Source organism: Micromonospora sp. NPDC049275 (assembly GCF_043197115.1).
Classification (GTDB): domain Bacteria; phylum Actinomycetota; class Actinomycetes; order Mycobacteriales; family Micromonosporaceae; genus Micromonospora.
Genome location: NZ_JBICSN010000006.1, coordinates 3,990 through 229,766, shown reverse-complemented (window position 1 = coordinate 229,766; position 225,777 = coordinate 3,990). Strand labels below are relative to the sequence as shown.

Here is a 225,777-nt window from a genome sequence, read left to right as displayed (position 1 = left end):
AGGTCGACGGCCGGGAGGTCAAGCGGGCGCCCGGCGGCAAGGGACACCAGGAGCAGCTGGCCCACGTGCGGGCGGTGATCGCCGGGAACGCGCCGCACCAGCGCGGGTTCGAGGCGTCGATCGGTACGACGGAGGCGGCGCTGTCCGCGATCGCCGCGCTGGCCGGCATCGTCCAGGAGCCCGAGGCGCGACTCCCCACGCAGCTCGACGCGGAGAGCGCCGGGATCACCTCGTGACGCGGCACGGCCGGCGCTGACCCGGGCGGGTCAGCGCGCCGCGTCGTCGTCGTGGACGAGCGTGGCGAGCAGGCGGCCGAGGGCGCCCGACATCGCCGTCCGCGACTGGTTGTCCCGTATCCAGCGCCGGCCCGCCGCGCCCATCTTCGCCAACTCGTCCGGGCTCGCCTGCACCATCTGGGCGAGGCCGTGGGCGAGGTGCCCCGGCGGGGTCACCGACCCGGCGTCCGCGCCCAGGACGAGGTCGCCGACGATTCCCGGACTGTTGGTGACGATCGGCAGGCCGGCGGCCATGTAGTCGAACACCTTGTTGGGGCTGACCCCGGCGCGGAACAGTTCGACGTCCGCGAGCACGTGCACGCCGACGTCGGCCGCGTGCAGGAGATCGGGGATCTCGGTCTTCGGCACCGGGTCGAGGAACCGCACGGTGGGGATGTCGCGCGCCGCCGCCCGCAGGCGTGCCTTCTCGACGCCCGATCCCACGAGCACGACGTCGATCTCGGGCACCGCCCGAGCGGCGCTCAGGAGCAGGTCCAGCCCGTTGGCCGGGCCGTGCGCTCCCGCGTAGACGGCCGTCCGGCGGGTGAACCCGTACCGTCGCCGCAGCTCGTCGCGGTCATCACTGGGGACGAAGTCGTCCGGGTCTGCCGCGTTGGGGATGAACACGATCCGCTCGGGCGGTACGCCCTTGCTCTCGATCGCCTGCCGCACGCCCGCCGCCAGGATCACCACCCGGTCGGCGCGTCGGTACAGGAGACGCTCCAGGCGTTCCAGCGCCCGGTACGCCGTCGACGTCTCCGACAGCGTCCCCATCTCGACGAGCACCCGGGGCCACAGGTCCCGGACCTCCAGGACGAACGGCGTACGCCGCAGGGCCGCCACGACGCAGCCCGACAGGCCGGCCAGCAGGTGTGGCGACGACGCGTACACCACGTCGGGTCGGGGCTGCCGCAGGCCGGCGAGAGTGGCCGTCACCCCGTAGCTGGCCCAGTTGAGCACCCGGCCCACGCCATTGCCCCGGTACGGCGTCACGGCGACCGGGTGGAATCCCGGCTCCGGGCGTTGCGGCCGACCGGTGATCATGTTGCGGCGGCTCGCGATGATCACGTGCGTCCAGCCGGGCAGGCGGCTGAACAGCTCGACGTGCCGGGTGCCGCCCGGGTGGCCCGGAGGCACGGCGAAGTGGTTGAGGACCAGGACCCTGCGTCGTGTCATAGCGGTGCTCCCACGTGCTGGACGTCCCCGGAGGCGAGGTGGGTGACGGTCAGGGTGGCGCCCCCGTCGGTCCAGGCCACCTCGTAGCGGAGACCGTCGAGGGTTGTCGCGTCGGGCCGTGGCCCGGGCACGGTGCCCAGCCCCCAGGCGACGGTGTCGGCAGGGGTCTCGGTCGTGAGCCAGGTCGCCGGCTCCCAGCGCCCGTACGTCCGGCTGTGCCAACCCGCGAACGGCGTCGACCGTCCGCGTACCGCCTCGTACCCGTCCAACCCGAACAGGTCGAGCTTGGTGTCGCCGGTGACGAGCGCGTCGTTCTCCACCGCGACGTCGGGGTGCAGGGGGATCGTGAGCGACCAGGTGCCGGCCGCCCCCGGCGGGTCGGCGAACTCGACGATGGCCACGTACGCGTCGGCCACCACCACGGCGCGGCCGACGCGTACCGGGTGCTCGCCGCGCGCGTACGCGTCGTGCCACCCGAACGCGATGGTGCGATCCGGCCGGACGAGTGGCTGTCCCAGGTGACCACGACCGGTGGCGAGCCAGCGGAACGCGCGGTGCGGAATCAGCTGGTCCTGCCCGTCCGGGCGGCGCACCGGGTGGGCGGCGGAGGTGCGCAGTCCGTTGCGGACCTCCAACGGACCGTTGTAGGTGCCCGTGCCCGGATCGGCGATCAGCCACCGGCCGTTGTGGGTTACCCAGACCGAGGTCAGGTCGGCGTGGCCGTGCGACGGGCCGCCGTCCACCTTGAACCACACCCGCCACGGCCCCCGCTCGATCAGCGCGGTGCCTCCCGAGGTCGTCGCGCCGCGCCCGGCCGGCCGGTACGCCGCCGCGGTGGCCTGATCCCGGGCGCTCGCGGGCGCGTACCAGGCGAGTTCGTCGAAGTCGGCGAACCACCGCGCCGGCAGCCGTTCCCCGCACAGCGCCAGCCCGAGCGCGGCCGAGCCGGCCACGTCGAGCGGGTCGCCGGAGGACGCGAGCACCCGCCCCTCGTCCCAGTCGCCGTACTGCGGGACCTCCCCGTCGAAGACACCGAGTCGGGCGAGGTGCAGGCTGGCCGCGCGCAGGTCCTGGCGCACGCCGGCCGGCGCGCCGCCGAGCAGCAGTCGTACGACGAGCATCTCCAGAACGAAGCGGTGGTACGACAGCGAGTCCTCGATCATGCGGCCGTCCGGCCCGAAGTGCCGGCGCTGCTGCGTGGCGAACATCCGCTCGCCGGTACGCGCCCACCAGCGGGCGCGCGCCGCGGTGGGGAACATGCGCGACAGCAGGATCAACCCGAGTGCGTCACCGAGCATGTGGTTGTTGCGCATGCTGCTCACCGTGTAGGGCAGCTCGACCAGCAGGTGTCGTGCGCTGGCCAGCAGGTGCCGTTCCATGGCGGCCACCACGTCGCGGGGCAGCCGGTCGCCGGCCAGCGCCAGGATCTGGTTCCAGGCGACCGCGCGCAGCGCCAGCTCGAGGCTGGAGTACCAGTTCACTCCCCGCTCGGGTGGCGACTGCTCGCACCAGGCCCGCAGCAGGCCGCCGAGGCCGTCGTGCCAGGGGCCGGCCGGGTCGAGGCGGGCCGCGCGGGCCAGGACGACCAGGTCGCGGTGGCGGCCCGCCTCCCAGGTGTGCTTCACGTCGGACAGGCGTGCCCCGGAACGGATGTCGACGCGCCACCACGGCACGTCCGCCGGCCACTGCCGCCCGCTCAGCGGGTCGGTGCTCCACGGCGCCGACACGCCTGTCGCCACCCGGGCGCCGAAGACCCGAAGCCCTTCGCGCAGGACGCGGCCGGCGTCATCCAGGCAGCGTTGCCCCGCCTCGTCACTGAGCGGCGTAGTGCTGCCCAGTGGCACCAGGGTGGCCGGACGGTGCCGGGGGGCCCGACCCTGGAACAGGACGGCGTGGAATCCGCCGCGCTTGGACGCCTCGTACGCCGCGCGCAGCGGCGCCGACAGGCCAAGGGCGCGCAGGTCCACGGCGACCGCACGGAGATCGGGTCTGGCCATCAGCTTCCCCTCGGGGCGGACGACGGAGGCGAGCACTGTCTGCGTGAGCGCGGACCCCTCGCGATGCTGAGCGTGGGCAGCTCGCAGCGGTGAGCGAGCGACGGTATCAGGACGTTGGTGGCAATTCGCGCATTTGCTCCCGATCGCGCTGGCGTGTCGGGGAAGCTGCAATTGCCGTACAAATCGGGCATTAAGCACAATATCGGGTCGCGCGAGGAGCCGTTGCGGCGTGGCGTGCCTGTCGTCTGTCCAACGTCGCCGGTGCCGTTTCAGTGACGAGAAGGAGTGGTCGTGACATCGCAAACCCGGACGGGGCTCGGATCCCCCTCGCCGGCGCCGCCCCGAGCCGGCGTCGGCAGCGTGCCCCGAGCCGGCGTCGGCAGCGTGCCCCGAGCCGGCGTCGGCAGCGTGCCCCGAGCCGGCGTCGGCAGCGTGCCCCGAGCCGACGTCGGCAGCGTGCCCCGAGGCGCGGCCGCGGTGACCGTGGCCGGAAGCGGACGGGCGGGCTGGCGGACACGGATGACGACCGTCGCCGTCGGGCTGCTGTGCGTCGCGGCCTTCCAGGCGTCGTCGGCGAACGCCTGGCTTGTCGTCCTGGAGGCCTCGGCCGCCGCGATCCTTCTCCGCTGCCGGGTTCCCCGCCCCCGGCTGCCCGATGTGCTGGCTGTCGCGGTGGCGTGCTGGGCGCAGCTGACGGTCGTCTGGTCCAGCGATGTCGCACAGACGCGGAGCGTGGCCCTCGCGTACACCTCGGCCTGTCTTCTCTTCGTCGCGGTCCGCCACGTCGTCACGACGCCGAGGCACCTGCTGGCGGTCGGGGGTTCGTACATCGTCGGATGCGTGATCGCCGCTTGGGGCCTGATCATCGAGGCGCGCGGAGCCGGCGGGCAGGCCAGCGCGTGGGACATGGCGGTGCGCTTCGGCATCGAGGGCACCAACATCAACTTCACGGCCTACTCCAGCGTCACCGCGTTCCTCCTGGCACTGGGCCTGCTGAAAATTCGCGGTCAACCTCGGCTCGTCACCATCGGGCTGATCGCCGCGTTGCCGGTGCTGGCGTCCGGTGTCTTTCTGAACCGGACCAAGGGAGCCCTGGTCGCCCTGCTGCTCATCGTGGTGTACGCGCTGCTCAGCGAGCTCAATCCACGCGCGATGTGGGTGGCCGCGGCGGCGGTGGTGCCCACGCTGCTGGTGACGGTGCCGCTCGGTCTGGGTCAGAGCGCCCTGAGCTGGGCGGACGGCGTCATCGGGTCGGCCGCGACAGGTGACGTGCTGAGTCGCATCGAGCTGTGGCGGTACGCGTCGTCCTACTGGTGGGACGCCCTCTGGTTCGGCGACGGCGCGGGAATCTTCGAGATCGGGAACACGCTGGGAATCCGGCCGCACAACGCCGTCCTCGCCGTCGCCGTTGACCTGGGCCTGGTGGGGTTGCTGGGCGTCGCCGCCCTGTTCGGCTCGGTGCTCGCCAGGCGGGCGGCGCAGTGTCCGGTCGGACTCCGTGTCGCCGGGCTGTTCCTGGTGGGCGGATTTCCGATCTGGCTGACCGGAGTGTGGGAGTTCGAGCGGGGGCCGTGGCTGGTACTCGCCCTGCTGTCGATGCTCCCGGTCCAGGTCACCGGCCGACGCGGGACGCGATCCGGGTCGACGGACGACCCCTCCGCCGGGCGGGACCGACGCCCGAGCATCCGTCCGATGGCCGAAGGCGCCACCTCCCACCGCGGCGGGCCATCACCCCGGTACGTGCACGGTCGTTTGCTCGTTCAGTGACTACTGACACCCGTACGAGTGGAGGGTCGGCGAGTGCAAACTCGGAATCCTGTCCGGGTCGACTCGCGACCACCCAGGGTCGGACGTTCGGCCGGGAGCGGGCCTCGGTGACAGCCCTCGACGGCATCAGTCGTGGCCGACACCGCCCGCCCGTCGGAAGCGTCGACGGTCGGCTGCTCTCGCCATCGCCGCCTGCCGACCGCCGTGGACACCGGCCCTCCCTGCCGGACCCCGCGACGCCGCGACCTCGCACGGTGACGTGGCTGCCGTTGGTGCTGGCCCTGACGTGGATGCTCGGCACGTTCGGCGCGTTCTGGTTGACGAGGCTGGCCCGTCAGGTCGAGAACCCCGACCGGCTCTGCGTCTTCGTGCTCGCCGCGACCGCGCTCTTCGCCTGTGGATACGTGGCGCAGATGGCGCGTCGCGTCCCGGTGGTGGCTGTCGTATCGCACTCCACCGACCGCATCCGGCAGGTACGTCGGCTGGTCCTGGCCAGCGCCGTCTACTACGTGATCGTCAGCCTGACGCGGTTGGTCCAGTTCGGCGCCACCGGCCCGCAGAGCGTGTGGGCGAGCATCGAGGCGCCCGCCACCGGCTACGTGAACAAGTTCGACGTCTACCAACAGGGCGTCGCGAGCACGGGCCCGTGGATGACAGTGCTGCTCCCGCTCGGCATTCTCAGCGTGGCCCTCGTACCGCTGCTGGTGGTGCACTGGTCGAGTCTGCCCGGCTGGTTGCGACTCGCCGGCATCGTCGGTACGACCATGCACCTGGCGTTCTACCTCTTCATCGGCACCATGAAGGGCCTCGGCGACGTCGTCATCATGCTGGCGGCGGGGATGCTGATCGCCCGTGCGTCGACCCGGCACCGGCGGCGGGCCCGCTCGCGGCGTCGCCGGGCGCTCATGCTGCTCGGCGGAGCGTTCGTGCTCCTGGCCACCTACATGGCTTTCAGCCACGCGACGCGGGCGACGGAGTTCGGCACCACAGGTGAGGTGGTGCGGGTGAATCCCGAGGTGGAGCGCGCCATGGGTGAGCCGGCGGCCGTGGGTCTCGCTGCCATGATCGGCTACCCGACGCACGGCTACCTCGGACTGTCCTACAACCTCCAGGTGCCCTTCGAGTGGTCGCACGGTCTCGGTAGCGCGCCGTCCGCCGCGCTCTTCGCCGAGCAGTCCTTCGGAGTGGACCTGACCGAACACCCGACGTACCCCGACCGCACCCAGCACGAGAAGGGGTGGCCCGCGCGCATGTACTGGGCCACCATCTATCCCTGGCTCGCCTCCGACCTCACCTTCCCGGGCGCGGCGTTGTTCATGGGACTGGTCGGATGGCTCTTCGCCGGCTCGTGGCGCGCGGCGGTGTCCACCCGACGGGTGGTCCCGACGCTGATCTTCGCGCAGCTCTGCATCCTCATCGTCTACGTGCCGGCGAACAACCAGCTCGGCATGGCGCCGGAGTCCATCGTCGGGATGGCCACGCTCCTCGTGCTCTCCGCGCTGCAGTCGCCCGCCGACGGGCGTCAGTCCCAGCGTCGGAAGAACCGGCCGAGAGACTCCGCGTACGCCCGGTAGTCGAACGATTCGAGCGCCTGGCTGCGTGCCGCCTGGCGCATCAGGCTCCGCTGCGCGTCGCTCAGCCGGGCGGCGGCGCGAAACGCCTCGGTGACCCCCGCCAGCGTGTGGTCCCGGCACACCAGGCCCTCCAGGTCGGGGCGTAGATACCTGCCCATGTCGCTGGTGAGGTTGGCGATCACCGGGGTGCCGCTGGCCAGACTCTCGCAGAACTTCGTCGAGAAGCCCGCGTTCGTGGCCCGGTCCGGGCGACGGACGAGGACTGTGAAGTCCGCCGCCTGCAGGGCGCCCGCCACCTCCGCCTGCGGCAGTCGACCCAGGCACCGTACGCCCTCGGGCAACGCTCGGCCCTCGACGAGACCGCGTACCTCGTCGACTGTCGGGCCGTAGATGCGCAGCTCGACGCGCGCGCCGTCGCGCTGGACACGACCCACCGCCTCGATGACGGTGCCCAGGAGATCCTTCTTGTTCCCGTGCGGATTGCCCGCGTACGCGAGCGTGAGGGGGGACGATCCGCCCGCCGCTGTCTGCCGGGCGTCAAGCGTCAGGCCCTTCACGTCCAGGGTGGGCGGCACCCGCAGCAGCGGGCGACCGGTACGGCGGTAGTGGTCCTCAAGGTAGGAGCTGATCACGATGACGCCGTCGCAGCGCGGGTAGTAGTGGTGCAGAGCCAGTTTCATGCTCACGTGCAGCGGGCCGAGGTAGCCGCCGCGTACGTGCCGGCCGTTGAACCAGTCCACGACGTCGACGATCAGCGGCACGCGGTGCCGTCGGCACCACCTCTGGAGGTGGAACATGTACTGGGCCTGACCGCCGTGCACCAACACGTGCGACGGTCTGGTCGGCTGGGCGTCGAGCCAGCGGACCGTCCGTTGACCCCAGCGCACAAGCGTCTGGATCGAGCTGCCCACCGGCCCGGCCGTCGGCGGTGGCCGCTCCGCCAGGCCGATGTGCGACACCGAACCCGGGCCGTCGACGCCGGGCAGCGGCGTGCGGACACGCGGCTCCGGCCCCCCGCCGGCCACCACCACGTCGTAGCCGGCGGCGGCCAACGACGCCACCAGGCCGTGCACCCGCCGCGATCCCGCCTCGCCCCACGGGAACAGGAACGGACCCACACAGGCGACCCATCGGGTACGTCTCATCGCCGCACCCCGCCGCGCCTCGTGGTCAGGTGGTCGCGGGCAGCGTCGGGGGTGCCGGAGGCGGCTCGCGCGGCCGCGCGCAACGTGGCGGCGAACCGTGCGGCCACGTTCTCCCGGGCATGTTCCTGCCGGGCGAACTCGACCCCGTTGCGGGCCAGCCGCTCCCGCAGCCCCGCGTCGCCGCAGAGGGTCGCGAGGTCGCGCACCAGGCTGGCTCTGTCGTTCGTCCCGACGATCACTCCGGCGCCTGCCTGCCGGATGTGGTCCATCGACGCCACCTCGGCGGGACCGTAGCCGAGGATGGGACGCCCCGAGGCGAGGTACTGGGGGATCTTCGTCGAGACCGAGTAACGGGTGTAGCGGCGGATCTCCTCGTCGAAGGACTCGATGTGCACGAGGACGTCCGCCGACCGCAGCGCCGCGGGCACCTCCTCGCTTGTCAGCGACGGCCCCAGCCGTACCCGCCGCAGGTCGGCGAAGTGCCGTCCGTACTGGGCGAGGTCCCTCTCCGGGGCGTGGATGGTCAGTCGGACGGACGGGCCGGCCTGCGCGACGTCGTCAAGCGCGGCGCCGATGTCGCGCAGCGACTCCCACCGGTTGAGGTGCAGGGCGCCGACGTAGACCAGCTCGACGCCGCGCTGCCCGTCGACGTCGGTGCGGGGCGCGGCGAAGAAGTTCTCGTCGACGCAGTTCACGAAGGGGCTGAACGGGATCCCGTACCGTCGGGCGTACTCGTCGGCCATCGGCTGGCTGATCACCATGCCGAGTGGCGCCAGGCGGATCAGCCGTGCCGTCGTCTCCTGGACGCTGCGGGTGGCCCGACCGAACAGCTCGCCGTTGGCGTGCAGCGTCGCCGGCCAGTCGTCGGTGAAGTGCGGCACCACCGGCACGTCGCAGGTGCGCGCCGCGAGGGCGGTGATCCTCGTGAGCCGGACGCTGCCGAGCATGGAGTAGACGACGTCGGGACGGAAGTCCCGCATCCACCGGATCAGCGCCGGGGGGACACGGATCGGGCTGAGGTCGGCGCTCGCGCGCAGTTGCGCGTAGACCCTGGCCACCGTGGGACGGTTCTCCGCCGCCGCGTGGACGGCGGCGATCGGCCTGCTCTGTTGCAGCGGGGTGTGGCCGTTCCACCCCAGCATCCGCATCGAGTAGTACTGGACGGGCAGGTAGTGGTCCCGTGGTGGGAAGTGGAAGTAGTTCTCGCACACCTCCGTCGACGGCGTGATGTTACCGGTGTACACCTGCCCGAGGCGGTCCCTGGGCCAGCCGGAGAAGAGATTCGACAGGGTCATGGCGGTACCGCTGACGCGGCTGAAGGGCGTGTGGCTCACCACCAGCACCCGGGGGAATTCATCGTCCACAAGCATCGGTACGTCCACCTCTCTCATGTGGTCCGCGGGGTCAGTGCGCGCCGGTAGCCGTAGATGGCGGCCGGGACGACGGTCAGGCTGTAGATGACGACGGCGATGTACGGCGCGGCCCAGACGCCCAGCCAGTGCAGGCCGAGCAGCTTCCCGAGCACGGAGAGCGGCAGGTACAGCAGGTAGCCCCACAGTTGGGGGCGTACGACCCCGGCCGCGTTCTGCACCATGAAGCGCGGGGAGATCGCGGCCAGCACGATCCACCAGCAGGCGAGGCCCAGCAGGAGGGTCCGGTTCCCGATCGGGATGGGTAGCCAGGCGGCGAAGAACGCCTCGCCGAACACCACCAGGAGGGTCGACGGCACCACCGCGACGAGCGTGGAAACGACTGTCATGCGCCGCACGGTCCGGCGGACCCAGTCGAGGTCGCCGCGCGCCAGGGCTTCGCCGTGCATCGGCCACAGCGGCTGGTTGACGAGCGTCACGAGCGCGCCGAGCTGGGTGAACAGCCGGGCCGGCACCGCGTACGCGGTGACGCTCGCCAGCCCCAGCACGTGCGCGATGAGCAGGGGGTCGGCGTTGTCCGCCAGGACCATCACCAGTGTCACCAGGAAGAACAGGCCGCCCAGGCCGAACAGGTCACGAATGCCCCGGCCGTCGACGAACCTCGGGCGCGGCGCCAGACGGGGCAGCCGCCAGCCGAACGTCCACACCGTGTTGGCGATGTTGACCAGCAACGGGGAGATGGCGATGCTGGCGATGACCGCGATGGGGGGCAGCTTCGCGAACACCGCGCCGAGCGCCAGCGGCAACGAGAGCGCGCTCGCGGCCGCCTGCCAGATGTTGCTGACGGCCACCTGCTGGTACGCGTACTGCACCCGGGCGACAAGCGACAGCGGGATGTTCAGCAGGAAGGCCGTCAGGCAGACCAGGGCGACGAGGTGCGCGTCGTCGGCCGCCGCCCCGGTGGCGTTGAACAGCGCCGGCCACGGCACGAACCCGCCGACCAGCCACAGCAGGCCACACGTCGGAAGCGCCACACCGCAGACCGCCGCGTAGGCGCTGGAGACGTAGCGCCGGGCCGTCGCCCAGTCACCGTCCACCCGGCAGGGCGCCAGCCTGGTCATGAGGCCGAGGCCGACACCCAGGTCGGCGAAGGCGACCATCCCGGTGACGGCCAGGACCGCCGCCCAGAGGCCGTACAGGTCGGTGCCGAGATACGACAGGGTGACGGGGAGGAGGAAGAGCGGCACGACGGCGCTCACCGCTCGACTGAGCGCCGCGGTGGCGATCCAGGACAGCAGCCGACGACCGCGACGCCGGCTCGGGGGAGCGGGGGCGGCCGGCGCGGGCGGCTCGACCGTCTGGACGGTCGGACCGGGCCCCGCTGCCACGGCGTCCGGCTGTCGCTCGAAGCTGCTGTCGGGGGCCGGCAATCCTTCGGTCCAATCGATCCGCGGCGGAGGGACGCGCCTGGCGATGCGGATGCCGCCGCGCGGCCTCACGCTGGGCTTCCTCACCGGCATAACTGCCGGCGAGGGCCTTTGGGTGCGGGGTGGATCACCGCGACTGCAGGGGTACGCCCACCGGGCCGTCCACCGTCGGGCCGACCGGCCGGGCGCAGAGCAGCGCGAGGTGCTCGATGAGCTTCGCCTCGTCGTCGTACGGATCGAGGCCGCTCACCTCGCTCGGGTCGAGCGCCGGCACCCCCACGTGGGACACCAGCGGGTGCAGCGGCCGGGTGTCGGCCTCACCGGCGCCGAACAGATCCTCGTGCAGCTTCTCTCCGGGGCGCAGGCCGGTGTAGACGATCGGCACCTGACTGGACGCCTGCTCGGCCATCTGCCGGGCCAGGTCGGCGATGCGGACGGGCGCGCCCATGTCCAGCACCAGCGCCTCCCCGTCCCGGCCGATCTCGGCGGCCTGCAGGACGAGGTGGACGGCCTCCTGGACGGTCATCAGGTAGCGGGTGACCTCGGGGTGGGTGACTGTCATCGGCAGGGAGTCCTCGATCTGCCGCTGGAACGCCGTCACCACCGAGCCGCGACTGCTCAACACGTTGCCGAACCGGACGCTGAGGAACGTGCCCGGGAACCGGGACGCCGCGTGCGCGGTCAGTTGCTCGGTGATCCGCTTCGAGTATCCGAGCACGCTTATCGGGTTGGCGGCCTTGTCGGTGGAGATGTTGACGAACTTGGCCACGTCCCGGCAGGCGTCCAGCACCGAGAGGGTGCCCCAGATGTTCGTCTTCACCGCCTCGCCGGGGTGCCGCTGCAACAGGGTCAGGTGCTTGAGCGCCGCCGCGTGCAGGATGATCTCCGGGCGACGCTCGCGGATGATCCGTCGGATCCCCTCGTCGTCACGCAGGTCGGCGAGGATCAGCTCGGGACCGTCCAGCAGCGCCCGTCCGGCGAGCGACATCTGCAGACCGTGCAGGGCCGACTCGTCCCGGTCCAGCATCATCAGCTCACCAGGGTCGGCCTTCAGCACCTGACGGCAGAGTTCCGAGCCGATCGACCCGCCGGCGCCGGTGACCAGGATCCGGCGTCCGGTCAGGCTGTTCGTGCGCAGCGGCAGGTCACCGACGACCTGGTGGCGGCCGAGCAGGTCGCCGATCTGTACGTCCCGCACGTCGGTGACGGTGATCCGGTGGTCGACCAGGTCCCGCACGGGGGGCAGCACCTTGAACACCGCGCCGGCGGCGAGGGCGGCCTCCCGGATCTCGCGGATCAGCGCGGCGTCGGCGTTGGCCACCGAGAAGATGACCGCACCCGCCCCGGTGCGCCGCAGCGCCGAGGGCACGTCGTGCCGCCCGCCGAGCACCCGGACCCCTCGGATGCGCAGGTCGCGCTTGTCGGGATCGTCGTCGAGGGCGCCCACCGGCAGGTAGCGCCCCCGTGGATCGCCGAGCATGGCTCGCAGCAGTTCCTGCCCGGCGTCGCCCATCCCGAACAACAGCACCGGCGTCGACGACCGGACGTCCGGTCGCATCGAGAGGTCCCGACGATGGCGGTACGCGAACCGGGCGCCGAGCATCAAGAGTAGGGCGAGTGCGCCGCCGACCAGTGGGGTGCTCGCCGGCACCGGTCGCTCGCCGGAGGGGAGCAGGCCGAGCAGCACGATGGCGGCCGCCAGGACGGCGCTACCTGCGACGCCCTGGGCTTCCTGCAGGCTGCCCAGTGGGTGCCGTCCGGAGTGGAGGCGTCGCACGGACGCGACTCCCAGGTGCACGACGGCCGCGAGCACGCCTATCGCCGCGGCCCGGGTCGGTTGACCGGGCGGGAAGTGGAACTCGAATCGGGTCCACACCGCCGCGACGAAACCGCAGACCCAGGCGGTGGTGTCGGTGGCGAGGAGGGCCGCGGTGGCGCGGCGTGCCCTGGCCCGTCGCGTCCGCCGGTCCACGCGTTCCGTGTGCTCTGTTTCCTGCGGCATGTGCTCGCTTCCTGTCCGTCCCCCGCCAGCTTCCGCCGCTCGGTCGGGGGCGATGTGCGGCCTATGTCCTCGTTACAGTCATTCTCTGGATTTCTGGTGCCTTTGCCGCTGGACGGCGGAATATCCGGCTACTGCCGACCTCCGCGAGCCGGTACGCCGGTCCTCCGTCACCTGATCGGCCACCCGTCGAGGGCCGACCCCCCGTGGTGGACCAGGTCAGGCCTGGTGTTTCACGACGGGGACGGGCCTCTCCGGGCGCTCAGGAACTCGTCGATCGCCGTGAACACCCGGGCGATCTGTGGTTCGGTGAGGGCGCTCCCGCTGGGCAGGGTGAGCCCGTCGGTGAAGAGGCGCTCGGCCGCGCCGGTGAGCAGGCTGTCCGCGCCCGCGTGCATCGGCTGCAGGTGCATCGGCTTCCACACCGGCCGGGTCTCGATGTTCCGTTCCGCCAGGTGGATCGCGAGGTCGTCGGCCCGCCAGCCGCACCGCTGGGGCTCGACGGCGATGACCGTCAGCCAGCAGTTGGACTCGACGTCCTCGGCTCCGACCAGCCGCACGCCGGGCACCGGGGCGAAGAGCTTGGCGTACCTGTCGCGCAGGTGACGGCGTCGGGCGATCATCTGGTCCAGCCGGCGGAGCTGGGCGCGTCCGAGTGCCGCGAGCAGGTTGCTGAGTCGGTAGTTGTAGCCGGTCTCGTGGTGCTCGTAGTGCCGCGCCGGCTCGCGGGCCTGGGTGGCGAGGTGCCGAGCGCGGGCCAGCAGCACGGCGTCGTCGGACACCAGCATTCCACCACCGGAGGTGGTCATGATCTTGTTGCCGTTGAACGACAGCACGCCGACGCGACCGAAGGAGCCGGCGGGCCGCCCGCCGTGGCTGGCGCCGAGGGCCTCGGCGGCATCCTCCACGAGGGGCACGCCGGTTTCCACGCACAAAGGGAGCAGGGCGCTGTAGTCGGCGCAGCTGCCGAACATGTCCACTCCGACCATCGCGCCGATCCGCTCACCGCGCGCCCGCAACCGTCGGATCAGGTCGGCGACGAGGTCGACGTCCACATTGCCGGTACGCGGATCGCAGTCGACGAAGACCGGACGCGCGCCGATGTACCGGGCCGCGTTCGCGGTGGCGACGAAGGTGAGGGTGGGCACGATGACCACGTCGGCGGGGCCGACTCCCACACCGAGCAGGGCCAGGTGCAGAGCCGCCGTTCCGGAGTTCACGGCGACGGCCCCGCCGGTGCCGACCCGGGTCGCGACGTCGTGTTCGAACGCCGCCAGGTCCGGGCCGACCGGTGCCACCCAGCCCGAGCGCAGTGCGGCGATCAGGTACGACTCCTCCAGCGGCCCGATGTCGGGCGGCGACAGGTACACGGTGTCGCCCGGGTGCGGGCGCGGCGGGGAATCGGCCACGTCCGCGAGACGACCAGGCACCGGCATGTTCCGACCTCCGCGACGGTGGGCAGTGCGTGTCGACGTCGGGCGGGACCCGGGGGCACAGAAACCGCAAATCTTCGCAGTCGGTCGACATCCGCCTGATAAACCCCCAAACCCTCGCGTTGGACACGGCCAGGGGGTTCGTGGTGTCGCACCGGCGAGACTGGCCTCTGGCGCCGTGGATGGCTGGGCGTCGTCGCGGCGTTACCGGCCGGACGCGCGCCGGGAGCGGGGTGTCACGGTGGCCGCCTCGTGTGGCAGCCGTGGTGGTGCCGGCACGACCTGCCGCAGATGCCCCACGATCGCCTCGCAGAACACCGCCTCGATGTCGCACTCCTCCTCGACGTGCTGCCAGGTGTCACCCACCCGGAGGTGGTAGCCGGTCGACTCCTCGGCAGTGACCGTCCCGAAGTGCAGGCACTGGAACTCGATCAGGTGGAAGCGCTCACCGTCGTGGCCGATGTCCAACGAGGCGAGTGGGGTGCCGAGAGTGTCGGAGACCCGCTCCGCGTAGTCGAGCAGCCCGTCGCGGTCGACACCCGCCAGGTCCTGGAAGTCGAAGTCGCCGCTGCCGCTGGCGCGGAAGTCGCCGGGTCGGTTGCGGCGGTACAGCGTGTAGTAGCGCGCGCCCATCCGGAGCACCTTGAAGTCTCCGGCCAGCCCCGGGATCAGCGCCTGCACCAGGAACTTCTGCCGGTGCAGGGAGCGAGGATGGTGGTCGCGACGCAGCAGTCGTCGGCCGTGTTCGCGAACGGCTTCGCCCCGGTCCGAGGTGTCGCTGAGGGTGCGGGCGGTGCGCAGCAGCTCGCGCCGGTCCGCGGCGCGGGCCACGAACTGCGAGCCGGCGCCGTACGCCGACTTGAGCACCTTGGGCCACGGACCGTCCAGCTCCGTCGCCGCGAGTTCCTCGTAGGTGCCGAAGGTGCGGGTGCCCAGGAGGCGGGCGTCCTCGGGGAAGAGCCGCCCGCGCAGAGCCTCCATCATCACCTTGTTGTGGTGGGCGCGCAGGTAGCGGTAGCCCGGGATGACCCGCGCTCCGGCGGTCTCCAGGGCCAGCACCAGATCCTCGATCCAGCTCTTGTAGTGCAGCCCGCGGTCCTCGGACGAGGTGTAGAGCACCGGCACCCCCCGCAGATCCTCGCTCAGGTCCAGGTCGGCGAATCGGATCACCTCGGGGTCGAGGCCGGCGCGGGTGAGGTACGCGGTGATCTTCGCGATGTCCATGGTGCACAGACCGTGCCGCGTGCGCGCCGTGGAGTAGAACGTGCCCCGGTAGTCGGTCAGGATCAGGATTCTGGTCATCTCGGGCTCTCTGCCTGCGGCGGTCCGGGCGCGGTGGTGTGTGGCCCGGCGTGGCGACAAATCGGACGCTGGTCATTGAAGATGTGTAATAAATTCAGATCGCATAGATAAATCGGCGGCTTTAAGGATATTTCCTGATCGGTCGTGTTGTCTGCTTTACCGTGGATGCGCAGTTGACCGGTGGAACCCAGGAATCGAGGTCCGAATGCTCGGTGTGCTGCGGGGCGTACGGGTGGCACTGCGCGACCGTCTGGCCGCCGCACGGGATCCGGAGGGCTTCGCCCGGTCCCTCGGCGTCGACCTGCGGGGGCGGGTCCGGTTCTACGGCATCGACCGGGCGATGTTCGGCTCCGAGCCGTGGCTCGTCTCGCTCGGCGACAACGTCTATGTCACGGCCGGCGTCCAGTTCATCACCCACGACGGCGGCACGCTGATCCTCCGCAAGGAGGTGCCCGACCTGGAGTGGACGGCGCCGATCCGCGTCGGTGACGACGTCTACCTCGGCGTACGCACGACCATCCTTGCCGGTGTGACGATCGGCAACCGGTGCGTCATCGGCGCCGGCTCGGTGGTGACCCGCGACATCCCGGACAACAGCGTCGCGGCCGGGGTGCCGGCCCGCGTCATCCGTACCGTGGACGACTATCTCGAGCGGTTGCGGGCCCGGTCGCTGGGCTGTGGTCACCTGCCGGCGGCCGAGAAGGCCGCCGTGATCCGCCGGATCTACGGGGTCCCGGAACAGGCTGGCGCCGGCCGGGCGGGCGTCTGATGCGGGTGGCGGCGGGGCGGCCGGGCGCCCTTCTCGGCCCGGTGATCGGGGCGTTGGACCGCCTCCTGCGCACGACCTCCCGGGCCCGCCGTGCCGTCCGAGGTCTCGCTCTGGCCCGGCGGTTCGCTGCTCGGGGCGACAACTTCACAGTCGACCCCGACGGGGTCTACACCTGCGAGACGATCGAGGTCGGGCACAACGTGGATCTCGGCTACCGGCCCATCCTGATGGCGGCCCGGTCCAGGATCCGGATCGGCGACAACGTCATGTTCGGTCCCGAGGTGACCATCCGGGGCGGCAACCACCGCATCGACCAGGTAGGCGTGCCGATGATCGCGGTCGACAAGGTACCCGGCGACGACACCCAGGACCGGGGTGTGTCAATCGGCGACGACGTCTGGGTGGGCACCCGGGCGGTGATCCTGCACGGCGTGACCATCGGCCGGGGCGCGGTCATCGGCGCAGGCGCGGTCGTCACGCGCTCGGTGCCGCCGTACGCGGTGGCCGCCGGCAACCCGGCCCGGGTGATCCGCCTGCGCTGGCCGGTGGCGACCATCCGGGCCCACGAGCGGCAGCTCTACCCGGTGGACCGCCGACTGTCCACCACCGAGCTGGCGGCTCTGGCCGACCTGCCGACGCCCGCCCCGAACCCGGCGCCGGTGACGAAGTCGCTGACCACGGGCGTCCAGGCCCGGTAGTCGAAACAGTGGGCCTGCTCGCGGGCCGCGCGGCTCATCGCCGCCCAGGCCATGTCGTCGAGCCGCAGCGCCCGCTCGATTCCGCGCCGGACGTCATCCGCCCCGCAGCCGGCCAGCACGATCCCCTCCCGGCCGTCCACGACGTAGCGCCGCAGGTCACTTGTGTGGTTGAGCAGCACCGGGCAGCCGGCGGCCAGACTCTCCGGCACCTTGGACGGGAAGCCCGCCTGCGCGTACCCGGCCGGGGGCCGGACCAGGACCGAGAAGTGCGCCCGGCGCAACTCGGCGAGGATCTCGTCACGAGGGACCCAGCCGAGGAAGCTCACCTGGTCGTCGAGGTCGCGGAGTCCGGCGTCGTCCAGGTCGGAGAGGCGGCCCGCCTGCTCCCGGCTAATTCCCGCGATCACCAGGCGCACCCGGCTCCGGTCGTCGGGCGCGAGGCGACGGAGGCCCTCCAGCACCACGGCCAACTGGTCCTTCGCGCCTGCCGATCCGGCGTAGAGGAGCCGCAGTCCACCGGCGAGCGGGGGCGGCGCGGGGTCGGTGTAGTCGGCGCAGTCCACCTGCGGCGGCACCACGAGTGTCGGGCGACCGCTGTCGACGAAGCGTCGCTCCAGCGTCTCCGAGATGGCGATGATCCGGTCCGCCAGTCGTCCGGCCAGAAAGGATGTCCACCGATGGCGGATGAAGTACGGCGTCAGCCACCCCCGGGGGAACTGTGCCCGGTCGTGTCGCTCCAGGACGTCGACGGTCACGGGGCAGCGCACCGCCGCACGGAGCACCACCCAGGTGGTCAGGGTGAACAGGCCGGCAGGGAGGTAGACGCCGGCCAGGTCGTTCGGGCGGATGCCCGCGCCACGCAGCGCGGCCAGCACCCGCAGGGGCCACAGGCGCCGGTGCAGCCAGCGGCCCGGCACCCCGCCGCCGACCACGCGACGGTGCAGCTCGATCAGCCGTACGCCGGGCGGCAGGTGGGGGGCGACCGGCGGGCGTGATCCGTCCTGTGGCCAGTCGTTGACCACCACTGTCACGCCGCCGACCGGGGTGGCGGACCGGGCGAGGTGCAGCAGACGGTTGGACAGGGCGTCACCGTGCGGAAACCGGTAGGCGGCAAGCGCCAGCACATGCGGCGTCGAGGCCGGCCGCGATGCGCGGACGGGTCCCGCGATGGTGGTGGGCTCGCCCACTGTCGTCCCCCTTGGGAGAGCTCAGGCCAATTGGTCGTTATAACCCTTTAGTCTAGGCAAAGCCCCGTGCTCCGCGTGCCGTCACCTCGCACGGCGCGTCGCAGTTGCCGTACATGTGCGGTGAGCGGGCCGATGAGGTCCGCTGCCGAGCCGCCGTCGGAATGAGAGGTCATGCAGCGTCGCACCGCGCCCGAGCACCGATGCCGTTCGTCGTCGCGCGGAGTCGAGCCGTGACGCGGCCGGTGGTCGTGCAGCACTCGGCCGGAACCCCGGGCGCCAACGGTCCGCTGACCGCCGTGCAGCGGGTGCTCTCCTCGCCCCTCGCCGAACGGTACGAGTTCGTCCGGATGCACCAGCACGCGGGCAACGGCGGCCTGAACGTGTCGCTGCTGCGGGAATGGGTGGGCCTGCTGCGCCGGGTGCGACCTGCAGTGGTGCACGTGCGAGGGCTGCAGAACGAGGGTTTCCACGGCGTCCTCGCCGCCCGGCTCGCCGGCTGTCCCCGTGTCCTGGTCACCGTGCACGGGACCGTACGCGACCTGCGTCAGCCCGGTCCCGCCTGGAAGCGCCGCGCGCTCGTGCACGGGGCCGAGCCCGCGACGCTGCGGCTGGCCAGCCACGTCGGCGTGGTCTGCGAGTACGCCGCCGGCCGCGACTTCCTACGCGGCCTGGGCCCGAAACTCGTCGGGGTGATCCCCAACGGGGTTCCGCTGCCGGCGCACCCGCGCGCCGCCCGCCAGCGCGTGCGCGCCGACCTGGGGCTGCGGCCCGACGACGTGGCAATGATCGCGGTGTCCCGGTTGACCTGGGAGAAGGGCTTCGGCGTCCTCGCCGACGCGCTGCGGCGCCTGCCACCGACCACCGCCGGCAGGCAGCCGTCGGCCGCGCGTCGGGTGCTGCTGGTCGCCGGCGACGGGCCCGACCGCGACGGGGTGTCCGCCGCGCTGGCCCACGCCGGCGAGGTCGAGGTACGCCTGCTCGGCAACCGGCTCGACGTGCCAGACCTGCTCGCCGCGGCGGACCTCTTCGTCTTCCCGACCCTGCACGAGAACCTCTCCAACGCGTTGTTGGAGGCGATGGCGCACGGGCTGCCGGTGGTCGCGTCGGCGGTGGGCGGCAACGTGGAGGTGCTGCGCTCCGGCGGTGGCCGGCTGGTGCCACCGGGCGACCCGGACGCGCTCGCCGCCGCGCTGGCCCCGCTGCTCGACGACCCCGGCGAGCGCGGGCACCTGGGGGAGTTGGGTCGCAAGGTGGTCGCCGAGGGCTACAGCCTCGACGTCATGCTTGGCGCTCTGGACCGCGTCTACCAGCGGGTGCTCGGGGAACGGGCGTGACGCCGCCGGGCGGCCCGCGCGTCACGTTCCTGGGCTTCACAGTGCCCGACGACGTGCTCGCCGAGATCATCGCCCGCGACACCATCATGCCCACGCAGACCCACACCTTCGCCTGGGGTCTGGTCCACGCCCTGCGGGCCGCCGACTGTCCGGTGCACCTGCTCTCGGCGGCGCCGGTGTCCGGCTGGCCCGGCAACCGGCAGGTCCGCTTCCGGGCCGGCCACTTCCGGCAGGACGACGTGGACGGTCACCTGCTGGCGTTCGTCAACCTGCTCGGTCTCAAACACCTGACCCGCTTCGTGGCCGCCTGGCGCACCGGGGGCCGGGCGCTGCGCGACCGGGACACCGAGGTGCTGCTGGTGCACGGGGTGCACTCGCCCTTCCTGTGGTTCGGCGTGCTGCGGGCGCGGCGGCGCGGCGTCCGGGTCGTGCCGGTGCTCACCGACCCGCCCGGGGTCGCGCTCCCCACCGACGGTCGCCTGGTCCGGCTGCTGCGCGGGCTCGACGTCGCGCTGGTCCGGGCCGCCCTCGCCCGCTGTTCCGGGGTGATCGCCCTGACCCCCGCGCTCGCCGACGACTTCGCCCCCGGCCGTCCACGCCTGGTGATGGAGGGCATCTGCGGGGTCGATCCGGCCGCCGACGACCGGCCCGCGAGCGCCGGGTCCACCCGGGACATCGTCTACGCCGGCGGGCTCAGCCGCGCCTACGGCGTCGATCGGCTCGTCGAGGCGTTCCGCGGCCTGCCCGGGGACGACCTGCGGCTGTGCCTGTACGGGCGGGGCGAGTTGGCCGGGTGGCTGCGCGAACAGGCGGCCGTGGACCGGCGCGTCGTGCCACCCGAGCTGCTGCCCCGGGCGGAGCTGCTGCCCCGGCTCGGCCGCGCCGCCGTGCTGGTGAATCCCCGCCCAGTGGACCAGGACTTCGTCCGCTGGTCGTTCCCGTCCAAGATCATCGAGTATCTCGCCGCGGGTGTGCCGGTGGTGAGCACCCGACTGCCCGGCATACCACCCGACTACGCGCCCTGGCTGTCGTATGCGGAGTCGGACACCGCCGACGGTCTGCGCGCGGCGATCGGCCGGGTGTTGGACCTGCCGGTGGCGCAGGCGCGGGCGCTGGGCGCGGGCGGGGCCCGTTTCGTGCGGGAGACCCGCGAACCGGCCGCCCAGGGTCGCCGGATGCGCGACTTCCTCGCCGGGTTGACCGGGCAGACCGGCCTGACCGAGCAGCGTGGCGCCCCGGCCGTCGTCGGTGCGACGCTCCCGCAGCGGCCGGACTGACTGCTCATCGGGCGTCGACGGGTGATCGGGTCGTCGCGGCGGACAGCCGCTCGCCGTGACGCTCGGGATGCGCTCGCCTCTCCGGCTGCACGGCCCCCGAGGTCCGACCGAACGGCTCGGACGTCAGCGGGGTCAGCCCCGCCCGCTGGCGGCGGCCTTGCCGAGCAGATCCTCGATCTGGTCCACGCCGACCCGCAACGACATCCGATCCAGGTAGAGCTGGCGACCCCGACGGCCCATCACCGCCCGCTGCTCGCGCGGCACCTCGGCCGCGGCGACGAACTGGTCGGCAAGCGCCCGCCAGTCGTCCGGCGGGCAGACCAGACCGGCCCCGCCGGCGCTGACCAGACTGGCGGCGTCGCCGTCGGCCGACATCAGCACCGGCGCACCGCAGGCCAGCGCGGCCTGCAACTTCGACGGAACCGTCCCGCGCAGCCACGGCAGATCACGCAGCATGACCAACTGGTAGTCGGCGGCGGCGTACAGCTCGGCCATCTCGGCGGCCGGACGGCGGCCGAGGAACCGGACGTTGTCCGCGCCCAGCTCGTCGGCGAGCTGCCGGGCCTGTTCCGCGCCCAGCCCGGTACCGACGAAGACCAGGTCCACCGCGTCCGGTACGGCCGCCGCCGCGCGGATCGCCACGTCGACGCCCTGCAACAGGCCCAGGTTGCCGGCGAACATCACGGTGGTCCTGCCGCGGTGGCCGATCGCTCGGCGGGCCGCGTCGGTGCCGGGCACCGGCCGGAACAGCGCCTCGTCGGTCCAGTTGAACACGGTACGCACCGCACCCGGGTCCACGCCCCGCTCGACCACCTGCTCCGCCATCGCTGGCGCGATCACCGCGATGCCCGCGCAGGAGTGGTAGATCCGGCGCATGCTGGCGGCGAGCAGGCGGTCCAGCGCCCGGCCGGCCATCCCGGCCGGCGCCATCCCGGACGTCGTCACCGACTCCGGCCACAGGTCCTGCACGTGCAGGACTGTCGGTACGCCCCGCAGCAGGCGCAGCAGGCCGGCGGCGGCGTACGAGGTGGGCGGCGGGTGGTAGACGTACAGCGCGTCGACGCCGCACAGGTGTCGCGGGGCGGCCACGGTGCTGGTGGCCGCGAACGAGAGATAGCTCGCCGCCCGGCGAAGCCCGGACCGGTCGTGACTCGGGTACGCCGGCACCCGGCGCACGGTCACCCCCCGGTCGGAGGCCCGATGGTTCCACCGCTGCCGCCAGCCGGGATAGGTACGCCCCAGCGGCAGGCTCGGAAAGGTGGTCAGCACCCGGACGTCGTGGCCGCGTCGGGCCAGCTCCGTGGCCAGTTGACCGGGCACGAACGTGCTCTCCGGCGGATACCACTGACTGATCAGTCCGATTCGCATGCCCCGGCTCTCCCGTCGACAAGGCCACCCGGGGCACACAACGGCCGGACGGCGACGAAGGACACGCGACACGAGGTCCGTTTTGCGTGACTTGCGGGAACAGGGCTCGTTGTCACACTGGTGGGCCGTCGCGGTCACCGCCACCGTGCCGCCGGGCGGGCATCGCGCCGCCGGGCGGCTCGCCAGCCGAGCCGAAACGGGGAGATCGTTGAGAGTAGTGGTGACCGGGGGCGCCGGCTTCATCGGCGCCAACCTGGTGCGGGCGCTCGCCGAGACCCCACAGGTGACCGAGATCGTGGTCGTGGACGACCTCTCCACCGGCCTGCTCGACAACCTGGACGATCAGCCGATCCGGCTGCACCGGGGCACCGTGCTCGACCCGGATCTGCTCGACGAGGCGTTCGCGGGCGCGTCCAGCGTCGTGCACCTGGCCGCCCTCGGGTCGGTGCCGCGCTCCATCGACCGGCCGCTGCCCAGCCACCACGCCAACGCCACCGGGACCCTGATGGTGCTGGAGGCGGCCCGTCGCCACGACGTGGGCCAGCTGATCCTCTCGTCGTCGTCGTCGGTCTACGGCACCAATCCGGTACTGCCCCGGCAGGAGGGGCTGCGGCCCATACCGGTCTCGCCGTACGCGGTGTCCAAGCTGGCCGCCGAGGCGTACGCGGTCGCCTACGCGGCCTGCTACGGCCTGCCGGTGCTGCCGTTCCGCTTCTTCAACGTCTTCGGCCCACGGCAGGCCGCCCACCACGCGTACGCCGCGGTGCTGCCGCGCTTCGTCACCGCCGCGCTCGCCGGTGAGCCGCTGCGGGTGCACGGCGACGGCCGGCAGACCCGCGACTTCACCTTCGTCGGCAGCGTCACCTCGGTGATCGTCGACGCCATCGTGCGCCGCGTGTCCACCACGGACGTGGTCAACCTGGCCTTCGGCGTGCGGGTGTCGCTGCTCGACCTCGTCGCCGAGCTGGAGGACATTGTGGGTCGGCCGTTGTCGGTGGTGCACGAGCCGCCACGAACGGGCGACGTGCGGGACTCCCAGGCCGACTGCGCCCGCCTGCGGACGCTGTTTCCCGCGGTGCGGCCGGTGCCGCTGCGCACCGGCCTCGAACGCACGGTGGCCTGGATGTCCGATCACGTCCTCGCGGATCAGTAGGGACGCCGATGTCGTCCGGGGTCGCCGAGCGGACCCGGCACACCCGTAAACCTGGCGCACACCGCCGCCGCCCCGACCGTGGTCGCCGGCTGCTCTCCGGCGTGGCCACCGCGCTGCTGAGCCGGTTGGCCGGGCTCGTCGTGCCGATCGTGCTGGTGCCGGTGACGCTGCCCTACTTCGGCAACGACCTGTACGGCCTGTGGATGGCTGTCGCCGCGCTGGCCGGCATGGCGGCCTTCGCCGATCTGGGGCTGGGCAGCGGGCTGATGACCAAGCTGGCCCCCTGCTACGCCCACGGCGACACCGTCCAGGCCCGCCGCTACATCTCCAGCGCGTACCTGACCCTGTCGGTGCTCGCGCTCGTCCTCACCGGTCTGCTCTGGACCTGCTCCGGCGCGGTGCCGTGGTCGGCGCTGTTCAACGTGACAGGTCAGGTCACCCCGGAGCAGACCCGGATGATCTCGCTGATCTGTCTCACCGCGTTCGCGCTGAACGTCCCGCTCAGCCTGATCGCCCGGGTCCAGTACGCCTACCAGCAGGTCGGCCGGAGCAACGTCTGGCAGACCACCGGCAGCCTGGCCGCGCTCGGCGCGGTGCTCGGCGTGGTCCGGGCCGGCTGGTCGCCGATCCTGGTGGTGGCCGTCTCGGTCGCCACGCCGCTGCTCGTCAATCTGCTCAACACGCTGTGGTTCTTCGGCCGGCAGGAGCCGCGGATCCGACCGGCGCCCCGCGCCGTGCGGCTCGACACCGCCGTGGAGCTGACCCGGCTCAGCGGGCTGTTCTTCGTGCTCACCGTGGTCATCTCGTTCGCCACCAACGCCGACACGCTGATCATCGCGCATGCGCTCGGCCTCTCCGCGGTGGCCGGCTACGTGGTGCCGGCCAAGTTGCTGTCCCAGCTCGGTCAGCTCGTCGTCCTGGTAAACGTGCCGCTCTGGCCGGCCAACGGCGAGGCCCTGGCCCAGGGGCAGGTGGACTGGGTGCGGCGTACCACCCGGCGGATGACGGTGCTGTCCGTGCTCGCCGCCGGCCTGCCCGCGGTGGCACTCGTGGCCGTCGGCGACCGGCTGTTCGCCGCCTGGCTGCCGGTGCCGATGGGCGGCGACCGGTGGCTGCTCGCCGGCCTGGGCGTCTGGTGGCTGTTGCAGTCGGCGCTCTCGCCCCGGTTCATGGTGCAGAACGCCGGAGGCGTCCTCGTCCCGCAGTTGTGCGGTTGGGGAGCGTTCCTGGTGCTGTCGGTGCTCGGCAAGTGGTTCGCCGCCGACCGGCTCGGCGTTGCGGCCGTGCCCTGGGTGGGCGCCGTCGGCTACGCGCTCACCGTCGCGCCGGCGGCGCTGTACGGATATCGCCGGACGCTGCGGCGCCACCGCGGCCCGGCCGTCGAGGAGGAACTGGTGGACAGTGCGCGCTGACGACTATCCCCGCGTGCTCGTGGTGAGCGCGGCCGTGTTCGACCGCTCCACCGGCACCGGCATCACCCTGTCGAACCTGTTCACCGGCTGGCCGGCGGACCGGCTCGCGCAGCTGTACGCCGAGGATCGCCCCCCGGGCCCGGAAATCGTCGGCACGTTCGCGCGGTTCGCGCCGCGCAACGCGCCGGTGGAGTATCACCTGTTCCGGCAGTGGGAACGCGTCCGCCGGCCGCTGCGGGCCGTCCTGAAGGGCCCGGTCGGCGTGGTGGGTGCGCCCAGCCCGGCAGGTGGATCGGTCGCCGTGGCCCGGAACCCGGCGCCGGGTGCGCTGCGCATCCACCTGCGTACCCAGCTGCGGGCCTTCGTCGACCTCAGCCCGGTCCGCGTACCCCCGGACGTCCGTCGCTGGCTTCGTGACCAACGGCCGGACGTGGTCTACACGACGCTGGGCAGCATCCGGATGATGCGCCTCGCGGTCGCCGCGGCGCAGGAGTGCCGGGTGCCGCTGGTTCCGCACTTCATGGACGACTGGCCCACGACGCTGTACACCGGTGGCCAGGTGCTGGGTCTGCCCCGGCTCGCCGTCCGCGCCGGGTTCCGCGACGTTCTGCGGCACTCCTCGTACGGGATGGGGATCAGCGAGGCGATGGCGCGGGAGTTCGCACGCCGCTACCGGCTGCCGTTCGCCGCCTTCGGCAACTGTGTCGACGCCGCCGACTTCGCCGATCCCCACCGGCCCGCGCCGGATCGGCCGGCGGGGACCCCTGTCGAGCTGGTCTACGTCGGTGGGCTGCACCTGGACCGGTGGCGGTCGCTGCGCCAGGTCGGTGCGGCCGTGGGCGAGCTGGCCGCCCGGGGCATACCGGCGCGGTTGACCGTGCACGCCCCGGCCGCCGACGTCGGCCGCTACGGTGGCGCGTTCGCCGGGATGCCAGCCGTCCACCTGGGCCGGTCGCTGGCCAGCGGGGAGGTCTCCGGGGTGCTGCGCCGGGCCGATGTGCTGGTGCACGTCGAGTCGTTCGCCGCCGAGCACCGCAGGTACACCCGCTACTCGCTCTCCACCAAGATCCCGCAGTACCTCGCGGCCGGCCGTCCCGTACTCGGGTTCGGCCCGGCCGAGGTGGCGTCGATGGCGCACCTGGCGACGGCCGACGCCGGTGCGGTGGTCGGCCACGACGACCCGGCTGCCCTCGCCGCCGCGCTCGGCCCGCTCTGCGCCGACGCGGAGTTGCGGGCTCGTCTGGGCCGGCGAGGGCTGGCGTACGCGGAGCGTCATCACCGCACCGACCGGGTGGCGGCCCGCTTCGCCCAGGTGCTGCGGGAGGCGGCGGGTCGACCGGCTGGCGCGGCGGTGGTGCCCCGACCCGGGCGGGCTGCCGCGTTGGAGGGGTCGGACGTCGGTTGAGGACCCGTCCCGCCGGCGGCGCTACCGGCTGGTCGTCACCGTCCGCCCGCGGACCGTGACGGTCGGCGCGACCGTGCTCGGGCGTCGGCGACGGCTGCGGGCGTGTCGCGCGGCGATGCCCGTGTGACGTCGCGGGCCCCAGATCCCCGGCAGGACTGTGACAAGCGCGAGCACCAGCCAGAAGGCGAGCGACGTCTCCCACTGGCCGGTCAGCCAGATCGGCAGCATGATCCCGACGCACGCGCAGGCGGTCAGGAGCCCGGCCCGGCCCGTGCGGGCGGTGCCGACGAGCGCCCCGGCCATCGTCGCGAAGTAGAGCGCGACGCCCACCAGACCCAGATCGTTGCCGACGGTGAGGAGCAGGTTGTGCGGTCCGATCTCGAACGGGTTGGTGCCGATGAACACGCCCGCCCCGGAGCCGGCCAGCGGCGACTCGGACCAGGTCGACAGCGCGTACGGCCAGATCGACAGGCGGCCGGAGATGTCGCCGGTGGGCCGTCCGTACAGGCCGTCGAGCCAGAGCAGCTCGGCCTTCGGCGCCAGCCCGAACGGCACCAGCGCGACAAGCGCGGCGGCGAGGCCGGCGACGGTGACCGCTGTCAGTCGGGGCGCGATCCGGGTGGCGAGCGCGACGACGAGACCGAGCAGGACGCCGATGGCGGCGCCCCGCGATCCGGTGAGCAGCACGGCGTACCCGAGTAGGACGATCAACGCCAGCGGGGCGAGGCGCAGCAGCGGCCGGTGCGCGCCGGCCGCGGCGAGCACCAGGGCCAGCACCACCCCGGCGGCCAGGGTGTACGCGGTGACGTTCACCTCCTTGCCGGCGATGCCGTACCGCTCGGCGAAGAGCAGCACCTGCCCCTGGGACCGGGCGCCGGTGGCCACCTCGACGGCGACCACCGCGCATCCGCCGAGGAACGTCCAGCCGACCAGCAGCAGGTCCCGCCGTCCCCGCACGACGTGCCGGCAGGCCACGAACAGCACGCCCACCGAGATGTAGCGGTAGGCGGCGGGGCCGGTGAGGTCGGTCCGGCTGCTCCAGAGCAGGCTGGCGGCGGCCCAGCAGCCGGTGAGCAGCGCGGCGACGTCGAGCGGGCGCAGCCTGGGCAGTCGGCCGGTCAGCACGATCGCGAGCACCGCGAGGATCGCGCCGTAGTTGAACGACCACCACGGCGGGCGGGCCGCCAGGAAGGCGACCACGCACAGGGTCAGGACGGCGGGCAGGCTGCCGGCAGGTGGGGCCGGTGGGGATGCGGGGCGGGCATCCGCCGCTCGGCGGCGTCGGCCGATGGCCGGCACCAGCGGTTCGGTGGCGGTGCGGTAGCGGGGGCCGGTGGCGGGCCCGGTCTCCGGCGGTGCCGCGGTCATCGGTCACGCTCCGGCTCGGGGTCCCGCATCGGGCCGGAGAGGTGACCGCGCGGCATGGGACTCCTTCTCTGGAACGACCGGGTGCGACCCCTCGTAGCGGCGGACCCGGGAACGGTCCGCGCCGGCCGGGGCCGGGGAGCGGCACGGGACCGTTTCTATCAGGTAACGGGCCGCGAAGAGGTCAATTCACCGCATAAGCGTATGGTCTTTAGGGCTCTGATGGGTAATTGAACCCCCTTTGCTACCGAACGCGTATCTGCTCCTCCGAGCATTCGTTGACCCGGATGCCGAATCCGTCGCGGAGTCGAACCTGGCCGCCGGAGGCCGGTGCCCCGGAACGTGGCGCGTCGTGCTCCGCCCGGGGGTGGCGGGTGGAAGCCGCCCGTCGGACGACGAACGGGAGAACCAATGAGCGTGACGACCGCGGGTCGCCGGGTGCTGATCACCGGTGGGACCGGATCCTTTGGACAGACCATGGCCCGGCGGCTGCTCGACCGTGACGTCGCCGAGGTGCGGATCCTCAGTCGGGACGAGGCCAAGCAGGACGCCATGCGCCGGTCGATAGGCGACGAGCGGGTGCGCTACCACATCGGCGACGTCCGCGACGTCGACACAGTGGTGCGCGCCACCCGGGGCGTCGACTTCGTCTTCCACGCGGCGGCGCTCAAGCAGGTGCCCTCCTGCGAGTTCTTCCCCCTCGAAGCGGTACGCACCAATATCCTCGGCAGTGGCAACGTGGTCGAGGCCGCCGCGTACAACGGGGTCAGCTCGGTGGTCGTCCTCAGCACCGACAAGGCCGTCTACCCGGTGAACGCCATGGGCATGAGCAAGGCGCTGATGGAGAAGGTCGCCCAGGCGTACGCCCGGAACAACCCGAACAGCGCCACCACCGTCTCCTGCGTCCGGTACGGCAACGTGATGTACTCCCGCGGCTCGGTGATCCCGCTGTTCATCGAGCAGATCAAGGCCGGCCGCGCGCCCACCGTCACCGAACCCGCCATGACCCGCTTCCTCATGTCGCTGGCCGACTCGGTCGACCTGGTCGAGCACGCGTTCCACCACGCCCGCCCCGGCGACGTGTTCATCCGCAAGGCCGCCGCCTGCACCATCAGCGACCTCGCCGAGGCGGTCTGTCAGCTCTTCGACGTGCCGTTCAAGCTGGACGTGATCGGCGTACGGCACAGCGAGAAGTGGCACGAGACCCTGGCGAGTCGCGAGGAGTTGGCCCAGGCCGAGGACTTCGGCGACTTCTTCCGGGTGCCGCTGGACGCCCGGGACCTCAACTACGCGCTCTACGTCTCCGAGGGCGACCTGGGCGACACCCCCCGCGAGGACTTCAACTCGGCCAACGCCACCCGGCTCGGCGTACCCGAGGTGGTGGAGTTGCTCCGGGCGCTGCCGGAGGTCCGGGCGGAGCTGGCGCTGCGTGACCCGGTGTTGGCGTGCTGAGGCTCGCCGTCACCGGCGGCGGCGGTTTTCTCGGCTGGCACGTGCGCGTCCTGTTGCACGCGCTCGGCTGGCCCGAGCCGACCGTGCTCACCCGCGCCGACCTGGCCGACCCGGCGACTGTCGCCCGCAGGATCGCCGGGGTGGACCGGGTGCTGCACCTGGCCGGAGTCAACCGCGGCGAGCCCGCCGACGTGGCGGCCGGCAACGTGCAGCTCGCCGCCCAACTCGCCGCCGGCCTGCGAGCCTGCCCGGAACCGCCGGCCGGAGTGGTCTTCGCCAACTCGGTCCAGGCCGGCAACGGCACCCCGTACGGCGACGCCAAGGCCACCGCCGCCGGCATCCTCGCCGAAACCGGCGTGGCCCTGGACGACGTGCTGCTGCCCAACCTGTACGGCGAACACGGCCGGCCCTGGTACAACTCGGCGGTCGCCACCTTCTGCCGGGTGCTCGCCGAGGGCGGACGGCCCGAGGTGCACGCCGACCGGGAGATGGACCTGGTGCACGTCACCGACGCGGCGGCCCGACTGGCCGGGGTGGCGGCGGGCGGCTCCTGGGACCCGGGAATGCCGGCGCTGCGCATCGGGGTCCGCGACCTCGCCGACCAGCTCACCTCGTACGCCGGCATCTACCGCACCGGCGAGATCCCGCCGCTGCGAGACAGGCACGACGTACGGCTGTTCAACACGTACCGGTCGCACTGCTTCCCGGCGCACTATCCGCTCGTCCTGCCCAGCCGGGCCGACGCCCGCGGCACGCTTGTCGAGACGGTGAAGACCCACGGGGGAGCGGGGCAGACGTTCTGCTCGACGACCCTCCCCGGTGTCACCCGCGGTGAGCACTTCCACCTGGCCAAGGTGGAGCGGTTCGTGGTGCTGCGTGGCAGCGCGGAGATCAGCCTGCGCCGCGTCGGCGACACCGACGTCCTCCGGTTCCCGGTCAGCGGCGACGAACCGGTCGTCATCGACATGCCGACCATGTGGGCGCACAACATCACCAACACCGGCCCGGACGAGTTGCTCACCCTCTTCTGGACCAACGAGCTGTTCGACCCGCAGCGACCGGACACCTGGCCGGAGCCGGTCGGCGGCGAGCACCGCGTGCCAGCCGGCGTCCGGTGAGCGACAGGCCAAGGGAGACCCCATGACCCGCGTGATGACAGTCGTCGGCACCCGCCCGGAGATCATCAGACTGTCCCGGGTGCTCGTCCGACTCGACGAGACAGTCGACCACGTGCTGGTGCACACCGGGCAGAACTGGGACAGCAGCCTCTCCGACGTGTTCTTCTCCGAGCTGCGCCTGCGCGAACCCGACCGGTTCCTGCGCGTCGACACGTCCTCGCTGGGCCGGGTGCTCGGCGGGGTGCTTGTCGGCATGGAGGCGGCGATCGCCGAGGTGCGGCCGGACGCCCTGCTCGTGCTCGGCGACACCAACAGCTGCATCGCCGCCCTGATGGCCCGTCGGATGCGGGTGCCGGTCTACCACATGGAGGCCGGCAACCGCTGCTTCGACCTCAACGTGCCGGAGGAGACCAACCGCCGGCTGGTCGACCACGTGGCCGACTTCAATCTCGTCTACACCGAACACGCCCGGCGCAATCTGCTCGCCGAGGGTCTGCACCCGCGCCGGATCCTGCACACCGGCTCGCCGATGCGGGAGGTCCTGGAGCACTACCGGGCGCCGATCGCCGGCTCGACGATCCTGCGTCAGCTGGAACTCGACAGTGGCCGGTACTTCCTGGTCAGCGCACACCGCGAGGAGAACGTGGACCGGCCCGACCGGCTCCAGCGGCTGCTCGACTGCCTCGTGGCCGTTCGTGACCGGTGGGGTTTCCCGGTGCTGGTCTCCACCCACCCCCGCACCCGCAAGCGCCTGGAGGCGCTCGCCCCGGACGCCACAGCCCTGGACGGCATCGCCTTCCACGACCCGTTCGGCCTGCTCGACTACGTACACCTGCAGACGAAGGCGTACTGCACGCTGTCGGACAGCGGGACGATCAGCGAGGAGGCGGCGATCCTCGGCTTCCCCGCGGTGACCCTGCGGGAGTCGATCGAACGCCCGGAAGCGCTCGACGCCGGCGGCATCATCATGACCGGCCTGGACCCGCAGGGAGTCGTCGAGGCGGTCGAGGTGACGGTGGCGCAGGTCGCCGCCCAGGGCGTGCCCTGCCCGGTCGACTACCAGGTGCCCGACACCTCCCGGCGGGTGGTCGACTTCATCCTCTCCACCGTGCGCCGCCACCACGACTGGGCCGGCATCCGGCACTGACACGCGGGGGCGGTCGGTGGTCCGGCGGGACCGGCCACCGGCCGCCCGCCGTCGTGGGTCAGCGCCGTCGTGGGTCAGCGCCGTCGTGCCGCCACGTCCTCCACGATGTCGGCCACCTCCGCCGCGGCCCGCAGGTCGTCGAAGGACGCCAGCACGTGCCGACGGGCCAACCGGCCGCGCAGCCGCAACGTGCCGCCGGCCCAGGCGCGGTACGCCGCGTCGAGCGCGTCCACCAGAGCCGCCGGGTCGGCTGGCGGAACGACCCATCCGGAGCGGTCGGTGACCGCCTCCGGCAGGCCGCCGGCCCCGCTGACGATGCTCGGTACGCCCATCGAGCCGGCCTCCACCGCGGCCCCCGGTCCGTCGCAGAGCGACGGGGAGACGCTGACGTCGGCCGCGGCGTAACAGGGTCGGACGTCCGGGACGGACTCCACCCAGGTCACCGCCGGATCGTCGGTGACACCGAAGCGATCGCCGAGCTGCCGCCGGTAGCTCTCCCCGGCCGCCGTCCAACCGCCCCCGACCAGCAGCAGATGCGCGTCCGGGTGTCGACGGCGAAACGTCCGCCAGGCCGTCAGGAGTACATCGTGCCCCTTCACCCCGCGACCGGAGTGGACCAGGCGCTTGGGCGGGTAGACGTAGCTGACCAGCACCGCCAGGAATGCGGACTGGTCGATGCCCAGCTCGGCGCGGAGCTTCGCCCGCTGGTCCGGGCCGGTGGCGTCTGGGCTGAACGCGTCGGTGTCCACCCCGTACACGGCGACAGGTCGCCGCTGCGGCGGGCAGCCCAGCTCCCCGTACCGGGTGGAGGCGTACCGGCAGCCGCACACCACCACGTCGTCGAGCCGCCACAGCATCCGCTCCACCGAACGAATCAGGCTCGACTCCAGGTATGCCGGGCCGGCCACCATGTGCACCCGGCGTACCGGGAGGCCCAGCGTGGCCAGCCGTACCGCGTACGCCGAGGCGATCAGGTGGTACTGCACCACGTCGGAGCGCAGCCGGCGCAGCAGCGACCGCAGCCGCAGCAGCCCGACCGGCGCGGACCATCCCAGTGTGAAGTCGTACGGCGACGGCAGCACCTCGACTCCGCGGCGCTCCAACTCGTCGGTCAGCCGGCCGGCGCCCGCGGGCAGCACGACAGTCACCTCGTGGCCGCGGTGGCGCAACTCGTCGACCTGGGGGAGCAGCCAGGTCCCGCCCGCGTTGGTCTTGACCAGCACCGCGATCCGTAGCCGGCGCGCACCGTGCGGGTGGCCCACGCGCGGGCCGCCGGAGGCGCCGTTCGCGCTCACCGGGCCGGGACTCCCTTGACGACGACGCCGGCCGGTACGTCCCGGACCACGCAGGCGCCCGCGCCGACTGTGGCGTCGGCGCCGACCCGCAACCCCTGCAACACCACAGCGCCCGCCCCGATCATCACGCCGTCGCCCAGCCGGCAGTCGCCGGAGACCGCGCCGAGCGGGTTTACCGACACGTGGTCGCCGACCTCGCAGTCGTGCGCCACGGCACTGTTCTGGTTGAGGTGCACGTGCCGCCCGAGCGTGACGTTCGTGGTGACCCGGGCGCCGGGAAACGCGATGAGGCCCTCGCCGTAGACGGCGTCCGGGCCGACCGTCGCGTCCGGGTGGATCAGCACCGCCGCGGGCAGCCCGTGGGCGGCCACCCGCAGGTCCACCGCCCGCCGGGAGGCCGGGTCCCCGATGCCCAACGCCAGGTACGTGCCGGCGGGCTGGTCGGCGAGACGAGCCGTACCGCCCAGGTAGGGCACCTCCAGCCGCTGCACCCGCTTCAGGTTGACCTCGCTGGGCCGGTCGTCGACGAAGCCACGGACCCGCCAGACCGGCTCCCCGCCGGCGGCCGCGTTGACGGCGCGGACGATGCCCAGCACCTCCCGGCCGTGGCCGCCGCAGCCGACGACGACGATGTCCAGGCTCACCGGTGACTCGTCGTCGGAGCGTGACCGGTGCCGGCGGTGGCGAGTCCGGACGGGCCGAGGTACTCGCGGGCGGTGGCCACGCCCGGCGCCGTGATGCCCTCGCGGAGCAGCACGATCCGTACCGTGCGGAGCAGGATGCGCAGGTCCAGCGCGAGCGAGCGGTGCCGCACGTAACGCACGTCGAGCGCGAACCGTTCCTCCCAGCTCAACGCGTTGCGCCCGTAGACCTGCTGGAGGCCTGTGATGCCGGGTCGGACGTCGTGGCGGCGAAGCTGTTCGGGCGTGTACCGGGTCAGGTACGCCGGCAGCAGCGGACGCGGCCCGACCAGGCTCATCTCGCCGCGCAGCACGTTCCACAGTTGGGGCAGCTCGTCCAGGCTCGTGGTCCGCAGCCACCTGCCGAACGGGGTGAGCCGCTCGCCGTCGTTGGCCGGCGCGCTGTCCTCGCCGCCGACGGTCATCGAGCGGAACTTGACCAGGTGGAACAATCGGCCGTGCCGACCCGGCCGGGCCTGCCGGAACAGCACCGGCCGGCCCATGGTGACAAGCACGGCCAGCGCCACGGCGGTGAGCACCGGGGCTGCCAGCAGCAGACCGGTGGCGGCCAGGAGGACGTCCAGCGCCCGCTTGAGGGCGTCGTAGGGGCGGGGTCCGCTCGTCATCGGCGCTCCTGGAGAAACTCGCTGATCGTCGCGAACACCCGGTCGACCTGGTCGTCGGTGAGCGCGGAGCCGCTGGGCAGGGAGAGGCTGGTGGCGAAGAGGCGGTCGGCTACCCCGGTCAGGGCGGCCGGTTGGTCGGCGTACACCGGTTGGCGGTGCATCGGTTTCCACATGGGGCGGCTCTCCACGCCGTGGGCGACCAGGTGCTCGGCCAGGTGGCCGGCCTGCCAGCCGGCACGTTCGGGCTCGACCACCACTGAGGTCAGCCAGCAGTTGGAGCCGGGGTCGTCGGCGCCGAGGATCCGGGTGCCCGGCACGGCGGCGAAGAGGTGGGCGTACCGGTCCCGCAGCGCCCGCCGTCGGGCGATCATCGCGTCCAGCCGGCTGAGCTGCGCCCGGCCGAGGGCGGCCAGCAGCGTGCTGAGCCGGTAGTTGTAGCCGACGTCGCGGTGTTCGTAGTGCGGCACCGGCTCGCGCGCCTGGGTGGCGAGGTGGCGGGCCCGGGCCACCAGGGCGGGGTCGTCGGAGACGAGCATCCCGCCGGCCGAGGTGGTCATCACCTTGTTGTGGCTGAACGAGTAGATCCCCACCCGGCCGAGGGTGCCGGCGTGGCGGCCCCGGTAGGTGGAGCCGAGGGCCTGCGCCGCGTCCTCGACGACGGGTACGCCTGTCGAGGCGCAGAGCGGCAGCAGCCTGTCGTAGTCGGCGCACCGACCGTTGATGTCCACGCTCAGCACGGCGGCGACCCGCCGGCCGGCCTCGGCGAGTCGTCCGAGCAGGTCGGAGAGCAGGTCGACGTCGAGGTTGCCGGTGGCCGCGTCACAGTCGACGAAGACCGGTTCGGCGCCCGTGTAGGTGACCGCGTTGGCGGTGGCGGCGAACGTCAGGGTGGGCACGACCACCACGGAACCGGGTCCGGCGCCGACAGTGAGCAGCGCCAGGTGCAGCGCGGCGGTGCCGGAGGAGAGCCCCAGCGCGTGCCCGACGCCGACCCGCCCGGCGACCTCCCGCTCGAACGCGCCCAACTCCGGGCCCTCGGGGTCGAAGCGGCCGGCGCGGAAGGCGCGCAGCAGGTAGGACTCCTCCAGTTCGCCGACGTCCGGCGGGGAGAGGAAGACCGGGTCGGTGACGGCCGGGCCGCCAACGCGCGCCTCGGGCGGACGGTGGTGGATGAGATCCACGGACGGCGCCTCCGATCAAAGGTGCTGATAGACCACAATGGTTGTAGCAGCCGCTATAGCGGTGGATGGGTGGTTTCGCCGATCCTGCGCCGTTTCCACCCGATCGGTCTTCGCGTTCCGACGGCCACGGCGCGGCCGGTAGAGTGCTGCCCGCCGCGGTACGTCCACACCAGGGAGAACGAGTGCTGCACCTGAGGGTGATCGTCCCGGCCGATCGGTCTGACGAGGTCGTCGACCTGCTGTCCGCGAACGCGGGGGTGACCCACCTGGCCGTGCTGCCCGGTGTGGCGCGGCAGCCGGAGGGCGACCTCGTCCTCTGCGACGTGGTACGGGAGAGCGCCGACGGGGTGCTGCACGGGCTCCAGCGCATCGGGGTGGACACCAGCGGCGGCATCGCCGCCGACGACGTCGAGCTGACCATCTCCGCGGCGGCCGACCGCGCGGCGGAGCGGGCGCCGGGCAGCGGCGCGGACGCGGTGGTCTGGGACGAGATCGCCGCGAAGACCGGTGAGCAGACCGAGCTGTCCGGCACCTACCTGGTGCTGATCGTGGTGGCCACCATGATCGCGGGCATCGGTGTGCTGCTGGACCAGCCGATCCTCATCGTCGGGGCGATGGTGGTCGGGCCGGAGTTCGGCCCCCTCGCCGCGCTCTGCGTGGCGCTGCTGCGCCGCCGACTGTCGGTGATCGGCCGATCGGTGCAGGCCCTGACTGTGGGGTTCCTGGCGGCCATGGTGGCGACCGTGCTGAGCACCTGGGCGCTTACCGCAGCCGGTCTGGTGAGCGAGGAGATGCTGCTCGCCAAGCGGCCCCTCACCGACTTCATCTGGCGACCGGACGCGCTGTCCTGGGTCGTCGGCCTGCTCGCCGGGGTCGCCGGCATGCTCTCGTTGACCTCGAAGAAGTCGGGCAGCCTGGTCGGGGTGCTGATCTCGGTGACCACCGTGCCCGCCGCGGCGAACGTGGCGGTCGCCGCCGCCTACGGCGTGTGGGGCGAGGCCGGCGGTTCGGCCCTCCAGTTGGTGATCAACCTGTGCGCGATCGTCGTGGCCGGGCTGCTCACGCTTCTGGTGCAGCAGCTCTGGTGGTGGAACCTGGCTCGTCGGTCCCGTCCAGCAACCGGGTGAGCAGCGTCCGCAGCGGGATCGACTCGCCGTCGCGTCCGCCGGCCCCGACGACAAGCGGCGCCGGGCTGGGCTGCGGGTCGACGCCGAACAACCGGGCCCGCAGACCGCCCGGCACGGTCAGCAGATGGAACCGACCGGCCGTGTCCACCGCTCGGGTCCCGGCCCGGTCGACGTACCAGCCGGTCAACCGGGTCCGGTAGCGACCGCGTCCGTCGTAGCCCCGGGCGACCAGCCGCGTGGTGGGCAGACCCCGCCGGGTCGCCTCGGCCACGAACCAGGCCACCAACTCCGCCGCCTGCGCCTGCTCGGCGGCCCGCCGCCGCGCCTCCGCGTCGGCGTGCGCCCGCACCGCCCGCTGCTGCCGCTCCCGCCACTCGCGGTCGTCGCCCTCACCCACGAGCCGACGGTACGCGACGCGACTCAGCCCAGGACGGCCCGCAGGGTGTGCCGGGCGATGCCCGCCATTCCCGGATTCGTCTCGACGTAGTAGTGCAGCGCGTTGATCGCCTGCACCAGGGCCCACCCGCGCCCCCGCTCCCAGGTGGCGTCGTCCACGCCCAACGCCCGCCGGTACGTCTCCCGCGACCCCGCGTCGAGCAGGTTCCACGCCGGCATCAGGTCCACCGCCGGATCGCCCACTCCGACCGTGCCGAGGTCGATGACCGCCACCAGTCGACCGTCGCGGACCAGCAGGTTGCCCGGCATCAGGTCGGCGTGGATCCACACGTCGGGGCCGTCGCGGCGGACGTCCCGGCACCGGTCCCACACCTCGGCCAGCGCGGCGGTGTCGGTCAGTTCGCCGCTGACGGCCAGGGCTGCCCGCACGTCCGCGTCCTGGTCGGCGAGCGGTCCGCCCCGGCCGGTTCCCGGCCAGGACCGCCCGCCGGTGTCGATGCCGCGCAGGGCGACCACGACGGCGGCCAGGTCACTGGCGAACTCGTCCGGATCGCCGACCCGGTCGAGCTGCGCCGTCGCACCGGGAATCCAGCGATACGCCGCCCACGGCCCGGGATACCCGTCGCCCGGCTCACCCAGGCCGAGCGGCTCGGGCACCGCGACCGGCAGGTGCGCGGCGAGCAGCACTGCGTACTCCTGCTCCCGCGCCAATTCCGCGCGCAGGTCGGGATCGGCCCCGGGGCGCAGCGGAAACCGCAGCACGACCTCCGCCCCGACCCGGAACAGGGCGTGCACCGTCCCGGCCGAGGAGACCGGGCGGACGGGCAGACCCCGCCAGCGGGGAAACTGCGCGGCCACCAGCGCGGCGACCACGTCCACGGGCACGTCCACCTGGTCGGCATGCATCCTCACCGCGAGATCATCACTCCGGCGCCCACCCCCGCGCGAGCCGATTCCCGGCCACCGCGCTTCCGCGCCGCGCTTCCGCGCCGCGCTTCCGCGCCGCGCTTCCGCGCCGCGCTTCCGCGCCGCGCTTCCGCGCCGCGCTTCCGCGCCGCGCCGCTCGGCGCCAGATCTTGGACAGTTTCCGTTCGTGCGGAACGGAAACTGTCCAAGATTTACACGACGCCGCGCGAGGTCGGCGGATCAGGCCAGTCCGGCGCGGCGCAGGGCCTCGGCCATCGCGTCGTTGGCCGGCGCCGATGCGCCCTGGCGCTGCTGCCCGCCTCGTCCACCCTGCCCGCCGCGTCCGCCGGACCCGCCCTTGCCACCCGAACCGCTCTGGCCGCCGCGTCCGCCGGACCCGCCTCGGCCGTCCTGGCCGCCGCGTCCGCCGGACCCGCCTCGGCCGTCCTGTGGTCCGCGCTGCGCCGGGCCGCCTCGACCCTCCTGGCTCGTCCGACCGCCACCGCCGGCGGCCGGCTCGTCCTCCAGGCGCAGGGTCAGGGAGATCCGCTTACGGGGTACGTCCACGTCGAGCACCCGGACCTTGACCACGTCGCCGGACTTGACCACCTCGCGGGGGTCCTTGACGAACGTCCGGGACATCGCCGACACGTGCACCAGACCGTCCTGGTGCACCCCGACGTCGACGAACGCGCCGAACGCGGCCACGTTGGTGACCACACCCTCCAGCACCATCCCGGGCGTCAGGTCACCGATCTTCTCCACCCCCTCGACGAAGGTGGCGGTGCGGAACTCCGGCCGAGGGTCGCGGCCCGGCTTCTCCAGTTCGGCGAGGATGTCGGTGACGGTGGGCAGGCCGAACCGGTCGTCGACGAAGTCGGTGGCCCGCAGTCCCCGCAGGATCGCGCTCTTACCGATCACCGCGCGCAGGTCCTGGCCGGTGCTGGCGAGGATGCGCCGCACCACCGGGTACGCCTCGGGGTGCACGCTGGAGGAGTCCAGCGGGTCGTCCCCGCCGGGGATGCGCAGGAAGCCGGCGCACTGCTCGAACGCCTTCGGCCCGAGCCGGGCCACCTTCTTCAGCTCGGTCCGGGAGCGGAACGGCCCGTTGGCGTCCCGGTGCAGCACGATGTTCTCGGCCAGTCCGGCGCCGATTCCGGAGACCCGGGTCAGCAGCGGCGCGGAGGCGGTGTTGACGTCCACCCCGACCGCGTTGACGCAGTCTTCGACTACCGCGTCCAGCGACCGGGAGAGCTTCACCTCGGACAGGTCGTGCTGGTACTGACCGACGCCGATCGAGCGTGGGTCGATCTTGACCAGCTCCGCGAGGGGGTCCTGGAGGCGGCGGGCGATGGAGACCGCGCCGCGCAGCGACACGTCCATCCCCGGCAGCTCCTGCGAGGCGTACGCGGACGCCGAGTAGACCGATGCGCCGGCCTCGGAGACCATCACCTTGGTCAGGTTGAGCTGCGGGTGCCGGGCGATCAGGTCACCGGCGAGCTTGTCGGTCTCGCGGGAGGCGGTGCCGTTGCCGATCGCGATCAGCTCCACGCCGTGCGCCCCGGCCAGTCGGGCGAGGGTCTCGACCGACGCGTCCCACTGCCGGCGGGGCTCGTGCGGGTAGATGGTGTCGGTGGCGAGCACCTTGCCGGTGGCGTCCACCACTGCCACCTTCACGCCGGTGCGCAGGCCCGGGTCCAGGCCCATGGTGGGCCGGGTGCCGGCCGGCGCGGCCAGCAGCAGGTCCCGCAGGTTGGTGGCGAAGACCCGGACGGCCTCCTCCTCCGCCGCCTGCCACAGCCGCATCCGCAGGTCCGCGCCGAGGTGGATGAGGATCCGGGTACGCCACGCCCAGCGGACCGTGTCGACCAGCCAGCGGTCGGCCGGACGGCCCGCGTCGGAGACCCCGAACCGGCCGGCGATGACCGCCTCGTACCGGCTCGGACCGGTCGGCACGGCATCCGCCTCGCCGGCCTCCTCCGACTCCATGGTCAGGTCGAGCACGCCCTCCTTCTCGCCCCGGAACATCGCCAGAATCCGGTGCGAGGGAAGCCTCGGGTACGGCTCGGAGAAGTCGAAGTAGTCGGAGAACTTGGCGCCGGCCGCCTCCTGACCCTCGCGTACCCGGGAAGCCAGCCGGCCCCGCGACCACATCTGCTCGCGCAGCGTGCCGATCAGGTCGGCGTCCTCGGCGAAGGTCTCGATGAGGATCGCCCGCGCGCCCTCCAGCGCGGCGGCGACGTCGGCGACGCCCTTCTCCGCGTCGACGAACTCGGCTGCCGTGACCTTCGGATCCCGGCTGGGGTCGGCCAGCAGCGTCTCGGCCAGCGGCGCCAGCCCGGCCTCTCGGGCGATCTGCGCTCGGGTCCGCCGCTTCGGCTTGTACGGCAGGTAGATGTCCTCCAGCCGCGACTTCGAGTCGGCGGCCATGATCTGCGCTTCCAGGGCCTCGTCCAGCTTGCCCTGGCCGCGGATCGACTCCAGTACGGCGGCCCGCCGCTCGTCCAGCTCCCGCAGGTAGCGCAGTCGCTCCTCCAGGGTGCGCAGCTGGGTGTCGTCGAGCAGGCCGGTGGCCTCCTTGCGGTAGCGGGCGATGAACGGCACGGTGGCGCCGCCGTCGAGCAGCTCCACGGCCGCCCGCACCTGACGCTCGGCCACGCCGAGCTCGTCGGCGATCCGCTGATGAACAGACTGGGTCACGATCTCGATCCGCCTTCGGGAGTGGGTACCGCCTGCATTCTGCCGGGCCACCCCGACGCTTGTCGCCGCGCCCGGCCGGGGTGACCGACCGCGGTCCCCGCGGGCCTGCGCTAGCGTGGCGATCATGGAATCACCTGCGGAGCCGCGCGCCCGGCGGCTCTTCGGCGGCAGCGCCCGCGCCCTCGGCGACCTGACGGCCAACCCGTTCCGCGCCGACCGGGACCGGATCGTCGGCTCGCCGTTCTTCGCCCGCCTCGGCGGGGTCACCCAGGTGATCAGCCCGGTCGGTTCCGGGCTGTTGGTGCACAACCGGCTCACCCACAGCCTGAAGGTCGCCCAGGTGGCCCGGGCCATCGCCGAGCGCCTGACTGCCGACGACCGGTGGCGCGGCCTGCTGGACAAGCTCGGCGGCTGCGACCCCGACGTGGTGGAGGCCGCGGCGCTCGCCCACGACCTCGGTCACCCGCCGTTCGGGCACCTGGGCGAGCGGGTGCTCGACCGGCTCGCCCGCCAACGCCTCGGCCTCGCCGACGGGTTCGAGGGCAACGCGCAGTCGTACCGGATCGTCACGAGCACCGAGATCCGGGGCGCGGCCACCACCGGGCTGGACCTGACCGCCGCGGTGCGCGCGGCGATGCTGAAGTACCCGTGGACGCGGCTGGACTACCCCGACCCGCACCCCCGCACCATGGATCCCCCGCCGCGCGGCGCCACCCCGCCGCCGGACGACCCGGAGAGCGGCTCGTTGAAGTTCGGGGCGTACCGGACCGAGCTCGACGACCTGCGGCAGGCCCGGGAGCCGTTCGCCGGCCGCATTCCGGACTGGCAGCAGACCGTGGAGGCGTCCGTGATGGACACCGCCGACGACATCGCGTACGCCATCCACGACGTGGAGGACTTCTACCGGGTCGGGGTGCTCCAACAGGGTGCGGTGTCGGCCGAGCTGATGGCCTGGCAGCGCGAGAGCGGGCACTTCCGGGCGATCACCGACGCGGCGCTGGCCACGGCGGCTCGGCGGCCCGGCGCGGCGATCGAGCGGCTGCGCCGCCAGCTGCACCGCAAGGACGCCTGGATCGCCGACGACGACGCGTTCGCCGCCGCCGTCGAGCACGTCCGCGAGGAGCTGGTGGACGGGCTGCTGGCGATGCCGTTCGACGGTTCGATCGAGGCGGAGCAGTACGTGTCGCGGTTCTCCGCCCGCTGGTCCACCCGCTTCGTGGAGGCGATAACGGTGACCGACCAGCCGTCGGTGCGCTCCGGGTACGTGCTGCTCGGCTGCGCCCAGTGGCACGAGGTGCAGGTGCTCAAGTTCGTCCACCACCGGTTCGTGCTGGCTCGCCCCGACCTGGCCCTGCACCAGCGTGGTCAGGCCCGGCTGCTGGGCACCCTGGTGGAGGCCCTGTGGGAGTGGCTGCTCGACCCGGAGGAGGAGTCCCGGCTGCCGCGCCGGCTGCACGACCTCGTCGAGCTGGCCGAGGCGGAGCTGCACCCGCGTACGCCGCACCGGATCGGCCGTGCCCGGGGCCGCGCCATCGTGGACTTCGTGGCGCAGCTCACCGACGGGCAGGCGGTGGCCATGCTGGATGCGCTGTCCGGGCGCTCCGGCGCCCTGTGGACCGACGCCTTCGTGCTCTGACCCGACTCGTGCTCTGACCCGACTCAGGCGACGGACTGCCACCAGCCGTCGACCGCGGGCGGCTCGTCGACAACCACCCGCTCGCCGGGGCGGGGCACGGCGAGCCGGACGTCGCGGGCCTTGGCCTCCGCCCAGAGCCGGTTCACCGGTTCGGACCAGTCGTGCAGCGCCAGGTTGAACGTCGCCCAGTGCACCGGGATGAACAGCCCGCCGCGCAGGTCGACGTGGGCGTCGACCGCCTCCTCCGGGAACATGTGGATGGTCGGCCACGCCCGGTCGTACGCGCCGATCTGCATCAGCGTCACGTCGAACGGCCCGTGTTCGGCGCCGATCGCCGCGTACCCGGGGAAGTAGCCGGAGTCGCCCGTGTAGAAGACCTTGCGTCGGGCCCCGGCGACCACCCAGGAACTCCAGAGCGTGCCGTCGCGGCGCAGCCCTCGGCCGGAGAAGTGCTGGGCGGCGGTCGCGGTGATCTCCAGCCCGCCGACCCGGTGGCACTCGGACCAGTCCAGTTCGATGATCCGGTCGGCGGGCACACCCCAGTGGTCCAGGTGCGCGCCCACGCCGAGCGGCACCAGGAACGGCGCCGACTGCCCGGCCACCAGCGCCCGCACGGTGGGCATGTCCAGGTGGTCGTAGTGGTCGTGCGAGATCAGGATGGCGTCCAACGGCGGAAGCTCGTCCAGGCGTACCGGAGGCTCGTGCAGTCGCCGCGGGCCCACCAGGCCGGAGGGGGAACAGCGGTCACTCCACACCGGGTCGAGCAGCACCCGCCGACCTTCGATCTCGATGAGCGCGGAGGCGTGGCCGTACCAGATGATGTTCAGCTCGTCGGCGCTGTCGGCGGCGGGCGGCGCGCTGGGGCGCAGCAGCGGCACGGGTGCGGTGGGACGCCGCTTCTGCTTGCCGAAGATCAGCTCGCGGACCAGGTTGCGACCCGGCTCGGCGGCCATCGTGCGGGTGTCGGCCTGGTTGTGGAAGGTGCCGTCGCGGAACTGCGGCGAGCGGGCAGCCCGCTCGGCGCGGGCGCCGGCGAGCCGGCCGCCGAGCGCCGCCGGCACGTCCCGGGCCACCCAGGCCAGGCCGGCCAGCGCTGCCAGCGCCGCCGTTCCCCGCATCCGTCGCCCGAGCGACCGTTGCCCTTCCGTGCGTTTCGCTGCCGCCATCGCCGTCCCTCCGCCGTGTCCCGCACTACACGGTAGTTCCCCGTGGCGGTTCCCGCCCCGGCGGTGGCCCGCACCGGGCCGGCCGTCACCCGACGACCGGCCCGTGAGCGGTGTCAGCCGCCGTTGCTGGGCCGCCGGGTGGGCGCCCGGAACGTCTTGCCCGCGCCCGCGATCCGGTCCACCGCCGCCAGGAACTTCGGACCCATGGCGGCTCGGGCCTGCACCGCCGGGTGGGTCGCGCCGAAGTTGTCCGGGTCGGCCTGCCCGTCGGCGAACAGCGCGTACGTCAGCACCGCAGCACCGGACCGGTCGAAGATCACCCCGGCCTCGTGCCGGGCGTCGGCGAACCAGCCGGCCTTGGTGGCGATGCGGGCCCGTTCGTCCGAGGACATGGTGCGCCGGATGCCGTCGGTGAAAGCCACCGGGGAGCGCAGCAGCCCGAGCAGGTGCGTCGTCGATGCCGGCGAGAGCAGCGTGCCGGCGACCAGGGCGCGCAGCAGGTCGTGCGTCTCCCGCGGGGTGCTGGTGCCGAGGAAGAACCGGTTCGGATTGGCCACCGGTTCGACCTGGGTGTTCGGGAAACCCTTCGCGACCAGGATCGAGTTGATCTCGGCGGCCGGTGCGACGAGCCCGCACAGCCGCACCGCCGTGTCGTCGGAGACGGTCAGCAGGTTGGCAAGCACGTGCCCGAGGGTCACGCTGCTCGGGTACGCGCCGTCCAGGCTGAAGATGCCGTCGCCGCCCGGCACGACGATCGCGGCGGTCACGTCGACCCGCTGGTCCAGCGTCAGCAGACCTCGGTCGACCTTGTCCAGCACCGCCGTGGCCACCGCGATCTTGTTGACGCTGTACGCCTCGATCCGTCGGTCCGCGTCGGCCGCGACCGCGACGACCGGCGGGCCCGCCGGGTCGGCCACGCTGACGTACACCTGCCAGTTGCCGCCGGCCTCGGTGCTGTACCTGTCGAAGACGTCGGCGACCCGCCGGGCGGCCCGGGCCGGGGTGGTCGGGATCGCCTCGATGTTCTCCGCGGCGCTGGCCGGGGTGGCCGCGCCGAGCACTGTGCCGGCGGTGGCCACTGTCCCCAGCCCGAGTGCCGTCCTGCGGTTCAGTCGGATGGTCAATCGTCTCTCCCGTCGTGGGGCGCCGGAGCGCTTGCCGGCCCACCACCCTAGGCGAGTTGATCGATCCACAGTGGCCTCCCGCTGTCCCGAACAGTCCCGAACGGGTTCAGCCGAGCCGTCGACGCAGCGCGGCGCCCACCGCCCCGACCGGTCCGGACACGAGCTGCCGCAGGTCGGGCAGGTGGCCGCCGCGGACCGCCTCACCGGCCGGATTCGGAGCGAACACCGTGCCGTCGTGCGCCGCGACCGACCGACCGCTCAGGCCGGCCAGCCGCATCAACGGCCCGACAAGCACGTCGTAGACGCCCGGCAGCACTGTGAAGCCGGCCCGCAGCACCACGTTCAGCCGGCCCACCGACACCTCCCGGCGGGGCCGGTCCACGCAGTCGACGATGGCCCGGGCCACCCGCTGCGAGCCGGCGACCGGAGGTGGGGGACGGCCGATCCGGCCGAGGTAGTTGGCCGCCTGCTGATACACCGGAGTGTCCACACTGCCCGGGTTGACCAGGCACAACCGGATGTCCGGGCTGTCGCGCAACTCCTGCTGCAGCGTGCGGGCCAACCCCTGCAACCCCCACTTGCTGGTCACGTAGGCGCTCATGTACGGGGCGGTGATGTGCCCGAGCACCGATCCGGTGAGGATCAGGGTGCCGGCGCCGGTGGCCCGGAAGTGCCGCAGCGCCACCCGGGCCGCGCCGGCCGCGGCCAGCAGATCGGTCCGTACCACCTGGTCGAACACCCGCTCCGGCAACTCGTCGAAGCGTCCGTAGGCCATCACCGCCGCCGTGTGCACCCAGACGTCGACGCGGCCGAACCGTTCGATCGCGGCCTCCGCCAGCGCCTCCAACGCGCCCGGTTCGGTGACGTCCGTCGGCACTGTCAACACCTCGACGCCCGCGCACTCCTCGCGTACCTCGGCGAGGGTCTGCGGCGCGCGGGCCGCGAGCACCAGGCGGTCGCCGCGCTCGGCGAACGCCCGGGCCGTCGCCCGGCCGATCCCGCTGGTCGCGCCGACGACCACCACCACCCTCGTCGCACTCAAGGTGCGAGCACGACCTTGATGCAGCCGTCCTCCTTCTTCTGGAACATGTCGTACGCCCGCGGCGCCTCGCTCAGCGGCAGGCGGTGGGTGCGCAGGTCCTCCACGCCCAGGGGGTCGTCGTCGCCGGAGAGCAGCGGCAGAATCTCGTCCGTCCACCGGCGCACGTGACACTGCCCCATGCGCAACTGGATGCCTCGGTCGAACATCTCCATCAGCGGCATCGGGTCCAACTCGCCGCCGTAGACGCCGGAGATCGACACGGTGCCGCCGCGCCGGACCGCCTTCACCGCGGCATGCAGGACCGAGAGTCGGTCCATGGCCGCCTTGTCGGTCATCGTCCGGGCCAGCTTGTCCGGCAGAAGCCCGACAGCCGCGTGTGCCAGTTTGCCGCCCGGCGAGCCGTGCGCCTCCATGCCCACCGCGTCGATGACGGCGTCCGGGCCACGCCCGTCGACCAGGTCGATGAGCGCGCCCGGCACGTCCGACAGCTCGCGGACGTCGAGCACCTCGATGCCGTGCCGCCGGGCCAACTCCAGCCGCTCGGGCACCAGGTCCAGCCCGATCACCCGCCCGGCGCCGAGGTGGCGGCCGATCCGGGCGCAGAACTGACCGACCGGGCCCAGCCCGAAGACGGCCAGGGTGCCACCGGGCGGCGTGTCCGCGTACTTCACGGCCTGCCAGGCGGTGGGCAGGATGTCGGAGAGGTAGAGGTACCGCTCGTCGGCGCCGGTCTCGGGAATCTTGATCGGTCCGAAGTGGGCCTGCGGCACGCGCAGGTACTCGGCCTGGCCGCCCGGCACTGAACCGTAGAGCGAGGTGTAGCCGAACAGCGACGCGCCCTTGCCCTCGCTTGTCACCTGGGTCGTCTCACACTGGGCGTAGAGCTGATGGCGGCACATCCAGCAACTGCCGCACGAGATGTTGAACGGCACCACCACCCGGTCGCCGGGCTTGAGCCCGGTAACCTCCGACCCGACCTCCTCGACGATGCCCATCGGCTCGTGGCCGAGGACGTCGCCGGGCTTCAGGTACGGCCCCAACACCTCGTACAGGTGCAGATCCGAGCCGCAGATCGCCGTCGACGTGATCTTGACGATCGCGTCGGTCGGCGCCTCGATCCGGGGATCCGGCACCTCCTCCACCCGTACGTCCCGCTTGCCCTGCCAGGTCAACGCCTTCATGTCTGGCTACCCTCCCTCGGTCCTGCCTGACTTGCTACCCGGGAAGGAGCAGTTGAACCGACTCCGCTCCGATGGCGTCCGGGCTTGGTGGTCTGGGCCTGGCGGGTCGGCCCGGTGGCCTCGGGATTGTCGCTTGCCCCGGTCCCGGGGTTGTCGCTTGCTCGGTCTTGTCGGTGGTTGCGGTGAGGGCTGGGGGCGACCGTCCCCGGCTCCGGGCGGTCAGGCTTGATCCCTCCGCCGGGCACGGTCGCCCCCAGCCCGTGGCTGGCCCTGTCCGTGGGCGCATTCGCTTTGATCGACTCGTCTTCCTTGAAGTCGCGGTATCCCAGCCGTGACGACAGGCCGATTTCCTGGAACCCGAGTGGATCAACCCGCCACGGCGGCCATTGATCAAGCCGCCACGGCGGCCGTGGATCAACGGCGGCCGAAGACCAGACCGCCGTGACCCGGGGCGCGGGTTACGGCGGTCTGGATGAAGCGGTGGTGTCAGGCGCCTGGGGTGTTGCCGGCGCCCTTCGTGGTGGCCGCGAGGTAGTCGCGGTTGAGGCGGCCGATGGTGTTCAGCGGGATGCCCTTCGGGCAGGCCACCGTGCACTCGCCGGCGTTCGTGCAGCCGCCGAAGCCGGCCTCGTCGTGCGCGTCGACCATGCCGATCACCCGGGTGTAGCGCTCCGGCTGGCCCTGCGGCAGCAGCGAGAGCTGGGTGAGCTTGGCGGCGGTGAAGAGCATGCCGGAGCCGTTCGGGCAGGCCGCCACGCAGGCGCCGCAGCCGATGCAGGCGGCCGACTCGAAGGCGGCGTCCGCGTTGGCCTTGGCGACCGGGGTGGAGTGCGCCTCGGGCGCGCTGCCGGTCGGCGCGGTGATGTAGCCACCGGCCGCGATGATCGTGTCGAAGGCGCCCCGGTTGACCACGAGGTCCTTGATGACCGGGAAGGCGCTGGCCCGCCACGGCTCGATGTCGATCGTCTCGCCGTCGGTGAACTGCCGCATGTGCAGCTGGCACGCGGTGGTGCCGCGCTGCGGGCCGTGCGCGTCCCCGTTGATCATCAGGCCGCACATGCCGCAGATGCCCTCACGGCAGTCGTGGTCGAACGCCACCGGGTCCTCGCCGGCGAGGATCAACCGCTCGTTGAGTACGTCGAGCATCTCCAGGAACGACATGTCCGGGGAGACGTCGTCGACCGGATAGGTCACCATCCGACCCTTGTCCTCGGGGCCCCTCTGGCGCCAGATGCGCAGGGTCAGGTTCACTTGTAGCTCCGCTGCGTGGGGTGGACGTATTCGAACTTCAGGTCTTCCTTGTGCAGCACCGAGGGCTCACCGGTCGCGGTGAACTCCCAGGCCGCCACGTACGCGAACCGGTCGTCGTCGCGCTGCGCCTCGCCGTCGGGGGTCTGGTGTTCGGCCCGGAAGTGGCCGCCGCAGGACTCCTCGCGGTGCAGGGCGTCGACGCACATCAGCTCGGCCAGCTCGAAGAAGTCGGCCACCCGGCCGGCCTTCTCCAGGGACTGGTTGAGCTCCTCGCCGGTGCCGGACACCTTGACCCGCTGCCAGAACTGCTCGCGCAGGGCACGGATCTCGTCGATGGCCTTGCGCAGCCCGGCCTCGCTGCGCTCCATGCCGCAGTGCTCCCACATGATCTGGCCCAGCTCGCGGTGGAACGAGTCCACGGTCCGGTCGCCGTTCACCGCCAGCAGCCGCTGGATGCGGTCCTCGACGTCGGTACGTGCCTCGACCGCCGCCGGGTGGCTGGCGTCGACCTTCTCCAGACCGCCCGCCGCCAGGTAGTTGGCGATCGTGGTGGGCAGCACGAAGTAGCCGTCGGCCAGGCCCTGCATCAGCGCCGAGGCGCCGAGCCGGTTCGCGCCGTGGTCGGAGAAGTTCGCCTCGCCGATCACGAACAGGCCGGGGATGCTGGACTGGAGGTCGTAGTCGACCCAGAGGCCGCCCATCGTGTAGTGCACGGCGGGGTAGATGCGCATCGGCACCTCGTACGGGTCCTCGCCGGTGATGCGCTCGTACATCTCGAAGAGGTTGCCGTACTTGGCTTCGATGGCCTTGCGGCCGAGCCGGTCGATCGCGTCGGCGAAGTCGAGGTAGACGCCGAGCTTGGTCGGCCCGACGCCCCGGCCCTCGTCGCAGACGTTCTTCGCGGCGCGGGAGGCGATGTCGCGGGGGACCAGGTTGCCGAAGGAGGGGTAGATCCGCTCCAGGTAGTAGTCCCGCTCGTCCTCCGGGATGTCGCGCGGGTTGCGGTCGTCGCCCTTGGTCTTCGGCACCCAGACCCGGCCGTCGTTGCGCAGCGACTCGCTCATCAGGGTCAGCTTGGACTGGTGGTCGCCGGAGACCGGGATGCAGGTGGGGTGGATCTGCGTGTAGCAGGGGTTGGCGAAGTACGCGCCCTTGCGGTGCGCCCGCCAGGTGGCGGTGACGTTGCAGCCCTTGGCGTTCGTGGAGAGGTAGAAGACGTTGCCGTAGCCGCCGGAGGCGAGCACGACCGCATCGGCCATCTCGGTGGTGATCTCGCCGGTGACCAGGTCCCGGACGACGATGCCGCGGGCCTTGCCGTCGACGATGACCAGTTCCAGCATCTCGTGCCGGGCGTTCATCTCCACGTTGCCCAGGCCGATCTGCCGCTCCAGGGCCTGGTACGCGCCGAGCAGCAGCTGCTGACCCGTCTGGCCCCGGGCGTAGAAGGTGCGCTGCACCTGGGCGCCACCGAAGGAGCGGGTGTCCAGCAGGCCGCCGTACTCGCGGGCGAACGGCACGCCCTGGGCGACACACTGGTCGATGATGTTCACCGACACCTCGGCGAGGCGGTGCACGTTCGACTCGCGGGAGCGGAAGTCGCCGCCCTTGACGGTGTCGTAGAACAGCCGGTGCACCGAGTCGCCGTCGTTGCGGTAGTTCTTCGCCGCGTTGATGCCGCCCTGTGCCGCGATGGAGTGCGCGCGGCGCGGGCTGTCCTGGTAGCAGTAGGACTTGACGTGGTAGCCCTGCTCGGCAAGCGTCGCCGCGGCCGAACCGCCGGCCAGGCCGGTGCCGACCACGATCACCGTCATCTTGCGGCGGTTGGCCGGGTTGACCAGCTTGGCCTCGAAGCGGCGGGTCTCCCAGCGCTTCTCGACCGGGCCGGCGGGAGCCTTCGTGTCGGCGATCGGGTCGCCCTCGGTGAAGAGTTCCATGTCAGGACACCAATCCGGTGAGAACGGCGAACGGGACCACCAGGTATCCGGCGCAGAGCCCCACGGCGAGGACGAGGGCGCCGGCGCGCGCCCGGCGCTCGCCCCGGGGTGTCTGCTGGCCGAGGCTGCGGAACGCGCTGAAGGCGCCGTGGCGCAGGTGGAAGCCCACCGTGACGATCGCCAGGGTGTAGAAGAGCGTGACGTACCAGCGCTCCGGCGCGAAGTCGGCGACGACGTTTCCGTACGGGTTGCTGGCGTCGCCCTGCGGGTTCAGGTGACCGGTGGTCAGGTCCAGGATGTGGTAGATCACGAAGAGCAGGATGATCACGCCACCCCAGCGCATGGTGCGGGCCGCGTAGCTGCCCCGGACCTTCTTGCGGTGGGCGTACTTGACCGGGCGGGCGGCGCGTGCGCGTCGGGCCAGCACGGTGGCGGCGACGATGTGGGCCACCACGGCGACGGTGAGCACGGTGCGCTGGATCCAGAGGTACCAGGTGTGGGGCAGCAGCGGCGTGCCGATGTCGCGCAGCCAGTGCGCGTAGTGGTCGAACGAGGTCTCCCCCGTGAAGATCTTCAGGTTCCCCAGCATGTGCACGATGAGGAACAGCACCAGCAGGATGCCCGTCACCGCCATGACGGCCTTGAGGCCGACGTTCGAGCGGATGGGCGACCGAGTTTTCGTGATTACCACGAGACCGACGCTAGGAGCACTTCGATCAGTCGTCCAATGCATCAAACTCGCAGTGTTGATAGCCGTAGGCTATGTAGATGCAGCTCCATCAGCTCCGGTACTTCGTTGCGGTGGCCGAAGTACGACATTTCACCCAAGCCGCCGACATCGTGGGCATCACGCAGCCGTCGCTGAGTAAGCAAATTCACGCGCTGGAGGCCGACCTCGGGGCCCCGCTGTTCGAGCGGGTAAGGGGCAACATCGCCCTCACGGCGGCCGGCGAGGTGCTGCTTCCGCTGGCGACCCGGATCCTCGCCGACGTCGAGACCGCGACGCGGGAGGTGCAGGAGCTGGTCGGGCTCCGGCGGGGGCGCGTCCGGCTCGGTGCGACCCCGAGCCTGGCCACCTCGCTCGCCCCGCCGGTGCTGCGCCGGTTCCGCGACGCGCACCCCACCGTCGACCTCCGCGTCGAGGAGGGCGGCTCCCAGGATCTCGTCCGGAACCTGCTCCGCGGAGATCTCGACCTGGCCCTGATCATCATGCCGGCCGGGGGCGCGGACCCCGGGCTGCGCGTCGATCCGATCCTGCGCGAGAGCCTGGTCGTCGCCTCGGTGGGGGAGGTGCCGACCGCCTCGGCCACCGGAGAGTTGCACATCACCGACCTGCGCGACCAGCCGATGGTGATGTTCCGGGAGGGCTACGACCTGCGTGACGCCACCATCCAGGCGTGCCGCGAGGCGGGCTTCGAACCCACCTTCGCGGTGGACGGCGGCGAGATGGACGCGGTGCTCAGCTTCGTCGAGGCGGGGCTCGGCGTCGCGCTGGTGCCCGGCATCGTGCTGGCCCGCAGGCCCGGGGTGCACATCACGCCGCTGGCGCCGCCCGGGGTGCGCCGGACCATCGCCGTGGCCCGTCGGCGGGACGTGGTGCCGACGCACGCCGGCCGCGAGCTGCGGCGGATCCTGCTCGACTACGTCCAGTCCGCGATCGACAACGACGACCTCCCGCCGGGGGTCGATCCCCGCTGATCGGGCCCGGTAATCGACCCGATGGGGCAAATTGCACTCAAGGTCGGAATATCACCGTCGGTGGTCAACGCGGTCACCTAAGGTGGGTTCTTGCGCGGGCAAAAGCCCCATTCAACGCAGCAGAGCTCGCCGGTGGGCGCTTGACGCCGGGCAGGAGGGCCACACATGAGGATCCTGGTCACCGGAGGCGCCGGCTTCATCGGTTCGCACTTCGCGCGCAGTCTGCTCGCTGGCGGTTACCCCGGGTTCGAGCACTGCGACGTCACGGTGCTCGACAAGCTGACGTACGCCAGTGATCGGGCCAACCTGCCGGCCGCGCATCCCCGCCTGACCTTCGTCCGCGGGGACATCTGCGACAGGCAGTTGCTCGCCGACGTGGTTCCCGGCCACGACGCGGTGGTGCACTTCGCCGCCGAGTCGCACGTCGACAGGTCCATCGACGACCCCGCGCCGTTCTTCGAGACCAACGTGATGGGCTCGCACCTGCTGCTCGCCGCCTGCGCGCGCAGTGGCGTCGGCCGGGTCGTGCACGTCTCCACCGACGAGGTGTACGGCTCGATCAGCGAGGGCTCCTGGAACGAGACCTGCGTGCTCGAGCCCAACTCCCCGTACGCGGCGTCCAAGGCGGCCAGTGACCACATCGTCCGCTCCTACTGGCGCACGTACGACGTGGACGTCTCCATCACGCGCTGCGCCAACAACTACGGGCCGTACCAGCACGTGGAGAAGGTGATTCCCCGCTTCGTCACCAGCCTCCTCACCGGCCAGGACATCACCCTGCACGGTGACGGCAGCGCGGTGCGCGAGTGGCTGCACGTCGACGACCACTGTCGGGCCATCGCGCTGGTCCTGGCGAAGGGCCGCGCCGGCGAGGTCTACAACATCGGCGGCGACGTCGAGCTGACCAACCGGGCGCTCACCGAGCGGATCCTGCGGCTGGCCGGCGCCGGCTGGGAACGGGTCCGGCACGTGCCCGACCGCAAGGTGCAGGACCAGCGGTACTCGCTGGACTACCGCAAGATCTCCGAGGAGCTGGGCTTCGAGCCGCAGATCCGGTTCGCGGAGGGACTGAGCGAGGTCTTCCACTGGTACCGGGAGAACCGAGCCTGGTGGACGCCCACCGCCGCGGAGTCCCGCGGCGGCCCGCTGACCAGCTCGGTGCGCGGCGTCCCGGCGAGCCGGGGGCTCTCCGTGCAGGCGCGCTGACGGCCGGCCCGGCCCCGGCCCGCCCGGCCCAGCTCAGCGGCCCTCCGCGTCGTCCATCGCCCGGTAGATCCGCTGTTCGGAGACGGGGTACGGGGTGCCCAGCGCCTGGGCGAAGACGTTCACCCGCAACTCCTCGATCATCCAGCGGATCTGCCGCACGGCGGTCGCCTGCCGGCGAGCCGGCGGCAGCGCGGCGAGCAGGTCGTCGTACTCCTTCTGCACCGCGGCGATCCGGTCCTGCTGCTGGCGGTCGCGCTGCGGGTTGCCGCCCAGCCGTTCCAGCCGGCGCTCGATGGCGCTCAGGTAGCGCAGCAGGTCGGGCAGGCGGGCGTACCCGGTCTCGGTGACGAAACCGGCGTGCACCAGCCCGGCGAGCTGCTTGCGGATGTCGGCCAGCGCGGCCACCACGGCGAGGTTGCGGGTCGCGCCGAGGCGCTGCTCCACGGCGTACGCGGCGGCGAGGACCCGGCGGACCCGGTCCATCACCTCGACCACCGTGTCGACCAGGTCGGCACGGACCTTCTCCCGCAGCGCCGCGAACCCGTCGGCGTCCCACGCCGGCCCACCGGCGTCGCCGATCAGCCGGTCGATGGCCGCGCCGGCCGCGTCCTCGATCAGCTCCTGCACACCGCCGTGCGGGTTGCGGCTCAGCGCCAGCTTCGCCTCGTTGCTGAGCCGGCCCTGCAGGAACCGCGCCGGGGACGGGACGGTGAGCCGTAGCAGCCGGCGAGTGCCGGCCCAGTGCGCCGCCTCCGCCTCGGCGGGGGAGTCGAACACCTTCACCCCGACCGTGGCGCCCTCGTCGACGAGCGCCGGGTACGCGGTCACCGCGTAGCCGGCGCGCACCTGCTCGATGGTCCGCGGCAGCGTGCCGACGCTCCACTCCCGCAGCCCGGTACGGGCGATCTCCGGCGCGGCGGCCGCCACCACCTGGCGTACCTCCTGGCGGAGTTGACGTTGCAGGGCCGGCAGGTCCTTGCCCTCGGCGACAGGCTTCTCGTCGTCGCCGAGCACCCGGAAGGTCACCCGCAGGTGGGTGGGCAGCTTGGCCGGCTCCCAGGCGTCGCGGGGCACGGTGACGCCTGTCATCCGCCGCAGTTGGCGGGTGAGCGCATCCAGCAGCGACTCCTCGCCCGGGGTGATCGCGGCGAGCGCGGCGCGGGCGTAGTCCGGTACGGGCACGAAGTTGCGGCGGATCGCCTTGGGCAGCGAGCGGATAAGCGCGATCACCGTCTCCTCGCGCAGCCCCGGGACCTGCCACTCGAAGCTCTCCGCCGGCACCTGGTTCAGCAGCGGCAGCGGGATGTCCACCGTGACGCCGTCGTCCGGTGTGCCCGGCTCGAAGCGGTAGGTCAGCGGCAGACTCACCCCGTCGGCCTGCCACTCGTCCGGGTAGTCGTCCTCGTCCACCCCGGGCCGACCGTCGTTGACAAGCACCTCGCGGGTGAAGGTGAGCAGGTCGGGCTGGTCCCGGCGGGTCTTCTTCCACCAGCTGTCGAAGTGCCGCCCGGACGAGACGTCGGCGGGGATCCGCTGGTCGTAGAAGCTGAAGATCGTCTCGTCGTCGACCAGGATGTCCCGGCGTCGAGCCCGGCTCTCCAGCTCCTCGATCTCGGCGAGCAGCCGCTTGTTGTCCGCCCAGAACTGGTGGTGGGTCTGCCAGTCACCCTCGACGAGGGCGTGCCTGATGAACAGCTCCCGGCTCAGCGCCGGGTCGATCCGCCCGAAGTTGACCTTGCGGGAGGTGACAAGCGGGATGCCGTACAGGGTGACCTTCTCGTAGGCCATGACCGCGGCCTGCTTCTTCTCCCAGTGCGGCTCGCTGTAGCTGCGCTTGACCAGGTGCTGCGCGAGGGGCTCGACCCACTCCGGTTCGACCCGGCCGGCGATGCGGCCCCACAGCCGGGAGGTCTCCACCAGCTCGGCGGCCATCACCCAGCGCGGTGGCTTCTTGAACAACGCCGACCCGGGGAAGACCGCGAACTTCGCGCCCCGCGCGCCCAGGTATTCGTGTTTCTGGGCGTCCTTCAGGCCGATGTGCGAGAGCAGGCCCGGCAGCAGCGACTGGTGCACCTTCGGGGTGTCGATCTCCTCCGGCAGGTCCGCGCCGCCGCGCCGGTTCGCACCCCGGCCGGCGTCCGCGTCGTCAGCGGTGTCGCGCGCCGGTCGCCCACCCCGCCGGTCGCCCTCCTGCTGCGGGGTACGCAGCACCTGGCGCAACTGGCTGACGATGTCCTGCCACTCGCGGATCCGCAGGTAGTTCAGGTACTCCGCCTTGCACATCCGGCGGAACGCGCCCGACGACAGCTCCCGCTGCTGTTCGCGCAGGTAGCGCCACAGGTTGAGGTACGCGACGAAGTCCGACTCCTTGTCGGCGAACCGGGCGTGCGCCTGGTCGGCCTGGGCCTGCTTCTCCGCCGGCCGCTCCCGCGGGTCCTGGATGGAGAGCGCGGCGGCGATCACCAGCACCTCGGTGGCGCAGCCGTTGCGTTCGCCCTCGACCACCATCCGGGCCAGGCGCGGGTCGACAGGCAGCTGGGCCAGCCGACGGCCCAGCGCGGTGAGCCGCTTGGCCGGATCGGCCTCGGTCGGGTCCAATGCGCCAAGCTCGTGCAGCAGGTTGACGCCATCGGTGATGTTGCGCTTGTCCGGCGGGTCGATGAACGGGAACGCGGCCAGGTCGCCGAGCCCGATCGCGGTCATCTGGAGGATGACCGACGCCAGGTTGGTGCGCAGGATCTCCGGGTCGGTGAACTCGGGCCGGGACAGGAAGTCCTGCTCGTCGTAGAGGCGGATGCAGATGCCGTCCGAGGTACGCCCACAGCGGCCCTTGCGCTGGTTGGCCGACGCCTGGGAGACCGGCTCGATCGGCAGCCGCTGCACCTTGAGCCGGCTGGAGTAGCGGGAGATCCGGGCGGTGCCCGGGTCCACCACGTACTTGATGCCGGGCACAGTCAGTGAGGTCTCCGCGACGTTGGTGGCGAGCACCACCCGACGCGAGGAGTGCGCGGCGAACACCCGGTGCTGCTCGGCGCTGGACAGCCGCGCGTACAGCGGCAGGATCTCGGTGCCGAGCAGCGAGCGCTTGGACTGCACCAGCTTTCCCAGCGCGTCGGCGGTGTCGCGGATCTCCCGTTCGCCGCTGAGGAAGACGAGGATGTCGCCGGGGCCCTCGGCGGCCAGCTCCTCGACGGCGTCGCCGATCGCCTGGACCTGGTCGCGGACGTTCTCCTCGTCGGCGTCGCCGTCCTCCTCGCCCTCGGCGAGCTCGACCAGCGGCCGGTAGCGCACCTCCACCGGATACGTACGCCCGGAGACCTCGACCACCGGCGCGGGCACGCCCTGCGGCTCGTCGGCCGTTGGTGGCCCGGCGAAGTGCCGGGCGAACCTGTCGGTCTCGATGGTCGCCGAGGTGATGATCACCTTGAGGTCGGGTCGGCGGGGCAGCAGCTCGCGCAGGTACCCGAGGATGAAGTCGATGTTGAGGCTGCGCTCGTGCGCCTCGTCGATGATCAACGTGTCGTACTGGCGCAGCATCCGATCCGTCTGCAACTCGGCCAGCAGGATGCCGTCGGTCATCAGCTTCACCAGGCTGCGCTCGCTGACCTGGTCGGTGAAGCGCACCTTGTAGCCGACCACGTCACCCAGCTCGCTGCCCAGCTCGTCGGCGATGCGGTCGGCCACCGTCCGGGCGGCCAACCGCCGGGGCTGGGTGTGCCCGATCAGACCGTGCACGCCGCGCCCCAGCTCAAGGCAGATCTTGGGGATCTGGGTGGTCTTGCCGGAGCCGGTCTCGCCGGCCACGATCACCACCTGGTGATCACGGATGGCGGCGGCGATGTCGTCCTTGCGGTCGCTGACCGGCAACCCGGCCGGATACGTGATCACCGGCACCGCCGCCCGCCGGGCGGCCAGCCGTTGCTCGGCCCGGGCCAGCTCGGTGCTGATCTCGGTCAGCGCCGCCTCCCGGCGCTGCGGGTCGCGCAGCTTGCGGGCACCGTCGAGGCGCCGCTGAAGCCGGCGTTGGTCGCGGAACATCAGGGGAGTGAGGCGGCGGTGCAACTCGCGGACGGGATCGGTCGCGGCGGAGGCGGCTGGATTCTGCATGTCGTGCCCAAGGATAGGCAGCGCGGCGGCGGACCGCCCCTGGGTTACCCGCGCGAGGGGTCCGTCGACGCTCGGACGGCGGTCTAGAGTTGCGGCCGACGTCGAGCGCTGGGGGGCCGGGATGGAGCTGCGGGACACCGACCGGGCGTTGGTGCAGGCCGCCACGGCGGTCGCCAAACTGCGGTGCCGCAGCCAGCGCCACACCGTCGCGTCGGCCGCCCGGACGGCCGACGGTCGGGTGTTCTCCGGTGTGAACGTCCGGCACGACAGCGGGGACACCTGCGCGGAACTGGTCGTGATCGGCGCCGCCGCCACGCAGGGCGTGACCGAGCTGGAGACGATCGTCACGGTCACCGACCGGGGCCGCGAGGTGGTCGCGCCGTGCGACAGCTGCGGCCAGGTGCTCGCTGCCTACTTCCCGTCGCTGCGGGTGATCGTCGGTGCGGCGGACGACCTGCGGGTGGTCGCGATCGAGGGCCGGCGCGGCTGACCGCCGAGGGCCGGCGCGGCTGACCGTCGAGGGCCTGCGCGGGCTGGCCTCAGTCGCCCGCGGCCGCCTCCAGCATCGACCGGGGCATCGGCACGCTCTCGAACCGCACGGTGCCCTCCGGCACCATCCAACTCGTCACTCGTGCGACGAGCAGGCCGGCGCGGACGGCCGGGTCGTCGGCGTAGAGCCCGCGTACCTCCTCGGGGGAGATGGAGAACACGACGAACCCCCGCAGCTGGTCGTCGTCGGCGTCCAGCAGCGGCCCGGCCGCCAGCACCAGCCCCTGCTCCACGAACCCCGCCTGATGGGCCAGGTGGGCGCTCTGCACCCGGTCGAACGCCTCCGGTGGCAGGTCCGGCGGATCCGACGGCCGGACCAGGAGGACGACCGTGTGCCTGTCGAATCGCATGCTTCCACCCTATGGCCGGAGTGAAGCGGAATGTTCCTCTTACGGGTGTCATCGGCGTTCTGTCGCACTTGCACCCGTCCGCGAAACTCATTCTCTTATCGAGGATCCAACGCGAAGGGGAGGTGTGGCATGGTCACCAGACGAGGGTTGCTCGCCGCAGGTGCCGCCGGCGGGGCCGCGGTGCTGGTCCCGGGGGGCTCCACGGCCACGGGCCACGCGCTCGCCGGGCCGGTGCCGCTGGATGCCGCCGACATCCCGAAGTACGTCGCGCCGTTGCACATCCCACCGGCCATGCCGGCGGTCTCGACCGGTCCGGAGCGGGACACGTACGTGATCGCGGTGCGCCAGTTCCGCCAGCAGATCCTGCCGCCGTCCTGGCCGCGTACGACGGTGTGGGGTTACGGCTCCACCACCCACCCCGGCAGCTTCGGCTACCCGGCGCCCACCATCGTGGCGCGGGTGGACCACCCGGTGCGCGTGACCTGGATCAACCAGCTCGTCGACCGCCGGGGTGACTTCCTGCCGCATCTGCTGCCGGTGGACCCCACCCTGCACTGGGCCAACCCGGGCGGTGGAAACGCGGGTCGAGACCAGCACGGCCACCGCGACCGGCTCGGATACCGCGGGCCGGTGCCCCAGGTGGTGCACCTGCACGGTGGGCACAGCACGCAGGAGAGCGACGGACATTCCGAGGCGTGGTACCTGCCGGTCGCCCGGGACCTGCCGTCCGACTTCGCCGTCTGCGGCAGCGCGTACGACGAGTTCCGGTCCCGCTTCGCCGAGCGTTGCAGCCTGCGCTGGGCGCCGGGCTCGGCCACCTTCGAGTACGCCAACGACCAGGCGCCCGCGACCCTCTGGTACCACGACCACACGTTGGGGGTCACCAGCCAGAACGTCTACGCCGGACCGGCCGGGTTCTACCTGCTCGGCGGTGCCGGCGACCTGCCGGACGGGGTGCTGCCCGGCCCCGGGCCGGCGCACGACGACGCGCCGGACGCCCGGTACCACGACATTCCGCTGATGATCCAGGACCGGAGCTTCACCGCCGACGGCGAGCTGCTCTACCCGAGCGGGCACTCGTCGCCCGGCGTCGGCTCGACAATCGTCGTCAACGGCCGCACCTGGCCCAGCCTTACCGTGCAGCGCCGCCGCTACCGGTTCCGCCTGCTCAACGCCTCCAACAACCGCTTTCTGCTGCTGAGCGTGGCCGCCCATGCCACGACGCGGCCGGCCCGCCCGGTGCTGCCGGTCTGGCAGATCGGCAGCGACGGCGGCTTCCTGCCCGAGCCGGTGGCACACGAACGCGTGGGCCTCGGCCCCGCCCAGCGGGTCGACGTCATCGTCGACTTCACCGACGTGCCCGCCGGCACCGAGCTGTACCTCGTCAACGAGGGGCCCGACTGGGCGTACCGCGGTGGCCGTCCCGGGGTGGACTTCCCGCCGGCCGACCCGCGGACCACCGGGCAGGTGCTGCGCTTCGTGGTCACCGAGGCGACCGGCCCGGACCCGAGCGTGCCGCCGGAGCAACTGCGGCTGCCGGCACGTCCTCGGCTGCCAGCCGCCGACCGGGTCCGGCGGTTGTCGCTCAACGAGCGGATGTCCGGTCCGTCGGGGTCGATGACGATGCTGCTCGGCACCCTCGACGAACGTGGCAGGGGTCGGCCGATGCGCTGGAGTGATCCGGCGACCGAGCAGCCCACCCTGGGGGCCACCGAGGTGTGGGAGATCCGCAACTTCACCCGACTCGTCCATCCGATCCACCTGCACCAGGCCCAGTTCGAGGTGCTCGGCCGCGGGCATTCGGGCCGGGCGCGGCCGGATCCGGGGGAGCGGGGGTGGCTGGACACGGTGCTCGCGTACCCCTGGGAGGTGACCCGGATCAAGGCACGCTTCGACCTGCCGGGCCGCTACGCCTGGCACTGCCACCTTCTGGAGCACGAGGACAACGAGATGATGCGGCCACTCATCGTGCTGCCGGGCGGCGGTGCGGCCGCCGGGGATGGCGCGACCAGCGGGGACGGTGGCGCGGCAGGCGTGCCGGAGGCGTCCGGGTCGGGATCGACAGACGCCGGTTAGGTCACTTTCCGCAGGTCGGCTAAGGTTAGGCGAACCTAAGCTCGAACGTGCAGGAGACTCGTGACCACCCTCGTCGCCCGGCCGACGTCGGCCCGCAAGCGGTCCGGTACCCGTACCGGCCGACGCGTGGCCGTCACCGTCGGGGCCGCGCTGGTGCTGCTGCTGGCCGTGCTGGCGAGCTTCGCGTTGGGCAGTCGGCAACTGGGCGTCGGCGCGGTCTGGCACGCCCTCGTCGCGCCGGACGGCAGCGACGCGAGCACGATCGTCCGGGAACTGCGCATGCCGCGTACCGCGCTCGGCCTCGCCGTCGGGCTCGCGCTCGCCGTGGCCGGAGTGCTGTTCCAGGCGCTCACCCGCAACCCCCTCGCCGAGCCCCGCATCCTCGGCATCAGCGCCGGCGCGTCGTTCGGCGTGGTGCTCGCCATCTCCGTCTTCGGCGTCGGCACGCTCGCCGGTTACGTCTGGTTCGGCATCGCCGGCGCGCTGATCGCCGGCCTGCTGGTCTTCGCCGTCGCCAGCCGCGCCCGCGAGGGCGCGAGCCCGGTCACCCTCGCGCTTGTCGGCGCGGCGCTCGACGCCAGCCTCGCCTCCGGGGTGTACGCGCTGCTCAGCATCGACGCCCGCACCTTCGAGGAGTACCGCTTCTGGGTGGTCGGCGGGTTGGCCGGCCGGGACCTCGGCGTCACCGCCCAGGTGCTGCCGTTCGTCCTCGTCGGGCTGCTCCTGGCGGCCATGGTGGCCCGGGGCCTGGACGCGCTGGCGCTCGGCGACGACGTGGCCCGCGGCCTGGGCCACCGCATCGGCCTGGTCCGCCTCGGCGGTGGCCTCGCCGCGGTGCTGCTGACCGGCGCCGCCGTGGCCGCCGCCGGGCCGGTCGCCTTCGTCGGGCTGGCCGTGCCGCACCTGGCCCGTGCCCTGGTCGGTGCGGACCACCGCTGGACCCTCGCCGTCTCCGCCCTGCTCGGGCCCGCGCTGCTGCTCGGCGCCGACGTCGTCGGCCGGCTCGTCGCCCCGCCCGGCGAGATACCGGCCGGGATCATCACCGCCCTGATCGGCGCGCCGCTGCTGGCCGTGCTGGTCCGCCGCGCCCGGGTGGTGACCGCGTGACGACAACCCAGCGCCCGGTCCCCGGTGTCGGCCGTGCCCGCCTGCCGGGGCGGTCGCTGCTGCGGGTCGGCCCGGTCAGCCTCCAGATCCGCCGCCGGGCGGTGCTGGTCGCCGCCGTGCTGACCGTGCTGCTCCTGCTCGCGATGCTGCTCAGCCTCTCCCTCGGCACCCCGTACGTCGCACCGGCCGACGTGCTGCGCGCGCTCTCCGGCGCCGGCACCCCGTACGACCTCGTGGTCTTTGATCTGCGGTTGCCCCGGATCGTGCTGGCCGCGGTGGCCGGGGCGGCCTTCGGCGTGGCCGGCACGCTGATCCAGAGCGTGGCGCGCAACCCCCTCGCCAGCCCGGACATCATCGGCGTCACCCAGGGCGCCGGCCTCGCCGCGACAGTGGCCCTGACCAGCGGTGCGGCGGCGGTGCTGGTGGCGCCCAGCGCGCTGGTCGGCGGTCTGCTGGCGGCGTTGCTGCTGTTCGCCGTCGGCGCCCGGCACGGCCTTGCCGCGCAGCGGTTCGTCCTCGCCGGCGTGGCTGTCGCGTTCGCCTTCCGGGCGCTCACCGAGGTGGTCATGCTCACCGCCGACCCGATCGACGGCCTGCGGGCGCAGATCTGGCTGATCGGCACCCTCGCGGGCAAGGGCTGGACCGAGGCCGCCTGGATCGCCGGCACCCTGCTCGTGCTGCTGCCGGTGCTGGCCTGGGCCGGCTGGGCCCTGAACAGCACCGCCCTGGACGACGACACCGCACGCGGCGTCGGGCTGCGCCCGGTGGCCCGCCGAATCGGGCTCGCCGGCACCGGCGTACTCGTCGCCGCGATGGTCACCGCCCAGGTCGGCGCCGTCGACTTCGTGGCGCTTGTCGCGCCGCAACTGGCCCGCCGGCTGGTCCGCGCCGAACGGCCCCCGCTGGTCTGCGCGGCGCTGCTCGGCGCGCTGCTGCTGGTGCTGGCCGACCTGGTCGGCAGGCGACTGTTCGCACCCATCCAACTGCCGGCCGGTGTGCTGACCGCCGCGATCGGCGGCCCGTACCTGATCTTCCTGTTGCTACGTGGACGGCGGCAGTCGTCGTGACGCCTGCAAGGAGTCGTGTGATGCTCTCCACCCGGGACCTGGTCGTCGGCTACGACGAGAGGACCGTGCTCGACGGGCTCACCCTGGACCTGCCGACCGACGCGTTCACAGTCATCGTCGGGCCCAACGCCTGCGGCAAGTCCACACTGCTGCGCACGATGGCCCGGCTGCTCACCCCGCGACGCGGCACGGTCCTGCTGGACGGCACCGCCATCCGCGACCTGCCCACCCGCGACGTGGCCCGCCGGCTCGGCGTCCTGCCGCAGAGCCCGCTGGTGCCCGAGGGCGTCACCGTGGCCGACCTGGTCGGGCGCGGCCGGCAGCCGTACCAGCGGTGGTGGCGGCAGTGGTCGTCCGACGACGGCGCGGCGGTGGACGAGGCGATGGCCCTGGCCGACGTGACCGACCTGGCCGACCGGCCGGTGGACAGCCTCTCCGGCGGCCAGCGGCAACGCGTGTGGATCGCCATGACCCTGGCCCAGGACACCGACGCCCTGCTGCTGGACGAGCCGACCACCTTCCTCGACCTGGCCCACCAGGTGGAGGTGCTGGACCTCCTGCACCGGCTGCGCGTCGAGCGCGGCCGCACAGTGGTCGCCGTGCTGCACGACCTCAACCAGGCCGCCCGCTACGCCGACCACCTGATCGCGATGCGCGCCGGCGCGGTGGTGGCCGCCGGGCCACCCCGGGAGATCCTCACCGCCGACCTGGTCCGGGACGTCTTCGGGCTGGCCTGCGTCGTCGTTCCCTGCCCGGTGACCGGAGCGCCGCTGGTGGTGCCCGCGCACACCGGTGGCACCTCCGTCCCACCCGCTGCCGCGTCGGGCGGCCCGGCCACCTCGCCGGGTGTTGCGGGCAGCGCCGCTGCCGCGTCCGCCGGCGCGAGCGACCCCGACTCGTCGACGGCGTCCGTGCCGGACGCCCGACCCGCCACCGGCGACGCGGCCAACCCGCTCGCCGGCACGCACCCCTCGAAAGGACTCTGATGCGTCGTCTCGTCGCCGCTCTCGCCGCGGCCGTCGCCCTCGGGGCCGGCCTCACCGCCTGCGGTGAGAGCGACCCGGTCGCCGGCTCCACCACCGGGGAAACCCGGGAGATCACCCACGCCATGGGCACCACAAAGGTCCCGGCCGAGCCCAAGCGCGTCGTCGTGCTCGACACCGACAAGATCGACACGGCGCTCTCGCTGGGCATCACACCGGTCGGCGCCGCCACCGCAGGCGAGGCGAAGAGCTGGCCGACGTACTTCGGTGCGGACAAGCTCGCCGGCATCAAGGAGGTCGGCGTGCTCGCCGAGCCCGACCTGGAGGCGATCAACGCCCTCAAGCCGGACCTCATCCTCGGCAGCAAGTTCCGCCAGGAGAAGTTCTACGACGAGCTGGCCGCCATCGCGCCCACCGTGTTCACCGACAAGGTGGGCATCACCTGGAAGGACAACTTCCTCCTCGACGGCAAGGCGCTCGGCCGGGAGCAGCAGGCCAAGGACCTCCTCGGCGCGTACGAGAAGCGGGCCAAGGACTTCGGCGCGACGCTCGGCGATCCCGCCGCCCGCAAGGTGTCGATCGTGCGGTTCCTGCCGGGCAACATCCGGGTGTACGGCCCGGACTCCTTCTCCGGCATCGTCATCGGCGACACCGGCCTCGGCCGCCCCGAGCGGCAGATGCTCGCCAACAAGGAGGACAAGCGCTTCGACCTGGTCAGCCCCGAGCGGATCAACGAGGTCGACGGCGACGTCATCTTCGTGACCGCGTACGGCGACAAGGCCGCCGCCGAGCAGGCCAAGGTGGCCGGCGGCACCCTCTGGAAGGGCTTGGGAGCGGTCAAGGCCGGCAAGGCGTACCCGGTCTCCGACGAGGTCTGGATGACAGGCATCGGCGTCGGCGCCGCCAACAAGATCCTCGACGACCTCGCGAAGTATCTCGCCGGCTGATCTCGGCGTACACCGCACAGGAGTGGCTGTCCGTGTCGGACAGCCACTCCTTCTCTTTGCGCTCCTGCGTCCGGGCTTGCTGATGGCGCATCATCGCGTGGGCTGTCGCCTACCGGACGTCCACGAACCGTGGATCGGCCTACGCTGCATCAATCGAACCTCATGGTTCTCACGGCGAGGAGCGGGACGTGAATCCTCCACGGCGCACGATTCGGACCCGCTTCTGGGTCGAGGTCGCATCAGCGGCGCTCTTCGCGGTGCTGTTCGTGTTGACCCTCCTCTGGAAGGACTGGCTCGAGGCGTTCGGGTTCGAGCCCGACAACCACGACGGCACGGTCGAGTGGCTGATGGTGGCGGGGCTGTTCGTCCTGTCCGCGGTGTTCGCCGTGTCCGCCCGCTTCGAGTGGCGGCGGACGGCACTCGCGCAGTAGGGACTCACCCGGGAGGGCCGTTGTGTCAACGATCAGCGATGTGAGCCCGACCCGGTCCAACACGCCGAACCGTAAGTCGGGCCAGTTCACGACGGGGCGGATGCTCTCCCTCGACAGCTCCGATGACGGTCAGTTGGTGTTCGCCGGCTCCTTCTCGAGCAACCTCTGGGTCTCCGAGGACGGCGGGGAGTCGTGGTCGCAGGTCGAGCGGCCGCAGCCAGGTGCGGGCCAGTTCGGCGTGCCGGGCGCGATGGGCGGCTACTGCGTGACGTCGGTCGCCGTCGCGCCGGACTCGGCGCGCTGGGCGGTCGAGCGCAATCCGCGCCTGCTGGGCGAGATCTCCGCGGACCCCGGCGCCGGCATCGTCGGGTTCGGGGACACCGGCGTGTGGACCGCGACGAGCAGATCAGACGGTACGTTCGCCGCGCCGCGCCTGTTGTCGGCGGACTTCGGGACGCAGGCCGGCGGTTGGCAGGTGGACAGGCACCCGCGCTTCGTGGCCGACCTGACAAATGACGGCTGCGCCGACATCGTCGGTTTCGGTGACGCGGGTGTCTGGGTCGCGCTCAACAACGGGGACGGCACGTTCGGTGCGGCGCAGTTCGTGTTGGCGGATCTGGGTTACGAGTCTGGTTGGCGGGTGGAGAAGCACGTTCGGGTGTTGGCGGATCTGACCGGTGATGGTTGTGCCGACATCGTGGCGTTCGGCGACGACGGCGTGTATGTGGCTCTGAACCGGGGCGATGGCACGTTCGCGTTCACTCCGGTGCCGGTCATTCCCGACTTTGGGTATGACGCCGGTGGTTGGCGGGTGGAGAAGCATGTTCGGGTGTTGGCGGATCTGACCGGTGATGGCTGCGCGGACATCGTGGCGTTCGGCGACGACGGTGTGTGGGTCGCGTTGAACAACGGTGATGGCACGTTCGCGGGGCCGCGGTTCGTGTTGGCGGATCTGGGTTACGACTCTGGGTGGCGGGTCGAGAAGCACGTACGGACCCTGGCGAACCTGACCGACGGCCGTGGCGCGGACATCGTCGCGTTCGGCAACGACGGGGTCTACGTCGCACTCGGCAACGGCGATGGCACGTTCACGTTCACGCCCACACCCGCCCTCGCCGAGTTCGGCCACAACGCGGGTGGCTGGCGCATCCCACGGCACCCGCGCCTCGTGGGCGACGTGACCACAGTCGGTCACGCGGACGTCGTCGGCTTCGGCAACGCGGGTGTCCACCTCGCCCGCAACAACGGGGACGGCACCTTCCAGCCGTCGCAGTTGGTGGTGCGCGACTTCGGCTACGACTCGGGCTGGCGGGTGGACAAGCATCCCCGGTTCCTCGTCGACGTGACAGGCGACGGCCACGCCGACATCGTCGGCTTCGGCGAGGCCGGCGTCTACGTCAGCCTCGCCAGCGGGACCTCCTTCGCGCCACCGCGGCTCGTGCTACCCAACTTCGGGGCCGGGGCGGTCGTGCTCGCCCTGGCGCAGTGCGACCGCGAGTCCCAGGATGCCGGCGTGTGGCGTTCGAGCGACCGGGGGGCGAACTGGACACTCGTACACGGGTTCCCCCGCTCCGCCGGCCAGGCGCGGCTGCCCGGCGCCGGTCAGCTCGTCTGGGCGCCGGGCACCGCGAATCTGGTCTACGCCGCGGGCGGCAGCTCCCTCGCGGTCAGCACCGACGGCGGCGCCACCTTCACCGACGTCATGCCCAGGCCAGGCGGCGGCTTCCAACAGGTCAACCACGTCGCGGTCGCCGCCACGCCTCCGGGCGCTCTCCAACCCCCGATCGTGTACGCGCTCGCCAACCGAAGGGTCTTCGTCTCCGCCGACGCCGGCCTGACCTGGGTCCCCGACGTCGGGCCGGTCCCGGCAACCATCGGCGGCGCGACGGGGATCGCGAACGCGCCGAACGAGCGGGTCATGGTGGTCTCACCCCGCTCGCCTCTGGAGGTCTTCGCGACTGCCGACGCCAACCTGGTCCCGCCCGAGCTGTGGCGTGGCGACTACACGCAGTTCAGCCAGACGAACGCGTCGCGGTGGACCCCGGTGCCGCTGCCCGACCTGGAAAAACAGAAACAGTTCAGCGGTAACGTCTTCGTCGCCGCCACCCAACCCGGCCACGGCGAGGTGCTGTTCTACGGCCCGCAACGCGCGAAGGTCTTCGCGGCCCCGCTCGATCCCGCGTCCGCGGCGGACTGGCACGAACTCGACGACGGTCAACACGCCCATGTCGACCTGCACGGGATCTTCCTGTCGCCCGACTTCGCGGCAACGTTTCAGGGCGGGTCGTACGTGTCGACCTCCGGCACCGTCTGGATGGCAAGCGACGGGGGCATCTTCCGCAGTACCGACGGCGGTCGGACCTTCCACGCCGCGGGCAGCATCAGCGCCCTCTCCGTCGTGAACATCGCCGGCGTGGCGATACCGGGTCGTGGCCCGGTCATCTCGCTCAACACCGGCGACAACGACGGCTTCGCCTCAGCCGACGGCGGACGGACGTGGCGGCCGCAGGACTACGGCGGCGGCGACAACGACTGCTCCTTCGCCGATCCGCTGCGGCCGTCCTCGATGCTGGTCTTCACGCCGCGCTGGGATACCGAGGGCCGGTTCGCCACCGGGGGAACGGGCCAGACCCTGGCCGTCTACGGCGCCGCACCGGGCGAGCTGCCGGACATCACCAGCAGGACGCGACGGCAGATGATTCCGGGGCCATCCCTGCGCCCCGGTTCGACGATCTGGAATGCGACGAGCGGGTTCGTCATCCGCGGCTACCGCCCCATCGTGCACGACCTGCCGGGTGACGCCCCGCAGCCCGACGACCAGGTCTTCATCCGCTTCTTCGGCAACTTCTCGTCCCGGGACCTGGGGACGCTCCCCAACAACCTGGCCGTGCTCCTGCGCGCCCGCAACCTCCGCGCCGTCACGAAGCGCACGGACTGGGACACCCCCGGCGGCTGGCGGGTGGACAGGCACCTCCGCCTACTCGCGGACGTCACGGGAGAAGGTCACGCGGACGTCGTCGGCTTCGGCGACGCGGGCGTGTGGACGGCGTTGAGCACGTCCCGCGGCTCGTTCGCCGACCCGCGGTTCGTCCTGGCGGACCTGGGTTACGACTCCGGCTGGCGGGTCGAGAAGCACCCACGGCTGCTCGCCGATCTGACCAACTCCGGTGGCGCCGATATTGTCGCCTTCGGCAACGCGGGCGTCTACGTGGCGCTGAGCAACTCCGACGGCACCTTCAGCTTCACGCCGGTGCCCGTGGTCACCGACTTCGGTCACGATGCGGGCAGTTGGCGGGTCGAGAAGCACCTCCGGTTCGCGGTGGACCTGACCGGTGACGGCTGTGCCGACATCGTCGGTTTCGGTGACGACGGCGTCTCCGTCGCGCTCAACCACGGGGACGGCACGTTCGGTGCGGCGCAGTTCGTGTTGGCGGATCTGGGTTACGAATCTGGTTGGCGGGTGGAGAAGCATGTTCGGGTGTTGGCGGATCTGACCGGTGATGGTTGTGCCGACATCGTGGCGTTCGGCGACGACGGCGTGTATGTGGCTCTGAACCGGGGCGACGGTACGTTCGCGTTCACTCCGGTGCCGGTCATTCCCGACTTTGGGTATGACGCCGGTGGTTGGCGGGTGGAGAAGCATGTTCGGGTGTTGGCGGATCTGACCGGTGATGGCTGCGCGGACATCGTGGCGTTCGGTGACGACGGTGTGTGGGTCGCGTTGAACAACGGTGATGGCACGTTCGCGGGGCCGCGGTTCGTGTTGGCGGATCTGGGTTATGACTCTGGGTGGCGGGTCGAGAAGCACGTACGGACCCTGGCGAACCTGACCGACGGCCGTGGCGCGGACATCGTCGCGTTCGGCAACGCCGGCGTCTACACCGCACTCGGCAACGGCGACGGCACGTTCGCCTTCACCCCCGTTCCCGCCGTCCCCGACTTCGGCTACGACTCCGACTGGCGAGTCGAGCAGCACCCGCGGTTCGTTGCCGACGTGACAAGCGCCGGTCACGCCGACATCGTCGGTTTCGGCGACGCGGGCGTCCTCATCGCTGTCAACAGGGGCGACGGCACCTTCCCGCCGCGCCCGCTGTTCGTCATTCCCAACTTCGGCGCTGGCGAGGGTGGGCCGTTCGAACAACAGGGGCCGTTCCTGCCCGACCCGAATGTCGGCATCGTCCAGGCGGCCGGGGGGCACAGCGGCACGGTGTTCGTCGTCGGCGGCGACGACGCGCGTCGGCTCTGGAAGTGGACCGACGGGATGCCCGCGTGGCAGCAGTTGGTGCCCGGTGGGGGCGCCGGGCAGGCTCGCCGGTTCTTCGTCGACCCGTACCGGCCCAACCTGCTGTACCTGTTGGACCGCGAGCACGTCATGCGCTCGGACGACGGCGGTGTCACCTGGCGTGTCGACGCCGGCCTGGAGCAGATGCTCACCTGCGGCGGCCGCATCGGCGCCGACCGTGACGAGGACGCGGACGGTCAGGGCGACCACTACGGCTCCATCCTCAGCGACATGCAGTTCGACCCCGTCAACCCGGGGCGTCGCTTCGCCGTCGGACTCGCCGGGGCGTTCATGACCACCGACGGCGTGGTGTGGACTCGCCTGCTCGACACGGGCGCAGTCCGTGGCCGGCCCGCCAACTGCTACTTCGACTGCGTCTCGAATCCCGCCGACCCGGCCCTGTACGTGTCGTTCGCTGGGCGGAGCATCATGCGGATCAGCGGCTTCGCGGCGACCGGCGCCGCGGCGGCGACAAGCGCCACTCCCGCGGTTTTCGAGGACCACCCGCCGGCTTCGTCGGAGCTGCGACGGTCTCTGGTCCGCACGAGCGACGGGCAGGTCGGCACGGCGCAGGCCATGCCGGACGACCGGGTGCTTGTCATCTTCGACGACGGCCGGTCGATCGTCGTCGACGCCGACGAGATCACGCCGCACGACGACCGGCGCTGACGCCAGGCTCTGACGACCGGCCCGGGGTCGACCGGCCCGGGGTCGACCGGCCCGGCGGGCCGCAGTGCTGTCGTGCTGTCGTGGATGGCCGAAGCGCCCGTCGCTGCCACCGCGGCGAACGCGGGGGCAGCGACGGCGACGGGCTGTGCCGAGACGCCCGTCCGGGTCGCTGGCTGGACCCGGACGGGCTGCGGCGGTCAGGCGGCGGTGGACCAGATGGCGCGGAAGGCGGCGGCCTCGCCGGCCAGCCAGCGTTCGATCTGCTCGGGCTTGGCGTCGGTGGGCATGCGATGGGCCTGGCCGCGACGGATGTCGACCAGCACGGGATCGGCGTGCGGGAGGACCGCGTCCATGTGTCGAGCCATCAGGTGCAGGGTGGCGAGCACCGACTCCTCGCTCGGTGGGGTCTCGTCGAAGTGCAGTCGGACCGCGTCGGCGTGGCCGTCGGCGTGACGTACGCCGAAATGGGGGTTGATCTTGACGGGTAGGTCACCCAGCATGGCCAGGGCGTCGCGGGTCTGGGCGAGGTCGACGGCGGCCGGATCGCCGAGGGAGTGCAGCCAGGCCGTGGCGCCGGGCACCAGTGCCTGGTAGAGCGGACGCCAGCGTGGCTTGACGATGTCGACCACCCCGGTCAGGTGGGTGCCGCCGGTGTGGAAGGCGATGTCTGCCTTGAGGGCCTTGACGAACTGGCCGTGTGGATTGAAGCCGGAGCGGCTGGCGCGCTGCTTGCGCAGACCACCCACGAATGTCGCCTTGGTGGGGCCGTTGCGGTCGACGTAGCGGGTGAAGCCGAGCAGCGTGGCGTACGGGGTGAGCGGCGTGGAGGCGGGAGCGGTCACGGGCGTCCTCCCTAGTCGTAATCCTGCAGGTCAGGAACTCGATTAGTACATACATTCTAATCGACACCTCTGACATCGCCCAGTGAAAACGACTGTGCGGAAGACGCGACAAAGGGGGCCTCCCGGCGTGCGGAAGGCCCCCTGTCGAGACGGCTGCTAGAGCTGGCCGACGTCGGTGATCCGGACGACCGCCGCACCGACCTCGTCGGAGGCCACCAGGTCGATCTCGGCGCTGATGCCCCAGTCGTGGTCGCCGTTGGGGTCGTCGAAGCTCTGCCGGACGGTCCACCGCTCCCGGCCCTGCTCGATCATGAGCAGTGCCGGCCCTCGGGCGTCCGGCCCGACGCCGATCGAGTCGTACTCCTCGAAGTACGGCGCCAGGGCGTCGGCCCACGCGTCGTAGTCCCAGCCGTCCTCGGCGTCCAACTCGGCGAGCAGGTCCCAGCGGCGCAGCGCGGCCAGCTCGACGCGGCGGAACAGCGCGTTGCGCACCAGCACCCGGAACGCCCGCGCGTTGCGGGTCACCGCCGGTGGCCGGTCGGTGAGGGAGGCGTGCGCCTGGGCCACCTCGGCCACGTCGGACGGGTTGCGCAGCCGCTCCCACTCGTCGATGAGGCTGGAGTCGACCTGGCGGACCAGCTCGCCGAGCCACTCGATGAGGTCGATCAGCTCCTCGGTCTTGGCGTCCTCGGGCACGGTCTGGCGCAGTGTCTTGTACGCGTCGGCCAGGTAGCGCAGGACCAGGCCCTCCGAGCGGGTCAGCCCGTAGAACTGCACGTACTCGGTGAAGGTCATGGCCCGCTCGTACATGTCGCGGACGACGGCCTTGGGGGAGAGCTGGTGGTCGGCGACCCACGGGTGGCCCTGCCGGTACATCTCGTACGCGGCCTCCAGCAGCTCCGCGAGGGGCTTCGGGTGGGTCACCTCGTCGAGCAGTTCGAGGCGGGCCTCGTACTCGATGCCCTCGGCCTTCATGGCGGCGACCGCCTCGCCGCGCGCCTTGAACTGCTGCGCGGACAGGATCTGCCGGGGGTCGTCGAGGATCGACTCGACCACGCTCAGCACGTCGAGCGCGTACGACGGGGACTCGGCGTCGAGCAGCTCGATGGTGGCCAGGGCCAGGGGGGAGAGCGGCTGGTTGAGCGCGAAGTCGAGCTGGAGGTCGACGGTGAGCCGGATCCGCCGACCGGTCTCGTCCGGCTCGGGCAGTTCCTCGACCACGCCGCCGGCCCGCAGCGCCCGGTAGATGGCGATGGCCCGGCGGATGTGCCGGCGCTGGGCGGCCGGCTCCTCGTGGTTGTCGGTGAGCAGGTGCCGCATGGCGGTGAACGCGTCCCCGGGCCGGCCGATGACGTTGAGCAGCATCGAGTGGCTGACCTGGAAGCTGGAGGTCAGCGGCTCGGGCTCGGCGTCGACGAGCCTGTCGAAGGTGGGTTGCCCCCAGCCGATCGAGCCCTCCGGCGGCTTCTTGCGGACCACCTTGCGCCGCTTCTTCGGGTCGTCGCCGGCCTTGGCGAGGGCCTTCTCGTTGTCGATGACGTGCTCGGGGGCCTGCACCACGACCCGACCGATGGTGTCGTACCCGGCTCGACCGGCCCGCCCGGCGATCTGGTGGAACTCCCGGTTCTTGAGCAGCCGGGTACGGACCCCGTCGTACTTGGACAGGCCGGTGAACAGCACGGTGCGGATCGGCACGTTGATGCCGACGCCGAGGGTGTCGGTGCCGCAGATGACCTTGAGCAGGCCGGCCTGGGCGAGGGTCTCCACGAGGCGGCGGTACTTGGGCAGCATGCCGGCGTGGTGCACGCCGATGCCGTGGCGGACCAGCCGGGACAGCGTCTTGCCGAAGCCCGAGGTGAACCGGAAGCCGCCGATCGCCTGGGCGATCATGTCCTTCTCGGCGCGGGTGCAGACGTTCACGCTCATCAGCGCCTGGGCGCGTTCGAGCGCGGCGGCCTGGGTGAAGTGCACGACGTACACCGGGGCCTGCTTGGTCTCCAGCAGCTCCTCGAGGGTCTCGTGCAGCGGCGTCATGGCGTACGAGAAGATGAGCGGGACCGGACGCTCCGCCGAGCGCACGACGGCGGTCGGCCGCCCGGTGCGTCGGGTCAGGTCGTCGACGAACCGGGTGGTGTCCCCCAGGGTGGCGGACATCAGGACGAACTGGGCCTGCGGCAGCTCGATGATCGGCACCTGCCACGCCCAGCCCCGGTCCGGCTCGGCGTAGAAGTGGAACTCGTCCATGATCACTTGGCCGACGTCGGCCTTGGCGCCCTCGCGCAGGGCGAGGTTGGCCAGGATCTCCGCGGTGCAGCAGATGATCGGGGCATCGGCGTTGACGCTGGCGTCGCCGGTGAGCATGCCGACGTTCTCGGCGCCGAAGACCTCGCAGAGCGCGAAGAACTTCTCCGACACCAGGGCCTTGATCGGCGCGGTGTAGAAGGTCGTCCGGCTGTCCGCGAGGGCGGCGAAGTGCGCGGCGATCGCCACCAGGCTCTTACCCGAGCCGGTGGGCGTGTTCATGATCAGGTTGGCGCCGGAGACGATCTCGATGACCGCCTCCTCCTGATGGGGGTAGAGGTCGAGGCCGCGCTCCTTCGCCCAGCCGGCGAACGCGTCGAAGAGGGTGTCGGGGTCGGCGCTTGTCGGCAGCGCGGCGGTGAGCGTCATATCCCGTCCATGGTGCCTGGATCATGCCCCCGCGCGCCAACCCGGCCTCCGCCGGGCACCCGTCCGGGCCGGCTCGTCACCGTCGGCGGTAGATCAGGTCGGCGACCGGCCGCCCGGCGGTGATCGCCCGGCGCTCGAACTTCGTCACCGGGCGGTGCGCCGGACGGGGCGCGAAGCCGCCGTACGCGTCGACCAGCCCCGGGTCCGCGTCCAGGGTCTCCCGCATCGCCTCGGCGTACTCGGCCCAGTCGGTCGCGCAGTGCAGCGTCCCGCCGGGGGTCAGTCGGGAGCGCAGCAGCGCCACGTGCGCCGGCTGGATGATCCGCCGCTTGTGGTGGCGGGACTTCGGCCAGGGGTCGGGAAAGAAGATGTGTACGGCGTCCAGGACGCCCTCCGACAGGCCGCTGACCAGCTCCAACGCGTCGCCCTGGGCCACCCGCACGTTGCCGAGGCCAGCGCGGTCCACCAGGTCGAGCAGGTTCGCGATTCCCGGCGTGTGCACCTCGACCGCCAGATAATCTCGATCCGGGTCCGCGGCGGCCATCGCGGCGGTGCTGTCGCCCATGCCCGAGCCGATCTCCAGCACCACGGGGGCCCGGCGACCGAACAGGGCGGCCAGGTCGACCGGTTCGGTCGACACGTCCCGGCCGTAGGAGGACCAGAGCCGCTCCAGCGCGTCGGTCTGGCGGCCGCTCATCCGGCCCCGGCGGGGGTGGAAGGTGCGGATCGGCCGGCCTGCGGGCGGGACGGCGGCGGGGTCAGGGTCGGTGATGGTCACAGCGACCCGAGCGTACGCGACGTCGTCGGCGGATCGGATGTGATGTGCGACCGGGAATGAGAGGATCGATCTGGTACGGCAGGCCGGGCGGTCCGCTGCCCGGCGCGGTCCTACGGCGTCGAGAGGGGGCATCGTGGCAGTGACCCGCGGCGGCGTGACCCTGTCGGTGGTGACAGTGCTCGCCGGCCCCCTGCTGGCCGCCACCCCCGCACACGCCGCACCTGCTGTTCTCGCGCCCGTCGCCCGCCCGCTCGTGCTCGTCGCGCCGGTGCCCGGAGGTCAGCCCGAGACCCAGCCCGGCGGCACCGCACCCCAGCCCGCTCCCGCGCTTGACGTCTTCGTCGAGGTGAGCCCCAGCACCGTGCAGCCCGGCTACCTGGTCGGCATCCGGGCCAGCTGTCGGGACAACTCGGTGGGCGCCACAGTCGTCTCCGACGCCTTCGGCGCCGTCGGCGTGCAACCGCAGCGGGGCGTGCTCACGGCCGCGCCGATGGTGCGCGAGCGCACCCGCCCCGGCAACTACCGGGTCAAGTTGGAGTGCCGCGACGGCGAGACCGCGTCGACGATGCTCCAGGTGGTCAAGAAGGTGCCGGCCCAGCCCAGCCGAGGCCCGGCCACCGGCTTCGGTGGCGGTGCCGGGGGGACGACGGGCAAGTTGCTGCTGCCCGGCGGTGCGGCACTGACCATCACCGGGCTGATCCTCGCCGTGATGGCCCTGCGTCGGCCACGTGCCGTCCATGGCGTCACGCGCCGCTGAGCCCGCCATGGAGATCTTCCGCCCCACTCCACCGCCCGCCGGCTCCCGCCCGCCCACGGGTGCCCGCCCGCCACACGGCCGGTGGTCGCCGGACGACGCCCGCCCGGTTGACGACGCCCGCCCGGCCGACAACGACGGACCATCGGGGGCCGACCGACCGTCGGTGGCGGCCCGTCCGGCGACCGCCGTCGCTCCTCGGCGCAGCCGTCCATCCGGCCGTAGCCCCTGGTCCGTGCCGCTGGCCGTGGTGCTGGTGCTGCTGGGGGTCTTCGCTACCGGGGCGGGGCTGGGCCGCTCGGTCGGCCCGTTCGACTGGGCCCCGGCCGGCGGTGACCGCCCGGCCCGCAGCGAGACGGTCGGGCTGTCGGCCAGTCGCCCGGTGCGGCTCACCGTCCCGGCGATCAAAGTGGAGGCGCCGGTGGCGCCCGTCGGGCAGGCGCGGGACGGCTCGATCGCCGTACCGCCGCTGGAACGGCACAACGAGACCGGCTGGTACGACCGCGGGCCCACACCCGGCGAGCCCGGCCCGGCGGTCATCGTCGGGCACGTGGACACCAAGAGTGGCCCGTCGGTCTTCTACGACCTGGGCAAACTCAAGCCCGGGGACCTGATCGAGGTGGCTCGGGCGGACCGGTCGACGGTGGTCTTCACTGTCGACACCGTCGAGCACTTTCCGAAGGACCGGCTGCCCGCCGAGCGGATCTACGGCCACGACGGCCCCGCCGGGCTGCGCCTGATCACCTGCGGCGGCCAGTTCATCGGCGGCCGCACCGGCTACGCCGACAACGTGATCGCCTTCGCCACCCTCCGGTCGTCGCGCAAACCCTGAGCCGAGTCCGCTCGCCCGCCGGTGGTTGATCGACTCGGGATCAGTGAAGTCGCGGCATCAGACTGCGCCGGACACCCCGGTTCCGCCGAACCCGAGTGGATCAACCAGTGCGGGCCGCCGTCAGCGCAGAAAGTCCAGCAGGTGGTGGGTGGTCTCGTCGGGGGCCTCTTCCGGAATGAAGTGCCCGACCGGGACGGGCGCGCCACGGACGTCGTCGGCCCACTGCCGCCAGATCGCGATCGGGTCGTCGTAGAGCTTCGCGACCTGACCCTCCTGGCTCCAGAGGAACAGCAGCGGGCAGGCGATCTTCCGGCTGCCACGGTCCGCCTCGTCCTGCTGGTAGTCAAGCGTCGCCGCCGCGCGGAACTCCTCGCAGATCGCGTGGACGGTGGCCGGATCGCGGAACTGCGTGACGTACGCCGCCCGGACCTCGGCCGGGAACGCGTCCTGCACCGTCGGCCAGGTGTCGAGCATGAAGTCGACGAGCACCTCGGGCGCGGCGGCGATGAACCGCTCGGGCACCGGCGCGGGCGCCGCCAGGAAGGACCAGACCCAGTAGGAGAGGCTGAACGCCTGGTCGGCGCGGTCGTAGACGTCCCCGATGGGCACGACGTCCATGACGGCCAGCCGGGTCACGACGTCCGGCGCGTCGAGCGCGAGACGGTACGCGCAGCGGGCGCCACGGTCGTGGCCGACCAGGTGGAACCGGTCGTGACCCAGGCTGCGCATCACCTCGACCTGGTCGCGGGCGATGGCGCGCATGCCGTACGGCTCGTGGTCGGCGGTGCTCGGCGGTGTGCCGCTGTCACCCCAACCCCGCAGGTCGGTGGCGACGACTGTGAAGTGCTCGGCGAGCCGGGGCGCCACCCGGTGCCACATGAGGTGTGTCTCGGGAATGCCGTGCAGGAGCAGTACGGGCGGCCCGCTGCCGCCCCGGCGACCGTGGATAGTCGTGCCGGACGTGGTGATGTCGAATTCCTCGAACCCGTCGAACACGGTCGAGATCCCCCGCGACTGGATGGATTGCCGGTGTCAACCTCTTGCCGGGGCACGACACCGGTGATGGATGGCCAGACAGCCGCTACGCGTCGGCACAGGACGACGCTATCAGCGTGATCTGGCACTCGCCGGGGTTCGGTCCAGGTGTCTGGAGTGCCGCGATCGCTTGATCGACACGAGATCCTTGGAGCCGGGGTGTCCCACAGCCTCGGACACCCCGGTTTCCGTGCAACGGAGTGGGTCGGACGCCTCGCGGGCTGGCGGCGCCGCGGGGCCCGCTAGGGCTGGGGCACCTGGAGCGCCACCTCGAACTCCAGCAGGCTCGCTCCGGTGGAGACCGGCGGGCGGGGCTTGTCGCCGGGGGCGGCGGCGTGGGCCTCGCGCGACGGGCCGGAGGCCCAGGCCTGGTACGCCTCCTCGCTCTCCCACCTCGTGTAGACGAAGTAGCGGGTCTCGCCGGCCACCGGCCGGAGCAGTTCGAAGCCGAGGAAGCCGGGGGAGTTCTCCACCGCGCCGGCCCGCGCAGCGAACCGCTTCTCCAGCTCGGCGCCGGCGTCCGGCGGAACGTCGATTGCGTTGATCTTCACGACTGCCATCTGTCCACCCTAGCCAGCGACGGCCGGCTCAGAACGCAGCGACGGCCGGCTCAGAACCCCTCGACCGTCGGGACGAGGTCCGCGTCGATGACGATCGGGGCGTGATCGGAGGGGCCCTTGCCCTTGCGGGCCTCCCGGTCCACGTACGCCGAGCGGACCGCCCGGGTGAACGGCGCGGAGGCGTACACCAGGTCGATCCGCATGCCCTTGTTCTGGTGGAACATCCCGGCCCGGTAGTCCCAGTAGGTGAACGGGTGTGGCCCCTTCATCGGGGTGGGCACCACGTCGGCGAGCCCGAGGTCGCGCAGCGCGGCCAGGGCTGCCCGTTCCGCCGGGGTGACGTGCGTGGAGTGGGTGAAGACAGCCGGGTCCCAGACGTCCGCGTCGGTCGGGGCGACGTTGAAGTCGCCGCAGACGGCCAGCGGCAGGCCGCCGGCCAGCTCGGCTTCCAGCGCGTCGCGCAGCGCCGCGAACCAGGCCAGCTTGTACGCGTAGTGCGGGTCGTCAGGCGTCCGGCCGTTGGGCACGTACACCGACCAGACCCGCAGCCCGGCGCAGGTGGCGGAGATCGCGCGGGCCTCCGGCGCGGGGAAGCCCGGCTCACCCGCGAACCCGACGCGGACGTCGTCCAGGCCGACCCGTGACAGGACCGCCACCCCGTTCCAGCGGCCGTCGCTGTGGCTGGCAACGGAGTAGCCCAGCTCGCCCACCTCGGCCACCGGGAAGGCGCCGTCCGGGCACTTCGTCTCCTGCAGGCAGACGACGTCGGGCCCGGTGCCGGCCAGCCACTCCAACAGCCGGGGCAGCCGGGCCTTCACCGAGTTCACGTTCCAGGTAGCCAGGCGCATGCCTCCACCCTGCCGCATCCGCGCCCCTGTCGCCGGGTCAGCTGCCCGGGGTGTCGCCGGGACGGGTCTGTTCGGCCAGGAACCGTTCCAGCTCCGCGCCGAGCTCGTCGGCGGTGGGCAGCGGACCGGCGTCGGGGGCGAGCAGGTTCCGCTCGCCGCGGCCCCTGGCGAACGCGTCGTACTGCTCCTCCAGGGCCTGGACCAGGGCGGCGGCGTCCTCGGTCTGGGCGACCTGCCTGTCGATCTCCACCCGGACCACCTCGGCTGCCGAGCGCAGGCCGTCGCCGGGCAGCAGCAGCCCCGTGCTGCGGGACACCGCGCTCAGCAGCACCTCGGCGGCGGCCGGGTACTCGGTCTGCGCCACGTAGTGCGGCACGTGCGCGGCGAACCCGAGCGCGTCGCGGCCCTGCTCGCCGAGGCGGAACTCCAGCAGGTGACCGACGCTGCCGGGCACCTGGACCCGTTGCAGCCAGGGCTCGTACCCGCTGATCAGCTCCGGACGGGTGGCGTGGGCGGTGACGCCTGTCGGCCGGGTGTGGGGCACCGCCATCGGGATCGAGTTGAGCCCGACGGTGAGCCGGACGTCCAGGCGGGCGGCGAGCCCCGCCACGGCGGCGGTGAACCGCTCCCACTGCAGGTCCGGCTCGGGGCCGGTGAGCAGCAGGAAGGGTGTCTCGTCGTCGTCGTGCAGGAGGTGCAGCTCCAGCTTGGGGGCGTCGAAGCTCTCCCAGTGGTCCTCGACGAAGGTCATGACCGGTCGCCGGGAGCGGTAGTCGAAGAGCTGGTCCACGTCGAAGGTGGCGATCGGCCGGCCCTCGAGCGAGGTGAGCAACTGCTCGCGGGCCAGCCGGCTGGCGTTGCCGGCGTCCACGAACCCGGTCAGGGCCTGGACCAGGACCGGTTGCCCGAGGTCGGGCAGATCGTCGGTGAGCTGATAGAGCTCGTGTGGGTCGAGCACCGGTGCGGACCTCCCTGGAATGTGCCTGTTCGGATGGCGACGCGATGGACGCCACCCGATTCGGGAAACGTACCCGCCATCCTGGTGCATTCCTGCGTCGGGCGATCCGTCGACCAACGGGTGGGCGTGATCGGACGAACCACCCGATTACGCCGTTCGGTCGATGGGCGGTTCGGCCCAAAGGCCGAGTTTGTCGATCATGTCGGTCCGCGCGGCCCGATGTCCGCCCCTGTCGCCGTCCGTGCCGGCCCACGTGCCGCGCCGGTTTTCTCCGGTACGCGAGGTCCGTTCCCCGGGCGGGTCGAGCCGTCCCGCTCGTCCACCCGAGGACCCCGATTCTGTGGTGAGGACCACGTGATCACTGTGCGTGATCGGGGTTTCCGTCTGCCTAGCCTCGGCTGATGCGTGACGACGGCACCCTCGACGACCCGTACGCCCCGAGCAGCCCCACTACCGGAACGGAGGAAGGCACGTCAGCCGAACGGACAACCGCCGCGAGTCGGCTTCGGGCGTACGCCCGCGACCTGACCCGTCGACGCCGGGCCCAGGTGGCCCTCGCCACCGGCGTGGTGTGCTGCCTCGGTCTGGCCGCCGTCGCACAGGTGCACGGTGAGACCGCTGGCGCGGCGACGCCTGTCGACAGCAGCGCCGAGCTGGCGCAGCGGGCCGAGCAGCAGCGCGCGTCCCGCTCGCTCGACCGCGCCGCCACGCCCTCCGCCAGCCCGTCCGCCTCCGCGACCTCAGCCGACCCGGACACCACGGCGCGTGCCCGCAAGGTCGTCCCGGCGCGGCCGACCGACCCGGCGCCGGTTGCCGGACTCGACGACGACCAGATGGAGAACGCCGAGGCGATCGTCCGCGCCGGACGCAAGATGGGTGTCCCGCGCCGTGGTCTGGTCATCGCGGTGGCGACCGCGATGCAGGAGAGCAACCTCTACAACGTCGCCAGCGGCGTCCTGCCGGAGTCGCAGGACTACCCGCACCAGGGCGTCGGCTGGGACCACGACTCGGTCGGGCTGTTCCAGCAGCGCTCCAGCAGCGGCTGGGGCCCGGTCGGCCGGCTGATGGACCCCGAGTTCGCCACCCGGCAGTTCCTCACCGCGCTGGAGCAGGTGCCCGGCTGGCAGCAGATGCGGCTCACCGACGCCGCGCAGGCGGTGCAGGTCTCCGCGTACCCGGAGCACTACCAGCAGCACGAGTGGCGGGCCACCCGGGTCGTCGACGCCATCGTGCCGGCCGGGCGGTAGCCTTCCGACCACTGTGGACGGTAAGGGTTGAGCCTGTCGCGTCCCGGGTACATCCGTTGCGGGTTCGGGGTACACATGACTGAGGGACCACCGACAGGAGGACGTTATGTCTTTGATGCAGCGGATCAGCACGTTCCTGAGATCGCCGAAGGGTCAGCAGTTGGTGGACCGGGGTCGGCGCGAGCTGGCCAAGCCCGACAACCAGCAGAAGCTCAAGGGGTTGGCGGCACGGCTGTCCAACCGCCGTCGCTGACCGCGCCACCGGCCGTCCTACCCGTACCCACCCCTGGGGAGACCCGGTGACCGACACCCCGCCCGTCGGCGGTCAACCCGCCGCCCCCACGCCCGAGCCGTCGGCCGACCTGCCGGTCGCGCCGACGGCCGCGCCCGAGGGGCCGCCGGCCCGACTCTGGGACCGGATGCGCGACGATCCGCAGTACGCCCCGGAGCACCTCGCCCTGGAGGCGGTGCGCCGGCTCGGGCCGGAGGCCGCCCAGTGGGCCGACCGGGCCCGCAGCGAACACCCCGGTGTCTCGTCCGACGTCCTGGCCGACCAGGCGGCCCGCAAGTTCGTCAACCTCGCTCGGCTGTCCGGAGCGGTCTCCGGCGCCGCCGGGCTGCCCGGTGCGGTCCTCGACGTCGGCGTGCTGGCCTGGACCCAGGCGCGCATGGTGTTGCACATCGCCGCCGCGTACGACGTCGACCCGCTGCACAGCGACCGGGCCACCGACCTGCTCGTGCTCCAGCGGGTGCACAAGGTCGCCGAGAGCGCCCGGCTGGCGCTCGGGGTGGCCGCCGGGCGGGAACGCGCCGACGCGCTCTTCGGCCTGGGTGGCCAGCGTCCGCTCGGCCGGGTCATGTTGCAGCTCGGCGTGCGGCTGGCCCAGATGGCCGGCGTGCGGGCGGCCAAGCGACTCGTCGCCAAGATCGTGCCGGGTGCGGCGATCGTGCTGGGCACCTGGGCCAACTCGTCCGCCACGAAGGATCTCGCCGAGCGCTCCCGGGCGCTCTACCGCCAGCGCGGCGCCGGCGTCCCGGAGCCCCGCCGCCCGTGAACCGGCCCCCGAGAGGGGCGGTTCAGTCGGCCAGGCCCGAGGAGCGCCAGGTCACCTCGGCCAGCCGGCCCTGACCCGTGGCGTTGGGGTGGAACCAGTCCAGCGGGTTGAGCAGGTCCAGGGTGAACCGGACCTTGTGCGCGGCGCCGCCGTCGTGCCGGCACCGTGAGCCGTACGCCCGGCAGGCCGCCACCAACTGCGCGTTGTACGCGTCGATGCGGTCCCGGACGGCGGCCCGGCGCGCCTTGTCGGCGGGGGCCATCGACGTCGCGTTGGCCAACAGGGCCGGGCAGATGCCTCGCCGCCAGGCGCGTGCCGCGCGCGAGTCGCCGTGCCCGACCTCCCACAGCCGGTAGAGGTCGGGGATGCTCACCACCAGCACCCGAGCCTTCGGTCGGCCGCTGCGCAGCACCCGTAGACCCCTGTCGACGTCGGCCCGGAACTGGGTTACCGGGGTCATCGCGTCCACGCCGCCCCGGCAGATGTCGTTGGCGCCGATCAGCACGGTGACGTAGTCGGCGCGGTCGCGTACCGCTGCCTGGGCCTGGCCTTCGAGCGCGTCGGCGCGGGCGCCGGGCTTGGCGTGGTTGTACGTCCGACCGCGGATCGCGGAATTCTGCTCCAGCAGCCGGCGGTAGTGGCTCTGCACCCGCAGGCCGTCCCCTGTCGACCAGGAGTTGCGCTCGCAGGAGGTGAGCACGAGGCAGGAGGCGAAGCCGGTGCTGATCGAGTCGCCGAGGGCGGCGATGCCGCCGGGCCCACCGGACGACGGCGAGCTCTTCGTGGGGCGGGGGGAGGCCGACGTGCCGCCCTCGCAGGCCAACGCGACAAGCGCGGCGAGACAGGCCAGGGCGGCGACCCACCGTCGAGGCATGGCATCCCCCGTCTCGCAGCACAGAGCGACAGCGCGGTAACTCTATGCGCTGGATGTGGTGCGGCGGGAAGTTGCTGTCGGGTATGCGGCCGAGTGCCGTCAAAGGTGCCACCGGAGTGCTATAACCGCCGCCCGCGCGAGCGATGGCTACCGGTTAACGACGCCGATCGCGGGTAGATCAGGAGGTATGACGAGATCGCAGCCCCGGCGCGCCCGTGGCACGGTCGGCCACGCGTACAGCGCGCTGAACCTTCGGCTCACCCTCGCCAGTTTCGGGTTGGTGATCATGGTGGTGTTCGCGGTGCTGGCGTTCTGGGCCGGGCTCGCCTGGCTCGGCGTGCTCTGCGCGATCCTCGCGGTGGTCGCCGTGGTCGATCTGGTCGTGATCCAGCGCCGCCGCGCCGCTCGCCGCCGCGAGGAGCCAGGCGTACGACACTCGCTGTTCGAGTGACAGGAGGACGAGATGCCCCACATCGCCACCACCAACCCCGTTACCGGACAGGTACTCAAGACCTATGAGGCGATGTCCACCGAGCAGCTCGACGCCGCCATCGAGCGCGCCGACCTCGCGTACCGACAGTTGCGGGGAACGACCGTCGACGAGCGCGCCCGGTGGATGAACGCCGCCGCCGACCTGCTGGACGCCGAGCGCGACGAGATCGCCCGGATCATGACCACGGAGATGGGCAAGACGTACGTCGCGGCGCAGGCCGAGGTGACCAAGTGCGCCGCGGCGGCCCGCTTCTACGCCGAGCGGGCGCCGGGGTTCCTCGCCGACCAGCCGGCCGACGCCGCCGCCGTCAAGGCGACCCGCGCCTTCATCCGCTACCAGCCCATCGGCGTGGTGCTCGCGGTGATGCCGTGGAACTTCCCGCTCTGGCAGGTGATGCGCTTCGCCGCCCCGGCGCTGATGGCCGGCAACACCGGCCTGCTCAAGCACGCCTCGAACGTGCCGCAGACCGCGCTGCTGCTGGAGGACGTGTTCCGTCGCGCCGGCTTCCCCGAGGGGGCGTTCACCACACTGCTGGTCGGCTCCGACGCCGTCGAGCGGATCCTCGCCGACCCCCGGGTACGCGCCGCCACCCTCACCGGCAGTGAGGCGGCCGGGCGTTCCATCGCCCAGATCGCCGGCCGGGAGTTGAAGAAGACGGTGCTGGAGCTGGGCGGCAGCGACCCGTTCGTGGTGATGCCCTCGGCCGACGTGGACCGGGCCGCCGAGGTGGCCACCACCGCCCGCTGCCAGAACAACGGCCAGTCCTGCATCGCCGCGAAGCGGTTCATCGTGCACACCGACGTCTTCGACGCGTTCGCCGAGAAGTTCGCCGCGAACATGGCCGCGCTGCGCGTCGGCGACCCCATGGACCCGGACACCGACGTGGGCCCGTTGGCCAGCGAACGGGGTCGCGACGAGGTGCACGCCCAGGTGCGCGACGCGGCGGACAGGGGCGCGACAGTGCTCTGCGGCGGCGAGCTGCCGAGCGGCGACGGGTGGTTCTACCCACCGACGGTGGTCACCGACCTGACGCCCGAGATGCGGATGTGGTCCGAGGAGGTCTTCGGTCCGGTCGCCGGCCTGTACCGGGTGTCCTCGTACGAGGAGGCGATCGAGGTTGCCAACGGCACCAGCTTCGGGCTCGGCTCGAACGCCTGGACCCGGGACACGGCCGAGCAGGAGCGCTTCGCCACCGACCTGGACGCCGGCAACGTCTTCGTCAACGGGATGACCACCTCCTACCCGGAACTGCCGTTCGGCGGCGTGAAGAACTCCGGCTACGGCCGGGAACTGTCCGAACTGGGCATGCGGGAGTTCTGCAACACCAAGACGGTCTGGGTGGGTGAGGGCGCGGCCTCCGCCGGCGCCGGCGCGCACGCCGAGTAGCTTCCGAAGCGGTACGCATCAGCGGACGACGTCATGGGTAGGAAGTGCGCCCATGACGTCGTTCGGATTCCACGCCTCCCACGAGCAGATCCCTCCCCGTGCGCTGCTGGAGGCGGTGATGCACGCCGAGCGGGCCGGCTTCGACGCCGCCATGTGCTCCGACCACTTCTCCCCGTGGAGCGCCCGGCAGGGTGAGTCCGGCTTCGCCTGGTCCTGGCTGGGCGCCGCGTTACAGGCCACCGGCATGTCGTTCGGCGTGGTCAACGCCCCCGGCCAGCGTTACCACCCGGCGATCATCGCGCAGGCGATCGGCACCCTCGGCGCGATGTACCCGGGCCGGTTCTGGGCGGCGCTGGGCACCGGCGAGGCCAGCAACGAGCACATCACCGGCGACGTGTGGCCGCGCAAGGACGTTCGGGCCGCCCGGCTGCGCGAGTGCGTGGACGTGATCCGGGCGCTGCTGGCCGGGGAGGAGGTCAGCCACGACGGCCTGGTCCGGGTGGACCGGGCCCGGCTGTGGACCCGCCCCGAGGAGCCGCCCGCGCTGGTCGGGGCCGCCGTCAGCGTCGCCACCGCCCGCTGGTGCGCCGAGTGGGCCGATGGGCTGATCACCGTGAACGCCCCGGTGGCGCACCTGCGCGAGATGATCGACGCGTACCGGGACGCCGGTGGGCGCGGGCCTCTGCACCTGCAGGTGCACGTCTCCTGGGCGCCGGAGCAGGCGCAGGCCGAGGCGCTCGCGTACGACCAGTGGCGCAGCAACGTCTTCGCCCCTCCGGTCTGCTGGGACCTGGAAACCGTCGAGCACTTCGACGTGGTCTCGGCCGACGTGCCGTCCGAGCGGATCTCCCAGGTGGTGAACATCTCGGCAGACCTGGGCCGGCACGTCGGCTGGCTGGAGGAGTACGCGGCGCTCGGCTTCGACCAGATCGCCCTGCACCACGTGGGGCAGGAGCAGCGCGGGTTCATCGACGCGTTCGGCGCCGAGGTGCTGCCGAAGCTGCGACCGACCGGCTGATCAGGACCCGGTCTGTCGCACCCCTAGGCTCGTACCCCATGGAAAGCCTGTTTCCGGTCGTCGTCTTCCTGGCGATCGCCACCCTCGGCGCCGCGCTCGCCCGCCGGCTCGGCCTGCTCGCGCCGATCGTGCTTGTCGTGCTCGGCCTGGCGCTCTCCTTCGTGCCCGGCGTCCCGCACGTCGAGCTCGACCCGGAGTTGGTCCTTGTCGGCATCCTGCCGCCGCTGCTCTACGTCGCCGCGCTGGAGACGTCGGTGCCGGCGTTCAAGAACAACATTCGTCCCATCCTGTTGCTCGCGGTCGGCCTGGTGCTGTTCACCGCGTTCGTGGTCGGGTTCGTGCTGCACCTGCTGCTGCCGCAGGTGCCGTTCGCGATCTGCCTGGCCCTCGGCGCGGTGGTCGCGCCACCGGACGCGGTGGCCGCCACGGCTGTCGCGCGTCGGGTCGGACTGCCCCGCCGGGTGGTCACCATCCTGGAGGGGGAGAGCCTGGTCAACGACGCCACCGCGCTGGTGCTGCTGCGGGTCGCCACCATGGCCACCGCCGGCTCGGCGGTCGGCGCCACGGACGTCAGCCTCCAGGTGCTGCGGGCCACCGGCGGCGGCATCCTGATCGGCGCGCTCGGCGCGGTGGTCTTCGGCTTCCTGCACCGACGGATCACCGACCCGCTGCTGGACAACGCCCTGTCGTTGATCATCCCGTTCGCTGTGGTGTTCGCCGCCGAGGCGGTGCACTCCTCCGGCGTGGTCGCGGTGGTGGTCACCGGGCTGGCGCTCGGCCACAAGCTGTCCCAACTGCTCTCGGCGGCCTCCCGGTTGCAGGTCGGCGCGTTCTGGCGACTGGTCCGGTTCCTGCTGGAAGGGCTGGTGTTCCTGCTGGTCGGGTTGCAACTGCGGGAGGTGGTGCGCGACCTCGACGAGCCGGCCGGCTCGCTCGTCGTCATCACCGTCGCGGTGCTCGCCACCGTCTTCCTGACCCGTTTCGTCTGGCTCTTCCCGGCCACCTACCTGGCTCGGCTGGTTCCCCGGATCCGCCGCCGCGACCCGGCCCCGTCGCCGAAGTTCCCGGTCATCATCGGGTGGGCCGGGATGCGGGGCGTGGTGACGCTCGCCGCCGCCCTGGCCCTGCCGCTGACCCTGGCCGACGACGAGCCGTACCCCCGGGCCCTGTTCATCTGGTTGGCCTTCGCGGTGATCGTTGTCACCCTGGTCGGCCAGGGCGCGACGCTGCCGTTGGTGGCCCGCCGCCTGAAGCTGCCCCAGGACGACCCGGTGCAGGACGCGCTGTCGGCCGCCGGGGTGCAGCAGCAGGCCAGCAGGGCGGCGCGGGACCGGCTGGAGGAGTTGGCCGAGGGCGCACCCGCGCCGGTGGTGGACCGGCTGCGCCGGGTGGTGGAGGACCGCACCAACATGGCGTGGGAACGGCTCGGCGGGAACGAGCGGGAAACCCCGTCGCAGGCGTACGGTCGGCTCCGACAACAGATGATCGACGCCGAGCGGGACGTGTTCCGGGCCGCCCGGGACTCCGGTCGCATTCCTGAGGAGGTGCTGGTGCGGGCCTATCGTGACCTGGACCTGGAAGAGTCGTTGCTGCGGCAGGAGGTCGAGCAGTGAGCTGTCAGCACCTGGCCGAGGCGGGCACCGCCGAGCCGCGCACCCCCGACGAGTGCGCCGACTGCGTGGCCATCGGCAACACCTACTGGGTGCACCTGCGCACCTGTCTGAGCTGCGGGCAGGTGGGCTGCTGCGACTCGTCGCCCCACCAACACGCGAGCAAGCACTTCGCGGCCACCAGCCACCCGGTGATCCGCTCGGCCCAGCCGGGCGAGGACTGGCGCTGGTGCTTCGTCGACGAGGAGATCGGCTGACGGTCCCGGATGGCGCTGGCCGGCCGGTCCTGCCCATCGCAGGAGCGGCCGGCCACCGTCCACCGGCTGGTCATCAGGACCGGCGCAGCCGGGCAGCTGAGCACTGCTCATGGCCAGTCCGGCCCGGTCTCGCCGGGTGGCGGAGGTTTGCGGGCGGTCAGGCCCGGATTGCGGGGCGGCTGGCCTTCGCTCACCGGCCGATTCGGTTGAGCGACGAGGGGCGGCTGGCTTCCGCTCACGGGCCGCTCAGGCTTGGCGTCGCGGGGCGGTCGGCCAGTGCCCACCGGGTGAGCGCGGGGCTGGCCAGGCCCACCACGGCGAAGATCCCGCCGACGGCCAGCCAGCCGGGCACCCCGCCGTCGAGGACGACAAGTGTCAACAGTGCCGGGCCGGCGGCGCGGGCCAGACCGGCGATCATGCCGTCCGCACCCTGGTAGGCGCCCACCGCGTCCGGCGGAGCGAGGTCGTAGGCGAGTCCCGCTCCGCCCGCGCCGTGCCACAGGTCGCCGACGGTGTAGACGCCGGTGGCGACCAGCAGCAGTGCGACAGCCGCCGTGGTGGGCAGGCTGGCGGTGGCCGCGTACAGCAGCATCGCGGCGGCCAGCACCACCCCGGCCCTGCGCATCGTCCGAGCCGCCGGGGCCGCGGTGTCCGCGCCCCGGCTCAGCCGCACCGCCAGCAGCACGGTGAGCATCGTGTTGGTCAGCAGTACCGCCGACACGACGGGTGGGGGCGCTCCGACCTGCGTCACCGCCCAGAGGGGCACCACAAGCGTCAGTACCGTCTGGTGGAGGGCGAGTACCGCCGACGCGCCGCTCACCGCGAGGAAACGACAGTCACGCAGAGGCCGCCCACGACGGGCAGCGGCCGTCGGGGCCGGCGCGGTCGTGAGCTGCGCGGTCGTGGCTTGCGCGGTCGGGGCCTGCGCGGCTGAGGGTGGCGCGGCCATGGGCTGCGTGGTTGGGGGGAACGCCGGCAGCCGTAGCAGCAGCGCCGCCGACACGAGATAGGTGACCGCGTTGCCGGCCACCAGGATCTGGTACGCCAGGTGCGAGTCGGCTGCCAGCGCGAACCCCGCCAGACCCGACCCGACCGCGATGCCCAGGTTGGCCACCGCCCGTAGCGTGGCGAAGGCGTGCACCCGCCCCTGCGGGCCGGCGACTGCGGCGACCAGCGCGGCGCGGACCGCGAGGTTGCCGGAGGCCAGCAGGAGTTCGAGCACCGCGACGGCCAGGAACACCGGGAACGAGCCGACGATCAGGTACATGGCCGCGACCACCGCCTGGAGCACCTGCAGAACGGCCCGCAGCGTACGTGGGTCGCGCCGGTCGGCGAGGCTGCCGAGCGGCACGCTGGCGCTCAGACCGACCAGCCCGGCGACGCTGAGCCCGGCGCCCACCTGCGCGGCGGAGAGCCCCACGTCCCGGGTGAGGTAGAGGGCCGCGCCGGTCAGCCACAGTCCCGAGCCGACGGTGTTCGCCAGCGTGGCGAGGGAGAGGGTGCGTAGCCGTCCGGACGCCGGCAGCGGCGACACGCCCCACATCAGCGCACGGCGATCGCGCCCGAGGAGACGTAGACGAATGGGCCTGTCTCGGCGGCCTGCCCGCTTTGGATTGCCCAGTCGTCGTCGGAGGCCCAGCCGTCATGGGAGGCCCAGCCGTTCGCGGTGGCCCGTTCGGCGGTGGCCCGGTCCTTTGCGATGGCCGGATTATCGCCGGAGGCATGGTCGTTCAGGGCGGCTCGGCCGGCTGTTGCTCGGGCGTCGGCGGTGGCCCGGTCGCCATTGGTGGCCCGGTCGCTCTGGGCAGGCCGTTCGAACGTGTCTCCGTTGACCGTCATGGTGCCGACATTAGGGAAGGCCGGGCGGCGTTGGCCGTCCCGAACGACGCGAGCCCGGTCACACACTGGCCCGCCGCGACGGCATGGCGGTCGGGGCATGCCATCGCAGTGGCCGGCGGCGGCGCCGCCGACCGCCGACCCGCCGAGGGACGCCGAGCGCCGACCCGCCGACCGACACCCCCGCCCCGCCGAGGGGACGCCGACCGCCGACCCGCCGAGGGACGCCGACGGACGCCGAGTGCGGGGGCATTTCTGGCGTTCCCGCCTTACCCTGGGCGACTGTCGCCGGTGTCGGCTGCGGTACGAGTGGGCGAAAGTCCACAAGGGTGCGGCGGGACGGCCAGCGACACCGTCGCGTGAGCAGCGGCGTTCGGCACGTCCGGCGATGTCGTACACCTGGGATGGGGTTGTGGTCACGTCCGCCGGTGGTAGAGGTTGCGGCGGGGGACCTGGGCGGAGTCGAGCCACGCCGGCGGAACGAAGTCGGGGTGGCCGTCGGGGCCGAGGCGGACGGCCCACTCGCCGCGGTGGACGTGCCGGTGGTGGTGGCCGCAGAGCAGCACCGAGTTGGCCAGGCTGGTGTCACCGCCGTCGGCCCAGTGCCGGATGTGGTGGGCGTCGCACCAGCGGGGCGGGCGGTCGCAGCCCGGAAACGCGCAGCCGCGATCCCGTAGGACCAGGGCGCGTCGGAGCGGCCCGCTGACCAGGCGGCGTAGCCGGCCCACGTCGAGTGTCTGACCGGCGCTGCCGAGGACGGCGGGCAGGATCGCCGCGTCGCAGGCGAGACGGCGGACCGTTTCCGGGGTGAGCCGGAGGCCGGTGTCCAGGGTTCCCACGTCGAGGTGCCGGGTCAGCGCGTCGAAGCTGGTGGTGACGACGAGTTGGGCGTGCTCCCCGCCGTGCTCCGGCAACTCGCCGGTGCGCAGGGTGAGACGGCAGAGGTCGGCGAGCGCGTCGTGGCGACGTTGCCCCGGGCTGCGCGTGTCGTCCGGGCCCGATGGTGCGGTCAACGGGTCGATCGCGGCGCGTAGCAGGCCTGCGGCTTCGGCGTCGAGGCTGCCGGTCAACCGCAGGCGGCCATCCGACAGCTCGGACAGGGTGACATGGCGATCCCGGGCGGATCGGCGGGCCTCGGCCTCCAGCGCCGCCCGGGCAGCGGCCTCGGCGACCTCCGGGGCGACGTGGTCGAGGATGCGTGTGCCCAGCTTGCGCAGCAGGGTCGGCTCGAACTGCCCGGCCCACTCGACCAGCACGCCGACCGCCTTGTCGGCGGGCTCGGCGCCGGCGGCGGCGTGCACGGTGCGAACCGTGTCGTCGATGACCCGAGCCTGCTCCACACTGATGTCCCCGTTGGCCAGAGCGGCCCGCACCCCCGGTGCTCCGGTGTCCAGCGCGCCGGCCAGGTCGACCAGGCGGCGGGCGGCGGGGACTGTGAGCCGTAGCCGGTCACGCAGCCAGACGGCTGTTGAGGACGCGCCCTGCGCCTGGGCCGTTCCCCGACCGTCCAGCTCACGCACCAGGGTCAACTGCACGGCCGCCAGACGCTGCTCAAGCCGGTGGGCGGCCTCGATGGCCGCGACGAGGTCGGGCTCGGTGAGAGCCCAGGCGGGCGCGTCGACGCACGAGGCGACCGCCGCCTCCGCCTGCGCCAGCCCCTCGAACATGGACCGACGATAGAACAGGTGTACGACAACGTCGGAGGCGTGCGCGGGGAGGCTTCCTCATTCGGCTGGCCGGAATGCGGTCACCTGGCACTGCTTCACTCAGGTGTGCGCCCACGTCAGAAGCCGCTCGATCAACTGGGGTACGCCTGGAGCACGTTCCGCGCCCACGTCAACATCTCGCACCCGTCGTCCTGGCACTGCATGCAGCGGCTCGGCGGCAGGTGATGCTGGTTGATCACCCTTTGCGCGGTCCAGATCACGAGCGCTGGCGTCACGGGTCCGTCGTCCATGGGCAAAGCTCCACCTCCGAAGACAGGTAGATCCGGTCATCGATCTCCGATCAGGGCCTGTTCCATAAGAACTGGCCGGCCTGCGGCGGGCGCGGACGACGACCGGCGGCGTTGCGGTTTCGTCCGCCTGCAACACCGGTATCCGGACGACCGCGCCTTGCCGGATCGCCGTCCGGACTCCGCCTCGGCTCGACCGCCCTTATGAAACAGGCCCGTGGCCGGACAGCTCAGTGGAAGAGCTGGTTCATGATCCGCAGGCGGTACGGCAGTGCGGAACCGGAAGTGCCTTCAGGTGTCCCGCGCTCGCACCAGGCGCGAAACGTCGATCCTGGCGCGCGCTGAGACGGCCCGAAGCCCGGTAGGGGTCCGGGCCGCCTTCCGTGTCGTCGGCGCTGGGATCGCGCGTCAGGGCATCCCGCCGGAGTCGCTGGCGACGCCACTGCTGGAGGCCTGGTTGTCGTCTCCGCCGTAGCCCTTGCCGCGCAAGCTGCCACGGCGCTGGCGGCGCTGGTCGTGCCCGCTCGCCCGGATCGCCTGGCGGGCTCGGCGCATCGTCTCCGCGGGCCCGTCGGCCCGGGCACGGCGACGGCGTCGCCGTGCGACGACCGAAAGGGCGGCCAGCAGGAGGACCGTCACCGTTCCGGCCAGGATCCACGCTCGTCCGTCCATGTTGGTGATGGTAGGTACGCGGGTCCAGCCGAGCTGGTGGCCGCCCGGGGGAGGGCGGCCACCAGCCGTGCGTGCTCAGGACAGCGAGCAGGCGTTTCCGTTGACGGTGACAAGACCCGGCTGCGGGTTGGCGCCGCCGCCGGTCGTCGCGTTGAAGCCGAACGTCACAGTGCCGCCGGGGGCGATCTTGGCGTTGTACGACTCGTTCTTCGCCGTCACCGTCGCGCCGGCCTGGGTGACCTTCGCCAGCCAGGCCTCCCGGACGCGCTGGTCGCCAGTGAACGCGAACCGCACGGACCAGCCGTTGACGGCGGTCGTGCCGGTGTTGCGCACGGTCAACTGCGCCGTGAAGCCGGTGCCACCCTGCCAGGCGCCGTAGTTGGCGTAGCTCACCGAGCAGGTGGTGGCCGGCACCGCGCCGGCCTCGCCCTGGTCGGCCAGGAACGAGGAGATCCAGGCCAACGCCGAGTTCCAGTTGATCGCGACCTCGTTTGTCGAGTACGAGTTGATGTCGTCGACGTAGCAGAACTGCGGCGCGCAGCCGGCGAGCAACTGCGCCACGAACGGATCCTGCAGGGCCGCGTTCGCGCCACCGGCGAGGGAGCCGGCGGGCGGGCGGGGCAGGTCCGGGTTGAGCTGGTGACCGAAGATCCGGCTGTGCTGGTTCTGCGCGTTGTGTTCGCCCCAGCCGGTGACGTAGGAGATGTTCAGGGCGTTGCGGCCGAGGATGTAGTCCATCGCCTGGACGGCGCCGTCGCGGTAGCGGGCGTCGCGGGTCAGGTCGAAGGCGGTGGCCAGGACGATGGCGTTGTTGATGATGCTGCTGTTGCCGCCCCAGAAGTAGCTGTTGGCGTCACCGGGCATCGGCAGCCCGTACGCCTGCCGGCGCAGCTCGGCGAGGTAGGCGTCCGCGGCGCCGGTGACCGAGGCGCGGACCCGGGTCAGTTCGGCGGCCGGCAGCCCGTTCGGCACGGTGGCCAGGTCGAGACGGCCGAGTGCCGCGACGCTCTGCCAGCCGAAGCCACGGGGGTCGAACACGTCGCCGGTGTGGTGCGGCGAGGCGCTCAGGTCGGTCAGGTAGGTCTGCTCCCCGGTGCTGAGGTACAGCTCGACCGCCGCCCAGTAGAACTCGTCGGTGACGGTGCCGTCGTCGTACGCGCCGCCGCCGGTGCCGTCGGTCGGGCTGGCGTACACCGCGGGGTGGGCCTTGGCGGCGGCATAGGCCGTCTTCGCGGCTGTGGCGCAGCGGCGGGCGAACGCCGCGTCGTAGGGGGCGAACAGCCGCGCGCACTGGGCGGCGGTGGCGGCCAGGTTGAGGGTGGCCGCGGTCGACGGCGGGTGCAGCTCACGCGGCTGCGGGTCGTCCTGCGGGGCGAGCGGCAGGCCGGTCCAGTTCTGGTCGTGGATCTTGTGGTGGACCATGCCGGCGAGGGGCTTGCCGGCCGGCACCTGCATGCGCAGGAGGAACTCCAGCTCCCAGCGGGCCTCGTCGAGGATGTCCGGGGTGCCGTTGCCGCGCTCGGGTACCCGCAGCGTGCTGTCGGCCAGCCCCGCGCCGCCGGCCGCGGTGGCCGCCGTCTTGGTCCGCTCGAAGGTGTTGAGCAGCTGGTAGGTGGCGATGCCGCCGTTGACCACGTACTTGCCGTGGTCGCCTGCGTCGTACCAGCCGCCGCGCACGTCGAGGGAGTAGTCGCAGACACCCGGCTGGCAGGGCACGTTGGTGTCGCCCTTGTTGGGCGCCACGTCCAGGTGGCCGGCGGGGCGGGCGTACTCGTCGCCGATCAGGTCACCGTCGATGGCGATGCCGCTGCGCTGGGCGTAGAAGAACTGCATCGAGTCGGCGCGCAGCCGGTCGTAGAGGGTGCCGGAGATGTCGAACGGGTGGCTGGTCTCGCCGTCGACGGTCAGGGTCAGTCCGCTGCCCGGCGTGCGGTAGCTGGAGAAGTCGACTGTCTGCACGTTCTGGGCGGAGGCGGCGTCCACGCCGCGCGTGGTGGTGGTGCCGCTGGCCAGGACGGCGCCGGCGGCCGAGCGCAGTTGCCAGGGCAGCGGCTCGGTGGCCTCGGTGACCACTGTGGCGTTCTTCGGGCCGCCGGGCAGGTAGCCGACCTGGTTGACGCGCACCCGTGGCCCGGTGTCCGGCTCGTACGGCGCGGGCGGCTCGCCGCCGCGCAGCGAGACGTCGTCCAGGCAGATGGTCTGCGTCGCGGCGCTGCCGCCGACCTGGAAGATCAGTTGGGCGTTCGGGTTGTCGTCCGGGACGGTGAAGGTCTGCTCGACCCGCTGGGCGGTGCCGGTGGCGGTGGCGTCCACGGCCGCGTACGTGGTGTACGGGGCGCTGCCGAGCTGCAGCACGGCCTTGACCGCCGCGCCGGGGGTGGCGGAGACGTCGAAGCCGAGGGTGTATTCGGCGCCGGCGATCAGTGGCACCCCGTCCTGGCCGATGCCGGCATCCCAGGGGTTGGCCAGCCCGCCGGGGACCGTGGTGCAGAGGCGGCCGTCGGTGACCGCGAGCGCGCCGGTGCCGAAGGAGAACCAGGGGCTCACGCCGGCGCTGAAGTCGCCGTTGTCGATCTGCTCGGGGGCGTCCGGTGGAGGGTCGGCGTGGGCCGCGCCGGCGCCCGCGCCGATGAGGGCCAGGGTGGTCGCCGCGGCCAGGAGTAGGCGGCGTCGGGATGGCGTCACGGGGAGTCCTTCCGGGACGGGAAGAGGAACGGTGATGTGGCGATGCCGTGGTGCTGCGATACCTGGGAGCGCTCCCAGGTATCGGCTCGATGTTTCCAGTGGGGGATCGCCCTGTCAATTGATCCGACTGGATGGGTTCTGGCGCGCGACGAGGGCGGTCGGTCCGGCGGGCGCACCCCGTCGCGCCGGCAGGGCGACGTGAGATTCGCCGCGCCACGCGCCGTCGTCCTGATCTCCTAGAGACAACTGCGCCCTTCGCCTGGCAGGCTGCCTCCCATGACCCTGAAGCTGCGTTCGGTGGGAACGAGCGACCGTGGGCTGATCCGCAGCGGAAACCAGGACGCCCTGCACGCAGGCACCTGGCTCGTCGCCGTCGCCGACGGCATGGGCGGAATGGCCGCCGGTGACCTGGCCAGCTCGCTCACCATCGACGCGGTCGCCCCGCTGGACGTGGAGACACCCGAGGACGCCCTGGTGGCGGCCCTCCAGGACGGCATCGCGCTGGCCACCGCCCGCATCCGGCAGGCGGTCGCCGACGACCCCGAGCGCCAGGGCATGGGCACCACGCTCACCGCCCTGCTCTTCGCGCGTACCGGCAGCTGCCTGGCGCTCGCCCACGTCGGCGACTCGCGGGCCTACCTGTTCCGCGAGGGTGTGCTCAAGCAGGTCACCCGCGACGACACCTTCGTCCAGATGCTCGTCGACCAGGGCGTGATCACCGCCGACCAGGCCAGCAGCCACCCGCGCCGGGCCGTCGTCACCCAGGCGCTGCAGGGCGAGGACGTCTCCCCGTCGTACGCGACGATGGTGCCCCGGGCCGGCGACCGGTGGCTGCTGTGCAGCGACGGCCTCTCCAACGTCGTCCGCCCGGACACCCTGGCCGAGGTGCTGACCACCTACCCGGACCGGTCCGCCTGTGCCGGCAAGCTGATCGACCTGGCGCTGCACGCCGGCGGTCCGGACAACGTCACGGTGGTCGTGGCCGACGTCGTCGAGGAGTAGCCGACCCTCACCGTCGGCGCGGCGCTGCCCGCCGGGTGGGCGTCGCCGTGCCCGGGTCCTCCGGCCACGGATGCCGGGGATAGCGACCGCGCAGCTCCGCGCGGACCTGCGGATAGCCGGTACGCCAGAACGACGCCAGATCCGCGGTGACCGCCACCGGCCGGCCCGCGGGGGAGAGCAGGTGCAGCAGTACCGGCACCCGGCCGCCGCCGATGCGCGGGGCCGCCGGCCAGCCGAACGTCTCCTGGAGCTTGACCGCCAGCACCGGCGCCGCCGGGTCGGCGTAGTCCACCCGGATCCGCGAACCGCTTGGCACCTCGAGGCGTTCCGGCGCCAGCTCGTCGAGGCGCGCGGCCTGGGCCCACGGCAGCAGCCGGCGCAGCGCCGAGGTCACGTCCATCCGGCTCAGGTCGGCGCGTCGCCGGGCGGCGGCCAACTCCGGCCCCAACCAGGTCGGCGCGGCCGCGAGCAGCGCCTCGTCGCCGACGTCGGGCCACTCGGCGTCGAGGTGGTGGCGGCAGAACGCCATCCGCTCGCGCAGCCCCCGTGCCGCAGGCGTCCACGGCAGCAGCCCCAGCCCCTCCTGGCGCAGGCCGGTCAGCAGAGCCGCCGCCACCTCCGCCCGGTCCGGGCGGTCCAACCGCCGCGCCACCAGCTCGATCGCGCCCAGCCGGGTCACCTCCCGGGCCACCACGTCCCCGTCGGACCAGCCCACCTCGCGGCGCGTGGACAGCAGCGGACCCGCCGCCTCCCGGGCGGTCGCCTCGTCCAGCGGCGTGGCGCGGCGGATCCGCGCCGACGGCGCGCCGGGGCGGCGGTCCGCGACGGCCACCGCGAGCCAGTCGGAGCCGGCCAGCCCCGACCCGGCCGCCAGCTCGGCGGCGGTCCCACCCGTCATGAGGTACGCGGACCCGCCCGGCCGCCGCACCCGGGCCAGCCGTTCCGGGTACGCGAGACCGACAAGCAGCCCGGCGGCGAGATCGTCGGTGAGCCCACCCGAGCCGGCTCGCCCACCGGACCCACTGCCGGCGGAGTCAGCGTCGGCCTTCCTGACGGCGGGGTCGGCGGTGGCCTTCCTGACGGCGGGGTCGGCGGTGGCCTTCCTGACGGCGGGGTCGGCGGCCGCTCCGGGCGTGGAGCCGGCCCGTCCGCCGGCCGTGCGGCCGGTCGGGTCGGCGGGCAGCGCGGCGCGCAGCCGGCGTACCTCGGTGCGCCAGCGGGCCGTGGCGCCCGCGTCGGTCCCGGCGCGCAGCCGACGCCAGCCGGCCACCAGGTCGTCGCCCGGGCCGGCCGCGCTCTCCTCGGCGAGCAGGGCCACCACCTCGGCGGCGCGGTCCGCGCCGACCCGACCGGCGCCGTCGAGCAGCGCCCGGGCCAGCCGCGGGTGCGCCCCGGCGGAGGCGATCAGCCGACCCCGCCCGGTGATCCGGCCCGTCCCGTCGACCGCGCCCAGTGTTTCGAGGGTGTCCCGGGCCACCGCCATCGCCGCGGCCGGCGGTGGATCGGGCAGCGCCAACCCGACGCCGTCCGGGCGTCCCCAGGCGGCCAGCTCCAGCGCGAACCCGGTCAGGTCGGCGGTGGCGATCTCCGGCTCTGCTCGGGCGGGCAGCCGCTCGTGGGTCGCCTCGGACCAGCAGCGGTAGACGTACCCGGGGGCCTCCCGGCCGGCCCGGCCGGCCCGTTGGGTGGCGGCGGCCCGGGAGACCGGCACGGTGATCAGCGCGCCCAGTCCCCGGGCCAGGTCGATGCGGGGCACCCGGGACAGTCCGGCGTCCACCACCACCCGCACGCCGGGCACGGTGAGGCTCGTCTCGGCCAGCGCGGTGGACAGCACCACGCGACGCCGGCCGTCCGCGACGCCGGGCCGCAGGGCCGCGTCCTGCTCGGCGCCGCGCTGGCGGCCGTGCAACGGGAGCAGGTCGACGGTGTCCCGCAGGTCGCCGAGCCGTCCGGCGACCGCGGCGATCTCACCGGCCCCGGGCAGGAAGACGAGGACGTCGCCGTCGTGCTCGCGCAGCGCCCGCCGGACGGTCGCGGCCACGTGGTCGAGCAGGGCGCGGTCCACCGGCCCGGCCCCCGGCGGCGGGACCGGCCGGGCCGGCGGCGCCCAGATCCGCCGTACCGGGTGCAGCGCCGACTCGGCCCGGACCACCGGGGCGGCGGCGGTCCCGCCGAGCAGCGCGGCGAACCTGTCGGTGTCCGGCGTGGCGGACATCGCGAGCAGCCACAGGTCCGGTCGGAGGGTGGCCCGGGCCTCCACCGCGAACGCCAGCGCGAGGTCGGCGTCGAGCTGCCGTTCGTGGCACTCGTCGAGCAGCACCGCGCCGGTGCCGGGCAGCTCCGGGTCGTGGTGCAGTCGGCGGACCAGCAGGCCGGTGGTGACCACCTCGATCCGGGTGGCAGGGCCGACCCGCCGCTCGCCGCGCACGGCGTAGCCGACCCGCTCGCCGACGCGCTCGCCGAGCAGCTCGGCCATCCGCCGGGCCGCGGCGCGCGCGGCCACCCGGCGGGGTTGGGCGATCACCACCCGGCCGTCGACCCGGTCGGCCACCGCCAACGGCGCGAGAGTGGTCTTGCCGGTGCCCGGCGGGGCGACCAGGACCGCGGCGCCGGCCGCGTCGAGCGCGGTCAGCAGCGCCGGCAACGCCGGACGGACCGGCAGGTCCAGGGTTACGTCGGAGAGCACGGCCCAGTCTCGCACCGGCCCGGGGAACTCAGCCGCGCCGGACCTCGGCGAGACCGTGCAGGAACGAACGCCAGGCGGCCGGGCCGAACGCGAGCGCCGGTCCGGAGCGATCCTTGCTGTCCCGGATGGCGATCCGACCGTCGACTGTCGCGACCTCCACGCAGTTGCCGTTGCCACTGCTGCGCGTGCTGGTGCGCCAGTCGGCCCGGGTCAGGTCGAGCGCCGTCATCCGTGGTACCTCTCGTCTGCGTCGGCGTGCCGCAGACGCGGTCACGCAAAGTTACGAGAAGCCTCCTTGAGGTGGGTCAGCGACGCCCCCGGATCGAGTGCCATCCGGCACAGCTCCTCGTGCAGAAGGCTATACCCGAGCACATGATCGGCATCCTCCAGAGCCAGGCCCATCGTGAGGTTATCCAGGTAAACCACGGACGCGTCGGCGGCGTCGGCGAAATTGAGGATCACGTACGGGGTGGTCATCGCCGGGTGCTCGCCGGCCGCGAACGGCAGTACCTGAATTGTCACGTTGGGTAACTGGGCGATGTGGCTCATGTGGACCAGTTGCTCGGTCATCACGGCGGGGCCGCCGACCGGGCGCAACAGCACTGCCTCGTTGAGCACCACCGACAACTGCACGGGCTCGTCGCGGCGCAGCACCTCCTGGCGGCGCAGCCGGGCCGCGACCTTGCGCTCCAGGCCGTCCTCGCCCGCGGTGCGGCGGAAGATCGCCCGGGCGTACGCCTCGGTCTGCAGCAGTCCGGGCACCGACTCGGCCTCGTACGTGCGCAGCGCCGCCGCCTCGGCCTCCAGTCCGACGTAGAACTCGAACCACTCCGGCAGCACGTCGCTGTAGTTCTGCCACCAGCCGCGCTGCTGTGCGCCCCGGGCGATCTCGATCAGCGCCTCGGCGTCCGCGCCGGTGACCTGGTAGAGGGCGAGCGCCGCCCGGACGTCCCGGGGTTTGATGCCGATCTGCGCGGTCTCGATCCGGGACAGGTTGCTCTTGGACATGTCGAGCTGGCGGGCGGCCACGTCGAGGGTCATGCCCGCCCGTTCCCGGAGCTGGCGGAGCTCGCGAGCGATGCGTCGACGGCGCACGGTGGGGCTGGCGGCGGGCCGGATGGTGGAAGCGGCGGTCACCGTCCGAGTCTGTCACGGCAAGATCCGCAGGTCGCGCCAGCACGGAGTGCAACTATCAAATCTGGGAGTTGCGTTGCAGTAGCTGTCGGTGCATCCTTTTCCGGGTCGCGAACACAGTGGACACACCCGAGCGGGAGGACCGTTTGCTCATCGCCGACGAGTTCTTCCTCATCGCCCACAACGACACCCGCGGCAAGGCCAAGCTCCACCCGGCCGCGACAGGTCTCGGCCTGGCCGCCGGGCTCCTCGGTGAGCTGACCCTCTACGGGCACATCACCGTCTCGGGTGGACAGGTCACCGTCATCGACAGACGCCCACCCGCCGACGCGCTGGCGCACACGGTGCTCGACCAGTTGATCGGCGAGTCCCAGCACCGGGCGGTCAACGTGTGGCTCAGCTTTCTGGCGCAGAGCGCGACGACCTCGGTGGGCGAGCGGCTCGCCCGGGCCGGTGTGCTGCGCCGCCAGGAGAGCCGGCGGCTGCTCCGTACCTCGGTCAGCTATCTCCCGATCGACCTCAACGCGGTGGCCTGGCCGGCCACCCGGCTGCGGGCACTGCTGGACCGCCCCGACCCGCCGAGCGTGCCGGACGCGCTGCTGCTCGGCCTGGTCGTGGCCGCCGGGCTCACCCGCGAGGTGCTGTGGAGCGCCGGCCCCCGCGCCCACCACCGGCTCAACGTTCTCATCCCCGCGCTGCCGGCGCCCCTGAAGGAGCTTGTCGGGCACACCGAGGCCGCCGTCGGCGCAGCCGTGCTGCGCGGCATCCCCTGATCCCCCCGGTAACCCCAACCCCTCCCCTCGACAACCGGAGTAGTCGTATGCCATCGACATCGACAGTCGAACGACCCAGCAACGTCTCCGAAGCCCTCGCGAGGGGTCGCCTCGGCGTCCCCTCGGTCATCTTCTTCGTCCTGTCCGCCGCCGCGCCGCTGACAGTGGTGGCCGGCGTCGTCACCACCGGCTACGGCGTCATCGGCGTGACGGGCATCCCGCTGGCCTTCCTGGTGGTCGCCGCGGTGCTCGCCCTGTTCTCGGTCGGCTACGTGGCGATGTCCCGCCGGGTCGAGAACGCCGGCGCGTTCTACGCCTACATTTCGCGTGGCCTCGGCCGGCCGGCCGGCGTCGGCGCCGCCTGGGTGGCGCTGATCGCGTACAACGCGCTCCAGGTCGGGCTGTACGGCACCATCGGCGTCGCCGCCGAGCCGGTGCTCGACCGGATCTTCGGCGGACACCCGCACTGGTCGATCGTCGCCCTGGTGGCGTGGGCGCTTGTCGGGCTGCTCGGCCTGCTGCGGGTCGACATCAACGGCCTGGTGCTCGCCGCGCTGCTGGTCGCCGAGATCGTGGTGATCCTCGTCTTCGACCTCGGTCAGCTCGGTAACCCGGCCGACGGTCAGGTGAGTTTCTCCGCCCTGTCCCCGGACAACCTCTTCGTGCCGGGCGTCGGCGCGGTGCTGGTGCTGGCCATCCTCGGGTTCGTCGGGTTCGAGTCCGCGGTGGTGTTCAGCGAGGAGAGCAAGGACCCGAAGCGGACGGTGCCGCTGGCGACGTACCTCTCGGTGGCGATCATCGCCGGGCTGTACGCGCTCTCGTCGTGGACCATGACCGTCGCCGTCGGGCCGGACAAGATCGTCGCCGAGGCCGGAGAGCAGAGCGTCGGGCTGATCTTCAACCTGGCCGCCGCCCAGCTCGGCGACACCGCGGTGACCATCGGGCAGGTGCTCTTCCTGACCTCGGTGCTCGCCGCGATGATCTCGTTCCACAACACCACGGCCCGCTACACCTTCGCGCTGGGCCGGGAGCGGGTGCTGCCGGCGGTGTTCGGGCAGACCTCGCCGCGGACCGGCTCGCCCCGGGCCGCGTCGCTGGCACAGAGCGTCCTCGGCCTGCTGGTCATCCTGCTCTACACAGTCAACGGCTGGGACCCGGTGGTCCAACTGTTCTTCTGGGGCGGCACCACCGGCGGTTTCGGCGTGCTGCTGCTGATCGCCACCACCTCGGTGGCGGTGATCGTCTACTTCGTCCGGCACGGCGGCGAGACCCTCTGGAAGCGGGCCATCGCGCCCGGCCTGGCCAGCATCGCGCTCGTCGTCATCATCTGGTTGGCCGTGTCGAACTTCGCCAACCTGCTCGGCGTCGCACCCGACTCCCACCTGCGCTGGGCGCTGCCCGCCGTCTACCCGGTGGCGGCCGCGCTCGGCGTCGCCTGGGCGCTGCTGCTGCGCACCAACCGTCCGGACACGTACGCCCGGATCGGTCTCGGCGCGGCGAGCGCCGCGGCGGCCGTGCGGTCGGCGGAGCGGCAGGCGCCGACGCCGGCCGATGCGGAGGTGTCCCGATGAGCGTGACCATCGAGCGGCTCGGGCTCCAGGACACGACGTTTGTCGCGAACCGGATCGCGGAGGCCTTCACGGCCCTGGAGGTGACCTACTGGCTGGTGCCCGACCCGAGCAAGCGTGAGGCCGTGCTGGCCGGGGATTTCGAGATCCTTGTCGACCATGCGATGCGGCACGGGTTCGTGCACGCCACGGGGGACCGGGCCGGTGTCGCGGTCTGGCTCCCGTCGGTCGGTGAGCCGGCCCCGCCGCCGCCCGACTACGACGCCCGGCTAGCGGCCGCGTGCGGCGAGTGGACCGACCGGTTCCAGCATCTCGACGAGTTGTTCGCGGCCAACCATCCGCATCCGGACCATCACCACATGGCCTTCCTGGCCGTGCAGCCGGGGCGGCAGGGGCAGGGGTTGGGCTCCGCGCTGATGCGGCACCACCACGCCTGGTTGGACGCCAACCGGATGCCCGCCTACCTGGAGGCGAGCAGTCCGCGCAGCCGGGACCTGTACGCACGGCACGGTTACCGGGCCGGTGAGCCGTTCCGGGTGCCCGACGGCACGCCGTTCTGGCCGATGTGGCGGGAGCCCGCCGGCCGCTGACGGAACCGGCCGGGCCGCTGCCCACGAGGGGAGCGACCCGGCCGGTGCGCCGATCGAACGTCCTGACACACGATGTAGGGCCGGGGCCACGCTGACCCGGCCCTACAACGTGTGGGGCCTAGTAGGTGCCGTCGAGCTGGCCGCGCAGCTTGGTCAGCGCCCGGGCCAGCAGCCGGGAGACGTGCATCTGCGAGACGCCGATCTGGTCGGCGATCTGCGACTGGGTCAGGTTGCCGTAGAACCGCAGGGTGAGGATCTTCTGCTCCCGCTCGTCGAGCGTGGCCAGCGCGGGGCCGAGGGCGACCCGCAGCTCGGCGAGCTCGAACTCGTTGTCCTCGCCGCCGAGCATGTCGCCCAGCTCGGTGGCCCGGTCGCCGTCGCCGGTCGGGGTGGACAGCGATACCGCGTTGTACGCGCGGGCGCCCTCCAGGCCCTCCAGGACCTCTTCCTCGGTGAGCTTGAGGTGGGCGGCGATGTCGGCGACCGTCGGCGAGCGGCCGAGGGTCTGCAGCAGCGAGCTGTTGGCGTCCGAGATGGCCAGCCGCAGCTCCTGGAGGCGACGCGGCACCCGGATGTCCCAGGTGCGGTCGCGGAAGTGCCGCTTGAGCTCGCCGATGATGGTGGGAATTGCGTAGCCGGCGAAGTCGACGCCGCGGGACGGGTCGAACTTGTCGATGGCCTTGATGAGGCCGACGGCGGCGGTCTGCGCCAGGTCGTCGGTCGGCTCGCCCCGCCCGCTGTAGCGGTGGGCGAGGTGGTTGGCCAGCGGCAGCCAGGCCTCGATCGCCCGGTCGCGCAGCGCGGCGCGCGACGGGTGGTTGGCGGGCAGTGCGGCCATGGCGTTGAGCAGGTCGGCGGCGCTGTCGGTGAGCGCGCGCGGGTCCAGCTTGGTGGTGCTCGTCTGCTCGGCAGCCGTGGTGCTCGCCTGCTCGGTGATCGTTGGCGCGGTCATGGGTGGTCCTCCCTGCACCTCGTCCGCGGACAAAAAGACGTGACGCTTTGGTTTAGCTTTCAATGGGCCGTTCGGGACTCACCTTAACCTGGTCGGCTCCCAGAAATCTAGCCGAAAGGTTGATGTACTTAAGGCGTGTTGAGCCACAAAACACCCCAAAAGAGGCGGCACGTCGGCAGGTTGTGAGGTCTCTTACCCGTTTACCGGGCGATCCTGCGGCAGCTGGTCATCTCGTCCGGCTCGACCGGTCGGTGTGCCGCACCCGGCCGACCGGTCAACATGAAATCCGACAATCGGGCAGCAGTGTCGACTATCCGTCGTTGTCCCGTCGATGGGACCGGCCGTAGCGTCGTGGGGCAGACACCCGGTTCGGAGGCACCATGCTCGATCCAACCGCTCCCCAGCTCGTCGTGAACAGTCGCACGCTCTACTTCAGCTGGTTGCCAGCGGATCCGGACGCGGTCGCCGCCCTGGTCCCCACCGGGCTGCGTCCCCGCGCCGACCGGCAGGTGTTCCTCAATCAGTACGTCGTCGAGGACGAGACGCAGACCTCGGGCTTCGGCGCCTACTCGCTGACGTACCTCGGCATCTCACTCGCCGGCGTGGACGCGCCCGGCGGGCTCAACCCGGGCGGTTGGTGGACCCACTACGTGGCCTCCAGCCGGCTGGTCCGCGAGTACGCCACGGCGCGAGGCGCCCCGGCGCTCGCAGGCCGGACCAGCATCGAGGTGAGCGGTGAGGCCCTGCTCTCCGAGACCGAGGCGGAGGGGGCGCCGCTGATCCGCGCCCGGTGTCGTGTGGGGGAGACCGGCCACGTGATCAGCAGCGGGCACCACCGCTACTTCACTCGCCGCGAAGACCAACTGCTCAGCTCGGTCTACCCGTTCGTGGCCGAGCCGGTCGCGCCGTTCGAGATCGAGTCGGTGGAGTTCCTGCAACCCCGGCACCCCATGTACGCGCTGCGCCCCGCCAACCCGCTGACCATCGGCTTCGGCTACTTCTCCCCGCGCTCCTCGTTCGCCTACCCGGGCGGGCTCACCGTGCACCCCGGTGGGGTGGGCCTGCCCGAGCCGGCCCGGCCGGCTCACCAGGTGCCGGCCAACCTCGCGCGCAGCGGCCTCCCGTCCGGGTCGTAGACCAGCCGGTACACCGGCAGCGCCCAGGCGCGGGTGTACCAGGGCAGCCGCTCGGGGCGGTGCGGGCGCAGCCGGCCGGGCGGGCGGTCACCGACCTGGCCGCCGTCGTACCACAGTTGCAGCGCGTCGGCCGCGGCCGTGACGGCCGCGACGGCGTCCGCCGGGTCGAGCAGGTCGGCGTCGTCCGCGCCGTCCGGGTCCCGGTCCAGGTGCTCGCGCCAGAGCCGCAGCCGCAGGTCCCGGGCGAAGGTCCGCGCCCCGTCGCCCCGGCCCGCCGGGTCGGTGGGCGTCCGTTCGTCGCGCGTGTCGTCGAGCACCGCGCAGGACAGCTCGCTGTCGTGCGTCCAGGAGCGGCGGTTGAAGTTGTCGCTGCCGACGCTGGCCCAGACGTCGTCGACCACGCAGACCTTCGCGTGCACGTACACCGGGGTACCGGCGTGGTTCTCCACGTCGAACACGTGCACCCGGTCCGGAGCGGCGCGCTCGCACAGCGACAGCGCCTGCTCCCGGCCGACCATGTTGGGTGGCAGGGCGAGCCGGCCGTCCACGTCCGGGTGTCGGGGCACCACGGCGACCAGGTGCAGCTCGGGATTCTCCCGCAGCGCCTGGGCGAACAGGTTTGCCACCTCGGTCGACCAGAGGTACTGGTCCTCCAGGTAGATGAGCCGACGCGCGCGGTGGACCGCCTTGGTGTAGCCCCGGGCCACGGTGCGCTCGCCGTCGGGCGCGAAGGAGTAGCGCGGCCGCACGGCGGGGTAGGTGCGCAGCACCTGGATCTGGTGCGGGCCGCACTCGGGCGGGTCGGCGGGCTGCTCGGGCAGCGGATCCGGCCGCAGGTCGGCGCCGCGCAGCCGGTCCCGCGCGTACGCCATCGGGTTCTCCGAGTCCAGCGGCATCGGGTCGGTCCAGCGCTCCCGGAACAGGGTGTCCAGCGCGCCGACGACCGGGCCGCGCAGCGCGAGCTGCACGTCGTGCCAGGGCGGGTTCGAGCCGTACCGGGGGGACATCTGCACCGGCTGCGGGTCGCCGCCGTGCGCGGCGTCGTCGCGGCGGCTGTGGCACAGGTCGATCCCGCCGGCGAAGGCGATGTCCCGTTCCGGGTGGCCCGGATGCCGCAGCACCACAAGCTTCTGGTGGTGCGAGCCACCGCGACGGACCCGCTGGTCGAGCAGCACCTCGCCGCCGGCCGCGGAGACCGTCTCGCTGAGGTTACGGTTCTCGGCCTCGCTGTAGGCGAGGGTGTCGAGGTGTGAGCGCCAGATCAGGCCCTTGACCACCACGCCGCGCTGGGCCGCCTGCGCGAACAGCTGGGCCACGGTGGGCCCGTCCGGACGCAGTCGCTGGTCCGGGTCGCCCCGCCAGTCGGTGAAGAACAGGTGGTCACCGGCGGTCAGCGCCTCCACCTCGTCGACCAGCCGATCGAAGTACGCCGCGCCGTGAATCAACGGCTCGGCGAGGTTTCCCGTGGTCCAGACGGGTAACCCAGAGACCGGGTTGGCCCGTTCCTGTGCGGTGAGGAACCAGTCCTGTAGCGGCAACGTCCAGCCCCCCGGAGGTCGACAACGTCCTCACGGTAGGACCCCGGACGTGGGTCCGCATGCCAGGCCGGCAGACCGGTGACCTGGATGACGCCAGCACGACGACGCGACAACAGCCGAGGAGGCCACACCATGCCCCGCGAGACAACGAACCCCGTGACCGAGTACCGCGAGCCGGCGGTGGAGAGCGAACGGGGTGCGCTGGTAGCGGTGTTGCTCATGGTGATTCTGGGCGTCGCCGGGATTTTCGCGGTCTCCTGAGGCGGCACCGACTTGTTCAGCCGGTTACGGCTCCGGCGCCTTGATCGTCTCCAGATCGCCGATGTGAGGGCTTCCTCGCCACGAGATGCCCCCACATCGCCGACCTGTTGTGGATCACTTGTGCGACAAGTAGACCGCTCACCCAGTTCGCCGACAACCCTCCGTGTGCCGGATCTGTGTCCGATGATCTACGGCAGTCGCCGCCTCGGCCTACTGGTCTGGCTTCGACGATAATTGACAAGGATTACGAAGGCGAGCAGGCCGAGGCCGACGATGCCAGGTGGTCCGAACCAACCGTCGAAGCCGCTCAGCGTGAGAAACCCAAATCCCACACCAACGCCGACGCAAGACCATCCGTACTGAGAGACGGACTGACGACGTAGTTCTCGTTGTGGGGCTTGACCGGTGACAAGCACGACCACACCCCACGTAGTGGTTAGCACAGCCATGATGCTGCAAATCCACGAATTGATCCCACCCATCACGCCCTCCAGCGCTTGAGATTCGGGCGACCAGCAGCTATGTGGTTAGCCACTTGTAGCACAGTACCGAGCCTGGCTAACTCGTTGCGGCTTCCAGCCATCCCCTCGGCCTTCGTCACCGCAAGCAAATGCAACCAGGCCGTCTCCCACGGCAGTGCCGTCGTGGCAGACAACTACAGTGAGGCCGCAACGTCTGACGAGGTCTCCCTCGATGCCGAAGTCAGTGATCGCCTAGGAGGATCGATGTCAAGCCCACCTCATCCGACGCTCAGGACGTTGTCCATGGCGGCGGGCTTGACGGTCTTCATGTCCCTGTTCACCGGCTGCACTGCTGGTGAGCAGGGGCAGCGCGATCCAGAAGCGCCGGGGGCCGCCGCGAGCGTGGACGCGGCCTGCGGCAAGAGCGCGGAACTGCCCGACGAGAGCATCCTCAAGGAGAGGGAAATCTGGAAGAGCGGGGACGGCACCTTCGGTCGCTCCGTCAGCTTCGTTTCCCTGCCCAAGGGTATTTGCGAGGTCGGCAGCCCTACGGCTCTTGAGCGGTTTGACTGCCAAGTCTTTCCTTGGAGCGCGACCACGGACCGAGACGAGTCGCTGTTCGCGCTTGGTGCTTCGAGGTGGGGCAGTGTCACGTACGAGAACAAGGGCGGCGCGAGCATCGTGCGCGAGTACATCTTCACGTACGAGGCAGGTTCCAAATTCCCGGAGATCTATCGCCAAGCTGCACGTCATTGTGGCGCCACGACAAACGTGACGGTTAACGGGAAGCCGTCAGATCTGCTGATGATCAGCGGAGACACGCAACGCCTACTAATAGTCGATGAATGGCATATTGTTGCCGTCGAGTCGAAGCGTGGGGATGAGACCGTGAAACCGGTAGCGGAAATCGCCAGCGCGGCTCTGCATAATTCCCTGATACTGAGGTGATCTCAACAAGGATCTGGGCGTGATTCGGGAAAGCGCGGGCGTAGCGCGACTCACCAAGGGTGTCGCGCTGTGTCACCATCGCTCATCGCCGGGGCGGGCACGCTGCGGCTGCCTCCATCTGTGCCGATTCGCCGTCTGCGGGCTTGCTGGACCAGATCGCGACATCGACCTGACCGACACGGTGGTCACCGCCGACCCGATGGCCCCGCCTTCTGATTCAGTGCTACGCGGAAGGCCCCCGGAACGAACCGGGGGCCTTTCGCATGATCGGGGTCAGGGGCGCGGGCCCTGGCCGTTGGTGTGCGGCACCCGCTCGGTGGGGATGACGCCGAGTCGGCCGGCCTTGAAGTCCTCGAACGCCTGGAGCAGCTCGTCGCGGGTGTTCATCACGAACGGGCCGTACTGCGCCACCGGCTCCCGGATGGGCTGACCACCCATGATGTAGAGGTCCAGCGCGGGCGCGTTGCTGTCCTGCTCGCGGTCCGCGCCGAAGCGCAGCGCGTCGCCCGGACCGTGCACCGCGAGCTGACCGGTGCGCACCGGACGGCGCTCGACACCGACGGTGCCGCGCCCGCCCAGCACGTACACCAGCGCGTTGAAATCGGGCCGCCAGGGCAGGTCGACCTGGGCGCCCGGCTGCACGGTGACGTGGGTGATGGTGATCGGCGTGAAGGTCGACCCCGGGCCCCGGTGCCCGGCGATCTCACCGGCGATGACCCGGACCAGCGCGCCGCCGTCCGGCGTGGTGAGCAGCGCCGACTCGCCGCCGCGGATGTCCTGGTAGCGGGGCGGGTTCATCTTGGCCGAGCGGGGCAGGTTGACCCAGAGCTGCGTGCCGTGGAAGAGCCCGCCGCTGACCACCAGGTGCTCCGGCGGGGCCTCGATGTGCAGCAGGCCGCTGCCCGCCGTCATCCACTGGGTGTCGCCGTCGGTGATGGTCCCGCCGCCACCCTGCGAGTCCTGGTGGTCGAAGATGCCGTCGATGATGTACGTGACGGTCTCGAAGCCGCGGTGCGGGTGCCACGGGGTGCCCTTCGGCTCGCCCGGCGCGTAGTCCACCTCGCCCATCTGGTCGAGGTGGATGAACGGGTCCAGGTCGGCCGTCGACACCCCGGCGAAGGCCCGGCGGACGGGGAAGCCCTCTCCCTCGAAGCCGCTGGGCGCGGTGGTCACCGTGCGGACCTTGCGGAAGGTGGTGGACTCGTCGAGCTTGGGCAGGCGGGGCAGGACGAGGACGTTGTCAACGGTGATCGCGGGCATCGGGAGGCTCCTTAACTTGTGGCGTGGGTGCTCGACGTGGTCCGGGCCGCCCGTAGGCGGGTGCCGAGCCGGTCGAAGACCCGGGTGAGGCAGGCGACCTCGGCGTCGTCGAGGTCGTCCATCAGATGGGTACGCACCGACGCCAGATGGTGGGGTGCGGCTTCGGACAGGGTGAGCAGCCCGGCGGCGGTGAGCACGGCCTCGCTGCCGCGTCGGTCGTCCGGGCAGGCCTCCTTGCTCACCAGTCCGCGGCGCTGCATGGAGGAGATCTGGTACGTGAGTCGGCTGGGGGAGAAGACCAGCCGGCCGGCCAGCTCGCCCATCCGCAGTCGTTGCCCCGGCGCCTCGGAGAGCAGGACCAGCACGTGGTAGTCGGCGAAGGTGAGGTCGCTGTCGGCGCGCAGGTCGTCTTCCAACTGGGTGAACAGGCGCTGGCTGGCCTCGATGTAGGCGCGCCAGGCGGCCGCTCGGCTGCTGTCCAGGCTCTCTGTCACGCTCACGACGATAGCACTAGTTAAAAATTCAACTAGTGTGGTTGAGCGTCTCCTGCATCACGTCTGTCCGCTTGACGGCGCGCTTCGTCCAGCTTTGAAGGAAGCACGGAAGAATCGGGCGGCGGGGCCGGAGCGGTGTGTGCCAGACTCCGGCCTCGTGGAACACGTGGAACTCGCCGCCGCCGACCTGCTGCTGCGCCCGTGGCGGGAGGCGGACGCCCCGGCGGTGCGCGACGCCCTGAACGACCCCGCCATCGCCCAGTGGAACCCCCAGGGCGGCGGCCCGATCGACGACCAGGCCGCCCTGCTCTGGGTACGCCGCCGGGGCGACTGGTCGGGCGGTGACCACGCGTCCATGGCGGTTGTCGACGCCGCCGAGGGGAAACTGCTCGGCTCGGTGTCGCTGCATCACATCCACCACGGCGACGCCTCCATCGGCTACTGGACGATGCCGGCGGCACGCGGGCGCGGGGTGGCCACGCGTGCCGTCGTCCGGCTCACCGACTGGGCCTTCGGTGACCTGCGGCTGCACCGGGTGGAGCTGTGCCACGCCGTGGCCAACGCGGCCTCCTGCCGCGTCGCCGACCGGGCCGGCTACCTCGCGGAGGGGACGTTGCGCGAGTCGTACCAGTACGGTGACGGCCTCCGCTACGACGAGCACCTGCACGCCCGCCTGGCCACCGACCGCCCGGGGCCGACCCCGACCGTCAATCGGTGATCTTGCGGAGGAAGGCCGTCAGGGTGGCCCGGGTGCGCTCGATCTTCTCCTCCACGGACAGCGTCTCGTGCATCCGTGGCCCGGCGTGCTTCCTGCCTCGCAGGTAGAGCGAGCAGGCCAGGTCCGAGCAGACGTACGCGCCCACGGAGTTGCCCTGCCGGCCGTCCCGGCCGGCCTTGCGGGCCGTCATCAGCGAGACGCCGTCGCCGGTGTGCGTGGTCAGGCAGAACGAGCACATGCTCCGCCGGACCCGCCCGGTCTGCTGGGTCGCGACCCGCAGCGCGACCCCGACGAGCCCGCCCTCGGAGTTGGCGACCAGATAGGCCCGCTGCGGCGCGGCGGGATCCCGCCAGCCGAGAAAGTCGAGGTCGTCCCAGGGGCGCAATTCAAGATCATTTGGTATGGCCATCCGCTTGGCCTCGCCCTGCGTGCAGTTGACGAAGGACGCGCGGATGGCGGACTCGGTGAGGGCTAGCATAGGTAGTAGCCTAGCTCGCCTAGGCAAACGATTATCAAGACTAGATTCGGGGTGTACGGAGTGACACGTGCGGGGCTCACCGCCGAGCGACTGACCCAGGCGGCCGCCGAGCTGGCCGACGAGGTGGGCGTCGAGAACGTCACGATCGCGGCGCTCGCGCGGCATTTCGGGGTCAAGGACGCGAGCCTGTACTTCCACCTCCGCAACGCTCACGACCTGCGGGTCAGGCTCGCCGTGCTGGCGCTCGCCGAGCTGGCCGACCGGGTCGCCGAGGCACTCGCCGGCCGGGCCGGCAAGGACGCGCTTGTCGCCTTCGCCAACGCCTATCGGGACTACGCGCGCCAGCACCCGGGCCGGTACGCGGCGATGCAGATCGACCTCGATCCCGAGACGGCCGCCGCGAGCGCGGGCGTCCGGCACGCCGAGATGACCCGGGCGATCCTGCGCGGCTACCACCTCTCCGAGCCGGACCAGACCGACGCCGTCCGGATGATGCACAGCACGTTCCACGGCTTCGTGAGCCTGGAGCGGACCGGCGGGTTCCGCCACACGCCGCGTCCGACGGACGATTCCTGGGCGCGCGCCCTCGACGCCCTCGACGCCGTCCTGAGCAACTGGCCGGCGCGGTGACGAGCGGGCGGGCACGACCTGCGTGCCCGCCCGGTCCGTACTCGGGCGCCCGCGCAGCTCACCCGGGCGGTCATCGTCCGACCTCCGCGGTGAGCGGGCGTCGCTGCGCGGCTCGCTGTCGGAGCAGGACGAGGCCCAGCCCCGCCAGGAACCAGGCGGCGAGGACGCCGAGGGGCGCCAGCGTGTGTGAGCCGTTGAAGTAACCGAAGTTGTTGACCGCGCGTACGGCCGCGCCCGGGGGGAGCTTCGCCGAGATCGCCTGTGCCCATCCCGGCAGCAGGTCGACGCCTATCGTCGCTCCGCTCGTCGCGTTGCCGATGGTGGTGAGGGTGAGCACGGCGAGCGCGATACCGATCGGGCCGAGCCAGGCCCCGAGGGCCTTCGTCGTGAAGGCGCTCGCGGCGGACAGCAGGATGAGCGACAGGGCCAGCAGCGGGAACGGTGCCGTCAGTGAGCCGTAGACCGGGCCGGCGACAGTGGCCGCGACCACGCCGATCACGACCGCGAATCCGCCCATCGCGTAGAGCCGGTGACGCAGGCGTACCAACGTGGCGGCCGCGGTGAGCCCCTGCGCGAGGACGAACGACGAGAGAGTGACCCCGAACACCACGTAGAAGGCGGACAGCCCACGGCTGTCGTAGCTCGCCAGCGGCACGATGTCGTTCTCCTGGACGCTCATGCCAGCCTGCCTGCCGAGGCCGGCGACGAGTTGCCGGGCGGCGCCGCTCTCACTGAACCCGCTCGCGCCGGCGTAGTCGAGCGTCAGCGTGTCGCGGGAGGTCCCGCTGAGCACCGCGACGGCGTCGCCGTCGTGGACCAGGGCCTTTCCGGCCTCGACGCTGCTCACCTGTGTGACGGCGACGGCGTCGCCGAAACCCCCGTGGGCGATGGTGACCAGCTGATCGCCGACCACCGCGATCGGCAGGCGGCTCGGCGCGGGATCGCGTTGCAACCCGACGTAGACGGCGATGAACGCCGTACCGATGATCAGGCCGGTGAGCACGAGCGAGATCCACGCTCGGCGCTGCGTGGTGACGGGCGTTCCCGCCTCGGTGGATGGATCGGTCGGCGACGTCATGGGTGCTTCCTCGGGTAATGTGGTTTGAATGTCCAACCAGACGAACCGTAGCACCGACGGTTTGAAATCCAAACCATCGCGGGACACTCTCGCTGTGGCGCTCGACGCAGTCAACGACAGGTGGTCGCTGCACATCGTGCGAGCGCTCGCCTTCGGGGCCTCCCGGTACACCGAGATCCTGCGCGCGGTCGGCGCTCCCCGGGACGTCCTCGCCGCGCGGCTGCGGAAGCTCGCCGAGACCGGCATCCTGCGGGCGCGATCGACCGAGGACGGCAAGGTCGCGGGGTACGAGCTCACGCAGAAGGGCCGGGATCTGGGGCAGGTCATCCTCGTGCTCAAGCGCTGGGGTGACACGTACAGCGATGGTGACGTGCCCACTGTCGACTTCATCCACGATGTCTGCGGTGAGGTGTTCGTCGCGGAAGTCCGTTGCCAGGCGTGCGGCAGGCCCCTCCGGTCCGGAGAGTTGTCACTCGATCAGGAGTCCGAAGGATGCTGACCGATCTTGAGCTGGCCGACTGGCGAGAGCGGGTGGCCCGGCTGTACCTGTCCGACGTCGACCTGGCCGGCTTCCGCGCCGGCCGCGACGAACTCTTCGCCACCCACCCGCAGAGCCCGATCCCGCCGGCCGAGCGGCCCGGCTTTGCCGGAGTGCGGTATTTCCCGCCCAACCCCGAGGCGGTGGTCGAGGCGCCGCTGCGACCGGCCAGCGGTGAGCTGCGGGTGGACACCGGAGGCCCGGACGGGGTCGTCGCGTACCGGCGGGTCGCGGTGGCCGAGACGCCGTGGGGGCCGCTGACGCTGTGGTGGATCGAGGCGTACGGGGGAGGGCTGTTCGTGCCGCTGCGCGACGGCACCTGCGGGCGGGAGACATACGGCGGGGGGCGGTACCTCACCGACACGGTGAAGGGCACCTTCGGCCGGGGCGTCGAGCTGCTGCCCGGCGACCGGGTCCGGCTGGACGCCAACTACCTCTACAACCCGAGCTGCGCGTACGACGACCGCTGGGCCTGCCCCCTCGCGCCGCCGGAGAACCGGGTCGACGTGCCGTTGGCCGCCGGCGAGCTGGCGTACCACGACTGACCGGCCGTCCCGGCACGTTGCCGGGACGGCCGGTCGGGCCGGTGGCTCAGCGGGCGTTCGCCGGCGTCGAGCCGGGCACCTGCATCCGGCCCAGCAGTTGCCGGGCCTGGTCGGCGAGCTGCGCGTCGACGGTCACCGCGTACTGGCCGGCGCGCAGCGAGCTGGCCGAGGTGAAGTCGCGTTGTCCGCCGGTCATCGCGTGCGCGACCGCGCCGAACACGGCGCCCCAGATCGCGCCGATGACCAGGCCGACCAGGATCACCGCCAGCCAGTTGCCCACGGTGAAGATGCCGAACAGCAGGCCGATGAAGAGCCCGAACCAGGCGCCGGTGCCGGCGCCGAGCAGGGCCGCGCGGCCGGTGGTCATCCGCCCGAGCACCGTCTCCACGAGAGTGAGGTTCGTGCCGACGATGGCGCTGTGCTCCACCGGGAAGCGGTTGTCGGCCAGGTAGTCGACGACCTTCTGCGCGGACGGATAGTCCGGATACGAGCCGATCGTCACGGTGGGCGGACCGCCCTGCGGGCCGTGCCCGTCCCCGGCCGGCGTCGACAGGCGGCCTGCCGGCCCGGACGGAAGTACGTCGCCACTCTGTGTGCCGGGCCGCCACGCGGCGGCCGGCCCCGAAGCTGAGGTCATGAGCATCCTCCCTCGTCAGCCGACCGCGTTCCCGCATGTGCCGAGCGGTAACGCCCGGTGCCGGGCGGGTGCCGGACCCGGCCCCGGCTCGACAGGCGGCCGTCGGCGGGGCACCGGGCGGCGGCAGGGCGGCGGTGACGGGCGAGGCATGCGCGGGGACGGTCCGGGTAGGCAGGCGGGTGCAGAGCGGACAGATCAGCGACCACGGTTTCCTCGCCGACGGCCGCACGGCGGCGTTGGTGGACCGCGCGGGCTCGGTGAACTGGTGGTGCCCGGGCCGGTTCGACGCCCCGTCGGTGTTCGCGCGGCTGATCGGTGAGGACGCCGGACACTGGTCCATCTGCCCGGAGGGGGACTTCACAATCGAACGCTGCTACCTCGACGGCACGCTGGTGCTGCGGACCGTCTTCCGCACCGCCCAGGGCGAGGTGGAATTGACCGACGCGCTCGCCCTGGAGCCCGGCGCGCGCGAGCACGAGATCGGAATGCGCTCACCCCAGGTGCTGGTCCGCAGCGTGCGGGGCCTGGCCGGTGAGGTGCCGATGCGGGTGCACTACCGACCCCGCTTCGAGTACGGGCGCACCACACCGTTCCTCGTCGAGCGGGGCGGGGCCCTGGAGGCCGTCGGCGGGGCCAGCCGGCTCACGCTCGCCAGCGCTGCGCCGCTCACCTGCGGCGACGGCGAGGCCACCGGCACGTTCACGGTCCCTGCCGGCACGACCCACAATTTCGCCCTCGGGTACGCCCCGACCTACGACGCCCAGCCGCCGCAGGTGCCCGAGGCCGACCAGACGATCGCCGACACGGTCGAGGGATGGCGCTCCTGGGTCCGGCAGCACGAGTACCACGGGGTCTACGCCGAGCAGGTGCGGCGCAGCGCGCTTGTGGTGCAGGGCATGACGTACCGACCGAGCGGCGCGGTGGTGGCCTCGGTGACCACCTCGCTGCCGGAGAAGCTCGGCGGGGACCGGAACTACGACTACCGCTACGTCTGGGTGCGCGACTTCACCCTGACCCTGCGGGCGCTGTGGCGCACCGCCTGCTACGACGAGGTGCAGCGGCAGTTCACCTGGCTGGGTCGGGCGATGGGCCGGATCGACGAGGAGCCGGTGCCGATCATGTACGGCGTGCTGGGGGAGCGGGACCTCACCGAACACCGCCTGGACCAGCTCGCCGGCTACCGCGACAGCCCGCCGGTGATGATCGGCAACGACGCGTGGCGGCAGCGACAGACCGACATCTACGGTGAGGCGTTGGAGGCCGCCTGGCTGATGCGCGACCGGCTGGAGCCGCTGGAGTTGGACGTCTACCACCTGCTCCGGTCGCTCGTCGACAAGGCGGAGCGGGACTGGAAGCTGCCGGATGCGGGGATGTGGGAGGAGCGCGGCATCCAACGCCACCACGTGTCCTCGAAGGTGCAGTGCTGGGTGGCCCTGGACCGGGCGGTCCGCTTCGGCGAACGGCTCGGTGGGCCGTCGGACGTGGCCCGCTGGGCGGCCGCCCGCGACGAGGTGCGTGCTGAGGTGCTGGACCGGGGATGGAGCGACCGGCTCGGGGCGTACACAGGTAGTTTCGAATCCGAGGACCTGGACGCGTCGGTGCTGATCATGCCGCTGGTGGGGTTCCTGCCGGCCGACGACCCGCGGATGCGCTCGACGATGCGTGCCGTGGAGGAGCGGCTGTCGCACGACGGCCTGCTGCGGCGCTGGGACGGCGACCCGGCGGGATTCGTCATCTGCTCGTTCTGGTTGGTGTGCTGCCTGGCGTTGGCCGGTGAGCGGGACCGGGCGCGCGAGTTGTTCGACGCGCTGGCCGGACGGCTCAACGACCTCGGGCTGTTCGCCGAGCAGATCGACCCGTCGACCGGGGAGCAACTGGGCAACTTTCCCCAGGCGTTCTCGCACATCGGCCTGATCAACGCCGCTGGTGTGCTCAGTGACGTGGAGCAGAACCCGGCGCTGCGCGATCTCGGCATGCCGCCGGCGTACTTCACCCCGATGTCGCGCTGACCGCCCACGAGCGTCCCCGGGTGGACGGACCGGGCTCGGGGGATGATGCCGGCATGAGGCTGGTGCTCACGGCGGACACGCATCTCCCCAAGCGGGCCCGGGATCTCCCGGGGCCGCTGTGGACGGCGATCGAGGCGGCGGACGTGGTGCTGCACGCCGGCGACTGGGTCGACGAGCCGCTGCTGGACGCGATGACCGCCCGCGCGCGGCGGCTCGTCGGCGTGTACGGCAACAACGACGGCCCGGCGCTGCGCGCCCGGCTGCCGGAGGTGGCCCGCGTCGACCTCGACGGGATGCGGGTGGCCGTGGTGCACGAGACGGGCCCTCGCACCGGTCGGGAGCAGCGGTGCGCGGCCCGCTTTCCCGACGTCGACCTGCTGGTCTTCGGCCACTCGCACATCCCCTGGGACAGCGTGGCACCCGGTGGGCTACGCCTGCTCAACCCCGGGTCACCCACCGACCGCCGCTCCCAGCCACACGCCACCTACCTGGAGGCCGAGACAACCGGGGGTCGCCTGACGCGCGTCCGGCTGCACACCCTGCCGCGTCCCTGAGCCGCCGAGCTACTGGCCGCGGCCCGTCTCGGCCTGGAGCTCGTCGATCCGCTTGGACGCCTCGGCCTTGGTCAGGTCGTCCGGCAGCGTCGCGTCCGCCTCGCGGGCCAACGTGGCCAGGTACGACTCCTGGGCCGCCGTCGGCGGCTCGTCGCCGGTGACCCACTCGTCCGGGTCCTTGATCGCGCCACGCGGGTCGGCCTGGTCGTTGTTGCGGTCCGTCATCATCATCACCCTTTCTTCGAACAGGTGTGCCAGTACCCCGATCACCACCGGTTCATGCCCGTCCGCAGCGACTGTCGGCACCTACGATCACCAGATGAGCGTGAACTCCTCGGGCGTGGTGGTGGTCGGGGCGGGCATCGCCGGGGTGGCCTGCGCGGTGGAGCTGGTCCGGGCCGGGGTGCCGGTGCAGGTCCGCGAACGCGGGCACGTCTGCGGCGGCCGGATGGCCAGCAAACGTTTCGACGGCCGCCCCGCCGACACCGGCGCCGCGTACTTCACCGTCAGCGACCCGGACTTCGCCGCCGTGGTCGACGATTGGCGTGCCGCCGACCTCGTCCGGGAGTGGACCGACACCTTCTGGTCGTACGACACGAACGGCCGCCACGACGTGCCCGGTCCGATGCGCTACGCCGCGCCCCGCGGGCTGCGGTCGCTCGTCGAGCACCTGGCCGGGGCGGTGCCGGTGACAGTCGACCGGTTGGTGCTCGCCGTGGAGCCCGGCCCGGCCGTCGACGGCGAGCCGTGCGCGGCGGTCGCGCTGGCCATGCCGGGGCCGCAGGCGGCCCTGCTGCTCGATCCCGCCCTGGCCGACGCCACCCGTGTCGTACAGGCGCAGACCTGGTCACCGGCCCTGGCCGCGGTGCTGCGTTTCCCGTCCCGTCGCTGGCCGCGTTTCCGCGGGGCGTTCGTCAACGACCACCCGGTGCTCAAGCTGGTCTGCGACGACGGCGACCGGCGCGGTGACGACGCGCCGGTGCTGGTGGCGCACACCGTGCCGGAGTTCGCCGCCGGGCACCTGGCCCAGCCCACCGGCGCCGGACCGGCGATCGAGCAGGCCGTCCGGGACCTGCTGGGGCTCACCGAGGAGGCCACCGACGTGCACGTGCACCGCTGGACGTACGCCACGCCGGCCGGTGACGTCACCGGGAACACCCACCACCTCGACGCCGGCGGGATCGGCCTGGCCGGCGACGCGTTCGGCAAGCCCCGTGTGCAGAGCGCCTGGCGCTCCGGTCGCGACCTCGGCCGGGCTCTGGCGGCCCGCCTCGGCTGACCGCCGCTGCCCGCTCCTCAGGAGTGCCCACCGGCGGCGACCGGCTGGGCCTCCCGTTCGGACGGGTCCTCGGTCCGCTCACCCTCCCGGTCCAGCAACTGCATGACCGGGGTCGCCGCGACGCCGTGCACCACCACGGAGACGAGCACCACCAGCCCGACGGTGGCCCACAGCAGCTCCGCCTGCGGAAAGTCCGCCTTGGTGGTGGCGTACGCCAGGTAGTAGAACGAGCCCACGCCGCGGATGCCGAACAGCGAGATCACCCAGTGTTCGGCCGACCGGCCAGGCGCGCCGCGCAGCGACAACCAGCCGAAGGCCGGCCGGACCAGGAAGACCAGCGCCAGCCCGACGGCCGCCGCCGGCCAGGTCAGCGGGCCGAGCAGGCCGCCCACGATCGCGCCACCTAGCAGCAGCAACAGCACCAGGGTGAGCAGCCGCTCGACCTGCTCGGCGAAGTCGTGCAGCACCGAGTGGAACTCGTGGGTCCGTTCGGCGGCCCGGATGGCCCGCGCGGCCACGAACACCGCCAGGAAGCCGTACCCGCCGGCCACCTCCACCAGTCCGTAGGCCAGGAAGGTGGCGGCCAGCGCCAGGAAACCCTCGGCATGCCGGGCCAGTCGGAGCTCGCTCGGTGCGCGGAAGAACAGCTTGCCGAGCAGCCAGCCGATGAGCAGGCCGCCGCCCACACCGACGCCCACCTTCCAGAGCACGTCGACGGTGAACCACTCCGCCAGCCACGCGCGCGGGGCGAGGCTGGTCGAGGCGATCGCGATGGCCGCGTAGACGAACGGGAACGCCAGCCCGTCGTTGAGGCCCGCCTCCGAGGTCAGGGCGAAGCGGACCTCGTCCTCGGAATCCTCCACGTCGGTCGGCTCGCCGACCTGCACGTCGGCGGCGAGAACCGGATCGGTCGGTGCCAGCGCGGCACCCAACAGCAGCGCCGCGGCCGGCACCAGACCGGCCCACCACCACCCGAGCAGCGCCACCGCCGCGATGCACAGTGGCATCGCGATGGCCAGCAGTCGCCAGGTGGACGACCACCGGGCCCAGCTCAACGGCCTGTCGATCTTCAACCCGGCGCCCATCAGGGCGACGATCACCCCGATCTCGGTCAGGTGGGTGGTCAGCTCGGGATGGGCCAGCGGGTCCGGTGTCGGCAGCCCGATCGGCAGGAGGAAGACCAGCATGCCGAGGGCGAGGAACGCGATCGGCATGGACAGCGGACGGTGCTCCAACACCCGGGGCAGGATGCCCGCGAGCAGAGCGCCCACTCCCACCAGCGCGAACGCGACGTCTACCGGCTCCACGAACACCACCTCTCGCCGCACCCGCGCGATGCGGGCAGGTGGCCACAGACCATGCCCCGGAAGACTTCCGGCTATGCGTGCGCGGCGTGGTGAACCGGAGTGAGCCTCACCTCGGCCGGGCGAGCGGGGAATCCGCCAGCGCGGCCAGGAGCGCGGCCGGGTCGTCGTAGACCGCCACCGCGCCGGCGCCGGCGAGTTCCCCCCGGCTGGTGCCGCCGCAGGTCAACCCGACGCACGGGATGTTCAGCTTGCCGGCCGCGGCGACGTCCCAGACCGAGTCGCCGACGAAGACGACACGCTCGGCGGCCAGCCCGGACTGCTCCAGCGCCGCTTCGAGAATGTCCGGTGCCGGCTTGCTCTCCCGCGCGTCCGCCGACGACGTGACGGTGTCCACCACGTCGTCGGCGTTCAGGGCCTGCCGCAGCGCACCCACCTCGTGCTCGGCTGCGGAGGTGGCGAGCACCACCCGCAGCCCTCGCTCGGCGCACGCGCGCAGTAGGTCCCTCGCCCCGGGCAGCGGAGTCAGCCGTTCCCAGTACTCGGTGTAGAGGGTGTCGTGCGCCTCGCGCAGCTTCGGGTCGTCATCGCGGTCGCGTTCCGGGCCGAGCAGGTGGTCCAGCAGCTTGTCCGAGCCCATCCCGATCGAGCGGTGCACGGTCGCCATCGGCACCCGGTGGTCGGCCTGGCGTAGCGCCTCCCACCAGCTCACCGTGTGCAGGTAGGTGGTGTCGACGAGCGTTCCGTCGATGTCGAAGAGGACCCCATGGGGTTGTTCGGTGGCCATGAGCGCACTCCTACCCGGTCTGCGGCCGGCTGATTCGTCCGCGCTCGCCGAGGCCGGACGACCTCAGCCGGGCTCGGCCCGCGGAACGAGAATCTCGAACCAGACCGTGGACCCGCGCACCGACGGGTCGGTGCCCCACGCGTCGCTCAGCTCCTCGATCAGGCCCAGCCCGCGCCCGCGACTGCTCAACGTGTCGGTGCGCGTCCGGGTCACGGTGCCCCGGGTGCCGGAGTCGGCGACCGAGACCAGCAGCCGCTCCGGGCTCAGGTCGATCTCCACGCGGGCGGCCGTGCCGGCGTGCAGCAGCGCGTTTGTGGTCAGCTCGCTCGTGCACAGCACCGCCGCGCCGATCACCGACTCGGGCACCTGCCACTCGGTGAGCTGGCCGGTCATCCAGTGCCGGACCCGGCTGGGCGCGGTCGGCTCGGCAGGCACCTCCATCGCCGCCGACCGGCTCGGCTTGAGCGCGTGCTCGACCGCCAGAACGGCCACGTCGTCCTCGGTGCCGCCGGACACCGCGGCGGTGGCCACGGCGCAGAGGGCACGGGGATCACTGGTGCCGGCCTTGGCGACCGCGTCGCCGAGGGTGTCCAGGCCGGCGGTGAGGCTCTGCCGCCGGCGCTCCACCACCCCGTCGCTGAACAACAGCAGGGTGTCGCCGGGCGGGAACGCGACGGTGACCGTGGTCGGGCGCCCACCCAGCCCCAGCGGGGGACCGGCCGGCAGGTCCACGTACTCGGCGTGCGACCGGCCGTCCGGGGCGCTGCGGCGGATCAGCGGGGCGGGATGACCGGCGCTGGCCAGGGTCAACTCCCGCCGTTCGGCGTCGATGACCCCGAACGCCACGGTGGCGAACAGCTCGAGGGTGCCGGCCTCCGCGCCGAGGCTGGTCACCAGCCGGTCCAGTCCGGCCAGCACCGCGTCCGGCGCGGGGTCGGCCAGGGCCAGCGCCCGCAGTGCCGCCCGCACCTGCCCCATCCGCGCGGCGGCCTGCACGTCGTGCCCGGCGACGTCACCCAACACCACGCCCAGCGCGCCGGTGGGCAGCAGGAACGCGTCGTAGAAGTCACCGCCCGCCGCGTTGCCGTCCACCCCCGGGTCGTAGCGGGCCGCGATGCGCAGCCGGGGCAGGTCGGGGAGGTGCTCCGGCAGCATGCTGCGTTGCAGCAGTTGGGCGGTGCCGTGCTGGGTCTCGAACCGCCGGGCCCGTTCCGCCGCCTGACCGATCAGCTCCGCCGAGGCGGCCAGCAGTGCCCGGTCGGCGGCCGACCAGGAGTGCGGCGCCTGGTAACCGACGGTCAACCCACCCCGGATCACCGACGTGCCCAGCGGCAACACGGCCATCGACCGGATCTTCTGGTCGTGGCGGTCCACTGCCGTCTCGCGCAGCGGCTGCCCGTCGCGGGTGAACGACGGCTCGCCCGAGCGGGCCGCGAGCGCGACCGGGCTCGACCAGTCCGCCGGGGCCCGCCGCCACAGCGGCGGCAACCGTTCGTCGGCCTCGTCCATCAGCTCGCCACGGACCCGGCGCACCATCCGCCAGCCGCCGCCACCCTCGTCGACCACGAAGGCGACCCGGTCGGCGTCGAACGTGGTGATGGTGTGGCGCAGCGCCACCCGAGCCACGTCGTCGAGGGTGAGGGTGCCGGCGAGCGCGGCGGCGACCTCGCTGAGACTCTGCAACTGCTCCGTCACGTGGGTGGTCTCGGCGGCCACCGTCAGGATCCCCACGATCCGCCCGGTGCTGTCCCGGACGGCGGAGTGCCCGCGGGTGAAGACGACAGGCTCGACCACCCCGGAGCTGTCCCGGATCAGGGGGAGCGTGGACTCCTTCTCCAGGAACGGCACACCCTCCCGGTAGGCGCGCTCGATCACGTCACCGAAGCCGGGCAGCGCCCAGACCTCGGCGTACACCTCGGCAGCCGGCCGGCCCAGCGCCGCCGGATGTTTGCTCCCCAGCAACTCGGCATAGCCGTCGTTGTAGAGCAGGACGAGGTCGTCGCCGTACGCCAGGGCCATCGGCATCGGTGAGGCGAGGATCAGCTCGACCACGGCCCGGACCGCCGGATCCCACCTCTCGCGCGGGCCGAGGGCGGTGGCGGACCAGTCGTGGGCGAGCGCGGCGGCCGCACCGGGCCCGGTGGATGCGCCGGGGACCGGAATTGCTGGCGTGGGGACTCGCCCGACCGTTCCTGGCATGTTCGCAGCCTAGCCGGCCGTCGGTCAGCCGCATCCGATCACGTGCACGGGTCGCGGCCGACCCCGGCGCGGTGACTGTTCGGGCAGGTCAGGGCCCCTGTTGGTCGACTTGTCGGAAAAATGGCAGCGAGCCGCGCGGACTGCCGTACCGGTGGCCGGGTATGCGCCCGACGCAGTCCATGCGACAGGAGGGACATCATGCTGAAAACCCTCGCGGTTCGGCAGGCCGACATCGGCGATGCCATCGCCGACACCTGGAGGTCGGTGCTGCTCTTCATCCCGAAGGCAGTGGCCTTCATCGTCATCCTCGTGGTCGGCTGGCTCATCGCCAGAGCGGTCCTCAAGATCGTGGATGCGGTGCTGGAACGGGTGCGCTTCGACCAGGCGGTCGAACGCGGAGGCATCAAACGGGCACTGGAGAGAACGAAGTACGACGCCAGCGACATCCTGGCCAGGCTGGCGTACTACGCCGTCCTGCTGTTCACCCTGCAGTTCGCCTTCGGAGTCTGGGGGCCCAACGCGATCAGTGACCTGATCAGCGGTGTGGTGGCCTGGCTGCCGCGCGCGTTCATCGCGATCGTCATCGTGGTGGTCGCTGCCGCGATCGCCAACGCAGCCCGGGATCTGGTCACCGGGGCGCTGGGCGGGCTCTCGTACGGCAAGGTCCTGGCCGACCTGACGGCGATCTTCATCATCGCGCTCGGCGTGATCGCCGCGCTGAACCAGGTGGGTATCGCCACCACTGTCACCACTCCGGTGCTGATCGCGGTGCTCGCCACGGTCGCCGGCATCCTGATCGTCGGCGTCGGCGGTGGTCTGGTGAAGCCGATGCAGAACCGCTGGGACGGTTGGCTCGACCGGGCCGCCCAGGAAGCCCGGGCGGTGCAGGAGCACCGGCGGGCCAACGCTGCCGGGCGCGGCGACATGGAGCGGCAGATGGCCGACCGTGGCGGCGACCGGACCCAGGCCATGCCCCGGGTCGACGAGCAGTCGACGATGTCCGGTGGACGCGGCACGTACCAGTCCGGTGCGGCCGACGAGAGTCAGCAGTACCGCCCGTAGCGGGGCGCACGGCGCGATCGTGAGGGGGAGGGCGTCCGCGTTACGCGGGCGCCCTCCCCACGTCGCGAGTGGTACGGGGTGACCGCCGGTCAGGAGCGGTCGAGCGAACGGGCCAGCGCGCAGACGGCGACGAGCCGGGCGAGCGGCCACTCCGGCTCGCCCCAGTCCACCGGGCCCCGCGGCGGCGTCCAGCCGTGCTCCAGGGCGGCCGCGCGTACCCCCTCGGCGTAGCCGGCGAGCGTCGCGGCGGTCAACGGCCGCCGGTCGCCGTCCAGGCTGTCCCGGACGGCGGCGGCGTGCTGGTCGACGAGCGCCAGCAGCCCGGGACGGGCGGCGGCGGCGGCGAGGCCGGCGGTGCCCACGGAGACGGTGAGGGCGGCCAGGGAGGAGCGCGCCGACTCGACGGCGGTCCCGCTGGCGGCCAGGTGGTACGGCACACGCATGGTGACCGAGGCTAACCGACAGGTGACCGGGTCGACCTCGGCCGCTCGGCGGGTGTCGCTTGGGCCACTGGACGAGTCGGGGCTGGCCGCGAGGGTTGATCCGGCACAGACGGGGCAGCAGGAGAGCAACGGTGCGGCGCGGCACAGAGCACGGCCGCCGCCGGTGGGACGGCACACCAGCACGGAGGGTGATGATGGGGGAGCGGACGGACGGCCCGGACGAGCGGCACCGGCGGCCGGCGGGGGTCAGCGACGAGACGATCGCGGCGCTGGGCAAGCTCAGCGAGGCGCTGGAGTGCGTGGAACGGGCCCGTGGACACCTGTACTCGTTGCACCAGCTGATCGGGCACGCCGACCTGATGCTCGACGACGCCGTGGAGCAGTTCCGTACGGCCGGCCATCCGCACCTCGCCGACCGGATCGACACCGAACTGCTCGGCCGCAACGTGATCGCCGGCCGTTGGACGTTCCAGATCGTCGAGGACTTCGACGACGGTTACCACGCCTTGTTCCGCGAACTGGACCGGCAGGCCCGGGAGGAGTTGGTGGGCGGGCGGCGTCACCTGTACGAGGCGGAGATGAAGGAGCGCCGCCGTACCCGGGGCCGGCCGGGACACGAGGCCCGGCCAGCCGGCGACGGCTAGTCGCCTGTCGCGTTGGCGGGCCGGCGCCGGGCGGCGTCGTCGGCGATGATCACGGTCGCCACCATGAGCGCGACGCAGAGGCTGAACAGCCAGGAGTCGTCGGAGACGAGCCAGGCCGACACGGGCGCCTGCAGCGCGGCGAGCAGGAAGCCGAGCCAGGCGAGGCGGCGCTGACGCGTGGAGAGGATTCCGGAGCCTTGATGCATCCCGAAATTCTTACGCGAACGGGCTCGATTGCCGTCACCCGATCGGCCGATTCTGGCTGAGCTGTCCGCTTTTTCAACCGTCCGGACACCAGTTCTTGTCGCGACGCACGGGCGGCTCCGACCTTCGGTAGGGTGCGCTGCGGCAGGATGGTTTCCCGTGTCGACCTCGCCCGCGCCGCCCCGCGCCACGCTGCTCCTGCTGGCCTATCTCGCGTTCGTCAGCCTCGGCCTGCCCGACGGGCTGCTCGGCGTCGGCTGGCCGTCGATCCGGGCGGACTTCGGCGTACCCACCGAGGCGGTCGGGTTGCTGCTCACCGCCGGTACGGTCGGCTATCTGGCCTCCAGCGTGCTGGCCGGTTTCACGCTGGCCCGCGTCGGCGTGGGCGCGCTGCTCGCCGGCAGCACCCTGCTGGCCAGCCTGGCGCTTACCGGTTACGCGGTGAGCCCCGGGCTGGCCGTGCTCGTGGGCTGTGCGCTGCTGCTCGGGCTGGGCTCCGGCGCGGTCGACTCCGGTCTCAACGCGTACGCCGCCGGTGCCTTCGGCCCGCGACACATGAACTGGCTGCACGCCTTCTTCGGCCTCGGCGTGGCGATCGGTCCACTGATCATGACGGCGGCGCTCAGCGCCGGGCTGGCCTGGCGGTGGGGGTACGGCATCGTGGCGGGCGCCCAACTCGCCCTCGCCGGCGCGTTCGCGCTCACCGTACGCGCCTGGCAGCGCCGCGCTCCCGCTTCCGAGCCGGGCTTGGGGACGACCGGGGCCGCTCCGGCGGTCCGGGTGCCCGTCCTCGCCACGCTGCGCCTGCCGGCGGTCTGGTCCGGGGCGTTGGCCTTCGCCCTGTACGTGGCCATCGAGGTGTCCGCCGGACTCTGGGCGTTCCTGCTGCTCACCCAGGGACGCGGTCTGAGCGGCGCCGTGGCGGGCGGCTGTGTCTCCGCGTACTGGGGCAGCCTCTTCGTCGGCCGGGTGGTGCAGGGCGTGGTGGCCGAGCGGCTGGGGCCGCGGTTGGTGTTGCGGGTCAGCCTGGGCGGCATGGCCGCCGGCGCGGCGCTGATCGCGGTGCCCGGGTCGGCCGCGCTGGCCGTGCTCGGCCTGGTCGTGGTCGGCTTCGCCGCCGCGCCGGTGTTTCCGTTGCTCACCCTCACCACCGCCGACCGGGTCGGCGCGGCGCACGCCGACCGGGCCATCGGGCTCCAGATCGGCGCCTCCGGTCTGGGCGCGGCGCTCGTCCCCGGCGGGCTCGGCGTGCTGATCAGCAAACTTTCCGTGCAGGTGCTCGGCCCGGCCCTGGTGGTGCTCGCGCTGGCGCTGATCCTGCTCTACGAGCTGGGTGCCCGCCGGCCCGCTGCCGGCAGTGGGCCGGGGCAGACCGGCGCCGCCGGCAGTGGGCCGGGGCAGACCGCCGCCGGGCCGGAGCGGACCGGATCCGGTGCGGCCGGGGCGCCGGCCCAGGCCCGGAGCGCCGCGTCCGACGCGGACTATCCGTTGTCCGGCCCGGTCCGGCCGGTCGTCGACGGGCGGTAGGCGCGCTGGGGGTCGGTCGCCTCCCGTCCGGTGCCCTCGGCCTGACCGTCGCGGTCGGCCGCTGCGGGCCCGTGCCCGAAGGCCGCCTCCTCACCGGCGTCGTTGCCGGTCACGTCGTCGGCCTGCCCGTCGATGCTGGAGCCCGCCACGGCGCGCTCCAACTCCTCCAGCGGAAGCCGTTCCTCGTCGCGCCACACCCTGTCGTCCGTCATGACTACAGCCGTACCCGGGCGCGATGATCGCAAACGGGTGCCGGCCGGGCCGAAACGCCACGACGGCCGCCGGGGAGTCCGGCGGCCATCGTCGTTCGGTACGAGGTCACGGCTGCGGGCGATCCACCTGGCCACGCCAGCCGCCGGTCTCCTGACCGCGCCGCTCGATGAACGTCTTGAACCGCTCCAGGTCGCCCTTGGCCCGCCGGTCGACGATGCCGAGCTTGTCGCCGGCCTGCTCGACCACCCCGTGCGGCTCGAACTCGAGCTGGAGGGTGACCCGGGTCTTGGCCTCGTCCAGGCGGTGGAAGGTCACCACACCCGCCTGCTGGGTGCCGCCCGTGGAACGCCAGGCGACCCGCTCGTCGGGCAACTGCTCGGTGATCTCGGCGTCGAACTCACGCTTCACGCCGGCGATGTCCACCGTCCAGTGGGTCATCGTCTCGGAGAGCTGCCGGACCTCCTGCACGCCCTCCATGAACTGGGGGAACTCCTCGAACTGCGTCCACTGGTCGTACGCGGTGCGGACGGGTACGGCTACCTCGACGTGTTCGGTAACGCCACTCATCAGGAACCCTCCTTCAGTCGCGGGTGAGGATGGGATCGGGGGACGATCCCGCTCACCAGCGGGTTGTCTCGTTCTTGTGCCCGAGCGCCGCCCACACCTCGGAGACCGTCTGGTACTCGGTGCCCTCGGGCAGCCGCTCCAGCGCCGCCACGATGTCGTCCGGCGCCTCGTTCTCGCGGGCGCTGGCGATGAGCACCAGTCGGTCGCCCGGCAGCGCGCTCATCGAGATGAACCGGCCGAGCCGGCTGCGCTGCTCGACGTCCGTGGAACTCATCCCCTGCGGCGTGCCGGTGCGCAGGTCGCCCGCCGGGGCCGTGGTGATCTCCGGCTGGTCCTCGCCGGCCGGTTCCGGCACCCGGGACTCGTCGACCCGAGAGCCGCCGGTCCCCGGCCCCTGAATGAGGCCGCTGACCTCCTGGCTCATCTGCTCGTCGATCCTCGGTCCGTGCTTGCTGTTGCCACGCTCCATGCCTTCTGCGCTACCCGGCACCCCGGCCGCTAAACCGGCACCACGTCACGAACCGGCCCCGGCACCGGACATCCGGGCGGACATCAGGCGTTCAGGAATCGGCCGGCTTCCGTGGCGGCAGCACCGGCTCCTCCGGGTCGGGATCGCCGGCCTGCAACTGCCGGCCGCGCTGCACCTCGGCGTTGATCTGCACGCCCAGCATGAGGGCGGAGTTGGACAGGTAGAGCCAGACCAGGAACGCGATGGCCGCGCCCAGGCTGCCGTAGGTCGTGTCGTACGAGGCGAAGGTGGTCACGTAGAGGCCGAAGCCGAAGGACACCGCCGCCCAGGAGACCAGGGCGACCGCGCCGCCGGGAGTGAGCCAGCGGAAGCGGGGCTGGCGCACGTTCGGGGCGATCCAGAACAGCAGGGACAGCAGCACCATCATGACCAGGGCGAGCACCGGCCACTTCGCCACGCTCCACACCGTCCGGGCCAGGCCACCGGCGTGGATCAGGTCGCCGACCGCGTCGGTGACCGGGCCGCTGACGATCAGCGCGAGGGCGACCACCGCGAGCAGCACCAACGTCACCGCGGCCAGACCGATCTGCACCGGCCGCAGCTTCCAGACCGGCCGGCCCTCGGTCACTCCGTAGATCGCGTTGGAGGCGCGGGTGAACGCCCCGATGAAGCCCGACGCCGACCACAGCGCGCCGAGCAGACCGAAGCTCAGCAGCACCTTGACGTTGCTCTGCTGCACCACCACGGCCCGGATCACCCCGATCATGCCGCCGTCCTTCTCGGCCACCACCGAGCCGGCACCGACCTGCCGGGCGAGGTCGACCACCGTGTCCAGGGTCCGCTCGCCGTCGGAGACCAGACCGACCAGGGCCACCACCACGATGGCGGACGGGAAGAGCGCCAGCACCCCGTAGTAGGTGAGCGCGGCAGCCCAGTCGGAGCAGTTGTCGTTGACGAAGTTCTGCACGCTGCGGACCAGCACCCCGCGCCACGTCCGCCAGCTCAGCTGTCGCATCCGCCGGGGCACCCGCTCGCCCGGCGTGCCGGCGCGCGTCGTACCGGGCTCCGTGGTCGTCATGCCCGCTCCCTGTGCCCCGGCCACCGGATGACCGGTCATCCGGTCGGGCCTGGCCCGGCCGGTACCCGCAGCGGGACATCGACAAACCAGCGCCGACGTCGCCGCGGCGTGCCGGCCCGCCCGCGGGGCGCCCTGGCGTGCCCGTCCCACCCGCGAGACGCTGTGGTTTGCCGTCGCACCCGCGGGGAATCCAGACAGTCACCCTGTCGACACGGAGGAGGACGAGATGCCCGGGCGCGAAGACCTGCCCAGCACGCTGCGGCGCTCTCCGGACAAGGCGCAGCGCACCTGGGAGAAGACACACGACTCGGCGGTGGAGACCTACGGCGAGGGCGAGCGGTCGCACCGCACCGCCTTCGCGGCGGTGAAGCACCAGTTCGAGAAGGTGGGCGACCACTGGGAGCCCAAGGGCCGCAAGGGCCCGAGCGACAGCCAGGCCGCCGGCGGCGGCCCGGAGCGGCGCGCACCCACCGCCGGTGGGGTGGACGCCAACGCCAGCAAGGACCACCTCATGTCGGTGGCCCGCAGGCTGGACGTACCCGGCCGGTCGAGCATGACCAAGCCGGAGCTGGTCACGGCCATCGAGAAGGCCAACGACCGGGCCACGCGCAAGGCTCGCGGCGACTGACCCACCCACAACGTGGTACGGGCGGACGCGCCACCCCTGCGTCCGCCCGTACCGCTCACCAGCGCCCGCCGCCGGGCGCCTCGATGTGCACCGCCTTCGTGGCCGTGAACTCGTCCAGCAGCTCCGGGCCGTACCCGAAGCCCTGCCCGCTGGCCCGGCGCGGATGCGCGGCGCCGCCGGGCGCCCCGCCGAACACCGAGTTGATCTTCACGGTGCCCACCGGCAGCTCCCGCCAGGCCCGCTGCGCATGGCTCATCGACGCGGTCAGCACGGTGGCGGCGAGCCCGTACGGGGAGTCCGCGGCGCAGGTCAACGCCTCGTCGAAGGAGTCGACCACCACCACCGGGGCGACCGGCCCGAACGTCTCCTCCCGGACCAGCACCATGTCGTGCCGGCAGTCGGTGACCACAGTCGCCGGGTAGTACGCCCCGGGTCCGTCCGGCACCTCTCCGCCGGTACGCACCCGCGCGCCGGCCGCCACCGCCGCGCTCACCTGCCCGTGCACGTGGTCGCGGTGCCGCCTGTCGACGAGCGGCCCCAGCTCGGTGCCCGGGTCGCGACCCGGCCCGACCCGTAGGGCGCCGGCGCGTCGCACAAGCGCCGCCACGAAGTCGTCGGCCACCGTCCGGTGGACGTAGATCCGCTCCACCGCCACGCAGATCTGCCCGGCGTTCGCGAACGCGCCGAGCGCGGCCTGCTCCGCCGCCCAGTCCGGGTCGACACCCGCGTCGACGACAAGCGGGTCGCTGCCGCCGTTCTCCAGCAACACCTTCGCGCCGGTACGCGCCGCGGCGGCGGCGATCGTCCGCCCGGTCGCCGTGGAACCGATGTGCGCGACCACGTCCACGTCCTGCGCGGCAAGCGCCGCGCCGACCTCCGCGCCGCCGGTGAGCAGGGACAGCACGCCGGCGGGCAGCGCCCCGTCCAGGGCGCGCGTCAGCAGCCAGCCCGTCGCCGGCGTTCGCTCGCTGGGCTTGTAGAGCACCACGTTGCCGGTGACCAGTGCCGCGCCGAGCAGCCCGCAGGAGACCGCCACCGGGTCGTTCCACGGGGTGAGAGCGGCGACCACGCCCCGCGGCTGCGGAGTCAGGAAGTCCACCGCCTCCAGTGCGCCGTTCAGCGTCCGCCCGCCGCGCAGGGGGGCCAGCTCCGCGTACTGTCGCAGGGTGCCGATGCCCGCCTCGACGCCACCGCGGGCGTCCGCGAGTGGCTTGCCCATCTCCGCGGTGACCGCCGCCGCAAGTTCATCGGTGATCGCCGCGACCGCGTCCGTGGCGCGGTGCAGCATCGCCGCCCGCTCCGCCGGCGCGGTCGCCGCCCACTGCGCAGCCGCGTTCCGGGCCGCCTGGGCCGCCTTGCCGACCTCGTCGGCCGTCGCGATGGGCACCGAACTGACCGGTTCGCCGTCCGCCGGATCGTGGACGACCAGCTCGCCGCCGGCGCCGCCCGCGCCCCACACCCCGCCCACCAGCTGCGCAACCGTGTACATGCGGCGCTGGATGCCCCGGCCCCGGCGAGACAAACGCGTTTCGCCCGGTTGCGCGCCGGGTAGGCGGATCGGGTGACTACCACCGGCGCGCAGAGCGCGGACGCCGTCGTCGTCGGAGCCGGGCACAACGGCCTCGTCGCGGCGAACCTGCTGGCCGACGCCGGGTGGGACGTGGTGGTGCTGGAGGCGACAGCGGTACCCGGTGGCGCGGTCCAGTCCGCCGAGGTGACGGCACCTGGCTACCTGAGCGACCTCTACAGCTCGTTCTACCCCCTGGGGTACGCCTCACCGGTGCTGGACGGCCTCGACCTGGGCGCGTACGGGCTCTCCTGGCGGCACGCCCCGGACGTGCTGGCACACCTGCTGCCCGACGGCCGGGCCGCGGTGATCAACCGGGATCCCGACGTCACGGCGGCCTCGCTGGAGCAGTTCGCCCCGGGCGACGGCAAGCGCTGGCTGAACGCGTACACCGACTGGCTCGACGTGGCCGAGCCGATGCTGATCACGATCACCTCTCCGTTCCCGCCGGTACGAGGCGGGCTGGGCCTGCTGCGCCGGCTGCGGATCGCGGGCGCGCTACGGCTGGCCCGGCGGCTCGTGGTGCCGGTGCGCAAGCTCGGCGACGAGCTCTTCGACGGCCCGGGCGGGCCGGCGCTGCTGGCCGGGTGCGCCCTGCACACCGACCTGTCCCCGGAGGAGGCCGGCTCCGGCGTGTACGGCTGGCTGCTGGCCATGCTCGGCCAGCAGGTCGGCTGGCCGGTGCCCGACGGCGGCGCGCGGCAGATCACCAACGCGCTGGTGGCCCGTCTGGAGCAACGCGGGGGCCGCATCCTCTACGGCGCGCGTGTCGACCGGGTGCTCACCGCGCGTGGCCGGGCGATGGGCGTTCGCACCGAGGGCGGCGCGCTGTGGCGGGCCCGTCGAGCGGTCCTCGCCGACGTGCCCGCCCCGGCCCTCTACCTCGACCTCGTCGGCGCGGCGGCACTGCCGTCGCGGCTCGTGGAAGATCTGGCGCACTTCCGGTGGGACGGCTCGACGCTGAAGGTGGACTGGGCGCTCTCCGCCCCGGTGCCGTGGACCAACCGGGAGGTCGCAGGCGCCGGCACGGTGCATCTCGGCGCGGACCTCGACGGGCTGACCCGCTACGCCGGCGAGCTGGCCCGTGGTGAACTGCCCCGCGACCCGTTCCTGCTGGTCGGGCAGATGTCAGTGGCTGACCCCAGCCACTCACCGCCGGGCACCGAGTCGCTCTGGTCGTACACCCATCTGCCGTTCCGCCAGGACTGGCGGGCCGAGGAGATCGCCGGGCACGTACAGCGCATGGAGGACGTGCTGGAGGCGGCCGCCCCGGGCTTCCGGCAGCTGATCGTGGGCCGACACGTGGCCGGGCCCGCCGATCTGGAGAAGGGCGATCCAAGCCTGGTCGGGGGCGCGCTCGGCGGGGGGACCGCCGCCGCGTACCAGCAGCTGTTCCTGCGCCCGATTCCCGGCCTGGGTCGGGCGGACACCCCGGTGGACCGGCTCTTCCTGGCCAGTTCGTCGGCGCACCCGGGCGGTGGGGTGCACGGCGCCCCGGGCGCGAACGCGGCCCGCGCGGCCCTGGCCCGCGACCGAGCCGTGACGGGCGCCGCCTACGCGAAGGTCATCTCCACCGCACACAGCACGATCTACCCCGCCTGACCCGACCCCACCTCGGTGTTCAAGAGGTGTGCGTCAGATTCCGGCTCGCCGGTGACGCACACCTCTTGGTCAACAGGGTGGCGGAGGAGTCACTTGGTGATGTTGCGGTGTTTGCTGCGCAGGCGGAACGGCATCAGGGCGCTCTCGACCTTGGTCGCGGTGGTCATCTTGGAGACGCCGTCGCGCCGCTCCTCGAAGCGGATCGGGACCTCGAGGATCGTGTGCCCCAGCTTGGTGGCCAGGTAGTGCATCTCGACCTGGAAGCTGTAACCGTTGGACTGCACCCGGTTCAGGCCGATGTCCTTCAGCGCGTCGGCCTGCCAGATCTTGAAGCCGGCGGTCAGGTCACGGATGCGTACCCGCAGCAGCGTGTGCACGTAGAGGTTCGCCCATCCGCTGAGCGCGCGCCGGTACAGCGGCCAGTTCTCGTCCAGCTCACCACCGGGCACGTACCGGGAGCCGATCACCACGCCGGCCTGGGTGGAGAGCAGCGCGCCCAGCATCCCCGGCAGCGCCTCCGGCGGGTGCGACAGGTCGGCGTCCATCTGCGCGACGAACTCGGCGCCGCCCTCCAGAGCCCTGCTCATCCCGTCGACGTACGCCCGGCCCAGGCCCTCCTTGCCGGCCCGGTGCATCACCTCGATCCGTTCCGGATACTCGATGGCCAGCTTGTCGGCCACCTCGCCGGTGCCGTCGGGGGAGTTGTCGTCGGCGACGAGGATGCGCAGCCCGGGCAGCGGCAGTGCGAGCAGCCGCTCGACAAGCGCCGGAAGGTTGCCCGCCTCGTTGTAGGTGGGCACGACGACTGTCAGGTGTGCGTCTCGCCACGGCGACGGCAGCTGGACGGGCTGGATCATGTCGGACATCCTCGGTTTGCGGACAGGGCTACCTGAGAGGGTAGCCAGTTGCCCGATCCGGATTGAAAGGCTCCCCGTCGCTCGGGCCGACTGCTGGGGGTGGCGCGCTCAGCGCAGCCCGGCGAACCGTCGCGGTGAGGCGTCCCGCCAGGTGCCCGGGTCGGTCTGTGTCACTGGGAGACCTTCCGTCGGACGGCGATGTCGGAGAGCCGGTCCAGCGTCTCCCGGTTGCGCAGGTGCAGCACCAGGTCGTTGGCCTTGTTGCGGACCCAGCGCAGCGGGCCGGCGGCGAAGTCCTCCCCGAGGCGGACGCGGGTGGCCCCGCCGTCGACCGGTTCCAGGGTGAACGCCACGATCGCCTCGCCGGCCGGCCACAGGCCGGCGCGCAGCACCAGCCGGTGCGGCGGCTCGCAGACCAGCACCGTCGACGCGTCCTGCAACGAGAATGGCCACGGCCCGGCCCGGTGGTGCAGTTGGCTGCCCACCCGCGGCCAGGCGTCGTCCACGTCGCGCACGTGCGCCGTCCCGACCACCCAGTCGCTGTACGTCCATCCGTCGGCCAGCACGTCGAACACCTGCTGCGGGGGAGCGTCGATCACTTTCTCCACTATCGCCACCGGGATCCCATACCCTCGTCCCGACGGAGGCTAACGGGCCGGTGGGTTAGCTTCTCGGAAGCGGCGGGTAAGGCCGACGCGGGGCACCGCCGGCGGCGTTGGCCCACGGCGCCGCAGTCGACGTTTACTCCTCGGGGCGCCGGGAACCCGCCGGCTGTGCGACAGGACCAGGAGGATCCGTATCAGCGCAGGTCAGCCCGGGTGTACGCCGGTGTTGGCCGGGCTGGTCACGGGCCTGCCGAACCCACCGGGGGCGTCCTGTACGACGCGGTCCTGCTCGACCGCGACGGCACCCTGATCGAGGATGTGCCGTACAACGGCGACCCGGAGAAGGTACGCCCGGTCCCGGGGGCGCGGGCGGCGCTGGACCGGTTGCGGGCCGCCGGGCTGCGCCTGGCGGTGGTGACGAACCAGTCGGGCCTGGCCCGGGGCTATTTCAGCGCCGAGCAGATGCGGGCGGTGCACGCCCGAGTGGAGGAGCTGCTGGGCGGCTTCGACGCGTGGCTGGTCTGCCCGCACGACGACTCCGACGGATGCGACTGCCGCAAACCCGCGCCCGGTCTGGTGTACGCCGCCGCCCGTGAGCTGGGCACGAGCGCCTCGCGCTGCGTGCTGGTGGGCGACATCGGCCGCGACGTGGGCGCCGCGTTGGCAGCCGGGGCGGCAGGGGTGCTGGTGCCCACCCCGGTGACCCGACCGGAGGAGGTCGCCGCCGCCGGCTGGGTGGCAGCGGACCTGCCCTCGGCGGTGGACGAGATCCTGCGCCGCCAGCGGGCCGTGCGACCCGCGCGGGCCGGCGACCCGGTGGGTACGGCGTTGGTGGTGCGCTCGGACTCGGCCGGGGACGTGCTCGTCACCGGGCCGGCGATCCGCGCCGTCGCGGCCGGCGCCCAGCGGGTGGTGCTGCTGTGCGGCCCGCGCGGACGCGCTGCCGCCGAGTTGCTGCCCGGCATCGACGAGATCATCGAGCATCCGCTGCCGTGGATCGACCCCGCGCCGGCGCCTGTCGACCCGGACGCCATGCGGGACCTGACGGCCCGCCTCGCCGCCGTCGGCGCGGACGAGGCTGTCGTCTTCACCTCGTTTCACCAGTCCGCCCTGCCGCTCGCGCTGCTGCTGCGGATGGCCGGGATCACCCGGATCGCCGCGATCAGCGACGACTACCCGGGCTCCCTGGTGGACATCCGCCACCGGGTGCCGGTGGGCGTTCCCGAACCCGAGCGGGCGCTCTCCCTCGCCGCCGCCGCCGGCTACGGGCTGCCGGTCGGCGACGAACCCGTGCTCAAGCTCCGGGACGACGCCGTGGCATCCCGCCCGGCCGCTGCCGGTGACCCCGGCTACGTGGTGCTGCACCCCGGGTCGGCCGCGTCGAGCCGGGCCTGCCCGACCGAGCTGGCGGTACGGATCGCCGCGGCGCTGACCGCCGCCGGGCATCGGGTACTGGTCACCGGCGGGCCGGACGAGCGTACGGCCACCGCCCGGGTCGCGGCGGCGGGCGGCACCGACCTGGGCGGCCGGACGGACCTGGCCGGGCTGGCCGGGCTCGTCGCCGACGCCGCCGCCGTGGTGGTCGGCAACACCGGGCCCGCGCACCTGGCCGCGGCGGCCGGGGTGCCGGTGGTGAGCCTGTTCGCGCCGACGGTCCCCTTCGGGCAGTGGGGGCCCTACCGGGTGCCCACCGTTCGGCTCGGCGACGCGGCCGCGCCCTGCCGGGACACCCGGGCGGCCAGCTGCCCGGTCCCGGGGCACCCCTGCCTCAGCGGCGTCGACCCGGCCGAGGTGGTCGAGGCGGTACGCACGCTCGTGCCCAGCGGCGGTGGCATCCGATGAACATCCTGCTCTGGCACGTGCACGGCTCCTGGACCACGTCCTTCGTGCACGGCAACCACCGCTACCTGGTCCCCACCACATCCGACCGGGGCCCGTACGGCCTCGGCCGGGCCCGCACCTACCCGTGGCCGGACAGCGCCGTCGAGGTGGTCCCCGACGACCTGCCCGGCAGCGACGTCGACCTGGTCATCCTGCAACGCCCCGAGGAGATCGACCTGGCCGAGCAGTGGCTGGGGCGTCGTCCCGGGCGCGACATCCCCGCCATCTACGTCGAGCACAACACCCCCAAGGGGGACGTGCCGAACACCCGCCACCCGATGGCCGACCGTGGTGACCTGCTCGTCGCCCACGTCACCGGGTTCAACCAGATCTTCTGGGACACCGGCGCGACCCGCACCCGCGTGATCGACCACGGCATCGTCGCGCCGGCCGTGTCGTACACCGGTGAACTGGACCGGCTCGCCGTGGTGATCAACGAACCGGTGCGACGGGGCCGGGTCACCGGCACGGACCTGCTGCCGCAGTTCGCCGAGATCGCGCCGCTGGACGTGTTCGGCATGGGCGTGGCGGGCCTGGCCGACCACCTCGGGCTGCCCGCCGACCGGCTCACCAGTCACGACGACGTGCCCCAGGAGCGGATGCACGCCGAGTTGGCCCGTCGGCGCGCGTACCTGCACCTGTGCCGCTGGACCTCCCTCGGGCTCAGCCTCATCGAGGCGATGGCGATCGGTATGCCTGTCGTCGCGCTCGCCACCACCGAGGCCGTGACCGCGGTGCCACCGGAGGCGGGAGCCCTCGCCACCCGGATGGACACCCTGCTCGACGCCGCCCGCCGGTTCATCGCCGAGCCGGCGGCCGCACGTCAGGCCGGGGTGGCGGCACGGGCCGCCGCGCGCGACAGGTACGGCCTCGACCGTTTCCTCGCTGACTGGGACCGGCTGCTGGAGGAGGAAGTATGCGGATCGCGATGATCTCGGAGCACGCCAGCCCGCTCGCCATCCTCGGAGGCGAGGACGCCGGCGGCCAGAACACGCACGTCGCCGAGCTGTCCGCCGCGCTCGTCGCGGCCGGGCACGAGGTGCGGGTCTACACCCGCCGTGACGCGCTCGACCTGCCGGTGACCGTGCGCGCCCCGGACGGGTACGACGTGGTGCACGTGCCTGCCGGCCCGGCCGAACCGGTCGTGAAGGACGCGCTGCTGCCGCACATGCGGGAGTTCAGCAGGTGGTTGGTCGAGCGGTGGCGGGGCGGGGACTGGACGCCCGAGGTGATCCACGCGCACTTCTGGATGAGTGGCCTGGCCGCGCTGACCGCCGGTCGGCAGACCGGGGTGCCGGTGGTGCAGACGTACCACGCGCTGGGCACTGTCAAGCGCCGCTACCAGGGCGTGCAGGACACCAGCCCGGCCCGGCGCATCTCCTACGAGCGGGAGTTGGGCCGGTCGGTGGACCGGGTGGTCGCCCAGTGCCGTGACGAGGTCGGCGAGCTGGTCCGGATGGGGGTGCCCCGGTCCCGGATGACAGTCGTGCCCTCCGGGGTCAACCTCGCCTCGTTCGCTCCGCTCGGGCCGGTCGCCGACCGCGAGCCGGGCCGAGCCCGGATCCTGACCGTGGGCCGGCTGGTCGAGCGCAAGGGTTTCCAGACGGTGGTCCGCGCGATGGCGCTGGTGCCCGACGCCGAGTGCGTGGTGGTCGGCGGCCCGCCCGAGGGGCTGCTGGAGACCGACCCGTACGCCCGGAGGCTGCGCGCCCTGGCCGAGTCGTGCGGGGTCGCCGACCGGGTGCACCTGGTCGGTGCGGTGCCCCGGGAGGAGATGGGCCGCTGGTACCGCTCGGCGGACCTGCTGGTCGCCGCCCCCTGGTACGAGCCGTTCGGGTTGACCCCGCTCGAGGCGATGGCCTGCGGCGTGCCTGTCGTCGGCACCGCCGTGGGCGGCATCCGCGACACAGTGGTCGACGGCACGACAGGCGATCTGGTGCCGGCCCGGGATCCGCAGGCTCTCGCCACCGCGATCCAGCGGCTGCTCGACGACCGGATCCGCCGCTTCCGGTACGCCACGGCGGCGCGTGAACGGGCCCGGTCGCGCTACTCGTGGGCGGTCGCCGCCGAACGCCTGGCCGAGGTCTACGGCGAGGTCGCCGCGGTGCGCCGGCCCACCCGGGTGGTGGCCTGATGCCGGCGGGCAGCCCGCTCGACGCGCACCTGACCAACCTCGCCGCGGCACTGACGCCCTACCGCAGCTGTGAACCGCAGGTGGCGCGCTGGGGCGCGGACCTGGCGCACCGGCTGGTCGGTGGCGGGCGCCTGCTCGTGGCCGGCAACGGCGGTAGCGCCGCCGAGGCTCAGCACCTCACCGCCGAGCTGGTGGGAAAGCTGCACGACGACCGTCAGCCCCTGTCGGCCATCGCTCTGCACGCCGAGACCAGCGCCGTGACAGCCATCGCCAACGACTACGGCTACGCCGACGTCTACGCCCGTCAGGTCCGCGCCCACGGCCGGCCCGGCGACGTCCTGTTGCTGCTGAGCACCAGCGGCACCAGCCCGAACCTGCTCACCGCCGCGCACGCCGGGCGCGATGCCGGCCTCACCACGTGGGCGCTCACCGGGCCCGCCCCCAACCCTCTCGCCGACGCCTGCGACGAGGCGCTCGCCGTGTCGTCGGCCGACAGCCAGGTCGTCCAGGAGCTGCATCTCGTCACCAGCCACCTGATCTGCGAGTACCTGGAACAGGAACTGCCCGCCGCGCTGGCCGCCGCCGGTGCCGTACGCGTGCCCACCGAGCCGACGCCGGCCGGTCGGCTCGCGTCCGGTCCGGTGCGGACCGGAGTCGAGGTGGTGCTCGACGGTGGGGCCGGACAGCAGGTCGACGCGTGAGGATGAGGAGGACAGCGTGAGGGGACCCGTGGTGGTGGTCGGGGACACCCTGCTCGACCGGGACGTGGAAGGGGTGGTGAGCCGCCTCTGCCCGGACTCCCCGGTGCCGGTGCTCGACGAGACCTCCGCCGTCGACCGGCCCGGCGGCGCCGGCCTCGCGGCGGTCTTCGCGGCCGCGCAGGGCGCCGACGTGGTGCTGGTCACCGCCCTCGCCGACGACGCCGGGGGCGCCCGGCTCAGTGCGCTGCTCGCCGCCGCCGGCGTGCAGGTGTACCCGCTGAGCCTGTCCGGCGCGACGCCGGAGAAGATCCGGCTGCGGGCCCGGGGCCGGGTGCTGCTGCGCCACGACCGGGGCGGCGCCTCCGGTGAGCCGGGCCAGCCCTCCGACGAGGTGCTGCGGGTGCTCGCCGCGGCGTCGGCGGTGCTGGTCAGCGACTACGGCCGGGGAGTGGCCCGGCAGCCCGCGCTGCGCGCCGCGCTGGCCGCCACCCGCGCGCCCGTCGTGTGGGACCCGCACCCGCGCGGTCCGGCGGCGGTGCCCGGTGTCCACCTGGCTACGCCGAACGAGTCGGAGGTACGCGAGCTGGTCCCCGCGCTGCCCGGCGCGTCCCGGCTGGCCACCGCGTCCCGGGGAGCGCAGGGCCTGCGTCGGCGGTGGCGGGCGGGCGCGGTCGCGGTGACGTTGGGCGGTGACGGCGCGCTTCTCTGCCACGCCGGGTCGACGCCGCTTGTGGTGCCCACCCCGGGAAGCGCCGAGGGTGACACCTGCGGGGCGGGTGACCGGTTCGCCGCCGCCGCCAGTCTCGCGCTGGCCCAGGGCGCGCTGGTCTCCGAGGCCGTGCAGGTGGCGGTCGCCGAGGCGTCCGCGTACGTGGCGGGTGGGGGAGTGGCCACGGCACTGCCACCACCGGAGCAGTCGTTTCCACCCGTCCGGCGGGCGGGAACGAACCTTCGACCGGCGAGCGCGTACGGAGTCGCCGGCCCGGGTGGTGAGCGGGTGGGCGTCGCGGCGGTCGCCACGCTGCTGGCCGAGGTGCGGGGCGCCGGCGGCACGGTGGTGGCGACCGGAGGCTGCTTCGACCTGCTGCACGCCGGGCACCTGGCCACCCTGCAGGCAGCCCGGCAGCTCGGCGACTGCCTGATCGTCTGCGTGAACTCCGACAGCAGCGTGACCGGGTTGAAAGGGCCGGACCGGCCGGTGATGGCCGAGGGGGATCGTGCCCGGCTGCTGGCCGCGCTGAGCTGCGTCGACGCCGTCCTCGTCTTCGACGAACCGACGCCGGAGGCGGTGCTGTCCTGGCTGCGCCCGGACGTGTGGGTCAAGGGCGGCGACTACGCGACAGGCGGCCCGGACGCTGTCGGGCTTCCCGAGGCGGAGGTCCTGCGCCGCTGGGGCGGGAACACGGTGGTGGTGCCGTACCTGGACGGCCGTTCCACCAGCGATCTGATCGCCCGGTCCGCGGGCGGCCGTGGCACCGGCGCGGGCGGGCGACCGCAGCAGCCGGTCGGGCTCGTCGCGCCGGTGTCGACGACGCGGGAGCGCACCCGATGACCGCCACGAGGTCCGGTGCCGGGCCCACCGTCCTGGTCAGCGGCGGCTCCAGCGGGCTCGGCGCGGCGGTGGTGGCGGCGGTGGCCGCCTCCGGTGGCCGTCCGCTCGTGCTGGACCGCCAGCCGCCCGTCGACGGGGTGTCCTGGACCGAGTGCGACCTCGCCGACACCCGTGCCGCCGAGGTGGCCACCCAGCACCTCGCCGAGCAGGCCGGTGGGCTGGACGCGGTGGTCACGGCCGCGGGCACGGACGTGCCGGGTCGGCTCGCCGACGTGCCGGGGGAGACCTGGGATCGCATCGTGGCCGTCGACCTGCTGGCCACCGCCGCGGTGATCCGGGCCGCGCTGCCGTTCCTGCTGACCTCTCGGGGCCGCATCGTCACGGTCGCCTCGACCCTCGGGGTCAAGGCGGTAAGCGACGCCACGGCGTACTGCGCGGCGAAGTTCGGCGTGGTCGGGTTCACCCGCGCCCTGGCCGCCGAGCTGGCCGGCCAGGTAGGGGTCACCCTGCTCATTCCCGGTGGGATGCGTACCGCGTTCTTCGACGAGCGCGACCCGCAGTACCGGCCGGGGCCGGACGCCATCCTCAACGACCCCGTCGACACGGCCGCGGCGGTCATGTTCGCGCTCAACCAGCCGCCCGGCTGCGCGGTGCGCGAGCTAGTGGTCTGCGCCGAGCAGGAGACGTCGTACCCGTGATCCTCGTGCTGCGCGCCCTCGGCGTCGGCGACCTGGTCACCGCGGTGCCCGCGCTGCGGGCGCTGCGGGCCGCGTACCCCTCTCGGGAGCTGGCGCTCGCCGCCCCCGCCGCCCTGGCCCCGCTTGTCGACCTGGTGGGGTGCGTCGACAGGCTGGTGGACACCGCCGGGTTGGACGGGCCGTCCTGGCCCGGCCCCGCCCCGCAGGTCGCGGTGAACCTGCACGGGCGCGGCCCGCAGTCGCACCGGCTGCTGGTCGCCGCCCGCCCGGGGCGGCTGGTCGCCTTCGCGAACGCCGACGCCGGGTTCGGCGACGGCCCGCGGTGGGTCGACGACGAGCACGAGGTGGACCGCTGGTGCCGGCTGCTGTCCTGGTACGACATCCCGACCGACCGTGGCGACCTCGGGCTGCGCCGGCCCGACCCGACGGGCCGGCCGGCCGGCACCACGGTGCTGCATCCGGGCAGCAAGGTCCCCGCCAAGCGGTGGCCCGCGCAACGGTTCGCCGCACTTGCCCGGGCGCTCACCGACCGGGGGCACCGGGTGCTGGTCACCGGCTCGGCCGACGAGCGCGCGCTGGCCACCCGGGTCGCCGACGCGGCCGGCCTGGACCCGGCCGCTGTGCTGGCCGGCCGGACCGACCTCGGCGCGCTGGCGGCGCTCGTCGCCGACGCCCGGCTGGTGGTCAGCGGCGACACCGGCGTGGCCCACCTGGCCACCGCGTACGGGACCGCGTCGGTGGTGCTGTTCGGGCCGGTGCCTCCGAGCGCGTGGGGGCCGCCGCCGGACCGGCCCCGACACCGGGCACTCTGGGCCGGCGTGGGGGATTGGCGCAGGTGGGACGGGGTAGGAAGCCACCCGACATTGACGGCGCTACGCCTCGACGAGGTGCTCGCCGCCGTGGACGAGGTGGAGAGGGCGGTGCGGGTCTCCGGTGCGGTTGCGGCGTAGCGACCCGGGTCGGCCCGGTTACGGGCGACGCCGACGCGGTAAGGGCTGGACCTTCGTCGATCCGAGCGGTGCGGTCGTGCGGGATCCCGCGACCCTGACGCGGCTGCGGGAGCTGGTGATCCCCCCGGCCTGGCAGGACGTGTGGATCGCGCCGCACGCGAACGGGCACATCCAGGCGACAGGCATCGACGCGGCCGGCCGCAAGCAGTACGTCTATCACCCGGTGTGGCGGGAGAAGCAGGACGCGGCGAAGTTCGACCGCATGCTGGAGGTGGCCCAGCGGCTGCCGGCGCTGCGGGAACGGGTGGCGCGGGACCTGGGCGGGCGCGGGCTGGGTCGGGACCGGGTGCTGGCCACCGTGGCTCGCCTGCTCGACATGGGGATGTTCCGGGTGGGCAGCGACCAGTACGCGGCCGGCGACGACCCGACGTTCGGGGTGTCCACCCTGCGCCCGGAGCACGCCCGCCGACGCGGCGACTGCGTGGTCTTCGAGTTCCCCGCCAAGGGTGGTATCGAGCAGGTGCGCCGGATCGAGGACCCGGAGCTGTGCGAGGTGCTTGTCAACCTGCGCCGCCGTCGCCGGTGGGCGGACCGGCTGTTCGGCTACTGGGACGGCCGGGAGTGGCGTGACGTCCGCAGCGACGAGGTCAACGGCTACCTCCGCGACGCCTGTGGTGGTGAGATGACCGCCAAGGATTTCCGTACCTGGCATGCCACGGTGCTCGCCGCCGCCGAGTTGGCCGCGGCCGATCCGGCCCGCTCGGTCACCGCCCGGCGCAGGTCGGTGGCGGCGGTGATGCGGGCGGTGGCCGATCTGCTGGGCAACACCGCGACTGTGGCGCGGACGTCCTACGTGGACCCGCGGGTCGTCGACCTCTACCACGACGGAGTGGTGGCGCCCGTCGACCGGGACGCGCCGCGCGAGGAGATCGAACGGGTCGTCTTGGAGTTGCTGGAGAAGGCGTGACCGGCCCCGCCGACGATCCTGGGGGGGAAGCGGCGGGACCGGGGTCTCGGCCCGGGGTGGCACCGGGCGGCCGCCCGCCGCGATCCACGGCGGGCGCCTCGCCACGGCCCCCGTTCGTGACCTCCGTCGAGCCCCGGTGCGGGGGCGCCGCCTCGGCCACGTCGATTGTCAGTCTGACCCGGACGAGTTGACTCTGGACGCCAGGTGGTTGACGGCCCGCGCCGCAAGCACGTCGCCGTCGCGGCACGCCTGCGGGCTCATCCCGTAAGCCGCCCGGAACGCCCGGCTGAAGTGGGCCTTGTCGCCGAACCCCCACCGCGCCGCGATGACCCGCACGGGCTGGGTCCGCAGCGTCGGGTCGGTCAGGTCGCGTCGGCACCGGGCGAGGCGAAGGTCCCGGATGTACGACGCCACAGTGGAGTTCTCGGCCTCGAAGAGGCGGTGCAGTGTCCGCAGCGAGATGTGGTGGGCGTCCGCGACGACCTGTGGGCCGAGCGTCGCGTCGCCCAGGTGACGGTGGACGTACGCCTGCACCTGGGTGAGCAGCGCTCGGCGGCGGACCTCGGTCGGCACGGCGTCCTCGGCGGCGAGTTGCCGGCCGAGCATGGTGGTGGCCAGGTCGAGCCCGACCGCGCCGAGCCGGCCGGCGTCGGCGGCGTGGTACTGCTCGGGGTGCCCGGTCACCCGGAGCAGGAACTGCGCCAGCAGCGCCCCGATGCCCTCGCTGCCGGACATCCGGCCTCCGTAGAGGGCGGCCACCCGCTGCGGTGGCAGCGGCAGCGCGGCGTGCGGGATCATCGTGATGATCGAGGTGGCCTGGTCCCGCTCCGGCTCGGTCGCGTGGTGGCGCACGTCGTGCGGCCGGGACGCGTCGTAGAAGGTGAACTCGCCGGTCAGGATCTCGCTGCGACGACCGTCCTGGCTGGACGCGCCGATGCCGCCGGTGGTGAGAGCGAGGATGTACAACTCCCGGTCGGACTGACGGACCAGCTTCCGGGTCCGGGTGACGTCCAGCGACGGGTACTCGTACTGCACCAGCTCGATCGGGCCGAGCCCGATGAAGTCGGCGCGGGCGGCGAAGTCGTCGCTGTGCCCGGAGTGGATCCGCACCGGCACCGAGGTACGCGCGATCAGGTCCAGCCACATGCCGAACCGTTCGCCCGGCGGCAGGACTGTGGTGTCGATGGTGTCTCTCGGCAGCATCGGGGCTCCTCGCTCAGTCCGACCGGCGTTTCATAAGCGCCTCGACGCCGTCGAGGATCCGGTCCAGGCCGAAGGTGAACTCATCGTCGGGGTCGTCGTCCTGGTTGAGCACGCCGGCGCTCAGCACGCGGTGCAGCGCGGGGAAGCGGGCCGGGTCGATGAGTCGGGCCACCAGCCGACCGTACGCCGGCATCATCTCGCCGGGCTCGACGCCTGCCGCCCGGCTGCCCTCGGCGATCTGCGACGTGAGAGTGGCCTCGTTGCGGACGTACCCAGTGATCAGCAGGAGCACCGACATCTTCTCGCCCTCGGCGAGCGCGGTGTCGTCGAGGCAGCGCAGCCCGTCCTCCATCCAGCCGAGCTGCTGTGGCGTGATCGGAGGGCCGGTGATCGGCACGTGCAGCAGCCAGGACCGTTGCCGCAGAACCTCGTGCTCGGCCCAGGCCCAGCGGGTGAGGCCGGTGCGCCAGTCGTCCTGCGGTGGAGGCGGCCCCGGGGAGGGGCCGTACCCGGCGTCCACCATGAGCATGAGCAGCTCGTCCTTCGAGCCGACGTACCGGTAGAGGGCCATGGTGGCGGCGCCCAACTCCTTGGCCACCCGGCTCATCGAGACGGCCGTCAGCCCGTCGGCGTCGGCCACGCGGACTGCCGCGTCCACGATGGCGGGCACGCTCATGCCCGGCCGGGGGCCCTTGGGTGGTCGTTCCCGCAGCCCCCACGCGCTCTCGATCGCCGGCGGGAGCACGGGCCCGCTGTCGTCTGTCTTCGCCGCCACTTTTCCTCCTTGCTTCGCCATCCTAGTTCTGCGTATGGTCTACGCATAACAGCGTACGTCATACGCAGAGGAGAACGTGATCATGACTTCCCCCACCACACAGGCACCCCGCGCGGGCCGGCGGGAGTGGATCGGGTTCGCGGTGCTGATGCTGCCGCTGCTCCTGGTCTCGATGGACGTGTCGGTGCTCTACTTCGCCGTCCCGTTCATCAGCGAGGAGCTGCGGCCCAGCGCCACCCAGCAGCTCTGGATCTTCGACATCTACGGCTTCGTGCTCGCCGGGCTGCTCATCACCATGGGCGCCCTCGGTGACCGGATCGGGCGGCGTCGGCTCCTGCTGCTGGGCGCCACCGCCTTCGGCGCCGCGTCCCTGATGGCCGCCTACGCCGACAGCGCCGCGACGCTCATCGCCGCCCGCGCCGTGCTCGGCGTCGGCGGGGCCACCCTGATGCCGTCCACGCTCGCCCTGGTGCGCAACATGTTCCACGACGCCAAGCAACGGGGCACCGCGATCGGCATCTGGACCGCCACGCTCACCGGCGGCATCGCCATCGGCCCGGTGCTCAGCGGCGTCCTCCTGGAGCACTTCTGGTGGGGCTCGATCTTCCTGATCAACATTCCGGCGATGCTGTTGCTGCTCCTGCTCGCCCCGGTCCTGGTGCCCGAGTTCCGTAACCCGGTGCGTGGGCGGTTCGACCTGGTCAGCGCGGCCCTGTCGCTCGGCGCGCTGCTGCCGGTGATCTACGGCATCAAGGAGATGGCCCGCGACGGTGTCAGCGCGGTGCGAGTGCTGGCAGTCGTCGCCGGTCTGCTCGTCGGGGCGCTCTTCCTGCACCGGCAGCGGACCCGGGCGTACCCGATGGTCGACCTGGCGCTGTTTCGCCGCCACGGCTTCGCCGGCTCGCTCGCGGTCAACCTGCTGGCGATGTTCGCCCTCGTCGGGTTCGCCATCTTCACCACCCAGCACCTGCAACTGGTGCTCGGCCTGAGCCCGCTTCGGGCGGCACTGTGGAGCCTCGTACCGTCCCTCGCCGTGGGCGGCGTCGCCCCGGCCGCCGCCGCGCTCGCCCAGCGCGTCGAGCGGGCGTACCTGATCGGCGCCGGCTTCGCGATCGCCGTGCTCGGCTTCGCGGTACTGACCCGGGTCACGCCCGAGACGCCGCTCTGGCTGCTGCTGCTCGGCGCCAGCGTGTACGCGGGCGGCCTGGTGATGGTGATGTCGCTCGTGACCGAGCTGGTCCTCGGTGCGGCGCCGCCGGAGCAGGCAGGTGTCGCCTCCGCGCTTACCGAGGCGAGCAGCGAGCTGGGCGGTGCGCTGGGGATGGCCATTCTGGGCAGCGTGGGCGCCGCGATCTACCGCCGCGAGATCCTCGACCAGCTGCCGGCCGGGCTGCCGGAGCAGGCCCGCGACGCGGCCGGGGAGACGCTGGGCGGCGCCCTGGCCGTGAGCCGGGGACTGCCGGCGGAGGTGGGTGACGCGGTGCTGCACGCCGCCCGGTTCGCCTTCACCGACGGGCTGCACCTCGCCGCGATCGCCGCCATGGTGGCGATGGCTCTGGGCGCGGTGACCGCGCTGGTGACGCTGCGCGGCGTCCGGCCGGCCGACCCGGCGGCGCTGGCCGCCGAGCCGACCGAACCCAGCGGTACGCCGCTGTCGGAAGCGTCGTCGGTCAGTCGTTGAGCACGTGCGCGAGCCGGTCGCGGAACCGCCGCTCGGAGTCGCTCACCGACTCGCCGCCGATGCCCAGCAGCCCGCCGCTGGACGCGGCGCCGACCACCTGCTCGGCGATCTTGACCAGCCAGTGCTTGTACGCGCCGGCCTCGCCCTCGTCGACGCGGGCGGCCAGCAACGCGTTCGCCTCGCCGGCGCGCACCAGCACGTCGTCGATCATCGCGCCCGGGTCGGCGGGCGCGATGACCGGCAGCTCCTCGCCGCTGTCCGGGTCGCCGACCCGGCTGACGATCTCGCCGGCCACGGCGGCGACCAGCGGGCTGGCCGACTCCCGGCCCGCGGCGATGGTCTCCAGCCCGGCCGCGTTCTCCGCCATGGTCCGGCGGGTGCCGTCGGACTCGGCGGCGCTCGCCGCGGTCAGCACCGACTGCGGCAGGCCGACCAGCAGCCCCCACTCCCCGTCGGAGAAACCGAAACCGGTGTACGCCGGCTGCTCGATCACGGCAATGCCCCTTCCGCCCTGCTCAGTGTGGTCAATCCACGGGCCCCGCACCGGTGCCCGGGTCAGGCTAGTCCAGGGTCAGCAGACCCTGCTCGGACACCACGCGCACCGACAACGTCTTGTACCCGACCTCATCGAAGAGGACCGTCATCTTGTCGTCCTCGTACGAGAGCACCAGGCCGTTGCCCCACTCCGCGTGGCGCACCTGGCTGTGCACCGGAAACGGCCCGACCGCGCCCTGGTCGGCCACGCTGGTGCCCCGGTGGCAGTTGTCGCAGTGCGCGCAGACCTCGGTCATCTGCTCGCCGAAGTAGGCCAGCAGGGTCTGCCCGCGACAGGCGGTGGTCTCGGCGAAGGCTCGCATCATGTCGGTGCGGGAGCGGGTCACCGTCTGCTGGCGTTCCGCCTCGGCCAGCGCCGCCGCCGCAGCGTCGGTAGGCGTGGGCGAGTAGCGGGGCGCCCCGATGCGCTGTCGGGCGCGCGGCTCGGCGGCGCCGACCTGCTCCAGCAGCGAGAGGTACTGGCCCAGCTTGCGCGGGCCGAGGCCGGTGGTCTCGCGCAGCTCGGTCTTGGTGGCCGGCTTGCGACGCAGCAGCGCGGCCAGGTCCCGCAGCTCGTCGGCGTCCGGCAGGCCGCCGCTGAAGAACCGTTGCAGGCCCACGTCCTCGGCCTGCCAGAGCAGCAGCACCCGGGCCGGCTGGCCGTCGCGGCCGGCCCGGCCGATCTCCTGGAAGTAGCTGTCCGGCGAGTCGGGCAGCGCCATGTGCACCACCCAGGCGATGTTCGGCTTGTCGATGCCCATGCCGAACGCCGAGGTGGCCACCATGATCGGCACCCGGTCGGCGAGGAACGCCTCGTGCAGTTCGTTGCGCGCGCCGGCCGCCATCCCACCGTGGTAGAACTGCGCCGGGAAGCCCGCGTCGGTCAACCGGGCGGCCAGCTCCTCGGCGGATCGGCGGGTCGGCACGTAGATGATCCCCGGCCGTCCTTCGTCGCGCAGCAACGCGATCAGCCGCCGCCACCGGTAGTCCTCGGTGGGGCAGTGCGCCACCTCCAGGAACAGGTTGGGCCGGTCCAGCCCGGAGACGACCACCTCGGGGTCGCGCAGCCGCAGGCGGGCGATGATGTCGTCGCGGACCGGCGGGGAGGCGGTGGCGGTCAGCGCGACCACCGGCGGCCGGCCGATGCCCTCGATGAGGTGACCCAGCGCCAGGTAGTCGGGCCGGAAGTCGTGCCCCCAGGCGGAGATGCAGTGCGCCTCGTCGATTGCCACCAGCGCCGGCTTCAGCGCGGCCACCTCGGCCATCCGGTCGGGGTTGCTCAACTGCTCCGGCGTGATGAACAGGAACTCCGCCCGGCCCGACTGAATCTCGGCGATCGCCTCGGCCTGCTGCACGGCCGACTCGTTCGAGCTGATTCGCACCGCCCGCAGCTCCGGACGCTGTCGCTCGTTGAGCGCCGCGATCTGGTCCTGCTGGAGAGCGAGCAGTGGGGAGATCACCACGGTCGGGCCGGGGATCAGGCTGGCCGGGATCTGGTAGATCGCCGACTTGCCGGCGCCGGTGGGCAGCACCACCAGGGCGTCACGTCGCTTCATCACCGCGCGCATGGCGGCGAGCTGGTTGGGCCGCAGCGCTTTCCAGCCGAAGAGGCTCCGCGCCGCACGGCGCAACGTCATCGAGTGCGTGGACAGTTTCATCGAGGGCCGGAGGTACCCGAGCCCACGAGCGCCGAAACGCATCCGGCGATCATGGGCTCGGGCTGATCCGGGACTCAGCGCAGGCGGGGGAGAACCTCGCGCTGGTAGAGGTCGAACAGGCCCTGGTAGTGCGGGCCGGTGTTGGCCACGTACACCTCGTCGAAGCCGGCCTTGGCGTACTTGTCGATCATCTCCAGATGCGCGTCGGCGCTGTTGCCGCAGACGAACGCGTCCCGCACCATCTCCGGCGTGACCAGCTCGGCGGCCTGCTCGAAGTGGCGCGGCGAGGGCAGCACCTGGGACAGCTCGCCCGGCACCCCGGCGTTGGGCCAGCGCTCGTACGCGATCCGCGCGCCCTCCTCCTCGCTCGCCGCGTACGCCGCCTTGAAGCCGGCCTGGCACGGCTTGTCGCCGCCGCCGTTCTCCCGGAAGCGCCGCACCAGGTCGCCGTCGGGCATGGTGCTCACGTAGCCGTCGCCGATGCGGGCGGCCAGGTCGACGGCCTTCGGCCCGAAGCCGGAGACGTAGATCGACGGCGGGCTGTCGGGCAGCGTGTAGATCCGGGCGTTCTCCACGGTGTAGTGCTTGCCGCGGTGGTTGACGAACCCGCCGCCCCACAGCTCGCGCAGCACCTCGACGGCCTCCTCCAGCATCTCCAGCCGGACGTCGGCCTGCGGCCAGGCGTCGCCGAAGATGTGCTCGTTGAGCGCCTCGCCGGTGCCGACGCCGAGCACGAACCGCCCGCCGTGCAGCACCGCGCTGGTCGCCGCCGCCTGCGCGATCACAGCCGGGTGGATCCGCACGGTCGGGCAGGTCACCGCCGTGGTCACCGGCAACGAGCAGACCTGGCTGAGCGCGCCGATCATCGACCAGACGAACGGGCTCTGCCCCTGCGCGTCCACCCAGGGGTGGTAGTGGTCGGAGATCCACAGAGCCTCGAAGCCGGCGCGTTCGGCACCGCGCGCCTGCTCCACCAACTCGGCCGGCGTGAACTCCTCACTGGACAGAAAGTAACCAATCTTCATCGCTTCCCCTTCGGCGCGCGGACGTGCTGATGAGGAAGCCGTACCCCGGTCGCGGTCGGTCACACCCGGCTCGCCCGGCCGGAGGCGCTCAGCGCCTACCGAACATCGCCCGGATCGCGGCGAGCAGCAGCAGGGCGCCTACCACCAGGCCGAGCAGGCGTACGCCGGGGATGTCGGCCGGGCTCGTGGCATCGGCCAGCAGGGCGGGATCCATCCCCGCACTCTCCTCGGGAACGGTGCCACCGGGCAACTGTAAGGTTTATTGACTATTGAATCGCTCGGTGTGACCATGGCAGCACCGCCCGCCGGTGGCGGTGCGCCGAGGGCGTGCGAGAGATGGGGTACGGGGGCCGCATGAGCGAGCGCAACCAGCGGGTCGGCGGGTACGCGCCGACGTCCGCGACCGACGCCTACCGCTGCGAGGGGACGGCGTGACCGCGCCCGCCGGGCACCTCCCGGCGCTGGCCGCCGCCGTCCTGCAGCCCGGGTTCGTCGGCACCACGCCGCCGCCCTGGGTGTGCCGCTGGCTCGGCGAGGGGCTCGGCTCGGTGGTGCTCTTCGCCCGCAACGTCGTAGACAGCACCCAGGTGGCGGCGTTGACCGCGACGCTGCGCGCGGAGCGGCCGGACGTCATCGTGGCGATCGACGAGGAGGCCGGCGACGTCACCCGCATCGAGTCCGCCCGCGGCAGCTCCCGGCCGGGCAACTTCGCCCTCGGCGCGGTCGACGACCCGGCGCTGACCGAGGCGGTCGCCCACGACCTCGGCGTCGAGCTGGCGACGGCCGGGGTGACCCTCGACTACGCGCCGGACGCCGACGTCAACTCCAACCCGGCCAACCCGGTGATCGGCGTCCGGTCGTTCGGGGCCGACCCGGCGCTCGTCGCGCGGCACACCGCCGCCTGGATCCGCGGGTTGCAACGCGGCGGCGTGGCCGCCTGTGCCAAGCACTTCCCCGGGCACGGTGACACCCGCGTCGACTCCCACCACGACCTGCCCCGGATCACCGCCGACCGGGCCCGCCTGGACGCCTGCGAGCTGGCGCCGTTCCGCTCCGCCGTGGCGGCCGGCGTGCAGGCGGTGATGACCGGCCACCTCCTGGTGCCCGCGCTCGACGAGCGGCTGCCGGCCACGCTGAGTCAACGCATCCTGGGCGGGCTGCTCCGCGACGAGATGGGTTTCTCCGGCGTGGTGGTGACCGACGCGGTGGAGATGCGCGCGGTCGCCGACCGGTACGGCTTCGCCGGCGCCGCGGTGCGGGCGCTCGCCGCCGGGGCCGACGCGATCTGTGTCGGTGGTGAACGGGCCGACGAGGGGGCGGCCCGGGAGCTGCGCGACGCCATCGTGGCGGCCGTCATCGCCGGTGAGCTGCCCGAGGAACGCCTCGCCGAGGCAGCCAAGCGGGTCGGCCAGCTCGCCGCCTGGACGGTGGCCGCCCGCGCCGGCCGGTCGGGCGCCGCGCTCGGGCCCGCCGACGTCGGGCTGGTCGCCGCCCGCCGTGCCGTACGGGTCACCACCGGCCCGGCCGCACCCCGCACGCTGCCGCTGACCCGCGCCGCGTACGTGGTCGAGTTCGAGCCGCCGCGCAACATCGCCATCGGCGCGGAGACCCCGTGGGGTCTCGGCGAGCCGTTGGGCGAGCTGCTGCCCGGCACCACGACGGTCCGCCACGGCGAGCCGGACGTACCCGCCGATCCGGGTGCCGGGGCCGGGGACCGCCCTCTCGTCCTGGTGGTCCGTGACCTGCACCGGCACGAGTGGATGCGGGCGGCGGTCCGCTCGGCGCTCAGCGCTCGGCCCGACGCCGTCGTGGTCGAGCTGGGCGTGCCCGAGTTGGTCACCGGGTCGGTGCACCTGGCCACGCACGGCGCCACCCGGGCGAGTGGGCAGGCCGCCGCCGAGGTGCTCACCGGCCGGGCCGGCTGACCCTGGCCGGGCAGGTCCTACGGCTGCTCGGCGACCAGGTCGGCGTACTCGGGGTGCTTGTCGATGAACGCGGCCACGAACGGGCACTGCGGCACCACCCGGCCGCCGCGAGCGCGCACCTGATCCAGGGTGCCCCGGATCAACACGCTGCCGACCCCCTTGCCCTGGAAGCCGCGGTCCACCTCGGTGTGGGTGAAGACCAGCACCTCCCCCCGGGGCACGTACGCGGTGAAGCCGGCCAGCGCGTCGTCGACCAGGATCTCGAAGCGGTTCTTGGCGGGGTTGTCCTCGACGAGGGTGCTCACCGGACCATTGTCCCCGTCCGGTCGGCCACCGCGTCGAGTTCGGCCAGCAACCGGTCCACCTCGTCCGCCGTGTTGTAGTGGTAGATGCTGGCCCGCACCGCACCGCCGCTGTCGCGCAACCCCATCGTCTGGAAGTACTCGTAGGCGTAGTAGTCGCCTGACGACAGGCAGAACCCGGCGTCGCCCAGCGCCTGCTGGGTTGCCGCCGGCGACGTCCCGGCGACCCGGAAGGAGACCGTCGGGCAGCGCCGGGCCGGCGAGCCGTAGATGGTGACGGCCGGCCGCGCGGCGAGCCCGGCGAGCAGCCGATCCAGCAGCGCCTCCTCGTGCGCCTGCGCGGCGGCCAGGCCGGCCCGCAGCCGCGCCCGACGGTCACCTACCGCGTCCGGGTCCAGCCCGGCGAGGTGGTCCACCGCGGCGGTCACGCCGGCCAGCAGCGCGAAGCTGGGGGTGCCGTACTCGAAGCGGTCCGGGACCGCGTCGGAGGACGGCAGCAGCTTCGTCGGCCGCAGCTCCGCCCATCGGGCCGGGTCGGCCACCATCGCGGCCAGGTGCGGCCCGGACCACTTGTACGCGCTGGTGACCAGCACGTCGGCGCCGAGCGAGGCCAGGTCGGTCGGGCCGTGCGGCACCGAGTGCACCCCGTCGACGCAGACCAGCGCGCCGACCGCGTGCGCGGCCTTGGCGATCGCCGGCACGTCCGGCACGGTGCCGATGGCGTTGCTGCCGGCGGTCACCGCGACCAGCCGGGTCCGCTCACCGACCAGGTCGGCGTACTGGCCGGTTGGCAGCTCACCGGTGTGCCTGTCGAACTCGGCCCAGCGCACCGTCGCGCCGGCCGCCTCGGCGGCCTGCACCCACGGGCGCACGTTGGCGTCGTGGTCGAGCCGGGACACCACCACCTCGTCGCCCGGCCGCCAGTCCGCGCCGAGCGTACGGGCCAGGGTGTACGTCAGCGCGGTGGCGCTCGGGCCGAGCACCACGCCGTCCGGCTCGGCGCCGAGCAGGTCGGCGACCGCCTGGCGGGCCGCCGCCACCACCTCCAGCGAGCGGCGGCCCGGCGTGAACGCGGCGCTACGGTTGCCGACGGCCGCGCGCAGCACGTCGGTGACCGCGTCGATCACACCGGCCGCGGTCTGGGTCCCTCCGGCGCCGTCGAAGTGGACGAAGCCCTCGGTCAGGGCGGGGTAGGCGGCCCGGGTACGGGCGATGTCGAAGGCCATGCCGGGACCCTAGCCGGGGTGCCTTCGGCGCTCGCTCTCGCCTGGGCGTCGCGGACGTCTCGTACCCTTGGAAAGGTGACGAACCGACCCGCCACCATCCCCCTGCCCCCCGTTCGCCGCGCCGCCGGGCTGTTCGCCGGTCTGGCGCTCGGCCTCGCCGTGCTCGCCGGTTGCAGCTCCCAGGGCGCCTCCACCGACTGCGGGCTGGACGCCTGCACTGTCACCTTCGAGCGGGGTGTCGACGCGAGCGCCACCATCCTGGGCGTCGAGGCCAAGCTGGTGGGCGCCGAGGGCGACCAGGTGACCGTCGAGGTCGCCGGCGAGCAGCTCACCCTCACCACCGGCCAGCAGGCCACCGAGGCCGGCGGTTTCGCGGTCACGCTGGACAGCGTCACCGACCAGCAGGTCAAGATCCGCGTTTCCCGCAACCCGGGCAACTGACCTGGCGGGCGGCGGTGGCCGACGTTTGGGGATCTCCGAAATCGGAGATTGTGACGGCATGTCACTCACCCGTAGCGCCGAAGCCACCGCCTCCCGAGCGGCGGACAGCCGGTGGCTGGAACTCCTCGCCCGGGCCGGCTTCATCGGCTACGGCATCGTCCACCTGCTCTTCGCCTGGCTGGCCCTGCAGATCGCGTTCGGCACGTCGTCCGACGACGGAGACCAGTCCGGCGCGCTGCGGACGCTCGCCGCGCAGCCTCTCGGTAAGTTCCTGGTCATCGCCGTCGCTGTCGGTCTGCTCGCCATGGCGATCTGGCAGGGGCTGGAGGCGGCGGCCGGGCACCGCGCCGAGCGCGGCAAGGAGCGCGTCACCGAGCGGCTGGCCTCGGCCGGTCGGACCATCGTCTACCTCTACTTCGCGTGGACCGCGTTCAAGGTCTTCTCCGACGCCGGCTCCAACAGCGCCGACAACCAGGAGGCGCTGACCGGCAAGCTGATGACCTCCACCGGGGGCCGCTGGCTCGTCGGTCTGGCCGGGCTGGTGGTCGCCGCGATCGGTGTCGGCCTGGTGATCTACGGGCTGAAGAAGTCGTTCGAGAAGCACCTCAAGACCGGTGAGATGAGCCCGAAGACCCGCACGCTCGCCCGCCGACTCGGTATCGCCGGGTACGTCGCCAAGGGCGTCGCGTACGGCATCGCCGGCCTGCTGGTGATCGTCGCGGCGGTGAACTACGACCCGAAGAAGGCCCGTGGTCTGGACGCCGCGCTGCACACCCTGCGCGAGCAGTCGTACGGCACGTTCCTGCTGACCCTTGTCGCCCTGGGCATCGCGTGCTTCGGCGTCTACTGCTTCCTCCAGTCCCGGTACCGCAAGGTCTAACGCTGGTCGATATCGGGGAACGTCGGGCACTATTGGGCTTTTGCCCGAAGTACCGACCCCCGGTCGAAGGGAAGCGACCCACCCGTGCAGAGCTATCTGGAAACGGCCGTCGCCGCGCTCGCCGCGGCGGCGGTCGCCCTTTTCCTTGTCGAAATCGTCCACCGGCTCACCCGACGGTTCGGCCGCCGGTCGCTGCTGCTGACCGAGCTGACCGACCACGCGCACCGCCCGTTCCAGGTCGCCGCCACGGTCCTCGCGGTGCAGTTCGCCGTCCGCTTCAGCACCGGGTACGCCGTCGGTGTGAGCTGGCGGCGGCTACTGCTGCACCTGCTGGTGCTCTGCGTGATCGCCAGCGTGGCCTGGCTGGTGGCGGCGCTGCTGATCGTCGTGGAGGACACCGCGCTCGCCCGGTTCCGCGTCGACGTGCCCAACAACCGGCACGCCCGGCGGGTGCGTACCCAGGTGGTGATGCTGCGGCGGCTGACCGTCGCGGTGATCATCATCCTGACCGTCGGCGTGATGCTGATGACGTTCCCGAGCGTGCGCGGTATCGGCGCCGGCGTGCTGACCTCCGCCGGTGTGGTCGGTGTGGTCGCCGCGCTGGCCGCCCAGAGCCTGCTCGGCAACGTCTTCGCCGGGCTGCAACTCGCCTTCAGTGACGCCGTCCGCCTCGACGACGTGGTGGTCGTCGAGGGGGAGTGGGGTCGGATCGAGGAGCTGACCCTCAGCTACGTGGTGGTCCAGATCTGGGACGACCGCCGGCTGATCCTGCCCACCTCGTACTTCACCAGCACGCCCTTCCAGAACTGGACCCGGACCGAGGCGGCCGTGCTCGGCACCGCCGAGTTCGACGTCGACTGGGCCGTACCTGTGCAGACCATGCGGGAGGAGCTGCGCCGGCTCGTCGAGGGCACCGAGCTGTGGGACGGCCGGGTCTGCGTCCTGCAGATCACCGACGCCACCGGCGGGACGGTACGGGTGCGCGCGCTGGTCAGCGCCGCCGACGCGGGCAGCCTGTGGGACCTGCGCTGCCTCGTCCGCGAGCACCTGGTGGCCTGGATCCGGGACAACCGGCCCACCGCGATGCCCCGGATTCGGACCGAGCTGGGCGACGCCAACAGCAACCTGCCCTGGCAGTGGGTGCAGCCCCGGCGGCCGACCCGCCGTCCGGCCGCCACCGAGGCCCCTGACGACGCGCGCGTCTTCGGTGGCAGCGACGACGGCGACGCGCGCAGCGAAGCCTTCGTCGGCCCCGAGGAGACCGCCCCCTCCCGCGCCTGAGCCACCACCGCGGTCACCCGAGCGTGATCCCGCCCGCGTTCCAGGATCGAGTGGCCTCCGCCCGCCGGGGAGGCCACTCGATCCGTGTTCGGGGGCGATCTCTGTGCCCTGTCGGGCGCGGGCTCGTGATCGGCGGGGTGGGTGAGAGGTTTGGGCGGCCTTGGGTGGGGGATCTGCTGCCGGGCGTCTCTTCGGCGAGTGCGGGGTTCGGCCGCCGGGTGCGCGGCGCGGCGATCGGACAACAGGAACGGTCACCGACCAGTGGCGCTCTAGGATTGACGGGCGGCAACTCCGGGCATACAGCGCGGTGATGAGGAAAGGAGGACAGCATGGCTGACGTGGCAAATGCCCGCACATCCCGCAATGGGAGCGAGCCCTCCACCGCCGAGCTGGTGCAGCGGGCCACCGAACAGGTCTCCCGTCTGATACGAGACGAACTGACGCTGGCCCGGGCGGAGTTGACCCAGAAGGGCAAGCACGCCGGCATCGGGATCGGCCTGTTCGGCGGCGGCGGCGCGCTGGCGTTCTACGGCCTTGGCGCGCTTGTCGTCACGGCGATCCTGCTGCTCGACCTGGTGCTGCCCGCCTGGGCCGCCGCGTTGATCGTCGCGGTGGCGCTCTTCCTGGTGGCCGGCATTCTCGCGCTGGTGGGCAAGAAGCAGGTCAGCCGTGCCGTCCCGCCGATGCCGGCGGCAGCGGTCCGCAGCCTCCGGGCTGACGTGGACACCGTCGCCGCCGCGGTGAAGGACAGGGGTCGGGCATGACGGGCAACGGGACGGGCGACACCGAGGCGCTCCGGGAGGAGATCCGCCGCACCCGGGTCGAGCTGGGCGAGACGATGGAGGCGCTGGCCGCCAAGGCGGACGTCAAGGCCCGCCTGAAGGAGTCCGCCGAGCAGGCGCGGGAGCGGATGCGCGAGCAGGCGGCGCAGACCGTGGCCCGGGTCCGCGGGCAGGCCGCGCGCGGCGCCGGAATGGCACGCGCGCAGGCGTACGACAAGGGCGGCCTGGTCCGCGAGAAGAGCGAGCTGGTTCGACGCAACCCGGTGCCGTGGGCGGCGATCGCCGCCGGCGCGGTGGCCACCGTGGTCGTGCTGATGATCGTGCGGGGGAGGCGTAGGTGAGCAGGAGCATCGGCAAGGTGGCGTACCGGCCGGTCGGCGTGTTGTTGGGTATCGCCGCGGGCACCGTGGCCGGCGCGATCTTCCGGCAGGTCTGGAAGGTCACGGCGGGCGACGGCGAGGCGCCCAACGCCACCGACGAGGACCGCGGCTGGGGCGAGATCCTGGCCGCCGCGGCGTTGCAGGGGGCCATCTTCGCGGTGGTCCGCGCCGCCGTCGACCGGGGCGGAGCGGTGGGTGTCCGCCGGATGACCGGCCACTGGCCGGACTGACCGACGCATCGACTCAGGCCCCCTTCCCGCATCGACGGGAAGGGGGCCTTTCGCACGGCTCGGCACGCCGCCCGACGATCTCAGACATCCGTCAGGTCACATGTCGGAGAAATTCGTGGGAGAGGTCGTGACAGACTTTTCGGGTCCGTGATTTGCTGTTCCACGCTGCTGCGAGATGGCGTGGGTTGAGAGAAGTTCCCTTCGTGGGGGCCGCCTCAGGCGCCGCTGCTCGAAACGGCCAATCGGCCGTACGGCGTGCACGGCCACCAGTTTTAGAAGGAGATACACATGGCGCAGGGAACCGTGAAGTGGTTCAACGCTGACAAGGGCTTCGGCTTCATCACCGTCGACGGCGGGGGTGCTGACGTGTTCGTCCACTTCTCGGCCATCCAGACGAGCGGCTACCGCTCGCTGGAGGAGAACCAGCGGGTGGAGTTCGAGATCGCTCAGGGTCAGAAGGGCCCGCAGGCCGAGCAGGTCCGTCCGCTCTGATCAGAGTGGCTGACCCTCGTCGGTCAGAGGACGACCCGGCCAGGGGTCGTTGTAGTAAAGCCCCGTATCCCTTCCGGGATGCGGGGCTTCCCACTGTCGCCCGTCAGAGTCGGCGGCGCGAGCGCAGGCCGAGCCAGAGCACGACCACGCCGACCAGGGCCACGATCGGGCCGATCACCGCCCAGACCCGCTCGTCGGTCATCGCGCTGCCGCTGACGTAGCCGAGCCCCTGCACCGTCCACACCGCACCGATCACCACGGCCAGCAAGCCGAGGGTGAGCGTCAGCCAACCTCTCACCGCGTGCCCTCCTTCCCGGATCCGGCGGCACACCGCCCCCGGGTGCCAGCATCGCCGTTGTGGCGGCGCGACGCGAGCACCCGGGGTGGGCGGCTCACCACCGGTCGTGCACCTGCGGGCGGATCAGCTCGTCGTAGACCTCGCGTACACCCGTCTGTTGCGCGGCCGTGAGCGGCGGCAGGTCGGCCGCGGCGGCGTTGCGCCGGGCCTGCTCGGCGTCGCGGGCGCCGGGGATGACGACTGTGACACCGGCCTGGTCCAGCACCCACCGCAGCGCGAACTGCGCCATCGTACGGTCGGAGTCGACAAGGGGGGCGAGGCGGCGGACGGCCGCGAGGCCCTGCGTGTAGTCGACGCCGGAGAACGTCTCGCCCACGTCGAACGCCTCGCCGTGCCGGTTGTAGTTGCGGTGGTCGTCGGCGGGGAACTCGGTGTGCTCGTCGTAGCGGCCGGAGAGCAGGCCGCTGGCCAGGGGCACCCGGGCGATGATGCCGACGCCGGCCTGCGCGGCCGCCGGCAGCACCTGCTCCAGCGGCTTGTGCCGGACGGCGTTGAGGATGATCTGGACACTTGACACACCGGGCCGGGCGATGGCGGTGAGCGCCTGGTCGCAGGTCTCCACGCTGACCCCGTACCCCGCGATGGCCTTCTCGGCGACGAGGGTGTCCAGGGCGTCGAACACCGCGTCGTCGGCGAAGACGGCGCTCGGCGGGCAGTGCAGCTGGACCAGGTCCAGGGTGTCCATCCCGAGGTTGGCCCGGGACCGGTCGGTCCACTCTCGGAAGTGGGCCAGGGTGTACGCCTCCGGGCGCTGCTCGACGCGCCGGCCCATCTTGGTGGCGACGGTCAGGCCGGCGTCCGGCCGGGAGCGCAGGAAGCGGCCGATCAGTTGCTCGCTGCGGCCGTCGCCGTACACGTCGGCGGTGTCCAGAAAGGTGACTCCGGCGTCCACCGCGGCGGTGAGCACCGCCATGGCGTCGGCCTCGCTGACCGTGCCCCAGTCGGCGCCGAGCTGCCAGGCGCCCAGGCCGACCACTCCGACGGTCCGGCCGAGCCGGTTGAAGCTGCGCTGTTCCATGCCCCGAGCCTAGTGATCGGGTTGCCGGCCTGCCACGCGAGCCGTACGGTAAACAAGACGGACGTACGGTTTGGAGGCGACGATGTGGGATCCGACGACGTACCTGCGCTACGGCGACGAGCGCTCCCGACCGTTTCACGACCTGGTGGCCCGGGTCCCCGCCGACCGGCCCCGCACGGTGGTGGACCTCGGCTGCGGCCCCGGCCAGCTCACCGCCACCCTCGCCGAGCGCTGGCCGGCCGCCCGGGTCCTCGGCCTCGACTCCGCGCCGGAGATGATCCACCGGGCGCGCGACCTGCCGACCCCCGTCGAGTTCGCCGTCGCCGACCTGCGCGAGTGGCGGCCGACCGGCGACGAGGACGTGGTGGTCACCAACGCGGCGCTGCAGTGGGTGCCCGGCCACCAGGAGCTGCTGCGGCGCTGGGCCGCCGAGCTGCCCGCCGGCGCCTGGCTCGCCATGCAGGTCCCCGGCAACTTCGACGCCCCGTCGCACCGGGCGCTGCGCGAGGTCGCCGGCCGCCCGGCCTGGCGTGCTCGGCTCGCTCCGCTGCTGCGCGCCGACCCGGTCGACGACCCGGCCGACTACGCGGAGCTGCTGACCGGCGCCGGCTGCGCGGTGGACGCCTGGGAGACTACCTACGTGCACCTGCTGCCGGCCGAACCCGCCGCCGACCACCCGGTGCTGGCCTGGATGGAGGGCACCGCGCTGCGCCCCGTCCGGGCCGCCCTGGACGCCGCCGGCTGGTCGGCCTTCCGGGCCGAGCTGGGCGTACGGCTCGCCGCCGCGTACCCGGTGCGGCACGGTCAGGTGCCCTTCCCGTTCCGCCGCGTCTTCGTCGTCGCCCGCACCGGCGCCCATGCCCAGGAGAACCCGTGACCGATCTTTCCACCTTCATCGCCGGCCTGCCCAAGGTGGAGCTGCACGTGCACCACGTCGGCTCCGCCTCGCCCCGGATCGTCGCCGAGCTGGCCGCCCGGCACGAGGGTCGCTCGCCGGTGCCCGCCGACCCGGCGGCCCTCGCCGACTACTTCGAGTTCCGCGACTTCGCGCACTTCATCGAGGTCTACCTGAGCGTCGTCGACCTCATCCGCGACCCGGAGGACGTCTGGCTCCTCACCCACGAGGTGGCCCGGGAACTGGCCCGCCAACAGGTCCGGTACGCGGAGCTGACCATCACCCCGTACTCGCACGTGCGGCGGGGCATCCCCGCACCGGCGTTCTGTGAGGCGATCGAGGACGCCCGCAAGCGCGCCGCCGCCGACTTCGGCCTCGACCTGCGCTGGTGCTTCGACATCCCCGGCGAGGCCGGCCTGCCGGCGGCCGAGGAGACGCTGCGCATCGCGCTCGACGAGCGCCCCGACGGCCTGATCAGCTTCGGTCTCGGCGGCCCGGAGATCGGCGTACCCCGGCCGCAGTTCAAGCCCTTCTTCGACCAGGCCCGCGCGGCCGGGCTGCGCTCGGTGCCGCACGCCGGGGAGACCACCGGCCCGCAGACGATCTGGGACGCGCTCAACGAGCTGAGCGCCGAGCGGATCGGCCACGGCATCTCCGCCGCACAGGACCCGGAGCTGCTCACGTACCTCGCCGAGCGGCAGATCGGGATGGAGATCTGCCCGACGTCGAACGTCCGCACCCGGGCCGTGGCCAGCCTCGACGAGCACCCGCTGCCCCGGCTGGTGGAGGCCGGGCTGCTCGTCACCATCAACTCCGACGATCCGCCGATGTTCGGCACCACCCTCAACGACGAGTACGCGGTGGCGGCCCGGCTGCTCGGGGCGGGCCCGCAGGAGCTGGCCGCGCTGGCCCGCAACGCGGTCACCGCGTCCTTCCTCGACCCGGCCGGCAAGCAGCGGATCGCCGCCGAGATCGACGCGTACCTCGCCACCGCCGGTTGACACCGGTCGGGCGGGTCGGGTGAAGGGGCGCGCGGCGGGAGCGTTGGTGTGGGGGGACCTGAGACTCCCGCCGCGCGCGTGGCTCCACCGGCCGGTGGGTGCGCGGTGCGCTGGCCGGTGGAACTGGTGGGTTCGTGCTCTGATCCTGTCAGCCCGCGAGCGCCTGACCGCCGTCGTTAACCGCGATCTAAGGAAGACTTGCGCCGCCGCACAGCCCCGGTCCGCTCAGCCGATCGGAGCGCCTCGTCGGCCGATCGGTGGGGGAGGGCTCAGTCGTCGGTGGGGCGCTGGCGGGGCCAGCGACGGCCGCTCGTCTTCTGGTCCCGGGCGTCGCGTGCCATCCGACCGACGAGGCCGAACCGGCTGACCTGCCGGGGCGTCGCCTCCGGGTCGGCGAGCAGCATCACCACGCTGGCGCCGCCCAACCGGGCCCGGTCGATGCTTACCGAGCCGTTGGCCTGCAACGCCACCCGCTTGGCGATGTCCAGGCCGAGGCCTGTCGAGCCCTGGTCGCTGGTGCCCCGCCGCAGCGCCCGGTCCGGGTTGGCGATGCCCGGGCCCGCGTCGTCGATCCGGATCCCCACGTACCCGTCGCGGCGGGACACGGCCACCTCGAACGCCGTGCCCTGCGGGGTGTAGCGGAAGACGTTGCCGATCACCGCGTCCAGCGCGGCGGCCAACTCGGCGCGCGGCACCGGCGCGGGGATGCGCAGCTGCGCGCCGCTGACCCGGTGCGGTCGGTTCTGGTCACCGGCGAGCGCCGCCCAGAACACCATCCGGTCCCGGACGACCTCGCTGACGTCGCACATCGCCGGGCCGGCCTCGTGGGCCACCGCCTTGCGGGTCGTCTTGATCAGCACGTCGATCTCGCCTTCGAGGGTGACGATCGCCTGCCGGATCCGCCGGATGCCCCGCAGCCGGTCCAGCTCCGCCGGGCTGAACGAGCCCACGCTCGTGTCGTCGGACTCCAGCGCCTCCGCGTCCAGCCGGAGCACTGTCAACGGCGTCCGCAGCCGGTGTGACAGGTCGGCCACCAGCTCCCGCTCGTCGGTGCGCGCCGCGTCCAGCCGGTCGGCCATCCGGTTGAAGGCGTACCCGGCCTCGGCCAGCTCACGAGGGCCCGTCGGGTCCACGCGTACGCCCAGGTCGCCGTCGCCGATCGACAGGGCCGCCTGGACCAGACCGCGGGTGGCCTCCACCGCGCGGGCGGCCACCCGGTCGACCACCAGCACCGCCGCGCCGGCCATCGCCGCGCCCACCCCGAACAGCAGCAGCCAGGTGCCGCCGGCGCCCTCGCCCAACGTCGAGTCCGCCACGAACACCTCGACCACTGCCGTCCGGTCGCCGAGGACCACCGGGTCGAGCCGGACCACCCCGCCGTCGACGTCGGTGACCAGGGAGCGCCGCTCGGCGCGGGCCCGATCCAGGTCGCTGCCGCTGGCGCGGCCGGCGGACTCGTCCAACCCCAGGCCGTGCACCACCGGCCGGGACGACGTGCCGTCACCACTGGCCACGACGGCGCGTTCCACCACCGTCGGGTCCGTGCTCACCGCCAGCGCACCGGTCACCAGGGCGCTGCGTCGGGCCGCGTCGGCGATCGCCTCCTCCCGCGTCTGCCCCCGCAGGCTCAACCCGAGCGGGATCAGGAACGCGAGCGCGACGAGACTGCACATGCCGGCCATGAGCAGGGCCAGCGCCGTCCTCAGTCCGGTGCCACCAGCCGGAACCCGACCCCCCGCACGGTGCGCAGGTAGCGCGGCTTCGCCGCGGACTCGCCCATCTTTCGGCGGAGCCAGTACAGGTGTACGTCGATGGTCTGATCCTCGCCGACCGATGGCTGCCGCCATACCTCCTCCAAGAGTTCCCGGCGGGACACTACCCGCCCGGGTCGTGCGGCGAGATACGCCAGCAGGTCGAATTCCTTACGGGTCAGCGCGAGCGGCTCCCCGTCGAGTTGGGCGCTGCGCTCACCGACGTCCACCCGCAATCCGCCGACCGTGTGCACCGCGGGCTGCACCGTCCGGCTGGCCCGCCCGGCCCGCCGCAGCACCGTGGTGATGCGAGCGTCCAGGTGCGCGCCCGTGAACGGCTTGACCATGTAGTCGTCGGCCCCGGCGCGCAGCAGCTTGACCACCGACTGCTCGTCGTCGCGGGCGGTGGCGATGATGATCGGCACGTCGGTGATGCCGCGCAGCATCCGCAGCGCGTCGGAACCGTCCAGATCGGGCAGGCCGAGGTCCAGCACCACCAGGTCGGGTGTCTCCGCGGCGACCCGGCGCAGCGCGTCCAGGGCGGTGCCCACGGCGTGCACGGCATGCCCCCGGTCAGCGAGGGACCGCAGCATCGCGCCGCGTACGACGTGATCGTCTTCGACCAGGAGCACGGAGGCCACGACAAGACCGTACTTGGCCTGGCAAGTTGATCGCGTTGCGACGTACCTGGGAACCGGGCAAGCTGGTACGACGATGTCCTTCACCCTGTTCGCCGACGCCCGACTGGCGCTCGCCCGGGACAGCCTCGCCGGCCTCTCCACAGGCGACGCGCTCGGCGCACGGTACTTCCTGCCGGGGCCGCCGGAGGAGCTGACCGACGCGATGCTGCCGCCCGCGCCCTGGGAGTGGACCGACGACACCGAGATGGCCTGCTCGGTCCTCGCCGAGCTGGCCCACTCCGGCGACGTCGACCGCGACCGGCTGGCCCTGGCCTTCGCCGAGCGGTGTGCTCCACGCCGGGGCTACGGGGCCGGCGCGATGGCGATCCTGCGGCTGATCCGCACCGGCACCCCGTGGCCGGTGGCCGCCGCGTCCGCCTTCGACGGCCAGGGCTCCTGCGGCAACGGCGCGGCGATGCGGGTGGGCCCGCTGGGCGCGTACTTCGCCGACTCCACCGCCCGCGCCGTCGCGCAGGCCCGCGCCTCGGCCGAGGTGACCCACGCGCATCCCGAGGGGATCGCCGGTGCGGTGGCGGTGGCCGTCGCCGCCGCGCTCGCCGCCCGGGCCCGCCTCGACGGGCACCGGCCAGCTCCGGGCCGTCTGCTCGCCGGGGTCGCCGCCGCGCTGGACCCGGGCAGCGAGGTGCACCGGAGCGTGAACCGGGCGGCGGGGCTGCTCGGCCGACCGGTGGACCGGGTGGTGGCGGAACTCGGCAACGGCTCCCGGGTGACCGCGCAGGACACCGTCGGATTCACCCTCTGGGTGGCCGCGACCCACCTCGACGACTATCCGACGGCGATCCGGAGGTGTGTCCGGGCGGGCGGTGACATGGACACCACGGCCGCCATCGTCGGTGCGATCGTGGCCGCGTACACGGGTGTCGGCACTCCGGGCGGGGTGCCCGAGGCGTGGCTGGCCGCCCGCGAGCCGCTACCCACCTGGCTCCCCTGACCATCCGGGCCCCTGGCCGCCCTGGCCGCCCTGGCCATGATCAACTCGGCTTCCTGCAAATCGGGGTGTCCAAGCGGCTGCGATGCCGCGGTTTGCAGGAACCCGAGTGGATCACCGCTAAATCGGGCTGTCCGGGCGGCCTGGATGCCGCGGTTTCCGGGAACCCGAGTGGATCACCGCGATGCTGCGGGAGCAGCGTGCTGGCGGTCGGCGGGCGCGGCGGTGTCGCCCGCGCGGCCGGTGATCTCGGCGAGGTTCGCGTCCTCGGCCGGGTCGCCGGTCACCTCGGCAGGCGCCGTGGCCTCGGCCGGGTGGCCGGTGATCTCGGCCAGGGCCGCGTCCTCGGCCGGGTCGCGTCGCCGCCACCGGCTGACCAGCCAGCCGATCGCCGCGCCGCCGCCCAGGCCGGCCAGCAGCCCGCCGGCGAGCATCGCGTCGGCGTTGCCGGACTCCTCGCCGGCGCCACCCGATCCGTTCACCGCTGCGTCGCCGCCGTCGACGTCCCGCGCGGCGGCCCCGGGATCGTTCGCCGCGCCGGCCGCCGGAGCGCCGTGCCCGCCGTGTCCGGCCGGTCCGGCCGCACCCGCTGCAGCGGGCAGCAGCGTCAGCACCGGGGCCCGGTGCGCGCCGCTGGCGTCCGCCCACCGGACGACAGTGCCGTCGGCGTACGTCTGGACGACCTCGAAGGTGAGCCGCTCCGCCTGCGGCAGCGGGCCCATGGACAGGGCCAGGCGGGCCGGGCCGGACGCGCCCGCGCCGACCCGAACCCAGGTCACCGCCGTGGTCACGGTGCTCACCCCGGAGGAGTGGATGCCGGCCACCGGCGTGTCCAGTGTGCGAGAGCTGATCGTGGGCGCCCAACCGTCGACCGACATCGGGTAGACCTCGGCCACCGGGGCGTCGGCAGGCAACCGGACCTCGATCCGGGTGGTGGTGGTGCCGGCCCGATCCTCGGGCACGCTGAACTCCAGCCGTACGGCGTCGCCCTGCCGTGCCTCGGTCGGGGTGGTCGTCACGTCCGCGGCGTGCGCCGCCGTACCGGGCCAGAGCAGCAGCCCCGCGGCGGTCAGCGCGGTCACCGCCGCGATCCGCCGCGGGCGGCCTCCGCCGTGCGTGCTCGCCATCTCGTGCCCCCATCCGTCTCGACGTGGCCGGCACCGGTTTCCGGCCACACCACGTAGTTCGGATCCGAGGCGCGAAAGGTTCAACGCGAGCCGTCTGAAGGGCGCCGACGGTGCGACCGATAGCATCGGCCAAGAGCCGAGGATCGGCACCGTTTCGTACCGCTTGGAGGAGTCACCGTGTCCGCACCCCGTACCCCCGCCGTGGCCGACCCCGTCGTCGTCGCCGCCGGGACGACGGCGGCCGACGCGGTGGCCGCGGCCGGACTGCCCGCGAACGGCCCCAAGGCGATCGTCGTGGTCCGCGACCCGCAGGGTCAGTTGCGCGACCTGGACTGGGCGCCGGCCGAGGAGACGGTCGTCGAGCCGGTCAGCCTGGACTCGCCGGACGGGCTCAACGTGCTGCGTCACTCCAGCGCGCACGTGCTCGCCCAGGCCGTGCAGGACGTCTTCCCCGAGGCCAAGCTGGGCATCGGCCCGCCCATCGAGAACGGCTTCTACTACGACTTCGACGTCGCCAAGCCGTTCCAGCCCGATGACCTCAGCAAGATCGAGAAGCGCATGCAGGAGATCGTCAAGAGCGGGCAGCGGTTCCGTCGCCGCCGCTTCGGCAGCCTGGACGAGGCGCGCGCCGAGCTGGCCGACGAGCCGTTCAAGCTGGAGCTGATCGAGGTCAAGGGCGAGGGCCTGGACACCGACGAGGTGATGGAGGTCGGCGGCGGCGAGCTGACCATCTACGACAACCTCGACGCCAAGGAGGACAAGGTCTGCTGGTCGGACCTCTGCCGCGGCCCGCACCTGCCGACCACCCGACTGATCGGCGCGTTCAAGCTGATGCGCTCGGCCGCCGCGTACTGGCGCGGGTCGGAGAAGAACCCCCAACTGCAGCGGGTGTACGGCACCGCGTGGCCGACCCGCGACGAGCTCAAGGCGTACCTGAAGCTGTTGGAGGAGGCCGCCCGGCGCGACCACCGCAAGCTCGGCGCGGACCTGGACCTGTTCAGCTTCCCCGACGAGATCGGCTCGGGCCTCGCGGTCTTCCACCCCAAGGGCGGCATCATCCGCCGGGAGATGGAGCACTACTCGCGGCGTCGGCACGAGGAGGCGGGGTACGAGTTCGTCAACACCCCGCACATCACCAAGGCGCAGCTGTTCCAGACCTCCGGTCACCTGCCGTACTACGCGGACACCATGTTCCCGCCCATGCAGCTGGAGGGCGCGGACTACTACCTCAAGGCGATGAACTGCCCGATGCACAACCTGATCTTCAGGGCGCGCGGGCGGTCGTACCGGGAGCTGCCGCTGCGGATGTTCGAGTTCGGCACCGTCTACCGGTACGAGAAGTCCGGCGTCGTGCACGGCCTGACCCGGGTGCGCGGCCTGACCCAGGACGACTCGCACATCTACTGCACCCGCGAGCAGATGGCCGGCGAGCTGACCACGCTGCTCAGCTTCGTGCTGGACCTGCTGCGCGACTACGGCCTGGACGACTTCTACCTGGAGCTGTCGACCCGCGACGACTCGCCCAAGTTCATCGGCGCGGACGAGGACTGGGAGGAGGCGACCGAGGCGCTGCGGACCGCCGCCGAGACCTCCGGCCTGGACCTGGTGCCCGACCCGGGCGGCGCGGCGTTCTACGGGCCGAAGATCTCCGTGCAGGCGCGGGACGCGATCGGCCGGACGTGGCAGTTGTCCACCCTTCAGGTCGACTTCAACCAGCCGGAGCGGTTCGGTCTGGAGTACCAGGCAGCCGACGGCAGCCGGCAGCGGCCCGTGATGATCCACCGGGCGCTGTTCGGGTCGATCGAGCGGTTCTTCGGGGTGCTCACCGAGCACTACGCGGGGGCGTTCCCGGCCTGGCTGGCGCCGGTGCAGGTGGTCGGCATCCCGATCCGCGAGGACCACACCGACTACCTGCACGGCTTCGTCGCGGCGCTGCGCGCCGAGGGCATCCGGGCGCAGGTGGACGCGGGTGACGACCGGATGCAGAAGAAGATCCGTACCGCCCAGCAGCAGAAGATCCCGTTCATGGTGATCGCCGGCGACGACGACGTGGCCGCCGGCACGGTCTCCTTCCGCTACCGCGACGGCTCCCAGCGCAACGGCGTGCCGATCGCCGAGGCGGTCACCCACGTCCTCGACGTGGTGACCTCCCGCACGAACATCGGCCCGTCGGCCGCTGCGGAGTAGGCACGGCCGCGCGCCGTGCCTGATCGCGCTCGATCCAGGAAGTGGTGGCCTCCCCGGCGTGGGAGGCCACCATTTCCCTGTTCGAGCGCGGTCTTCCCCCCGGCCGGGCGACGCCTGGTGGGTCAGATGCCGCAGGTGGGGGCCGACCAGCCGCCGACGGCCGCCACGTGGGTGTGGTCGTTGTGGTCCGGGTAGCCGGGGCCGAGGATCTGGCCGAAGCCGTGGTTGCGGGCCTGCTGGGCCAGCCGGCACAGCGACGGTGAGCCGACCAGGTCCACCGCGTCGCCGTACAGGTGCCTGCTGTTCGACGCCCCGCCGACCGCGCTGTTGCAGGCGTAGCTGCGGAAGCTGCTGCTGATCGCGATGGGCACGTCGCCGAGGGCGTGCCGCAGCGCCTGGAGCTTCCACATCGAGACGAGCGCGTTGGCGCGGGCGGTGCTCGCCGCGACCGCCCCACCGGACCAGGTGCTGTTGCAGTTGTTGAGCTCGGCGTAGCTGAAGTTGACGGGGGTGCAGTCGTCGTCCTGGAGGGCGTACAGCCGGTTGAAGGTCTGCGGCCCGGCGACGCCGTCCGCGCCCAGCCCGTACGCCTGCTGGAAGCGGATCACCGCGGACCGGGTCGCCGGGCCGTACGCGCCGTCGATGGTGAGCACGGCCCCGTAGCCCGGGTAGCCGGCGACGCGGATCTGGAGTTGCCGGACGTCCTCGCCGGACATCCCCTGCGACAGGGTGCGACCCCAGGTGTAGCAGCCGTCGGCGTGTGCCGCGCTGGCGGTGAGGGTGACCCCGGTCACCGTGGTGGCGGCGGCCAGCGCGAGCGCAGCGATGACAGTGCCGAGCCGTCGGATCATGAAGCTCTCCATTCATCGATTCAAGTGCCTGAATGTATGGAAGTTTCATATCCGAGCGCCAATCCGTCAACAACTTGCAGCAAGGAGTTTCCCGGTGACGGGTGTCGCGGCCGGCCCGCGCGGCTCCGTAGGATCGGCTCGTGACAGGGGCGGAGCGGCACACGGACAGCGACGGCATGGCGGACGGCCTGGAACGGCTCTGGACGCCGCACCGGATGACCTACATCTCCGGCGAGGACCGCCCGGCCGAGGGCTACGAGAAACCGACCGGCTGCCCGTTCTGTCTGGCTCCCGGGCTCCCGCCGGAGGAGAGCCTGGTGGTGGCCCGCGGCGAGCACGTCTTCGTGGTGCTCAACCTCTACCCGTACAACCCGGGGCACCTGCTGGTCTGCCCGTACCGGCACGTCGCCGACTACACCGACCTCGACGAGCCGGAGACCGTCGAGCTCGCCTCGTACACGCAGGCGGCGATGCGTGTGGTCCGCAAGGTCAGCAACGCGCACGGCTTCAACCTGGGCATGAACCAGGGCGGGGTGGCCGGCGCGGGCATCGCCGCCCACCTGCACCAGCACGTGGTGCCGCGCTGGGGCGGCGACGCGAACTTCATGCCGGTGATCGGCCGCACCAAGGTGCTGCCGCAACTGCTCGGCGACACCCGCGACCTGCTCGCCCGCGCCTGGCCGTCCTGACCCGCCGGGCCCGAGCCCGCCGGCACGAGGCCCGCGCCGGTCCGGCTAGTCGGCGCGCAGCAGGTCGGTCAGCTCCGCCCAGCTCCCCACCCGGTGTACGCCCGGCAGCAGCGCGGCGTGTGCGGTGACCTCCGCCGGTCGGGGCCGGAACAGGTAGCGGTGCGGCACCGACTCGAGATAGCCGAGCACCTCCAGCCTGTCGTCCACGAAGTGGGTCAGGCCGAGCCGCTGGGCGATGGGCGCCTTGGCGGGCCGCGTCCGGCAGAAGTGCACCCGTTCGGCGGGGATGCCGGTGCGGGCCGCGAAGTCGTGGTGGGCCAGCCACTCCCGGGTCCGCCGCTCGGTGGACTCGCCGCACTTGGAGACGAGGTGCACCTCGTCGAACGCCGGCCCGAGCGCCGCGAGCGCGTCGAACGCCCCGTCGACCATGAGCGTGCGCAGGTAGTGCGCCCCGAAGAACGACGTGTCGGCATCGTCGTCGGCCGGTTCGATGAGCACACCGCCGATGTCCACGCCCAACCGTCGCATGGCGTCGATCATGCCGTACGGCCTCGACGCGCGCGTACCGCGTTTCGGCGTCCGGAGTTGCTACGCCCCGGCCCGGTGCAGGTGGCACGATCGGCCGATGGCAGTGACGACACGGGTGTTGGGGCGCAGCGGCATCGAGGTCAGCGCCCTCGGCATGGGGTGCTGGGCGATCTCCGGCCCCTGGGCGGAGGGCAGCCAGCCGCTGGGCTGGGGCGCGGTCGACGACGACGAGTCCGTTCGCGCGGTACGGCGGGCGCTCGAGGAGGGCATCACTCTCTTCGACACCGCCGACACGTACGGCGCGGGGCACGGCGAGCGGGTGCTGGGGCGGGCCCTCGCCGGCCGCCGGGACGAGGCCGTGATCGCCACCAAGTGGGGTTACACCTTCGACGAGGCGACCCGGCAGGCGACCGGGGAGGACGCGTCACCGGCGTACCTGCGGCGGGCCGTGACCGCGTCGCTGCGCCGGTTGGGCACCGACCGGATCGACCTCTACCAGCTGCACCTGGCCGACCTGTCGGTGCCCCGTGCGGAGGCGCTTGTCGGCGTCTGCGAGGACCTGGTCGCCGAGGGCCTGATCCGCGCGTACGGGTGGAGCACCGACCGCCCGGACCGCGCCGCCGCGTTCGGACACGCCGCTCCCGGGGCCACCGCGGTGCAGCACGCCCTGTCGGTGCTGCGCGACGCCCCCGAGGTGCTCGCCGTCTGCGACAAGTACGACCTGGCCAGTGTCAACCAGGGGCCGCTCGGGATGGGCCTGCTCACCGGCAAGTACACGGCCGCGTCGACGTTGCCCCGTGACGACGTGCGCGGCTTGGCGCCGGGCTGGCTGGAGTGGTTCCGGGGCGGCCGACCCGCGCCGGAGTGGCTGCGCCGGGTCGGCGCGGTCCGCGCCGCGCTGACCGCCGACGGGCGCACCCTCGCCCAGGGCGCGCTGGGTTGGATCTGGGCGCGCAGCGGGCGCACCATCCCGATTCCCGGCTGCCGTACGGTCGCCCAGGTCGAGGAGAACGCGGCCGCGATGCGTCGGGGCCCGCTGGCGCCGGACCAGTTCGTCGAGGTGGAACGCCAACTCGCCGCCCTGCGCACCGCCGCGCTCCACGACGCCGACCGCCCACACTGGCCCCGCCCCACCCACCCCACCACCCACCCCTGACCCGCACACCGCGCCCGCCTGCCGGAGACGCATTCGGCGGCAGGGGATGCCGCAGTCACACCCTCCGGGGACCGCGCGTCGCGGTGCCCCCGAACGGCACCCGTGCGCCGGAACTGAAGGGCTCTGACCGACGCCGGTACCGCGTCCTGTGCCGGTGGCGCGTCCTGTCGACCTGCCCCAGATGTGGGGCAGCGTCGGCTCGGGCGTGGACCGCTCCAGCAGCCCTGCCCCGGATGTGGGGCAGCTCTACAGGACGCGAACACGTGGAGCGCCATCGTTCCTCCCGCAGGCGACGCTCCGCGTGCGGCCCGGATGCCCGCGTGTGCGGCCCTGCGCGTGGTGGCCCCGCGCGTGCGGCCCTGCGCGTGGCGGGCCCGCGCGTGGCGGCCCTGCGCGTGGCGGGCCGCCGACGGGGACGGTGGCGCGGAAACCCGGCGTTACGGGGTGTGTTCCTTGCGGACCTGGTCGGCCAGGTGGGCGGGCATGGGCTCGTGGCGGACGAAGTGGCGGCGGAAGGTGCCCGTACCGGCGGTCATCGAGCGCAGTTCGACGGCGTAGCGCAGCAGTTCGGTTGCCGGCACCTCGGCACGCACGAGGGTGCGGCCCTCGGCGTCCTCGTCGGGTTCGGTGCCGAGCACCCGGCCGCGCCGGCTGGACAGGTCACTCATCACCGCGCCCACCGAGCCGTCCGGCACCCGGACGGTCACCTCGTCGATCGGTTCCAGCAGCGCCGGCTGGCCGCGCTCGGCGGCGTCGCGCAGCGCCAGCGCTCCGGCGGCCTGGAAGGCCGCGTCGGAGGAGTCGACGCTGTGCGCCTTGCCGTCGACGAGGGTGACCCGCACGTCCACCACCGGGTGACCGGCGACCAACCCGCGCTCCAACTGGGCGCGGACGCCCTTCTCCACGGACGGGATGTAGTTGTGCGGCACCGCGCCGCCGACGATCCGGTCGACGAACTCGAAGCCGGTGCCGCGGGGCAGCGGCTCCACCTCGATGTCGCAGACCGCGTACTGGCCGTGGCCGCCGGACTGCTTGACGTGCCGGCCGTGGCCGGACGCCGGCGCGGTAAGCGTCTCGCGCAGCGACACCGTGACCGGTTCGGTGTCCAGCTCCACGCCGCCGGCGCGCAGGCGGTCCAGCACGACGTCCGCGTGCGCCTCGCCCATGCACCAGAGCACCAGCTGGTGGGTCTCCGGGTTGCGCTCCAACCGCAGGGTGGGGTCGCCGGCGATGAGCCGGGCGAGGTTGCGGGCCAGCGCGTCCTCGTCGGCGCGGCTGCGGGCGACGATCGCCACCGGCAGCAGCGGCTCCGGCATCTCCCACGGCGCGATGAGCAGCGGGTCGTCCTTGGCCGAGACGGTGTCGCCGGTCTCCGCGCTGCCTGACTTGGTGATCGCGCAGATGTCGCCGGCCACGCACTGCGACACCTCGCGCAGGGTGGCGCCCAGCGGGGTGTAGATGTGCCCGACCCGCTCGTCGGCGTCGTGGTCGGGGTGCCCGCGCTCGGCCATGCCGTGCCCGCAGATGTGCACGGTCTGCTCGGGGCGCAGCGTGCCGGAGAAGACCCGGACCAGCGAGACCCGACCGACGTGGCGGTCGACGGTGGTCTTGACGACCTCGGCGACCAGCGGGCCGTCCGGGTCGCAGGTCAGCGGCGGGCGGGGCGAGCCGTCCACGCCGGTGACGGCCGGGAGATCGTGCTCCAGCGGTGACGGGAACGCGGCGGTCAGCACCTCCAGCAGCGTGTCCAGACCCACGCCGGTCTCGGCGCAGACCGGCACGACCGGGTAGAAGTGGCCCCGGGCGACGGCCTTCTCCAGGTCGTCGATGAGCACCTCGTCGCTGATCTCCTCGCCGTCGAGGTAGCGGTCCATGAGGGTCTCGTCCTCGCTCTCGGCGATGATCCCCTCGATCAGCTCGTTACGGGACTCGTCGATGGCCCGCTGGTGCTCCGGGTCCGGGTCGCGCACGTCGGCGGGGAGCCCGGCGGAGTAGTCGAAGACCCGTCGGGTGATCAGCCCGAGCAGGCCCTCGGTGGAGACACCGTCGTCGCCGAGCATCGGCAGGTACAGCGGCATCACGTTGTCGCCGAAGACCCGCTGGCAGAGCGCCACCGCCTCGTCGAAGTCGGCGCGGGGCTGATCCAGGCGGGCCACCGCGACGGCGCGCGGCAGGTCGACCGCCGCGCACTCCTCCCACAGCGCCACCGTGGCGGCGTCCATCCCGCCGGCCGCCGAGACGACGAACAGCGCGGCGTCGGCGGCCCGCAGGCCCGCCCGCAGCTCGCCGACGAAGTCGGCGTACCCGGGGGTGTCCAGCAGGTTGACCTTGATGCCGTTGTGCAGCAGGGGCGCGCAGGACAGGCTGACCGAGCGCTGCTGGCGTACGGCCGCGGGGTCGTGGTCGCCGACTGTGGTGCCGTCGACGACGCTGCCGGCCCGGTCGATCGTGCCGGTGGCCGCGAGCAGGGCCTCGACAAGTGTCGTCTTGCCCGCTCCGGAGTGGCCGACGAGCACCACGTTGCGAACCCGCGCGGGTTCGGTCACCACCGGCGCGCCGCCGGTGGACCCCTTCTCCTGATTTTTCTGCGCCATGGGGCGCACCTCCCTCAGCCGGTGGTGGGTGGCGACTGCCGCGCGAGGTGGAAGCGGCCCGGGGCGAGTGCGCGGCAGTATCCTCCGGTGGTCTGCTGGACAACGGGAACGGGACGGGCAGGCGGGTGAGCTGGCTCACCCTCCGGCTCGATCTCACACCCGTTGTCGGGTAGGCACAAGCCTCTCCCGGGCGGGTCGGAGGGGCGGCCGTATCGGCGGACCTGGGCGGACCGTTATCGTGGGGACCGCCATGGCGAAGATCTTCCAAGTGTCGGCCCGCGCGGGGATGACCCGCGTCGTCGAGCCGATTGCCCGTGCCCTTCTGCGCGCGGGCGTCACTCCCAATGCCGTCACCGTCGCGGGCACCGTTGGTGTGCTCGTCGGCGCGCTCGGCTTCGGTGCCCGCGGCCACCTGGTCGCGGGCGCGTTGATCGTGACCGTGTTCGCGCTCACCGACCTGCTCGACGGGACGATGGCCCGGATGAGCGGCGGCTCCACCAGGTTCGGGGCGTTTCTCGACTCGAGCATGGACCGGGTCGCCGACAGCGCCGTCTTCGGCGCGGTCGCGTACTGGCTGGCCACCCGGGGCGATCACTCCGGGGTGGCCGCCGCGCTGGTCTGCCTGGCCGCCGGCAGCCTGGTCTCCTACGTCAAGGCGCGCGCCGAGGGGCTCGGCATGACCTGCAACGTGGGCATCGCCGAGCGCACCGAGCGGCTGCTGATCGTCGGGGTCGGCGGAATCCTCACCGGTGTCGGCGTGAAGCCGGCGCTGGAGATCGCGCTCTGGCTGCTCGCCGCCATCTCGATCTTCACGGTGGGGCAGCGGATGGCGCACGTCCACCGCCAGGCCCAGCAGCTCCAGCCGGACGGCCAGGCGTGAGCGGCGCGTCCACGGCCCGCCGCCGGACGACCGGCGGCGGGGCCGCGTGAACCTCACCGAGTTCGGTTACGTCGCCGGCTGGCGGGTGGCCCGTGCGCTACCCCGGCCGCTGGTGGCGGCGGCGTTTCAGGCGGGCGCGGACCGCGCCCACCGCCGCGGCGGAGGGGGTACCGCCCGACTGCGCGCGAACCTGCGCCGGGTGGTCGGCCCGGAGCTGCCCGAGGCCGAGCTGGACGATCTCGTCAAGCGGGGATTGCGCTCGTACGCCCGGTACTGGATGGAGGCGTTCCGGCTGCCCGCGTTGAGTCGGGCGCAGATCCTGGCCGGGTTCCGGCTCGAGGGCGCCGAGCTGCTCGCCGCCGACGTGGCCGCGGGCCGGGGCGCCGTGGTGGCCCTCCCCCATGCCGGCAACTACGACGCCGCGGGCGCCTGGGTGGCGGCCACCGGCTGGCCGATCACCACGGTGATGGAACGGCTCAAGCCGGAGGGCGTGTACAAGCGTTTCGTGGCCTTCCGGGGAAGCGTGGGCATGGAGATCCTGCCGACCCACGGCGGGCCGCGTCCGGCGTTCGACGTGCTGCTGGACCGGCTACGTGCCGGTGCGGTGGTGCCGTTGCTGGCCGACCGGGACCTCTCCGCCCGGGGGGTGGAGGTCGACTTCTTCGGTGGGAAGACCCGCATGCCGGCCGGGCCGGCGCTGCTCGCGCTGCACACCGGAGCGCCGCTGTACGTGGCCTCGATGTGGTACGAGCAGGACGCGGCGTGCGCCTCGCTCAGCGGTCCGCTGCCGGTGCCGGGGCCCGAGACGGGGCCGCTGGACCAGCGGGCCCGGTCGCTGACCCAGCTGATCGCCGACGGTCTGGCGGCGGGTATCGCCCGGCATCCGGAAGACTGGCACATGTTGCAGCGGATGTGGCTGGACCAGCGTGGCGCGGGGGGCGCGGAGTTGTCGGCGCCGGCCCCGGGCCGGTCCTGAAGGGGGTGGCTGACGCGTGCGGATCGGCATCGTCTGCCCGTACTCCTTCGATGTTCCAGGCGGGGTGCAGAACCACGTCATGGACCTCGCGGAGGCGCTGATCACCCTCGGGCACGAGGTAAGCGTGCTCGCGCCTGCCGACGAGGACGCCGCGCTGCCGGCGTACGTGGTGTCCGCCGGCCGGGCGGTGCCGCTGCCGTACAACGGGTCGGTGGCCCGGATCGCGTTCGGCCCGGTCTCCACGGCCCGGGTCCGGCGCTGGCTCACCAACGGTGACTTCGACGTGCTGCACGTGCACGAGCCGCTGACGTTGAGCCTGTCGTTGCTGGCGGTGCTGTCCGCGCGTGGGCCGGTGGTGGCCACGTTCCACACGGCGATGACCCGCTCGCGTGTGCTGGCCGCCGCGCAGGGCGTGCTGCAGATCGTGTTGGAGCGGATCACCGCCCGGATCGCGGTGAGCGCGCTGGCCCGCAAGGTGCAGGTCGAGCACATGGACGGCGGCGCGGTGGAGATCCCCAACGGGGTGGCGGTGGCGAAGTTCGCCGATGCGCAGCCGTTGCCGGACTGGCCGGGGGAGTGCGGGCCGGGCACCGGCGGCACGCTGGGTTTCCTGGGTCGCTTCACGGAGGCGCGCAAGGGCTTCCCGGTGCTGCGGGACGCCTTCGTGGCGTTGGCGGCGACCCGCCCGGGGCTGCGGCTGCTGGTCGCCGGCCCGGGTGATCCGGACGACCTGTACGACCAGTTCCCGGCCGCGCTGCGGGAGCGGGTGACGTTCCTCGGGCTGGTCTCCGAGGCGGACAAGGCCCGGATGCTGCGCAGCGTGCACCTGTACGTGGCGCCGAACACCGGCGGCGAGTCGTTCGGGATGATCCTCACCGAGGCGCTGGCCGCCGGCACCAGTGTGGTGGCGAGTGACCTGGACGCGTTCCGCCGGGTGCTCGACGGGGGGCGGGCGGGGCGGCTCTTCCCCACCGGGGACGCGGTGGGGCTGCGCGACGCCCTGTCCGACCTGCTCGACGATCCGGCCGGACGGGCCACGCTGAGCGCCTGCGGCGATCAGGTGGTGGCGAATTTCGACTGGCCGGTGGTTGCGCGGCGTGTTCTTGAGGTATACGCAGCGGCGATCGAGGCGACCGACGGGCGGGTCATCGACCAGGAGTGGGTGGGGCTGGGCTGAGCCGTGTGACGGATGGTGCGGCCGGTGACGCCGGTGACCGGCGGGGTCGCGTGCAACGGAGGAGAAACGGAGCAGCACTACGATGCCGCACATGTGGTGGGTGGTGGCCGCGAGTGTGCTCGTGGGGGTGCTTTCGGCGTACCTCATCTGGACCGCCGGCCGGGTCGATCGGCTGCAGGGCCGCGCGGAGCTTGCGGCGCGGGCCCTCGACGCCCACCTGCTGCGCCGGGCGGCGGCCGCCGCGGTGCTGGCGGAGCGGCGTTTCGGGGTCGAGCTGTACGCCGCCGCCCGGATCGCGCTGGACGCCCCGCCGCAGGAGCGGGAGGCGGCCGAGAACGACCTGACCCGGCAGTTGCGCTCGGTACGGCTGGATCCGGCCGATCCGGACTGCACGGCGGTCATCGCGGCGAGCCGCCGTCTCGCGTTGTCCCGGCAGGTGCACACCGACCTGGTTCGCGACGCCCGGTCGGCGCGCAGTCGTCCGCTGGTGCGGTTGTTGCGGATGGGGCGGGGTCGGGAGTGGCCGCGCTACTTCGACATCGACGACCCGACGCTCGTCGTGCCGGCGGACGTTCCGGCCGGCTGACGGGGTTGGCCGCGGGCCGGCCCGGCGGTGAGCAGGGCCACAGTGCAGGCCACCGGGGGTCTGATTGGCTGTCGGCGTGACGTTGCGAGGTGCGTAGCATTTTCGCTGCCACCCCCACCGCACGTCCAAGGAGCGATGACCCGTGTCCGAAAACACCGCCTCGACCACCGGTACCGCCCCCGTCGTCGGCACGGCCCGCGTGAAGCGGGGCATGGCCGAGATGCTCAAGGGCGGCGTGATCATGGACGTCGTCAACGCCGAACAGGCCAAGATCGCCGAGGACGCCGGCGCGGTCGCGGTGATGGCCCTGGAGCGGGTGCCCGCCGACATCCGCGCGCAGGGCGGGGTCTCCCGGATGAGCGACCCCGACATGATCGACGGGATCATCGAGGCGGTGTCCATCCCGGTGATGGCCAAGGCCCGCATCGGGCACTTCGTGGAGGCGCGGATCCTCCAGTCGCTCGGCGTGGATTACGTCGACGAGTCCGAGGTGCTGACCCCGGCCGACTACGCGAACCACATCGACAAGTGGGCCTTCACGGTGCCCTTCGTCTGCGGCGCGACCAACCTGGGCGAGGCGCTGCGCCGGATCACCGAGGGCGCGGCCATGATCCGCTCCAAGGGCGAGGCGGGCACCGGTGACGTCTCCAACGCCACCACCCACATGCGGAAGATCCGTCAGGAGATCGCCCGGCTGGCCTCGCTGCCGGCCGACGAGCTGTACGTCGCGGCCAAGGAGCTGCAGGCCCCGTACGAGCTGGTCAAGGAGGTCGCCGAGAGCGGCAAGCTGCCGGTGGTGCTGTTCACCGCCGGCGGGATCGCCACCCCGGCCGACGCGGCGATGATGATGCAGCTCGGCGCGGAGGGCGTCTTCGTCGGCTCCGGCATCTTCAAGGCCGGCAACCCGGCTCAGCGGGCCGCAGCGATCGTCAAGGCCACCACCTTCCACGACGACCCGGACGTGCTGGCGAAGGTCTCCCGCGGTCTGGGTGAGGCGATGGTCGGCATCAACGTCGACGAGATCCCGCAGCCGCACCGCCTGGCCGAGCGTGGTTGGTGAGCCTTGATCCACTCAGGCGTGGTGGTGACGCGGTGACGGCACCTGTGATCGGTGTGCTCGCGCTCCAGGGAGACGTCCGGGAGCATGTGGCGGCGCTGGCCGCGGCGGGCGCGGACGCCCGCCCGGTCCGCCGCCCGAGCGAGCTGGACGCGGTCGACGGGCTGGTGATCCCCGGCGGCGAGTCCACCACCATGAGCAAGCTCGCCGACATCTTCGAGATGCGCGAGCCGATCGACAAGCGGATCGCCGGCGGCATGCCTGTCTACGGCTCCTGCGCCGGCATGATCATGCTGGCCAGCGAGGTGCTGGACGGCCGGGCCGACCAGCGCGGCTTCGCCGGCATCGAGATGACGGTACGGCGTAACGCGTTCGGCCGGCAGGTCGACTCGTTCGAGGCGCCGGTGGAGATCGCCGGTGTGCCGGGGGAGCCGTTCCACGCGGTGTTCATCCGCGCGCCGTGGGTCGAGCGGGTAGGCGCGTCCGTCCAGGTGATCGGGAAGGTGACCGGCGGCCCGGCAGCCGAGCGGATCGTGGCGGTGCGGCAGGGCAACCTGTTGGCCACCTCGTTCCACCCCGAGTTGACGGGTGACCTGCGCGTACACGCGTACTTCGTGGAGCTGGTGCGGGCCGCCTGAGCGGCGGACGCGGGCGGGAGGGCATGGATCCCGGCCCCGGATCGTTGATCCAGGGCGGGTTCCGCGCCGTTCGGCACCCCGGGCAGGTCCCGGGTGTGACACGGCGCGGTGTGACCTCGGTAAGATTGCCGCGATTCGGCAGGGCCGTCGCCCGGCGCGGCACTTCCCGCGGGGCCGACCGGCCGCCGGATCGCCGGATGCGGCGCGGAATCGGTGCGGCAGTCGACGCAGGCGTGCAATGACAGACGGAGGTAGAAGATGTCCGGCCACTCAAAGTGGGCGACGACCAAGCACAAGAAGGCCGTCATCGACGCCAAGCGCGGCAAGATGTTCGCCAAGCTGATCAAGAACGTCGAGGTGGCCGCGCGCACCGGCGGCGGAGACCCGTCCGGTAACCCGACGCTCTTCGACGCCATCCAGAAGGCGAAGAAGAGCTCGGTTCCCAACGACAACATCGACCGCGCGGTCAAGCGTGGCTCCGGCCTGGAGGCCGGCGGCGCCGACTGGCAGACCATCATGTACGAGGGCTACGGCCCCAACGGCGTGGCGATGCTCATCGAGTGCCTCACCGACAACCGCAACCGTGCCGCGACCGAGGTGCGGACCGCGCTCACCCGCAACGGCGGCTCGCTGGCCGACGCCGGCTCGGTGTCGTACATGTTCTCCCGCAAGGGCGTGGTGATCGTGCCCAAGGAGGGCACCAGCGAGGACGACGTCATGATGGCGGTCCTCGACGCCGGCGCCGAGGAGGTCAACGACCTCGGTGAGGCGTACGAGGTGGTCTCCGAGCCGACCGACCTGATCCCGGTGCGGACCGCGCTGCAGGACGCCGGCATCGAGTACGAGTCGGCCGAGTCCTCCCTCGTACCCAGCATGAACGTGCCGCTGGACGAAGAGGGCGCCCGCAAGATCTTCAAGCTGATCGACGTCCTGGAGGACTGCGACGACGTGCAGAACGTCTACGCGAACTTCGACGTCAGCGACGACGTGATGGCAGCCGTCGACGCCTGAAACGCGGCCCGTCCGGCCCGGCCGGCGTGATGTCAGCCTGCCCTTGATCGACTCGACGTCGTGGAAGCCGGGGTGTCCGACGCGTGAGGACACCCCGCTTTCCGTGAACCCGAGTCGATCAGAACGAGGAGGTTCCGGGGACGTGGTGGAGCGGCGATTCGCGACGGGTGACCTGGTCGTTCGGCGGGAGATCCTGCGCGGCGAGGTCTGGTTCGGCTGCCCGACGATCTGCGTGGAGGATTCGCCGGACCTGTTGGCCCTCTACCTTCCGCCGGGGGCGGAGTTCGGCTTCCCGACCAGCGGCGTCTTTCCGTGTGGGCGGCACCCGTGGGAGACCGCCGGGCACACGGCCTGGCAGGGGCACGGCAAGCTGATGCTGCAGCGTCCTGGTGAGGCGCACTCCGTCGACGTGTTCTGGACGGGGCCGCAACGCGACTTCGCCGGCTGGTACTTCAACCTGCAGGATCCGCTGCGGCGTACCCCGATCGGGGTGGACACTCTGGACCACGAGCTGGACCTGTGGTGGGGTGCGGACGCCGACCGGTACGTCTTCAAGGACGTGGAGATGTTCGCGCAGCGCCTCGTCGAGGGGCGCTACCCGGGCATGGCGGAGGCGATCCGCGACGAGGGTGACCGGATCGCCGCCCTGCTCGACGCGGGGCAGCGCTGGTGGGACCCGGCGTGGGCGCGGTGGCAGCCCGACCCCACCTGGCCGACACCTCGACTGCCGGCCGACTGGAACCTGGTGCCGCCCGCCCGGTGAACAGGCCCCGACCCCCGCGGGCTGTCAGCCGGCCGCCGGATCGGCGATGAGGAACTCCTGGTCCGCGCCGCCGGTACACGGCTCGACCAGCGCCTCGATCGGCGCGTCCGCCGACGCTGCGCCGTCGTCGTCACGCAACCCGACGCACAGATCACCGCGAGCCGGACGGATGCGGTAGGCGGTCGGGGCCGACCCGGTCGGCTCGAAGCGGAACAGCTGGATCTCTCTGTCCTTCTGGCATTCCTTCCAGGGTTCGAGCAGGTTCCGGGCGGGATCGGCCTCGCGGATGGTGAGGCAGCCCGGCCCCTGCACGGGATGATTCCACTTGATGAAGTACAACCCGGCGGTCACCGGTTGCAGGTAGGTCTCCGGCGGGGTGGCCTCCGTGCAGCGACGCTGGACCGCCACCTCACTCGGGTACTCGCCGGTGCGATCATGCCCCTCGGTGAGACAGAGCTGTGGGCTGCGGGCGGGGCGGATCTCGGCCGGGCCGCCCTTCGGCCCGCTCGACGGCCCGACGCTGACACCGGTCGTGGCCGACGAACTGGTGCCCGCGCTGGCTTGCGGCGCGGTCGGGCGCCGGTCATCGTCGTCGGGTCGCAGGAACCACGCGCCGAGCGCGGCCAGCACGGCGGCGACGGCGAGCAGCGCCAGCGGCGCGGGTCGGGCGAACCAGCGCGGGCCGGCCTCGTCCGGTCGCCCGCCGGCCAGAACGTCGGCCGAGGCCGACCCGGCGACCTCGGTCGGCGGACGGGATGGCGCGGGGGACGTCGGGGCGTACGCGCCGTCGGCGAGCCGGTCCCGCGCCCGCAGCCACGCGTCGACCTGATCGCCCGCCCCGCAGGCGCGGACGAAGGCGGCCAGCACCTCGGGTCGCGGCAGGGTGGAACGGCGCAGGACGTCGGCCGCGGTGCTGCGGGCCAGCACGTCGCCGGCCGCGGCCGCGCGCTGCTCCAGTTGCCGGTACGTGAGCCGTGAGGCGTCCTTGAGCTGGCGCAGCAGGTCGACGAACGCGACCGGGTCGGCCGCCTCGTCCGGTCGTAGGTCGCCCGTGGTCATCGCACGATTGTCCAGACACCGCCAGCGCCAGGGCAAGCGACCCCGGGACCGACTGTCCGAGATGGTCGGACAAGACCCGGACATGCAGCTCTGAGCTGCCCGGACATCGCAGCGGCGCGATCGGGGCGTTGTTCTCGGCGAACCGGCTGTCTAGCGTCAGTTCTCGATGGCGGCGCCGCCGAGGGGCGGACGACCGCAGGCTCGGACCGGCACCGGTCCGAGCCCGATCGCATCGACGACACGGGGAGATCCGATGGATGACGTTGTCCGGGATCCGGTGCCGCAGGCGGCCACGGCGGGGGAGTACGTCGCGTTGCTCCGGGACGTGCGGCGACGTTCCGGCCTGACGTACCGGGAGATCTCCCGGCGGGCCGGGGCGGCCGGGCACTGGCTGCCGCCGAGCACCCTCGCCACGATGCTGGGGCGGGCCACCCTGCCCCGCGAGCGGACCGTCGTGGCGCTGCTGATCGCCTGCGGGAGGCCAGCGGCGGAGATCGAGCGGTGGGTGGGGGTCCGACACGACATCGACGCGCAACTCGGCGAGCGTACGGGGTGGGCCGACCAGGCGGCGTCGTCGCCGGACGAGACACCAGTCGATGGCACGCAGCCGGAGACGGTGCTGGCCGAGGCGGTGCCGCCACGGCTGTCGATCGCCCGGGTGTACCGGTCCGCCCGGCCGACGCGGCGGCTGCGGCTCGGGGCGCTCGCGCTGGCGAGCGCGCTGACCGTCGGGGCGTTGCTGCCGCACGCCGATGCCATGCGAACCGCGTCGGTCGGCGCCGCGTCGGCCGACGCCTGCCCCCTCGTCCTGCGCCAGGGCATGTACGGGCCGTGCGTCCTGACGCTCCAGGAGCGGCTGGTGGCCGGCGGTCTGCGGGTGCCGGCGGACGGCTGGTTCGGCCCGGACACGACGAGCCGGGTGATCGCCTTCCAGGCGCTTGTCGGCCTGCCGGTCAGCGGCGCGGTGGACGGGCCGGTGCTCGACGCGCTGTCGGGCGATCCGGTCGTGGCGACGAGCTGGCCGGAGGACCGGGTCAGCAAGCATCTGCGGAGGACGTTCCCGGAGGACCCGGCGGAGGCGGTGCGGCTGGCGCGCTGTCTGTCCGGGTTGGACCCGCTGCGGGTGGAGGTCACCGCGGACGGGTCGCGGCGGTGGGGGTTGTTCCAGTTCAGCGACGTGGAGTTGTCGCGGCTCGGCGTCGATCGTCGGACCGCGTTGGATCCGGGTTGGAACATCGAGGCGGCACGGGAGGTCTGGTCGCGTACCGGCGATTTCGGCCACTGGGGCTGCGCGCCGTCGCCGTGACGCGCCGCTCCCCGCCCGGTCACGGGGCCGGGCGGGGAGCCCTTCAGACCGGACGACTCACGGTCGCAACCGGGTGGCGAAGACGTGGCGGTCTCCGGCCGCCACAGCCAGGGTGCGACCTCCTCGACCTGCTGGCGGTACTCGTCCGTGGCGAGCAGGTCCGCGTAGTCGTCCGCGTCGGCCGGCAGGCCGGGTCGGAACCGGTTGCCCGCCGTCAGCGCGAACGGGGTGACGCGCCCCCAGTTCGGGCTGACCGCGGTCTTTTCGTCGGTCGGCCGCCGCGTCACGGCGGTGCCGTAGGCGCCGTCGAAGACCGTGCGCCGGCTCGGGTACAGGGTGGTCAACACGTCGAACGCCGCCTTGTCGATGGCCGCGTGCAGCGACGGCGCCACGACGTCGTCCATGGTGCCCGGGTAGCTGACCGGCACCCGCACCCGGTAGGGGTTGCCAGTGGGGTGAGCGAGATGTTGTCCAACCGCACCGTCGACGCGGCGTGGTTGCCGAAGTGGAACAGCAGGACCGCCTTCGGGTCGCCGAAGGGCGACGTGAAGTCGAAGGTGAAGCGGCGCGTCGTGGAGGTGAGCGCGACCGTCTGGTCGACGGCCGAGGTGAAGGGCGTGTCCGCCCGGGAGACCGAGACGCGTACGTCACGGCTGACGTCGGCGGAGGCGTCGAACTGCAGGCGGTACGGCTGCGTGGCGGTCACCCCGAACTCGAAATGTCCGACCAGGTCCTCCCACACGGGCTTGCCGACCGTCGCGCTGGTGCGGATGCGCAGTTGCCCGGCGTTGACGGTGGTGCTGGTCGAGGCGAGCCGGGTCGGTCCACCAGGGCGCGCTGCTGCCGTTGTCATGGAGAGCCTTTCCGGTCCGGGCAGGCGACGATCAGGTCGTTGCCGTGAGGATCGGCTCACCGTAGGAGTGTTCGCCCTGTTCAGAGCCACCGAAGGGCGTTCGGGCCGGTGCCGTACGCGACGGGCGCCGACGTCCGCTCAGGACACCGACGCCCGTGCGGCGGACCATCGGCTCAGCCGATCGTCTCCCGCTCCCGCCACGCGGTGCGCAGGGAGGTGCGGCCGTTGGTGCGCAGCAGCGATCCCTCGTACACCCGGGCGCCGGCGAGCACGAACGCGCCGGTGGCGAGCAGCAGGATCAGAAGCGAGAGGAACGGTTCCCAACCGGCCGCATCGCCGGTGAACAGCCGCAGTGGCATGGCCGTGGGTGACGAGAACGGCAGGTACGACAGCACCCGCATCGCGGTGTCGTTGTCGTTCAGGAAGATCACCGCGAAGAAGGGCAGCATCACGGCGAGCTGCACCGGTGTCGAGACGGCGGCGATGTCCTCCTGCCGGTTGGCCAGCGCGCCGGCCGCCGCCCACATTGCCGCGAGCAGCACGAAACCGAGCAGGAAGAACGGCACGAACCAGCCGATCGCCGGGGCGAGCAGGCTGAGCAGTCCGCCGCTGTCGCCGAACTGGAGCCCGATCACGGCCACCACCGCGATCAACGCGATCTGCGCGAACGCCAGGATCGCGCCAGCCACCACCTTCCCGGCCAGCAGCGCCCGTACCGGCACGGCGGCGACCAGGATCTCCACGATGCGGGTCTGCTTCTCCTCGATGACGCTCTGCGCGATCTGTATACCGAACGTCTGCGAGGTGATGAAGAAGACGAACCCGAAGGCGAACGGCACCAGGAACGCCACCACCGGGTCGACCGCGTCCGGGTCGAGCAGTCGTACCGTCGGTTGGCTGCTCAGAGCCTTCATCACGTCGTCGGGGGCTTCCTCCCGGGCCAACACGGTGGGTCCGGCGACCACCGCGGCGTCCACGTCGTCGTCGCGGACGGCCTGCTCGGCGGCCCGGTCGTCGGCGACCACCCGGACCTCCAGGCCGGCGGCGCGCAGCGGACCGGCCGCGCTCTCGGTCACCGCCACCGTGGACGGCCCGCCGGAGAGCAGCGGCGGCAGGATGGTGCTCGCCGCGGCGATCAGCAGGTAGAAGAGCGTGCCGAACAGGAAGGTGCGGTCGCGCAGCTTGACGCGGATCTCCCGTTCGGCGACCAGCCGGGTGGCCTGGGTGATGTTCACTGGGTGACCTCTCGGAAGATCTCGGTGAGCGAGGGGCTGACCGGGCGGAAGGCGCGTACCGGGCCGCGCGCGAGGGCCGCCCGCAATACGGGCTGTTCGTCGGCACCTGCCGGCAGGTCGAAGACCACGCGGGGGCCGTCCAGCTCGACCACTGTCACCCCGGGTTCGTCGCGTACCCAACCGGCGTCGGCCGCCACCACCAACTCGTAGCGGGGCACGGTGTACGAGTCGCGTAGCTGCTGGCGGCTGCCGGCGGCCCGGATCGCACCGTCTCCAATGATCACCAGGTCGTCGCAGAGGCGTTCCACGACGTCGAGCTGGTGGCTGGAGAAGAGCACCGGCGCGCCGGCCGCCGCCCGTTCGCGCAGCACGGCGACGACGGTGTCGACGGCGAGAGGGTCGAGGCCGGAGAACGGCTCGTCGAGCACCAACACCTCGGGGTCGTGCACCAGCGCGGCCGCGATCTGCGCGCGCTGCTGGTTGCCCAGCGACAGCGTCTCCAGCAGGTCGTCGCCGCGCTCACCGAGGCCGACCCGGTCCAGCAGCGCGTCGGTGGCCCGCCGGGCCGCGGACGCGTTCAGGCCGTGCAGCCGGCCCAGGTACGTCACCTGTTCCCGGGTGGTCATCTTCGGGTAGAGGCCCCGCTCCTCCGGCATGTAGCCGAAGCGCCGCCGGTCCTGCCGGGTCAGCGTGGTGCCGTCCCAGCTCACCTCACCGGCGTCGGGCGCGAGCACACCCAGGATGATGCGCATGGTGGTGGTCTTGCCGGCGCCGTTGGCGCCCACGAAGCCGGTCATCCGGCCGGCGGCCACCTCGAAGGACACGTTCGTGAGCACCTGCCGGTCGCCGAAGCTGCGGTCGATGCCGTCGAGGCGAAGCGTTCTGGTCACGTATCCACGCTAGATCGAACACCCCGCTCTGCCGTCCGCCCGGCGGGTGAGCGGGCGGTCCACCGCGCGATGGATGGCGGTCACCCGCCGGGCCGGACCACCCCGTTCTCGTACGCGAACACCACCGCCTGCACCCGGTCCCGCAGGCCGAGTTTGGCCAGTACCCGACTGACGTGGGTCTTCACGGTCGCCTCGCCCAGATGGATGGCAGCGGCGATCTCCGCGTTGCTCGATCCGGCGGCGAGCAGCACCAGCACCTCCCGTTCCCGTGGGGTCAGCCCGGCCAACGCGGCGTCCGCCGCCGGCCCTCGGTGGGCGGTGCCCGCCGGGTCGCCGGGACGGGCGAACGTGGAGATCACCCGGCGGGTGATCTCCGGGGCGAGCAGGCCGTCGCCCCTGGCCAGCACCTGGATCGCCTCGATCAGCTCCTCCGGTGTGCCGTTCTTCAAGAGGAAACCGCTGGCCCCGGCACGCAGCGCGGCGAACAGGTAGTCGTCGCGGTCGAAGGTCGTGAGGATCAGCACCGCCGGCCCACCGGGTCCGTCGGCGGTGATCTGCCGGGTGGCCTCCAGGCCGTCCATCCCGGGCATCTCCACATCCATGAGTACGACGTCGGGGCGGGTGGCTCGGGTCATGGCGACGGCCCGTTCACCGTCGGCGGCCTCGCCGACCACCTCGATGTCGTCCTCCACCTCGAGGATGACCCGGAAGCCGGTGCGGACGAGGTGCTGGTCGTCGGCGAGCAGCACCCGGATGGTCCGCCCCGGGCCCGACGTCTCGTGATTCGGCGTGGCGCTCATGTGGAGACCTCCGTGTCGACGGCCGACTGGTGTTCGTCGCGCGGCTGCCGCTCGTCGCGCGGCTCCCGCTGCGCGCCGACCGGCGGGTCGGCCGCCGCAAGCGGGAAGCGGGCGCGTACTCGCCATCCGCCGCCGCCGGCACGCGGCCCGGCCTCCAGGTCGCCGTCGTGCGCGGTGACCCGTTCGCGCATCCCGATCAGTCCCAGCCCGACGGCGTCGACCCGGGTGCCGGCTCGTCCGTTGTCGGTCACGTCGACCTCCACCTCCCGGGCCAGGTAGCGGACCCGCACGTCCAGCAGGTCCGCACCTGCGTGCTTCAGGGTGTTGGTCACCGCCTCCTGCGTCACCCGGTACACCGCCTGGGAGACCGATTCGGGCAGCGCGACGGGGTCGCCGTACACCCCGAGGGTTGCCGTCAGGCCGGCGGCCCGAGCCCGCTCGACCAGCTCACCGATCCGGTCGACGTCGCCGCCGGCCGGCGGCGCGGCGTCGGCCGTGCCGGTGGTCCGCAGCACGCCCAGCATCCGGCGTAGCTCGTCGACAGCGGTGCGGGCGCTCTGCTCGATGGCGGTGAGCGCGGCGCGGGCCTTGCCGGGGTCGCGGTCGAACACCCGGCGGCAGGCGGATGCCTGTACGCCCATCACCGACACGTGGTGGGCGACCACGTCATGCAGCTCCCGGGCGATCCGGACCCGTTCGCCGAGCACCGCCCGTTCCCGGGACTCGGTCTGCGACCGACGCAGGTCCTCGGCCTGGGTACGCAGCTCGTGCTCGCGGCGCGCGGCCACCCAGGCGGTCTCACCGAAGAAGTACGCGAAGCCGAAGACCAGCACGTTGAGCAGCACGCCGGTGACCATCGCGGCGAGCACCGGTGGCACCGGGCCGGCCGCGTCGGCGAAGGCCGTCGAGGGGATGTGGCTGATCGTGATCGCGTAGTAGATCCCCAGCCAGGCGAACATCGTGGCGATCACGCCGATCCGTAGCCGCCGGGCCAGGCGACGGTCCTGCCCCCAGGCGCCGACGGTGTAGAGGGCGCAGAACAGGGCCCACGAGGAGAACTGGGTCTCCGGGGCGGAGCGCGCCTGCGCGGCGATGAACGCCACCGCCACGATCAGCAGGGTCGCGGCCGGCCAGCGCCGCCGCCAGATCAGCGGCAGCGTCACGGCGACGGTCCAGAACAGCTGCTCCGCCCCGGACGGCGGCGAGCCCAGCAGGAACGCCCCGGTGCTGTGGGCCAGGGTGAGGCTGACCAGCGCCAGCACGGTCATTCCCAGGCCGATCCACAGGTCGTTGCGGCGCTGCTCCGCCGTTGGACCCGGACGGCGCCATTCGTCTCGCGGTGCCACGGTCATCCGGGAACGATGCCACGTCGCCGGCCACGTCCGTCGAGTGGGCGGACCCGTGCCGTCGGGCCCGGCCACACCTCGGCGGCCCGACGCGAGTACGCGCCGGGCCGCCGGGGTGTGCGCTCGTTCAGGCCTTCTGGCGGCGGGTCTTGAGGGCCGTGTCGATCAGGTCCCAGACCAGCACCACGGCGGCGCCCAGCGCGACGAGGGCGTTGAGGAGGCTGCGGTTGTCCGCGTCCGCCAGCCAGCTCAGCCGCTCGGCCAGGGCCGGGTTGAGCAGCGCGTCGGAGAGGGCCAGCCACATCAGCGGCACCGTGAACGCCAGGTTGAGCAGCGCCTTTATCGCGAACAGCCGCCAGCTCCAGTGCCCGATCCGGTATTTGACGATCTCGAACACGCCGCTGGCGAGCAGGACGACGATCAGTGCCGGCAGCCAGAACGACCAGAGGGCCGGGTCGAGGATCGGGATGTTGTCGCCGTCGGTGGCGTGGATCCAGGACTGGTAGTGCTGCAAGGGCAGGTAGCCGATGGTCAGCGCCAGCATGACCACCGACGCGATGGTGTCGACGAGCGAGATGTCGCGGTGCGCGGGGACGTCGGGCAACTCGTCGACGGTCCACTCGGGCAGGTCGGCGGTGGGCTGGGCCCGCTCGATGAGGACGAAGGTCAGGGTGAGCCAGAAGGTGATGTGCACGGCCACGTGCAGGGCGACGACGAGGCCCGGCCCGATGGCGCCGAAGCCCTTGCCGTCGACGACAGCGACGACGGCGACCACCGTGCCGGCGAGCGCCGGGATGAAGCTGAGCAGCAGCTTCAGTAGCCGCAGCCAGGCCAGGTAGTAGGTGGGGCCGATGAGCTGGAGCCGGCGGTCGGCGTAGCGGGCGGCCAGCCGGTCGGGGTTGCCCAGCTCGGTGAGCACCTGCCGCTCGGCGACTGCCGCGTCCTCGCCGCCCCCGGCCCGGTCCTCGATCATGTCCTCGATCGAGGCGCGCAGCTCGGTGGCGATCTCCTCACGACGCTGTGCGGGCACCGAGCGCAGGGTGGCGGCCAGGTAGCGGTCGGTCAGGGTGTTCATCGGTCCACTCCTTGGATCAGCCCGGTGATGGAGGTCTGTACGGCGGCGAGGTCGTCGAGGAGCCGGTTCAGCATCGACTCGCCCTCGTCGCTGGTCTTGTAGAACTTGCGCGGCCGGCTCTCCTCGGTGTTCCACTCGCTGGTCAGCAGGCCCTGGTCCTCCAGGCGGCGCAGCAGCGGGTAGAGCGTGTTGGCGTCGACCGGAAAGCCGTGGTCGGTGAGCCGTTGCAGCAGTGCGTAGCCGTAGTCCGCTCGGCGGAGCGCGACCAGGCTGGCCACCACGACGGTGCCTCGACGCAGCTCCTGCAGGTGCGTCCGTAGAACATCCTCGCTAACCATGTGTCACACCATACTGTGTGCCACACAGTGTTGTCTACCGAAACATCATCGTGTCCGCTCCAGGCCCGATCGAGGTCGCGACGAGTGCGGGGCGCCCGGTCGACACCGGACGCCCCGCACCTGGCCGGAATCAGCAGGCCGCGCCCTGGCGGAAGTTGCGCTCGACGAAGGTGGCCGGCCCGACCTGGAAGTAGCCCACGCCCGGCCGGATCGGGTGCCCGGTGAACAACTCCACCCGCGACCCGACGCGAACCAGGTACGCCTCGGCGTCCCCCGCGTCGTTGTGGATCAGCGACCCGCGCGCGCCGTAGATCGCCTCCAACTCGGCGAACGACATGCCGACCTGGGCCCCGGCGGGCGACCGGGGCGGTGCGGTGGCCGTACCGACCTCCACGAGTCGACCGTCGCGGAAGGCGAGCAGGAGGACGCCGGCCCAGGAGCCGGTCACGCCGGCGTGCACCACCCCGTCGCAGCCCGGCGCGGTCCAGTCGATGCGCCCGGCCGCGGTGAGCGCCGCCAGGCTGGCGCCGATCCGGTAGACGCCGGCGCCGCCGACGCTGAGGACCTGCGGGTGGCTGTGCCCGACGGCGGTGGCGAGCGGACCGCGCGTCGAGGCCGACGCGGCACCGCCGACCAGCGGCGCCGCCGCAGCCGGTCCCGCGGTGGTCACCGCGACGAGCGTGCCGAGCGCCAGCGCGGTGGTGCGGAGGATCGAGGGACGGTTCATGGTGTGCTCCTTCGGTGATGGATCTCCTGCCCTGTTAGTCACCGCGCCGGGGCCAGCGGTTCGTCGGGTTTCCGACCGGCCCGGTCTACTGTGCAGAGACCGTCCTGGCCGGGGGTGACAGGGTGACGGCTCCGCAGCGGATCGGGCCCTACGCCATCGAGCGACTGCTGGGCGTCGGCTCGTTCGCGACCGTGTGGCTGGGCTACGACGCGGTGCTCGACGCGCGTGTGGCGATCAAGGTGCTGGCCGAGAACTGGAGCCACGACCTGCGGGTCAGGGAACGCTTCCTCGACGAGGCCCGGCTGTTGCGCCGCCTGGAGCACGAGCGGCTGATCCGGGTGCACACCGTCGGCGAGTTGCCCGACGGTCGGCCGTACGCGGTCCTGGCCTGGGCGGACGGCGGCAGCCTGCGGGACCGCCTCGCCGCCGGTGACCTTCCCACGCCGACCGCGCTGCGGCTGCTGGGGGAGGTCTGCGCCGGGGTCGCCGTGCTGCACCGGCACGGCGTCGTGCACCGTGACCTCACCCCCGGCAACGTGCTGTTCCGCTCCGCCGGCCCGGACGATCCCGACGCCGAACAGGTGCTGATCGCCGACCTCGGCCTCGCCAAGGCGCTCGCCGCCGCCTCGGGGCTGACCGCGCGGGCCGGCACCCCCGGTTACATGGCCCCCGAGCAGGACGACCCGGGCGCGGTGGTCGACACCCGCGCCGACGTGTACGGGCTCGGCCGCCTCGGCATCCGGCTGCTGGCCGCCGAACCGCCGGACGCGCGCCCGCCCCGGCCCGGTCCGGCACCGGACGTCCGACTCCGCGCGGGCGTGCCTCCGGCGGTGGCGGCGGTGCTCGCCAAGGCGACCGCGTACCACCCGGCCGACCGCCATCCCGACGCCGCAGCCCTGCGGGCCGCGCTGACCCGCGCGAGCGACCGGTCGCCGTCACCTCGGCCGGGGATCCGCCGCTCGTACCGGCTGCGACTGGCCGGGGCCGCTGTCGTGTCCGCCGTCGCGGTGGGTGCGGTGGGCGCCGATCCGGGTGGCGTGGGGTCGGGTCGACCCGGGGACGGCACGTACACGGCCGGGCCGTTGACTGTGGCGGTGCCGGCCGGCTGGTCCGCCGTGGGAGCGACCTGGGCCGGTCAGTACGGCGCCGATGGCGACCCGGAACCGGCGTTGGTGATGTCCCCGCAACCCCGGCGCTGGGCCGCCGATCCCCGACTGCCCGGCGCGTTCGTCGGCCTCTCCGCCACCACTGCGGCACGCACAACCCCGGCCGGTTTCCTGGCCGAGCGCACGCACGGGGACTGCGCGCCCGCACCGGCCCGCACCACCCGGCAGGCGGGCGTCGAGTGGACGGTGGTGGCGTACCGCTGCGAGCGGGACCGGCCGAGCATCGTCGAGTCGGCCGGCCTGCATCCCGCCCGGCGCGCCCTGGTGTACGTGCAGATCGCCCCGCCGACGGACAGTGGGCCCGACTTCGTGGACACCCTGCTCGCCGGTGTGCGGGTCACCGGACCACCACGGTGATGGTGTGCTCCCGACCCTCCTGGGGGATCGTCACGGCGACGGTGCCGGGGCGGACGAAGCGGATGTCCACCACGCCCGCCTCGTACTGCTGGGAGACCAGCTCCGGGCGGTCCACGGTGACGAGCCCGGGCCCGATGCCCTGGATGCGCAGCACCGCGCCGGTGGCGAAACAGAGCGATTTCAGCAGCTCGACCTCGGTCTCGGCGAGCGGCAGGTCGTAGCGGACCGCGCCCTGACAGGCCGGCGTCGCGGCGGTCGGCGGGGGAGTCGTGCGGGGCGTACCCCTCGTTCTGGTTGGTGTGGGGGGTGCCGCGACCGGCCGCCCGCTGGTCGGCGGCGGCGGTCGGGACGGCGACCCGGGGGTCGCCGGGGTCGCGGCGATCGCGGAGGGTGTCGGCGTGGAACGGGTCGGGCCGGGCGGTTGGACGGGCAGTGGCGCGACGGCGTCGGCGCCGCAGGCGGCCATCCCCACGGCGGCCGTGAGGACGACGACGAGCCGGCGGAACGACGCCCGGCTCATTCCGCGCCGAGCCGCTGCCGGACCTGCCGCCGGGCCAGGTGCAGCCGGGACTTCACGGTGCCCACCGGAACGTCGAGCAGGGCGGCGATCTCGGGGTAGCTCAGCCCGAGGACGTCGCGCAGGGCCACCACCTCGGCGTGGTCGGGGTGGACCGAGTCGAACGCGTCGAGCAGGTCGAGGCGGGTGCCCGCGACCACGCTGGTCCGTCGCGGGTCGGCCTGGTCGGGCAGCGGTACGCCGCCGGCCTCCAACCGGCAGCGGCGGCGCAGCGTGCGGTAGGTCGAGCGGGCCCGGTTCGCGGTCAGCCGGTGCAGCCAGGTGCGGAACGAGGAGCGCCCCTCGAACCGGCTGATGCCGCCGGCCAGGGCCAGCAGCGCATCCTGGCAGGCTTCCTCGGCGTCCTCCCGGTTGGGCAGGAACCGGGCGCACAGCCGCAGCACCTCCGGGCGCACCGCGACCAGCAGGGCGTCCAACGCCGCCGCCTCACCCTGCGCGGCGCGGCGGGCCAGGGCGTCGAGGTCGTCCGGAGCAGGCATGCCGGGTGTCCAATGCTCGCCGGTGCCGATCCTCAAGCGTACGGCCGTCGGCGCTGTCCGACCCTCCTCCGGTCCGCCACCCGACCCGCGCTACTCGAACCGGGAGACGTCCCCCGCGCCGCGACGCAGAATCTCCGGCTCGGGCCCGGACAGGTCGATCACCGTCGTCGGCTCCTTGCCGCACTCGCCGGCGTCCAGCACCGCGTCGAGCTGGTGGTCGAGCCGTTCCTTGATCTCCCAGCCCTGGGTCATCGGCTCCTCGTCGCCGGGCAGGACCAGCGTGCTGGAGACCAGCGGCTCGGCCAGCTCGGCGAGCAGCGCCTGGGTGACGCTGTGCCGGGGCACCCGCACGCCGACGGTCCGCTTCTTCGGGTGCAGCATCCGGCGCGGCACCTCCTTGGTGGCCGGCAGGATGAACGTGTAGCTGCCCGGGGTGGACGCTTTCACCAGTCGGAAGACCGCGTTGTTGATCTGCACGAACTGGCCGAGCTGCGCGAAGTCCCGGCAGACCAGGGTGAAGTGGTGCCTGTCGTCGAGGCGGCGGATCTGGCGGATCCGGTCCAGGCCGTCCTGGTTGCCCAACTGGATGCCGAGCGCATAGCAGGAGTCTGTCGGGTACGCGACAAGCCCACCACCGCGGATCAGGTCGGCGACCTGGCCGATGATGCGGGGCTGCGGATTCTCCGGGTGCACGTCGTAGTACCTCGCCATGCGCAAGAGCCTAGGCCTGTCGGGGTGCGATCAGGAGACGCGGGCCACCCTCGGCGCGGACGGTGGAGCCGCCGAGATCACCTCGGTAGGGTAGGTCCCGGTCGGGTCCGACCAACAAGATCCACACCGCCGGGGGGCGCCAGGCATGGCCGATTCGTTCGCGCATCTGCACGTGCACACGGAATACTCGATGCTCGACGGAGCGGCCCGGCTGAAGGACCTGTTCGCCGAGGCCAACCGGCTGGGCATGCCGGCGGTGGCGATCACCGACCACGGCAACATGCACGGCGCGAACGACTTCTACAACCAGGCGATGGCCGCCGGGATCACCCCGATCCTGGGCGTCGAGGCGTACGTGGCGCCGGAGTCGCGCTATCACAAGGCGCGGGTCAAGTGGGGTCGGCCGGAGCAGAAGAGCGACGACATCTCCGGTAACGGCGCGATCACCCACAAGACCATGTGGGCGAAGAACGCGCAGGGTCTGAAGAACCTGTTCACGCTCAACTCGCGCGCGTCCATGGAGGGGCACTACGTCAAGTGGCCCCGGATGGACATGGAGCTGATCGCCGAGCACGCCGAGGGGATCATGGCGACCACCGGTTGCCCGTCGGGCGCGGTGCAGACCCGGCTGCGGCTCGGCCAGTTCGACGAGGCGCTCAAGGTCGCCGCGAGCTACCAGGACATCTTCGGCAAGGACAACTACTTCCTGGAGATCATGGATCACGGCCTCTCCATCGAGAGCCGGGTCCGTGAGGGGCTCACCGAGATCGCCCGCAAGCTGGACATTCCGCCGGTGGTCACCAACGACTCGCACTACACGCACGAGGCGCAGGCCACCGCGCACGACGTGCTGCTGTGCGTGCAGACCGGCAGCAACATCGACGACCCGAACCGGTTCCGCTTCGAGGGCGGCGGCTACTTCGTCAAGAGCGCCGACCAGATGCGCGCGGTCGACTCGTCCGAGCTGTGGCAGGAGGGTTGCCGCAACACCCTGCTGGTGGCCGAGAAGGTCGACCCGAAGGGCATGTTCGAGTTCCACAACCTGATGCCGCGCTTCCCGGTGCCCGACGGTGAGACCGAGGAGTCCTGGTTCCGCAAGGAGACCTTCGCGGGCCTGGGTCGCCGCTACCCGAACGGCATCCCCGAGGGGCACGTCGTCCAGGCCGAGTACGAGCTGGGCGTCATCAACCAGATGGGCTTCCCGTCGTACTTCCTCGTGGTCGCCGACTTCATCCAGTGGGCGAAGAACCAGGGCATCGCGGTGGGTCCGGGTCGTGGCTCGGCCGCCGGCTCGCTCGTCGCGTACGCGCTGGGCATCACCGACCTGGACCCGATCCAGCACGGCCTGATCTTCGAGCGGTTCCTCAACCCCGAGCGTGTCTCGATGCCTGATGTCGACATCGACTTCGACGAGCGTCGGCGCGGCGAGGTGATCAAGTACGTCACCGACAAGTGGGGTGAGGACAAGGTCGCCCAGATCGCCACCTTCGGCACGATCAAGGCGAAGGCCGCGATCAAGGACTCGGCCCGGGTGCTGGGCTTCCCGTACGCGGTAGGCGACCGGATCACCAAGGCGATGCCGCCGGCCGTGATGGGCAAGGACATCCCGCTCACCGGCATCTTCGACCCGAAGCACCCCCGCTACGCCGAGGCCGGCGAGATCCGCGGCCTGTACGACTCCGACCCGGACGTCCGCAAGGTGATCGACACGGCCAAGGGCATCGAGGGGCTGATCCGGCAGACCGGCGTGCACGCCGCGGGCGTCATCATGTCCGCCGAGCCGATCATCGAGCACATCCCGTTGATGCGCCGCGACGCCGACGGGGCGATCATCACGCAGTTCGACTACCCGACCTGCGAGTCGCTCGGGCTGCTGAAGATGGACTTCCTCGGCCTGCGCAACCTGACGATCATCGACGACGCGGTCAAGAACATCGAGCTGAACCACGGCCTCAAGCTCGACCTGCTGGGCCTGCCGCTGGACGACAAGGCCGCGTACGAGCTGCTGGCCCGCGGTGACACCCTGGGCGTGTTCCAGCTCGACGGTGGGCCGATGCGGTCGCTGCTGCGGTTGATGAAGCCGGACAACTTCGAGGACATCTCCGCCGTCCTCGCGCTGTACCGGCCGGGCCCGATGGGCGTCGACTCGCACACCAACTACGCGCTGCGCAAGAACGGCCTTCAGGAGATCACGCCGATCCACCCGGAGCTGGAGGAGCCGCTGCGGGAGATCCTGGCGCCCACCCACGGCCTGATCGTCTACCAGGAGCAGGTGCAGCGCGCCGCGCAGATCCTCGCCGGCTACACGCTGGGTCAGGCGGACCTGCTGCGTCGGGCGATGGGTAAGAAGAAGAAGGAGATCCTCGACAAGGAGTTCATCCCGTTCCGGGACGGCTGCCGCGAGCGCGGCTACTCCGACGAGGCGATCCAGGCCGTGTGGGACGTGCTGGTGCCGTTCGCCGGGTACGCCTTCAACAAGGCGCACTCCGCCGCGTACGGCCTGGTGTCCTACTGGACCGCGTACCTGAAGGCGCACTACCCGGCCGAGTACATGGCCGGTCTGCTCACGTCCGTCGGTGACGACAAGGACAAGATGGCGCTGTACCTGTCCGAGTGCCGCCGGATGCGGATCCAGGTGCTGCCGCCGGACGTGAACACGTCGGCCGGGCCGTTCACCCCGGTCGGCAAGGACATCCGCTTCGGCCTGGCGGCCGTGCGCAACGTCGGCGCGAACGTGGTCGCCTCGATCATGCGGTGCCGGGGGGAGAAGGGCGACTACGCGGACTTCTACGACTTCCTGTCCAAGGTGGACGCGGTGGTCTGCAACAAGAAGACAATCGAATCGCTGATCAAGGCCGGTGCGTTCGACTCGCTGAAGCACCCCCGCAAGGGCCTGCTCGCCGTGCACGCCGACGCCATCGACGCGTACGCCGATGTCAAGCGCAAGGAGGCGGTCGGCCAGTACGACCTCTTCGGCGCCGGCTTCGGCGACGCCGACACCGGCAGCACGACTGTGATGCCTGTCATCAGCGAGAGCGAGTGGGACAAGCGCGACAAGCTGGCCTTCGAACGCGAGATGCTCGGCCTGTACGTCTCCGACCACCCGCTGTTCGGCCTGGAGCACATCCTGGGAGCGGCGGCCGACACCACAATCGCCTCCCTGGCGGAGGAGGGCGCGGTCCCGGACGGGGCTGTCGTCACCCTCGCCGGCATCCTCTCCGGCGTGCAGCGGCGGGTCACCAAGCAGGGGCGGGCCTGGGCGTCGGCCACCCTGGAGGACCTGGCCGGTGGGGTGGAGACGCTGTTCTTCCCCAACACCTACGAGGTGATCGGGCAGTACATCGCCGAGGACGCCATCGTCGTGGTCAAGGGCCGGGTGGACCGCCGCGACGACACCCCCCGGATCATGGCGATGGACATGTCCATGCCCGACGTCAGCACCAGCGCCACCAACAAGCCTGTCACCCTGACCATCCCGGTGCACAGGTGCACGCCACCGCTCGTGGAACGGCTCAAGGAGACCCTGGTGCTGCACCCCGGCGACACCGAGGTGCACGTCAAGCTGCTCAACGGCGGGCGTACCACCACCCTGCGGCTGGGCCCGTTCCGGGTGGCGGCGACGACCGCGCTGATGGGTGACCTCAAGAGCGTCCTCGGCCCGGCCAACGTGAGCTGACCGGTCCGCGGCCCGGCCGGCGTGCGTCGGCCGGGCCGCGACGCCGGCTCAGCCCCGGTCGGGGGCCGCGATCTCGCGCAGCTGGCCGTCGGCCAGCCGCAACCAGCGCTGCACGCCGATCTCGGCGAGGAACCGCTCGTCGTGGCTGACCACCACAAACGCCCCCTGGTACGCGGACAGCGCGCTCTCCAGTTGGGCGACGCTTACCAGGTCCAGGTTGTTCGTCGGCTCGTCGAGCAGCAGCAGTTGCGGCGCCGGTTCGGCGCACAGCACACAGGCGAGGGTGGCACGCAGCCGCTCACCCCCGGAGAGCACCCCGACGGGCAGGTTCACCCGGGCGCCCCGGAACAGGAACCGGGCCAGCAGGTTCATCCGCCGCGCGTCCGGCATGCTCGGCGCGTACGCGGCGAAGTTCTCCGCTACCGTGCGGTCGAGGTCGAGCAGGTCCAGCCGCTGCGACAGGTACGCGATCCGCCCGTCGGCCCGTTTGATCTCGCCGCCGGCCGGTGCGAGATCGCCACTGACGAGGCGCAGCAGGGTCGACTTGCCGACGCCGTTCGCCCCGGTGAGGGCGATCCGCTCCGGCCCCCGGATCACCAGGTCGGCGCCGTCGCCGCCGAACAGTTCCCGATCGTCGAAGCGGGCCCGCATCCCGTGGCCGGAGAAGACCGTGCGCCCGCCCGGGACGGTGGTGTCCGGCAGGTCGACGGTGATGGTGTCCTCGTCGCGTACCGCCCGGCCGGCCTCGTCGAGACGGGCCTTGGCCTCGCCGAGCCGGGCCGAGTGCGTCCCCTGCGCCTTGCCCGCCGACTCCTGCGCGCTGCGCTTGAGCCCACCGGCCACGATGCGGGCCAGGCCGGCGTTCTTCAGGTTCTTGGAGGCGTTGCTGGCCCGCCGGTCGGCCCGCTCCCGGGCCTGCTGCATCTCCCGCTTCTCCCGCTTGACCTCCTGCTCGGCGTTGCGCAGGTTGCTCTCGGCCACCTCCCGCGCCGCCTGCACCGCCTCGGTGTACGCGGTGAAGTTGCCCCCGTACCAGGTGATGTCGCCGCGTTCCAGCTCGGCGATGCGGTCCATCCGGTCCAGCAGCTCCCGGTCGTGGCTGACCAGCAGCAGGCAGCCGGACCAGTCGGACAGCACGTCGTAGAGCTTGTGCCGAGCCTCCAGGTCCAGGTTGTTCGTCGGCTCGTCGAGCAGCAGCACGTCCGGCCGGCGCAGCAGTTGCGCCGCCAGGCCGAGGGAGATCACCTGACCGCCGCTGAGGGTGTGCAGCCGCCGGTCGAGGGCCAGGTCACCCAGGCCGAGGCGGTCCAGTTCGGCGCGGGTGCGCTCCTCGATGTCCCAGTCGTCGCCGATCGAGGCGAAGTGTGCCTCGCTGGCGTCGCCGGCCTCGATGGCGTGCAGTGCCGCGATCCGCTCGGCGACGCCGAGGACCTGGGCGACGGTCAGGTCGCCGACCAGCGGCAGCGTCTGCGGGAGGTAGCCGAGCACGCCGTCGACTGTGACAGTGCCGCTGCTGGGCGTGAGTTCCCCGGCGATCAGCCGCAGCAGGGTGCTCTTGCCGGCACCGTTGGGCGCGACCAGGCCGGTACGACCGCCGGGGACGGTGAAGGACAGGTCGGAGAAGACCGGAGTGTCGTCCGGCCAGGAGAAGGACAGGTTCGAGCAGACGATGAACGCATCAGACATGCGAGTGACCTCAACGGGTGGGGTGGGCGCGCACGAGCCGCCCGACGACTAACGGGGACCGGTGGAACGACGACATGGCCACGACGGCTGCGCGGACGCGCGCCGAGCCGTTGGCCGAACATGTCCGGTCTCACCCGGAGATGTCGTCGTCACCCGCCATGTCTGGTCTCCCTGGTCGTACCGCTAACCCAACTCCGCAGAGTCTAACAACGGATCTTCCGTCCGCCACCGGGTTCCGACCTGATGCCGCTTCGGGTATAGCTCGGGCTATAGTTATCCCATGTCTCATGAGCCGCCACGTCGCTGGGCGATCAGGACGACAACGGATGTCCGCGACTGGTTGCGATCTCTGCGGCAGACCGACCCGGCGACGTACCGGTCGGTCAACGTGGCCATCGACATGCTTGCTGAGGCGGGCACTGGCCTGGGGCGTCCGCTGGTTGACACCCTCAAAGGTTCGACCGTCAGCAATCTCAAGGAACTCCGACCGAGGTCCGGAAGGGACGTTGCCGTACGGGTCCTGTTCGTCTTCGATCCCTGGTCCCAGGCCGTGCTGCTGGTGGCCGGCAACAAGGCAGGAGACTGGAATCGATGGTACGAGAAAGCGATCCCGGTCGCTGAGATCGCGTACGAGGGTTGGCTGGCCTTCGAGAGGAAACGGAGGGAGAGCTGATGAGCGACTTCCATGACTGGAACGACATTCGGGCCGAGCTGCACGACGGGGACGATGAAGCGCTCGACGCCGAACGTGCCCGCACCGAGGCGTGGATCAGCGCGTTCCATCTTGCCGAAGAGCGGAAGCGGCTGGGCCTGACCCAGCGACAGGTGGCTGAGCTGATGGGTGTCACGCCCGGTCGAGTCAGTCAGATCGAGAACGGCGACCTGGAGGCCAACGAGGTCGCGACGCTGAGCCGATACGCACGGGCGCTCGGGGCCCGCATGCGGATCATCTTCGACTACGGCGACGACCTCCGGCAGATCGCTTGATCCGGGGCCCGGGAAATGACCTCAAGCAGGGGAGCCGTCCCGGGCAGGGACGCCAGCCCTCTGGACAGCGACAGACGTCCGTCGGCGAATTCTGATGACGGCCTCGATCACCGCCAGGTTGATGATCCAGGCCAGGGTCTGGCCGACCGGAATCATCGAGGGCGCCTGCGCGCCGATCTCGCCCGCGGTGACCCTGCCGAACGGGATCTGCACCAGCAGAAGCAGGGGTACGAAAATGCGAGCCGTGACGGCGAGGAAGGTCAGCGCGTAGTTGCGCATCATCCAGTTCCGGTGGGCGGCGAAGTCCCGCCGTCGGGCGGCCCGGTACCCGAGACCGCCGGTGATCAGCCACAGCGCTGCCGCGGTGGTGAGACTGATCTGCGTCAGGAGGTGACCGGACCACAACGCGACTGGGATCGCCGTGAGGCCGGACGGCAGGACTCCGATGACGAGGTAGCAGCGGCCGATGGTTCGGTGGATCCGTGGGCGGGCGCGCACCTTCGGTATGAACTGGAGAGGGCCGAGGATCAGCGCGACCGCGGCGGTGAAGATGTGCGTGACGAGCACGCCGTAGTGCATGGCGTCACTGACGTCGATACGGCTCTTCTGGATGTCCAGGGCCAGGTACGGGTACGCGAGCACCACGCTGACGACGACGGCGATGACGAGCAGCAGCCAGGGCGTTCGTTTCTGCATGCCCCCAGCGTTTCCGACGACGCCGTTTTCCGCGTCCGCCCCACGACGGCCGACGCGTACGTCAGGCAGCGTACGGCCAGGGGGTCGGCCCGGCCGGCGTCAGCGCTCTGCGGTGAGGCCGGCGCGGATGCCGAAGACGACGAGTTGGGCCCGGGTACGGGCATTCAGTTTCACCATCGCCCGACTGGCGTGGGTCCGCACGGTTGCCGGACTCAGCGACAGTTCTCGGGCGATCTGCTCGTTGGTGTGACCGGTGGCCACCCAGGCCACGACCTGCCGCTCCCGGTCGGTGAGCGTGTCGATGCCTGTGACGCCGCCGCCTGGCTGGCTGAACAGCGACACCACCCGCCGGGTCACCGACGGCGACAGCAGCGCCTCGCCGGCCGCCGCCACCCGGACCGCCCGAACCAGGTCCGCCGGGTCGGTGTCCTTCAGCACGAAACCAGCGGCCCCGGCCTGCAGCGCCTCGAAGATGTACCTGTCGATCTCGAAGGTCGTCACCACGATCACCCGGGTGCCCGCGAGGTCGGGCTCGGCCGCGATCGCCCTCAGCGTCGCCAGGCCGTCCAGGCCGGGCATCCGGACGTCCAGCAGCAGGACGTCCGGCCGCACCCGGCGCACCACCCGCAGTGTGTCGTGCCCGGAGGCTGCCTCGCCCACCACGGCCAGGTCGTCCTCCCGGTCGATGAGCACCCGCAGGCCCCACCGCACCAGTTCCTCGTCGTCGGCCAGGACCACCCGGATCACCCGGCACTCCCCACCGGTAGCCACGCCGTGACCTGGAAACCACCGCCGGTCCGTGGGCCGGCGGTGAACCGACCGCCGACAGCCTCGACTCTGCGGCACAGCCCCGACAACCCTCGGCCTCCCGTCGCGGCACCGTCGGCGGCGCCCCGCCCACGGTCACCTACCTGCACCACCACGTCACCGTCGACCGGTGTCACCTGCACATCCGCCGTGGTCGGTCCGGCATGCCGCAGCATGTTCGTCAAGGATTCCTGCACCACCCGGTACGCCACCGCGTCGACCTCATCGGTAAGCGCCACCTCGGTCATCGTCACCTCCACCGGCAGACCGGCCGCGCGGATCTCGTCGACGAGGGCACCGACACCGGCCAGCCCTGCCTCCCCGGCACGCGGATGGAACGCGTCGAGCATGCCGCGCAGGTCGGCCAACGACACGCCGCTGGTGGCCTTGATCGCTTCCAAGGAGGCGCGCGCCTGGTCGGGGCGCTCGTCGAGCACCAACAGCGCGATCCCGGCGTGCATCGCGATCAGCGCGAAGCCGTGTCCGGCGACGTCATGCACCTCGCCGGCGAGCCGTACCCGCTCGGCCGTGGCCGCCCGGGCCACCAGATCGCGCCTGGCCCGCTCCCGGGCCACAGTCGTGAGGTGCACCAGCGCGCCCAACGACCACGGCAGCACCACCCAGCCGGTCCATCCCATGGCGAGCAGGGCGGGCTGGTGCAGGTGCGGCATCGAGCGCAGCAGCACCGTTACCGAAGCGGTGAGCGCCGCGATCCCGCACGCGGCGGCGGACAGTCGCAGCGGCCGGCGTCTGGCCACCTCGAACATGGCGACCACCATGCACAACTGCACCGGCCCGTACGGGTAGCCGGCCAGCAGGTAGGCGCTGACGCTCAGCATGGCGCCGGCAAGTGCCCAGACCGGCGCCCGACGCAATCCCACAGTCGCCAGTGCCGCCGCCGAGACCAGCGAGATCCCCCAGAAGTCCAGGGCCGCATCCGCGGTGTCCTGCCCGCGGGCCGCACCGATCGTGCCGGCGACGAGCACCGCCGCCGCCACGACCATCCACATCAGGTCCGTCAGCCATCGGAACCGCCGGGGCCCGGGTCGCCCGTCGTGTTCGTCACCTCCCACGAGCCCGCCACGCCCCGAGCATCGCCACGACCCCCGTGACCGCGGCGAACGCCAGCCCGAGCGACATCACCACGTTGCCCGCGACGGTCCCCACATTGTCCGAACGGAAATTCGGCGTGAGTTGGCCGGCCGCCCACCCGCCGAGGACGATCCACAGCGAGATCAGCACCGAGAACACAGGCGCCCACCAGCGCGGGACGGTGAACACCACCAGGGCGCCGCACACCACGATGAAGACGACCCCCGGTGGAAACACGGGGAACTTGCCGGGGTCGGCGACCCACTGGATGAGCAGTCCCAGGATGCCCACCACCAGCCCCCACAGCGACAGCCTTGTGCTTCTCGATGCCGCCGCCACTCTCGCCACGATCGCGCTCACCGTCGAGGTCCTTCCGTCTCAGTTGTTCTGTCGTCCGTCTGGGTGCGCCGTCCGGGCCGGCACGGATCTGTGCCGCCGAACGGCGGCGATCCCGAACGCGGCAGCCGCGGCGAATCCGGCCAGCTGGAGCCATGCCGCGCAGAACTGGACGGGTTCCGCCGGCGTACCGAGCCGATCCACGAAGGAGGCGTCGGAGAACCCGCCGACGAGAAACAGGACGCCCGTCACCACCGCCAACAACGGCATGAAGCGCCACCTGACGGCCGCCACCACGGCGGCCACCCCCAGGTAGATCAGCGGCCCCGGCCCGTCGTAACCGGCGACCAGGCTGCGGGAGGAGACAATCTCGGGACCAGCGTCGCCGATCGCCGCCACGACCAGCGCCACGCAGGTCGCGACGGCCCAGCGGCGCCGATCCGCCTTCGCCATGGATTGATCCGTCACGGCTCGACTATCCGCCGCCTGGCCGGGATCGGCGTCAGCCCACGGAAGGCTCGGCTCTACGCAAATCTGCGTAGCCGGGCCGGCTCACCGGGGCCGGTATTCGACCTCGGGGCGGCCGGGGGTGCCGTAGCGAGGGCTGCGGACCGCGCGGTCGATGGTCACCAGGTATTCCAGGTAGCGGCGGGCGGTCACCCGGGAGATGCCTGTCGCCGCGCTCACCTCGGTCGCCGACAATCCCGCCTGCGGGCCGGTCCCGTCGGCAAGCGCCGCGCGTACCCGATTGAGGGTCTGCGCGTCGAGGCCCTTGGGCAGGCTGTGCCCGGCGGCGCCGCGCAGGGTGGCGAACATCCGGTCCACGTCGTGCTGCGCGGCGACCTCACCGTCGGCGAGCGCCTGCGCACGGTAGTCGGCGTAGCGCTCCAGCTTGTCGCGGAACGCGGCGAAGGTGAACGGTTTCAGCAGGTAGTGGGTCACCCCGAGGGACACGGCCGTCCGCACCACTGCCAGGTCCCGCGCGGAGGTCACCGCCAGCACGTCGACACTGCTGCCGGCCGCGCGCAGCGCCCGGCAGACATCCAGGCCGTGCAGGTCCGGCAGCCGAAAATCCAGGAGTACGAGGTCCACGTCGCCGCCGCCGCCCGCGCGCAGGGCCGCCATGGCCGCCCGCGCGGTGTGCGCCACCCCGACCACCACGAAACCGGGAACCCGTTCGGTGTACGCGGCATGCGCCTCGGCCAGCAGCGGCTCGTCCTCGACGACGAGCACCCGGATGTCTGTCATCGCGGGGCACCGCCGATCGGCAGGCGGACCGTGAACAGACTGCCGCCGTCGTCCGAGCGGCTCACGTCGTAGCTGCCACCGTGGCGGCGGACCACCTGCCCGATCAGCGCCAGACCGAGCCCTCGTCCGGTGCTCTTGGTGGACCAGCCGCGCCGGAACGCGTCCGCCACCCGGTCCGCGGCCAGCCCGGGCCCGCTGTCGGCGACCCGGACCACCAGTTCGTCGTCGACTGCGCCGACGAAGACCCGCACCGTGCGTGGTGGTGGCGTGCCCGCGACCGCCTCCAGGGCGTTGTCGATCAGGTTGCCGACGACTGTGAGCAGGTCGTTTGTCGGCAGGGGGCTGTCGTCCAGGCGGCAGTCCGGTTCGATGACCAGGTCCACGCCCCGCTCGCCGGCCTGGGCGGACTTGCCGAGCAGCAGCGCGGCCAGGGCCGGCTCGGTGACCGCGTCGACCACCCGGTCGGTCAGCTGCTGCGCGAGGGCCAGGTCGCGGGTGCCGAGCCGGACCGCCTCGTCGGCCCGGCCCAGCTCCACGAGCGTCAGGACGGTGTGCAGCCGGTTGGCCGACTCGTGAGTCTGCGCCTGCAACGCCTCGGTCAGCGCACGGACCGAGTCCAGCTCGCTGGCCAGGGTGCGCAGCTCGGTCTGGTCGCGCAGGGTCAGCACCGTGCCCAGCGGCGCGCCCTCGAAGCGGGCGGTCCGCTGGTTGGCCACCAGCACCCGGTCACCGGCCAGCATGGGCTCGTCGAGGGCGTCGCGGCCGGAGCCGAGCAGCTCGGCCACGGCGGGCGGCAGGTCGATCCCGGCCACCGGCTGGTCGGTGACCGGCTCGTCGGCGTCGAGGCCCAGCAGCCGCCGGCCCTCGTCGTTGACCAGCGCCACCCGCCGATCGGTGGTCAGCACCACGAGACCCTCGCGCACCGAGTGCAGGACCGCGTCGTAGTACTCGTACATTCGGGTCATCTGCGCCGGTCCCAGGCCGTGGGTCTGCCGGCGCAGGCGGCGGCTGAGCAGCCACGAACCGGTCGCGGCGAGGGCGAGCGCCGGCGTCGCGACGCCCAGCAGGACGGGAAGCTGGCGCAGCAGCTTGCGGTTGATGGCCCGGGTGGTGATACCCACCGACACCAGGCCGACGATGCGCCGCTCTTCGTCGTACACCGGCACCACCGCACGCACCGACTCGCCGAGGGTTCCGACGTTTGTGGTGGTGAACGGTCGGCCCGCCAGGGCGGGCCCGATGTCGCCGACGAACGGCTCGCCGATGAGTTTCGGAGTCGGGTGCGAGTAGCGGGTGCGGTCGGGGGCCATCACGACCACGAAGTCGGTGTCCGTGGCCCGCCAGGTCGATTCGGCGTACGGCTGGAGGATGCTGGCCGGGTCGGCGGTCGTGAGGGCCGCGCGGACGTCGGGGGAGCCGGCCACGGTCTGCGCCACCGCGAGCACCTTCTCCTGCGCGGCCTGGCGGGAGTCGACGCGGGCCAGCCAGACGGCGCCCGCCGCGCCACCCAGTACGAGCAGCGTCACCACCACCGCCTGGAGGGCGAACAGCTGCCCCGCGATGCTCCACTGTCGTCGGGCCACCCCCAGCACCTCCTCGAGGTATTTCGCGGTGAACAGAATGACCGCAAGGATGTCAACGGGTGAGACGCGCTTCACATTGTCGACATGGACACCACCGCATCCACCACCACGGCGGAGCCGTCGGCCCGCCGGGACCGTACCCGTTACCTGTACCTGGCCGTCATCGTGGCCGTGCTCGCCGGCATCGTGGTCGGCCTGGTCGCCCCCGATTTCGGCAAGGAACTCAAGCCGATCGGCACGGGCTTCGTCAACCTGATCAAGATGATGATCAGCCCGGTCATCTTCTGCACGATCGTGCTGGGCGTCGGCTCCGTCCGGCAGGCCGCGAAGGTCGGCAAGGTCGGCGGTCTGGCGCTGGGCTACTTCCTGACCATGTCGACGGTCGCGCTCGCCATCGGCCTGGTCGTCGGCAACCTCATCCACCCCGGCGCCGGCCTGGACCTCGGCCAGGACCTCGCGGGCGCGGGCAAGGCCGCCGCCGGCGACGAGGCCGGCGGTACGGCGGAGTTCCTGCTCGGGATCATCCCGACCACCCTCTTCTCCGCGCTCACCGAGGGGGAGGTGCTCCAGACGCTGCTGGTGGCGCTGCTCGTCGGCTTCGCCGTGCAGGCGATGGGCCGGCGCGGTGAGCCCGTGCTCGGCGCGATAGCCGTCATCCAGCGGGTCGTCTTCAAGGTCCTCGCCATGATCATGTGGCTGGCGCCGGTCGGCGCGTTCGGTGCGATGGCCGCCGTCGTCGGCGCGACGGGTGTGGACGCCCTCAAGAGCCTCGCCCAGATCATGCTCGGCTTCTACGCCACCTGTCTGATCTTCGTGCTGGTCGTCCTGGGCGCGCTGCTGTGGTTCGTGGCCCGGATCTCGATCTTCTCGCTGCTGCGCTACCTGGGCCGGGAGTTCCTGCTGATCCTGTCGACCTCCTCGTCGGAGTCGGCGCTGCCCCGCCTGATCGCGAAGATGGAGCACTTCGGCGTGAGCAAGCCGGTCGTGGGCATCACGGTGCCGACCGGGTACTCGTTCAACCTGGACGGCACGGCGATCTACCTGACGATGGCGTCGCTGTTCATCGCCGACGCGCTGGGCAACCCGCTCTCCATCGGCGAGCAGATCTCGCTGCTGCTGTTCATGATCATCGCGTCGAAGGGCGCTGCGGGCGTCACCGGCGCCGGCATCGCGACCCTGGCCGGCGGGCTCCAGTCGCACCGACCCGACCTGGTGGACGGCGTCGGGCTGATCGTGGGCATCGACCGATTCATGTCGGAGGCCCGGGCGCTCACCAACTTCGCCGGCAACGCCGTGGCGACCGTCCTGGTCGGCACCTGGACCGGCGAGTTCGACAGGAATCAGGCGGCCGGCGTGCTACGCGGCGACGACCCGTTCGACGAGGCCACGATGCTGGACGACCACGACGAGGACGAGTCCGCGGCACGCCCCGACGAGGCGCCCGCCCGGGCCGGCGTCCCCGCCTGACCCGTTCGTCGACTTGATCGACACGGGTTCGGCGAAACCGGGGTATCCGAACGCGTCGGACCCACCGATTTCGCTGAACTCGTGTCGATCACCACCGAGAGGCGCTGGCCGACGCGTGTGAGGGTTACCGGGCGGCGGGCCGGTGGGTAGCGTGGGACGTCGTTGCCCGCAGGGCCGCCGTGCAGAACTCGGCCGGTGGCAGGTATTCGTGGGCGGCCACGTAGTGGAGCAGGAGCTGGGGCGCGGCGTACACGACGCCGTCGCCCCGTACCTCGAATTCGGCGCTCTCGCGGGCGATCGCGCCCTGCCGAACGGCGTCTCTGGTGTCCTCGCCCAGGTCCCGGACGCAGATCTCGCAGTAATGGTACCCGCGTGTCTGGCGGACGCGCACCGTGGCCAGTTCGGTCAGAGCGGACAGCAGCCCGTCCGGGGGAGCGCCGGTCGGGAACGGATGCGCGGCATCCAGCCAACCGACGTTGAGCAGCGGCTCGTCGGACGCCCCATGCCCGTCCTCGTCGTGCCGCTCGAGGTACGTGTACGGCGTCAGGTCCGCGAAGTAGGTCACGGGTTCTGTCTACCCTCGATGCACTTGACAGGCGATGTGTGAGCGTTAACATCGACAACCACCACTGTCCATCGGGAGGTCCGATGACGCTCGTCCTCGCGCGTTCCACCGCACGGCGCATGGCCGGGCTCACGGCCCTGGTCGTCCTGCTCGCCGTCGGCCTCAGCGTCATCTCCGGAAAGCCGGCCGCGGCCTGGGACAACGGCACGGCGAACACCCCGCCGATGGGGTGGAACAGCTACGACTCGTTCAACTGGCGCGTCACCGAGTCCGACGTGCGGGCCAACGCCGACTACATGCGCGACAACCTGCGCCAGCACGGCTGGGAGTACGTCGTCATCGACTGGGCCTGGTACTACCCGGGCCAGCACAACAACAGCCCCAACCAGGACGCCAACCTCAATCCCCGGCTGCGGATGGACGCCAACGGGCGGCTGCTGCCGGACACGACGCGGTTCCCGTCTGCGGCGGGCAGCAACGGGTTCAAGCCTCTCGCCGACTACGTGCACGACCAGGGCCTGAAGTTCGGCGTCCACCTGATGCGCGGCATCCCGCGGCAGGCGGTCGCGGACAATGTGCCGATCCTCGGCACCAACTGCCGCGCCAACCAGATCAACAACAGCACCACCGCGGCCTGGCTCAACCTGATGTGGGGCCTGAACATGTCAAACGCCTGCGCACAGGCGTACCTGGACTCGGTCTTCCAGCTCCTGGCCAGTTGGGGTGTCGACTTCGTCAAGGTGGACGACATCGCGGCCCCGACGTACCGGCAGGCCGAGGTCGAGGGCTACCGGACGGCGATCCAGCACAGCGGTCGGCCGATGGTGCTGAGCCTCTCGCCCGGCGCGACACCGCTGGCCAGTGGCGCGCACGTGCGGGACAACGCCCACATGTGGCGCATCGTCAACGACCTGTGGGACAACTGGTCGTCGCTCGACGCGCTGTTCGACCAGTTGCGCAACTGGACGCCGTACCGGACGACGGGCGCCTGGCCCGACCCGGACATGATCCCGATCGGACGGCTGTCGAAGTACGGGCCTGTCGGCTCACCCCGCTACTCCGGGCTCACCGCCGACGAGCAGCGCACACTCATGAGCCTGTGGGCGATCAACCGGGCGCCGCTGATGTGGGGCGGCAACCTGGTCGAGAACCGCGCCGCCGAGCTGGCGTTGATGACGAACGCGGCGGTGCTCGCCGTCGACCAGAACAGCGCCAACAACCGGCAGCTCGTCGGCGGTACCCGGCAGGTGTGGACCGCCGACGTTCCGGGCAGCGACAACCGGTACGTGGCGCTGTTCAACCGCGAGAGCGCGACCGCCAACGTCTCGCTGAACCTGGCCGACCTGGGGATCGGCTCGGCCACCGTCACCGACCTGTGGTCAGGTGCGGGTCTCGGCACCGTCACCGGCACGCTCACCCGATCCCTCCCCGCCCACGGCAGCGGCCTGTACCGGGTGGCGCCGCTGACCACCGCCCCCACGCCTACCACCTACACGGTGGCCGCGCGGCACAGCGGGAAGCTCCTCGACGTCTCCAACGCGTCCACCGCCGACGGCGCCAACGTGGTGCAGTGGGGCGCGAACGGGCAGGCCAACCAGCGGTGGCGGTTCTCCGACGCCGGCGGCGGCTACTCCACGGTGACAAGTGTCAGCAGTGGCAAGTGTCTCGACGTGTACGGCGGCGCGGGTGCCACCGGCGACGGCGTCCGGGTGATCCAGTGGGCCTGCAACGGCGGCACCAACCAACAGTGGCGCGTCGAGGACCTCGGGACCGGGTACGTCCGGCTCGTCGCCCGCCACAGCGGCAAGTGTCTCGACGTGCAGAACGCGGCCACGGCGGACGGCGCCCAGGCCGTGCAGTGGACCTGCGGCACCGGCGCCAGCCAGCAGTGGCGACGCACCACCGTGTAGCGCGCCGTCGCCCCCTCGGCGTGATTCGGTCGCGAAACACGCCGCAGCCGCGCGACCCCGAGAACAATTGTGGATCGGAAAGGGGTGCCGCGACGAACCGGGGGAGCAGGCGTGCTCGCAACCAGCCTCCTCGGCCGGCTGCGTCGCCGTGACCCGGGGGACGCCGTCCTGCGGCGCGCGGTGCGCCTGACGCTCGTCGCATCAGTCGTCTTCTACGCCTGCCGTTACGGGGCGGGCAGTCAGGTGCTCGCCACGTACGGGCTGTTCGGCACGATCGCCGCCGGGTCGTTCGCCCAGTTGCCCGGTCCGGCGCCGCAGCGGGCGCGGATCCTCGTCACGGCGCTGCCGGCGGTCTGGGCGTTGATCGCGGCCGGCACGCTGCTGGCGTGGAGCACGTGGGCAGCGGCCGGCGGAATGCTCGTCGTCGGGTTCGTCGTGTCGTTCGCGGGGGTCGGCAACCCGCGCCTGGTGGGTCTGGCCAGCGCCTTCCAGCTCTTCTACATCCTGGCGTCCTTCCCGCCGTACCAACCGGACACCCTGCCGCAGCGCCTCGGCGGGGTCACGCTCGCGGTCGTGCTGCTCGCCGCGGCCGAGGTGCTGCTCTGGCCCGATCCGGTGCCGGTCACCTACCGGCAGCTGCTCACCCGGGCGGCCGACGGCGTCGCGGTGTTCCTCGACGATGCCACCGACGCGCTTACCGACCCGCACGCCGGTCACGGTGGTCGGGACAGCCGGCGTGCCCAGGCGTACGACCTGGCGGCCCCGCTCGGTCTCGGCCGTAACCCGCCGGAGCGGGCGCCGACCGCGGCGGGCGCCCAGGACCGGGCGCTGCGGATCTCCGCTGCGGCGTTGCGGGAGGTGCTCGCCGAGGCGGACCGGCTCGCGGCCGACGCCCCGCCCGAGCCGATCCCGGACCTGGCGGCGGCGCGGCTGCTGCGCGCCTGCGCGGAGACGACCAGGGCCGGCGGCCGGAGCCTGTCACCCGGCGTGGCACCTGTCGACCTGGAGAGCCTGGACGCCGCGATCCGCACGGCCGAGGCCGCGTACCCGGTGGAACGCAGTGGCGGCACGCCGGACGTACCCCGGATGTGCCGGGACGCGACCGCGCTCGCCCTCGCCGACCAGGTGCGGGTCTTCGCCGTCGGCGCCCGGGTCGCCGCCGGGGCACGGCCCGCCGGGGGCGAGGCCTACCCCAGACTCTTCGAGTACGCGCGACACAGCCCGTGGACGCTGTACTGGCGGCAGTTCCGCGCCCACCTGGCTCCCCGCTCCGCCCACCTGCACAGCGCGCTGCGACTGGCCGTGGCGCTGTCGGTCGCCCGGGTGGCCGCCGGGGTGTTGCAGCTCCACCACGGCTTCTGGGTGCTCCTGACGACGCTCACGGTCCTGCGGACCTCGGCCGCCGACACGCGCACCGCGTTGCGACCGGCCGTGCTGGGCACGATCGCGGGCGTCGTCGTGAGTGGCCTGCTGGTGCTCCTCATCGAGGAGCCCATCGTGTACGCCGTCGTGCTGCCGGTCACGCTGCTGCTGGCGTTCGGTGTCGGTCGCCTGCTGGGCCCGGTGTGGCAGCAGGCGCTGTTCACCCTGCTGCTGACCGTCGTCTTCAGCCAGCTCAGCCCGGAGGGGTGGCGGCTCGCCGAGGCGCGTCTGGTCGACGTCGGACTCGGCGCGGTGGTCGGTGTGCTCGCCGGCGTCGCGATGTGGCCGCGCGGCGCGAGCCACGACCTGCGCCACAACGCCGCGCGGTACCTGACGGCCAGCGGGGACGCGGTCGCGCAGACCGTGGAGGCGGTGCTCGGCGACGCGCCGCCGCCCGAGGACGACCTCGATCGGGTACGCCGGCGCATGGTCCTGGTCGACTCGTCCTACTGCCAGTACCACTCCGAGCGCCACGACCCCCGACGTGGGCGCGTCGACTGGGACGCCGCCCTGGGCGCCGGGCAACACGTCGTGCCCGGCGCCGAGTCGCTGCTGCGCCGCAACCCGCCCGGCTGCCTCGCCGGCTGGCCGGCGGCGGCGGTCCTGCTGCGCGACGCGGCCGGGCAACTGCGCACGGCGTACGACGAGCTGGCCGGCGAGGTGGCACACGGCCGGACCTCGGGGCCGGTGCCCGCCCCGGCCGACTGTGTCGACGAGGTGGACCGGGTCCGCCCGCTGCTCGGCACGGTGGACACCGCGGCAGTGCGGCACCTGGTCGAGGTCGACAGGTGGCTCGCCGGCCTCGCCGACAGCCTCAACCGGATCCACCCGCCTGCCGCGGGCCGGCGTCGCTGACGTCGCGTCCCCGGCCGTAGGCGGCGGGCCCGAGGCGGCGCGCAGGCCGCCGTTCGCGGATTGGCCGTGCCCGGGGGCGGCCAGCCCGCCTAGCGTCGGTGAGATGGAGATCGAGCAGGCACAGCAGTTGTGGAAGCCGGAGCCCGGTTGGTTGAACACGGCCTCCTACGGGTTGCCGCCCGAGCCGGCCTGGACGGCGTTGCAGGAGGCCCTGGCCGGCTGGCGGGTGGGCAGCACGTCGTGGGAGGGCTGGGGTGAATCGGTGCACCGCGCCCGTGCCGCCTTCGCCGGTCTGATCGGCGTGCCGGCTTCTGACGTGGCGGTTGGCGCGACCGTCTCCCAGATGCTCGCGCCGGTGGCGGCGGGGCTGCCGGCGGGGGCCACCGTGGTGGTTCCGGAGATCGAATTCACCTCGAACCTGTTCCCCTGGCTGGTCCAGGAGGAGCGGGGCGTCACGGTCCGCACGGTGCCGGCGGACCGGCTGGCCGACGCGATCGACGCCGACACCTACCTCGTCGCGTTCAGCCTGGTGCAGTCGTCCGACGGCTCTGTCGCCGCGTACGACGAGATCGTGGCCGCGGCCCGCGCGCACGACGCGCTGGTGGTGGTGGACGCCACCCAGGCGTGCGGGTGGCTGCCCTTCGACGGGAGCTGGGCCGACGTGGTGACGGTGGGCGGCTACAAGTGGCTGATGAATCCGCGCGGCACGGCGTACACCTATCTCGCCCCGGCGCTGCGCGAGCGGCTGCGCCCGGACGCGGCCGGGTGGTACGCGGGCCGCGACCCGCACGCCTCCTACTACGGCCCGCCGCTGCGGCTGGCCGACGACGCCCGGCGGTTCGACATCTCGCCGGCCTGGTTCAGCTGGGTGGGCGCGGCGCCGGCGATGGAACTGGTCGCCGAGATCGGGGTGCCGGCGATCAGGGAGCACGACGTGGCGCTGGCCAACCGGTTCCTGGCCGGCCTGGGCCGACCGCCGGCGGACAGCGCCATCGTCAGCGTCGACGTGCCCGGCGCGGAGCAGCGTCTCGCGGCGGCCGGCATCCGGGCGGCGGTACGCGCCGGACGGGTCCGCGCCTCGTTCCACCTCTACTCCACCGAAGCCGACGTGGACGCGGCTCTGGAGGCGCTGACGGGCTGACCCGGCTCAGGCCAGGTGGCCGCCGATCTTCGTGTACCCGCGCAGCAGGTCCCGGGAGATGATCAGCCGCTGCATCTCGTCGGTGCCCTCGAAGATGCGGTAGAGCCGGACCTGCCGGTACCAGCGCTCGATGGGCAGCTCCCGGGTGTAGCCCATGCCGCCGTGGATCTGGAGCACCCGGTCGACCACCCGGTTGACCATGCCGGCGCCGTAGAGCTTGCCCATCGACGAGGCGTGCCGGGGGTCCAGGCCCTGGTCGACGGTCCACGCCGAGCGCAGCACCAGCCAGCGGGCCGCCTCCAGCTCGGTCTCCGAGTCGGCGATCATCCACTGGATGGCCTGGTTGGTGCCGATCTTCGCGCCGAACGTCTCGCGGGTGTTGGCGTAGTCGATCGCCATCTGGAGGACCCGCTCGGCGATGCCGATGGCGTGCGACGGGATGGTGTAGCGGCCCTTGCCGATCCACTCCATGCCCAGCGTGAAGCCCTGCCCGATCTCGCCGAGGATGTTGCGGTGCGGCACGCGTACGCCGTCGAAGATCAACGACGCGGGTCCGCCCTCGCCCATGGTCTGGATGAACTCCGAGCGCCAGCCCATCGACCGGTCCACCAGGAAGGCGGTCGCGCCGCCGTTGCGGGCGCCCTTCTCCCGGTCGGTCACCGCGACCACGATGGCGAAGTCGGCGTCGTGGCCGCCGGTGATGAACGTCTTCTCGCCGTCGAGGATCCAGTCGTCGCCGTCGCGGCGCGCGGACAGCCGGATGTTGGCCGCGTCCGAGCCGGCGCCCGGCTCGGTGATGGCGAAGCAGGACCGCCGCTCGCCCTCGATCGTCGGGACGAGGAACTCCTGCTTCTGCTCCTCGGTGGCGTGGAACAGGATGTTGTCGGCCTCGCCGCCGAAGCGGAACGGCACGAACGTGTGACCCAGCTCCGTCCAGATCAACGACTGGAGGACGGCCGGCAGGTTCATCCCGCCGTACTCCTCGGGGGTCGCCAGGCCCCAGAAGCCGAACTTGCGCGCCTTGAGTTGCAGCTCGCGCACCTCGGAGTGGTCCAGGCCCGGCTGGTGCGCGCGTTCCCGGCGCAGCACCTCCGCCTCCAGGGGCATCACCTCGCGGCGGATGAACGACCGGACGGTGTCCCGCACCGCCCGCTCCTCGTCGGTGAGCGAAAAGTCCACGGTGGTCCTCCTGGCGTCGGCGCGGCCGGTCACCTCTAAACTAGCGGTGTAAGTTTTGATGCGTCCAGACCCCACGACCCGGACCCGACGAGGAGCGCAGTGCCCCGACCCCGCCAGCCCCGGCTCACCCGGCAGCTGATCGTCGACGCCGCCACGGCGCTCATCGACGCCGAGGGTCTGCCCGCGCTCTCCACCCGTCGACTCGCCGCCGCGCTGGGCGTGCAGGGCCCGTCGCTCTACAACCACTTCGCCACCAAGGACGAGATCCTCGACGCGGTCGCCGACACGGTCACCGGCGCCGTCGACACCAGCGGCTTCACCGGCCGGGACTGGGCCGCCGCGCTGCGCGACTGGGCCTGGTCGTACCGTCGGGCGCTCACCGCGCACCCGAACATCGTGCCGTACCTGGCGCAGGGTCCCGGCCGCCGACCGGCCGCGCTCGCCATGGCCGACGCGGTCTACGGCGGCCTCGTCCGCGCCGGGTGGCCACCGGCCCGCGCCACCCACATCGGCGCGGCGCTGCGCTACTTCGTGGCCGGCTCGGCGCTCGGCTCGTTCGCCCGCGGCTTCGTCGAGGACCCCGAGCTGTACGCCGCGCACTACCCCCACCTGCGCCAGGCGCACCGGCTCGCCGAGCACCAGCAGAGCGTGGACGAGGGCGCCTTCGCCCTCGGCCTGGACGCGTTGCTGCACGGCCTGGCTGCCGAGTACGCCCGCACCGTCGGGCCGGTGGAGTCCGGCCGGCCCAGCGGGTAGCGTCCAAACTCCCGGCGCTAGTTTCCTCGCCCGCCGAGACCCCGCCACCATCACCCGCCGTCGCCCCGCCCGCCGTCACTCGACCCGCCGCCACCGCCCGTCGCCCACCCCGGAAGGGACGCCATGGACCTCGCCGCCCCGCCGTCGCTGCTGCCCGATGCCCTGCGCCTCCGGCGCCACCTGCACATCGGCGGAGAGTGGACGTCTCCCGCCGGCACCGACGTGATCGACGTGGAGAACCCGAGCACCGGTGAGCCGATCGGTCAGGTGCCCGCGGGCACCGCGGCCGACGTGGACGCCGCCGTCGCCGCCGCCCGCGCCGCCTTTCCCGGCTGGGCGGCCACCGCGCCGGCAGAACGGTCCGCGTACCTGGACCGGCTGCACGCCGCGCTCGCCGCGCGCGCCGACGACCTCGCCCGCACCATCGCGGTCGAGCTGGGCGCCCCGCTCAAGCTCGCCACCCGCGTGCAGGTCGCGCTGCCACTGATCGTGCTGCGCGACCACGTGGCGCTCGCCGCCCGGCCGCCGGTCGAGGAGACCATCGGCAACTCCCTCGTCGTCCGCGAGCCGATCGGCGTGGTCGGCGCGATCACCCCGTGGAACTACCCCCTGCACCAGGTGATGGCGAAGGTCGCGCCCGCGCTCGCCGCCGGCTGCACTGTCGTCCTCAAGCCCAGCGAGTTGACCCCGCTGACCGCGTACCTGCTCTTCGACGCGGTCACCGAGGCCGGTCTGCCGCCGGGTGTGCTCAACCTGGTCCCCGGCACCGGCGCGGTCGTCGGCGAGGCGCTCGCCGGGCACCCCGACGTCGACCTGGTCTCGTTCACCGGCTCCACCGCCACCGGCACACGCATCATGCGACTCGCCGCCGATCGGATCGCCCGGGTCGCGCTGGAGCTGGGTGGCAAGTCCGCCAACGTGATCCTCCCCGACGCCGACCTGCCCACCGCGGTCAAGGTAGGCGTCGGCAACGCCCTCATGAACTCCGGCCAGACCTGCACGGCGTGGACCCGGATGCTTGTGCACCGCGACCGGTACGCCGAGGCGCTCGACCTGGTCGCGAAGGCGGTGGCCGGCTACGGCGTCGGCGACCCGTTCGACCCGGCCACCCGGCTCGGCCCCCTGGTCTCCGCCGCCCAGGCGACGCGGGTGCGCGGGCACGTCGAGCGGGCTCTCGCCGAGGGCGCCCGCCTCGTCGCCGGCGGCCCGGACGCCCCGGTGCCGGCGCGGGGGCACTTCGTCGCCCCGACCGTCTTCGCCGACGTGCACCCGGACAGCGCGCTCGCCCAGGAGGAGGTCTTCGGCCCGGTGCTCGCCGTACTCCCGTTCGACGACACCGACGAGGCCGTCGCCATCGCCAACAACTCGCGCTACGGGCTCGCCGGTGCGGTCTGGTCCGCCGACACCGAGGCGGCGCTCGCGGTGGCGCGACGGCTGCGCACCGGCGCGGTCGACATCAACGGCGCGGCGTTCAACCCGCTCGCGCCCTTCGGCGGCTACAAGCAGTCCGGCCTGGGCCGGGAGCTGGGCGTGCACGGCCTCGCCGAGTTCTGCGAACTGAAGGCGATCCAGCGATGAGCGGCCCCGAGCGGGCCGGAGTGTCGGCGGCGGCCGCGCCGGCGGTGGGCGCTGAGCCGGCCGTCGCTGTTGGGCCCGCGGGTGCGCCGGTCACCGTCCGTGCGCTCGTCGCGCGCGGGCCCGGCGCCGAGCTGCGGGTCGAGCGGGTACGCCTGCCCGCGCCCGGCCCCGGCGAGGTGCGGGTGACGATCCGGGCGGCCGGGGTGTGCCACTCCGACCTGTCCATGGTCAACGGCACCCTGGCCGCGACGTTCCCGCTGGTGCTCGGGCACGAGGCGACAGGCGTGGTGGCCGAGGCAGGTGCGGGCACCCGGCTGCCGGTCGGCACGCCTGTGGTGCTCAACTGGGCGCCCGCCTGCCGGGCCTGCTGGTGGTGCCGGCACGACGAGCCGTGGCTCTGCGCCGCCAACACCGCCCCGACGGTGGCGCGCGGCGAGACCGAGGACGGCGTACCGCTGCACCTCACGCTCGGCCTCGGCGCGCTCGCCGAGGCCGTGGTGGTGCCGGAGAGCGCCGTCGTGCCGATCCCCGCCGGGTTGCCCGCCGAGCAGGCCGCGCTGCTCGGCTGCGCGGTGCTCACCGGCGTCGGCGCGGTCGGCAACACCGCCCGGGTCGCGCCCGGCGAGTCGGTCGCCGTCATCGGGCTCGGCGGGGTCGGGCTCGCGGTCCTCGCCGCCGCCCGCCGGGCCGGCGCCGCGACGATCGTCGCCGTCGACGTGGCCGAGGCGAAGCGCGACCTGGCCCTCGCCGCCGGGGCCACCGACTTCCTGCTCTCCGACGACCGGCTCTCCAAGGAGGTGCGGGCGCGCACCGAGGGCCGGGGCGTCGACCACGCCTTCGAGTGCGTGGGGCGGGCCGCCACGATCAGGTCGGCGTGGCGGCTCACCCGGCGTGGGGGAGCGGTCACCGTGGTCGGCATGGGCGCCAAGGACGACATGGTCAGCCTCGGCGCGCTCGACATCTTCCACTCCGCGCGGACCCTGCGCTCCTCGGTGTACGGCTCGTCCGACCCGGACCGGGAGGTGCCGGTGCTGGCCGCCGAGCTCGCCGACGGCGCGCTGGATCTGCGCGTGCTGGTCAGCGGCACGATCGGGCTGGACGAGGCGCCCACCGCGTTCGACAGGCTCGCCCGGGGCGAGGGTGCCCGCTGGGTGGTCACGCTGGACTGAGCCGAGCAGGCGCGCTGCCGGCCGTTTCCGGCCGGCAGCGCCCGGGCTCGATCAGAAGGGTGGAGTGTCCTCGCCCATCAACGCCAGCACGACGCCACCTCTCCCGCTCTTGAGGCTCTGGACCACGACCCTGCCGGTGCTGCCATCGGGCAGCTCCAACGTGAAGGTCTTGCCGACCGCGTTCTTGGGGCCGTTGCCGGCGCTGTTGGCGGGCCGGAAGTCGCCTGCCCACGGCCGGGTCCCACCCTTGCGGGCGGGCTCGGCGAAGAGGGCGGCGGTGCCAGGGGTCCTGGTGCCGTCCGAGGAGAGAAGCACTGAGGCGCTGCGATAGGTAGCCATATGCGCCAAGGCTATCGCGGACCGCGCTCGATCGCGCTCCGCAACGGCCCTCTACACCGAACGGCCACGGAAGCGACCGCGATCTGCCACCCCCTGGTGACGGTCGTGTGATGGGTGCGGTCCGGGCCAGGCCCGGTCGCTGAATCCGCAGCCGATCGTGCGCCTGAGGAGCATGACGACATCGACGAGGCACTTCCGACCGTCGGCAAGAGCTGAACAGCGTAGGGTCGGCGTGCAGTGGAGGGCTTCGTTCACCGACCTGCTCCAGGAGGTTCGATCATGTCCAAGGACTCGACGAGCAAGGCGAACGTCAAGAAGAAGGGCAAGACGATCAAGGAAAAGCAGACTGCGAAGCGCCTGAAGCGCGACGAGCAGAACGGGCGTTCCGCAAACATCGTGCCCACGGGGCGCTGACGCCGGCATCATCGCTCAACCGTCCGATTGCGGTGATGAAGGTGGGGGCCGACGATCGTCGGATCCTCCCCGCCGAATCACCAGCGGGCCGCCCGGCGCCAGCACCGCGCCATAAGATCTACTTCTATGGTCCGCACCACACCTCCGCGTCCCCTGGACATCACCGAGCTCTTCCCCGAACTGCGGGAACATTCCACCACCGCTACCCGCCTGCATCCCCGGCCCGGTGCTCCCACCATTGCGGACAGCTCGGTCGGCGGACCACTGCTGTGGCCGGCCGACGAGGTGTGGCCGGTCTGCGACGACGCCGGGGCGCACGAGCCGTACAACCTGACCACCATGGCCGCCCTGCGCCGCAGGCGGGAGATTCTCGCGACCGCCGAAGCCCGGGAGTCGCTGCCGGGCGAGGACTTCTTGACCGCGCTGGAGCGGGCCGAACTCGATGCCGCCGACGCTCTGGACCTGGACGACCTGATCGAGGATCCCATCCCGTTGGTCCCGGTCGCGCAGGTGTACCGACGAGACATCCCGGACTACGCCGGTCCGGAAGGCACCGACCTGCTCCAGGTGCTGTGGTGCCCGGTGGACCACGCGGACCGGCACTACAGCCCTCGCGTCTTCCTCTACTGGCGCGACAGTTCCGCCGTCGGCCCGCTGCTCGAAACGCCTCCCGAGCCGCCGGTGATCAGTGACTTGTACCTGCCGGCGCCGTGCGTGGTGCACCCGGAACAGGTCCGTGAGTACCAATACGCTGACCTGCTCCCCGCTGACCTGTGCGAGCGGCTCGACGCGTGGGACGACGACGAGGACGACAGCCGTCCCCACTACCAGTCCGACCTGTCCCTGGCACCGGGGTGGAAGGTCGGCGGGTACGCGAACTGGTCGCTTACCGATCCGTACCCGATGGACTGCGCTGTTTGCGGCACCGCGATGACACTGGTCTTCACAGTGGGTTCGGTCGACTGGAACGGCACGCGTTGCAGCTGGCGCCCGTCCGAGGAGGACCCGACCGCGTCCCCGGACACCGTGGGTGTGCAGATCGGTCGTTGCTATTCGCTGTACACCTTCCGTTGCCCCGAATCCTTCGAGCATCCCCCGGCCACCGCCGTGCAGTGACGCGGCCTTTCTCCCTTGCTTGCCGGCGCGCGCGTGGGACGCGACAGTTGTCCGCGGATCACGTGGTGTGATCACGGGGTAGATGTGAAGGGGGCATGGTGGGGCGCAAGGCGATCATCTTCCACGGGACCGGCGGCAACCCGGACGTGGTCTGGTACCGCTGGTTGGCGGGGCGGCTCGAGGCGCGGGGTTACGCCGTCGAGGTGCCGTACCTGCCGGGCCTCAACGTCGAGCCGATCGCGACGTTCCTGCCGACGGTGCTGGCCGGGCACCACGTCGACGAGGACACCGTCCTGGTGGGCCACTCCGGCGGCGCGGCGTTCCTCCTGGCGTTCCTGGAGCATGTCGAGGCGACAGTCGCTCAGGCGATCCTGGTCGCCGGCTACTGCACCCAGCCCAACACCAGCGAGGAACCGGTGCTCCAGGAGAGCTACGACTGGGCCGCGATCCGGTCGCACGTGCGCGACATCGTCTTCATCAACTCCCGCGAGGATCCGTACGGCTGCGACGACCGGCAGGGACGCGCCATGTTCGAGCGGCTCGGCGGCACCCAGATCGTGCGCGACGACGGACACTTCGGCGACTACGACCAGCCGTACGAGCGGTTCGAGCTGCTCGACCGACTCATCGCCTGACGCTCGTCACATCCGGGCCCGCAGCACTCGCCGACGCGCACGGTCGTCCGCTCCCGGTGGGCGACGACGACCTCGATCTCCTGCACGCCGGCCATTGTGGCGGGATCGACCACCGACGCCCAACGGGTTCTCCCGACCGGATCCGTTGCGTCGGAAAAATACCTAGCAGTACTATGCATCGTACTTCTAGGGTTTGGGGGTGGGGGGTCTCGTGAAGGTCGCGAAGGACCTGGTGGCCGCGTCGGCGACACCGATGGTGCTCGGCATCCTGGCCGAGGGGGAGAGCTACGGCTACGCCATCCTCCGGCGGATCAACGAGCTGTCCGGGGGTGAGCTGGACTGGACCGAAGGGCTGCTGTATCCGCTGCTGCACCGGCTCGAGCGCCTGGCCTATGTGGAGGCGAACTGGCAGTCGGTCGCCGGTGAGCGCAAGCGCAAGTACTACCGGATCACCGATCGGGGCCTGGCCGAGCTGGCCGAGCAGCGCCGACAGTGGGACACCGTCGTGGGCGCGCTCAAGGAGATCTGGCACGACCGTACGCCGCTGACGGCGCGCCCGTTGGACGGCCTCGCGTGACGGCGCACGACGGGCCGGAGGAGCTGGAGGCGCAGTACGCGCAGTGGCGACGCTACGTGCTCCGGCGTCGGGAACTGCAGTCGGTGGACGCCGACGAGTTGGAAGACCACCTCCGCGGCTCGGTCGACGAACTCGTCGCGGCGGGCCTGAGCCCGGACGAGGCGTTCCTGGTCGCGGTCAAACGGATGGGCAGCCTCGACGAGCTCTCCCGCGAGTTCGCCCGGGAGCATTCGGAGCGGTTGTGGAAGCAGCTCGTGCTGACCGGCGACTCCGGCCCGGCCGCCGGCCCGCGCTCCCGTCGGGACCTGTGGGTCATGCTCGGCTGCGCGGCCGGCGCGGTGGTGTCCGTCAAGACGCCCGCGCTGTTCGGGTGGAGCTTCGAGGACGACGGCTCGTTCTACGCGCGCAACGCCACCCTGTTCGCGCTGCCCTGGCTGGCGGTGTTCCTGGCCTGGCGCAGGCGGGCCCGACCGCTGGTGATCGCGGTGCTGGGGGCGCTGTTCGTCCTCGGCGCCGTGGCGGCGAACGTCTACCCCCTGGCGGACGACTCGCAGTCGGTCGTCGTCACAGGCGTCCACCTTCCGATCGCCCTGTGGCTCGTGGTCGGGCTGGCCTACGTCGCCGACGACTGGCGCTCGTCGCGTCGACGCATGGACTTCATCCGCTTCACCGGCGAGTGGTTCATCTACTACGTCCTGATGGCCCTCGGCGGCGGCGTGCTCGCGGCGTTCCTGTTCAACACCTTCGCCGCCATCGGGATCGTCCCCGAGGCGTTCGTCTCGCAGTGGCTCCTGCCCTGCGGCGCCGCGGCGGCGGTCGTCGTTGCCGGGTGGCTGGTCGAGGCCAAGCAGAGTGTCGTCGAGAACATCGCGCCGGTCCTCACCCGGCTGTTCACCCCGCTCTTCACCGCCGCCCTGCTCGCCTTCCTCGTGGCCGTCGTCTGGACCAGCCACGGCATCGACGTCGAGCGCGAGGCGCTGATCCTGTTCGACCTCCTGCTCGTCGTGGTGCTGGGGCTGCTGCTCTACTCGCTCTCGGCCCGCGACCCGCTGGCGCCGCCGGGCGCGTTCGACAAACTCCAGCTCGCGCTCGTGGTCAGCGCGTTGGCCATCGACGTGCTGGTGCTGGTGGAGATCACCGGCCGCATCACCGACAACTACGGCGGTACGCCCAACCGGGCGGCGGCGCTCGGTGAGAACGTGATCCTGCTGGTGAACCTCGCGTGGTCGGCGTGGCTGCTGCTGAGCTTCCTCCGTCGGCGTACGCCGTTCGCGGCGCTCGAACGCTGGCAGACCGGCTACCTGCCGGTCTACGCCGCGTGGGCCTGGATCGTGGTCCTCGTCTTCCCCCCGCTGTTCAGCTACGCCTAGGGGTCGTTGGGCACGGCCCCCGTCCGACCAACTCAACCAAGCGGTTGGTTGACAGCGCGGCACAACGATGCTTAACTATCAACCAACCGCTTGGTTGGGATGGGTGAGGATGACGGAACGGCACGACCGCCGGCAGGCGCTGGTTCACGCGGCATTCTCGGCGATCGCCGAGAGCGGCTTCGAGGGGTTCCGACTGCGGCCGATCGCCGCAGCGGCCGGCATCGACCACTCCACCCTGCACCACTACTTCCGGACCAAGGCCGATCTGATCGCGGCGGTGCTCGAACACGTGACGAGCCAATTCGAGGCGACGATGCACACCGATCTGGACCCCGCCGCTCGACTGCGGCACCACCTCCGCGAGATCGCCACCGCCGTCGCGCGGCGGCCCGAGTTGTTCATCGTGCTCGACGAGCTCGATCTGCGGGCACGACGTGACGAGTCCACCGGGGTCGACATCGAGCGCGACGAGCAGGGCTGGCGGGACGCGCTCGCGGCGATCTTCACCGAGGGTGTCACGCGGCATGTCTGGTCGACGGACCTCGACATCGCAGCCAGCGTCGAGCTGGTGATCGCCACCGTCAAGGGCATTCGCCTGCGTCCCGACCGGGCCGAGTCCGTCGTCAACCAACTGTGCGACCTCTTCGCACCGGAAAGGCTCACCCATGACTGACGTGCTCATCGTCGGCGGTGGCATCGGCGGCCTCGCTCTCGCCCAGGGTCTGCGGAAGCACGGCATGACCGTCGCCGTGTACGAGCGTGACCGCCACCGCGACGACCGGGCGGACCGCTACCGCCTCGCGATCAACCCGGCGGGCAGCCGGTCGCTGCGTGCCTGCCTGCCCGACCGACACTGGCAGGCGTTCACCGACACCGCGGGCCGGCCCGGCGGCGGTTTCGGCTTCCTGGGCACTGACCTGCGCACGCTCGTCCTCGTGGAGGACGCCCTCATGTATCCCGACGATCCCGATCCCGCGGAACGGGCCTACCCGGTCGACCGTTCCACGCTGCGCGGCGTCCTCCTCGACGGGCTGGACGACGTCGTCCACTACGACAGGGCGTTCGAGCGCTACGAGCTGACCATCGACGGTCGCCCCACCGCGCACTTCGCCGACGGGACGTCCGAAACCTGCGACGTCCTGGTCGGCGCGGACGGGATCAACTCCCGGGTACGCGCGCAGTACCTGCCGACCGCCACCCAGCGGGACACCGGTGCGGTGGGCGTAGGGCTCAAGCTGCCGCTGAACGACGACACCCGAGCCTGGCTGCCCGCCCGGCTGGCCGCGGGCATGAACCTCATCGTGACCGGTGGGCCGTACTTCCTCTTCACCTCGGTGTTCGAACGCCAGCAGCCGACCGGGGACGACTATCTGCTGTGCGCCTTCGTCGCCCGTACCGACCTGTTCCCCTCGCGTCCGGAGCGCCTCGACGGCGCGCAGGTGAAGACCTACGTCGCCGGGCTGATCACGGACTGGCACCCCGCGCTACGCCAGTTGATCGACAGGTGCCCACCGGGCGACGTGAGCGCGTTCCCGTTTCAGGCGTCCGACCGCCCGGCACCCTGGGCGCCCTCGCGGGTCACCGTGCTCGGCGACGCCGTGCACGGCATGCCGCCGGCCGGCGGCAACGGCGCCAACACCGCGCTGCGCGACGCCGCCCTGCTCACCCGCCAGTTGTCGCTGGCCGACGGCGGCCACCTGCCGCTGCTGGACGCGATCGGCGAGTACGAGACCGAGATGCGCGAGTACGGGTTCCACGCCGTCGACCTGGCCATGCGAACCCTCCACCAGGGCATGATGAGCAACCCGCTCAGCGTGGGTCTGACCCGTGGCTGGTTCGGCCTCTGCGGCATCGCGGCACCGCTGCGCCGGATGACGTTCGGCGCGAGCTGGGCCAGGATCAGCGCCCCACGCCACTGGGAGCGGGCCGTCTGACGAGCGCTTCCCTCACTTGCCGGTGACGATGCCCGGGTTGATGCACAGGCCCGGGTTCGCGCCGTTCTTCTCGGCGATCTCCAGGCAGCGGGTCACCTTGTCGACCTTGGCGTTGGTCTCGGTGATCTGCTTGGAGATCTCGGCGTTCTTGCGATCCTGCTCCAGGTTGCGGGTCTGGGCGAGCTTGTCCTGGAACGCCTTGATGTTGCCCTCGGTCTTGTCGTCGTGGTTCACCCGCGTGATGGTCACCGAGAGGATGTCCACGTCGCTGGCGAGGCGGGTGTCCGCGCTGGTCTTGATGTTCGCCGCGAACGGCTTGAGGTCGACGTTGAGGTCGCCGGTCCGATCATCGATCTTCTCCAGCGGGTTGTACGCGGCGAACGCGTCGTTGACCGCGCTGTCGAGCTGCACACCCACCCGCTGACCGCGGAAGCTGTCGAAATCTCCCTTGTAGTCCATGAACTGCTTCGGCGCGTTCTCCGGCTTGACCTGCCACTCGATGAGCACCTCGACGCACGCGTCGGCGAGCGTGCCGGTGCGGACGCGCACGCAGTTGTTGCCGCCGATGTGGTCGTACTTCTGCCGGCCCGCGTCCCATTCGCCGACCTTCTGCCACGGGGCCACCCACTTCAGACCGGAGCCGGTCACCTTGCCGGTGGGCTTGCCGAAGCTGGTGACGATGCCGACCGAGCGGATCGGCACCGAGTGGGCGCTGGAGACGACGCCGACCAGCAGGGTGAGGGCGAGGAAGGCGAGCGCCGCGAGGGCGGCCATCCGCTTCAGGGGCCGCGCGGGGGCGACGAGAGCCAGGACGGCGCTGACGACCAGGGCGACGGCGAAGACGATCGCCATGGTGAAGCCGACAGGCATGGGGTGGGACCTTCCGCTGGGCTGTGTAGATCATCAACCTAGGAGGTCCGGTCAAGCGACTCGCACGGCCGGTACTGGCTTTCGCCGCCGCCGCTAAATTCCGCGCCGGGCGCATCCGCCGCGCGCCGTGGCAGCGAACCCCGGGTAGCGAACGTCTACCCGGGGGTACGCCTGTGCTGACCGAGCCGATGCTGACCGAGCCGATGCCGGCCGATGCCGTGCAGACCGCGCTCAAACGGGTCTTTCTGGCGGCCGAGGACCTGGACGGCAACCGTGTCGCCGCGCTGACGCGGGAGCTGGCCGCCGATTGGGGCGTGCCGGCGCTCTGGGAGCAGGTCTGCCGGCCGCTGCTGGCGGGGCTCTCGGGGCGTACCGCCGCCGCGGTCGCCGTCGAACACGCCCTGGCCGAGGGGGTCCGCGTCGGGCTGGACGTGCACCGCCGCGAGCCCGGCCGCTCCCTGCCCACCGGCGGGGTGCTGCTGGCCGGCGCCGAGCAGGAGGCGCACAGCCTCGGCCTGCACGCGCTCGCCGCCGCCCTGCGGGAGCAGGGGCGCGGCTGCCTGAATCTCGGGCCCGCGCTGCCCTGGCCCGCCCTGACCAGCGCGGTGTACCGGGCTCGCCCACACACGGTCATGCTCTGGTCGCAGACGCCTGTCACCGGCCGCGCGTACCGCCTGGTGCGTTTCGCCCGGGATTTTTCCCACCTGCGGGTGTACGGCGCGGGGCCGGGATGGATCGAGCCGCTCGCCGCGCCGGTGGGCCACCTGGCCGGACTGCCGGCAGCCGTCGCCGCCTGTCTGGCAGCTCAGCGAGCGTGACGCCCGCCACATACGATACGGATCGGTTCCGTATCGTTAATGCCTGCCCGTAGGCTGTCCCCGTTACGAGACTGGCCCGTATCGTATTGCGAGACGGGTGCAACCGGGGGGAGAACCGGGCATGGAACTGCACGACAACACGGGACACCCGAGGAGGTGGGCGATCCTGGGGGTGCTGGTGATCAGCCTCCTCGTCGTCGTCCTCGACAACACGATCCTCAACGTGGCCCTGCGCACGCTGGCCGACCCGGTGCACGGCCTCGGGGCCAGCCAGGGCGAGCTGGAGTGGTCCATCAACTCCTACACGCTGGTCTTCGCCGGGCTGCTGTTCACCTTCGGGGTGCTCGGTGACCGGTCCGGCCGCAAGCGCTTCCTGATGATCGGGCTGGTCCTGTTCGGGCTGGCGTCACTGCTCTCGGCGTACGCCCAGAGCCCCGGTCAGCTCATCGCGGCCCGCGCCCTGATGGGGGTCGGCGGCGCGGCCATCATGCCGGTGACGCTGTCGATCATCTCCAACGTCTTCGACCCGCGGGAGCGCGGCCGGGCCATCGGCGTCTGGGCCGGTGCGGTCGGCCTGGCCGTGGCGGTCGGCCCGATCCTCGGCGGCACGCTGCTGGAGCACTTCTGGTGGGGTTCGGTCTTCCTGATCAATGTCCCGGTGGTCGTCGCCGGCGTGGTCCTGGTGGCGCTGCTGGTTCCCGAGTCGCGTGACCCGCGCCCCGGCCGCGTCGACGTGCTCGGCGTCCTGCTCTCCGTGGTCGGCCTGGTGGCCCTCTCCTACGGCATCATCGACGGCGGCGAGCACGGCTTCGACCGTCCGCTGGCCTGGGGCTCGATTCTGGTGGGCCTCGCCGTGCTGGCCTGGTTCGTCCGGCACGAGCTGCGCGCCGAACACCCGTCGCTGGACGTCCGGCTGTTCAAGGTGCCCCGGTTCGCCGCGCCGGTGGCGATCGTCGGCCTGGTGTTCTTCGCCGCGATGGGCGTGATGTTCTTCAGCTCCTTCTACCTGCAGCTGGTGCGCGACTACAGCCCGCTCCAGACCGGCCTGCTCTTCCTGCCCTTCGCCGGCGCACAGCTGATCTTCGCGCCGCGCAGCGCGGCGATGGTCCGCCGCTACGGCGGCCGGGCGGTCGCCGCCGTCGGACTGGGACTCACCGTTGTGGCACTGGCCGCGTTCGCCTTCATCGGCGCGTCCACCCCGATCTGGGTCGTGCTTGTCGTCTTCTTCATCCAGGGTGTCGGGATGGCCAACATCATGCCGCCGGCCACCGAGTCCATCATGTCGGCGCTGCCCCGTGAGAAGGCCGGCGTGGGCTCCGCGGTGAGCAACACCGTCCGCCAGGTGGCGGGCGCGCTCGGCGTGGCGGTCCTCGGCTCGGTGCTCTCCGCTGTCTACCGCAGCGACGTGGGCGACGCGCTTACCGGCCTGCCCGAGCAGGCCCGCGACGCGGCCAACGAGTCGATCTCCGGGGCGTACGCGGCTGCCGGAAATCTCGGCCCGGCGGCGCCGACACTGATCTCGGCGGCCAACGACGCCTTCGTCACCGCCATGCACTGGGCGGCGGCGCTCTCCGCGATCGTCGCGGCCCTCGGCATGCTTGTGGTGCTGCGCTGGATGCCGGGTCGCGACGCCCTGGCTCCGGCGTCGGCGGCGCCCGCCGCCGAGCCCGAGCTGGCCGGGACGGCCTAGGTTCGCCGACGATGTCCGACATGACCTCCACCGCCGATGCTCCGCGGGCGCCCGGGCGGCCGCGGGGCCACCCCCCCCCCCGTGCCCACCTCCACGCCGCGCGACTCCACGCCGCC

208 protein-coding genes and 3 pseudogenes (1 of these 211 cut by a window edge) are annotated in these 225,777 nt (G+C 72.4%); 106 read left to right on the top strand and 105 right to left on the bottom strand.

Annotation, left to right across the window (positions count from 1 at the left end):
• Window positions 1–236 carry the end of a Gfo/Idh/MocA family oxidoreductase gene (locus tag ACGFIE_RS20610; protein WP_393296765.1) on the top strand. It extends 1,927 nt beyond the left edge of the window, so only the last 236 of its 2,163 coding nucleotides appear in the window; the start codon falls outside the window, past its left edge; the stop codon is at window positions 234–236.
• Window positions 237–266: 30 nt separating this feature from the next.
• Here the strand turns inward: ACGFIE_RS20610 and ACGFIE_RS20605 are convergent, their stop codons facing one another.
• Window positions 267–1,451, bottom strand: coding sequence for a glycosyltransferase family 4 protein (locus tag ACGFIE_RS20605; RefSeq protein WP_393296763.1), 1,185 nt, complete (start codon window positions 1,449–1,451; stop codon window positions 267–269).
• Complete coding sequence (locus ACGFIE_RS20600; protein ID WP_393296761.1) at window positions 1,448–3,448, bottom strand: heparinase II/III family protein; 2,001 nt, start codon at window positions 3,446–3,448, stop codon at window positions 1,448–1,450. The genes ACGFIE_RS20605 and ACGFIE_RS20600 overlap by 4 nt, the downstream gene beginning before the upstream one ends.
• A gap of 291 nt (window positions 3,449–3,739) precedes the next feature.
• Between ACGFIE_RS20600 and ACGFIE_RS20595 the strand changes: the two genes are divergently transcribed.
• Both ACGFIE_RS20595 and ACGFIE_RS20590 read left to right on the top strand, forming a co-directional pair.
• Complete coding sequence (locus tag ACGFIE_RS20595; RefSeq protein ID WP_393296759.1) at window positions 3,740–5,215, top strand: O-antigen ligase family protein; 1,476 nt, start codon at window positions 3,740–3,742, stop codon at window positions 5,213–5,215.
• 254 nt (window positions 5,216–5,469) lie between these two features.
• Window positions 5,470–6,789: a hypothetical protein gene (locus ACGFIE_RS20590; protein WP_393296757.1), complete on the top strand. Its 1,320-nt coding sequence runs from the start codon at window positions 5,470–5,472 to the stop codon at window positions 6,787–6,789.
• On the opposite strand, the gene ACGFIE_RS20585 is transcribed toward ACGFIE_RS20590, so the two are convergent.
• From ACGFIE_RS20585 to ACGFIE_RS20560, 6 genes are all read right to left on the bottom strand, one after another.
• Window positions 6,738–7,934 (bottom strand): glycosyltransferase, encoded by a 1,197-nt coding sequence (locus tag ACGFIE_RS20585; protein ID WP_393296755.1) that lies wholly within the window; start codon window positions 7,932–7,934, stop codon window positions 6,738–6,740. The two genes, ACGFIE_RS20590 and ACGFIE_RS20585, sit on opposite strands and share 52 nt — an antisense overlap.
• A complete protein-coding gene (locus tag ACGFIE_RS20580; RefSeq protein WP_393296753.1) occupies window positions 7,931–9,304 on the bottom strand; it encodes a glycosyltransferase in 1,374 nt (457 codons plus the stop codon). Before ACGFIE_RS20580 ends, ACGFIE_RS20585 begins: the two co-directional genes overlap by 4 nt.
• A 17-nt stretch (window positions 9,305–9,321) precedes the next feature.
• The gene (locus tag ACGFIE_RS20575) at window positions 9,322–10,692 is read right to left on the bottom strand and encodes a lipopolysaccharide biosynthesis protein (RefSeq protein WP_393296751.1); all 1,371 of its coding nucleotides are present in this window, start codon (window positions 10,690–10,692) and stop codon (window positions 9,322–9,324) included.
• 166 nt (window positions 10,693–10,858) lie between these two features.
• Window positions 10,859–12,733 (bottom strand): polysaccharide biosynthesis protein, encoded by a 1,875-nt coding sequence (locus ACGFIE_RS20570; RefSeq protein ID WP_393296749.1) that lies wholly within the window; start codon window positions 12,731–12,733, stop codon window positions 10,859–10,861.
• A 230-nt stretch (window positions 12,734–12,963) separates the two neighbouring features.
• Entirely contained in the window at window positions 12,964–14,166 is a 1,203-nt protein-coding gene (locus tag ACGFIE_RS20565; protein ID WP_393296747.1) for a DegT/DnrJ/EryC1/StrS family aminotransferase, read from the bottom strand.
• A gap of 201 nt (window positions 14,167–14,367) precedes the next feature.
• Window positions 14,368–15,465, bottom strand: a complete 1,098-nt coding sequence (locus tag ACGFIE_RS20560; protein ID WP_393296745.1) for a hypothetical protein — start codon at window positions 15,463–15,465, stop codon at window positions 14,368–14,370.
• 205 nt (window positions 15,466–15,670) lie between these two features.
• Between ACGFIE_RS20560 and ACGFIE_RS20555 the strand changes: the two genes are divergently transcribed.
• Together ACGFIE_RS20555 and ACGFIE_RS20550 are read left to right on the top strand one after the other, a co-directional pair.
• Window positions 15,671–16,234, top strand: coding sequence for an acyltransferase (locus tag ACGFIE_RS20555; protein WP_393296743.1), 564 nt, complete (start codon window positions 15,671–15,673; stop codon window positions 16,232–16,234).
• The gene (locus tag ACGFIE_RS20550) at window positions 16,234–16,932 is read left to right on the top strand and encodes an acyltransferase (protein WP_393296741.1); all 699 of its coding nucleotides are present in this window, start codon (window positions 16,234–16,236) and stop codon (window positions 16,930–16,932) included. The genes ACGFIE_RS20555 and ACGFIE_RS20550 overlap by 1 nt, the downstream gene beginning before the upstream one ends.
• Window positions 16,933–16,952: 20 nt before the next feature.
• Here ACGFIE_RS20550 and ACGFIE_RS20545 read toward each other — a convergent pair.
• A pseudogene (locus ACGFIE_RS20545) lies at window positions 16,953–17,495 on the bottom strand (glycosyltransferase); the annotation flags it as partial.
• A gap of 854 nt (window positions 17,496–18,349) precedes the next feature.
• On the opposite strand from ACGFIE_RS20545, the gene ACGFIE_RS20540 reads away from it, so the two are divergent.
• Entirely contained in the window at window positions 18,350–19,453 is a 1,104-nt protein-coding gene (locus tag ACGFIE_RS20540; RefSeq protein WP_393296739.1) for a glycosyltransferase family 4 protein, read from the top strand.
• Window positions 19,450–20,730 carry a glycosyltransferase gene (locus tag ACGFIE_RS20535; RefSeq protein ID WP_393296737.1) on the top strand — a complete coding sequence of 427 codons (1,281 nt, stop codon included), beginning with the start codon at window positions 19,450–19,452 and terminating at the stop codon, window positions 20,728–20,730. The genes ACGFIE_RS20540 and ACGFIE_RS20535 overlap by 4 nt, the downstream gene beginning before the upstream one ends.
• 132 nt (window positions 20,731–20,862) lie before the next feature.
• On the opposite strand, the gene ACGFIE_RS20530 is transcribed toward ACGFIE_RS20535, so the two are convergent.
• On the bottom strand, window positions 20,863–22,098 hold the full coding sequence (locus tag ACGFIE_RS20530) for a glycosyltransferase family 4 protein (protein WP_393296735.1): 1,236 nt from the start codon (window positions 22,096–22,098) through the stop codon (window positions 20,863–20,865).
• Between the two features lie 217 nt (window positions 22,099–22,315).
• Here ACGFIE_RS20530 and ACGFIE_RS20525 point away from each other — a divergent pair, with 217 nt between their 5' ends.
• From ACGFIE_RS20525 to ACGFIE_RS20515, 3 genes are read left to right on the top strand one after another with little or no spacing between them, the layout of a single operon-like run.
• A complete protein-coding gene (locus ACGFIE_RS20525) occupies window positions 22,316–23,251 on the top strand; it encodes an NAD-dependent epimerase/dehydratase family protein (protein ID WP_393296996.1) in 936 nt (311 codons plus the stop codon).
• 8 nt (window positions 23,252–23,259) lie between these two features.
• Window positions 23,260–24,663, top strand: a complete 1,404-nt coding sequence (locus ACGFIE_RS20520; RefSeq protein ID WP_393296733.1) for an oligosaccharide flippase family protein — start codon at window positions 23,260–23,262, stop codon at window positions 24,661–24,663.
• Window positions 24,653–26,068, top strand: coding sequence for a glycosyltransferase (locus tag ACGFIE_RS20515; protein ID WP_393296731.1), 1,416 nt, complete (start codon window positions 24,653–24,655; stop codon window positions 26,066–26,068). Before ACGFIE_RS20520 ends, ACGFIE_RS20515 begins: the two co-directional genes overlap by 11 nt.
• 21 nt (window positions 26,069–26,089) lie before the next feature.
• On the opposite strand, the gene ACGFIE_RS20510 is transcribed toward ACGFIE_RS20515, so the two are convergent.
• On the bottom strand, window positions 26,090–27,436 hold the full coding sequence (locus tag ACGFIE_RS20510) for an O-antigen ligase family protein (protein WP_393296729.1): 1,347 nt from the start codon (window positions 27,434–27,436) through the stop codon (window positions 26,090–26,092).
• Window positions 27,437–27,844: 408 nt separating this feature from the next.
• On the opposite strand from ACGFIE_RS20510, the gene ACGFIE_RS20505 reads away from it, so the two are divergent.
• Genes ACGFIE_RS20505 through wecB form a run of 3 tightly spaced genes read left to right on the top strand, consistent with a single transcriptional unit; the run spans window position 27,845 to window position 31,150 of the window.
• Entirely contained in the window at window positions 27,845–28,885 is a 1,041-nt protein-coding gene (locus ACGFIE_RS20505) for a polysaccharide biosynthesis protein (protein WP_363687629.1), read from the top strand.
• On the top strand, window positions 28,879–30,003 hold the full coding sequence (locus ACGFIE_RS20500; protein ID WP_393296727.1) for an NAD-dependent epimerase/dehydratase family protein: 1,125 nt from the start codon (window positions 28,879–28,881) through the stop codon (window positions 30,001–30,003). The genes ACGFIE_RS20505 and ACGFIE_RS20500 overlap by 7 nt, the downstream gene beginning before the upstream one ends.
• Window positions 30,004–30,025: 22 nt before the next feature.
• Complete coding sequence (gene wecB, locus ACGFIE_RS20495; protein ID WP_393296725.1) at window positions 30,026–31,150, top strand: non-hydrolyzing UDP-N-acetylglucosamine 2-epimerase; 1,125 nt, start codon at window positions 30,026–30,028, stop codon at window positions 31,148–31,150.
• Between the two features lie 74 nt (window positions 31,151–31,224).
• Here wecB and ACGFIE_RS20490 read toward each other — a convergent pair whose 3' ends face one another.
• Genes ACGFIE_RS20490 through ACGFIE_RS20475 form a run of 4 tightly spaced genes read right to left on the bottom strand, consistent with a single transcriptional unit; the run spans window position 31,225 to window position 34,932 of the window.
• Entirely contained in the window at window positions 31,225–32,445 is a 1,221-nt protein-coding gene (locus ACGFIE_RS20490; RefSeq protein WP_393296723.1) for a glycosyltransferase, read from the bottom strand.
• On the bottom strand, window positions 32,442–33,089 hold the full coding sequence (locus ACGFIE_RS20485) for an acetyltransferase (RefSeq protein WP_393296721.1): 648 nt from the start codon (window positions 33,087–33,089) through the stop codon (window positions 32,442–32,444). Before ACGFIE_RS20485 ends, ACGFIE_RS20490 begins: the two co-directional genes overlap by 4 nt.
• On the bottom strand, window positions 33,086–33,751 hold the full coding sequence (locus ACGFIE_RS20480) for a sugar transferase (RefSeq protein ID WP_393296719.1): 666 nt from the start codon (window positions 33,749–33,751) through the stop codon (window positions 33,086–33,088). The genes ACGFIE_RS20485 and ACGFIE_RS20480 overlap by 4 nt, the downstream gene beginning before the upstream one ends.
• Complete coding sequence (locus ACGFIE_RS20475; RefSeq protein WP_393296717.1) at window positions 33,748–34,932, bottom strand: DegT/DnrJ/EryC1/StrS family aminotransferase; 1,185 nt, start codon at window positions 34,930–34,932, stop codon at window positions 33,748–33,750. The genes ACGFIE_RS20480 and ACGFIE_RS20475 overlap by 4 nt, the downstream gene beginning before the upstream one ends.
• Window positions 34,933–35,114: 182 nt before the next feature.
• Here ACGFIE_RS20475 and ACGFIE_RS20470 point away from each other — a divergent pair, with 182 nt between their 5' ends.
• Entirely contained in the window at window positions 35,115–36,059 is a 945-nt protein-coding gene (locus tag ACGFIE_RS20470) for a DUF389 domain-containing protein (protein WP_393296715.1), read from the top strand.
• Here ACGFIE_RS20470 and ACGFIE_RS20465 read toward each other — a convergent pair.
• From ACGFIE_RS20465 to ACGFIE_RS20455, 3 genes are all read right to left on the bottom strand, one after another.
• On the bottom strand, window positions 35,992–36,456 hold the full coding sequence (locus ACGFIE_RS20465; protein WP_393296713.1) for a hypothetical protein: 465 nt from the start codon (window positions 36,454–36,456) through the stop codon (window positions 35,992–35,994). The genes ACGFIE_RS20470 and ACGFIE_RS20465 overlap by 68 nt on opposite strands.
• Window positions 36,457–36,479: 23 nt before the next feature.
• The gene (locus tag ACGFIE_RS20460) at window positions 36,480–37,361 is read right to left on the bottom strand and encodes an aminoglycoside phosphotransferase family protein (protein WP_393296994.1); all 882 of its coding nucleotides are present in this window, start codon (window positions 37,359–37,361) and stop codon (window positions 36,480–36,482) included.
• A gap of 240 nt (window positions 37,362–37,601) precedes the next feature.
• Window positions 37,602–40,061 (bottom strand): Tex family protein, encoded by a 2,460-nt coding sequence (locus ACGFIE_RS20455; RefSeq protein WP_393296711.1) that lies wholly within the window; start codon window positions 40,059–40,061, stop codon window positions 37,602–37,604.
• A gap of 124 nt (window positions 40,062–40,185) precedes the next feature.
• On the opposite strand from ACGFIE_RS20455, the gene ACGFIE_RS20450 reads away from it, so the two are divergent.
• Window positions 40,186–41,697: a deoxyguanosinetriphosphate triphosphohydrolase family protein gene (locus tag ACGFIE_RS20450; RefSeq protein WP_393296709.1), complete on the top strand. Its 1,512-nt coding sequence runs from the start codon at window positions 40,186–40,188 to the stop codon at window positions 41,695–41,697.
• Between the two features lie 23 nt (window positions 41,698–41,720).
• On the opposite strand, the gene ACGFIE_RS20445 is transcribed toward ACGFIE_RS20450, so the two are convergent.
• The 7 genes from ACGFIE_RS20445 to ACGFIE_RS20415 form a co-directional block, all read right to left on the bottom strand.
• A complete protein-coding gene (locus ACGFIE_RS20445; protein WP_393296707.1) occupies window positions 41,721–42,863 on the bottom strand; it encodes an MBL fold metallo-hydrolase in 1,143 nt (380 codons plus the stop codon).
• 113 nt (window positions 42,864–42,976) lie between these two features.
• A complete protein-coding gene (locus ACGFIE_RS20440) occupies window positions 42,977–43,987 on the bottom strand; it encodes a serine hydrolase (protein WP_393296705.1) in 1,011 nt (336 codons plus the stop codon).
• Window positions 43,988–44,093: 106 nt separating this feature from the next.
• On the bottom strand, window positions 44,094–45,029 hold the full coding sequence (locus ACGFIE_RS20435; RefSeq protein WP_393296703.1) for an SDR family NAD(P)-dependent oxidoreductase: 936 nt from the start codon (window positions 45,027–45,029) through the stop codon (window positions 44,094–44,096).
• A complete protein-coding gene (locus tag ACGFIE_RS20430; protein ID WP_393296701.1) occupies window positions 45,026–46,210 on the bottom strand; it encodes a zinc-dependent alcohol dehydrogenase in 1,185 nt (394 codons plus the stop codon). The genes ACGFIE_RS20435 and ACGFIE_RS20430 overlap by 4 nt, the downstream gene beginning before the upstream one ends.
• Before the next feature lie 486 nt (window positions 46,211–46,696).
• Window positions 46,697–47,461, bottom strand: coding sequence for a succinate dehydrogenase/fumarate reductase iron-sulfur subunit (locus tag ACGFIE_RS20425; protein WP_363687601.1), 765 nt, complete (start codon window positions 47,459–47,461; stop codon window positions 46,697–46,699).
• Window positions 47,458–49,395 carry a fumarate reductase/succinate dehydrogenase flavoprotein subunit gene (locus ACGFIE_RS20420; RefSeq protein WP_363687599.1) on the bottom strand — a complete coding sequence of 646 codons (1,938 nt, stop codon included), beginning with the start codon at window positions 49,393–49,395 and terminating at the stop codon, window positions 47,458–47,460. The genes ACGFIE_RS20425 and ACGFIE_RS20420 overlap by 4 nt, the downstream gene beginning before the upstream one ends.
• Window position 49,396: 1 nt before the next feature.
• A complete protein-coding gene (locus ACGFIE_RS20415; RefSeq protein WP_363687597.1) occupies window positions 49,397–50,128 on the bottom strand; it encodes a succinate dehydrogenase cytochrome b subunit in 732 nt (243 codons plus the stop codon).
• A 35-nt stretch (window positions 50,129–50,163) separates the two neighbouring features.
• Here ACGFIE_RS20415 and ACGFIE_RS20410 point away from each other — a divergent pair, with 35 nt between their 5' ends.
• Both ACGFIE_RS20410 and rfbB read left to right on the top strand, forming a co-directional pair.
• Complete coding sequence (locus ACGFIE_RS20410) at window positions 50,164–51,093, top strand: LysR family transcriptional regulator (protein WP_363687595.1); 930 nt, start codon at window positions 50,164–50,166, stop codon at window positions 51,091–51,093.
• Between the two features lie 165 nt (window positions 51,094–51,258).
• The gene (gene rfbB / locus ACGFIE_RS20405; RefSeq protein ID WP_393296698.1) at window positions 51,259–52,299 is read left to right on the top strand and encodes a dTDP-glucose 4,6-dehydratase; all 1,041 of its coding nucleotides are present in this window, start codon (window positions 51,259–51,261) and stop codon (window positions 52,297–52,299) included.
• Window positions 52,300–52,332: 33 nt separating this feature from the next.
• On the opposite strand, the gene hrpA is transcribed toward rfbB, so the two are convergent.
• Window positions 52,333–56,406: an ATP-dependent RNA helicase HrpA gene (gene hrpA / locus ACGFIE_RS20400; protein WP_393296696.1), complete on the bottom strand. Its 4,074-nt coding sequence runs from the start codon at window positions 56,404–56,406 to the stop codon at window positions 52,333–52,335.
• A 121-nt stretch (window positions 56,407–56,527) separates the two neighbouring features.
• On the opposite strand from hrpA, the gene ACGFIE_RS20395 reads away from it, so the two are divergent.
• Entirely contained in the window at window positions 56,528–56,896 is a 369-nt protein-coding gene (locus ACGFIE_RS20395; RefSeq protein ID WP_393296694.1) for a cytidine deaminase, read from the top strand.
• A gap of 49 nt (window positions 56,897–56,945) precedes the next feature.
• Here ACGFIE_RS20395 and ACGFIE_RS20390 read toward each other — a convergent pair whose 3' ends face one another.
• Window positions 56,946–57,305: a YciI family protein gene (locus ACGFIE_RS20390; RefSeq protein WP_363687587.1), complete on the bottom strand. Its 360-nt coding sequence runs from the start codon at window positions 57,303–57,305 to the stop codon at window positions 56,946–56,948.
• Window positions 57,306–57,434: 129 nt separating this feature from the next.
• Between ACGFIE_RS20390 and ACGFIE_RS20385 the strand changes: the two genes are divergently transcribed.
• The 7 genes from ACGFIE_RS20385 (at window position 57,435) to ACGFIE_RS20355 (ending at window position 68,867) form a co-directional block, all read left to right on the top strand.
• Window positions 57,435–59,381, top strand: a complete 1,947-nt coding sequence (locus tag ACGFIE_RS20385) for a multicopper oxidase family protein (RefSeq protein WP_393296692.1) — start codon at window positions 57,435–57,437, stop codon at window positions 59,379–59,381.
• A 60-nt stretch (window positions 59,382–59,441) separates the two neighbouring features.
• A complete protein-coding gene (locus tag ACGFIE_RS20380; protein WP_393296690.1) occupies window positions 59,442–60,488 on the top strand; it encodes a FecCD family ABC transporter permease in 1,047 nt (348 codons plus the stop codon).
• Entirely contained in the window at window positions 60,485–61,555 is a 1,071-nt protein-coding gene (locus tag ACGFIE_RS20375) for a FecCD family ABC transporter permease (protein WP_393296688.1), read from the top strand. The genes ACGFIE_RS20380 and ACGFIE_RS20375 overlap by 4 nt, the downstream gene beginning before the upstream one ends.
• A 20-nt stretch (window positions 61,556–61,575) precedes the next feature.
• Window positions 61,576–62,541 carry an ABC transporter ATP-binding protein gene (locus ACGFIE_RS20370; protein WP_393296686.1) on the top strand — a complete coding sequence of 322 codons (966 nt, stop codon included), beginning with the start codon at window positions 61,576–61,578 and terminating at the stop codon, window positions 62,539–62,541.
• Window positions 62,541–63,485, top strand: coding sequence for an ABC transporter substrate-binding protein (locus ACGFIE_RS20365; protein ID WP_393296684.1), 945 nt, complete (start codon window positions 62,541–62,543; stop codon window positions 63,483–63,485). Before ACGFIE_RS20370 ends, ACGFIE_RS20365 begins: the two co-directional genes overlap by 1 nt.
• A gap of 188 nt (window positions 63,486–63,673) precedes the next feature.
• Window positions 63,674–63,916 (top strand): ABC transporter permease, encoded by a 243-nt coding sequence (locus tag ACGFIE_RS20360; RefSeq protein WP_393296682.1) that lies wholly within the window; start codon window positions 63,674–63,676, stop codon window positions 63,914–63,916.
• Between the two features lie 40 nt (window positions 63,917–63,956).
• Window positions 63,957–68,867 (top strand): FG-GAP-like repeat-containing protein, encoded by a 4,911-nt coding sequence (locus ACGFIE_RS20355; protein ID WP_393296680.1) that lies wholly within the window; start codon window positions 63,957–63,959, stop codon window positions 68,865–68,867.
• Window positions 68,868–69,064: 197 nt separating this feature from the next.
• On the opposite strand, the gene ACGFIE_RS20350 is transcribed toward ACGFIE_RS20355, so the two are convergent.
• The 3 genes from ACGFIE_RS20350 to trmB form a co-directional block, all read right to left on the bottom strand.
• The gene (locus ACGFIE_RS20350; RefSeq protein ID WP_393296678.1) at window positions 69,065–69,709 is read right to left on the bottom strand and encodes a hypothetical protein; all 645 of its coding nucleotides are present in this window, start codon (window positions 69,707–69,709) and stop codon (window positions 69,065–69,067) included.
• Between the two features lie 156 nt (window positions 69,710–69,865).
• Window positions 69,866–72,379, bottom strand: coding sequence for a DEAD/DEAH box helicase (locus ACGFIE_RS20345; RefSeq protein ID WP_393296676.1), 2,514 nt, complete (start codon window positions 72,377–72,379; stop codon window positions 69,866–69,868).
• A 76-nt stretch (window positions 72,380–72,455) separates the two neighbouring features.
• Window positions 72,456–73,157, bottom strand: a complete 702-nt coding sequence (trmB, locus tag ACGFIE_RS20340; RefSeq protein ID WP_393296674.1) for a tRNA (guanosine(46)-N7)-methyltransferase TrmB — start codon at window positions 73,155–73,157, stop codon at window positions 72,456–72,458.
• Window positions 73,158–73,287: 130 nt separating this feature from the next.
• On the opposite strand from trmB, the gene ACGFIE_RS20335 reads away from it, so the two are divergent.
• Entirely contained in the window at window positions 73,288–73,914 is a 627-nt protein-coding gene (locus ACGFIE_RS20335; protein ID WP_393296992.1) for a hypothetical protein, read from the top strand.
• A gap of 163 nt (window positions 73,915–74,077) precedes the next feature.
• Entirely contained in the window at window positions 74,078–74,743 is a 666-nt protein-coding gene (locus tag ACGFIE_RS20330; RefSeq protein ID WP_393296990.1) for a class F sortase, read from the top strand.
• Window positions 74,744–74,863: 120 nt separating this feature from the next.
• On the opposite strand, the gene ACGFIE_RS20325 is transcribed toward ACGFIE_RS20330, so the two are convergent.
• From ACGFIE_RS20325 to ACGFIE_RS20310, 4 genes are all read right to left on the bottom strand, one after another.
• Window positions 74,864–75,739 carry an alpha/beta fold hydrolase gene (locus ACGFIE_RS20325; RefSeq protein WP_393296672.1) on the bottom strand — a complete coding sequence of 292 codons (876 nt, stop codon included), beginning with the start codon at window positions 75,737–75,739 and terminating at the stop codon, window positions 74,864–74,866.
• Window positions 75,740–76,020: 281 nt separating this feature from the next.
• Window positions 76,021–76,338 carry an antibiotic biosynthesis monooxygenase family protein gene (locus ACGFIE_RS20320; RefSeq protein WP_393296670.1) on the bottom strand — a complete coding sequence of 106 codons (318 nt, stop codon included), beginning with the start codon at window positions 76,336–76,338 and terminating at the stop codon, window positions 76,021–76,023.
• A gap of 50 nt (window positions 76,339–76,388) precedes the next feature.
• Complete coding sequence (locus ACGFIE_RS20315; protein WP_393296668.1) at window positions 76,389–77,186, bottom strand: exodeoxyribonuclease III; 798 nt, start codon at window positions 77,184–77,186, stop codon at window positions 76,389–76,391.
• 37 nt (window positions 77,187–77,223) lie between these two features.
• A complete protein-coding gene (locus tag ACGFIE_RS20310; RefSeq protein ID WP_358104605.1) occupies window positions 77,224–78,144 on the bottom strand; it encodes a PAC2 family protein in 921 nt (306 codons plus the stop codon).
• Between the two features lie 401 nt (window positions 78,145–78,545).
• Between ACGFIE_RS20310 and ACGFIE_RS20305 the strand changes: the two genes are divergently transcribed.
• The 3 genes from ACGFIE_RS20305 (at window position 78,546) to ACGFIE_RS20295 (ending at window position 80,446) form a co-directional block, all read left to right on the top strand.
• Window positions 78,546–79,391 (top strand): peptidase M23, encoded by an 846-nt coding sequence (locus ACGFIE_RS20305; RefSeq protein WP_393296666.1) that lies wholly within the window; start codon window positions 78,546–78,548, stop codon window positions 79,389–79,391.
• A 106-nt stretch (window positions 79,392–79,497) separates the two neighbouring features.
• Entirely contained in the window at window positions 79,498–79,644 is a 147-nt protein-coding gene (locus tag ACGFIE_RS20300) for a hypothetical protein (RefSeq protein WP_007457988.1), read from the top strand.
• 46 nt (window positions 79,645–79,690) lie between these two features.
• Window positions 79,691–80,446: an EcsC family protein gene (locus ACGFIE_RS20295; protein WP_393296664.1), complete on the top strand. Its 756-nt coding sequence runs from the start codon at window positions 79,691–79,693 to the stop codon at window positions 80,444–80,446.
• 22 nt (window positions 80,447–80,468) lie between these two features.
• On the opposite strand, the gene ACGFIE_RS20290 is transcribed toward ACGFIE_RS20295, so the two are convergent.
• Window positions 80,469–81,320 (bottom strand): GDSL-type esterase/lipase family protein, encoded by an 852-nt coding sequence (locus ACGFIE_RS20290; RefSeq protein ID WP_363687557.1) that lies wholly within the window; start codon window positions 81,318–81,320, stop codon window positions 80,469–80,471.
• Between the two features lie 187 nt (window positions 81,321–81,507).
• On the opposite strand from ACGFIE_RS20290, the gene ACGFIE_RS20285 reads away from it, so the two are divergent.
• Genes ACGFIE_RS20285 through ACGFIE_RS20265 form a run of 5 tightly spaced genes read left to right on the top strand, consistent with a single transcriptional unit; the run spans window position 81,508 to window position 86,084 of the window.
• Entirely contained in the window at window positions 81,508–81,771 is a 264-nt protein-coding gene (locus ACGFIE_RS20285; protein ID WP_363687555.1) for a DUF6343 family protein, read from the top strand.
• Between the two features lie 12 nt (window positions 81,772–81,783).
• Window positions 81,784–83,199 (top strand): NADP-dependent succinic semialdehyde dehydrogenase, encoded by a 1,416-nt coding sequence (locus ACGFIE_RS20280; protein WP_393296661.1) that lies wholly within the window; start codon window positions 81,784–81,786, stop codon window positions 83,197–83,199.
• Window positions 83,200–83,251: 52 nt separating this feature from the next.
• Window positions 83,252–84,217 carry a TIGR03885 family FMN-dependent LLM class oxidoreductase gene (locus tag ACGFIE_RS20275; protein WP_393296659.1) on the top strand — a complete coding sequence of 322 codons (966 nt, stop codon included), beginning with the start codon at window positions 83,252–83,254 and terminating at the stop codon, window positions 84,215–84,217.
• Between the two features lie 38 nt (window positions 84,218–84,255).
• Window positions 84,256–85,830, top strand: a complete 1,575-nt coding sequence (locus ACGFIE_RS20270; protein ID WP_393296657.1) for a Na+/H+ antiporter — start codon at window positions 84,256–84,258, stop codon at window positions 85,828–85,830.
• Window positions 85,827–86,084, top strand: a complete 258-nt coding sequence (locus ACGFIE_RS20265; protein ID WP_393296655.1) for a UBP-type zinc finger domain-containing protein — start codon at window positions 85,827–85,829, stop codon at window positions 86,082–86,084. The genes ACGFIE_RS20270 and ACGFIE_RS20265 overlap by 4 nt, the downstream gene beginning before the upstream one ends.
• Window positions 86,085–86,319: 235 nt before the next feature.
• On the opposite strand, the gene ACGFIE_RS20260 is transcribed toward ACGFIE_RS20265, so the two are convergent.
• The 6 genes from ACGFIE_RS20260 to ACGFIE_RS20235 all read right to left on the bottom strand — a co-directional run bounded on the left by ACGFIE_RS20260 (window position 86,320) and on the right by ACGFIE_RS20235 (window position 93,231).
• A complete protein-coding gene (locus ACGFIE_RS20260) occupies window positions 86,320–87,627 on the bottom strand; it encodes an MFS transporter (protein ID WP_393296653.1) in 1,308 nt (435 codons plus the stop codon).
• Window positions 87,627–87,923 carry a hypothetical protein gene (locus tag ACGFIE_RS20255; protein ID WP_393296651.1) on the bottom strand — a complete coding sequence of 99 codons (297 nt, stop codon included), beginning with the start codon at window positions 87,921–87,923 and terminating at the stop codon, window positions 87,627–87,629. The genes ACGFIE_RS20260 and ACGFIE_RS20255 overlap by 1 nt, the downstream gene beginning before the upstream one ends.
• A gap of 413 nt (window positions 87,924–88,336) precedes the next feature.
• Complete coding sequence (locus ACGFIE_RS20250) at window positions 88,337–89,587, bottom strand: DUF222 domain-containing protein (RefSeq protein WP_393296649.1); 1,251 nt, start codon at window positions 89,585–89,587, stop codon at window positions 88,337–88,339.
• Window positions 89,588–89,718: 131 nt separating this feature from the next.
• A complete protein-coding gene (locus ACGFIE_RS20245; RefSeq protein WP_393296647.1) occupies window positions 89,719–89,877 on the bottom strand; it encodes a hypothetical protein in 159 nt (52 codons plus the stop codon).
• A gap of 405 nt (window positions 89,878–90,282) precedes the next feature.
• A complete protein-coding gene (locus ACGFIE_RS20240) occupies window positions 90,283–90,546 on the bottom strand; it encodes a hypothetical protein (protein ID WP_393296645.1) in 264 nt (87 codons plus the stop codon).
• 75 nt (window positions 90,547–90,621) lie between these two features.
• Window positions 90,622–93,231: a glycoside hydrolase family 9 protein gene (locus tag ACGFIE_RS20235; protein WP_393296643.1), complete on the bottom strand. Its 2,610-nt coding sequence runs from the start codon at window positions 93,229–93,231 to the stop codon at window positions 90,622–90,624.
• A gap of 276 nt (window positions 93,232–93,507) precedes the next feature.
• Here ACGFIE_RS20235 and ACGFIE_RS20230 point away from each other — a divergent pair, with 276 nt between their 5' ends.
• Window positions 93,508–94,233: a PP2C family serine/threonine-protein phosphatase gene (locus tag ACGFIE_RS20230; protein ID WP_007458011.1), complete on the top strand. Its 726-nt coding sequence runs from the start codon at window positions 93,508–93,510 to the stop codon at window positions 94,231–94,233.
• 7 nt (window positions 94,234–94,240) lie between these two features.
• On the opposite strand, the pseudogene ACGFIE_RS20225 reads toward ACGFIE_RS20230, so the two are convergent.
• The 4 genes and pseudogenes from ACGFIE_RS20225 to ACGFIE_RS20210 all read right to left on the bottom strand — a co-directional run.
• Window positions 94,241–95,227, bottom strand: a pseudogene (locus ACGFIE_RS20225) (ATP-dependent helicase C-terminal domain-containing protein); the annotation flags it as partial.
• 147 nt (window positions 95,228–95,374) lie between these two features.
• Window positions 95,375–96,919, bottom strand: a pseudogene (locus tag ACGFIE_RS20220) (helicase-related protein); the annotation flags it as partial.
• Between the two features lie 28 nt (window positions 96,920–96,947).
• Window positions 96,948–97,148: a DUF397 domain-containing protein gene (locus tag ACGFIE_RS20215; protein ID WP_393296641.1), complete on the bottom strand. Its 201-nt coding sequence runs from the start codon at window positions 97,146–97,148 to the stop codon at window positions 96,948–96,950.
• A gap of 41 nt (window positions 97,149–97,189) precedes the next feature.
• Window positions 97,190–98,014 carry a helix-turn-helix domain-containing protein gene (locus ACGFIE_RS20210; protein WP_393296988.1) on the bottom strand — a complete coding sequence of 275 codons (825 nt, stop codon included), beginning with the start codon at window positions 98,012–98,014 and terminating at the stop codon, window positions 97,190–97,192.
• A 185-nt stretch (window positions 98,015–98,199) separates the two neighbouring features.
• On the opposite strand from ACGFIE_RS20210, the gene ACGFIE_RS20205 reads away from it, so the two are divergent.
• The 3 genes from ACGFIE_RS20205 to ACGFIE_RS20195 are packed head-to-tail and all read left to right on the top strand — an operon-like array spanning window position 98,200 to window position 100,984.
• Window positions 98,200–98,826, top strand: a complete 627-nt coding sequence (locus ACGFIE_RS20205) for a GPP34 family phosphoprotein (protein WP_358150176.1) — start codon at window positions 98,200–98,202, stop codon at window positions 98,824–98,826.
• A gap of 47 nt (window positions 98,827–98,873) precedes the next feature.
• A complete protein-coding gene (locus ACGFIE_RS20200; RefSeq protein WP_393296639.1) occupies window positions 98,874–100,397 on the top strand; it encodes an APC family permease in 1,524 nt (507 codons plus the stop codon).
• Window positions 100,394–100,984, top strand: a complete 591-nt coding sequence (locus tag ACGFIE_RS20195; RefSeq protein WP_393296637.1) for a GNAT family N-acetyltransferase — start codon at window positions 100,394–100,396, stop codon at window positions 100,982–100,984. Before ACGFIE_RS20200 ends, ACGFIE_RS20195 begins: the two co-directional genes overlap by 4 nt.
• Before the next feature lie 118 nt (window positions 100,985–101,102).
• Here ACGFIE_RS20195 and ACGFIE_RS20190 read toward each other — a convergent pair whose 3' ends face one another.
• A complete protein-coding gene (locus ACGFIE_RS20190) occupies window positions 101,103–101,936 on the bottom strand; it encodes a SigB/SigF/SigG family RNA polymerase sigma factor (protein ID WP_007458025.1) in 834 nt (277 codons plus the stop codon).
• A 380-nt stretch (window positions 101,937–102,316) separates the two neighbouring features.
• Between ACGFIE_RS20190 and ACGFIE_RS20185 the strand changes: the two genes are divergently transcribed.
• Entirely contained in the window at window positions 102,317–103,072 is a 756-nt protein-coding gene (locus ACGFIE_RS20185; RefSeq protein WP_393296635.1) for a hypothetical protein, read from the top strand.
• Here the strand turns inward: ACGFIE_RS20185 and ACGFIE_RS20180 are convergent.
• Window positions 103,021–104,610, bottom strand: coding sequence for a phospholipase D family protein (locus tag ACGFIE_RS20180; protein ID WP_393296633.1), 1,590 nt, complete (start codon window positions 104,608–104,610; stop codon window positions 103,021–103,023). The two genes, ACGFIE_RS20185 and ACGFIE_RS20180, sit on opposite strands and share 52 nt — an antisense overlap.
• A gap of 132 nt (window positions 104,611–104,742) precedes the next feature.
• On the opposite strand from ACGFIE_RS20180, the gene ACGFIE_RS20175 reads away from it, so the two are divergent.
• Together ACGFIE_RS20175 and ACGFIE_RS20170 are read left to right on the top strand one after the other, a co-directional pair.
• Window positions 104,743–104,871 (top strand): hypothetical protein, encoded by a 129-nt coding sequence (locus tag ACGFIE_RS20175; protein ID WP_255787601.1) that lies wholly within the window; start codon window positions 104,743–104,745, stop codon window positions 104,869–104,871.
• Window positions 104,872–105,515: 644 nt separating this feature from the next.
• Window positions 105,516–106,280, top strand: coding sequence for a hypothetical protein (locus ACGFIE_RS20170; protein WP_393296631.1), 765 nt, complete (start codon window positions 105,516–105,518; stop codon window positions 106,278–106,280).
• A gap of 273 nt (window positions 106,281–106,553) precedes the next feature.
• On the opposite strand, the gene ACGFIE_RS20165 is transcribed toward ACGFIE_RS20170, so the two are convergent.
• Window positions 106,554–107,540, bottom strand: coding sequence for a pirin family protein (locus ACGFIE_RS20165; RefSeq protein ID WP_393296629.1), 987 nt, complete (start codon window positions 107,538–107,540; stop codon window positions 106,554–106,556).
• 11 nt (window positions 107,541–107,551) lie between these two features.
• Entirely contained in the window at window positions 107,552–108,034 is a 483-nt protein-coding gene (locus ACGFIE_RS20160; RefSeq protein ID WP_393296627.1) for a MarR family winged helix-turn-helix transcriptional regulator, read from the bottom strand.
• A gap of 157 nt (window positions 108,035–108,191) precedes the next feature.
• Between ACGFIE_RS20160 and ACGFIE_RS20155 the strand changes: the two genes are divergently transcribed.
• Entirely contained in the window at window positions 108,192–108,752 is a 561-nt protein-coding gene (locus ACGFIE_RS20155) for a GNAT family N-acetyltransferase (protein ID WP_393296625.1), read from the top strand.
• Here the strand turns inward: ACGFIE_RS20155 and ACGFIE_RS20150 are convergent.
• Window positions 108,742–109,230, bottom strand: a complete 489-nt coding sequence (locus ACGFIE_RS20150) for an FBP domain-containing protein (protein WP_393296623.1) — start codon at window positions 109,228–109,230, stop codon at window positions 108,742–108,744. The two genes, ACGFIE_RS20155 and ACGFIE_RS20150, sit on opposite strands and share 11 nt — an antisense overlap.
• 60 nt (window positions 109,231–109,290) lie before the next feature.
• On the opposite strand from ACGFIE_RS20150, the gene ACGFIE_RS20145 reads away from it, so the two are divergent.
• On the top strand, window positions 109,291–109,860 hold the full coding sequence (locus ACGFIE_RS20145; RefSeq protein ID WP_363687517.1) for a WHG domain-containing protein: 570 nt from the start codon (window positions 109,291–109,293) through the stop codon (window positions 109,858–109,860).
• A gap of 70 nt (window positions 109,861–109,930) precedes the next feature.
• Here the strand turns inward: ACGFIE_RS20145 and ACGFIE_RS20140 are convergent, their stop codons facing one another.
• Window positions 109,931–110,938: a hypothetical protein gene (locus tag ACGFIE_RS20140; protein ID WP_393296621.1), complete on the bottom strand. Its 1,008-nt coding sequence runs from the start codon at window positions 110,936–110,938 to the stop codon at window positions 109,931–109,933.
• 94 nt (window positions 110,939–111,032) lie between these two features.
• Between ACGFIE_RS20140 and ACGFIE_RS20135 the strand changes: the two genes are divergently transcribed.
• Both ACGFIE_RS20135 and ACGFIE_RS20130 read left to right on the top strand, forming a co-directional pair.
• Window positions 111,033–111,437, top strand: coding sequence for a winged helix-turn-helix transcriptional regulator (locus tag ACGFIE_RS20135; RefSeq protein ID WP_393296619.1), 405 nt, complete (start codon window positions 111,033–111,035; stop codon window positions 111,435–111,437).
• Entirely contained in the window at window positions 111,434–112,021 is a 588-nt protein-coding gene (locus tag ACGFIE_RS20130) for a DUF1684 domain-containing protein (protein WP_393296986.1), read from the top strand. The genes ACGFIE_RS20135 and ACGFIE_RS20130 overlap by 4 nt, the downstream gene beginning before the upstream one ends.
• Before the next feature lie 46 nt (window positions 112,022–112,067).
• Here the strand turns inward: ACGFIE_RS20130 and ACGFIE_RS20125 are convergent, their stop codons facing one another.
• On the bottom strand, window positions 112,068–112,658 hold the full coding sequence (locus ACGFIE_RS20125; protein ID WP_393296617.1) for a general stress protein: 591 nt from the start codon (window positions 112,656–112,658) through the stop codon (window positions 112,068–112,070).
• 179 nt (window positions 112,659–112,837) lie between these two features.
• On the opposite strand from ACGFIE_RS20125, the gene ACGFIE_RS20120 reads away from it, so the two are divergent.
• Both ACGFIE_RS20120 and ACGFIE_RS20115 read left to right on the top strand, forming a co-directional pair.
• Window positions 112,838–114,667, top strand: a complete 1,830-nt coding sequence (locus tag ACGFIE_RS20120; RefSeq protein ID WP_393296615.1) for a glycoside hydrolase family 15 protein — start codon at window positions 112,838–112,840, stop codon at window positions 114,665–114,667.
• 53 nt (window positions 114,668–114,720) lie between these two features.
• Window positions 114,721–115,221, top strand: coding sequence for a metallophosphoesterase family protein (locus tag ACGFIE_RS20115; RefSeq protein WP_393296613.1), 501 nt, complete (start codon window positions 114,721–114,723; stop codon window positions 115,219–115,221).
• 9 nt (window positions 115,222–115,230) lie between these two features.
• On the opposite strand, the gene ACGFIE_RS20110 is transcribed toward ACGFIE_RS20115, so the two are convergent.
• Window positions 115,231–115,527, bottom strand: a complete 297-nt coding sequence (locus tag ACGFIE_RS20110; RefSeq protein ID WP_393296611.1) for a DUF3072 domain-containing protein — start codon at window positions 115,525–115,527, stop codon at window positions 115,231–115,233.
• A 13-nt stretch (window positions 115,528–115,540) separates the two neighbouring features.
• Between ACGFIE_RS20110 and ACGFIE_RS20105 the strand changes: the two genes are divergently transcribed.
• On the top strand, window positions 115,541–116,500 hold the full coding sequence (locus ACGFIE_RS20105; protein WP_393296609.1) for an NAD(P)/FAD-dependent oxidoreductase: 960 nt from the start codon (window positions 115,541–115,543) through the stop codon (window positions 116,498–116,500).
• A gap of 17 nt (window positions 116,501–116,517) precedes the next feature.
• Here the strand turns inward: ACGFIE_RS20105 and ACGFIE_RS20100 are convergent, their stop codons facing one another.
• The 3 genes from ACGFIE_RS20100 to ACGFIE_RS20090 form a co-directional block, all read right to left on the bottom strand.
• Window positions 116,518–117,807, bottom strand: coding sequence for a cation:proton antiporter (locus tag ACGFIE_RS20100; protein ID WP_393296607.1), 1,290 nt, complete (start codon window positions 117,805–117,807; stop codon window positions 116,518–116,520).
• A gap of 106 nt (window positions 117,808–117,913) precedes the next feature.
• A complete protein-coding gene (locus ACGFIE_RS20095; protein WP_393296605.1) occupies window positions 117,914–118,591 on the bottom strand; it encodes an HAD family hydrolase in 678 nt (225 codons plus the stop codon).
• 63 nt (window positions 118,592–118,654) lie between these two features.
• A complete protein-coding gene (locus tag ACGFIE_RS20090) occupies window positions 118,655–120,790 on the bottom strand; it encodes a SpoIIE family protein phosphatase (RefSeq protein ID WP_393296603.1) in 2,136 nt (711 codons plus the stop codon).
• 198 nt (window positions 120,791–120,988) lie between these two features.
• Between ACGFIE_RS20090 and ACGFIE_RS20085 the strand changes: the two genes are divergently transcribed.
• Window positions 120,989–121,852 (top strand): hypothetical protein, encoded by an 864-nt coding sequence (locus ACGFIE_RS20085; RefSeq protein WP_363687495.1) that lies wholly within the window; start codon window positions 120,989–120,991, stop codon window positions 121,850–121,852.
• An 89-nt stretch (window positions 121,853–121,941) separates the two neighbouring features.
• On the opposite strand, the gene ACGFIE_RS20080 is transcribed toward ACGFIE_RS20085, so the two are convergent.
• Window positions 121,942–122,295, bottom strand: a complete 354-nt coding sequence (locus ACGFIE_RS20080; protein ID WP_393296601.1) for a DUF6401 family natural product biosynthesis protein — start codon at window positions 122,293–122,295, stop codon at window positions 121,942–121,944.
• A gap of 194 nt (window positions 122,296–122,489) precedes the next feature.
• Here ACGFIE_RS20080 and ACGFIE_RS20075 point away from each other — a divergent pair, with 194 nt between their 5' ends.
• The gene (locus ACGFIE_RS20075; RefSeq protein ID WP_393296599.1) at window positions 122,490–122,939 is read left to right on the top strand and encodes a hypothetical protein; all 450 of its coding nucleotides are present in this window, start codon (window positions 122,490–122,492) and stop codon (window positions 122,937–122,939) included.
• Here the strand turns inward: ACGFIE_RS20075 and ACGFIE_RS20070 are convergent.
• Entirely contained in the window at window positions 122,936–123,145 is a 210-nt protein-coding gene (locus tag ACGFIE_RS20070; RefSeq protein WP_039905880.1) for a hypothetical protein, read from the bottom strand. The genes ACGFIE_RS20075 and ACGFIE_RS20070 overlap by 4 nt on opposite strands.
• A 157-nt stretch (window positions 123,146–123,302) precedes the next feature.
• Here ACGFIE_RS20070 and ACGFIE_RS20065 point away from each other — a divergent pair, with 157 nt between their 5' ends.
• A complete protein-coding gene (locus tag ACGFIE_RS20065; RefSeq protein WP_393296597.1) occupies window positions 123,303–124,670 on the top strand; it encodes an MFS transporter in 1,368 nt (455 codons plus the stop codon).
• Here the strand turns inward: ACGFIE_RS20065 and ACGFIE_RS20060 are convergent.
• The 4 genes from ACGFIE_RS20060 to ACGFIE_RS20045 all read right to left on the bottom strand — a co-directional run bounded on the left by ACGFIE_RS20060 (window position 124,625) and on the right by ACGFIE_RS20045 (window position 126,997).
• Window positions 124,625–124,882: a hypothetical protein gene (locus ACGFIE_RS20060; protein ID WP_393296595.1), complete on the bottom strand. Its 258-nt coding sequence runs from the start codon at window positions 124,880–124,882 to the stop codon at window positions 124,625–124,627. The genes ACGFIE_RS20065 and ACGFIE_RS20060 overlap by 46 nt on opposite strands.
• A 106-nt stretch (window positions 124,883–124,988) precedes the next feature.
• On the bottom strand, window positions 124,989–125,450 hold the full coding sequence (locus ACGFIE_RS20055) for an SRPBCC family protein (protein ID WP_363687485.1): 462 nt from the start codon (window positions 125,448–125,450) through the stop codon (window positions 124,989–124,991).
• 52 nt (window positions 125,451–125,502) lie between these two features.
• Complete coding sequence (locus ACGFIE_RS20050; protein ID WP_393296593.1) at window positions 125,503–125,919, bottom strand: DUF2795 domain-containing protein; 417 nt, start codon at window positions 125,917–125,919, stop codon at window positions 125,503–125,505.
• Window positions 125,920–126,010: 91 nt separating this feature from the next.
• On the bottom strand, window positions 126,011–126,997 hold the full coding sequence (locus ACGFIE_RS20045) for a YihY/virulence factor BrkB family protein (RefSeq protein ID WP_393296591.1): 987 nt from the start codon (window positions 126,995–126,997) through the stop codon (window positions 126,011–126,013).
• Window positions 126,998–127,223: 226 nt separating this feature from the next.
• On the opposite strand from ACGFIE_RS20045, the gene ACGFIE_RS20040 reads away from it, so the two are divergent.
• Window positions 127,224–127,625: a ChaB family protein gene (locus ACGFIE_RS20040; RefSeq protein WP_393296589.1), complete on the top strand. Its 402-nt coding sequence runs from the start codon at window positions 127,224–127,226 to the stop codon at window positions 127,623–127,625.
• A gap of 55 nt (window positions 127,626–127,680) precedes the next feature.
• Here ACGFIE_RS20040 and ACGFIE_RS20035 read toward each other — a convergent pair whose 3' ends face one another.
• A complete protein-coding gene (locus ACGFIE_RS20035) occupies window positions 127,681–129,114 on the bottom strand; it encodes an aldehyde dehydrogenase family protein (RefSeq protein ID WP_393296587.1) in 1,434 nt (477 codons plus the stop codon).
• 72 nt (window positions 129,115–129,186) lie between these two features.
• Here ACGFIE_RS20035 and ACGFIE_RS20030 point away from each other — a divergent pair, with 72 nt between their 5' ends.
• Window positions 129,187–130,794 (top strand): phytoene desaturase family protein, encoded by a 1,608-nt coding sequence (locus tag ACGFIE_RS20030; protein ID WP_393296585.1) that lies wholly within the window; start codon window positions 129,187–129,189, stop codon window positions 130,792–130,794.
• 89 nt (window positions 130,795–130,883) lie between these two features.
• Here ACGFIE_RS20030 and ACGFIE_RS20025 read toward each other — a convergent pair whose 3' ends face one another.
• Together ACGFIE_RS20025 and ACGFIE_RS20020 are read right to left on the bottom strand one after the other, a co-directional pair.
• Window positions 130,884–131,651 carry a polyprenol monophosphomannose synthase gene (locus ACGFIE_RS20025; protein WP_393296583.1) on the bottom strand — a complete coding sequence of 256 codons (768 nt, stop codon included), beginning with the start codon at window positions 131,649–131,651 and terminating at the stop codon, window positions 130,884–130,886.
• A gap of 170 nt (window positions 131,652–131,821) precedes the next feature.
• Window positions 131,822–132,268 carry an SRPBCC family protein gene (locus ACGFIE_RS20020; protein WP_363687471.1) on the bottom strand — a complete coding sequence of 149 codons (447 nt, stop codon included), beginning with the start codon at window positions 132,266–132,268 and terminating at the stop codon, window positions 131,822–131,824.
• Window positions 132,269–132,424: 156 nt separating this feature from the next.
• Here ACGFIE_RS20020 and ACGFIE_RS20015 point away from each other — a divergent pair, with 156 nt between their 5' ends.
• From ACGFIE_RS20015 to ACGFIE_RS19980, 8 genes are read left to right on the top strand one after another with little or no spacing between them, the layout of a single operon-like run.
• Window positions 132,425–134,098 (top strand): HAD-IIIA family hydrolase, encoded by a 1,674-nt coding sequence (locus tag ACGFIE_RS20015; RefSeq protein WP_393296581.1) that lies wholly within the window; start codon window positions 132,425–132,427, stop codon window positions 134,096–134,098.
• The gene (locus tag ACGFIE_RS20010; RefSeq protein WP_393296579.1) at window positions 134,095–135,069 is read left to right on the top strand and encodes a glycosyltransferase; all 975 of its coding nucleotides are present in this window, start codon (window positions 134,095–134,097) and stop codon (window positions 135,067–135,069) included. The genes ACGFIE_RS20015 and ACGFIE_RS20010 overlap by 4 nt, the downstream gene beginning before the upstream one ends.
• Complete coding sequence (locus ACGFIE_RS20005; RefSeq protein ID WP_393296577.1) at window positions 135,054–136,271, top strand: glycosyltransferase; 1,218 nt, start codon at window positions 135,054–135,056, stop codon at window positions 136,269–136,271. The genes ACGFIE_RS20010 and ACGFIE_RS20005 overlap by 16 nt, the downstream gene beginning before the upstream one ends.
• On the top strand, window positions 136,268–136,972 hold the full coding sequence (locus ACGFIE_RS20000; protein ID WP_393296984.1) for an SIS domain-containing protein: 705 nt from the start codon (window positions 136,268–136,270) through the stop codon (window positions 136,970–136,972). Before ACGFIE_RS20005 ends, ACGFIE_RS20000 begins: the two co-directional genes overlap by 4 nt.
• Before the next feature lie 31 nt (window positions 136,973–137,003).
• Window positions 137,004–138,524 carry a PfkB family carbohydrate kinase gene (locus ACGFIE_RS19995; protein ID WP_393296982.1) on the top strand — a complete coding sequence of 507 codons (1,521 nt, stop codon included), beginning with the start codon at window positions 137,004–137,006 and terminating at the stop codon, window positions 138,522–138,524.
• Window positions 138,521–139,222, top strand: a complete 702-nt coding sequence (locus ACGFIE_RS19990; RefSeq protein ID WP_007458093.1) for an SDR family oxidoreductase — start codon at window positions 138,521–138,523, stop codon at window positions 139,220–139,222. Before ACGFIE_RS19995 ends, ACGFIE_RS19990 begins: the two co-directional genes overlap by 4 nt.
• Window positions 139,219–140,172: a glycosyltransferase family 9 protein gene (locus ACGFIE_RS19985; protein WP_393296575.1), complete on the top strand. Its 954-nt coding sequence runs from the start codon at window positions 139,219–139,221 to the stop codon at window positions 140,170–140,172. The genes ACGFIE_RS19990 and ACGFIE_RS19985 overlap by 4 nt, the downstream gene beginning before the upstream one ends.
• A complete protein-coding gene (locus ACGFIE_RS19980) occupies window positions 140,156–141,139 on the top strand; it encodes a DNA topoisomerase IB (RefSeq protein WP_393296573.1) in 984 nt (327 codons plus the stop codon). The genes ACGFIE_RS19985 and ACGFIE_RS19980 overlap by 17 nt, the downstream gene beginning before the upstream one ends.
• 168 nt (window positions 141,140–141,307) lie before the next feature.
• On the opposite strand, the gene ACGFIE_RS19975 is transcribed toward ACGFIE_RS19980, so the two are convergent.
• Window positions 141,308–142,342: a helix-turn-helix domain-containing protein gene (locus ACGFIE_RS19975; RefSeq protein ID WP_393296571.1), complete on the bottom strand. Its 1,035-nt coding sequence runs from the start codon at window positions 142,340–142,342 to the stop codon at window positions 141,308–141,310.
• Between the two features lie 13 nt (window positions 142,343–142,355).
• A complete protein-coding gene (locus ACGFIE_RS19970; protein WP_393296569.1) occupies window positions 142,356–143,117 on the bottom strand; it encodes a TetR/AcrR family transcriptional regulator in 762 nt (253 codons plus the stop codon).
• 82 nt (window positions 143,118–143,199) lie between these two features.
• Between ACGFIE_RS19970 and ACGFIE_RS19965 the strand changes: the two genes are divergently transcribed.
• Window positions 143,200–144,798, top strand: coding sequence for an MFS transporter (locus ACGFIE_RS19965; protein ID WP_393296567.1), 1,599 nt, complete (start codon window positions 143,200–143,202; stop codon window positions 144,796–144,798).
• Here ACGFIE_RS19965 and ACGFIE_RS19960 read toward each other — a convergent pair.
• The 4 genes from ACGFIE_RS19960 to ACGFIE_RS19945 all read right to left on the bottom strand — a co-directional run bounded on the left by ACGFIE_RS19960 (window position 144,788) and on the right by ACGFIE_RS19945 (window position 148,229).
• Window positions 144,788–145,291 carry a hypothetical protein gene (locus tag ACGFIE_RS19960; RefSeq protein ID WP_393296565.1) on the bottom strand — a complete coding sequence of 168 codons (504 nt, stop codon included), beginning with the start codon at window positions 145,289–145,291 and terminating at the stop codon, window positions 144,788–144,790. The genes ACGFIE_RS19965 and ACGFIE_RS19960 overlap by 11 nt on opposite strands.
• Before the next feature lie 67 nt (window positions 145,292–145,358).
• Window positions 145,359–146,990: a RecQ family ATP-dependent DNA helicase gene (locus ACGFIE_RS19955; RefSeq protein WP_393296980.1), complete on the bottom strand. Its 1,632-nt coding sequence runs from the start codon at window positions 146,988–146,990 to the stop codon at window positions 145,359–145,361.
• A 74-nt stretch (window positions 146,991–147,064) separates the two neighbouring features.
• On the bottom strand, window positions 147,065–148,015 hold the full coding sequence (locus ACGFIE_RS19950) for a TIGR03557 family F420-dependent LLM class oxidoreductase (RefSeq protein ID WP_393296563.1): 951 nt from the start codon (window positions 148,013–148,015) through the stop codon (window positions 147,065–147,067).
• Window positions 148,016–148,103: 88 nt separating this feature from the next.
• The gene (locus tag ACGFIE_RS19945; protein WP_255421242.1) at window positions 148,104–148,229 is read right to left on the bottom strand and encodes a hypothetical protein; all 126 of its coding nucleotides are present in this window, start codon (window positions 148,227–148,229) and stop codon (window positions 148,104–148,106) included.
• A gap of 217 nt (window positions 148,230–148,446) precedes the next feature.
• Between ACGFIE_RS19945 and ACGFIE_RS19940 the strand changes: the two genes are divergently transcribed.
• On the top strand, window positions 148,447–149,940 hold the full coding sequence (locus ACGFIE_RS19940) for a glycoside hydrolase family 3 protein (protein WP_393296561.1): 1,494 nt from the start codon (window positions 148,447–148,449) through the stop codon (window positions 149,938–149,940).
• 17 nt (window positions 149,941–149,957) lie between these two features.
• On the opposite strand, the gene ACGFIE_RS19935 is transcribed toward ACGFIE_RS19940, so the two are convergent.
• Window positions 149,958–150,245 carry a GNAT family N-acetyltransferase gene (locus tag ACGFIE_RS19935; protein WP_363687444.1) on the bottom strand — a complete coding sequence of 96 codons (288 nt, stop codon included), beginning with the start codon at window positions 150,243–150,245 and terminating at the stop codon, window positions 149,958–149,960.
• Window positions 150,242–151,468, bottom strand: a complete 1,227-nt coding sequence (locus tag ACGFIE_RS19930; protein WP_393296559.1) for a cysteine desulfurase-like protein — start codon at window positions 151,466–151,468, stop codon at window positions 150,242–150,244. The genes ACGFIE_RS19935 and ACGFIE_RS19930 overlap by 4 nt, the downstream gene beginning before the upstream one ends.
• Before the next feature lie 75 nt (window positions 151,469–151,543).
• Between ACGFIE_RS19930 and ACGFIE_RS19925 the strand changes: the two genes are divergently transcribed.
• The 7 genes from ACGFIE_RS19925 (at window position 151,544) to ACGFIE_RS19895 (ending at window position 155,954) form a co-directional block, all read left to right on the top strand.
• On the top strand, window positions 151,544–151,909 hold the full coding sequence (locus tag ACGFIE_RS19925; RefSeq protein WP_354860975.1) for a hypothetical protein: 366 nt from the start codon (window positions 151,544–151,546) through the stop codon (window positions 151,907–151,909).
• Window positions 151,910–151,967: 58 nt separating this feature from the next.
• Entirely contained in the window at window positions 151,968–152,789 is an 822-nt protein-coding gene (locus ACGFIE_RS19920) for a DUF1206 domain-containing protein (protein WP_393296557.1), read from the top strand.
• Between the two features lie 84 nt (window positions 152,790–152,873).
• Window positions 152,874–154,070: a mechanosensitive ion channel family protein gene (locus ACGFIE_RS19915; protein WP_393296555.1), complete on the top strand. Its 1,197-nt coding sequence runs from the start codon at window positions 152,874–152,876 to the stop codon at window positions 154,068–154,070.
• Between the two features lie 329 nt (window positions 154,071–154,399).
• Window positions 154,400–154,834 (top strand): phage holin family protein, encoded by a 435-nt coding sequence (locus tag ACGFIE_RS19910; RefSeq protein ID WP_363687438.1) that lies wholly within the window; start codon window positions 154,400–154,402, stop codon window positions 154,832–154,834.
• Window positions 154,831–155,193, top strand: coding sequence for a DUF3618 domain-containing protein (locus ACGFIE_RS19905; protein ID WP_007458125.1), 363 nt, complete (start codon window positions 154,831–154,833; stop codon window positions 155,191–155,193). Before ACGFIE_RS19910 ends, ACGFIE_RS19905 begins: the two co-directional genes overlap by 4 nt.
• The gene (locus tag ACGFIE_RS19900) at window positions 155,190–155,462 is read left to right on the top strand and encodes a DUF4235 domain-containing protein (protein WP_007458126.1); all 273 of its coding nucleotides are present in this window, start codon (window positions 155,190–155,192) and stop codon (window positions 155,460–155,462) included. Before ACGFIE_RS19905 ends, ACGFIE_RS19900 begins: the two co-directional genes overlap by 4 nt.
• Before the next feature lie 288 nt (window positions 155,463–155,750).
• Entirely contained in the window at window positions 155,751–155,954 is a 204-nt protein-coding gene (locus ACGFIE_RS19895; protein WP_007458127.1) for a cold-shock protein, read from the top strand.
• Window positions 155,955–156,057: 103 nt separating this feature from the next.
• On the opposite strand, the gene ACGFIE_RS19890 is transcribed toward ACGFIE_RS19895, so the two are convergent.
• Window positions 156,058–156,252, bottom strand: coding sequence for a hypothetical protein (locus tag ACGFIE_RS19890; protein ID WP_393296552.1), 195 nt, complete (start codon window positions 156,250–156,252; stop codon window positions 156,058–156,060).
• Between the two features lie 94 nt (window positions 156,253–156,346).
• Window positions 156,347–157,330 (bottom strand): aldo/keto reductase, encoded by a 984-nt coding sequence (locus ACGFIE_RS19885; RefSeq protein ID WP_393296550.1) that lies wholly within the window; start codon window positions 157,328–157,330, stop codon window positions 156,347–156,349.
• A gap of 82 nt (window positions 157,331–157,412) precedes the next feature.
• Between ACGFIE_RS19885 and ACGFIE_RS19880 the strand changes: the two genes are divergently transcribed.
• On the top strand, window positions 157,413–158,207 hold the full coding sequence (locus ACGFIE_RS19880; protein ID WP_393296548.1) for a trans-aconitate 2-methyltransferase: 795 nt from the start codon (window positions 157,413–157,415) through the stop codon (window positions 158,205–158,207).
• Window positions 158,204–159,226 (top strand): adenosine deaminase, encoded by a 1,023-nt coding sequence (locus ACGFIE_RS19875; RefSeq protein ID WP_393296546.1) that lies wholly within the window; start codon window positions 158,204–158,206, stop codon window positions 159,224–159,226. The genes ACGFIE_RS19880 and ACGFIE_RS19875 overlap by 4 nt, the downstream gene beginning before the upstream one ends.
• Before the next feature lie 269 nt (window positions 159,227–159,495).
• Here ACGFIE_RS19875 and ACGFIE_RS19870 read toward each other — a convergent pair whose 3' ends face one another.
• Both ACGFIE_RS19870 and ACGFIE_RS19865 read right to left on the bottom strand, forming a co-directional pair.
• Window positions 159,496–160,908 (bottom strand): ATP-binding protein, encoded by a 1,413-nt coding sequence (locus ACGFIE_RS19870; RefSeq protein WP_393296545.1) that lies wholly within the window; start codon window positions 160,906–160,908, stop codon window positions 159,496–159,498.
• Window positions 160,909–160,928: 20 nt separating this feature from the next.
• Complete coding sequence (locus ACGFIE_RS19865; RefSeq protein ID WP_007458139.1) at window positions 160,929–161,618, bottom strand: response regulator transcription factor; 690 nt, start codon at window positions 161,616–161,618, stop codon at window positions 160,929–160,931.
• Between the two features lie 73 nt (window positions 161,619–161,691).
• On the opposite strand from ACGFIE_RS19865, the gene ACGFIE_RS19860 reads away from it, so the two are divergent.
• Window positions 161,692–162,609 (top strand): ADP-ribosylglycohydrolase family protein, encoded by a 918-nt coding sequence (locus tag ACGFIE_RS19860; protein WP_393296543.1) that lies wholly within the window; start codon window positions 161,692–161,694, stop codon window positions 162,607–162,609.
• A gap of 173 nt (window positions 162,610–162,782) precedes the next feature.
• Here ACGFIE_RS19860 and ACGFIE_RS19855 read toward each other — a convergent pair whose 3' ends face one another.
• Complete coding sequence (locus ACGFIE_RS19855; RefSeq protein WP_393296541.1) at window positions 162,783–163,733, bottom strand: DUF1775 domain-containing protein; 951 nt, start codon at window positions 163,731–163,733, stop codon at window positions 162,783–162,785.
• A 177-nt stretch (window positions 163,734–163,910) separates the two neighbouring features.
• Here ACGFIE_RS19855 and thrS point away from each other — a divergent pair, with 177 nt between their 5' ends.
• Window positions 163,911–165,920, top strand: coding sequence for a threonine--tRNA ligase (gene thrS / locus ACGFIE_RS19850; protein WP_393296539.1), 2,010 nt, complete (start codon window positions 163,911–163,913; stop codon window positions 165,918–165,920).
• 122 nt (window positions 165,921–166,042) lie between these two features.
• Here the strand turns inward: thrS and ACGFIE_RS19845 are convergent, their stop codons facing one another.
• Complete coding sequence (locus tag ACGFIE_RS19845; protein ID WP_393296537.1) at window positions 166,043–166,783, bottom strand: D-Ala-D-Ala carboxypeptidase family metallohydrolase; 741 nt, start codon at window positions 166,781–166,783, stop codon at window positions 166,043–166,045.
• A gap of 164 nt (window positions 166,784–166,947) precedes the next feature.
• Between ACGFIE_RS19845 and ACGFIE_RS19840 the strand changes: the two genes are divergently transcribed.
• Entirely contained in the window at window positions 166,948–167,460 is a 513-nt protein-coding gene (locus tag ACGFIE_RS19840; protein WP_363687117.1) for an HIT domain-containing protein, read from the top strand.
• A gap of 45 nt (window positions 167,461–167,505) precedes the next feature.
• On the opposite strand, the gene ACGFIE_RS19835 is transcribed toward ACGFIE_RS19840, so the two are convergent.
• Window positions 167,506–167,988 carry a hypothetical protein gene (locus tag ACGFIE_RS19835; RefSeq protein ID WP_393296535.1) on the bottom strand — a complete coding sequence of 161 codons (483 nt, stop codon included), beginning with the start codon at window positions 167,986–167,988 and terminating at the stop codon, window positions 167,506–167,508.
• Window positions 167,989–168,085: 97 nt separating this feature from the next.
• Between ACGFIE_RS19835 and ACGFIE_RS19830 the strand changes: the two genes are divergently transcribed.
• Window positions 168,086–169,144, top strand: coding sequence for an aldo/keto reductase (locus tag ACGFIE_RS19830; protein WP_393296533.1), 1,059 nt, complete (start codon window positions 168,086–168,088; stop codon window positions 169,142–169,144).
• 437 nt (window positions 169,145–169,581) lie between these two features.
• On the opposite strand, the gene ACGFIE_RS19825 is transcribed toward ACGFIE_RS19830, so the two are convergent.
• Window positions 169,582–171,738 carry an elongation factor G-like protein EF-G2 gene (locus ACGFIE_RS19825; protein ID WP_393296531.1) on the bottom strand — a complete coding sequence of 719 codons (2,157 nt, stop codon included), beginning with the start codon at window positions 171,736–171,738 and terminating at the stop codon, window positions 169,582–169,584.
• A gap of 250 nt (window positions 171,739–171,988) precedes the next feature.
• On the opposite strand from ACGFIE_RS19825, the gene pgsA reads away from it, so the two are divergent.
• The 8 genes from pgsA to ACGFIE_RS19785 all read left to right on the top strand — a co-directional run bounded on the left by pgsA (window position 171,989) and on the right by ACGFIE_RS19785 (window position 178,826).
• Window positions 171,989–172,618 carry a phosphatidylinositol phosphate synthase gene (pgsA, locus tag ACGFIE_RS19820; protein ID WP_393296529.1) on the top strand — a complete coding sequence of 210 codons (630 nt, stop codon included), beginning with the start codon at window positions 171,989–171,991 and terminating at the stop codon, window positions 172,616–172,618.
• Window positions 172,619–172,664: 46 nt separating this feature from the next.
• Window positions 172,665–173,594: a phosphatidylinositol mannoside acyltransferase gene (locus ACGFIE_RS19815; RefSeq protein WP_393296527.1), complete on the top strand. Its 930-nt coding sequence runs from the start codon at window positions 172,665–172,667 to the stop codon at window positions 173,592–173,594.
• Between the two features lie 16 nt (window positions 173,595–173,610).
• Entirely contained in the window at window positions 173,611–174,771 is a 1,161-nt protein-coding gene (locus ACGFIE_RS19810; protein ID WP_393296525.1) for a glycosyltransferase family 4 protein, read from the top strand.
• Window positions 174,772–174,853: 82 nt separating this feature from the next.
• Window positions 174,854–175,357, top strand: a complete 504-nt coding sequence (locus ACGFIE_RS19805; protein ID WP_393296523.1) for a hypothetical protein — start codon at window positions 174,854–174,856, stop codon at window positions 175,355–175,357.
• A gap of 142 nt (window positions 175,358–175,499) precedes the next feature.
• Window positions 175,500–176,417, top strand: a complete 918-nt coding sequence (gene pdxS, locus ACGFIE_RS19800) for a pyridoxal 5'-phosphate synthase lyase subunit PdxS (protein WP_363687085.1) — start codon at window positions 175,500–175,502, stop codon at window positions 176,415–176,417.
• A gap of 32 nt (window positions 176,418–176,449) precedes the next feature.
• Complete coding sequence (gene pdxT / locus ACGFIE_RS19795) at window positions 176,450–177,052, top strand: pyridoxal 5'-phosphate synthase glutaminase subunit PdxT (protein WP_393296521.1); 603 nt, start codon at window positions 176,450–176,452, stop codon at window positions 177,050–177,052.
• A gap of 258 nt (window positions 177,053–177,310) precedes the next feature.
• Window positions 177,311–178,063, top strand: coding sequence for a YebC/PmpR family DNA-binding transcriptional regulator (locus ACGFIE_RS19790; protein WP_007458175.1), 753 nt, complete (start codon window positions 177,311–177,313; stop codon window positions 178,061–178,063).
• 142 nt (window positions 178,064–178,205) lie between these two features.
• Window positions 178,206–178,826 (top strand): DUF402 domain-containing protein, encoded by a 621-nt coding sequence (locus tag ACGFIE_RS19785; RefSeq protein ID WP_393296519.1) that lies wholly within the window; start codon window positions 178,206–178,208, stop codon window positions 178,824–178,826.
• A 24-nt stretch (window positions 178,827–178,850) separates the two neighbouring features.
• On the opposite strand, the gene ACGFIE_RS19780 is transcribed toward ACGFIE_RS19785, so the two are convergent.
• On the bottom strand, window positions 178,851–179,885 hold the full coding sequence (locus tag ACGFIE_RS19780) for a helix-turn-helix domain-containing protein (RefSeq protein WP_393296517.1): 1,035 nt from the start codon (window positions 179,883–179,885) through the stop codon (window positions 178,851–178,853).
• 253 nt (window positions 179,886–180,138) lie between these two features.
• Between ACGFIE_RS19780 and ACGFIE_RS19775 the strand changes: the two genes are divergently transcribed.
• Complete coding sequence (locus tag ACGFIE_RS19775) at window positions 180,139–181,191, top strand: peptidoglycan-binding protein (RefSeq protein WP_393296515.1); 1,053 nt, start codon at window positions 180,139–180,141, stop codon at window positions 181,189–181,191.
• Window positions 181,192–181,531: 340 nt separating this feature from the next.
• Here the strand turns inward: ACGFIE_RS19775 and ACGFIE_RS19770 are convergent, their stop codons facing one another.
• The 8 genes from ACGFIE_RS19770 to ACGFIE_RS19735 all read right to left on the bottom strand — a co-directional run bounded on the left by ACGFIE_RS19770 (window position 181,532) and on the right by ACGFIE_RS19735 (window position 188,455).
• The gene (locus ACGFIE_RS19770) at window positions 181,532–182,044 is read right to left on the bottom strand and encodes a carbohydrate binding domain-containing protein (RefSeq protein WP_393296513.1); all 513 of its coding nucleotides are present in this window, start codon (window positions 182,042–182,044) and stop codon (window positions 181,532–181,534) included.
• Between the two features lie 173 nt (window positions 182,045–182,217).
• Window positions 182,218–183,279 carry an ABC transporter permease gene (locus tag ACGFIE_RS19765; protein ID WP_393296511.1) on the bottom strand — a complete coding sequence of 354 codons (1,062 nt, stop codon included), beginning with the start codon at window positions 183,277–183,279 and terminating at the stop codon, window positions 182,218–182,220.
• On the bottom strand, window positions 183,276–184,169 hold the full coding sequence (locus ACGFIE_RS19760; RefSeq protein ID WP_393296509.1) for an ABC transporter ATP-binding protein: 894 nt from the start codon (window positions 184,167–184,169) through the stop codon (window positions 183,276–183,278). Before ACGFIE_RS19760 ends, ACGFIE_RS19765 begins: the two co-directional genes overlap by 4 nt.
• 80 nt (window positions 184,170–184,249) lie before the next feature.
• Window positions 184,250–184,969: a response regulator gene (locus ACGFIE_RS19755; protein ID WP_393296507.1), complete on the bottom strand. Its 720-nt coding sequence runs from the start codon at window positions 184,967–184,969 to the stop codon at window positions 184,250–184,252.
• On the bottom strand, window positions 184,966–186,321 hold the full coding sequence (locus ACGFIE_RS19750) for a histidine kinase (RefSeq protein ID WP_393296506.1): 1,356 nt from the start codon (window positions 186,319–186,321) through the stop codon (window positions 184,966–184,968). The genes ACGFIE_RS19755 and ACGFIE_RS19750 overlap by 4 nt, the downstream gene beginning before the upstream one ends.
• A gap of 121 nt (window positions 186,322–186,442) precedes the next feature.
• Window positions 186,443–187,390, bottom strand: a complete 948-nt coding sequence (locus tag ACGFIE_RS19745; RefSeq protein ID WP_393296504.1) for a permease prefix domain 1-containing protein — start codon at window positions 187,388–187,390, stop codon at window positions 186,443–186,445.
• Window positions 187,387–187,728 carry a PadR family transcriptional regulator gene (locus ACGFIE_RS19740; RefSeq protein WP_393296502.1) on the bottom strand — a complete coding sequence of 114 codons (342 nt, stop codon included), beginning with the start codon at window positions 187,726–187,728 and terminating at the stop codon, window positions 187,387–187,389. The genes ACGFIE_RS19745 and ACGFIE_RS19740 overlap by 4 nt, the downstream gene beginning before the upstream one ends.
• Before the next feature lie 130 nt (window positions 187,729–187,858).
• Window positions 187,859–188,455 carry a hypothetical protein gene (locus ACGFIE_RS19735; protein ID WP_393296500.1) on the bottom strand — a complete coding sequence of 199 codons (597 nt, stop codon included), beginning with the start codon at window positions 188,453–188,455 and terminating at the stop codon, window positions 187,859–187,861.
• A gap of 122 nt (window positions 188,456–188,577) precedes the next feature.
• On the opposite strand from ACGFIE_RS19735, the gene ACGFIE_RS19730 reads away from it, so the two are divergent.
• Window positions 188,578–189,978: a serine/threonine-protein kinase gene (locus ACGFIE_RS19730; protein ID WP_393296498.1), complete on the top strand. Its 1,401-nt coding sequence runs from the start codon at window positions 188,578–188,580 to the stop codon at window positions 189,976–189,978.
• On the opposite strand, the gene ACGFIE_RS19725 is transcribed toward ACGFIE_RS19730, so the two are convergent.
• The 3 genes from ACGFIE_RS19725 to ACGFIE_RS19715 all read right to left on the bottom strand — a co-directional run bounded on the left by ACGFIE_RS19725 (window position 189,959) and on the right by ACGFIE_RS19715 (window position 191,745).
• Entirely contained in the window at window positions 189,959–190,498 is a 540-nt protein-coding gene (locus tag ACGFIE_RS19725) for a hypothetical protein (RefSeq protein ID WP_393296496.1), read from the bottom strand. The two genes, ACGFIE_RS19730 and ACGFIE_RS19725, sit on opposite strands and share 20 nt — an antisense overlap.
• Window positions 190,495–191,034: an RNA polymerase sigma factor gene (locus ACGFIE_RS19720; protein ID WP_393296494.1), complete on the bottom strand. Its 540-nt coding sequence runs from the start codon at window positions 191,032–191,034 to the stop codon at window positions 190,495–190,497. Before ACGFIE_RS19720 ends, ACGFIE_RS19725 begins: the two co-directional genes overlap by 4 nt.
• A 90-nt stretch (window positions 191,035–191,124) precedes the next feature.
• Window positions 191,125–191,745 (bottom strand): L-threonylcarbamoyladenylate synthase, encoded by a 621-nt coding sequence (locus ACGFIE_RS19715; RefSeq protein ID WP_393296492.1) that lies wholly within the window; start codon window positions 191,743–191,745, stop codon window positions 191,125–191,127.
• A gap of 145 nt (window positions 191,746–191,890) precedes the next feature.
• Between ACGFIE_RS19715 and dnaE the strand changes: the two genes are divergently transcribed.
• Window positions 191,891–195,421, top strand: a complete 3,531-nt coding sequence (gene dnaE, locus ACGFIE_RS19710; RefSeq protein ID WP_393296490.1) for a DNA polymerase III subunit alpha — start codon at window positions 191,891–191,893, stop codon at window positions 195,419–195,421.
• A gap of 48 nt (window positions 195,422–195,469) precedes the next feature.
• Here the strand turns inward: dnaE and abc-f are convergent, their stop codons facing one another.
• A complete protein-coding gene (gene abc-f / locus ACGFIE_RS19705) occupies window positions 195,470–197,107 on the bottom strand; it encodes a ribosomal protection-like ABC-F family protein (protein WP_393296488.1) in 1,638 nt (545 codons plus the stop codon).
• Window positions 197,108–197,387: 280 nt separating this feature from the next.
• On the opposite strand from abc-f, the gene ACGFIE_RS19700 reads away from it, so the two are divergent.
• Window positions 197,388–197,780 carry a type II toxin-antitoxin system RelE/ParE family toxin gene (locus tag ACGFIE_RS19700; protein WP_393296486.1) on the top strand — a complete coding sequence of 131 codons (393 nt, stop codon included), beginning with the start codon at window positions 197,388–197,390 and terminating at the stop codon, window positions 197,778–197,780.
• Window positions 197,780–198,094 (top strand): transcriptional regulator, encoded by a 315-nt coding sequence (locus ACGFIE_RS19695; protein ID WP_121654474.1) that lies wholly within the window; start codon window positions 197,780–197,782, stop codon window positions 198,092–198,094. Before ACGFIE_RS19700 ends, ACGFIE_RS19695 begins: the two co-directional genes overlap by 1 nt.
• A 21-nt stretch (window positions 198,095–198,115) precedes the next feature.
• Here the strand turns inward: ACGFIE_RS19695 and ACGFIE_RS19690 are convergent, their stop codons facing one another.
• The 7 genes from ACGFIE_RS19690 to ACGFIE_RS19660 form a co-directional block, all read right to left on the bottom strand.
• Window positions 198,116–198,790 (bottom strand): DUF2306 domain-containing protein, encoded by a 675-nt coding sequence (locus tag ACGFIE_RS19690; RefSeq protein ID WP_393296484.1) that lies wholly within the window; start codon window positions 198,788–198,790, stop codon window positions 198,116–198,118.
• 99 nt (window positions 198,791–198,889) lie between these two features.
• Window positions 198,890–199,537: a response regulator transcription factor gene (locus ACGFIE_RS19685; protein WP_363687045.1), complete on the bottom strand. Its 648-nt coding sequence runs from the start codon at window positions 199,535–199,537 to the stop codon at window positions 198,890–198,892.
• Window positions 199,534–200,607: a sensor histidine kinase gene (locus tag ACGFIE_RS19680; RefSeq protein WP_393296482.1), complete on the bottom strand. Its 1,074-nt coding sequence runs from the start codon at window positions 200,605–200,607 to the stop codon at window positions 199,534–199,536. The genes ACGFIE_RS19685 and ACGFIE_RS19680 overlap by 4 nt, the downstream gene beginning before the upstream one ends.
• Window positions 200,608–200,659: 52 nt before the next feature.
• Entirely contained in the window at window positions 200,660–201,049 is a 390-nt protein-coding gene (locus ACGFIE_RS19675) for a hypothetical protein (RefSeq protein WP_393296480.1), read from the bottom strand.
• An 18-nt stretch (window positions 201,050–201,067) separates the two neighbouring features.
• Complete coding sequence (locus tag ACGFIE_RS19670; RefSeq protein WP_393296478.1) at window positions 201,068–201,478, bottom strand: hypothetical protein; 411 nt, start codon at window positions 201,476–201,478, stop codon at window positions 201,068–201,070.
• Window positions 201,479–201,577: 99 nt separating this feature from the next.
• The gene (locus ACGFIE_RS19665; protein WP_393296476.1) at window positions 201,578–202,273 is read right to left on the bottom strand and encodes a response regulator; all 696 of its coding nucleotides are present in this window, start codon (window positions 202,271–202,273) and stop codon (window positions 201,578–201,580) included.
• Window positions 202,270–203,856: an ATP-binding protein gene (locus ACGFIE_RS19660; protein ID WP_393296474.1), complete on the bottom strand. Its 1,587-nt coding sequence runs from the start codon at window positions 203,854–203,856 to the stop codon at window positions 202,270–202,272. Before ACGFIE_RS19660 ends, ACGFIE_RS19665 begins: the two co-directional genes overlap by 4 nt.
• Window positions 203,857–203,940: 84 nt before the next feature.
• Between ACGFIE_RS19660 and ACGFIE_RS19655 the strand changes: the two genes are divergently transcribed.
• The gene (locus ACGFIE_RS19655) at window positions 203,941–205,323 is read left to right on the top strand and encodes a cation:dicarboxylate symporter family transporter (protein WP_393296472.1); all 1,383 of its coding nucleotides are present in this window, start codon (window positions 203,941–203,943) and stop codon (window positions 205,321–205,323) included.
• 124 nt (window positions 205,324–205,447) lie between these two features.
• Here the strand turns inward: ACGFIE_RS19655 and ACGFIE_RS19650 are convergent, their stop codons facing one another.
• Window positions 205,448–205,888 (bottom strand): hypothetical protein, encoded by a 441-nt coding sequence (locus tag ACGFIE_RS19650; RefSeq protein WP_393296470.1) that lies wholly within the window; start codon window positions 205,886–205,888, stop codon window positions 205,448–205,450.
• An 83-nt stretch (window positions 205,889–205,971) separates the two neighbouring features.
• On the opposite strand from ACGFIE_RS19650, the gene ACGFIE_RS19645 reads away from it, so the two are divergent.
• The 3 genes from ACGFIE_RS19645 (at window position 205,972) to ACGFIE_RS19635 (ending at window position 211,216) form a co-directional block, all read left to right on the top strand.
• The gene (locus tag ACGFIE_RS19645; RefSeq protein WP_393296468.1) at window positions 205,972–207,798 is read left to right on the top strand and encodes an alpha-galactosidase; all 1,827 of its coding nucleotides are present in this window, start codon (window positions 205,972–205,974) and stop codon (window positions 207,796–207,798) included.
• Window positions 207,799–207,909: 111 nt separating this feature from the next.
• Window positions 207,910–210,075, top strand: coding sequence for an FUSC family protein (locus ACGFIE_RS19640; RefSeq protein WP_393296466.1), 2,166 nt, complete (start codon window positions 207,910–207,912; stop codon window positions 210,073–210,075).
• A 103-nt stretch (window positions 210,076–210,178) separates the two neighbouring features.
• On the top strand, window positions 210,179–211,216 hold the full coding sequence (locus ACGFIE_RS19635; RefSeq protein WP_393296464.1) for an aminotransferase class V-fold PLP-dependent enzyme: 1,038 nt from the start codon (window positions 210,179–210,181) through the stop codon (window positions 211,214–211,216).
• A gap of 6 nt (window positions 211,217–211,222) precedes the next feature.
• On the opposite strand, the gene ACGFIE_RS19630 is transcribed toward ACGFIE_RS19635, so the two are convergent.
• Window positions 211,223–212,395 carry an acyl-CoA dehydrogenase family protein gene (locus ACGFIE_RS19630; protein ID WP_393296462.1) on the bottom strand — a complete coding sequence of 391 codons (1,173 nt, stop codon included), beginning with the start codon at window positions 212,393–212,395 and terminating at the stop codon, window positions 211,223–211,225.
• A gap of 99 nt (window positions 212,396–212,494) precedes the next feature.
• Between ACGFIE_RS19630 and ACGFIE_RS19625 the strand changes: the two genes are divergently transcribed.
• The 3 genes from ACGFIE_RS19625 to ACGFIE_RS19615 all read left to right on the top strand — a co-directional run bounded on the left by ACGFIE_RS19625 (window position 212,495) and on the right by ACGFIE_RS19615 (window position 215,898).
• Window positions 212,495–213,151, top strand: coding sequence for a TetR/AcrR family transcriptional regulator C-terminal domain-containing protein (locus tag ACGFIE_RS19625; RefSeq protein ID WP_266249994.1), 657 nt, complete (start codon window positions 212,495–212,497; stop codon window positions 213,149–213,151).
• Window positions 213,152–213,274: 123 nt separating this feature from the next.
• The gene (locus ACGFIE_RS19620; RefSeq protein ID WP_393296460.1) at window positions 213,275–214,729 is read left to right on the top strand and encodes an aldehyde dehydrogenase family protein; all 1,455 of its coding nucleotides are present in this window, start codon (window positions 213,275–213,277) and stop codon (window positions 214,727–214,729) included.
• Window positions 214,726–215,898: a zinc-binding dehydrogenase gene (locus ACGFIE_RS19615; protein WP_393296458.1), complete on the top strand. Its 1,173-nt coding sequence runs from the start codon at window positions 214,726–214,728 to the stop codon at window positions 215,896–215,898. Before ACGFIE_RS19620 ends, ACGFIE_RS19615 begins: the two co-directional genes overlap by 4 nt.
• 51 nt (window positions 215,899–215,949) lie before the next feature.
• Here ACGFIE_RS19615 and ACGFIE_RS19610 read toward each other — a convergent pair whose 3' ends face one another.
• Window positions 215,950–216,237, bottom strand: a complete 288-nt coding sequence (locus ACGFIE_RS19610; RefSeq protein ID WP_393296456.1) for a hypothetical protein — start codon at window positions 216,235–216,237, stop codon at window positions 215,950–215,952.
• Window positions 216,238–216,516: 279 nt separating this feature from the next.
• Between ACGFIE_RS19610 and ACGFIE_RS19605 the strand changes: the two genes are divergently transcribed.
• From ACGFIE_RS19605 to ACGFIE_RS19575, 7 genes are all read left to right on the top strand, one after another.
• Complete coding sequence (locus ACGFIE_RS19605) at window positions 216,517–216,651, top strand: hypothetical protein (protein ID WP_393296454.1); 135 nt, start codon at window positions 216,517–216,519, stop codon at window positions 216,649–216,651.
• A 126-nt stretch (window positions 216,652–216,777) separates the two neighbouring features.
• Window positions 216,778–217,767 carry a hypothetical protein gene (locus ACGFIE_RS19600; RefSeq protein WP_393296452.1) on the top strand — a complete coding sequence of 330 codons (990 nt, stop codon included), beginning with the start codon at window positions 216,778–216,780 and terminating at the stop codon, window positions 217,765–217,767.
• A gap of 95 nt (window positions 217,768–217,862) precedes the next feature.
• The gene (locus ACGFIE_RS19595; protein ID WP_393296450.1) at window positions 217,863–218,402 is read left to right on the top strand and encodes an RBBP9/YdeN family alpha/beta hydrolase; all 540 of its coding nucleotides are present in this window, start codon (window positions 217,863–217,865) and stop codon (window positions 218,400–218,402) included.
• A 199-nt stretch (window positions 218,403–218,601) separates the two neighbouring features.
• On the top strand, window positions 218,602–218,979 hold the full coding sequence (locus tag ACGFIE_RS19590; protein ID WP_393296448.1) for a PadR family transcriptional regulator: 378 nt from the start codon (window positions 218,602–218,604) through the stop codon (window positions 218,977–218,979).
• Window positions 218,976–220,349, top strand: a complete 1,374-nt coding sequence (locus ACGFIE_RS19585) for a permease prefix domain 1-containing protein (RefSeq protein ID WP_393296446.1) — start codon at window positions 218,976–218,978, stop codon at window positions 220,347–220,349. Before ACGFIE_RS19590 ends, ACGFIE_RS19585 begins: the two co-directional genes overlap by 4 nt.
• A 109-nt stretch (window positions 220,350–220,458) precedes the next feature.
• The gene (locus ACGFIE_RS19580) at window positions 220,459–221,022 is read left to right on the top strand and encodes a TetR/AcrR family transcriptional regulator (RefSeq protein WP_393296444.1); all 564 of its coding nucleotides are present in this window, start codon (window positions 220,459–220,461) and stop codon (window positions 221,020–221,022) included.
• Window positions 221,015–222,283 (top strand): FAD-dependent oxidoreductase, encoded by a 1,269-nt coding sequence (locus ACGFIE_RS19575; RefSeq protein WP_393296442.1) that lies wholly within the window; start codon window positions 221,015–221,017, stop codon window positions 222,281–222,283. The genes ACGFIE_RS19580 and ACGFIE_RS19575 overlap by 8 nt, the downstream gene beginning before the upstream one ends.
• Before the next feature lie 12 nt (window positions 222,284–222,295).
• Here the strand turns inward: ACGFIE_RS19575 and ACGFIE_RS19570 are convergent, their stop codons facing one another.
• Window positions 222,296–223,153 carry an SPFH domain-containing protein gene (locus ACGFIE_RS19570; protein ID WP_363686999.1) on the bottom strand — a complete coding sequence of 286 codons (858 nt, stop codon included), beginning with the start codon at window positions 223,151–223,153 and terminating at the stop codon, window positions 222,296–222,298.
• Between the two features lie 173 nt (window positions 223,154–223,326).
• Between ACGFIE_RS19570 and ACGFIE_RS19565 the strand changes: the two genes are divergently transcribed.
• The gene (locus ACGFIE_RS19565) at window positions 223,327–223,971 is read left to right on the top strand and encodes a transcriptional regulator (protein ID WP_393296440.1); all 645 of its coding nucleotides are present in this window, start codon (window positions 223,327–223,329) and stop codon (window positions 223,969–223,971) included.
• A 121-nt stretch (window positions 223,972–224,092) separates the two neighbouring features.
• Window positions 224,093–225,661 (top strand): MFS transporter, encoded by a 1,569-nt coding sequence (locus ACGFIE_RS19560; protein WP_393296438.1) that lies wholly within the window; start codon window positions 224,093–224,095, stop codon window positions 225,659–225,661.
• Window positions 225,662–225,777 lie beyond the last annotated feature (116 nt).

Excerpts from the sequence above, each read along its gene's own strand:
- ACGFIE_RS20605 (WP_393296763.1), bottom strand. The coding sequence starts at position 1,451 with ATGACACGACGCAGGGTCCTGGTCCTCAACCACTTCGCCGTGCCTCCG.
- ACGFIE_RS20600 (WP_393296761.1), bottom strand. The coding sequence starts at position 3,448 with ATGGCCAGACCCGATCTCCGTGCGGTCGCCGTGGACCTGCGCGCCCTT.
- ACGFIE_RS20585 (WP_393296755.1), bottom strand. The coding sequence starts at position 7,934 with ATGAGACGTACCCGATGGGTCGCCTGTGTGGGTCCGTTCCTGTTCCCG.
- ACGFIE_RS20580 (WP_393296753.1), bottom strand. The coding sequence starts at position 9,304 with ATGCTTGTGGACGATGAATTCCCCCGGGTGCTGGTGGTGAGCCACACG.
- ACGFIE_RS20570 (WP_393296749.1), bottom strand. The coding sequence starts at position 12,733 with ATGCCGCAGGAAACAGAGCACACGGAACGCGTGGACCGGCGGACGCGA.
- ACGFIE_RS20565 (WP_393296747.1), bottom strand. The coding sequence starts at position 14,166 with ATGCCGGTGCCTGGTCGTCTCGCGGACGTGGCCGATTCCCCGCCGCGC.
- ACGFIE_RS20560 (WP_393296745.1), bottom strand. The coding sequence starts at position 15,465 with ATGACCAGAATCCTGATCCTGACCGACTACCGGGGCACGTTCTACTCC.
- ACGFIE_RS20555 (WP_393296743.1), top strand. The coding sequence starts at position 15,671 with ATGCTCGGTGTGCTGCGGGGCGTACGGGTGGCACTGCGCGACCGTCTG.
- ACGFIE_RS20550 (WP_393296741.1), top strand. The coding sequence starts at position 16,234 with ATGCGGGTGGCGGCGGGGCGGCCGGGCGCCCTTCTCGGCCCGGTGATC.
- ACGFIE_RS20530 (WP_393296735.1), bottom strand. The coding sequence starts at position 22,098 with ATGCGAATCGGACTGATCAGTCAGTGGTATCCGCCGGAGAGCACGTTC.
- ACGFIE_RS20520 (WP_393296733.1), top strand. The coding sequence starts at position 23,260 with ATGTCGTCCGGGGTCGCCGAGCGGACCCGGCACACCCGTAAACCTGGC.
- ACGFIE_RS20510 (WP_393296729.1), bottom strand. The coding sequence starts at position 27,436 with ATGACCGCGGCACCGCCGGAGACCGGGCCCGCCACCGGCCCCCGCTAC.
- ACGFIE_RS20505 (WP_363687629.1), top strand. The coding sequence starts at position 27,845 with ATGAGCGTGACGACCGCGGGTCGCCGGGTGCTGATCACCGGTGGGACC.
- wecB (WP_393296725.1), top strand. The coding sequence starts at position 30,026 with ATGACCCGCGTGATGACAGTCGTCGGCACCCGCCCGGAGATCATCAGA.
- ACGFIE_RS20480 (WP_393296719.1), bottom strand. The coding sequence starts at position 33,751 with ATGACGAGCGGACCCCGCCCCTACGACGCCCTCAAGCGGGCGCTGGAC.
- ACGFIE_RS20460 (WP_393296994.1), bottom strand. The coding sequence starts at position 37,361 with ATGCATGCCGACCAGGTGGACGTGCCCGTGGACGTGGTCGCCGCGCTG.
- ACGFIE_RS20450 (WP_393296709.1), top strand. The coding sequence starts at position 40,186 with ATGGAATCACCTGCGGAGCCGCGCGCCCGGCGGCTCTTCGGCGGCAGC.
- ACGFIE_RS20445 (WP_393296707.1), bottom strand. The coding sequence starts at position 42,863 with ATGGCGGCAGCGAAACGCACGGAAGGGCAACGGTCGCTCGGGCGACGG.
- ACGFIE_RS20430 (WP_393296701.1), bottom strand. The coding sequence starts at position 46,210 with ATGAAGGCGTTGACCTGGCAGGGCAAGCGGGACGTACGGGTGGAGGAG.
- ACGFIE_RS20420 (WP_363687599.1), bottom strand. The coding sequence starts at position 49,395 with ATGGAACTCTTCACCGAGGGCGACCCGATCGCCGACACGAAGGCTCCC.
- ACGFIE_RS20415 (WP_363687597.1), bottom strand. The coding sequence starts at position 50,128 with ATGCATTGGACGACTGATCGAAGTGCTCCTAGCGTCGGTCTCGTGGTA.
- ACGFIE_RS20410 (WP_363687595.1), top strand. The coding sequence starts at position 50,164 with ATGCAGCTCCATCAGCTCCGGTACTTCGTTGCGGTGGCCGAAGTACGA.
- rfbB (WP_393296698.1), top strand. The coding sequence starts at position 51,259 with ATGAGGATCCTGGTCACCGGAGGCGCCGGCTTCATCGGTTCGCACTTC.
- hrpA (WP_393296696.1), bottom strand. The coding sequence starts at position 56,406 with ATGCAGAATCCAGCCGCCTCCGCCGCGACCGATCCCGTCCGCGAGTTG.
- ACGFIE_RS20395 (WP_393296694.1), top strand. The coding sequence starts at position 56,528 with ATGGAGCTGCGGGACACCGACCGGGCGTTGGTGCAGGCCGCCACGGCG.
- ACGFIE_RS20390 (WP_363687587.1), bottom strand. The coding sequence starts at position 57,305 with ATGCGATTCGACAGGCACACGGTCGTCCTCCTGGTCCGGCCGTCGGAT.
- ACGFIE_RS20385 (WP_393296692.1), top strand. The coding sequence starts at position 57,435 with ATGGTCACCAGACGAGGGTTGCTCGCCGCAGGTGCCGCCGGCGGGGCC.
- ACGFIE_RS20370 (WP_393296686.1), top strand. The coding sequence starts at position 61,576 with ATGCTCTCCACCCGGGACCTGGTCGTCGGCTACGACGAGAGGACCGTG.
- ACGFIE_RS20365 (WP_393296684.1), top strand. The coding sequence starts at position 62,541 with ATGCGTCGTCTCGTCGCCGCTCTCGCCGCGGCCGTCGCCCTCGGGGCC.
- ACGFIE_RS20345 (WP_393296676.1), bottom strand. The coding sequence starts at position 72,379 with ATGACGCTCACCGCCGCGCTGCCGACAAGCGCCGACCCCGACACCCTC.
- ACGFIE_RS20320 (WP_393296670.1), bottom strand. The coding sequence starts at position 76,338 with ATGGCAGTCGTGAAGATCAACGCAATCGACGTTCCGCCGGACGCCGGC.
- ACGFIE_RS20315 (WP_393296668.1), bottom strand. The coding sequence starts at position 77,186 with ATGCGCCTGGCTACCTGGAACGTGAACTCGGTGAAGGCCCGGCTGCCC.
- ACGFIE_RS20305 (WP_393296666.1), top strand. The coding sequence starts at position 78,546 with ATGCGTGACGACGGCACCCTCGACGACCCGTACGCCCCGAGCAGCCCC.
- ACGFIE_RS20300 (WP_007457988.1), top strand. The coding sequence starts at position 79,498 with ATGTCTTTGATGCAGCGGATCAGCACGTTCCTGAGATCGCCGAAGGGT.
- ACGFIE_RS20290 (WP_363687557.1), bottom strand. The coding sequence starts at position 81,320 with ATGCCTCGACGGTGGGTCGCCGCCCTGGCCTGTCTCGCCGCGCTTGTC.
- ACGFIE_RS20285 (WP_363687555.1), top strand. The coding sequence starts at position 81,508 with ATGACGAGATCGCAGCCCCGGCGCGCCCGTGGCACGGTCGGCCACGCG.
- ACGFIE_RS20280 (WP_393296661.1), top strand. The coding sequence starts at position 81,784 with ATGCCCCACATCGCCACCACCAACCCCGTTACCGGACAGGTACTCAAG.
- ACGFIE_RS20275 (WP_393296659.1), top strand. The coding sequence starts at position 83,252 with ATGACGTCGTTCGGATTCCACGCCTCCCACGAGCAGATCCCTCCCCGT.
- ACGFIE_RS20270 (WP_393296657.1), top strand. The coding sequence starts at position 84,256 with ATGGAAAGCCTGTTTCCGGTCGTCGTCTTCCTGGCGATCGCCACCCTC.
- ACGFIE_RS20260 (WP_393296653.1), bottom strand. The coding sequence starts at position 87,627 with ATGTGGGGCGTGTCGCCGCTGCCGGCGTCCGGACGGCTACGCACCCTC.
- ACGFIE_RS20255 (WP_393296651.1), bottom strand. The coding sequence starts at position 87,923 with ATGACGGTCAACGGAGACACGTTCGAACGGCCTGCCCAGAGCGACCGG.
- ACGFIE_RS20250 (WP_393296649.1), bottom strand. The coding sequence starts at position 89,587 with ATGTTCGAGGGGCTGGCGCAGGCGGAGGCGGCGGTCGCCTCGTGCGTC.
- ACGFIE_RS20245 (WP_393296647.1), bottom strand. The coding sequence starts at position 89,877 with ATGGACGACGGACCCGTGACGCCAGCGCTCGTGATCTGGACCGCGCAA.
- ACGFIE_RS20240 (WP_393296645.1), bottom strand. The coding sequence starts at position 90,546 with ATGGACGGACGAGCGTGGATCCTGGCCGGAACGGTGACGGTCCTCCTG.
- ACGFIE_RS20230 (WP_007458011.1), top strand. The coding sequence starts at position 93,508 with ATGACCCTGAAGCTGCGTTCGGTGGGAACGAGCGACCGTGGGCTGATC.
- ACGFIE_RS20215 (WP_393296641.1), bottom strand. The coding sequence starts at position 97,148 with ATGACGGCGCTCGACCTGACCCGGGCCGACTGGCGCACCAGCACGCGC.
- ACGFIE_RS20200 (WP_393296639.1), top strand. The coding sequence starts at position 98,874 with ATGCCATCGACATCGACAGTCGAACGACCCAGCAACGTCTCCGAAGCC.
- ACGFIE_RS20195 (WP_393296637.1), top strand. The coding sequence starts at position 100,394 with ATGAGCGTGACCATCGAGCGGCTCGGGCTCCAGGACACGACGTTTGTC.
- ACGFIE_RS20190 (WP_007458025.1), bottom strand. The coding sequence starts at position 101,936 with ATGACCGCGCCAACGATCACCGAGCAGGCGAGCACCACGGCTGCCGAG.
- ACGFIE_RS20185 (WP_393296635.1), top strand. The coding sequence starts at position 102,317 with ATGCTCGATCCAACCGCTCCCCAGCTCGTCGTGAACAGTCGCACGCTC.
- ACGFIE_RS20175 (WP_255787601.1), top strand. The coding sequence starts at position 104,743 with ATGCCCCGCGAGACAACGAACCCCGTGACCGAGTACCGCGAGCCGGCG.
- ACGFIE_RS20165 (WP_393296629.1), bottom strand. The coding sequence starts at position 107,540 with ATGCCCGCGATCACCGTTGACAACGTCCTCGTCCTGCCCCGCCTGCCC.
- ACGFIE_RS20150 (WP_393296623.1), bottom strand. The coding sequence starts at position 109,230 with ATGCTAGCCCTCACCGAGTCCGCCATCCGCGCGTCCTTCGTCAACTGC.
- ACGFIE_RS20140 (WP_393296621.1), bottom strand. The coding sequence starts at position 110,938 with ATGACGTCGCCGACCGATCCATCCACCGAGGCGGGAACGCCCGTCACC.
- ACGFIE_RS20125 (WP_393296617.1), bottom strand. The coding sequence starts at position 112,658 with ATGACCTCAGCTTCGGGGCCGGCCGCCGCGTGGCGGCCCGGCACACAG.
- ACGFIE_RS20115 (WP_393296613.1), top strand. The coding sequence starts at position 114,721 with ATGAGGCTGGTGCTCACGGCGGACACGCATCTCCCCAAGCGGGCCCGG.
- ACGFIE_RS20105 (WP_393296609.1), top strand. The coding sequence starts at position 115,541 with ATGAGCGTGAACTCCTCGGGCGTGGTGGTGGTCGGGGCGGGCATCGCC.
- ACGFIE_RS20095 (WP_393296605.1), bottom strand. The coding sequence starts at position 118,591 with ATGGCCACCGAACAACCCCATGGGGTCCTCTTCGACATCGACGGAACG.
- ACGFIE_RS20090 (WP_393296603.1), bottom strand. The coding sequence starts at position 120,790 with ATGCCAGGAACGGTCGGGCGAGTCCCCACGCCAGCAATTCCGGTCCCC.
- ACGFIE_RS20085 (WP_363687495.1), top strand. The coding sequence starts at position 120,989 with ATGCTGAAAACCCTCGCGGTTCGGCAGGCCGACATCGGCGATGCCATC.
- ACGFIE_RS20080 (WP_393296601.1), bottom strand. The coding sequence starts at position 122,295 with ATGCGTGTGCCGTACCACCTGGCCGCCAGCGGGACCGCCGTCGAGTCG.
- ACGFIE_RS20075 (WP_393296599.1), top strand. The coding sequence starts at position 122,490 with ATGGGGGAGCGGACGGACGGCCCGGACGAGCGGCACCGGCGGCCGGCG.
- ACGFIE_RS20070 (WP_039905880.1), bottom strand. The coding sequence starts at position 123,145 with ATGCATCAAGGCTCCGGAATCCTCTCCACGCGTCAGCGCCGCCTCGCC.
- ACGFIE_RS20060 (WP_393296595.1), bottom strand. The coding sequence starts at position 124,882 with ATGACGGACGACAGGGTGTGGCGCGACGAGGAACGGCTTCCGCTGGAG.
- ACGFIE_RS20055 (WP_363687485.1), bottom strand. The coding sequence starts at position 125,450 with ATGAGTGGCGTTACCGAACACGTCGAGGTAGCCGTACCCGTCCGCACC.
- ACGFIE_RS20050 (WP_393296593.1), bottom strand. The coding sequence starts at position 125,919 with ATGGAGCGTGGCAACAGCAAGCACGGACCGAGGATCGACGAGCAGATG.
- ACGFIE_RS20045 (WP_393296591.1), bottom strand. The coding sequence starts at position 126,997 with ATGACGACCACGGAGCCCGGTACGACGCGCGCCGGCACGCCGGGCGAG.
- ACGFIE_RS20040 (WP_393296589.1), top strand. The coding sequence starts at position 127,224 with ATGCCCGGGCGCGAAGACCTGCCCAGCACGCTGCGGCGCTCTCCGGAC.
- ACGFIE_RS20035 (WP_393296587.1), bottom strand. The coding sequence starts at position 129,114 with ATGTACACGGTTGCGCAGCTGGTGGGCGGGGTGTGGGGCGCGGGCGGC.
- ACGFIE_RS20025 (WP_393296583.1), bottom strand. The coding sequence starts at position 131,651 with ATGATCCAGCCCGTCCAGCTGCCGTCGCCGTGGCGAGACGCACACCTG.
- ACGFIE_RS20010 (WP_393296579.1), top strand. The coding sequence starts at position 134,095 with ATGAACATCCTGCTCTGGCACGTGCACGGCTCCTGGACCACGTCCTTC.
- ACGFIE_RS20005 (WP_393296577.1), top strand. The coding sequence starts at position 135,054 with ATGCGGATCGCGATGATCTCGGAGCACGCCAGCCCGCTCGCCATCCTC.
- ACGFIE_RS19990 (WP_007458093.1), top strand. The coding sequence starts at position 138,521 with ATGACCGCCACGAGGTCCGGTGCCGGGCCCACCGTCCTGGTCAGCGGC.
- ACGFIE_RS19975 (WP_393296571.1), bottom strand. The coding sequence starts at position 142,342 with ATGCTGCCGAGAGACACCATCGACACCACAGTCCTGCCGCCGGGCGAA.
- ACGFIE_RS19965 (WP_393296567.1), top strand. The coding sequence starts at position 143,200 with ATGACTTCCCCCACCACACAGGCACCCCGCGCGGGCCGGCGGGAGTGG.
- ACGFIE_RS19955 (WP_393296980.1), bottom strand. The coding sequence starts at position 146,990 with ATGAAACTGTCCACGCACTCGATGACGTTGCGCCGTGCGGCGCGGAGC.
- ACGFIE_RS19950 (WP_393296563.1), bottom strand. The coding sequence starts at position 148,015 with ATGAAGATTGGTTACTTTCTGTCCAGTGAGGAGTTCACGCCGGCCGAG.
- ACGFIE_RS19945 (WP_255421242.1), bottom strand. The coding sequence starts at position 148,229 with ATGGATCCCGCCCTGCTGGCCGATGCCACGAGCCCGGCCGACATCCCC.
- ACGFIE_RS19930 (WP_393296559.1), bottom strand. The coding sequence starts at position 151,468 with ATGGCCTTCGACATCGCCCGTACCCGGGCCGCCTACCCCGCCCTGACC.
- ACGFIE_RS19920 (WP_393296557.1), top strand. The coding sequence starts at position 151,968 with ATGTCACTCACCCGTAGCGCCGAAGCCACCGCCTCCCGAGCGGCGGAC.
- ACGFIE_RS19910 (WP_363687438.1), top strand. The coding sequence starts at position 154,400 with ATGGCTGACGTGGCAAATGCCCGCACATCCCGCAATGGGAGCGAGCCC.
- ACGFIE_RS19905 (WP_007458125.1), top strand. The coding sequence starts at position 154,831 with ATGACGGGCAACGGGACGGGCGACACCGAGGCGCTCCGGGAGGAGATC.
- ACGFIE_RS19895 (WP_007458127.1), top strand. The coding sequence starts at position 155,751 with ATGGCGCAGGGAACCGTGAAGTGGTTCAACGCTGACAAGGGCTTCGGC.
- ACGFIE_RS19885 (WP_393296550.1), bottom strand. The coding sequence starts at position 157,330 with ATGGAACAGCGCAGCTTCAACCGGCTCGGCCGGACCGTCGGAGTGGTC.
- ACGFIE_RS19880 (WP_393296548.1), top strand. The coding sequence starts at position 157,413 with ATGTGGGATCCGACGACGTACCTGCGCTACGGCGACGAGCGCTCCCGA.
- ACGFIE_RS19870 (WP_393296545.1), bottom strand. The coding sequence starts at position 160,908 with ATGGCCGGCATGTGCAGTCTCGTCGCGCTCGCGTTCCTGATCCCGCTC.
- ACGFIE_RS19860 (WP_393296543.1), top strand. The coding sequence starts at position 161,692 with ATGTCCTTCACCCTGTTCGCCGACGCCCGACTGGCGCTCGCCCGGGAC.
- ACGFIE_RS19855 (WP_393296541.1), bottom strand. The coding sequence starts at position 163,733 with ATGGCGAGCACGCACGGCGGAGGCCGCCCGCGGCGGATCGCGGCGGTG.
- ACGFIE_RS19845 (WP_393296537.1), bottom strand. The coding sequence starts at position 166,783 with ATGGAGAGCTTCATGATCCGACGGCTCGGCACTGTCATCGCTGCGCTC.
- ACGFIE_RS19840 (WP_363687117.1), top strand. The coding sequence starts at position 166,948 with ATGGCGGACGGCCTGGAACGGCTCTGGACGCCGCACCGGATGACCTAC.
- ACGFIE_RS19835 (WP_393296535.1), bottom strand. The coding sequence starts at position 167,988 with ATGCGACGGTTGGGCGTGGACATCGGCGGTGTGCTCATCGAACCGGCC.
- ACGFIE_RS19830 (WP_393296533.1), top strand. The coding sequence starts at position 168,086 with ATGGCAGTGACGACACGGGTGTTGGGGCGCAGCGGCATCGAGGTCAGC.
- ACGFIE_RS19825 (WP_393296531.1), bottom strand. The coding sequence starts at position 171,738 with ATGGCGCAGAAAAATCAGGAGAAGGGGTCCACCGGCGGCGCGCCGGTG.
- pgsA (WP_393296529.1), top strand. The coding sequence starts at position 171,989 with ATGGCGAAGATCTTCCAAGTGTCGGCCCGCGCGGGGATGACCCGCGTC.
- ACGFIE_RS19805 (WP_393296523.1), top strand. The coding sequence starts at position 174,854 with ATGCCGCACATGTGGTGGGTGGTGGCCGCGAGTGTGCTCGTGGGGGTG.
- ACGFIE_RS19790 (WP_007458175.1), top strand. The coding sequence starts at position 177,311 with ATGTCCGGCCACTCAAAGTGGGCGACGACCAAGCACAAGAAGGCCGTC.
- ACGFIE_RS19780 (WP_393296517.1), bottom strand. The coding sequence starts at position 179,885 with ATGACCACGGGCGACCTACGACCGGACGAGGCGGCCGACCCGGTCGCG.
- ACGFIE_RS19775 (WP_393296515.1), top strand. The coding sequence starts at position 180,139 with ATGGATGACGTTGTCCGGGATCCGGTGCCGCAGGCGGCCACGGCGGGG.
- ACGFIE_RS19770 (WP_393296513.1), bottom strand. The coding sequence starts at position 182,044 with ATGACAACGGCAGCAGCGCGCCCTGGTGGACCGACCCGGCTCGCCTCG.
- ACGFIE_RS19755 (WP_393296507.1), bottom strand. The coding sequence starts at position 184,969 with ATGAGCGCCACGCCGAATCACGAGACGTCGGGCCCGGGGCGGACCATC.
- ACGFIE_RS19750 (WP_393296506.1), bottom strand. The coding sequence starts at position 186,321 with ATGACCGTGGCACCGCGAGACGAATGGCGCCGTCCGGGTCCAACGGCG.
- ACGFIE_RS19745 (WP_393296504.1), bottom strand. The coding sequence starts at position 187,390 with ATGAACACCCTGACCGACCGCTACCTGGCCGCCACCCTGCGCTCGGTG.
- ACGFIE_RS19740 (WP_393296502.1), bottom strand. The coding sequence starts at position 187,728 with ATGGTTAGCGAGGATGTTCTACGGACGCACCTGCAGGAGCTGCGTCGA.
- ACGFIE_RS19735 (WP_393296500.1), bottom strand. The coding sequence starts at position 188,455 with ATGAACCGTCCCTCGATCCTCCGCACCACCGCGCTGGCGCTCGGCACG.
- ACGFIE_RS19725 (WP_393296496.1), bottom strand. The coding sequence starts at position 190,498 with ATGAGCCGGGCGTCGTTCCGCCGGCTCGTCGTCGTCCTCACGGCCGCC.
- ACGFIE_RS19720 (WP_393296494.1), bottom strand. The coding sequence starts at position 191,034 with ATGCCTGCTCCGGACGACCTCGACGCCCTGGCCCGCCGCGCCGCGCAG.
- ACGFIE_RS19715 (WP_393296492.1), bottom strand. The coding sequence starts at position 191,745 with ATGGCGAGGTACTACGACGTGCACCCGGAGAATCCGCAGCCCCGCATC.
- dnaE (WP_393296490.1), top strand. The coding sequence starts at position 191,891 with ATGGCCGATTCGTTCGCGCATCTGCACGTGCACACGGAATACTCGATG.
- abc-f (WP_393296488.1), bottom strand. The coding sequence starts at position 197,107 with ATGTCTGATGCGTTCATCGTCTGCTCGAACCTGTCCTTCTCCTGGCCG.
- ACGFIE_RS19700 (WP_393296486.1), top strand. The coding sequence starts at position 197,388 with ATGTCTCATGAGCCGCCACGTCGCTGGGCGATCAGGACGACAACGGAT.
- ACGFIE_RS19695 (WP_121654474.1), top strand. The coding sequence starts at position 197,780 with ATGAGCGACTTCCATGACTGGAACGACATTCGGGCCGAGCTGCACGAC.
- ACGFIE_RS19690 (WP_393296484.1), bottom strand. The coding sequence starts at position 198,790 with ATGCAGAAACGAACGCCCTGGCTGCTGCTCGTCATCGCCGTCGTCGTC.
- ACGFIE_RS19680 (WP_393296482.1), bottom strand. The coding sequence starts at position 200,607 with ATGTGGATGGTCGTGGCGGCGGCGGTGCTCGTCGCCGGCACGATCGGT.
- ACGFIE_RS19670 (WP_393296478.1), bottom strand. The coding sequence starts at position 201,478 with ATGGCGAAGGCGGATCGGCGCCGCTGGGCCGTCGCGACCTGCGTGGCG.
- ACGFIE_RS19665 (WP_393296476.1), bottom strand. The coding sequence starts at position 202,273 with ATGACAGACATCCGGGTGCTCGTCGTCGAGGACGAGCCGCTGCTGGCC.
- ACGFIE_RS19655 (WP_393296472.1), top strand. The coding sequence starts at position 203,941 with ATGGACACCACCGCATCCACCACCACGGCGGAGCCGTCGGCCCGCCGG.
- ACGFIE_RS19645 (WP_393296468.1), top strand. The coding sequence starts at position 205,972 with ATGACGCTCGTCCTCGCGCGTTCCACCGCACGGCGCATGGCCGGGCTC.
- ACGFIE_RS19635 (WP_393296464.1), top strand. The coding sequence starts at position 210,179 with ATGGAGATCGAGCAGGCACAGCAGTTGTGGAAGCCGGAGCCCGGTTGG.
- ACGFIE_RS19620 (WP_393296460.1), top strand. The coding sequence starts at position 213,275 with ATGGACCTCGCCGCCCCGCCGTCGCTGCTGCCCGATGCCCTGCGCCTC.
- ACGFIE_RS19615 (WP_393296458.1), top strand. The coding sequence starts at position 214,726 with ATGAGCGGCCCCGAGCGGGCCGGAGTGTCGGCGGCGGCCGCGCCGGCG.
- ACGFIE_RS19610 (WP_393296456.1), bottom strand. The coding sequence starts at position 216,237 with ATGGCTACCTATCGCAGCGCCTCAGTGCTTCTCTCCTCGGACGGCACC.
- ACGFIE_RS19605 (WP_393296454.1), top strand. The coding sequence starts at position 216,517 with ATGTCCAAGGACTCGACGAGCAAGGCGAACGTCAAGAAGAAGGGCAAG.
- ACGFIE_RS19600 (WP_393296452.1), top strand. The coding sequence starts at position 216,778 with ATGGTCCGCACCACACCTCCGCGTCCCCTGGACATCACCGAGCTCTTC.
- ACGFIE_RS19595 (WP_393296450.1), top strand. The coding sequence starts at position 217,863 with ATGGTGGGGCGCAAGGCGATCATCTTCCACGGGACCGGCGGCAACCCG.
- ACGFIE_RS19580 (WP_393296444.1), top strand. The coding sequence starts at position 220,459 with ATGACGGAACGGCACGACCGCCGGCAGGCGCTGGTTCACGCGGCATTC.
- ACGFIE_RS19575 (WP_393296442.1), top strand. The coding sequence starts at position 221,015 with ATGACTGACGTGCTCATCGTCGGCGGTGGCATCGGCGGCCTCGCTCTC.
- ACGFIE_RS19570 (WP_363686999.1), bottom strand. The coding sequence starts at position 223,153 with ATGCCTGTCGGCTTCACCATGGCGATCGTCTTCGCCGTCGCCCTGGTC.
- ACGFIE_RS19560 (WP_393296438.1), top strand. The coding sequence starts at position 224,093 with ATGGAACTGCACGACAACACGGGACACCCGAGGAGGTGGGCGATCCTG.